This window comes from Pseudomonas sp. TH41 (assembly GCF_016650695.1).
Lineage (GTDB): Bacteria > Pseudomonadota > Gammaproteobacteria > Pseudomonadales > Pseudomonadaceae > Aquipseudomonas.
In genome coordinates this window covers 1-230,686 of the sequence record NZ_JAEKFH010000004.1, presented here as the reverse complement: position 1 = coordinate 230,686, position 230,686 = coordinate 1, and the positions used below count along the sequence as shown (strand labels likewise).

180 protein-coding genes and 6 pseudogenes (1 of these 186 cut by a window edge) are annotated in these 230,686 nt (G+C 59.4%); 82 read left to right on the top strand and 104 right to left on the bottom strand.

Annotated elements, in window-relative coordinates; translation table 11 throughout:
* The 4 genes from JFU37_RS17755 to gloB form a co-directional block, all read right to left on the bottom strand.
* Positions 1-270: the 5' portion of an extracellular solute-binding protein gene (locus tag JFU37_RS17755; protein ID WP_201116863.1), read on the bottom strand. The gene continues 1,572 nt to the left of window position 1, outside the view; 270 of the gene's 1,842 nt are visible here — the first part of the coding sequence; the start codon lies at positions 268-270; the stop codon falls past the left edge of the window.
* Entirely contained in the window at positions 267-2,099 is a 1,833-nt protein-coding gene (locus JFU37_RS17750) for an extracellular solute-binding protein (RefSeq protein WP_201116861.1), read from the bottom strand. Before JFU37_RS17750 ends, JFU37_RS17755 begins: the two co-directional genes overlap by 4 nt.
* A 312-nt stretch (positions 2,100-2,411) precedes the next feature.
* Complete coding sequence (locus JFU37_RS17745; protein WP_201116860.1) at positions 2,412-3,854, bottom strand: transglycosylase SLT domain-containing protein; 1,443 nt, start codon at positions 3,852-3,854, stop codon at positions 2,412-2,414.
* A 99-nt stretch (positions 3,855-3,953) separates the two neighbouring features.
* A complete protein-coding gene (gene gloB / locus JFU37_RS17740; RefSeq protein WP_201116859.1) occupies positions 3,954-4,721 on the bottom strand; it encodes a hydroxyacylglutathione hydrolase in 768 nt (255 codons plus the stop codon).
* Positions 4,722-4,786: 65 nt separating this feature from the next.
* On the opposite strand from gloB, the gene JFU37_RS17735 reads away from it, so the two are divergent.
* From JFU37_RS17735 to JFU37_RS17715, 5 genes are all read left to right on the top strand, one after another.
* Entirely contained in the window at positions 4,787-5,545 is a 759-nt protein-coding gene (locus JFU37_RS17735) for a class I SAM-dependent methyltransferase (protein WP_201116857.1), read from the top strand.
* A 92-nt stretch (positions 5,546-5,637) separates the two neighbouring features.
* Positions 5,638-6,090 carry a ribonuclease HI gene (gene rnhA, locus JFU37_RS17730; RefSeq protein WP_008028618.1) on the top strand — a complete coding sequence of 151 codons (453 nt, stop codon included), beginning with the start codon at positions 5,638-5,640 and terminating at the stop codon, positions 6,088-6,090.
* Between the two features lie 204 nt (positions 6,091-6,294).
* Positions 6,295-7,053, top strand: coding sequence for a DNA polymerase III subunit epsilon (gene dnaQ, locus JFU37_RS17725; protein WP_201116856.1), 759 nt, complete (start codon positions 6,295-6,297; stop codon positions 7,051-7,053).
* 212 nt (positions 7,054-7,265) lie between these two features.
* Positions 7,266-9,521 carry an Orn/Lys/Arg family decarboxylase gene (locus JFU37_RS17720; protein WP_201116855.1) on the top strand — a complete coding sequence of 752 codons (2,256 nt, stop codon included), beginning with the start codon at positions 7,266-7,268 and terminating at the stop codon, positions 9,519-9,521.
* Between the two features lie 14 nt (positions 9,522-9,535).
* Complete coding sequence (locus tag JFU37_RS17715; protein WP_201116854.1) at positions 9,536-10,150, top strand: GNAT family N-acetyltransferase; 615 nt, start codon at positions 9,536-9,538, stop codon at positions 10,148-10,150.
* Here the strand turns inward: JFU37_RS17715 and JFU37_RS17710 are convergent.
* A complete protein-coding gene (locus tag JFU37_RS17710) occupies positions 10,116-11,009 on the bottom strand; it encodes a LysR family transcriptional regulator (protein ID WP_201116853.1) in 894 nt (297 codons plus the stop codon). The two genes, JFU37_RS17715 and JFU37_RS17710, sit on opposite strands and share 35 nt — an antisense overlap.
* Positions 11,010-11,096: 87 nt before the next feature.
* Positions 11,097-11,357, bottom strand: a complete 261-nt coding sequence (locus JFU37_RS17705; RefSeq protein WP_201116852.1) for a hypothetical protein — start codon at positions 11,355-11,357, stop codon at positions 11,097-11,099.
* A gap of 176 nt (positions 11,358-11,533) precedes the next feature.
* On the opposite strand from JFU37_RS17705, the gene JFU37_RS17700 reads away from it, so the two are divergent.
* Both JFU37_RS17700 and JFU37_RS17695 read left to right on the top strand, forming a co-directional pair.
* On the top strand, positions 11,534-12,094 hold the full coding sequence (locus JFU37_RS17700) for an NADPH-dependent FMN reductase (RefSeq protein ID WP_201116851.1): 561 nt from the start codon (positions 11,534-11,536) through the stop codon (positions 12,092-12,094).
* Between the two features lie 176 nt (positions 12,095-12,270).
* Entirely contained in the window at positions 12,271-13,554 is a 1,284-nt protein-coding gene (locus JFU37_RS17695; protein WP_201116849.1) for an arsenic transporter, read from the top strand.
* A gap of 124 nt (positions 13,555-13,678) precedes the next feature.
* On the opposite strand, the gene JFU37_RS17690 is transcribed toward JFU37_RS17695, so the two are convergent.
* Complete coding sequence (locus tag JFU37_RS17690; RefSeq protein ID WP_201116848.1) at positions 13,679-14,629, bottom strand: DUF1853 family protein; 951 nt, start codon at positions 14,627-14,629, stop codon at positions 13,679-13,681.
* 116 nt (positions 14,630-14,745) lie between these two features.
* Here JFU37_RS17690 and JFU37_RS17685 point away from each other — a divergent pair, with 116 nt between their 5' ends.
* The 8 genes from JFU37_RS17685 to JFU37_RS17650 all read left to right on the top strand — a co-directional run bounded on the left by JFU37_RS17685 (position 14,746) and on the right by JFU37_RS17650 (position 25,162).
* Positions 14,746-15,636: an NAD(+) kinase gene (locus tag JFU37_RS17685; RefSeq protein WP_010459816.1), complete on the top strand. Its 891-nt coding sequence runs from the start codon at positions 14,746-14,748 to the stop codon at positions 15,634-15,636.
* Positions 15,633-16,607, top strand: a complete 975-nt coding sequence (locus JFU37_RS17680; RefSeq protein ID WP_446739579.1) for a metallophosphoesterase — start codon at positions 15,633-15,635, stop codon at positions 16,605-16,607. The genes JFU37_RS17685 and JFU37_RS17680 overlap by 4 nt, the downstream gene beginning before the upstream one ends.
* A complete protein-coding gene (locus tag JFU37_RS17675; RefSeq protein WP_201116845.1) occupies positions 16,604-17,473 on the top strand; it encodes a rhomboid family intramembrane serine protease in 870 nt (289 codons plus the stop codon). Before JFU37_RS17680 ends, JFU37_RS17675 begins: the two co-directional genes overlap by 4 nt.
* A 35-nt stretch (positions 17,474-17,508) precedes the next feature.
* The gene (locus tag JFU37_RS17670) at positions 17,509-17,769 is read left to right on the top strand and encodes a YeaC family protein (RefSeq protein WP_201116843.1); all 261 of its coding nucleotides are present in this window, start codon (positions 17,509-17,511) and stop codon (positions 17,767-17,769) included.
* On the top strand, positions 17,766-18,596 hold the full coding sequence (locus JFU37_RS17665; RefSeq protein ID WP_201116842.1) for a DUF2797 domain-containing protein: 831 nt from the start codon (positions 17,766-17,768) through the stop codon (positions 18,594-18,596). The genes JFU37_RS17670 and JFU37_RS17665 overlap by 4 nt, the downstream gene beginning before the upstream one ends.
* Positions 18,597-18,606: 10 nt before the next feature.
* On the top strand, positions 18,607-21,264 hold the full coding sequence (pepN, locus tag JFU37_RS17660) for an aminopeptidase N (protein ID WP_201116841.1): 2,658 nt from the start codon (positions 18,607-18,609) through the stop codon (positions 21,262-21,264).
* 444 nt (positions 21,265-21,708) lie between these two features.
* A complete protein-coding gene (locus JFU37_RS17655) occupies positions 21,709-22,761 on the top strand; it encodes a WD40/YVTN/BNR-like repeat-containing protein (RefSeq protein ID WP_201116839.1) in 1,053 nt (350 codons plus the stop codon).
* A gap of 25 nt (positions 22,762-22,786) precedes the next feature.
* The gene (locus JFU37_RS17650; protein WP_446739528.1) at positions 22,787-25,162 is read left to right on the top strand and encodes an efflux RND transporter permease subunit; all 2,376 of its coding nucleotides are present in this window, start codon (positions 22,787-22,789) and stop codon (positions 25,160-25,162) included.
* A 147-nt stretch (positions 25,163-25,309) separates the two neighbouring features.
* On the opposite strand, the gene JFU37_RS17645 is transcribed toward JFU37_RS17650, so the two are convergent.
* A complete protein-coding gene (locus JFU37_RS17645; protein ID WP_201116837.1) occupies positions 25,310-26,029 on the bottom strand; it encodes a FadR/GntR family transcriptional regulator in 720 nt (239 codons plus the stop codon).
* Between the two features lie 264 nt (positions 26,030-26,293).
* Here JFU37_RS17645 and JFU37_RS17640 point away from each other — a divergent pair, with 264 nt between their 5' ends.
* The 6 genes from JFU37_RS17640 (at position 26,294) to JFU37_RS17620 (ending at position 29,003) form a co-directional block, all read left to right on the top strand.
* Complete coding sequence (locus JFU37_RS17640) at positions 26,294-26,590, top strand: DUF5629 family protein (protein WP_201116836.1); 297 nt, start codon at positions 26,294-26,296, stop codon at positions 26,588-26,590.
* Positions 26,583-27,752: a lactonase family protein gene (locus JFU37_RS17635; RefSeq protein ID WP_201117139.1), complete on the top strand. Its 1,170-nt coding sequence runs from the start codon at positions 26,583-26,585 to the stop codon at positions 27,750-27,752. The genes JFU37_RS17640 and JFU37_RS17635 overlap by 8 nt, the downstream gene beginning before the upstream one ends.
* 155 nt (positions 27,753-27,907) lie before the next feature.
* The gene (locus tag JFU37_RS17630; RefSeq protein ID WP_201116827.1) at positions 27,908-28,087 is read left to right on the top strand and encodes a hypothetical protein; all 180 of its coding nucleotides are present in this window, start codon (positions 27,908-27,910) and stop codon (positions 28,085-28,087) included.
* Positions 28,088-28,295: 208 nt separating this feature from the next.
* The gene (locus JFU37_RS31030) at positions 28,296-28,421 is read left to right on the top strand and encodes a hypothetical protein (protein ID WP_274609946.1); all 126 of its coding nucleotides are present in this window, start codon (positions 28,296-28,298) and stop codon (positions 28,419-28,421) included.
* A 115-nt stretch (positions 28,422-28,536) separates the two neighbouring features.
* Positions 28,537-28,749 carry a hypothetical protein gene (locus JFU37_RS17625; RefSeq protein ID WP_201116825.1) on the top strand — a complete coding sequence of 71 codons (213 nt, stop codon included), beginning with the start codon at positions 28,537-28,539 and terminating at the stop codon, positions 28,747-28,749.
* Complete coding sequence (locus tag JFU37_RS17620) at positions 28,746-29,003, top strand: hypothetical protein (RefSeq protein WP_201116824.1); 258 nt, start codon at positions 28,746-28,748, stop codon at positions 29,001-29,003. The genes JFU37_RS17625 and JFU37_RS17620 overlap by 4 nt, the downstream gene beginning before the upstream one ends.
* 118 nt (positions 29,004-29,121) lie before the next feature.
* On the opposite strand, the gene JFU37_RS17615 is transcribed toward JFU37_RS17620, so the two are convergent.
* The 10 genes from JFU37_RS17615 to JFU37_RS17570 form a co-directional block, all read right to left on the bottom strand.
* Positions 29,122-29,718 carry a glutathione S-transferase gene (locus JFU37_RS17615; RefSeq protein WP_201116823.1) on the bottom strand — a complete coding sequence of 199 codons (597 nt, stop codon included), beginning with the start codon at positions 29,716-29,718 and terminating at the stop codon, positions 29,122-29,124.
* Complete coding sequence (locus tag JFU37_RS17610) at positions 29,715-33,356, bottom strand: AAA family ATPase (protein ID WP_201116822.1); 3,642 nt, start codon at positions 33,354-33,356, stop codon at positions 29,715-29,717. Before JFU37_RS17610 ends, JFU37_RS17615 begins: the two co-directional genes overlap by 4 nt.
* Positions 33,353-34,597: an exonuclease SbcCD subunit D C-terminal domain-containing protein gene (locus tag JFU37_RS17605; protein ID WP_201116821.1), complete on the bottom strand. Its 1,245-nt coding sequence runs from the start codon at positions 34,595-34,597 to the stop codon at positions 33,353-33,355. The genes JFU37_RS17610 and JFU37_RS17605 overlap by 4 nt, the downstream gene beginning before the upstream one ends.
* A gap of 180 nt (positions 34,598-34,777) precedes the next feature.
* Positions 34,778-36,430: a BatD family protein gene (locus tag JFU37_RS17600; RefSeq protein WP_201116820.1), complete on the bottom strand. Its 1,653-nt coding sequence runs from the start codon at positions 36,428-36,430 to the stop codon at positions 34,778-34,780.
* A complete protein-coding gene (locus JFU37_RS17595; protein WP_201116819.1) occupies positions 36,427-38,166 on the bottom strand; it encodes a tetratricopeptide repeat protein in 1,740 nt (579 codons plus the stop codon). Before JFU37_RS17595 ends, JFU37_RS17600 begins: the two co-directional genes overlap by 4 nt.
* On the bottom strand, positions 38,163-39,242 hold the full coding sequence (locus JFU37_RS17590) for a vWA domain-containing protein (RefSeq protein WP_201116808.1): 1,080 nt from the start codon (positions 39,240-39,242) through the stop codon (positions 38,163-38,165). Before JFU37_RS17590 ends, JFU37_RS17595 begins: the two co-directional genes overlap by 4 nt.
* Entirely contained in the window at positions 39,235-39,729 is a 495-nt protein-coding gene (locus JFU37_RS17585; RefSeq protein ID WP_201116807.1) for a DUF4381 domain-containing protein, read from the bottom strand. Before JFU37_RS17585 ends, JFU37_RS17590 begins: the two co-directional genes overlap by 8 nt.
* Positions 39,726-40,670 (bottom strand): DUF58 domain-containing protein, encoded by a 945-nt coding sequence (locus JFU37_RS17580; RefSeq protein WP_201116806.1) that lies wholly within the window; start codon positions 40,668-40,670, stop codon positions 39,726-39,728. Before JFU37_RS17580 ends, JFU37_RS17585 begins: the two co-directional genes overlap by 4 nt.
* A 5-nt stretch (positions 40,671-40,675) precedes the next feature.
* Entirely contained in the window at positions 40,676-41,635 is a 960-nt protein-coding gene (locus JFU37_RS17575) for an AAA family ATPase (RefSeq protein WP_008150800.1), read from the bottom strand.
* 296 nt (positions 41,636-41,931) lie between these two features.
* Entirely contained in the window at positions 41,932-42,285 is a 354-nt protein-coding gene (locus JFU37_RS17570) for a hypothetical protein (protein ID WP_201116805.1), read from the bottom strand.
* Between the two features lie 504 nt (positions 42,286-42,789).
* Here JFU37_RS17570 and JFU37_RS17565 point away from each other — a divergent pair.
* Positions 42,790-47,682, top strand: a complete 4,893-nt coding sequence (locus JFU37_RS17565) for an NAD-glutamate dehydrogenase (protein WP_201116804.1) — start codon at positions 42,790-42,792, stop codon at positions 47,680-47,682.
* Between the two features lie 159 nt (positions 47,683-47,841).
* Here the strand turns inward: JFU37_RS17565 and JFU37_RS17560 are convergent, their stop codons facing one another.
* The 4 genes from JFU37_RS17560 to pdxR form a co-directional block, all read right to left on the bottom strand.
* The gene (locus tag JFU37_RS17560) at positions 47,842-48,552 is read right to left on the bottom strand and encodes an ATPase (RefSeq protein ID WP_201116803.1); all 711 of its coding nucleotides are present in this window, start codon (positions 48,550-48,552) and stop codon (positions 47,842-47,844) included.
* Between the two features lie 229 nt (positions 48,553-48,781).
* A complete protein-coding gene (locus JFU37_RS17555) occupies positions 48,782-49,192 on the bottom strand; it encodes a cupin domain-containing protein (RefSeq protein ID WP_201116802.1) in 411 nt (136 codons plus the stop codon).
* 202 nt (positions 49,193-49,394) lie between these two features.
* The gene (locus tag JFU37_RS17550; protein ID WP_201116800.1) at positions 49,395-49,688 is read right to left on the bottom strand and encodes an antibiotic biosynthesis monooxygenase family protein; all 294 of its coding nucleotides are present in this window, start codon (positions 49,686-49,688) and stop codon (positions 49,395-49,397) included.
* A gap of 122 nt (positions 49,689-49,810) precedes the next feature.
* Positions 49,811-51,244 (bottom strand): MocR-like pyridoxine biosynthesis transcription factor PdxR, encoded by a 1,434-nt coding sequence (pdxR, locus tag JFU37_RS17545; protein WP_201116798.1) that lies wholly within the window; start codon positions 51,242-51,244, stop codon positions 49,811-49,813.
* A 204-nt stretch (positions 51,245-51,448) separates the two neighbouring features.
* Between pdxR and JFU37_RS17540 the strand changes: the two genes are divergently transcribed.
* The 3 genes and pseudogenes from JFU37_RS17540 to JFU37_RS30710 all read left to right on the top strand — a co-directional run.
* A complete protein-coding gene (locus JFU37_RS17540; RefSeq protein WP_201116796.1) occupies positions 51,449-51,889 on the top strand; it encodes a carboxymuconolactone decarboxylase family protein in 441 nt (146 codons plus the stop codon).
* Positions 51,890-52,107: 218 nt separating this feature from the next.
* Positions 52,108-53,028: a LysR family transcriptional regulator gene (locus JFU37_RS17535; protein ID WP_201116794.1), complete on the top strand. Its 921-nt coding sequence runs from the start codon at positions 52,108-52,110 to the stop codon at positions 53,026-53,028.
* Positions 53,029-53,162: 134 nt separating this feature from the next.
* Positions 53,163-53,243: pseudogene (locus JFU37_RS30710) on the top strand (GNAT family N-acetyltransferase); the annotation flags it as partial.
* 1 nt (position 53,244) lies between these two features.
* Here JFU37_RS30710 and JFU37_RS17530 read toward each other — a convergent pair.
* A complete protein-coding gene (locus JFU37_RS17530) occupies positions 53,245-53,937 on the bottom strand; it encodes an aspartate/glutamate racemase family protein (RefSeq protein WP_201116792.1) in 693 nt (230 codons plus the stop codon).
* 159 nt (positions 53,938-54,096) lie between these two features.
* On the opposite strand from JFU37_RS17530, the gene JFU37_RS17525 reads away from it, so the two are divergent.
* A complete protein-coding gene (locus tag JFU37_RS17525; protein WP_201116790.1) occupies positions 54,097-54,591 on the top strand; it encodes a hypothetical protein in 495 nt (164 codons plus the stop codon).
* 205 nt (positions 54,592-54,796) lie between these two features.
* Here the strand turns inward: JFU37_RS17525 and JFU37_RS31025 are convergent.
* A pseudogene (locus tag JFU37_RS31025) lies at positions 54,797-54,889 on the bottom strand (hypothetical protein); the annotation flags it as partial.
* 413 nt (positions 54,890-55,302) lie between these two features.
* On the opposite strand from JFU37_RS31025, the gene JFU37_RS17520 reads away from it, so the two are divergent.
* Both JFU37_RS17520 and JFU37_RS17515 read left to right on the top strand, forming a co-directional pair.
* Entirely contained in the window at positions 55,303-56,976 is a 1,674-nt protein-coding gene (locus tag JFU37_RS17520) for a nitrite/sulfite reductase (RefSeq protein WP_201116788.1), read from the top strand.
* A complete protein-coding gene (locus JFU37_RS17515) occupies positions 56,973-57,452 on the top strand; it encodes a DUF934 domain-containing protein (protein WP_201116786.1) in 480 nt (159 codons plus the stop codon). Before JFU37_RS17520 ends, JFU37_RS17515 begins: the two co-directional genes overlap by 4 nt.
* An 83-nt stretch (positions 57,453-57,535) precedes the next feature.
* Here the strand turns inward: JFU37_RS17515 and JFU37_RS17510 are convergent, their stop codons facing one another.
* Complete coding sequence (locus JFU37_RS17510) at positions 57,536-59,896, bottom strand: tetratricopeptide repeat protein (protein WP_201116785.1); 2,361 nt, start codon at positions 59,894-59,896, stop codon at positions 57,536-57,538.
* A 135-nt stretch (positions 59,897-60,031) separates the two neighbouring features.
* Here JFU37_RS17510 and JFU37_RS17505 point away from each other — a divergent pair.
* Positions 60,032-60,124 (top strand): annotated as a pseudogene (locus JFU37_RS17505) (DUF3313 domain-containing protein); the annotation flags it as partial.
* Between the two features lie 114 nt (positions 60,125-60,238).
* Here the strand turns inward: JFU37_RS17505 and JFU37_RS17500 are convergent.
* The 15 genes from JFU37_RS17500 to JFU37_RS17430 form a co-directional block, all read right to left on the bottom strand.
* A complete protein-coding gene (locus tag JFU37_RS17500) occupies positions 60,239-62,755 on the bottom strand; it encodes a fused MFS/spermidine synthase (RefSeq protein WP_201116783.1) in 2,517 nt (838 codons plus the stop codon).
* A 188-nt stretch (positions 62,756-62,943) separates the two neighbouring features.
* Positions 62,944-64,533 (bottom strand): arylsulfatase, encoded by a 1,590-nt coding sequence (locus JFU37_RS17495; protein WP_201116780.1) that lies wholly within the window; start codon positions 64,531-64,533, stop codon positions 62,944-62,946.
* Between the two features lie 69 nt (positions 64,534-64,602).
* Complete coding sequence (locus tag JFU37_RS17490) at positions 64,603-65,631, bottom strand: HAD family hydrolase (protein ID WP_201116779.1); 1,029 nt, start codon at positions 65,629-65,631, stop codon at positions 64,603-64,605.
* Positions 65,628-67,070: a BatD family protein gene (locus JFU37_RS17485; RefSeq protein WP_201116778.1), complete on the bottom strand. Its 1,443-nt coding sequence runs from the start codon at positions 67,068-67,070 to the stop codon at positions 65,628-65,630. The genes JFU37_RS17490 and JFU37_RS17485 overlap by 4 nt, the downstream gene beginning before the upstream one ends.
* Complete coding sequence (locus JFU37_RS17480) at positions 67,067-68,647, bottom strand: VWA domain-containing protein (RefSeq protein ID WP_201116776.1); 1,581 nt, start codon at positions 68,645-68,647, stop codon at positions 67,067-67,069. The genes JFU37_RS17485 and JFU37_RS17480 overlap by 4 nt, the downstream gene beginning before the upstream one ends.
* A gap of 1 nt (position 68,648) precedes the next feature.
* The gene (locus JFU37_RS17475; protein ID WP_201116774.1) at positions 68,649-69,641 is read right to left on the bottom strand and encodes a vWA domain-containing protein; all 993 of its coding nucleotides are present in this window, start codon (positions 69,639-69,641) and stop codon (positions 68,649-68,651) included.
* Positions 69,628-70,224, bottom strand: coding sequence for a DUF4381 domain-containing protein (locus JFU37_RS17470; RefSeq protein ID WP_201116772.1), 597 nt, complete (start codon positions 70,222-70,224; stop codon positions 69,628-69,630). The genes JFU37_RS17475 and JFU37_RS17470 overlap by 14 nt, the downstream gene beginning before the upstream one ends.
* A complete protein-coding gene (locus JFU37_RS17465; protein WP_201116770.1) occupies positions 70,221-71,156 on the bottom strand; it encodes a DUF58 domain-containing protein in 936 nt (311 codons plus the stop codon). The genes JFU37_RS17470 and JFU37_RS17465 overlap by 4 nt, the downstream gene beginning before the upstream one ends.
* Positions 71,153-72,133 carry an AAA family ATPase gene (locus tag JFU37_RS17460; protein WP_201116769.1) on the bottom strand — a complete coding sequence of 327 codons (981 nt, stop codon included), beginning with the start codon at positions 72,131-72,133 and terminating at the stop codon, positions 71,153-71,155. Before JFU37_RS17460 ends, JFU37_RS17465 begins: the two co-directional genes overlap by 4 nt.
* A gap of 14 nt (positions 72,134-72,147) precedes the next feature.
* Positions 72,148-73,191 carry a hypothetical protein gene (locus JFU37_RS17455; RefSeq protein WP_201116768.1) on the bottom strand — a complete coding sequence of 348 codons (1,044 nt, stop codon included), beginning with the start codon at positions 73,189-73,191 and terminating at the stop codon, positions 72,148-72,150.
* Positions 73,192-73,204: 13 nt separating this feature from the next.
* Positions 73,205-74,158 carry a SphA family protein gene (locus JFU37_RS17450; RefSeq protein ID WP_201116767.1) on the bottom strand — a complete coding sequence of 318 codons (954 nt, stop codon included), beginning with the start codon at positions 74,156-74,158 and terminating at the stop codon, positions 73,205-73,207.
* Between the two features lie 12 nt (positions 74,159-74,170).
* On the bottom strand, positions 74,171-75,583 hold the full coding sequence (locus tag JFU37_RS17445) for a DUF1254 domain-containing protein (RefSeq protein ID WP_446739577.1): 1,413 nt from the start codon (positions 75,581-75,583) through the stop codon (positions 74,171-74,173).
* Between the two features lie 53 nt (positions 75,584-75,636).
* Complete coding sequence (locus JFU37_RS17440) at positions 75,637-75,840, bottom strand: hypothetical protein (protein WP_201117163.1); 204 nt, start codon at positions 75,838-75,840, stop codon at positions 75,637-75,639.
* 10 nt (positions 75,841-75,850) lie between these two features.
* Positions 75,851-76,630, bottom strand: a complete 780-nt coding sequence (locus JFU37_RS17435; RefSeq protein WP_446739575.1) for a hypothetical protein — start codon at positions 76,628-76,630, stop codon at positions 75,851-75,853.
* 377 nt (positions 76,631-77,007) lie between these two features.
* Entirely contained in the window at positions 77,008-77,433 is a 426-nt protein-coding gene (locus JFU37_RS17430) for a YciI family protein (RefSeq protein WP_201116757.1), read from the bottom strand.
* 347 nt (positions 77,434-77,780) lie between these two features.
* Here JFU37_RS17430 and tpx point away from each other — a divergent pair, with 347 nt between their 5' ends.
* The 7 genes from tpx to JFU37_RS17395 all read left to right on the top strand — a co-directional run bounded on the left by tpx (position 77,781) and on the right by JFU37_RS17395 (position 90,750).
* Entirely contained in the window at positions 77,781-78,281 is a 501-nt protein-coding gene (tpx, locus tag JFU37_RS17425; protein WP_201116754.1) for a thiol peroxidase, read from the top strand.
* 178 nt (positions 78,282-78,459) lie between these two features.
* Complete coding sequence (locus JFU37_RS17420) at positions 78,460-79,776, top strand: MdtA/MuxA family multidrug efflux RND transporter periplasmic adaptor subunit (protein WP_201116752.1); 1,317 nt, start codon at positions 78,460-78,462, stop codon at positions 79,774-79,776.
* On the top strand, positions 79,773-82,877 hold the full coding sequence (locus tag JFU37_RS17415) for an MdtB/MuxB family multidrug efflux RND transporter permease subunit (protein WP_201116750.1): 3,105 nt from the start codon (positions 79,773-79,775) through the stop codon (positions 82,875-82,877). Before JFU37_RS17420 ends, JFU37_RS17415 begins: the two co-directional genes overlap by 4 nt.
* A complete protein-coding gene (locus JFU37_RS17410; protein WP_201116748.1) occupies positions 82,874-85,981 on the top strand; it encodes an efflux RND transporter permease subunit in 3,108 nt (1,035 codons plus the stop codon). Before JFU37_RS17415 ends, JFU37_RS17410 begins: the two co-directional genes overlap by 4 nt.
* The gene (locus tag JFU37_RS17405; protein ID WP_201116745.1) at positions 85,978-87,459 is read left to right on the top strand and encodes an efflux transporter outer membrane subunit; all 1,482 of its coding nucleotides are present in this window, start codon (positions 85,978-85,980) and stop codon (positions 87,457-87,459) included. Before JFU37_RS17410 ends, JFU37_RS17405 begins: the two co-directional genes overlap by 4 nt.
* A gap of 243 nt (positions 87,460-87,702) precedes the next feature.
* On the top strand, positions 87,703-89,784 hold the full coding sequence (locus JFU37_RS17400) for a putative bifunctional diguanylate cyclase/phosphodiesterase (protein WP_201116743.1): 2,082 nt from the start codon (positions 87,703-87,705) through the stop codon (positions 89,782-89,784).
* A gap of 219 nt (positions 89,785-90,003) precedes the next feature.
* Positions 90,004-90,750: an SDR family oxidoreductase gene (locus JFU37_RS17395; protein ID WP_201116741.1), complete on the top strand. Its 747-nt coding sequence runs from the start codon at positions 90,004-90,006 to the stop codon at positions 90,748-90,750.
* Between the two features lie 122 nt (positions 90,751-90,872).
* Here the strand turns inward: JFU37_RS17395 and mapR are convergent, their stop codons facing one another.
* From mapR to JFU37_RS17375, 4 genes are all read right to left on the bottom strand, one after another.
* Positions 90,873-92,282, bottom strand: coding sequence for a GntR family transcriptional regulator MpaR (gene mapR / locus JFU37_RS17390; protein ID WP_201116738.1), 1,410 nt, complete (start codon positions 92,280-92,282; stop codon positions 90,873-90,875).
* A gap of 148 nt (positions 92,283-92,430) precedes the next feature.
* A complete protein-coding gene (ccoG, locus tag JFU37_RS17385; protein WP_201116737.1) occupies positions 92,431-93,861 on the bottom strand; it encodes a cytochrome c oxidase accessory protein CcoG in 1,431 nt (476 codons plus the stop codon).
* Positions 93,862-94,056: 195 nt separating this feature from the next.
* Positions 94,057-94,290: a DUF3203 family protein gene (locus JFU37_RS17380; RefSeq protein WP_201116734.1), complete on the bottom strand. Its 234-nt coding sequence runs from the start codon at positions 94,288-94,290 to the stop codon at positions 94,057-94,059.
* Positions 94,291-94,536: 246 nt separating this feature from the next.
* Positions 94,537-94,701, bottom strand: coding sequence for a hypothetical protein (locus JFU37_RS17375; RefSeq protein WP_201116731.1), 165 nt, complete (start codon positions 94,699-94,701; stop codon positions 94,537-94,539).
* A 198-nt stretch (positions 94,702-94,899) separates the two neighbouring features.
* Here JFU37_RS17375 and JFU37_RS17370 point away from each other — a divergent pair, with 198 nt between their 5' ends.
* The 3 genes from JFU37_RS17370 to glgB all read left to right on the top strand — a co-directional run bounded on the left by JFU37_RS17370 (position 94,900) and on the right by glgB (position 102,647).
* The gene (locus tag JFU37_RS17370; RefSeq protein WP_201116729.1) at positions 94,900-96,894 is read left to right on the top strand and encodes an alpha-1,4-glucan--maltose-1-phosphate maltosyltransferase; all 1,995 of its coding nucleotides are present in this window, start codon (positions 94,900-94,902) and stop codon (positions 96,892-96,894) included.
* A gap of 177 nt (positions 96,895-97,071) precedes the next feature.
* Complete coding sequence (treS, locus tag JFU37_RS17365; RefSeq protein ID WP_201116727.1) at positions 97,072-100,413, top strand: maltose alpha-D-glucosyltransferase; 3,342 nt, start codon at positions 97,072-97,074, stop codon at positions 100,411-100,413.
* 2 nt (positions 100,414-100,415) lie between these two features.
* On the top strand, positions 100,416-102,647 hold the full coding sequence (gene glgB / locus JFU37_RS17360; protein WP_201116721.1) for a 1,4-alpha-glucan branching protein GlgB: 2,232 nt from the start codon (positions 100,416-100,418) through the stop codon (positions 102,645-102,647).
* Positions 102,648-102,781: 134 nt separating this feature from the next.
* Here glgB and JFU37_RS17355 read toward each other — a convergent pair whose 3' ends face one another.
* The 10 genes from JFU37_RS17355 to glgA all read right to left on the bottom strand — a co-directional run bounded on the left by JFU37_RS17355 (position 102,782) and on the right by glgA (position 119,846).
* Complete coding sequence (locus JFU37_RS17355) at positions 102,782-103,849, bottom strand: autotransporter domain-containing protein (protein WP_201116720.1); 1,068 nt, start codon at positions 103,847-103,849, stop codon at positions 102,782-102,784.
* A 322-nt stretch (positions 103,850-104,171) separates the two neighbouring features.
* Positions 104,172-106,742 (bottom strand): autotransporter family protein, encoded by a 2,571-nt coding sequence (locus tag JFU37_RS17350; protein ID WP_201116719.1) that lies wholly within the window; start codon positions 106,740-106,742, stop codon positions 104,172-104,174.
* A 98-nt stretch (positions 106,743-106,840) separates the two neighbouring features.
* Positions 106,841-107,641 (bottom strand): endonuclease/exonuclease/phosphatase family protein, encoded by an 801-nt coding sequence (locus tag JFU37_RS17345; RefSeq protein WP_201116718.1) that lies wholly within the window; start codon positions 107,639-107,641, stop codon positions 106,841-106,843.
* A gap of 164 nt (positions 107,642-107,805) precedes the next feature.
* On the bottom strand, positions 107,806-108,564 hold the full coding sequence (locus JFU37_RS17340) for a PIG-L deacetylase family protein (RefSeq protein ID WP_201116717.1): 759 nt from the start codon (positions 108,562-108,564) through the stop codon (positions 107,806-107,808).
* Positions 108,565-108,783: 219 nt separating this feature from the next.
* Positions 108,784-110,943, bottom strand: coding sequence for a glycogen debranching protein GlgX (gene glgX, locus JFU37_RS17335; protein ID WP_201116716.1), 2,160 nt, complete (start codon positions 110,941-110,943; stop codon positions 108,784-108,786).
* Positions 110,944-111,252: 309 nt separating this feature from the next.
* Positions 111,253-111,579 (bottom strand): DUF2934 domain-containing protein, encoded by a 327-nt coding sequence (locus JFU37_RS17330; protein ID WP_201116714.1) that lies wholly within the window; start codon positions 111,577-111,579, stop codon positions 111,253-111,255.
* Between the two features lie 21 nt (positions 111,580-111,600).
* Positions 111,601-114,375: a malto-oligosyltrehalose synthase gene (locus JFU37_RS17325; protein ID WP_201116711.1), complete on the bottom strand. Its 2,775-nt coding sequence runs from the start codon at positions 114,373-114,375 to the stop codon at positions 111,601-111,603.
* Positions 114,372-116,450: a 4-alpha-glucanotransferase gene (gene malQ / locus JFU37_RS17320; protein WP_201116709.1), complete on the bottom strand. Its 2,079-nt coding sequence runs from the start codon at positions 116,448-116,450 to the stop codon at positions 114,372-114,374. The genes JFU37_RS17325 and malQ overlap by 4 nt, the downstream gene beginning before the upstream one ends.
* Complete coding sequence (treZ, locus tag JFU37_RS17315; RefSeq protein WP_201116707.1) at positions 116,447-118,243, bottom strand: malto-oligosyltrehalose trehalohydrolase; 1,797 nt, start codon at positions 118,241-118,243, stop codon at positions 116,447-116,449. Before treZ ends, malQ begins: the two co-directional genes overlap by 4 nt.
* 16 nt (positions 118,244-118,259) lie before the next feature.
* Entirely contained in the window at positions 118,260-119,846 is a 1,587-nt protein-coding gene (gene glgA, locus JFU37_RS17310) for a glycogen synthase GlgA (RefSeq protein ID WP_201116705.1), read from the bottom strand.
* A gap of 558 nt (positions 119,847-120,404) precedes the next feature.
* Between glgA and JFU37_RS17305 the strand changes: the two genes are divergently transcribed.
* Positions 120,405-121,217, top strand: coding sequence for a crotonase/enoyl-CoA hydratase family protein (locus JFU37_RS17305; protein ID WP_201116704.1), 813 nt, complete (start codon positions 120,405-120,407; stop codon positions 121,215-121,217).
* 7 nt (positions 121,218-121,224) lie between these two features.
* The gene (nudC, locus tag JFU37_RS17300; protein ID WP_201116703.1) at positions 121,225-122,055 is read left to right on the top strand and encodes an NAD(+) diphosphatase; all 831 of its coding nucleotides are present in this window, start codon (positions 121,225-121,227) and stop codon (positions 122,053-122,055) included.
* Here nudC and JFU37_RS17295 read toward each other — a convergent pair.
* The 3 genes from JFU37_RS17295 to JFU37_RS17285 form a co-directional block, all read right to left on the bottom strand.
* Positions 122,023-122,802, bottom strand: coding sequence for a TSUP family transporter (locus tag JFU37_RS17295; RefSeq protein WP_201116702.1), 780 nt, complete (start codon positions 122,800-122,802; stop codon positions 122,023-122,025). The two genes, nudC and JFU37_RS17295, sit on opposite strands and share 33 nt — an antisense overlap.
* Before the next feature lie 1,255 nt (positions 122,803-124,057).
* A complete protein-coding gene (locus tag JFU37_RS17290) occupies positions 124,058-124,534 on the bottom strand; it encodes a nuclear transport factor 2 family protein (RefSeq protein WP_201116696.1) in 477 nt (158 codons plus the stop codon).
* Positions 124,535-124,586: 52 nt separating this feature from the next.
* A complete protein-coding gene (locus JFU37_RS17285; protein ID WP_201116694.1) occupies positions 124,587-125,153 on the bottom strand; it encodes a TetR/AcrR family transcriptional regulator in 567 nt (188 codons plus the stop codon).
* 190 nt (positions 125,154-125,343) lie between these two features.
* Between JFU37_RS17285 and pssA the strand changes: the two genes are divergently transcribed.
* Entirely contained in the window at positions 125,344-126,687 is a 1,344-nt protein-coding gene (pssA, locus tag JFU37_RS17280) for a CDP-diacylglycerol--serine O-phosphatidyltransferase (RefSeq protein WP_201116692.1), read from the top strand.
* Positions 126,688-126,829: 142 nt separating this feature from the next.
* On the opposite strand, the gene efeO (JFU37_RS17275) is transcribed toward pssA, so the two are convergent.
* From efeO (JFU37_RS17275) to efeU, 4 genes are all read right to left on the bottom strand, one after another.
* The gene (efeO, locus tag JFU37_RS17275; protein WP_201116680.1) at positions 126,830-127,654 is read right to left on the bottom strand and encodes an iron uptake system protein EfeO; all 825 of its coding nucleotides are present in this window, start codon (positions 127,652-127,654) and stop codon (positions 126,830-126,832) included.
* A 24-nt stretch (positions 127,655-127,678) separates the two neighbouring features.
* A complete protein-coding gene (gene efeB / locus JFU37_RS17270) occupies positions 127,679-128,977 on the bottom strand; it encodes an iron uptake transporter deferrochelatase/peroxidase subunit (protein WP_201116676.1) in 1,299 nt (432 codons plus the stop codon).
* A gap of 19 nt (positions 128,978-128,996) precedes the next feature.
* Complete coding sequence (gene efeO / locus JFU37_RS17265; RefSeq protein ID WP_201116674.1) at positions 128,997-130,196, bottom strand: iron uptake system protein EfeO; 1,200 nt, start codon at positions 130,194-130,196, stop codon at positions 128,997-128,999.
* A 154-nt stretch (positions 130,197-130,350) separates the two neighbouring features.
* Positions 130,351-131,187, bottom strand: a complete 837-nt coding sequence (gene efeU / locus JFU37_RS17260; protein ID WP_201116671.1) for an iron uptake transporter permease EfeU — start codon at positions 131,185-131,187, stop codon at positions 130,351-130,353.
* Between the two features lie 295 nt (positions 131,188-131,482).
* Here efeU and JFU37_RS17255 point away from each other — a divergent pair, with 295 nt between their 5' ends.
* The 6 genes from JFU37_RS17255 (at position 131,483) to JFU37_RS17230 (ending at position 138,582) form a co-directional block, all read left to right on the top strand.
* Positions 131,483-132,499: an AraC family transcriptional regulator gene (locus JFU37_RS17255; RefSeq protein WP_201116669.1), complete on the top strand. Its 1,017-nt coding sequence runs from the start codon at positions 131,483-131,485 to the stop codon at positions 132,497-132,499.
* A 247-nt stretch (positions 132,500-132,746) separates the two neighbouring features.
* The gene (locus JFU37_RS17250) at positions 132,747-134,411 is read left to right on the top strand and encodes an AMP-binding protein (protein WP_201116667.1); all 1,665 of its coding nucleotides are present in this window, start codon (positions 132,747-132,749) and stop codon (positions 134,409-134,411) included.
* Between the two features lie 15 nt (positions 134,412-134,426).
* Positions 134,427-135,188 carry an SDR family NAD(P)-dependent oxidoreductase gene (locus JFU37_RS17245; RefSeq protein ID WP_201116666.1) on the top strand — a complete coding sequence of 254 codons (762 nt, stop codon included), beginning with the start codon at positions 134,427-134,429 and terminating at the stop codon, positions 135,186-135,188.
* Positions 135,189-135,200: 12 nt separating this feature from the next.
* Entirely contained in the window at positions 135,201-136,394 is a 1,194-nt protein-coding gene (locus tag JFU37_RS17240) for an acetyl-CoA C-acyltransferase (protein ID WP_201116665.1), read from the top strand.
* 148 nt (positions 136,395-136,542) lie between these two features.
* On the top strand, positions 136,543-137,670 hold the full coding sequence (locus JFU37_RS17235) for an acyl-CoA dehydrogenase (protein ID WP_201116664.1): 1,128 nt from the start codon (positions 136,543-136,545) through the stop codon (positions 137,668-137,670).
* Positions 137,671-137,808: 138 nt separating this feature from the next.
* A complete protein-coding gene (locus JFU37_RS17230) occupies positions 137,809-138,582 on the top strand; it encodes an enoyl-CoA hydratase (protein ID WP_201116663.1) in 774 nt (257 codons plus the stop codon).
* A 147-nt stretch (positions 138,583-138,729) separates the two neighbouring features.
* Here JFU37_RS17230 and JFU37_RS17225 read toward each other — a convergent pair whose 3' ends face one another.
* Entirely contained in the window at positions 138,730-139,881 is a 1,152-nt protein-coding gene (locus JFU37_RS17225) for an acyl-CoA dehydrogenase family protein (RefSeq protein ID WP_201116661.1), read from the bottom strand.
* 3 nt (positions 139,882-139,884) lie between these two features.
* Positions 139,885-140,991 (bottom strand): enoyl-CoA hydratase/isomerase family protein, encoded by a 1,107-nt coding sequence (locus JFU37_RS17220; RefSeq protein WP_201116660.1) that lies wholly within the window; start codon positions 140,989-140,991, stop codon positions 139,885-139,887.
* A 519-nt stretch (positions 140,992-141,510) separates the two neighbouring features.
* On the opposite strand from JFU37_RS17220, the gene JFU37_RS17215 reads away from it, so the two are divergent.
* From JFU37_RS17215 to astA, 7 genes are all read left to right on the top strand, one after another.
* Entirely contained in the window at positions 141,511-142,290 is a 780-nt protein-coding gene (locus tag JFU37_RS17215; RefSeq protein ID WP_201116659.1) for a transporter substrate-binding domain-containing protein, read from the top strand.
* A 65-nt stretch (positions 142,291-142,355) separates the two neighbouring features.
* Positions 142,356-143,081 carry an ABC transporter permease subunit gene (locus JFU37_RS17210; protein WP_201116658.1) on the top strand — a complete coding sequence of 242 codons (726 nt, stop codon included), beginning with the start codon at positions 142,356-142,358 and terminating at the stop codon, positions 143,079-143,081.
* Positions 143,078-143,788 (top strand): ABC transporter permease, encoded by a 711-nt coding sequence (locus JFU37_RS17205; protein ID WP_201116657.1) that lies wholly within the window; start codon positions 143,078-143,080, stop codon positions 143,786-143,788. Before JFU37_RS17210 ends, JFU37_RS17205 begins: the two co-directional genes overlap by 4 nt.
* 56 nt (positions 143,789-143,844) lie before the next feature.
* Positions 143,845-144,606, top strand: a complete 762-nt coding sequence (locus JFU37_RS17200) for an ABC transporter ATP-binding protein (protein WP_201116656.1) — start codon at positions 143,845-143,847, stop codon at positions 144,604-144,606.
* Positions 144,607-144,618: 12 nt separating this feature from the next.
* Positions 144,619-145,098 (top strand): Lrp/AsnC family transcriptional regulator, encoded by a 480-nt coding sequence (locus JFU37_RS17195; RefSeq protein ID WP_201116647.1) that lies wholly within the window; start codon positions 144,619-144,621, stop codon positions 145,096-145,098.
* A 240-nt stretch (positions 145,099-145,338) separates the two neighbouring features.
* Complete coding sequence (gene ctlX, locus JFU37_RS17190; protein ID WP_201116645.1) at positions 145,339-146,277, top strand: citrulline utilization hydrolase CtlX; 939 nt, start codon at positions 145,339-145,341, stop codon at positions 146,275-146,277.
* Positions 146,274-147,308: an arginine N-succinyltransferase gene (astA, locus tag JFU37_RS17185; RefSeq protein ID WP_201116643.1), complete on the top strand. Its 1,035-nt coding sequence runs from the start codon at positions 146,274-146,276 to the stop codon at positions 147,306-147,308. Before ctlX ends, astA begins: the two co-directional genes overlap by 4 nt.
* Positions 147,309-147,435: 127 nt before the next feature.
* Here astA and JFU37_RS17180 read toward each other — a convergent pair whose 3' ends face one another.
* From JFU37_RS17180 to argH, 9 genes are all read right to left on the bottom strand, one after another.
* A complete protein-coding gene (locus JFU37_RS17180) occupies positions 147,436-148,143 on the bottom strand; it encodes an HPP family protein (RefSeq protein WP_201116641.1) in 708 nt (235 codons plus the stop codon).
* Positions 148,144-148,303: 160 nt separating this feature from the next.
* A complete protein-coding gene (locus JFU37_RS17175) occupies positions 148,304-149,482 on the bottom strand; it encodes an MFS transporter (protein WP_201116639.1) in 1,179 nt (392 codons plus the stop codon).
* A gap of 150 nt (positions 149,483-149,632) precedes the next feature.
* Entirely contained in the window at positions 149,633-150,982 is a 1,350-nt protein-coding gene (locus JFU37_RS17170; RefSeq protein WP_201116637.1) for an MmgE/PrpD family protein, read from the bottom strand.
* Complete coding sequence (locus JFU37_RS17165; protein WP_201116635.1) at positions 150,979-151,866, bottom strand: polysaccharide deacetylase family protein; 888 nt, start codon at positions 151,864-151,866, stop codon at positions 150,979-150,981. The genes JFU37_RS17170 and JFU37_RS17165 overlap by 4 nt, the downstream gene beginning before the upstream one ends.
* Complete coding sequence (locus JFU37_RS17160; RefSeq protein WP_201116633.1) at positions 151,859-152,704, bottom strand: polysaccharide deacetylase family protein; 846 nt, start codon at positions 152,702-152,704, stop codon at positions 151,859-151,861. Before JFU37_RS17160 ends, JFU37_RS17165 begins: the two co-directional genes overlap by 8 nt.
* Positions 152,705-152,990: 286 nt before the next feature.
* Complete coding sequence (locus JFU37_RS17155; RefSeq protein ID WP_201116631.1) at positions 152,991-153,815, bottom strand: ABC transporter substrate-binding protein; 825 nt, start codon at positions 153,813-153,815, stop codon at positions 152,991-152,993.
* A gap of 39 nt (positions 153,816-153,854) precedes the next feature.
* Entirely contained in the window at positions 153,855-154,619 is a 765-nt protein-coding gene (locus JFU37_RS17150; RefSeq protein ID WP_027923054.1) for an amino acid ABC transporter ATP-binding protein, read from the bottom strand.
* A 10-nt stretch (positions 154,620-154,629) separates the two neighbouring features.
* On the bottom strand, positions 154,630-155,508 hold the full coding sequence (locus JFU37_RS17145; RefSeq protein WP_201116629.1) for an amino acid ABC transporter permease: 879 nt from the start codon (positions 155,506-155,508) through the stop codon (positions 154,630-154,632).
* A gap of 141 nt (positions 155,509-155,649) precedes the next feature.
* Positions 155,650-157,077 (bottom strand): argininosuccinate lyase, encoded by a 1,428-nt coding sequence (argH, locus tag JFU37_RS17140; protein WP_201116627.1) that lies wholly within the window; start codon positions 157,075-157,077, stop codon positions 155,650-155,652.
* A 354-nt stretch (positions 157,078-157,431) separates the two neighbouring features.
* Here argH and JFU37_RS17135 point away from each other — a divergent pair, with 354 nt between their 5' ends.
* Complete coding sequence (locus JFU37_RS17135) at positions 157,432-158,397, top strand: LysR family transcriptional regulator (RefSeq protein WP_201116625.1); 966 nt, start codon at positions 157,432-157,434, stop codon at positions 158,395-158,397.
* 97 nt (positions 158,398-158,494) lie between these two features.
* On the opposite strand, the gene JFU37_RS17130 is transcribed toward JFU37_RS17135, so the two are convergent.
* The 9 genes from JFU37_RS17130 to arnB are packed head-to-tail and all read right to left on the bottom strand — an operon-like array spanning position 158,495 to position 168,890.
* Positions 158,495-160,087 carry an ArnT family glycosyltransferase gene (locus tag JFU37_RS17130; RefSeq protein ID WP_201116623.1) on the bottom strand — a complete coding sequence of 531 codons (1,593 nt, stop codon included), beginning with the start codon at positions 160,085-160,087 and terminating at the stop codon, positions 158,495-158,497.
* A complete protein-coding gene (locus JFU37_RS17125) occupies positions 160,087-161,472 on the bottom strand; it encodes a UDP-glucose dehydrogenase family protein (protein WP_201116621.1) in 1,386 nt (461 codons plus the stop codon). Before JFU37_RS17125 ends, JFU37_RS17130 begins: the two co-directional genes overlap by 1 nt.
* Complete coding sequence (gene arnF / locus JFU37_RS17120; protein WP_201116620.1) at positions 161,469-161,870, bottom strand: 4-amino-4-deoxy-L-arabinose-phosphoundecaprenol flippase subunit ArnF; 402 nt, start codon at positions 161,868-161,870, stop codon at positions 161,469-161,471. The genes JFU37_RS17125 and arnF overlap by 4 nt, the downstream gene beginning before the upstream one ends.
* A complete protein-coding gene (gene arnE / locus JFU37_RS17115) occupies positions 161,867-162,211 on the bottom strand; it encodes a 4-amino-4-deoxy-L-arabinose-phosphoundecaprenol flippase subunit ArnE (protein WP_201116619.1) in 345 nt (114 codons plus the stop codon). The genes arnF and arnE overlap by 4 nt, the downstream gene beginning before the upstream one ends.
* On the bottom strand, positions 162,208-163,857 hold the full coding sequence (gene arnT, locus JFU37_RS17110; protein WP_201116618.1) for a lipid IV(A) 4-amino-4-deoxy-L-arabinosyltransferase: 1,650 nt from the start codon (positions 163,855-163,857) through the stop codon (positions 162,208-162,210). Before arnT ends, arnE begins: the two co-directional genes overlap by 4 nt.
* On the bottom strand, positions 163,854-164,738 hold the full coding sequence (gene arnD, locus JFU37_RS17105) for a 4-deoxy-4-formamido-L-arabinose-phosphoundecaprenol deformylase (RefSeq protein WP_201116617.1): 885 nt from the start codon (positions 164,736-164,738) through the stop codon (positions 163,854-163,856). Before arnD ends, arnT begins: the two co-directional genes overlap by 4 nt.
* On the bottom strand, positions 164,738-166,729 hold the full coding sequence (gene arnA, locus JFU37_RS17100) for a bifunctional UDP-4-amino-4-deoxy-L-arabinose formyltransferase/UDP-glucuronic acid oxidase ArnA (protein ID WP_201116616.1): 1,992 nt from the start codon (positions 166,727-166,729) through the stop codon (positions 164,738-164,740). Before arnA ends, arnD begins: the two co-directional genes overlap by 1 nt.
* Positions 166,726-167,745 (bottom strand): undecaprenyl-phosphate 4-deoxy-4-formamido-L-arabinose transferase, encoded by a 1,020-nt coding sequence (arnC, locus tag JFU37_RS17095; protein WP_201116615.1) that lies wholly within the window; start codon positions 167,743-167,745, stop codon positions 166,726-166,728. The genes arnA and arnC overlap by 4 nt, the downstream gene beginning before the upstream one ends.
* Entirely contained in the window at positions 167,742-168,890 is a 1,149-nt protein-coding gene (gene arnB, locus JFU37_RS17090; protein WP_201116614.1) for a UDP-4-amino-4-deoxy-L-arabinose aminotransferase, read from the bottom strand. The genes arnC and arnB overlap by 4 nt, the downstream gene beginning before the upstream one ends.
* A 390-nt stretch (positions 168,891-169,280) precedes the next feature.
* Here arnB and JFU37_RS17085 point away from each other — a divergent pair, with 390 nt between their 5' ends.
* The gene (locus JFU37_RS17085; RefSeq protein WP_201116611.1) at positions 169,281-170,219 is read left to right on the top strand and encodes a site-specific integrase; all 939 of its coding nucleotides are present in this window, start codon (positions 169,281-169,283) and stop codon (positions 170,217-170,219) included.
* A 10-nt stretch (positions 170,220-170,229) separates the two neighbouring features.
* On the opposite strand, the gene JFU37_RS17080 is transcribed toward JFU37_RS17085, so the two are convergent.
* The 6 genes from JFU37_RS17080 to phbB form a co-directional block, all read right to left on the bottom strand.
* Positions 170,230-171,300, bottom strand: coding sequence for an ABC transporter ATP-binding protein (locus JFU37_RS17080; RefSeq protein WP_201116609.1), 1,071 nt, complete (start codon positions 171,298-171,300; stop codon positions 170,230-170,232).
* The gene (locus tag JFU37_RS17075; RefSeq protein ID WP_201116607.1) at positions 171,297-172,895 is read right to left on the bottom strand and encodes an ABC transporter permease; all 1,599 of its coding nucleotides are present in this window, start codon (positions 172,893-172,895) and stop codon (positions 171,297-171,299) included. The genes JFU37_RS17080 and JFU37_RS17075 overlap by 4 nt, the downstream gene beginning before the upstream one ends.
* A 3-nt stretch (positions 172,896-172,898) precedes the next feature.
* Entirely contained in the window at positions 172,899-173,912 is a 1,014-nt protein-coding gene (locus tag JFU37_RS17070) for an iron ABC transporter substrate-binding protein (protein ID WP_201116605.1), read from the bottom strand.
* Between the two features lie 373 nt (positions 173,913-174,285).
* Entirely contained in the window at positions 174,286-175,989 is a 1,704-nt protein-coding gene (phaC, locus tag JFU37_RS17065) for a class I poly(R)-hydroxyalkanoic acid synthase (RefSeq protein WP_201116603.1), read from the bottom strand.
* Between the two features lie 98 nt (positions 175,990-176,087).
* Positions 176,088-177,266, bottom strand: a complete 1,179-nt coding sequence (locus tag JFU37_RS17060; RefSeq protein ID WP_201116601.1) for an acetyl-CoA C-acetyltransferase — start codon at positions 177,264-177,266, stop codon at positions 176,088-176,090.
* Positions 177,267-177,323: 57 nt separating this feature from the next.
* A complete protein-coding gene (gene phbB, locus JFU37_RS17055; protein ID WP_201116600.1) occupies positions 177,324-178,070 on the bottom strand; it encodes an acetoacetyl-CoA reductase in 747 nt (248 codons plus the stop codon).
* A 464-nt stretch (positions 178,071-178,534) separates the two neighbouring features.
* Between phbB and JFU37_RS17050 the strand changes: the two genes are divergently transcribed.
* Positions 178,535-179,572: an AraC family transcriptional regulator ligand-binding domain-containing protein gene (locus JFU37_RS17050; RefSeq protein ID WP_201116599.1), complete on the top strand. Its 1,038-nt coding sequence runs from the start codon at positions 178,535-178,537 to the stop codon at positions 179,570-179,572.
* Between the two features lie 19 nt (positions 179,573-179,591).
* On the opposite strand, the gene JFU37_RS17045 is transcribed toward JFU37_RS17050, so the two are convergent.
* Positions 179,592-181,718, bottom strand: a complete 2,127-nt coding sequence (locus tag JFU37_RS17045) for a DUF3141 domain-containing protein (protein WP_201116598.1) — start codon at positions 181,716-181,718, stop codon at positions 179,592-179,594.
* A 254-nt stretch (positions 181,719-181,972) separates the two neighbouring features.
* On the opposite strand from JFU37_RS17045, the gene phaP reads away from it, so the two are divergent.
* Complete coding sequence (phaP, locus tag JFU37_RS17040; protein ID WP_201116597.1) at positions 181,973-182,542, top strand: TIGR01841 family phasin; 570 nt, start codon at positions 181,973-181,975, stop codon at positions 182,540-182,542.
* Positions 182,543-182,577: 35 nt separating this feature from the next.
* Here phaP and phaR read toward each other — a convergent pair whose 3' ends face one another.
* From phaR to JFU37_RS17020, 4 genes are all read right to left on the bottom strand, one after another.
* Complete coding sequence (gene phaR, locus JFU37_RS17035) at positions 182,578-183,099, bottom strand: polyhydroxyalkanoate synthesis repressor PhaR (protein ID WP_201116590.1); 522 nt, start codon at positions 183,097-183,099, stop codon at positions 182,578-182,580.
* 171 nt (positions 183,100-183,270) lie between these two features.
* The gene (locus JFU37_RS17030; protein WP_201116589.1) at positions 183,271-184,539 is read right to left on the bottom strand and encodes an OprD family porin; all 1,269 of its coding nucleotides are present in this window, start codon (positions 184,537-184,539) and stop codon (positions 183,271-183,273) included.
* A 127-nt stretch (positions 184,540-184,666) separates the two neighbouring features.
* The gene (locus JFU37_RS17025) at positions 184,667-186,439 is read right to left on the bottom strand and encodes an acyl-CoA dehydrogenase C-terminal domain-containing protein (protein WP_201116588.1); all 1,773 of its coding nucleotides are present in this window, start codon (positions 186,437-186,439) and stop codon (positions 184,667-184,669) included.
* A 165-nt stretch (positions 186,440-186,604) separates the two neighbouring features.
* Positions 186,605-188,227, bottom strand: coding sequence for an acyl-CoA synthetase (locus JFU37_RS17020; protein ID WP_201116587.1), 1,623 nt, complete (start codon positions 188,225-188,227; stop codon positions 186,605-186,607).
* Between the two features lie 229 nt (positions 188,228-188,456).
* Here JFU37_RS17020 and JFU37_RS17015 point away from each other — a divergent pair, with 229 nt between their 5' ends.
* The 7 genes from JFU37_RS17015 (at position 188,457) to JFU37_RS16985 (ending at position 198,030) form a co-directional block, all read left to right on the top strand.
* Positions 188,457-190,733 carry a PAS domain-containing sensor histidine kinase gene (locus JFU37_RS17015; protein ID WP_201116586.1) on the top strand — a complete coding sequence of 759 codons (2,277 nt, stop codon included), beginning with the start codon at positions 188,457-188,459 and terminating at the stop codon, positions 190,731-190,733.
* Between the two features lie 4 nt (positions 190,734-190,737).
* A complete protein-coding gene (locus JFU37_RS17010; RefSeq protein ID WP_201116584.1) occupies positions 190,738-191,373 on the top strand; it encodes a response regulator transcription factor in 636 nt (211 codons plus the stop codon).
* Between the two features lie 78 nt (positions 191,374-191,451).
* Complete coding sequence (locus tag JFU37_RS17005; protein ID WP_201116581.1) at positions 191,452-192,540, top strand: AI-2E family transporter; 1,089 nt, start codon at positions 191,452-191,454, stop codon at positions 192,538-192,540.
* A 98-nt stretch (positions 192,541-192,638) separates the two neighbouring features.
* Positions 192,639-194,141, top strand: coding sequence for an aldehyde dehydrogenase family protein (locus JFU37_RS17000; RefSeq protein WP_201116579.1), 1,503 nt, complete (start codon positions 192,639-192,641; stop codon positions 194,139-194,141).
* Positions 194,142-194,211: 70 nt separating this feature from the next.
* The gene (locus tag JFU37_RS16995) at positions 194,212-194,562 is read left to right on the top strand and encodes a BON domain-containing protein (RefSeq protein WP_201116568.1); all 351 of its coding nucleotides are present in this window, start codon (positions 194,212-194,214) and stop codon (positions 194,560-194,562) included.
* A 329-nt stretch (positions 194,563-194,891) separates the two neighbouring features.
* On the top strand, positions 194,892-195,194 hold the full coding sequence (locus JFU37_RS16990) for a trypco2 family protein (RefSeq protein WP_201116566.1): 303 nt from the start codon (positions 194,892-194,894) through the stop codon (positions 195,192-195,194).
* Between the two features lie 13 nt (positions 195,195-195,207).
* Positions 195,208-198,030 (top strand): hypothetical protein, encoded by a 2,823-nt coding sequence (locus JFU37_RS16985; RefSeq protein WP_201116564.1) that lies wholly within the window; start codon positions 195,208-195,210, stop codon positions 198,028-198,030.
* Positions 198,031-198,037: 7 nt separating this feature from the next.
* On the opposite strand, the gene JFU37_RS16980 is transcribed toward JFU37_RS16985, so the two are convergent.
* Together JFU37_RS16980 and JFU37_RS16975 are read right to left on the bottom strand one after the other, a co-directional pair.
* Positions 198,038-198,685: an MliC family protein gene (locus tag JFU37_RS16980; RefSeq protein ID WP_201116562.1), complete on the bottom strand. Its 648-nt coding sequence runs from the start codon at positions 198,683-198,685 to the stop codon at positions 198,038-198,040.
* Positions 198,686-198,850: 165 nt separating this feature from the next.
* Positions 198,851-199,636: a LuxR C-terminal-related transcriptional regulator gene (locus JFU37_RS16975; RefSeq protein WP_201117138.1), complete on the bottom strand. Its 786-nt coding sequence runs from the start codon at positions 199,634-199,636 to the stop codon at positions 198,851-198,853.
* A 127-nt stretch (positions 199,637-199,763) separates the two neighbouring features.
* Between JFU37_RS16975 and JFU37_RS16970 the strand changes: the two genes are divergently transcribed.
* From JFU37_RS16970 to JFU37_RS16960, 3 genes are all read left to right on the top strand, one after another.
* Entirely contained in the window at positions 199,764-200,579 is an 816-nt protein-coding gene (locus tag JFU37_RS16970) for a carbon-nitrogen hydrolase family protein (RefSeq protein ID WP_201116559.1), read from the top strand.
* Between the two features lie 119 nt (positions 200,580-200,698).
* Positions 200,699-201,808 (top strand): polyamine ABC transporter substrate-binding protein, encoded by a 1,110-nt coding sequence (locus tag JFU37_RS16965; RefSeq protein WP_201116557.1) that lies wholly within the window; start codon positions 200,699-200,701, stop codon positions 201,806-201,808.
* 86 nt (positions 201,809-201,894) lie between these two features.
* Positions 201,895-203,019 carry a DmpA family aminopeptidase gene (locus JFU37_RS16960; protein ID WP_201116556.1) on the top strand — a complete coding sequence of 375 codons (1,125 nt, stop codon included), beginning with the start codon at positions 201,895-201,897 and terminating at the stop codon, positions 203,017-203,019.
* A 406-nt stretch (positions 203,020-203,425) separates the two neighbouring features.
* On the opposite strand, the gene JFU37_RS16955 is transcribed toward JFU37_RS16960, so the two are convergent.
* Positions 203,426-204,343, bottom strand: a complete 918-nt coding sequence (locus JFU37_RS16955; protein WP_201116554.1) for a LysR family transcriptional regulator — start codon at positions 204,341-204,343, stop codon at positions 203,426-203,428.
* A 144-nt stretch (positions 204,344-204,487) separates the two neighbouring features.
* On the opposite strand from JFU37_RS16955, the gene JFU37_RS16950 reads away from it, so the two are divergent.
* Positions 204,488-205,246, top strand: a complete 759-nt coding sequence (locus JFU37_RS16950) for a 5-oxoprolinase subunit PxpA (RefSeq protein ID WP_201116553.1) — start codon at positions 204,488-204,490, stop codon at positions 205,244-205,246.
* A 41-nt stretch (positions 205,247-205,287) separates the two neighbouring features.
* Positions 205,288-206,778, top strand: coding sequence for an amidase (locus tag JFU37_RS16945; protein ID WP_201116552.1), 1,491 nt, complete (start codon positions 205,288-205,290; stop codon positions 206,776-206,778).
* Between the two features lie 330 nt (positions 206,779-207,108).
* Here JFU37_RS16945 and JFU37_RS16940 read toward each other — a convergent pair whose 3' ends face one another.
* From JFU37_RS16940 to JFU37_RS16920, 5 genes are all read right to left on the bottom strand, one after another.
* Positions 207,109-207,897 (bottom strand): SDR family oxidoreductase, encoded by a 789-nt coding sequence (locus JFU37_RS16940; protein ID WP_201116551.1) that lies wholly within the window; start codon positions 207,895-207,897, stop codon positions 207,109-207,111.
* A gap of 59 nt (positions 207,898-207,956) precedes the next feature.
* Positions 207,957-209,504: an amino acid ABC transporter permease/ATP-binding protein gene (locus tag JFU37_RS16935; protein ID WP_201116550.1), complete on the bottom strand. Its 1,548-nt coding sequence runs from the start codon at positions 209,502-209,504 to the stop codon at positions 207,957-207,959.
* Positions 209,505-209,568: 64 nt separating this feature from the next.
* On the bottom strand, positions 209,569-210,363 hold the full coding sequence (locus JFU37_RS16930; protein WP_201116549.1) for an ABC transporter substrate-binding protein: 795 nt from the start codon (positions 210,361-210,363) through the stop codon (positions 209,569-209,571).
* A 46-nt stretch (positions 210,364-210,409) separates the two neighbouring features.
* Positions 210,410-211,480, bottom strand: a complete 1,071-nt coding sequence (locus JFU37_RS16925; RefSeq protein ID WP_201116548.1) for an isopenicillin N synthase family dioxygenase — start codon at positions 211,478-211,480, stop codon at positions 210,410-210,412.
* Positions 211,481-211,494: 14 nt separating this feature from the next.
* Entirely contained in the window at positions 211,495-212,346 is an 852-nt protein-coding gene (locus JFU37_RS16920) for a sugar phosphate isomerase/epimerase family protein (protein ID WP_201116547.1), read from the bottom strand.
* Positions 212,347-212,969: 623 nt separating this feature from the next.
* On the opposite strand from JFU37_RS16920, the gene JFU37_RS16915 reads away from it, so the two are divergent.
* On the top strand, positions 212,970-214,028 hold the full coding sequence (locus tag JFU37_RS16915; protein ID WP_201116398.1) for an IS110 family transposase: 1,059 nt from the start codon (positions 212,970-212,972) through the stop codon (positions 214,026-214,028).
* Positions 214,029-214,483: 455 nt separating this feature from the next.
* Here the strand turns inward: JFU37_RS16915 and JFU37_RS30705 are convergent.
* From JFU37_RS30705 to JFU37_RS16900, 4 genes and pseudogenes are all read right to left on the bottom strand, one after another.
* A pseudogene (locus JFU37_RS30705) lies at positions 214,484-214,597 on the bottom strand (alpha/beta fold hydrolase); the annotation flags it as partial.
* 67 nt (positions 214,598-214,664) lie between these two features.
* Positions 214,665-215,984, bottom strand: coding sequence for an OprD family porin (locus JFU37_RS16910; protein ID WP_201117137.1), 1,320 nt, complete (start codon positions 215,982-215,984; stop codon positions 214,665-214,667).
* Between the two features lie 44 nt (positions 215,985-216,028).
* Positions 216,029-216,916 (bottom strand): helix-turn-helix domain-containing protein, encoded by an 888-nt coding sequence (locus JFU37_RS31140; RefSeq protein WP_201116545.1) that lies wholly within the window; start codon positions 216,914-216,916, stop codon positions 216,029-216,031.
* A gap of 25 nt (positions 216,917-216,941) precedes the next feature.
* Positions 216,942-217,529: a helix-turn-helix domain-containing protein gene (locus JFU37_RS16900; protein WP_201116543.1), complete on the bottom strand. Its 588-nt coding sequence runs from the start codon at positions 217,527-217,529 to the stop codon at positions 216,942-216,944.
* A 325-nt stretch (positions 217,530-217,854) separates the two neighbouring features.
* Between JFU37_RS16900 and JFU37_RS16895 the strand changes: the two genes are divergently transcribed.
* From JFU37_RS16895 to JFU37_RS16850, 10 genes and pseudogenes are all read left to right on the top strand, one after another.
* Positions 217,855-218,508: a hydrolase gene (locus tag JFU37_RS16895; protein WP_201116541.1), complete on the top strand. Its 654-nt coding sequence runs from the start codon at positions 217,855-217,857 to the stop codon at positions 218,506-218,508.
* A 133-nt stretch (positions 218,509-218,641) separates the two neighbouring features.
* Positions 218,642-219,226, top strand: a complete 585-nt coding sequence (locus JFU37_RS16890) for an antibiotic biosynthesis monooxygenase (protein ID WP_201116539.1) — start codon at positions 218,642-218,644, stop codon at positions 219,224-219,226.
* A gap of 138 nt (positions 219,227-219,364) precedes the next feature.
* Positions 219,365-221,203: an amidohydrolase gene (locus JFU37_RS16885; RefSeq protein ID WP_201117136.1), complete on the top strand. Its 1,839-nt coding sequence runs from the start codon at positions 219,365-219,367 to the stop codon at positions 221,201-221,203.
* Between the two features lie 84 nt (positions 221,204-221,287).
* Complete coding sequence (locus JFU37_RS16880) at positions 221,288-221,752, top strand: nuclear transport factor 2 family protein (protein WP_201116537.1); 465 nt, start codon at positions 221,288-221,290, stop codon at positions 221,750-221,752.
* 103 nt (positions 221,753-221,855) lie between these two features.
* Entirely contained in the window at positions 221,856-222,287 is a 432-nt protein-coding gene (locus tag JFU37_RS16875) for a DoxX family protein (protein ID WP_201116535.1), read from the top strand.
* A gap of 397 nt (positions 222,288-222,684) precedes the next feature.
* Positions 222,685-223,848 (top strand): thiolase C-terminal domain-containing protein, encoded by a 1,164-nt coding sequence (locus tag JFU37_RS16870; RefSeq protein WP_201116533.1) that lies wholly within the window; start codon positions 222,685-222,687, stop codon positions 223,846-223,848.
* Positions 223,849-223,916: 68 nt separating this feature from the next.
* Positions 223,917-225,745 (top strand): annotated as a pseudogene (locus tag JFU37_RS16865) (DUF1302 domain-containing protein).
* 33 nt (positions 225,746-225,778) lie between these two features.
* On the top strand, positions 225,779-227,140 hold the full coding sequence (locus JFU37_RS16860) for a DUF1329 domain-containing protein (RefSeq protein ID WP_201116531.1): 1,362 nt from the start codon (positions 225,779-225,781) through the stop codon (positions 227,138-227,140).
* Between the two features lie 78 nt (positions 227,141-227,218).
* Complete coding sequence (locus JFU37_RS16855) at positions 227,219-228,277, top strand: WD40/YVTN/BNR-like repeat-containing protein (RefSeq protein WP_201116529.1); 1,059 nt, start codon at positions 227,219-227,221, stop codon at positions 228,275-228,277.
* A 36-nt stretch (positions 228,278-228,313) separates the two neighbouring features.
* Positions 228,314-230,686, top strand: a pseudogene (locus JFU37_RS16850) (efflux RND transporter permease subunit); the annotation flags it as partial.

Sequence of the window (230,686 nt, the reverse complement as noted above, 5' to 3'; positions counted from 1 at the left end):
TTTGGCCAGGGTGTCGTAGATCATGCCGACGTCGTCAGCCGCGACCCCCTTGCTGATGAAGGGGTTGAGGCTGTCGAAGCCACCGAAACCGGCCTGACGGAAGATCCCGCCTTTGGGGGCGTCCGGGTTCACGTAGTCAAAGTGTTTGAAGTCGGCCGGGTATTTCGGCGGCTCGTTGTACAGGGTCAGGGCATGCTGCGGGGCGGCACAGGCCAGCCCGGCGAACAGCAGACCGCTGGCCTGCAGGAGCAGGGCACGTACGGGTTTCATTGATCTTTCTCCGAAGATTTCAGCCACCACGCGCTCAGGCCCAGGGTATAGGGCGGCGTGGTGACGAAGGCTAACCGGTTGCGGTAGGCCAGGCGGTGATAATTGAGGTACCAATTGGGAATGATGTAGTGCTGCCACAACAACACCCGGTCCAGGGCCTTGCCGGCGGCGACTTGTTCATCGCGGGTCTGGGCGGCGAGTAATTGGTCGAGCAACTGGTCGACCACCGGGTTGGCGATGCCCGCATAGTTTTTGCTGCCCTTGACCCCGGCCTGGCTGGAATGGAAGTACTGCCATTGCTCCAGGCCCGGGCTGAGGGTCTGGTTAAGGGTCATCAGGATCATGTCGAAATCGAATTGATCGAGGCGCTGCTTGTATTGGGCGCGATCGACCGTGCGCAACCGAGCGTCGATACCGATGCTCACGAGGTTCTCGACGTAAGGCTGAAGGATTCGCTCCAGGTTCGGATTGACCAGCAGGATTTCCACCTGCAACGGCTGGCCCGCCGCGTTCTGCAGTCGCTGACCGTTGAGCTTCCAGCCGGCCTCGGCAAGCAGGCTCACGGCCTTGCGCAGGGTTTCCCGGGGAATGCCGCGCCCTTGGGTCTGCGGCAGGCTGAACGGCTCGGTGAACAGCTTGGCGGGCAACTGCTCGCGATACGGCTTGAGCATCAGCCATTCATGGCCGACCGGCAGGCCGGTGGCGGAGAACTCACTGTTGGGGTAGTAACTCATGGCGCGCTCGTACGCGCCGCTGAACAGTGTGCGGTTAGTCCACTCGAAATCGAACATCAGCCCCAGCGCTTCACGGACCTTGACGTTGGCGAAGGTCGGGCGGCGGCTGTTCATGAACAGACCCTGGCTCTGGGTCGGGATCTGATGCGGGATCTGTGCCTTGATCACGTCGCCATGGGTGACAGCGGGGAAGTTGTAGCCGTTATCCCAATTCTTTGCCTGGTGTTCGATGTAGATATCAAATTCGCCCGCTTTGAAGGCTTCGAACGCGACGTCGCTGTCGCGGTAGAACTCGACCTCCATGCGATCGAAGTTGTACTTGCCACGATTGACCGCCAGGTCCTTGCCCCAGTAATCCTTCACCCGTTCGAAAACGATTTGTCGGCCAGGCGTTACCGAGGTAATGCGATACGGCCCGCTGCCCAGTGGCGGCTCGAACGTGGTGGCCTTGAAATCGCGACCTTTCCAGTAATGCTGCGGCAGTACCGGCAACTCGCCCAGGCGCAGGATCTGCAGCGGATTGCCGGCGCGCTTGAACACGAAACGAATGCGCTGCGGGTTGAGGATATCGACCCGCGACACCTCCTGAAGGCTGGTGCGGTACTGCGGATGACCTTCCTTGAGCAGCAAACGGTAGGAAAACGCGACGTCATACGCGGTAATCGGCGTGCCATCGTGGAACCGTGCTTCCGGGCGCAGGTTGAACACCACCCAGCTGCGGTCCTCGCTGTATTCCACCGATTGGGCAATCAGCCCATAGCTGGACGTCGGCTCGTCACCGGAAGGCGCGTACTGACCGGTGCCGACCATCAGGGGTTCGTTGAGCTCGTTGATGCCGTATTGCAGGAAATTCGGGGTGGAAACGGGGCTCGAGCCCTTGAAGGTGTACGGGTTGAGCGTATCGAAGGTGCCAAACGCCATCACCCGCAACGTACCGCCCTTGGGCGCTTGCGGGTTAACCCAGTCGAAGTGGGTAAATCTGGCCGGGTACTTGAGCGTGCCGAATTGCGCGTAACCATGGCTTTCGCTGATCGTCGCACTTGCGGGGGAGCTCAAGGCCAGGCTGATCAGGAGCAGGAGGAGGGGACGCTTCAAGTCAGAGATCCGATCCAGGCGGCTTGGGCTTTATGGGCCGTACAGTAACAGCTTGTTTGGACAGGAAAAAGACAGGGGTTTAATGCGCTGTTAATTACGCAGACGGACGCCTGTAGCAGCTGGCGCAGCCTGCGTTCGTCCCTGTAGGAGCGAGCTTGCTCGCGATGGTCGTCCAGCCACCGAAAATGTGTCGGATGTTCCATCTTCGCGAGCAAGCTCGCTCCTACCCCCCCGAACGCAGGCTTCGCCAGCTGCTACAGGGAGTTGGGCTGCTTAGCGGGCAAAAAAAACCCCTGAAATCAGGGGGTTCTCTTAGTGCGGGGAGTAAACCGTCAGCATCTGTCCGGGCTTCAACGCCTGACCGACACGAGGATTCCAGCGCTTGAGGTGTTGCATTTCGACATTGAAGCGCTTGGCGACCATGTACAGCGAGTCGCCTTGCTGGACTTTGTATTGGGTCTGCGGCTTCTTTTTGTCTGCTTTGCTGTTGGCTGCCACAACGGTGTTGACTCGACCGCTGTTGCGTTTGGTCGTGTCCTGCATCACCAGCGTCTGGCCGACCTTGAGGTCCTTGCCGGTCAGTTTGTTCCAGCGCTGCAGATCCTTGACATCGACTTTGTTGGCCTTGGCGATGGTGCCCAGGTTGTCGCCACGCTTGACGCGGTAGGCGCGTTTGAGGCTGGCGACTTCGGAGTCATCAGCGCCTTCGAATACCGGCTTGAGCGACTTCTTGCTGATCAACTCCTCAGGACGCATGGTCGAAAGGCTTGCGGTCAGCAGCTGTGCCTTGGATGTCGGCACCAGCAAATGCTGGGGACCGTCGATGGTGGTGCGCTGCTTGAAGGCCGGGTTGAGCTGGAACAACTCGTCTTCGTCGATGTTGGCCACCTCGGCAACCTTGGACAGGTCCATGCGCTGGTTGATTTCGACGACCTGGAAATACGGTTGGTTGGCAATCGGGTTGAGGTTCACCCCGTAGGCCTCCGGCGCCAACACGACTTGCGAGAGTGCCAGCAGCTTCGGCACATAGGCCTGGGTTTCGGCAGGCAGCGGCAGGTTCCAGTAATCGGTCGGCAGGCCCAGCTTTTCATTGCGCTCGATGGCCCGGCTGACGGTGCCTTCACCGGCGTTGTAGGCCGCGAGGGCCAACAGCCAGTCACCGTTGAACATGTCATGCAGGCGAGTCAGGTAATCCATCGCCGCAGTGGTCGAGGCGGTGATATCGCGACGACCATCATAGAAACGGGTTTGACGCAGGTTGTAGTAACGTCCGGTGGAAGGGATGAATTGCCAAAGACCCACCGCGTCGGACCGGGAATAGGCCATCGGGTTGTAGGCGCTTTCAATCACTGGCAGCAGTGCCAGTTCCAGCGGCATGTTGCGTTCTTCAAGACGCTCGATGATGTAGTGAATGTACAGGCTGCCGCGTTCGCCGGCGTTTTCGAGAAAGGACGGGTTACTGGCGAACCATAGGCGCTGTTGCTCAATGCGCGGGTTAACGCCCAGCCCGTCCTGCAACTGGAAACCCTGGCGCATGCGCTCCCAGACATCCTGTGGAACTTGCGGGCTTGGTTTTTCGCTAAGCCAGACAGGTTTTTGCTTCGCTCGAGCCGCGATGTTCGGCGTGTGTGCCGCGTCGGTTTGCGGAACATGGCTCGAGCAGCCCGCCAATGTGGCGGACACAGCCACCGCTATGGCTTGAGCCAGGCGGGTCAATGCGTCTGAATTGATGGCTTTGCGAATAGATGACGACATTGGCTGGAAGTAAGTTCCGGGCAAAAATGTCGGGCGATTCTAGAAAGCGTACCCCCTGCGGTCAACCATTCAGAATTTCCGGACCATCACGCAAGCTGCTTAGAACGTATCTTTCCAAGCACGTAGTGCAGCAAAAACCGCACTCGGAGCCCGGTTATTGGTTCCCGTCCGTTCGTCCACTTTTTCTTTAACAGATGTTTCGCCGGTACGCAAAAACGGGTTTGTCCGCTTTTCGAGGGCGATGTTGGACGGCAGCGTGATGATTCCGGCTTCCCGTTCGCGGGTGACTTTTTCGAGGCGAGCCGCGGTGTCGGCGTTGCCCGGTTCGACCGCGGCGGCGAAACGCAGATTGCTCAGGGTGTATTCATGCGTGCAGTAAACCCGCGTATCTTCAGGAAGCGCCGCGAGGCGTGTCAGCGAGGTGTGCATTTGTTCGGGTGTCCCTTCAAACAACCGCCCACAACCCGCAGCGAACAGGGTGTCACCGCAAAATAGCAGACCGTGATGATAGAAGGCGATGTGACCCAGGGTGTGGCCGGGTACGGCGATGATGTCAAAGTCGCAGCCCAGCACACTGATTCGGTCGTTGTCCTTGAGGGCAATGTCCCGCGCCGGGATGGTTTCGCTGGCGGGGCCATAGACTTGCGCGTTTGTCGCTTTTTTCAGCTGTTCGACGCCGCCGACATGATCATGATGGTGATGTGTGATCAGAATATCGCTCAACACCCATTCCGGATTGGCCGCGAGCCAGGCCTGCACTGGCACGGCGTCACCCGGATCGACAACTGCACAGCGTCGGGTAAGGGGATCTTGTAACAACCAGATGTAGTTGTCGGTAAAGGCGGGCAGGGCACTGATCTGTATCATCGTCGGATTCGCCAAGCGGAAAACAATGGCGCATCTTAGAACTTCCTGGCGCGTTGGAGAATGCAATGACCGATAAAGCGTTCGCTCAGGCCGATCCTGACTGGCTGGCGTTGATCAGCGCGGCGCGAGAATGGCTGTCTGGCCCCCTTGGGCAATTTTTGCTGGACGAAGAGCGGCGCATGCTCGAAGACGAGCTGGGGCGTTTCTTCGGTGGCTATCTGGTGCATTACGGGCCATCGGCCCAGACACCGCCCTCGGCGCCGCAGGTGCAGCGCAATGTGCGGCTTGGCGCACCGTTGCCAGGGGTCGAGATTGTGTGCGAAGAGCAGGCCTGGCCTTTAAGCGAACATGCTGCCGATGTGGTGGTGTTGCAGCATGGGCTGGATTTCTGCCTGTCACCCCACGGTTTGTTGCGCGAAGCAGCCAGCAGCGTGCGCCCCGGTGGGCACCTTGTCATCATTGGCATCAATCCCTGGAGCAGTTGGGGTTTGCGGCATGTATTTGCCCATGACGCCTTGCGCAAGGCGCGCTGCATTTCCCCATCCCGGGTCGGCGACTGGCTGAACCTGCTGGGCTTCGCGCTGGAGAAACGCCGCTTCGGGTGCTATCGTCCGCCGATTGCGTCACCCGCCTGGCAAACCCGTCTGGCCGGTTGGGAGCGCAAGGCCGGTGACTGGCAATTGTCTGGCGGCGGCTTCTATTTATTGGTGGCGCGCAAGATCGTGGTGGGCCTGCGACCGGTCCGTCAGGTGCGGCGCGAACCGATGGGCAAGTTGATTCCGTTGCCGATGGCGAAGGTCAACCGTCGCCATATCGAGCCGTAAAACACTTTTTATATTCCCGGCCGGGATTGCCCCGGCCTCGGGCATCGTCGATCACCGATCGGCGAGCCACCGCATTTTCTGGATAGATTGGCATGAGCGATAGCGTAGAACTCTTCACCGACGGCGCCTGCAAAGGCAACCCTGGCCCAGGCGGCTGGGGCGCATTGCTGGTGTGCAAGGGCGTTGAAAAAGAACTTTGGGGCGGCGAAGCCAACACCACCAACAACCGCATGGAACTGATGGGCGCGATCCGCGGCCTGGAAGAGCTCAAGCGTTCTTGCGACGTGTTGCTGGTCACCGACTCGCAGTACGTGATGAAAGGCATCAACGAGTGGATGGACAACTGGAAGAAGCGTGGCTGGAAAACGGCGGCGAAAGAGCCGGTGAAAAACGCCGATTTGTGGAAGTTGCTCGACGAGCAGGTCAATCGCCACAACGTCACCTGGAAATGGGTGCGCGGGCACATTGGCCATCACGGCAACGAGCGTGCGGATCAACTCGCCAACCGTGGGGTGGATGAAGTGCGCGGGTACAAACAAGCCTGACAGTTGACCGCAATCCCCCTGTAGGAGCTGCCGAAGGCTGCGATCTTTTGATCTGGATCTTTTTGAGATCGCTGAAAATCAAGAGCCAGATCAAAAGATCGCAGCCTTCGGCAGCTCCTACAGTGACCGTGTTCACGACGTAAATCGTGAGCGTGTTAACATCGCCGTTTTTTGCACGAATGACCCGTTGAGAGCTGAGCACTGATGGCCACCAGATCCGTTGTACTCGATACCGAAACCACCGGCATGCCGGTGACCGACGGCCACCGGATTATCGAAATCGGTTGTGTCGAGTTGATCGGTCGGCGCCTGACGGGCCGGCATTTCCACGTTTACCTGCAACCGGATCGTGAAAGTGATGAAGGCGCCATCGGCGTCCACGGCATCACTAACGAGTTCCTGGTGGGCAAGCCGCGTTTCACTGAAGTGGCCGATGAGTTCTTCGAATTCATCAAGGGCGCGCAGCTGATCATCCATAACGCGGCGTTCGACGTTGGCTTCATTAACAACGAATTCGCCCTGATGGGTCAGCACGATCGTGCGGATATCACCCAGCATTGCTCGATCCTCGACACCCTGATGATGGCCCGGGAACGTCACCCTGGGCAGCGCAACAGCCTCGACGCCTTGTGCAAGCGTTATGGCGTCGACAACTCCGGTCGTGAACTGCACGGCGCGTTGCTCGACTCCGAGATTCTCGCCGACGTCTACCTGACCATGACGGGCGGCCAGACCAGCTTGTCGCTGGCGGGTAATGCCTCCGATGGCAATGGTTCGGGTGAAGGCGCCGACAACTCGGCTACCGAAATCCGGCGCCTGCCCGCCGATCGCCAGCCGACGCGGATCCTGCGCGCCAGCGAAGACGATCTGGCCCAACACGTGGCGCGTCTGGAGGCCATCGCTAAATCCGCTGGCGCCCCGTCGCTGTGGCAGCAACTGGCCGAGGCCAAGGCTCAGGCTTAAAGCGTAAAAGATCGCAGCCTTCGGCAGCTCCTACAGGGTATGTGGTCCATGTAGGAGCTGCCGAAGGCTGCGATCTTTTGATCTTCACAAACGCACCACCGGCGTGCACCCACCGACCCGCTTCGGGGCATCGCGCTCGCCACATGCGCTCGAACCCTCTACCCTGAGGTTATTGGCAGGCCACGGCCCGCCGCCTCAGGACACTGAGCCTCATGTATAAAGATTTGAAATTTCCGGTCCTGATCGTCCACCGCGACATCAAGGCCGACACGGTCGCCGGTGATCGCGTGCGTGGCATCGCCCGGGAGCTGGAGCAGGAAGGCTTCAGCATTGTCTCGGCAGTGGATTACACCGAAGGGCGTCTGGTCGCGTCGACCCATCACGGTCTCTCCTGCATGTTGATCGCCTCCGAAGACGCCAGTGCTCACTCCCATTTGTTACAGAACATGGCTGAATTGATCGGTCTCGCGCGAGTTCGTGCCCCGGATTTGCCGATCTTCGCCCTGGGCGAGCAGGTGACCCTGGAAAACGCGCCCGCCGATGCGATGGATGAACTCAATCAGCTGCGTGGTATTCTTTATCTGTTCGAAGACACCGTGCCGTTCCTGGCCCGTCAGGTCGCCCGCGCTGCGCGTAAATACCTCGATGGTCTGTTGCCACCGTTTTTCAAAGCGCTGGTTCAGCACACTGCCGATTCCAATTATTCCTGGCACACACCCGGTCATGGCGGCGGCGTGGCTTATCACAAAAGCCCGGTCGGCCAGGCGTTTCACCAGTTCTTCGGCGAAAACACCTTGCGTTCGGATTTGTCAGTGTCGGTGCCGGAGCTCGGTTCGCTGCTTGACCACACCGGCCCGCTGGCAGAAGCGGAAGCCCGGGCGGCCCGTAACTTCGGGGCTGATCACACCTTTTTCGTGATCAATGGCACCTCCACCGCCAACAAGATCGTCTGGCATTCCATGGTTGCTCGCGATGACCTGGTGCTGGTGGATCGCAACTGCCACAAGTCGGTGCTGCATTCGATCATCATGACCGGCGCTATTCCGCTGTATTTGTGCCCGGAGCGCAATGAGCTGGGGATCATCGGCCCAATCCCGCTGAGCGAATTCAGCCGCGAATCGATTCAGGCCAAGATCGACGCCAGCCCGCTGACCCAGGGGCGTGAACCCAAGGTCAAACTCGCGGTAGTGACCAATTCGACTTACGACGGCCTCTGCTACAACGCCGAGTTGATCAAGCAGAACCTGGGCAATAGCGTCGAAGTGCTGCATTTCGACGAGGCCTGGTATGCCTACGCGGCGTTTCACGAGTTTTTCGCCGGGCGTTACGGCATGGGCACTTCCCGCAGCGAAGACAGTCCGCTGGTGTTCACCACCCACTCCACCCACAAATTGCTGGCCGCGTTCAGTCAGGCCTCGATGATTCACGTCCAGGATGGCGGTGCGCGGCAGCTGGACCGCGATCGCTTTAACGAAGCGTTCATGATGCACATCTCCACGTCGCCGCAGTACAGCATCATCGCTTCGCTGGATGTGGCCTCGGCCATGATGGAAGGGCCGGCGGGGCGGTCGCTGTTGCAGGAAATGTTTGATGAGGCCCTGAGTTTTCGCCGGGCCCTGGCCAATCTGCGACAGCACATCGCTGCCGATGACTGGTGGTTTTCCATTTGGCAGCCGCCGTCGGTCGAAGGCATCAACCGCGTGGTGACCGAAGACTGGTTGCTGCAGCCCGATGCGGACTGGCACGGTTTCGGCGGGGTCACCGACGACTACGTACTGCTCGATCCGATCAAGGTCACGTTGGTCATGCCTGGCTTGACCGCTGGCGGCGCCTTGAGCGCGCGTGGGATTCCGGCGGCGGTGGTCAGCAAATTCCTCTGGGAACGTGGGCTTGTGGTCGAAAAGACCGGGCTGTATTCGTTTTTGGTGCTGTTTTCCATGGGCATCACCAAGGGCAAATGGAGCACGCTGCTGACCGAGTTGCTGGAGTTCAAGCGCAGCTACGACGCCAATGTCAGTCTGGCGACTTGCCTGCCCTGTGTGGCGCAACAGAACGTGGCGCGATATCAAGGCATGGGGTTGCGCGATCTTTGCGATCAACTGCACGCCTGTTATCGCAGTAATGCCACGGCCAAACACCTCAAGCGCATGTACACGGTGCTCCCGGAAATCGCCATGAAGCCGGCTGACGCCTATGATCAATTAGTGCGTGGCGACGTTGAGGCGGTATCGATCGATGCTCTGGACGGGCGGATCGCTGCCGTGATGCTGGTGCCATACCCGCCGGGGATCCCGTTGATCATGCCTGGCGAGCGTTTCACCGAGTCGACCCGCTCGATTATCGATTACCTGGCGTTTGCCCGTACATTCGACAGCAGCTTCCCGGGGTTTGTCGCTGATGTGCACGGCTTGCAACACGAAGACGAGGGCAATGGACGGCATTACACCGTCGATTGCATCAAGGAATGAGGACCTTTCCCAGTATGCAACCGCTCATGAATCCAAAATACCCAGGGCTGTCGGTGCGGGTTGCCGACGACGGCTTCGCCGCTTACATCTGGGGCAGCGATTTCAGTTTTGAAGTCGCGGCCTATGGCGCGCCCGAAATCGGCAAACCGGTGGAGCAGTGGCTGGTGACACCGATCACACCTTATCGCAAGTGCTACGGCATTGACCCCGAGGAGTTCAGCAGCTTCCGTGACGCGGCTGACAGCGCGATTTTCATGGCCTATCTCGATGACGAGCCGGTGGGCCATTTGGTGGTCAGCACCAACTGGAACGGCTTTGCCCATATCGACGAGTTGGCGGTGCATGCACCGGCGCGGCGACACGGCGTGGCCAAGGCGCTGCTGGATGTGGCGCAATTCTGGAGTCGAAAAAAGAAACTGCCGGGCATCATGCTCGAAACCCAGAACAACAACCTGGGCGCTTGCCGGCTCTACGAGCGTAGCGGTTATATGATTGGTGGGATCGATCATCTGCGCTATCGCGGCATCGACCCGAACACCGCGGAAGTGGCGCTGTTCTGGTATCGACTGTTTGAGAACCCGCTGGAAAACCCGCTTAACTCGCCAACATCGCCGCGGCTTGTTCCGTGACGATGTCCAGCAGTGCCTGAACGGTCGGTGATGGCTCGCCGTTCTTCAGGGTCAGGGCATACAGACTGATCGGCACGGCAGGCGCCAACGGGCACGCATCCAGTCCAGCCGACCTGGCGCCCAGGGCGGTGAAAGGGTCGACGATGGCCAGGCCTTCGCCGGCCTCGACCATGCTGCGCATCATCTGATGAGTCTGTACCCGGATCTGAATGACCGGGGCGGGGCGCAGGGTATGCAATTTATGATCGAGCGCCGGGCTCAACGGATCATGACCTTCCAGCCCCACCATCGACTGGCCCGCCAGATCCTGCAACGAGATGTATTTCTGCTTCGGTTGCAGCCAGCCATGAGGCGCCAGTAACTGAAGCTTGCCTTGGGCAATCACTTGGCAATGTATATCGGCGTGATCGGGATCATGCAGGCTCAACCCCAGATCGCTTTCGCGCAGCAGCAGGCTTTTGACGATGTCGCGGGTGGGTTGGCTCAGGAGGGTGCAAGGTGCGTCGGGCAGGCGTCGGCGGAGCGCCGCGATGCTCTGTGGCAACAGCTGCTGCGCCAGGGGCGGTGTGCAGATGATTCGTAGTGGCGGCGCCTGATATTGTTTCAGGCTGTTGGCCAGGCGCTGGACCGGTTCGAGCGCGTCGTAGACGTGGGCAATCTCGACTTGCAACTCCCGCGCCTCGCGAGTGGCCTGCAAGCGTCCACGCACGCTGGAAAACAGCATGAAACCCAACTGATCTTCAGCGTCACGCAGAATGCGTTCAACCTCGGCCACCGGCAACTGCAGCCATTCGGCTGCGGTACCCAGATGACCGGTCTGCAAGAGCGCCTGGATCACTTCGATATGACGTAAACGCATGCGTGAAGTCCATGTTCAGCAGGTGGGGAGTCAGTGACTGAATCCTAACCCATGTCCGCGCATATGACTTCTGCTCATAACACGCCGTTATGAGGCGACGTTGGTTTGCGTCACGCCAGCGACGTAGGTATCCGGTTCGCGAACGATGGTGACGTTCGATTGCACCAGCAAGAACTGGTTGTCATCGAGCTTGTTAACGCGGTCGCCAATGGCCAGCTTATAGGTGCTGACAGGCACGGAGCCGGTGAGACCGTCTGCCGGTGGGTTGGATTCCTGGAACTCATGCACGGAATAAACACGGCCTTCCGCGTCTCTTGCATGGAACTGACCGACGAGTACTGCTGCCATCTGCTTAGAACCTCTGGAGATAAATCACTCAATTTGCGGTTCTGTAGACCGTGATTGGGCGAAGTAAGTTTTCCTACAAGAAAAAAATAGTCAGGGGGCGGAAATTTCAGCCGTCCGCTGGTTGAATCGTCATCTATAACTACAAGCTCTTTCCATCGAACAGTCGAGAATCTTCCATGAGCAACGTCTATACGATCGCTGTACTGGTCGGCAGCTTGAGAAAGGAATCGATCAATCGCAAGGTTGCGCGGGCCCTGGTGGACCTGGCGCCGGCCAATCTCAAGCTCAATATCATCGAAATTGGCGATTTGCCACTCTACAACGAAGACATCGATGGTGCGTCACCGCCGGCAGCCTACAGCACTTTCCGGCAACAAGTGAGTTCATCCGACGCGGTGCTGTTTGTAACCCCGGAATACAACCGTTCGGTGCCGGCGCCACTGAAGAATGCAATTGACGTGGGTTCGCGTCCGTATGGTAAAAGCGCCTGGAATGGCAAACCCGCCGCGATCATCAGCGTTTCACCGGGAGCGATTGGCGGTTTTGGCGCTAACCACCATTTGCGCCAGTCCATGGTGTTTCTCAATGTGCCGTGCATGCAGCAACCCGAAGCCTATCTGAGCGGCGCCGGTTCGGCATTTGATGAGACGGGCAAACTGTCCGAGTCGGTGAAACCATTTTTGCAAAGCTTCATCAATGCTTATGGCCAGTGGGTCGAGCAGCACAAGAATATGTGACAACCCCTGTAGGAGCGAGCTTGCTCGCGATGGACGTTAACGATGACGCGTTCTTTCTGGATAAACGCGTTGCCTTCAACTCCATCGCGAGCAAGCTCGCTCCTACAGAGACGCTGCTACACCCATCGTATCGATCTGCGTTACTTTAGCGGCCCCTGATTGAAGGCTGCTTTTGCATGCTCATCGCGTCGTTGATTTTCCTGCTGACCATCACCTTGGTGATCTGGCAGCCCAAAGGCCTCGGTGTTGGCTGGAGTGCGGTGTTTGGCGCGGTGTTGGCGCTGATTTTTGGCGTGGTGCACCTGTCCGACATCCCGCTGGTGTGGCAGATCATCTGGAACGCCACGGGCACCTTCGTCGCACTGATCATCATTAGTCTACTGCTGGATGAGGCTGGGTTGTTTGCCTGGGCGGCGCTGCATGTGGCCCGTTGGGGGCGGGGCAGCGGACGCAAACTCTTTGCTTATATGGTGCTGCTCGGGGCACTGGTGTCGGCGCTGTTCGCCAATGACGGGGCGGCGCTGATTCTCACGCCCATCGTGATTTCCATGTTGCTGGCGTTGCGTTTTTCGCCCGCGGCGACCTTGGCGTTCGTCATGGGGGCCGGCTTCATTGCCGACACCGCCAGCTTGCCACTGGTGGTGTCGAACCTGGTGAACATCGTTTCCGCGGACTTCTTCCATATCAGCTTCAACCGCTACGCCGCGGTGATGATTCCCGTCAACCTGGTGAGTGTCGCGGCAACGCTTGCGGTGCTGATGGCGTACTTCCGTCGTGACATTCCCAAGGATTACGACCCCGAGCAGCTTGAATCTCCCCAGTCGGCGATCCATGACCGCGCGACGTTCTATGCCGGTTGGGTGGTCCTGGTGATTTTGTTGCTCGGCTGCTTTGCCCTGGAACCGCTGGGGATTCCGATCAGCGCGATTTCGGCGGTGTGCGCGGCGCTGCTGCTGGCCATTGCCGCCCGGGGTCACAAGATTTCCACGCGCAAAGTGATGAAAGAAGCGCCATGGCACATCGTGATTTTCTCGTTGGGCATGTACCTGGTGGTGTATGGCCTGCGCAATGCCGGGTTGACCGGGTATCTGGCCGGTTGGCTGGACGGCTTTGCCGGGTACGGCGTCTGGGGCGCGGCCATGGGCACGGGCGTGCTGACGGCGTTGCTGTCCTCGATCATGAACAATCTGCCGACGGTGCTGATCGGCCTGTTATCGATTGATGCGAGTCAGGCAACTGGAGTGGTGAAGGAGGCGATGGTCTACGCCAACGTCATCGGCAGCGATTTGGGGCCGAAAATCACCCCGATCGGCAGTCTGGCGACGTTGCTGTGGCTGCACGTGCTGGAGCGCAAAAGTATCCGGATTGGCTGGGGGTATTACTTCAAGGTCGGCATCGTATTGACGGTGCCGGTGTTGTTGGTGACTTTGGCGGCCTTGGCATTACGGCTATCCATCTAAACCGAGTTGACTCTAACCTTGTAGGAGCTGCCGAAGGCTGCGATCTTTTGATCTTGATCTTCTTTGGTTTCAAGATCGCTGAAGATCAAAAGATCGCAGCCTTCGGCAGCTCCTACAGGGGGGCTCAACCATTACCCGGCACATTCGGCCAAAGGTCCGCCACCAGAAACAGCCGCTCGGCCTCTTCCCATTCCCCGTTCGCATTCTCTGTCAGTCGAACCAGCAACTGCGCGGGTGCCAGCGGTTCCAGATCACTCCGCCACGCGTCCAACTGTTCAGTGTTCCAGGTCTGCTCGACAGGATAGTGCGCCGGCGCCAGCCAGGCGTGACGGGGCAGGGGCTGCCAGCGACCGAATGGCCGCTGCACAACAAATGACGGCCAATCCTTTTGATGCAACCAGCTACCGCGCAAATGCTGCGGATGGGCGCCGCTGGGGGGCTCGGCCTGTCCCGGCCATGGGTACAGCAAATAGCCGCCCAGCCACAAATGTGCGCTGAACTGCTGAATATCCAGCGCTGCCAGCACCTCGCGGCTTTCCGGTCTTGCGGAAATCGGCAACTGATGCTGGGCCAGGTGCGCCAATTTGCGGTCCAGCCGATCGTGGCAGCCCGGGCCGAGCCATTGCGCGGTGTCGTGTCCGTCGCCATCTTGCGGGCCGAGGTAAAGTTTGATTGCCAATTCCAGATGATGCACGCCGTCACGATCACGCAGCAGCATGTCCAGCTCGCCCAAGGTATGCCCCTCGCGGCGGATTGGCATATTGGCGGCGATCAGCTCGATGCCCGGCGCATGCCGCACGGCGTATTGCCACAGACGCTCGTAATACAAACCCAGCCGCCGGGTTCGCGCCTGGGCCAGCCAGTGCAGCAAGTCATAACTGTCGTGATCGAGTTGCCGCAACCACCGCTCCAGACGTTCCGGTGCCTGTACCCAATCGCTGCCGGCCAGCGGATGGCGCTGCGGCCACGGCGTGTCGCTGAGCATCGGCGGCGCGAGGATGACCCACGCCAGGTCACGCACTTCGGGGTGGCGTAACTGGTGGGGTAACTGCAGCAAATCTGGAAATAGGATCATCTTGCGAGCATAGCCTTAAACAGGAGTACATCCTTGTGGCTGAAAGGATTTTGTCTATCCTGCGCTTTCGCCCATAATCGTGCTTTTCGCCGTCGCTGCCCTTAGTTAGGAGCCCCATGGAGCAATTTCGTAATATCGGCATCATCGGTCGCCTGGGCAGTTCGCAGGTGCTGGATACCGTCCGCCGACTGAAACGGTTTCTGCTCGATCGTCACCTGCACGTGATCCTCGAGGACACCATCGCCGAAGTACTGCCCGGTCATGGCCTGCAAACCTCGTCGCGCAAGATGCTCGGCGAAGTGTGTGACATGGTGATTGTGGTCGGCGGTGACGGCAGCCTGCTCGGCGCCGCACGTGCCTTGGCCCGACACAATATTCCGGTGCTTGGTATCAACCGTGGCAGCCTGGGCTTTCTGACCGATATCCGCCCCGATGAGCTGGAAGTCAAAGTCGCTGAAGTGCTCGACGGCCACTACCTGGTGGAAAACCGCTTCCTGCTGCAAGCCGAAGTCCGTCGCCACGCCGAAGCCATCGGTCAGGGCGATGCCTTGAACGACGTGGTGCTGCACCCCGGTAAATCAACGCGGATGATCGAGTTCGAGCTGTACATCGACGGCCAGTTCGTCTGCAGCCAGAAGGCCGACGGCCTGATCGTCGCCACACCGACCGGTTCGACGGCTTATGCGCTGTCGGCGGGTGGCCCGATCATGCATCCAAAGCTCGACGCTATTGTGATTGTGCCGATGTACCCCCATACCTTGTCAGGCAGGCCAATTGTGGTCGATGGCAACAGTGAGCTGAAAATCGTCGTGTCCAAGGATATGCAGATCTACCCGCAAGTGTCTTGTGACGGGCAGAACCACTTCACCTGCGCGCCGGGTGACACCATCACCATCAGCAAAAAGGCGCAGAAATTGCGGCTGATCCACCCACTCGACCACAATTACTATGAAGTCTGCCGGACCAAGCTCGGCTGGGGCAGTCGATTGGGTGGTGGAGGCGACTGATGCTCGATCCCGCGCGTAGCTACGACCTGATCGGTGACGTGCACGGTTGCGCTCTGACCCTTGAGCACTTGCTCGACCGACTCGGTTATCACAAACAAGGTGGTGTCTGGCGGCATCCATCGCGCATGGCGGTGTTCGTCGGTGACATCATTGACCGCGGCCCGCGGATTCGCGAGGCGTTGCACATCGTTCATGACATGGTCGAGGCCCGTCAGGCGTTGTGCATCATGGGTAACCATGAATTCAACGCCCTCGGCTGGAGCACTCCGGCGCCACCAGGCAGCGGCAAGCAGTTCGTGCGTGAACACACCCCGCGTCACGCGCGCCTGCTCGGTGAAACCCTGGCTCAATTTGAAGACCATCCAGGCGACTGGCACGACTTCCAGCAATGGTTTTATGAATTGCCGTTGTTCATCGATGCCGGGCGTTTCCGGGTCGTGCACGCTTGTTGGGATTCCGGCCTGATCGAACCGCTTCGGGCACTGTTTTCCGACGGTCGCGTGGACGAGCATTTCCTCCAGGCCTCGGCGGTGCCCGGCAGTTTCGCCTGCACCGTGTTCGACCGCCTGCTGCGCGGCACCGACATGCGCTTGCCTCACGGGTTGACGATGACCAGCGGCGATGGCCTGGTGCGCTCCTTCTTCCGCACCAAATTCTGGGAAGACGACCCGCAAACCTACGGTGATATCGTGTTTCAGCCTGACGCTTTGCCCGAACCCGTGGCCCGGATCCCGCTGTCTTCCACCGAGAAAAACACGTTGCTGCGCTATGGCGTGGACGAACCCTTGTTGTTCGTCGGCCACTATTGGCGTAGCGGTAAACCGGCACCGATCCGCCCTAACCTGGCGTGCCTGGATTACAGCGCGGTGCTCTACGGCAAACTGGTTGCCTATCGTCTGGATCAGGAAACCCGGCTCGATCCACATAAATTTGTTTGGGTCGATGTTGAACGGCCGGAGGCATTGCAATGAGTGCTGTTGCCGTATTGCGGCTGCCGTTGGCGGTAGATTTGAGTGGGTTCGTCAAACTGTTGCAACGCATGCAGGTGCCGTATCGCGTCATCGAAGAAGCGGGCGAGCAAGTGCTGTGGGTGCCGGCCAACATCAGTGAAGACGTGCGTGCCTTGTACGAACGCTTCCCGGCCGGTGACCCCGATCAGCAACTGGACATTCCAGTGGCGCAGCCCCTAAAGCGCCCCGGTTTTGCCGAGCAGCTGCGCCACGCCAGGGCGACGGGTTTGGTGTTGCTGCTGAGCCTGATCGTCGGCGCCGTGACGCTGCTGGGTGAAAACCTCGACACGATGCGTTGGCTGACCTTCCTGGATTTCCGCGTGGTCGGCGAGTACATCCATTTCGTGCCCTTGGCTGACAGCCTGGCGGCGGGGCAGTGGTGGCGTCTGGTGACGCCGATGCTGATCCACTTCGGCATCCTGCACCTCGCCATGAACGGCATGTGGTACTGGGAGCTGGGGCGGCGTATCGAGTCGCGCCAGGGCAGCATCAACCTTATCGGCCTGACGTTGCTATTCAGCCTGACCTCCAATTACGCCCAATATTATTTCAGCGGCCCGACCTTGTTTGGCGGGTTGTCCGGGGTGCTGTACGGCCTGCTCGGCCATTGCTGGATCTTTCAGGTGCTGTCGCCGAACCGGGCTTATCGCCTGCCGCGTGGCGTGCTGGTGATGATGCTGGTGTGGCTGCTGCTGTGTCTGTCCGGGCTGATCTCGATGATCGGCTTCGGTGAAATTGCCAACGCGGCCCACGTCAGCGGGTTGCTCGTCGGATGCATGACCGGTTTGTTGGGTGGTTTGTACAACCGCCGTAAACTGCACGCCTAAACAAGCTATGTGAATTAAAGAGCGCGGAGACCTTGATGTCCTCTTTCAACGAAATGATTCAAAACATCACCCCCGATATCTACCAGAGTCTGAAATTGGCGGTGGAAATCGGTAAATGGTCTGACGGCGGCAAACTTACCGCCGAGCAACGCGAACTGTCGCTGCAGGCGATGATCGCCTGGGAAATCCAGAACCTGCCCGAAGAGCAGCGCACCGGTTACATGGGCCCGCAGGAATGCAGTTCGAAGTCGATCAGCGTGCCCAACATTCTGTTCAAGTCGGATGCCATCCATTGATCGAGATTGGCCGCGGTGCAATCAGTAAAATGTCGACGCGCCTTGACGGGTCGGACGTGCAATACGCGTTTCGCCTGGGCGACGTCGAGGTGCCGGTCAACCCGTTGATCGGCACTTCGGTGCGCCTGGAATACCTGGGGGCGATCTTTTGCTCCCATTGCGGGCGCAAGACCAAAACCAGTTTCAGCCAGGGTTACTGCTACCCGTGCATGACCAAGCTGGCTCAGTGCGATGTCTGCATCATGAGCCCGGAGCGCTGCCACTACGACGCCGGCACTTGCCGCGAGCCGGAGTGGGGCGAAAAGTTTTGCATGACCGATCACATCGTCTACCTGTCCAATTCGTCGGGCGTGAAAGTCGGGATTACCCGCGCCACGCAGTTACCGACTCGCTGGATCGATCAAGGCGCTCGTCAGGCATTGCCGATCATGCGCGTGTCGACTCGCCAGCAGTCGGGCTTCGTCGAAGACCTGTTCCGCAGTCAGGTGGCGGACAAGACCAACTGGCGTGCTTTACTCAAGGGCGAAGCGGTGTCGGTGGACCTGGCCGCGGTTCGCGATCAGCTGTTTGAAAGCTGCGCCGAAGGGCTGCAAGGTTTGCAGGAACGATTCGGCCTACAGGCCATTCAGGCCATTTACGACGTAGAACCGCTCGAAATCCACTACCCGGTCGAGCAATACCCGACGAAGATTGTCAGTTTCAACCTGGACAAGAATCCGATTGTCGAAGGCACGCTGCTGGGGATCAAGGGCCAATACCTGATCTTCGATACCGGCGTGATCAATATTCGTAAATACACGGCCTATCAGCTCGCCGTGCATCAGTAAGGACTCCAGCATGCGCACCGAACAACCGAAGATGATCTACCTGAAGGACTATCAGGCGCCTGAGTACCTGATCGACGAGACGCACCTGACCTTCGAGTTGTTCGAGGACCACAGCCTGGTCCACGCGCAACTGGTGATGCGCCGCAATCCTGAACGTGGCCCTGGCCTGCCGCCGCTGGTGCTGGATGGCCAGCAACTCGACTTGCTGTCGGTGACCCTGGCCGACCGCGAACTGAGCCCCGCCGATTACCAGTTGACCGAGAATCACCTGACCCTGCACCCGACCAGCACTGCTTTCACGGTCGATACCAGCGTGCGCATCCACCCGGAAACCAATACCGCGCTGGAGGGCCTGTACAAGTCCGGCACGATGTTCTGCACCCAGTGCGAAGCCGAAGGCTTCCGCAAGATCACCTATTACCTCGACCGCCCGGACGTGATGAGCACGTTCACCACCACCGTGGTCGCCGAACAGCACAGCTACCCGGTGCTGCTGTCCAACGGCAACCCGATTGCCTCGGGCCCCGGCGAAGACGGCCGGCACTGGGCGACCTGGGAGGACCCGTTCAAGAAACCGGCCTACCTGTTTGCGCTGGTGGCCGGTGATCTGTGGTGCGTCGAAGATACCTTCACCACCATGACCGAACGCACTGTGGCGCTGCGCATCTATGTCGAGCCAGAAAACATCGACAAGTGCCAGCACGCCATGAACAGCCTGAAAAAGTCGATGCGCTGGGACGAAGAAGTCTACGGTCGCGAGTACGACCTGGACATCTTCATGATCGTCGCGGTCAACGACTTCAACATGGGCGCCATGGAGAACAAGGGCCTCAACATCTTCAACTCCAGCGCCGTGCTGGCCCGGGCCGAAACCGCCACCGACGCCGCGCACCAGCGGGTCGAGGCGATCGTTGCCCACGAGTACTTCCACAACTGGTCGGGCAACCGCGTGACCTGCCGCGACTGGTTCCAGTTGTCGCTGAAGGAAGGCTTCACCGTGTTCCGCGACTCGGGCTTCTCCGCCGACATGAACTCGGCCACGGTCAAGCGTATCCAGGACGTGGCGTATCTGCGCACCCACCAGTTCGCCGAAGACGCCGGTCCCATGGCCCACGCCGTGCGCCCGGACAGCTTCATCGAGATTTCCAACTTCTACACCCTGACCGTGTACGAAAAGGGCTCGGAAGTGGTCGGCATGATCCACACCTTGCTCGGCGCGGAAGGCTTCCGCAAAGGCAGCGACTTGTATTTCGATCGCCACGACGGCCAGGCCGTGACGTGCGATGACTTCATCAAGGCCATGGAAGACGCCAACGGTGTCGACCTGACCCAGTTCAAACGCTGGTACAGCCAGGCCGGGACACCGCGATTGGCGGTGAGCGAGTCCTACGATGCAGCGGCGAAAACCTACAGCCTGACGTTCCGTCAGAGCTGCCCGGAAACGCCGGACAAGGTTGAAAAACTGCCGTTCGTAATCCCGGTCGAGTTGGGCTTGCTGGACTCCAAAGGGGCGGCGATTGCGTTGCGTCTTTCCGGCGAAGCCAGCGCGCAGGGCACTTCGCAGGTTATTTCGGTGGCTGAAGCCGAACAGACCTTCACCTTTGTCGACATCGCTGAACAGCCATTGCCTTCGTTGCTGCGTGGCTTCTCGGCACCGGTGAAGCTGAGCTTCCCGTACAACCGCGATCAGCTGATGTTCCTGATGCAGCATGACAGCGACGGTTTTAATCGTTGGGATGCGGGTCAGCAATTGTCGGTACAGGTGCTGCAAGAATTGATCGCTCAACAGCAGAAGGGTGAATCCCTGGTACTGGATCAGCGACTGATTTCAGCCTTGCGCACGGTGTTGTCCGACGAGACGCTGGACCCGGCCATGGTCGCCGAAATGCTCTCGCTGCCAGGCGAGGCTTATCTGACCGAAATCAGCGAAGTGGCTGACGTTGACGCCATTCACATCGCTCGCGAGTTTGCGCGTAAACAGTTGGCTGAAAGTTTGTTCGAGGCATTGTGGCAGCGTTATCAGGCCAATCGCGATCTGTCGAAGAACACCCCGTATGTGGCCGAGGCGGAGCACTTTGCTCGTCGCGCGTTGCAGAACATTGCGCTGTCGTACCTGATGCTGAGCGGCAAGCCGGAAGTGCTGGCGGCGACGCTTGAGCAATTCGAGACAAGCGACAACATGACCGAGCGCCTGACGGCGTTGGCGGTGTTGGTGAACTCGACTTTCGACGACGAGAAAGCCAAGGCGCTGGCCAGTTTCGCCGAGCACTTCAAGGACAATCCGCTGGTGATGGATCAGTGGTTCAGTGTTCAAGCGGGCAGCACGTTGCCGGGTGGCCTGGAGCGGGTTCATCAGTTGATGCAGCATCCGGCGTTCAACATCAAGAACCCGAACAAAGTGCGGGCACTGGTCGGTGCGTTTGCCGGGCAGAACCTGATCAGCTTCCATGCGGCCGACGGTTCCGGATATCGCTTCCTGGCGGATCTGGTGATTGAGTTGAACGGGTTTAACCCGCAGATCGCTTCGCGGCAGTTGGCGCCGCTCACTCGCTGGCGCAAATATGACGACGCTCGTCAGGCGTTGATGAAAGGTGAACTGGAGCGGATTCGTGCTTCGGGTCAGCTGTCCAGCGATGTGTTTGAAGTGGTCAGCAAAAGCCTGGCCTGAGTCTGACTTTGCTCCCCCAGGGTTCACCCGGACCCTGTAGGAGCGAGCTTGCTCCGGGCGGCGTTCCGACGATGGTGTGTCAGTTGACAACAATGCAGCTGACATCAAGATCAAAAGATCGCAGCCTTCGGCAGCTCCTACAGAGCATACGCATTCCCCTGTAGGAGCTGCCGAAGGCTGCGATCTTTTGATGTTGCCGTTGTCCCCCAAATCACCCCACCTAATACCCAATCATTCAGCCAGCCCCCATACCCCCCAGGTTAACAAAACATAACGTGGCGTCGATTGTCAGACCTTTCCAAACCCCGATAGGATAAGCCAGCTTCCGAAGGGGCTCTAGATTGCGCGTTTCAGGACTACGCTCCAGAACGCCAATCACAACGAGCAGCCCTTACGGCGCCCTGATGGGTTGAACGACCTAACAATAATAATGGGGGAAGGTCTATGAGTGAGCCTGTCATGGGTGTGGGTATCTGCCGCCCGCCGGCATTACGCAAATTCGCGTTGCTGGCTACAGCGCTCTCGCTGTTGGGCTGTGCCGTGTTGTCGGCACCGGTGTTGGCCGCTGCCGCGCCAGCAACCGACGTTGTTTATTCCGTTGAATCCGCCAAGGCCAGCAAAAGCCTGATGCTCGACGTCGTGCACGCCGGTAAGCGTCTGGTGGCGGTCGGTGATCGCGGGCACATTCTGTATTCCGATGACCAGGGCGCGACCTGGACCCAGGCCAAAGTCCCGACCCGGCAACTGCTGACGTCGGTATTTTTTGTCGACGACAAACATGGCTGGGCTGTCGGCCACGACGCACAGATCCTCGCCAGCGAGGACGGCGGCGTCACCTGGACCAAACAATTTGAAGACCTGAAACGCGAATCACCGCTGCTCGACGTCTGGTTCAAGGACGTCAACAGTGGCTTTGCCGTGGGCGCTTATGGTTCGGTGATGGAAACCACCGATGGCGGCAAGCACTGGGAAGACGTCAGTGACCGCCTCGACAACGAAGATCAGTACCACCTCAACGCCATCGCAGCGGTCAAGGATGCCGGGCTGTTCATCGTCGGCGAGCAGGGCAGCATGTTCCGCTCGGCTGATTTGGGCCAGACCTGGGAGAAGCTCGAAGGCCCGTACCAAGGTTCGTTGTTCGGCGTGATCGGCACCGCCCAGGCCAATACGCTGCTGGCCTACGGACTGCGGGGCAACCTGTTCCGCTCGACCGATTTCGGCACCAGCTGGCAGCCGGTCGAACTCAAGGCTACTCGCGGCGCACTGGAGTTTGGGCTGTCCGGCGCAACGTTGCTCGACGACGGCACCCTCGTGATCGTCGGCAACGGAGGCTCGGTGATCCGCAGTAACGACAACGGCGAAACCTTTAGCGTGTTCAACCGTGCGGATCGCATTTCCGTTTCGGCGGTCACTGCGGCGGGCAACGGCAATTTGATTCTGGCAGGACAGGGCGGCGTTCGCGCCACTTCGCCAACCGGCGCCGAGCTGGCCAAATAATAAGAAGGGCGGAGCTATGACATCAATGACAAGTCATCACCAGGACAAGGCGACGTTTCTTGAACGCCTGATATTCAACAACCGTCCGGCAGTGATCACTATCTGCTTGCTGGTCAGTATCTTCCTGTTCTGGCAGGCCACGTTGATCCGGCCGTCTACCAGTTTTGAAAAAATGATCCCGCTCGAGCATCCATTCATTCAAAACATGATGGAGCACCGCAACGATCTGGCAAACCTGGGCAACACGGTGCGAATCTCGGTGGAAGCCACCGACGGCGACATCTTCTCCAAGGAGTACATGGAGACCCTGCGTCAGATCAACGACGAGGTGTTCTACATCTCCGGCGTTGACCGTTCCGGCCTCAAGTCGCTGTGGAGTCCGAGCGTACGCTGGACCGAGGTGACGGAAGAAGGTTTTGCCGGTGGTGAGGTGATCCCGCAGAGCTATAACGGCTCCCAGCAAAGCCTCGACCTGTTGCGCAACAACGTGCTCAAGTCCGGCCAGGTCGGGCGCCTGGTGTCCAACGATTTCAAGTCGAGCATTGTCGATATCCCGTTGCTTGAGTCCTACCCGGACCCGCAGGATCAAGGCAAGTTGCTGGCCCTGGACTATCGCCAGTTCTCCCATGAGCTGGAAGAAAAGATCCGCGACAAGTTTGAAAAGCAGAACCCTAACGTGCAGATCCACATCGTCGGTTTCGCCAAGAAAGTCGGCGACCTGATCGATGGCCTGGTCATGGTGGTGATGTTCTTCGGCGTCGCCTTCATCATCACGTTGATCCTGCTCTACTGGTTCACCAATTGCATGCGCAGCACGGTGGCGGTACTGAGTACGACGCTGGTGGCGGTGGTCTGGCAGCTCGGGTTGATGCACTTCTTCGGCTTCGGGCTTGATCCGTATTCGATGCTGGTTCCGTTCCTGATCTTCGCCATCGGTATTTCCCACGGCGTGCAGAAGATCAACGGGATCGCGTTGCAGTCCAGCGAGGCGGACAACGCCCTGACGGCGGCGCGGCGCACGTTCCGCCAGTTGTTCCTGCCAGGGATGATCGCCATCCTCGCGGATGCGGTGGGCTTCATCACACTGCTGATCATCGATATCGGTGTGATTCGTGAGCTGGCGATCGGTGCATCCATCGGCGTGGCGGTGATCGTGTTCACTAACCTGATCCTGCTGCCGGTAGCGATTTCCTACGTCGGCATCAGCAAGCGCGCGGTGGCCCGCAGCAAGAAAGATGCAACCCGCGAGCACCCGTTCTGGCGCCTGCTGTCGAACTTTGCCAGCGCCAGAGTTGCGCCGGTGTCGATCGTTTTGGCCTTGCTGGCCTTCGGTGGCGGCCTCTGGTACAGCCAGAACCTGAAAATCGGCGACCTCGATCAGGGGGCTCCAGAACTTCGTCCGGATTCGCGTTACAACAAGGACAACAACTTCATCATCAACAATTACTCCACCAGCTCGGATGTGTTGGTGGTGATGGTCAAGACCAAGGCCGAAGGTTGCTCACGTTACGAAGCCATGGCGCCGATCGACGAACTGATGTGGAAGATGCAGAACACCGAGGGCGTGCAGTCAGCAATTTCTCTGGTGACCGTGTCCAAGCAGATGATCAAGGGCATGAACGAGGGCAACCTGAAGTGGGAAACCTTGTCGCGCAACCCGGACGTGCTGAACAACTCCATCGCTCGGGCTGATGGCCTGTACAACAACAGTTGTTCCCTGGCGCCGGTGCTGGTGTTCCTCAACGATCACAAGGCCGCCACGCTGGACCGCGCCGTCCATGCGGTGCAGGACTTCGCCAAGGAAAACAACAAGGAAGGGCTGGAATTCATCCTCGCCGCCGGTAACGCCGGGATCGAGGCCGCGACCAACGAAGTGATCAAGGAATCCGAGCTGACCATCCTGATCCTGGTGTACATCTGCGTTGCGACCATGTGCATGATCACCTTCCGTTCCTGGGCGGCGACCTTGTGCATCGTGCTGCCGCTGGTGCTGACCTCGGTGCTCGGCAACGCACTGATGGCCTTTATGGGCATCGGCGTAAAAGTCGCGACCCTGCCGGTCGTGGCGCTGGGTGTAGGGATTGGCGTGGACTACGGCATCTACATCTACAGCCGACTGGAAAGCTTCCTGCGTGCCGGTATGCCGTTGCAAGAAGCCTATTACCAGACGTTGAAATCGACCGGTAAAGCAGTGCTGTTCACCGGTTTGTGCCTGGCCATCGGCGTGTGCACCTGGATCTTCTCGGCCATCAAGTTCCAGGCCGACATGGGTCTGATGCTGACCTTCATGCTGCTCTGGAACATGTTCGGTGCATTGTGGCTGTTGCCAGCGCTGGCACGGTTCCTGATCAAACCGGAGAAGCTGGCCGGGCAGAAGGGCAACTCGCTGTTCGCGCACTGATCGCCTGCTGAAAATAAAAAGCCGCAACCAAGGTTGCGGCTTTTTTACGTGCACTGAAGATCAAAAGATCGCAGCCTTCGGCAGCTCCTACAGAGCAACGCATTCCCATGTAGGAGCTGGCGCAGCCTGCGATCTTTTGATCTTGTCTTATGAAGGATCCGTGCCCAACACGACATTCAACGCACTGCGCGCATCATCCAGCTGCACCAGCGTCGCATGCCGGGCCCCAAGCGCATCACGGTTTTCAATGGCCGTGAGAATCGCCTTGTGCCGAGGCAGCGCCAGTTCGTGCAGGTTTGGCCGCTGGTTGGAGTGCTTCAGCGCTTCGGCAATCGCCACCGACAGCATGTTGCACAGGTTGGCCAACAGATCGTTGTGGGTCGCATCGGCGATACGACTGTGAAAGTCCAGGTCCGGTTGCAGCAGGGCCTCGGGGGTCGGAGCCGCTTCCATGCGTTTGTAGGCTTCACCGATGGAGGCGATGTCGGCGTCGGTGGCGAATTGCGCGGCGAGGGCGGCGGCGGCCGGTTCGATGATGCTGCGCACACTGGTCAACAGGTCGAAGAATTCATTCTGCGGGCTACTTTGCATCAACCAATGCAAGACGTCCGGGTCGAGCATGTGCCATTCCTTGCGCTGCTTGACCACCGTGCCGACCCGTGGACGGGAATACACCAGGCCCTTGGCGACCAGCACTCGGGTCGCTTCGCGCAGCACTGGCCGGCTGACCGCGTACTCCTCGCACAACAGGGCTTCGGCGGGCAGCTTGTCGTCCGGTTTGAAGCGCCCGGAAACGATCTGCATGCCCAGTTCCTGGACGATGCGCGAGTGCATGCTTTTGCGGTCGGAGGGTTTGCGGTAATCCATGGGGAACGGCGCGATCCTGTGCGATGGAGGTGTCGCGCATGATAACAGGCGCGACGCAATCTTGAGGCCGGCACAAATCAAATGTGGGAGCGAGCCTGCTCGCGAATGCGGTGTAACAGTCAAAGAATATGTCGACTGACACACCGCATTCGCGAGCAGGCTCGCTCCCACAGTTGTCTGGTGTTGTATTCGGGGGAGGCCGACATGGGGCCGCTGCCACATTGAGCTATCATTGCGTTTTTCCCCCTTTAAAGATTGATTGCCATGACTGCCGCAACCGACACCTTGCTCGACACCCTCGAACACTGCGATATGGTGGAAATCGACGGCCTGCACGCCTTCGAATTCTCTCTCGATGAATTCGACAACCTGCACATCGAATGCATGGACGGCCGAGCGGCCAAGCACTGGGAGTTCACCCCGGCGCAGATTGCGGCGGCGACGTTCGATCCGACCCTGCAAAGCTGGCTGATCACCGGTGATTCCGGCGAGCACCGGTTGGTGTGCCTGACCGCGTTCGGCGGTGGTGATGACGAGGATGAAGCGAATGAGGATGCGTAAACTCTGGCCGCTGTTGATGGCCGGCAGTATTGGCGCGATGAGCGTCCAGACGGCGTCCGCCGACGACTATCAATTGTTGGTCGGTTCCTACACGGCCGGCCAGAGCCAGGGTATTTATCGCCTGAGCTTCGACAGCACCACCGGGCAGATCAACGCCAAACCGTTACAAGTGGTCAAAAGCGAAAACCCGTCGTGGCTGACTCTGTCCAAAGATCAGCGTCACCTGTTCGTGGTCAACGAAAACGGCCCGGGTCAGACTGATCCAGTAGGGCGCGTCAGCAGTTATGCGATCAACCCCAAAACCCATGAACTGAGCCTGATCAATCAGGTGCAGAGCCTGGGCAACGAGCCGACGCATTCAAGTCTCAGCGGTGATGCCAGCCACCTGTTTGTCAGCAACTATTCGGTCGCTGAAGACCCGGGCGGCACCTTGGCGGTGTTACCGGTGAGCGCCGATGGCAAGCTCAAACCGGTGGTGCAGATGAGCAGCCATCCTTCCAGTCGGGTCAATCCCGAGCGGCAGATGTCGGCCCATGTGCATTCGACGATCTCGTCACCGGATGGCAACTACGTGTTTTCCAATGACCTAGGGGCGGACAAGATTTTTGTCTACCGCTTCAACCCCAAGGGCAATCCCGAGCTGCCGTTGACCGCCGCGACACCCGCTTCGGTCCAGCTGCCACCGGGCAGCGGGCCGCGGCATCTGCTGTTCAGCGCCGATGGCAAGCACGCCTGGCTGACCATGGAAATGAGCGCCCAGGTGGCCGTGTTCGATTACCAGGACGGCACACTCAAGCCCACCCAAATGGTCGACCTGGCGGCGGGGCAGCCAACGTCGGACAAGGCGGCCGCGGCATTGCACGCCTCGGCGGATGGCCAGTTCCTCTACGTCAGCAACCGTGGTACCGCCAATCAACTGCTGGTATTCGCTATCGACCCTGCGACCGGCCACCTCAACGAGTTGCAGCGCCGCTCGGTTGAAGGTGACCACCCGCGCGAATTCAGCCTCGATCCAACGGGCAAGTTCCTGTTGATTGCCAACCAGAAGAGCAATCAGATTGTCGTCGTCGAGCGCGATGCCAAGACCGGCCTTTTAGGTAAAACCGTGCAAAAACTGCCGATGGACGCCCCGAGCGACCTCAAGTTTATGCTGCGTCAATAGGCCGCAGGCCCCGGTTGATGGGGCCTGCATCCTTCTATTAATGACGCTGATATCTGCTAATGCTACAAAGGATTTCAGGCGTAGACCCTCGGAGGTTAAGTTTGCTTCACGGCCCCACCGGGCAAGCAAGCCAACTGAATCCGAGGAATACCGCCATGAACTTCAATCTCTTTTCCATCATCGCTGCTTCCGCTATCTCTGCCACCGTTGCTCTGCCAGCCAGCGCCAACGTTGAAATCAAGGACAAAAAATCCCACACCCAGAGCTACACCCAGAAATACTTGCAGCAGAGCGCCAACTTCTATGCGGCGCTGGACCACAAAACCCACGCCTGAAATTCCAGCCCTGCACCTTTTATGCAGGAGCGAAGTCACTCGCGTCGATCGAGCTGAAAAGCGCCGAAAAATATGAGTGATGTCGCTCCTGCATAACGCGTTTACGACAGCATCACATTGCCATCAAGGTATGCCTTGATATCGCAAAGCCATGAGTTTAAATTTGACGCTGATTTTTTGACTCCTTCCCGTCACAAGGAACGACAGCATGGCGATACGTCTGACAGTGATGCTTCTGTTGCTCTATTCAACGCCCATTATTTCGGCGGTCCAGCCCGTTTCAGACGAGCCGGAGGCGGCGCGCGAGCGCTTGATGAGTTTTATCGAAGACTGAAATAGACTGGCTTAATGATCAACGAAGCTGATGGTCACTATGGACAACCCTGAGTGGTTATCCCTGCTTTTTTGATCGATTCTGTGGGCTCTGAAACATGCCCACGGAGAACACCATGGCCAGCGCAATCCTCACTTCTGCCAAACACGGCGCCTACCTGGTTATCGGTCTTTACGTGGCCTTGGTGTTGGTCGTCAGCCTGTCGGCTCAATCGCACCACTGCGTTGAAGCGCCGATTCAGGTCGCTTATCCCGCCATCCAGTTCGAACACCGCGCTCAAAACGTGATCCTCGATCATGCAGACGTGGCGGGAGTGGTCGGGGCATGAAAGGGGGCAAACTCTGGGTCATTGCCTTCCTAGCGTTCATGACCAATGGCGCTTCCCTGTTGGGAATCGGGCAGGCCTCGGCAGGTTCCGTGGCACGGTCCATCGAAGCCAATCACAACATGGCGCACAACATTGAAACAGCGAAGGCGTTGGGGCTGCTGGCCGGTAATCCGCCGATCAAGCGCCAGGCCGATTTCTTCGGGCCGTTCCAGGTGGATTGCTCGGTGTTGCAGATGTGCGATGTGTTCGCCTGAAACATCACCTGTAGGAGCTGCCGGAGGCTGCGATCTATTGATCTTGACAGTTGATCTACAAAATCAAGATCAAGATCAATAGATCGCAGCCTTCGGCAGCTCCTACAGGGATTGCGTTTTATTTCGCCATCACTGATGTGAAGAGGTCCGATTCCAAAAAACGCTGCAACCAGGCCTGCAGCCGCACGTAAGGCGTCTGCCCAAACCACTCGCGATCGACATGGGCGAACTGCCGCACGAACGGCATCAACGCCACATCTGCCAGGCTCAGGTGCGTCGCCAGCAAATAGTCCCGGCCTTCCAGCAACTCATCGAGCTTGCGCAAAAAGGCCTCGCCCTGGGCACGATAAAACGCCATCGGTTGCTCGGGGTAACGCTCGGCGTATTTGTAGCGATTCAGATGGACCTTGAACACTTGATCGTTTTCGTCGATAAGCCCGGCAATGTGTTGTTGCCCGACAGGATCATCCTTAAGCAACCAATCCTGCGGATCGTTCTGCGCCAACGCCCAGCGCATGATTTCCAGACTTTCGTCGATCACTTGACCGTCAATACTCAACACCGGCACCGTGCCCTTGCTCGACAGCGCGAGCATATCGGCCGGTTTCGCCTTCAGGCTGACCTCGACGATCTGCACAGCAACCCCTGAATACCGCAGCGCCATGCGCGCCCGCATGGCGTATGGGCAGCGACGAAAGGAATACAGCGTATTCATGTCACCTCCAGGGTGCTCAGGCCGTTGCCCTGGCGGCGTACCTGAATCTGTACCGGAATCCGTTCGTGCATTTCCTGTACGTGAGAAATCACCGCGACCTTGCGTCCTTGAGCCTGCAAGCCGTCGAGGGCGTCCATGGCCAGTTGCAGGGATTCCGGATCAAGGCTGCCGAAGCCTTCGTCGATGAACAGCGATTCGATTTTCAGCGTGCTCGACGCCATCGATGCCAGGCCCAAGGCCAGGGCCAAAGACACCAGGAACGTCTCACCACCGGACAACGAATGCACCGAGCGCAATTCGTCGCCCATCTCGGTGTCCATCACCAGCAAACCGAGCATGCTGCCACCGCGTTTCAGGCGATAGCGACGGACCAGTTGGCGTAACTGGACGTTGGCGTGATGCACCAGCAGGTCGAGGTTGTAGGCCTGGGCGATTTTACGGAAGGTGTCGCCGGTGGCTGAGCCGATCAACGCATTCAATCGCGCCCAGCGCTGGTACTCGCTGTAGGCGTCGGCGATCTGCTGCGCCAGGGCTTGGTTGGCAGTTTGGCGCCGCTGGTCCTCGGCCTGCTCGGCACGCAGTTCAGCGCAGTGGTGTTCGCTGGCGGTGAACAGGGTTTGCAGGTCGGTCAGAGCCGTGGCGAGTTGCGCGGCATCGAGGTTGCCGTTGTGCTGCGCTTGATGGTTGAGCAGGCGCTGGTCGCGCTCCTGCAACAGCACCTCGAACTGTTCGATGGCTTTTTCGCTTTGTTGCAACTGTTGACGCAATGCGTGGACGTGCGGGTCGTCGACCTTTAGCAAGTCTTCCAACCCGCTGTCGTCCAGTTCCGGGTGCAAGGCTCGCCAGTCGGCAATCTTGATGCTCAGTTCGCGATCTTCGACCTCAAGCGCCAGTGAGCGTTCTTGCTGCGCTTTAAGCTCGGCAGTCAGTTGCACCCGTCGTGTGCGCACGGTTTGCAGCTCCTGATTGGCAGCGGCTTCGGCGTTGCGCGCCTGATCCACGGCCTTATCCAGTTGCTGCTGCCACTCCTCGGCGCTGGCGTGCAGACCCAACAGTTGAGTCAGTTTTTGTTGGCACGTCTGTTGTTGCTCGGCGAGGGTGGTGAACTGCTGGCGGGCGGCTTCCAACTGTTGGGCGCGCGTCTGCTGCCGATCCTGTTCCTTCTCCAGCGTTTGCTGACGCTGTTGCTGTTCGCCGAGCTCATCGCGCTGTTGCTCGAGTTGCTCCAGACGCTGGGCGATTTGCCGGTCGAGTTCCAAGAAGGTCGCGGCGGGCTCGTTGCGCAAGGCTTGCAGGGTCTCGGCCGGGAGCAGGGTACTGAATGCGCTCAGCTCGTCGTCCAGACGCTGGCGATCACTGCCCAGTTCACGTTGCTGGTTGGCCAGATGCTGGGTGGCTTGGTGGCTCGCCGTTTCGGCATTGCGCAGTTGCTGCGCCAGTCGCGCCGCGTCCTGTTGCAGCGTGAGCAAGGCGGTTTGCCGTTGTTCGTCCTGGCTGATGCTCTGGTTCAACTGGCTGTCTTGCTGCGTCAGCCAGGCATCGCGCCGGGTCGCGTCCTGAGCCAGCAGTTGCGTTGACAACGGATGCGCTTCGAGGATCGGTGTCAGGCCTTGTTGCTGGACCCCAAGCTGTTCCTGTTGCTGCAGAAACTCTTTTTGCTGCGCGATCAAACCGCCGACTTCGGCGCGCAAATCAGTGAGTTTTTCTTTGAGCAGGTCGACGGCTTTCTGGGCGTTGGCCTGTTCACTTTCGTCGTGCCGACCGAGGCTTTGCAGCAGCGCTTCGGGCTGATGATAAGGATGGTCGGGGCTGCCACACACCGGGCAGGGCTGATCGTCCTGCAGCTGCTCGCGCAGTTCCTCGACGCTCGCACTGCGTGCCAGACGCTGGCGCTCCAGCAGTTCGCGCGTCACCGTCAGGGTTTGCTCGGCGACCGTTAATTCGCTCTTGGTTTTCACCCCGTCCCGGGTCAGGCGATCACGTTCTTGCTGCGCAGCGAGCTGACGTTGCTGAAGGTCTGCGCCGCGCTTATCCAGTTCTTTTTGGCTGGCCCATAGGCGTGTCAGCTCTTCAAACGCCCGCAGTTGCTTGCGGTTGTCCTGCAACAGGTTGCCGAGCAACTGGATCTGTTCGGCCACGGCTTCGGGTTCAGCGCCGGCCTCTTTGTAGAGCACTTCAAGATTCTGCCGTTGCGCTGCCAGTTCTTCAGCGGCACGTAAGGCGCTTTGCTCAAGGGCCGCCAGTTCGCCCTGGCCCTTGTTCAGCCGATTGCTGATCAGCATCAGCTGTTGCAGGCGATTGCGGTAAGCGTTCCAGGCATCGCTTAACGGCGCCAGGTGAGTGCTTTGCTCAAGCGCTGCGGCGATACTCTCCAGGCGTGAAGCGACCCGTTTTTGTTGGTCGAGCAAGCCTTGAATCGTGGTTTGGCCTTGAGTCCAGGCCAACTCAGCCTGCTGCTTGAGGTCGGCACTGAGGCCGGTGTCTTTGGCCAGTCGGGCGAAGGCACTTTGCTCTTCGAAGGCCTGACGCAGCAATGGCGCACTGGTCGTGTGTTGGCGTTGAGCGTCGACCAGGGCGGCCTGCGCCGCGCTCAGGGTGTGTTCGAGCTGAGTCTGGCGCTCGCTCAGCTGCGCTTGCTGTTGCGTGTGCTGCTGAATCTGCTCGGCCAGTGGTGTGAGCTGGGTGGTGAGTTCGGTCTTGCGGGCGAACTGGTGGCGTTGCGGCGCCAGTTGTTCCAGGCGCGTCAGCTTCAGGCGTTCGCCGCTCAGGCTTTGCCATTGCTGGCGCGCGCTGGTCAACTGCTCGGTGGCGCTTAGCTGCTCGTCCTGTAGCTGACGCAAGTCCTTGAGCCAGGTGTGCTGCAACTCTAACTGCTTGAGCTGTGCCTGCTGGGTCTTGAGTTGCTGTTGAGCCTGGTTGAAGCGCTCATCGAGTTCGGCCCGGGCTTCGGGGGACAGCGGCGTGACCCCGGTGGCCTGATCCTGCAACAACTTGTGGGCTTCGCGAGCCTCTTTAGTCTTGTCGAAGGCCCGGCGACCGAGGCGGGTGTAGAGCGCGGTGTCGGTGAGTTTTTCCAGCAGCTCGCTACGCTCGTTGTCGTTAGCCTTGAGGAACGCACTGAATTCACTCTGGGCGAGCAGCACGGCGCGGGTGAACTGTTCGAAGTTCAGGCCGAGTACCGATTCGAGCTGGGTTTTGAATTCAACTTTCTGGCTGGCCAGCAATTGGTCCAGATCGATGTCGCGCAAACTCTGACGGCTGAGTTGCAGCTTGCCGCCGGCCTTCTCCCGGGCGCGATTGGCTTCCCAGCGCGCGCGATAGCGACGGCCATCGATGCCCACGAAATCCACTTCGGCATACCCTTCACCCGTGCCGCGACGCAGCAACGTACGAGGGTCGCCCGTGCTGATTTCGCCGTCGGCGTCCGGCGCTTTGGCAGACACCTGGGCGTTGCTCAGTCGAGGCACAGCGCCAAACAACGCCAGGCACAAGGCATCGAGCAAGGTACTTTTGCCAGCGCCGGTCGGCCCGGTAATGGCGAACAAGCCTGCGCTGGCCAGTGGTTCGGCAGTAAAGTCGATCTCAAAAGGCCCGGCCAGTGACGCGAGGTTTTTCAGGCGGATCGCGAGGATTTTCATGCGTCTTCGCTCTCCATCTGCACGTCCTGCAACAGCTCGGCAAAGTCCTTCAGCGTTTGCTCATCGACCTCACTGCCGTAGTTGTCTTGCCAGGCGCGGCTGAACAATTCCTGGGGTGTGAGCTGGTCGAGTTCGATCAACGTGGCGCCGTCATCGACGCCCTCGCGGCTGCAATTGCCGGCGTATTCGGCGGCGATGCGCACCAGGCGCACGGCTTTGCCTTGCAGGGCGGTTTCCACCTGATGACGCAGGTCGGGTTGCGGCTCATCGAGACGAACACGGACTTCCAGCCACGGTTGACGTTGAATATCGGCCAGCAGGTCGATGTTCGGCAGGTCCGCCAGTTGCAGCAGGATGTCTGCCAAAGGCGCGGGGCCGATGCGTTGCAGGTTCACCGCCCGTGGAATCAGTTTCGGCTCGACGCTCATCAGGGCTTCGCCATCGAGCGTGACGTCGAGAATCTGGTGCTGATAACCGATCTCGGAGAACGACAACGGAATCGGTGAGCCGCTGTAGCGAATGCGCTCTTCACCGTTGACCTTCTGCGGCTTGTGCAAATGGCCGAGGGCGACGTAGCTGATGGTCGGCCCGAACAGGCTGGCGGGCAGGGCTTCGGCATTCCCGATGATCAGGCTGCGCTCCGAGTCTTCGGATACCGAGCCGCCGGCCATGTGGGCATGGCTGATGGCGATCAGAGCCTGGCCCGGTTGGCGTTTGGCGTTCGCCGCTTCGATCAGCCATTCGTGAACCTGACCAATACCCCGTAGGTAGTTGTCGCCCAACTGCGCGCCAGTCACTTCGGCCGGACGCAGGAACGGCAGCGCCAGGCACCAGCCGACGATTTCGCCGCTGGCATCCGGCAACGGCAGCAACAGCCGTTCGGCATCCAGCTGGCCGTCGTCCAGCCACAGCACGCGACCCAACGCATGGGTGCGCAAACGTCGCATCAGCGGCGCGGGCAGTTCGATTCGTGAGCCGGAATCGTGGTTGCCGGCAATCATCACAATGGTCAGCAACGGTTGCTGCTCGTGGGCACTGACGATGAAGTCGTACAGCCGTTCCTGGGCTTTGACCGGTGGGTTGACCGTGTCGAAGATATCGCCGGCGATCAGCAGCACATCAGGCTGATCCAGCTTCAGCTGACGCAGCAGCCATTCAAGGAAACAGCCGTGCTCGAAATCGCGTTCCTGGCCGTGCAGGTTCTGCCCAAGGTGCCAGTCGGAGGTGTGAAACAGACGCAAGGCAAACTCCGTAGGAAATAAGGTAATTGCCGCGTGGAAAATGAAGGCGGCTAAAGGGGGGAGAGTTTACCGGCAAAAGGTCGGGAATACCGAAAAGCGAAAAGATCGCAGCCTGCGGCAGCTCCTACATGGGAATGGCGTACACCTGGAGGAGCTGCCGAAGGCTGCGATCTGTTGGTCTTATTTGGGATAAAGCGGCGGCAACCCACTGTCACCCACCGGGTCCTGAACCCGCTCGGCAATCGGGATTGACTTGATCGCGCGCCACAGGTCTTCACCTTGCCAGTGCTGGCCGGTTTCGCTGTACAGGGCGCCGTTCAAACCGTCGAGCGCGTCGGACAGCGGCACGAAGCGTGCGGCCATGTCGGCCAGGGTTTCCGGTTGTTGTCGGGCCCAGGCGTCGAGGGCCTGGCGGGTGGCGTGGGAGTCGTTGGCCTGGCAGGCGCGCTTGAGGTCGTCGAGCACGGTGCGTGGGCTCGGGCCGGTTTGCGCGGCGCGCAGGATCGCCGGTTGCCAGCGTGCGCGCCACCAGAGGCCGAAGCCGAGCAGGGTGGTGCAGGCCAGAATCAGGGTGCTGAGTTTCCACCGCCAAAGGGTTTCACTGTCGGCAGCAAAACTGACTTGTGGTATACCGGCCGGGGTATCGGCCGCCAGGCTCGGGTTGTTCGCGACGTCCAGAGACTGGGCTGGCAGGTTGCTGTGTTCCAGATGATCTTCGAAGGTGTTCCACCACACCACGTCCACCGCGGGCAACTCGATTGAGCCGCCTCGCGTCGGCACCAGGGCTTCGCGTTCTTCGCGACTGCCGATCAAGCCGCGCTCGCCGTTTTGATTGGCCAGCACGGGTTGATCCGGATAGCGCCGCAGGCCGTTAACGTCGGTGGCGGGCAGCGGGGGCAGTTGTGAACTGGCCAGGCCTTCGGCTTTTACGGTCAGGCTGCGGGTCAGCGAATCGCCCACTTGAGCGTGGTCCGGTTCAGGATTCCAGCTTTCGCTCAGGCTGAGGCTGCGCGCGGGTAACCATGGCGCGTCAGCCGGGTAACTGGCGGGCTTGGCCTTGACCGTCAGCAGGATCTCGGAAGAACTGACGCGCATCAGTTTGCCGGATTTCGGCGCTTGGGTGGCGGCGTCCTGGGCGGGCTGTGCATCGACCAATGCCGCATTGAAGATCTGCGCCGGAATGATCAATACGCCACTGTGCTGCGGATAGATCGCATAGCGCATTTCGATCACGCCATGGCGCAGGCCATTAATGGTTTTCTCGTAGGTCCGCGATTCACCCAATTGTTCGATGCGCACATCGGGAATCTGCAGAGGGGGGAGGCTGCTGTCGTCGTACAGCGACACCGAATGGTAGATGCGCAAGGTCAGAACCGCCTGGGCCTGCACATACACGCTGTTTTGATCGAGGCTGGCGTCGATGAACACCGGGGCCAGCGTATTCGCGGTGTCCTGGGTTTCGCTCTCGACCACTTGCACCGTGATGGGCTGGCTCTGCACGTCACCCAGTTGCAGTGACGGAATTACCACGCTGCCGTTTTGTCGAGGCAGCAGGGTGATGATCCAGCGGGTGGTGGCCTGATTGTCGCCGTTTAGGGTATTCAACTGGTTGACCTGGCGGGTGCCGCGGACTTCGAACTGAGGCTCCAGCGGTGTCAGGTCCGGTTTGCCAAATAGCGTTACGTCGGTGGATTCCAGGGTCAGTTCGACGGTCTCGCCGGAGTTCAGGCGACTGCGATCCACACTGGCGACCAGCCCGGCTGCCTGGGCCTGAACGGTGCAGAGCAGCAAGGCGGGCAGCAGCGCGAGCGAGAAAGCGGTGAAGCGGGTCATCGAGTTTTTCCCTGATCCTGATGTTGTTGCTGTTCGTACCAAAATTTGCGCCTGAGCAATTCACCCGGATCATCCGGGATCTTGCGCAACCACTGCTCCAGCGCCTGGCGTTGTTCGCCATCGATTGTGGCGTTGGCTGGGCGCATGGGCGGCCTGGTGCTTTGTTCATCCCCCAACTCGCTGCCAGGGACTTCATTGGTGCCGGCTTTCGGTGGCCTCGTCGACGACTGTTCGGCGTCGGCTGAAGTCTGCTGCGCATCGGTTTTCGGTTCGCCGCTGTTCGTCGGTTGCGTGGCCGCGCCTGGGGGTGGCTCCTGCGTGATGGTCTCGCTGTCGCTGCTGGCGTTTTTGTCCGGTTCAGCGGTTGGCGCAGTGGCTTTCTGTTTGATCAGGTTTTCCACCAGCGCCTTGTTGGTCTGCGCCGGACGCAAATCCGGTTGCAGCTCCAGCGCCTGTTCGTACGCATCCAGCGCGGCTTCCAGCTCTCCGCTTTTGGCCAGGGCATTGCCACGATTGTAGTGGGCGTGGGCGTCGTTGCCTTCGGCGAACCGCTGGGCGGCAGCACTGTAGTCGCCAGCCTCATAGAGCGCCACGCCTTGCCATTGCCGGTCTTCAAAATGTTGCGCAGCTTCGGCCGGGCGTTCTTGCTTGAGCAAATGCTGCCCTCGTTGGTCGGGGCGCAACCACAAGTCTTCGAAGTCGAAAGCGTAGCTCGGCTGTGGCACTAGAAACAGCAGCGGCAGGCAGAACAACCAGCCGCGACGACCGGCGCAGGCTGCCAGCAGCAACAACGGCAACAGCAGCCAATAACCCTGATCGGCCCAGGTGTCGAGGCGCAGGGTCTGGCCGTCGTTGCGCAGCGAGCGTGGACCGTCGAGAAGGCCGAGGGCGCGCAGGTCGGCGTCATCCAGGCGCGCGTGGTGATAGCGCCCATCCAGTGCATTGGCAAAGGCCCTCAGGCTGGGCTCGTCCAGATGCGGAACCAGAATCGCACCCTGATCGTCCTTGAGGAAACTCCCGTCCTCCCGGGTAATCGGCGCGCCTTCGGCGGTGCCGATCCCGAGCATGAGGAATTGCGTCGACTTGCCGTCCATTGCCCGGCGAATGCCTTGGCGCTCTTGCTCGGTCAAGGTGGAACCGATCAGCAAGATCCGGCCGTCGCCGAGGGCACCTTGATTGAGCAACGCCAGCGCCTTGATCACCGCCAGATCAGCGCGATGGCCGGCCTCGGGCATCAGCGAAGGCTTGAGCGCATCCAGCAGGTTATGGCTGGTGGACAGGTCATCCGACAGCGGCACCAGCGTGTGGGCACTGCCGGCATAGACGACGATCGCGGTCTGGGCGTCGCTGCGGTTTTGCAGCAGGTCAAACAGTTTGCGCCGGGCCTGTTCCAGTCGGTTGGGTGCTACGTCGGTGGCGAGCATTTCCGGGGTCAGTTCAAGGATCACCACCAGCGGATCAGCCGGTTTCTGGCTGGTTTGCTCGACACGTTCCCAACTGGGGCCCAGCAGCGCCAGGACCGTGAGCACCCAGGCCAGGCCCAGCACAACCCACGGCAACTTGCTGTCGCGACCGTTGCCACCGCTGAGCAGCGCGGCGTGAAAGGCGGGCGGCAGAATCATCTGCCAGCGCCCGGCACGTTTCTGCCGATGCCAGAGTTGCCACAGCAACCAGCCGAGCAACGGCAACAACAACAGCCACCAGGGGCGGAACCAGTACGGCCATAGCGCACTCATCGGCGCCTCCGCAGACGCAGGCGTTTAAGCCGCTGGCGCCAGTCGGGCAATTGCGTTTGCAGAAACAGCTCCTTGGTAAACAACCGCTGCAACGGGTTGTCCGGCCAGCGCTCCCGAACCACCAGCAGCATGCTCAGCAGCAGTGCCATCGCCAGGGGCCAGTGATACAACGCCTGGGCCGGGCGGGCCTGAGTCGGTTGCTGGGTCACCGGCTCCAGTTTGTCGAGGGTGTCCTTGATGGTTTGTAGCTCTTTGCCATCGCGGGCGCGGAAATACTGGCCGCCCGTGGCTTCGGCAATGGCTTTCAAGGAGGGCTCGTCGAGGTCCAGGCTTGGATTGACCCCGAGGGAACCCAACGTGCCACTTTGCTCCGGATCGGCGCCGATGCCGATCGGATAGATTTTCACGCCTTCTTTAGCCGCCAGCCGCGCTGCCGTGAGCGGGTCGATTTCGCCGCTGTTGTTGGCACCGTCTGTGACCAGAATCAACACGCGGCTCTGGTCCGGACGCAGGCGCAGGCGTTTAAGCGCGAGGCCGATGGCATCGCCGATGGCGGTGTTTTTGCCGGCGATGCCGATCCGCGCTTCGTCGAGCCAGACGCGCACGGTGTGGCGGTCGAAGGTCAGCGGCGCTTGCAGGTAAGCCTGGCTGCCGAACAGGATCAGGCCGACCCGATCACCTTCGCGGCTTTCGAGAAAGTCACCGAGCAAATGCTGGACCAGCGATAGGCGGCTGACGTCCTCGTCCTGCCACTGCATGTCGGGGAAATCCATGGAGCCGGAGACATCAACCGCCACCAGCAGGTCGCGGCCACTGGCAGCAATCGGCAGCGGTTCGCCAAGCCATTGCGGACGCGCGGCGCCGATCAGTAGCAACAGCCACAGCAGGATGAACGGTGCTTGCTGGCGCCAGGCCGGCAGGTTGGCACGGGCGCGGCGCCGGGCGAGGCCTTCGAGGTCGCTGAGAAAACTGACTTTGAGCGCAGGCTCGCCGCTGTCGGCAACCGGCAGCACCACGCGCATCAGCCACGGCAGTGGCAACAGGGCGAAGATCCACGGCCAGGCGAACTCAAACATGTTTGCGAATCCAGGTGTCGACGGCTTGGGTCAGGCCGGCGATGGCTTTGTCGTCGAGTTTGCATTCGGGTTTGTAGGCGCCTTCCACCAGCACCATCCAGCGGGTCAGGCCGGCGGCCGGGCAACGGTTATCGAGGAACGCCAGCCATTTGCGGCCGTTGAGAGTATGGCTCTGGCTATAGGGGTAATGGTTACGGCACAAGCGCTTGAGCAAACCGTTGAGTTGCTGCAACCAGGCGCCGGCCGGGGCGCCGTCGTAGGGTTTGGGCATGCGCGCCAGTTCAGCCAGCGCGGCAACGCGCACCGGGTCCAGCGGTTGTTCGGCACGCACCACCGGACGCTTGTCCGGAATGAAGCGCCGTGCCTTCCACAGGCCAAAACCGATCAGCGGCAGCAACAACAGTAATAGCCACCAACCCGGCGCCGGAGGCCAGAAGTCAATCGGCGGCGGGGAGATCAGGGGTTGCAGTTGATCGAGACTGCTCATCGACCTTTCCCCGGCTTCTGTGGGTTCAGGTATTCGCGCAATTGCTCAACCATTTCGCTCTGGGTGCTCAACGGCATCAGCAATACACGCAGCTTCTGTGCGAGCAGTTCCCAGCGGGCGATGCGCGCTTCGGCCTGGGCGCGGTACGTCTGGCGCAGGTCGAAATTCAACGTGTCGAGTTCCAGTTGCGCACCGCGTTCGGCAAAGCGCAGCAGGCCGGCGGCAGGGAGGGCGTGGTCCAGCGGATCGGACACCGGCAGCAGCAACAGGTCGCAATGGCGCGACAACAGGCTCAACTGCTGCTCGGCGCCCTCGCTCAAGGCGCGCTCGTCGCAGATCACGATCGCCAGGCTGCCGGGGCGCAGTACTTCCCGGGCGCGCCGCAGGGCAATGCCGAAGGCGTCGCGGTCCGTTTCGCTTTCGGTGTGCAACGACTGATTGACCCGCACCAGACGGTTGAGCAATTGCAGCAGGCTTTGTTTACTGCGGCGGGGTTTGATCTCGTAGTGCTCGTTGTCGCCGAACACCAGTCCGCCGACCCGATCGTTATGGCCGAGCGCGGCCCAGCCAATCAGGCTCGCGGCCTGGGCGGCGAGCACCGATTTGAACATCAGTCCTGAACCGAAAAACAGCCGACGACTTTGCTCGACCATGATGAAAATCGGCCGCTCACGCTCTTCATGGAACAGCTTGGTGTGGGGTTCCTGGGTCCGGGCGGTGACGCGCCAATCGATGCTTCGCACGTCATCGCCGGCCTGATAGACCCGTACCTGATCGAAGTCCACCCCGCGCCCGCGCAATTTGGAGTGGTGCAGGCCGATCAGCGGGCTGCGCTGGCTCGGCGTGGAGAACAATTGCACTTCACGCACGCGATGGCGCATCTCGATCAGCTCGGCGAGGCTGACACGGATGCCCGGTTCGGGTGGCAGAATGGCGTTCATCGGGGTCAAGCGACGGCTACGACGTCGAGAATCCGCTGGACCACCCGGTCCTGATCGATGCCAGCGGCTTCGGCTTCAAAGGACAGAATGATGCGGTGGCGCAACACGTCGAACAGCACCGCTTGAATGTCTTCCGGGCTGACGAAGTCGCGACCGGCCAGCCAGGCGTGGGCGCGGGCGCAGCGGTCGAGGGCAATCGAGCCCCGAGGGCTGGCGCCATAGGCGATCCATTCGGCCATCTCCGGGTCGAATTTGGCCGGGGTGCGCGTGGCCATGACCAGTTGCACCAGGTATTCCTCCACGGCGTCAGCCATGTACAAGCCGAGGATTTCCTTGCGTGCAGCAAAAATCGCTTGCTGGCTGACCCGGCGCTCAGGCTTGGTTTCGCCGTTCAACGCTTCGCCACGGGCCTGTTGCAGGATCCGCCGTTCGACGGCGGCATCAGGGAAGCCGATTTTTACATGCATCAGAAAGCGGTCGAGCTGGGCTTCGGGCAGCGGATAGGTGCCTTCCTGCTCGATGGGGTTTTGCGTGGCCATTACCAAAAACAGCGGTGACAGCTCGTAAGTGCTGCGCCCGACGCTGACCTGGCGCTCGCCCATGGCTTCCAGTAACGCGGACTGAACCTTGGCCGGGGCACGGTTGATTTCGTCCGCCAGCACCAGGTTGTGGAAAATCGGGCCTTGCTGGAACACGAAACTGCCGGTTTCCGGCCGATAGATTTCGGTGCCGGTGATGTCGGCCGGCAGCAGGTCGGGGGTGAACTGGATGCGGTGGAACTGGGCTTCGATGCCTTCGGCGAGTTCTTTGATGGCCTTGGTCTTGGCCAGGCCAGGGGCGCCCTCGACCAGCATGTGGCCGTCGGCGAGCAAGGCGATGAGCAAGCGCTCGATGAGTTTTTCCTGGCCGAGAATCTGCGTTGAAAGAAAGGTTCGCAGCGCTAGCAGCGCTTCACGATGTTCCATCGATGACTGTTCCTGGAAAGGGTGACCGAAGACGTTCGAATAACGCCAGGGTTGGGGGCGTTACTTTAATGCATCGCGGGGTGCGGCGACTAACGGCATTTTGTGCAAAGTGTGGGAATTGGTGGGTGAAATTGTTTGAAATGTGTAGGCAGGGGGAACGGCGGAGAGCTCTCGGGCCTCATCGCGAGCAAGCTCGCTCCCACAATGGATCTGTGCTGGAAGCGAAATTTGTATCCGCAGCAGGTCCCCTGTGGGAGCGAGCTTGCTCGCGATGAGGCCGGCACCGGCGCTGAAATTCAGAGCTCGCTGATATAAGTGCCAGTCCCTTTAAGAATGTTCTGCAGCGTTTCTTCCACTTCCGCCAAATCACTCGCATCGGTGCTGTGCGTAATCTCCAGCGAATCATCGCCATTCAGCGCATCGGCATCCGCCGCGGCGATTTCGATCAGCAGGCGGGTAGGGCTGAGGGTGACTTTCACGCCATCGAGGGTCGAAGGCTCGCCATCGAGGGTGATTTCCAGTTCGTCTTCGTCCGGGTAGCGGGTCATCAGGAACATCTCGCCCTGCTCGCTGTGGCAGGCGAGCATGGCCATGTTGTCTTCTTCGTCGTCGCACGGGTTGACGATCAAGAGGGCGGTAGTCATTTGCATGGGGGAAATCCTGGCTCGGCGAGCGTTGTGAACACAACAAAAGGCGATTTTGCCAGTCCTCGGGAATTTCTGCTCGACTGAGTGTCATAGGATGTGTCGCGAACACATGGAGTGTTACTGGTCATATTTGGTACGAATGTGCCGTAAAACCGGTCAGAAAACCGCCATTTTTCCGTGCGGCTGCTAGTGTTATTCGATGCACAAGCCCTGAGCTGCGTACCGATGACCGAATATGTCGCAGCACCGCAAGCACGGGCCTTGCCGCACTGGTTAAGCTGCGCATCGAATGGATACCTGTAAAGACATTGTGCAATTGATCGCAGAGTCGTTTTTGCAGATGCCCATTCATGGAAGGTGAATGTGACCCGAGTGTCTCGTCCAGCTTCACCCACCTGTCATCCTGTTTCCTCTGCCCGAGAATCAGGAACAGGGTGACGGATCGCCCCGAAAGGGGTTTTGCACGCGACGCTTCCATCAATAACAAGCCCAAGCGGAGTACCACAGATGGCGTTCTTCACCGCAGCCAGCAAAGCCGACTTCCAGCACCAACTGCAAGCGGCACTGGCGCAGCACATCAGTGAACAGGCACTGCCACAAGTGGCGCTGTTCGCGGAACAATTTTTCGGCATCATTTCCCTCGACGAGCTGACCCAGCGTCGGCTGTCCGACCTCGCTGGCTGTACCCTTTCTGCGTGGCGCCTGCTTGAGCGCTTCGATCACGCGCAACCACAGGTTCGCGTCTACAACCCGGATTACGAACGTCACGGCTGGCAGTCGACCCACACCGCGGTCGAAGTGCTGCACCACGATCTGCCGTTTCTGGTGGACTCGGTACGTACCGAGCTGAACCGTCGCGGCTACAGCATTCATACCCTGCAAACCACTGTGCTGAGCGTGCGCCGCGGCAGCAAGGGCGAGCTGCTGGAAATCCTGCCGAAAGGCACCCAGGGTGACGACGTTCTGCAAGAGTCGTTGATGTACCTGGAAATCGACCGTTGCGCCAACGCGGCCGAAATGAACGTGCTGAGCAGAGAGCTGGAGCAGGTTCTCGGTGAGGTCCGCGTGGCGGTCGCCGATTTCGAGCCGATGAAAGCCAAGGTCCAGGAAATCCTCACCGGTCTGGACAACAGCCCGTTCGCTGTCGACGCCGAAGAAAAAGCCGAGATCAAAAGCTTCCTCGAATGGCTGGTGGGTAATCACTTCACGTTCCTGGGCTATGAAGAGTTCGTGGTTAGCAATGAAGCCGACGGCGGCCACATTGTTTACGACCAGAACTCGTTCCTCGGCCTGACCAAACTGCTGCGCACCGGCCTGACCTACGACGACCTGCGCATCGAAGACTACGCCGTGAACTACCTGCGCGAACCGACTCTGCTGTCGTTCGCCAAGGCTGCGCACCCGAGCCGCGTACACCGTCCGGCTTACCCGGATTACGTGTCGATCCGTGAAATCGACGCCGACGGCAACGTCATCAAGGAATGCCGTTTCATGGGCCTGTACACCTCGTCGGTGTATGGCGAGAGCGTGCGGGTCATTCCGTACATCCGCCGCAAGGTCGAAGAAATCGAACGCCGTTCCGGCTTCCAGGCCAAGGCTCACCTGGGCAAGGAACTGGCGCAGGTGGTCGAAGTGTTGCCACGGGACGATCTGTTCCAGACCCCGGTGGACGAGCTGTTCAACACCGTGATGTCGATCGTGCAGATCCAGGAACGCAACAAGATTCGCGTGTTCCTGCGTAAAGACCCGTACGGTCGTTTCTGCTACTGCCTGGCCTACGTGCCACGTGACATCTACTCGACCGAAGTGCGCCAGAAGATCCAGCAAGTGCTGATGGATCGCCTGAAAGCCTCGGACTGCGAGTTCTGGACTTTCTTCTCCGAGTCCGTGCTGGCCCGCGTGCAGCTGATTCTGCGCGTCGATCCGAAGAACCGTCTCGACATCGACCCGCTGCTGCTGGAAAAAGAAGTGGTACAGGCCTGCCGCAGCTGGCAGGACGATTACGCCGCCCTGACGGTCGAAAGCTTCGGCGAAGCCCACGGCACCAACGTGCTGTCCGACTTCCCGAAAGGCTTCCCGGCCGGTTACCGCGAGCGTTTCGCCGCGCATTCGGCTGTGGTCGACATGCAGCACCTGCTGAGCCTGAAAGAATCCAATCCACTGGTGATGAGCTTCTATCAGCCATTGGGTCAGGTTTCCGGTCAGCGCGAATTGCACTGCAAGCTGTATCACGCCGATACGCCGCTGGCGTTGTCCGACGTGCTGCCGATCCTGGAAAACCTCGGCCTGCGCGTGCTGGGTGAGTTCCCGTACCGCCTGCGTCACAACAACGGCCGCGAGTTCTGGATTCACGACTTTGCGTTCACCGCCGCTGAAGGCCTGGAACTCGACATCCAGCAACTCAACGACACCTTGCAGGACGCTTTTGTCCACATCGTGCGTGGCGATGCCGAGAACGATGCCTTCAACCGTCTGGTGCTGACCGCTGGCCTGCCATGGCGCGACGTGGCGCTGCTGCGTGCCTACGCCCGCTACATGAAGCAGATCCGCCTGGGCTTCGACCTCGGTTACATCGCCAGCACCCTGAACAACCACACCGACATCGCTCGCGAGTTGACCCGGTTGTTCAAGACCCGTTTCTACCTGGCGCGCAAGTTAAGCAGCGACGACCTTGAGCTGCGTCTGGAACACGCGATTCTGACCGCTCTGGACGACGTCCAGGTGCTCAACGAAGACCGTATCCTGCGTCGCTATCTGGACCTGATTAAAGCGACTCTGCGCACCAACTTCTACCAGACCGACGCCAACGGTCAAAACAAGTCCTACTTCAGCTTCAAGTTCAACCCGCACCAGATTCCAGAGCTTCCGAAGCCAGTACCGAAGTTCGAAATTTTCGTTTACTCGCCGCGCGTCGAAGGCGTGCACCTGCGTTTCGGCAACGTCGCTCGTGGCGGTCTGCGCTGGTCGGATCGTGAAGAAGACTACCGCACCGAAGTCCTTGGCCTGGTAAAAGCCCAGCAAGTGAAGAACTCGGTCATCGTGCCAGTGGGCGCGAAGGGCGGCTTCCTGCCGCGTCGCCTGCCATTGGGCGGCAGCCGTGACGAGATCGCGGCCGAGGGCATCGCCTGCTACCGCATCTTCATCTCGGGCCTGTTGGACATCACCGACAACCTGAAAGACGGCGCGCTCGTGCCACCGGCCAACGTCGTGCGTCATGACGACGATGACCCGTACCTGGTAGTGGCTGCGGACAAGGGCACTGCAACCTTCTCCGACATTGCCAACGGCATCGCTATCGACTACGGCTTCTGGCTCGGCGATGCGTTCGCTTCCGGTGGTTCCGCCGGTTACGACCACAAGAAAATGGGCATCACCGCCAAGGGCGCGTGGGTCGGCGTGCAACGTCACTTCCGCGAACGCGGCATCAATGTTCAGGAAGACAACATCACCGTAGTGGGCGTCGGCGACATGGCCGGTGACGTGTTCGGTAACGGTTTGTTGATGTCCGACAAGCTGCAACTGGTCGCAGCGTTCAACCACCTGCACATCTTCATCGATCCAAACCCTGAGCCTGCGAACAGCTTCGCTGAGCGTCAGCGCTTGTTCGACCTGCCGCGTTCCGCCTGGTCGGATTACGACACCAGCATCATGTCCGAAGGCGGCGGGATCTTCTCCCGTAGCGCGAAAAGCATCGCGATTTCCCCGCAGATGAAAGAGCGCTTCGACATTCAGGCGGACAAGCTGACCCCGACCGAACTGCTGAACGCCTTGCTCAAGGCACCGGTGGATCTGTTGTGGAACGGCGGCATCGGCACCTACGTCAAAGCCAGCACCGAAAGCCACGCCGATGTCGGCGACAAGGCCAACGATGCGTTGCGCGTAAACGGTAACGAGCTGCGCTGCAAAGTTGTGGGCGAGGGCGGTAACCTCGGTATGACCCAGCTGGGTCGTGTCGAATTCGGCCTCAATGGCGGCGGTTCCAACACCGACTTCATCGACAACGCCGGTGGCGTGGACTGCTCCGACCACGAAGTGAACATCAAGATCCTGCTGAACGAAGTGGTTCACGCCGGCGACATGACCGACAAGCAACGTAACCAGTTGCTGGCGAGCATGACCGACGAAGTGGGCAATCTGGTGCTCGGCAACAACTACAAGCAGACTCAGGCCCTGTCCCTGGCGGCCCGTCGTGCCTTGCCACGGATCGCTGAATACAAGCGTCTGATGAATGATCTGGAAGCCCGCGGCAAGCTGGATCGTGCCATCGAGTTCCTGCCGGCTGAAGAAGCGATCAACGAGCGCGTCGCGGAAGGCCACGGCTTGACCCGTGCCGAGCTGTCGGTGCTGATCTCCTACAGCAAAATCGACCTCAAGGAGCAGCTGCTCAACTCCCTGGTGCCGGACGACGACTACCTGACTCGCGACATGGAAACCGCTTTCCCACCGAGCCTGGTGAGCAAGTTCTCCGAAGCCATGCGCCGTCACCGTCTGAAGCGCGAAATCGTCAGCACCCAGATCGCCAACGATCTGGTGAACCACATGGGCATCACCTTCGTTCAACGACTCAAAGAGTCGACCGGCATGAGCCCGGCGAACGTGGCCGGTGCTTATGTAATCGTGCGTGACATCTTCCACCTCCCGCACTGGTTCCGTCAGATCGAAGCCCTGGATTATCAGGTTTCCGCTGACGTTCAACTGGAACTGATGGACGAGCTGATGCGTCTGGGCCGTCGCGCTACGCGCTGGTTCCTGCGCAGCCGTCGTAACGAGCAGAACGCTGCCCGTGACGTCGCACACTTCGGTCCACATCTGGCGGCGCTGGGCCTCAAGCTCGACGAACTGCTGGAAGGGCCGACCCGTGAAGGCTGGCAGACCCGTTATCAGGCCTACGTCGCGGCTGGCGTACCTGAGTTGCTGGCGCGCATGGTTGCAGGCACCACTCACCTGTACACCTTGCTGCCGATCATCGAAGCGTCGGATGTGACCGGCCAGAACGCGGCGGACGTGGCGAAGGCTTACTTCGCTGTCGGCAGCGCGCTGGACATCACCTGGTACCTGCAACAGATCAGCGCTCTGCCGGTTGAAAACAACTGGCAGGCCCTGGCCCGTGAAGCGTTCCGTGACGACGTCGACTGGCAACAACGTGCGATCACCATCTCCGTCCTGCAACAGGGCGACGGCAGCCAAGACGTGGAAACACGCCTGGAGCTGTGGATGGAAGAGCACGAAGGCATGATCGAACGCTGGCGCGCCATGCTGGTGGAACTGCGTGCCGCCAGTGGCACCGACTACGCCATGTACGCCGTGGCCAACCGCGAACTGCTGGACCTGGCGTTGAGCGGGCAAGCGGTAGTGCCTGCCGCTGCACCTGCCAGAGCCGAGCTGGAGCCGGCGGCCTGATCAGGCGCTGAATGAAAAAACCCGTCTCGTGAGAGGCGGGTTTTTTTTGCCTGATGTTTTTGTGGTGTTTTTTCGGGCCCCTTCGCGAGCAAGCCCGCTCCCACATTTGAAATGCTTTCTAATGTGGGAGCGGGCTTGCTCGCGAAGGGGCCATCATATTCAATACAACTTCATGCCTGTTGCATTATCAATCATCGACACTTTATCTGTCGGTCTGGTCAATAAATTACTGAGCGACTGGTCAAACTTCTGCAGCGCCCGAACTTGTACATTTTGTTGTTCGTTAATATCTGCCACTATCTCTTCACTGCGCTTGTAATCTGCCCATAACGGACTCAATGTTTTGGCGTCATGTCCTTGCGCAGTGCCAATGTAATTAAAGTGCTTGTCATAGAAGTCCGCGCTGACATCGGCCTTGATGTCCGAACTGCGCGAGGTCATCAATTGGCTGCGGCTGTCGACGATGGCGATCACGTCCGGTTTCGCCGCGTTGAGGCTTTGCATGTCCGGATACACCGTCACCGAGCCGAACTGACGTTGCAAGGAGGCCTTGACCCAATCCACCGCCAGGTCGGGCCTGGAAGTGGCCACGTAAGCGTCGTGGATCGGCTGCACCAGCAGGCTCTGGCCGAAACCGGTGCCGGCATTGGCCTGGTAATCCTGAAGGTAGGCACGGTTGGCCTGGGTGTTGCGGCTGTAGACAATGCCCAGCGAAACCGTGTGTCCATTGGGAATACTCGTCGCCGTACTGCGGCCAACAGGTTCAGTGAAAATGCCGTCCAGTGAAGACACCGCTGTTGGCGCGGTGGGAATTGAGCAGCCGGTTAAAACGGCTGTTATCGTCAAGGTACTGACAAGCGCAAGTTTCATGGTGTTTCTCCAGTGAAACAACTTCAGTCTGAACATTTAAGTGGCCGAAAGTTGTCGGCGGTAATGCCAGACTAAACCCTGGGTGGCTAAATTTAATAGCCAATATCAGTACTTGTCAGGCAACCAATAGTTTTGTTTGGATTAACCGGGGGCGGTTAATTGCGAGGGGAAATAAAAAGGCCTGAATCGATGATTCAGGCCTTTTTATTTATGGTTGTACGTCCAGCCATCAGTTTTCCAATGGAATCAGCACTTTCTCGTCCGGGCCCAACACCATGAACACCAACAGCTTGGCAGGCTTGGTCGTGCTGGCATTTTTCGAGACCAGATGTTCCGAGCCAGCAGGTTCGTACCAGAACTGTCCCGTCTTGTAGGTGATCGCCTTACCGCCTTTGACTTGAGAAATAACCGAGCCCGAGAGCACATACGCCATGGCCGTGCCTTCGTGTTTGTGGGCGATGGACGATTGCCCGGGCTTGTAGTCGACCTCGATCATCATGGCCTTTTTGCCGGGCACGTTTTGCAGCATCTCGTCCTGCAATACCGTGACTTTTTCCGAAGGGTCGTGGGCAAATGCCGAGGCTGAAACAGTCAGGGCCAGAGCAGCAAAGGAGGCAGCACAGAAGCGCAAAGGGTTCATGGTTTATCACCTGCGGTCGTGGGTTGTGAGAAACCACGATAGTCCGCAGATTGGGGCAATCAAACAGCCAATTTTCGGGAAGGTGAGGGGGCCAATCCGCGACACACGAAACGTGTAGGAGCGAGCTTGCTCGCGATGGTGGGTCAGCTACATTGATGTCTCTGACACTCCTTCGCGAGCAAGCTCGCTCCTACAGTTTGTTCTAGCGAATCGGAAAGCTGTTGAAATCCACGGCATTCGCCAATTGGTTGTCGATCAGGCCGATAAAGCCTTGTACTTCAGGGCAGTTGAAATGCATGCGCATGGCTGCTTCCGATTGCCAGTGGGCGCTGACGTTCCAGAGATTGCTGTCCTCGGGGCAGCGGTCGACCATATAGGAATCACAGCCCGGTAGTTCGCGCAGGGTTTCGACAATCTTTTGCAGTTGCTTGCCCAGTTCATCCGAGCGGCCGGCGGCGGCCTGCACCTTTACGGTATTGATCACTTCGTAGGACATTGCTCACACTCCTGAATCAGGCCGGACGAATCCTGCTCATTGAGGGATAACGCCTATGAGGATAGGCCTGCACCCCCCGACCGCCAATAGCCAATCGCCGGATAAAGCCACAGACCAATCCGTCAGCCGACCTGCTGCAAAATGTCCCGCAAGCGGTCGAGGGCGATGTCGATGTCCAGGGTTTCGATGGCACCAAAACCCAGGAGAAGCCCGGTCTGCGGCGGGTGTTGGTAGAAAAAGCCTTCGATGGAGTAGAGACCGACTTCGACTTTTTTCGCCAGGTCGATCACCAATGGAATATCGATAGGCACTTTGCACATAACCACCATGTGGAACCCCGCCGTGCTGGGCACCGCCTCCAGCCACGGCGAAAGATCGCTGGCGATACGCGTCAAAATCCGCTCGCGACGCCCGGCATAGATCGTATGGCAGCGACGGATGTGCTTGAGCAGGCAGCCTTCAGCGATGAATTTGGCCAACGCCCATTGGGGCAGGGTGGAGGTGTGCAGGTCGGTCAGTTGTTTGGCGCGGATCACCGCTTCAAGAATCGCCGGCGGCAGGATCGCATAGCCCAGCCGTAGCTCCGGCAGCAGGGTTTTGGAGAAGGTCCCGACGTAGGCGACGATGCCGCGCTCATCCATGCTTTGCAGCGAATCAGTAGGGCGGCCCTCGTAGCGGAATTCGCTGTCGTAATCGTCCTCGATGATGATCGCACCCAGTTCATAGGCCCGTTCCAGCAGCGCAGACCGGCGCGCCTGACTCATCGGCATGCCGAGTGGAAACTGGTGAGACGGCGTGACGTAAATCAGTCGTGTGCCCGGGGGGATTTTATCGACTTGAATGCCTTCGTCATCCACGGGAACCCCGATTACGGTGGCCCCGTGAGTGCCGAAGAGCAAGCGCGCGGGCGGGTAACCGGGATCTTCCATGGCGACTATGCTGCCTGGCCGTGTCAGCACCCGTGAAATCAAGTCCAGCGCCTGTTGGGCGCCGTTGCACACCACCACGTCTTCGTCATGGCAATTGACCCCGCGAGAAAACGCGATGTGCCGGGCGATGGCATTACGCAGCGCCGGCAGGCCTTCGGGCTGGCTGTACAAGCCTTTGGAACCGGCGATCTGGCGCAACGCGTGGGACGTACAGCGTCGCCAGTCGTCCTGGGGAAACTGGCCCTTGCTGGTCGCGCCACCGATAAAGTCGTAGCGCAACGAGCCTTCCAGGGTCGGATGACGCAAAAACTCCGGCAGGTTGCGCCAGGATTCGATGACATCAAAGCTCGCCAGCTCCGAAGGGCTCTGTTTTCGGGTGACTTTCGCTGCACGGGCGTTGACGTAGGTGCCTTTGCCGATCACCCCGGTGAGGAAGTTTTCGTAGGTCAGTTGCGCATACGTGTCGGAAATGGTTTTGCGCGAAATGCCCAACTGCTGAGCCAGCAGCCGGCTGGGCGGCAGCTGCGTCCCGGCGGCCAAACGGCCGGATTCGATGGCGCTGCGCAGTTGGTTGTACAACTGGCCTGCCAGGTCCTTACGGCCGTTGATGACGACATGAAGTTCCATACCGGCGAGTGTCCTGGGCGATTGAGGCGCGTGTGCGTCGCGCCAGATTACCCGCATGAGCGGTTGCACAGTAGTTGCGTGGTCGAAAAACCTCCGATTGGTCTGCTGTCAGGTGGTCCACTGGTTTTTCGCGCAATTGGACCTGTGACGCCCGTGTGTGACCCTCTAATTTAGACAGACAGATCCGATCCACGAGGTCGCGCCATGAACTCCCGTCTGGATTACTACAGCGCATCGCCCAAAGCGATGAAAGCCATGATTGCCATGGAAGCCTTGACCAGTAACCTCAGCATCGAGCCGGCCCTGCTGCACCTGATTAAAATCCGTGCTTCACAACTCAACGGCTGCGCGTTCTGCACCGACATGCATTCGGTGGATGCGCGCCGGATCGGCGAGACCGACCGCCGCCTGTATTCGATTGTGGTCTGGCGCGACAGCGGCTTCTTCAACCCTCGGGAGCGCGCGGCGCTGGCCTGGACAGAAGCCGTCACCTTGCTCGCCGAAAGCCATGTGCCAGACGATGTGTACGCACAGGCGCGGGAGCAGTTCAGCGAACGCGAGATGGTCGACCTGACCATGGCGGTCACCACCATCAACAGCTGGAATCGCCTGGCGGTGAGTTTTCGGCAAGCCCCCAGTGGCTGAATCGATTTTCCGCCCGAAGTGTCACATCAGCTTCATAAGCGCTGCGTAGGATGGCAAGGATTTTGTAGGAGCGAGCTTGCTCGCGATGGTCGTTAACGATAACGCGTGTTTACTGGCTAAACGCGGCGCTCTTTAGTCCATCGCGAGCAAGCTCGCTCCTACAGAACAACATTGCGCCTGATGCAGGCTTTCAAGGATAGAAGGACAGGGAGTCATCGATGTCAGTCATGGAATCCACATTCGTCGCCGCCATCGATCCGGTGCTGGCGCAGTCTTTCCGGGTCAGCGCCCGTTGCGGTTGCTTCATGCAGGCCGCCCGCAGCCTCAATATCAAGTCCACTCAGTTGCGCAAACACCTTGCGCAACTTGAAGCGCATTTGCAGTGTTCGCTGTTCAATCATCATGACAACGGCCTGGCCCTGAGTCGTGAAGGGTTGCAGCTTCACGCACAACTGATCGCGCTGGCCCACGAGCGCGATTTACCGGTGCTCGAACAGCCGCTGATTCGCCTGGCCGTAGCCGAATCGATCCTGCATGACATTCTCGGTCGCGATTTGGTGGCCTTGCTGCGGCGCAACGCCAGCGTGCGTCTGGACATCATCACCCTGGACAGCGAACTGTCCCTGCAGGCGGTCAGTGCCGACGTGGTGGTGTGGTTAGCCGGTGTTGATTCGCCACTTCCGGGCCCGAGTTTTGCTGTCAGGGACCCACAGCGCCTGGCGAGGCTCGACTACCTACCGCATATCGCCAAGCGCTATTCACGGGTCGCGTCCCGGCCGGACAGCCTTGATGACCTGGCCGATTTCCTGTTGGTGCAATGGCAACATGACCGTCAGGTCGACAGTTTCCGGCCGTGGAATACCCTGGTGGAACAGCGTCTGGCCGGGGTGGTGCAGTTGCATTCCTATGAGCTGATGCTGGAGATGATCCGTTGCAGCGCCTGCATAGGCCTGTTGCCCGGGTACATGAGTCACTTCGACCGGGGGCTGATTGCCTTGCCGGGGTTGTTCGACCAACCACCGCAACGTCAGGTGTGGATGGCGGTTAATGCTCAATCCCAGGAGGAGGCGCAAGTGCAGATGATCGTCGAGCTGATCCGCAACACCTTCGAAGAGCGCAGGGAATGGTTCGAAAACTGACCTGTATCCAACTGTAGGAGCGAGCTTGCTCGCGATGGACTCGAGGGCGGCGCATTCTTCCAGGCAGCACGCGTCATCGTTCACGTCCATCGCGAGCAAGCTCGCTCCTACAGGGGGTCTCGCCATGCTGGATTCGCGACTACGCCGTGCGGGACGGTATGTTGGTAGACACCTTGAGCATGGCGCGCCTGCGTCGCACGCCCAAGGCCGGTTGAGTCAGTCGTTCAAGGCAAACGCCACCGCCGCCTGCGCATGCAGTTCGGTGGTGTCGAGCAGGGGCAGGGCGCTGTGCTCGGGTTTGATCAGCAGGCCGATTTCGGTGCAGCCGAGGATGATCGCCTGGGCGCCGCGTCGGGTCAGGGATTCGATGACCTGTTGGTACACCTTGCGCGACGCCTCGCTGATCACCCCCACGCACAACTCGTCATAGATGATCCGGTGGACCGCCTGGCGTTCCTCGGTTTCCGGAACCAGTACGGTCAACCCTTGCGCGGTCAGGCGGTCCTTCAGAAAGTCCTGCTCCATGGTAAATGCTGTACCGAGCAAGCCGACCTTCAGCGCACCCGTATCGACGGCAGCCTGACCCGTTGGATCGGCGATGTGCAGAAATGGGATGTCAATCGCTGCCTGAATCTTCCCGGCCACCTTGTGCATGGTGTTAGTACACAGCACCACGCAATCGGCGCCACCCGCCTGCAATCGCTGCGCCGCATCCACTAGAATCGCCGCCGCATCGTCCCAGCGTCCGGCATGTTGCGCCTGCTCGACAGGCCCGAAGTCGACGCTGTACATCAGCAGTTTTGCCGAACGCAACGGCCCGAGCCGGTCGCGTACCTGTTGGTTGATGAGACGGTAATACTCGGCGCTGGACTCCCAGCTCATGCCGCCGATTAGGCCGATAGTGCGCATGTTGTGTTCCTGTTGAGGGCTGACGGGCGCTCCTACAGTGCCCGCGAATTTTGCGTGATGCAAACCTCTGATGTACCTCTTGGCGTTTAGTTGTACGCCGGCAACGCGCATCTGCCATGCTCAAAGTCCGCAGCACCGCTTCAACAAAGGAACACCGCAATGGACGACGTACAGCAACTGGGCGAGATGCTTCGCCACTACGCAGAAAGCGAAGCGCACAAGAAGCAACTGTTTGAGTCGCAATCGGCCGTGTGGGCGACGCGCATTGGTGAGCTGTTCGATCAGATCCAGCAGTGGCTTGAACCGGTCCAGGCACCGAATCTGCTGGAAGTGAGCCGTGAGGCGTATGTCGCATCGGGTCCGAGCGTTCCGGTCGAAACATCAACGTTCAAGACCGAGAAACTGGGCATCGTGATCGCCGGCAAACCGGTAGAGTTCGTGCCGGACGTGATGGGCGCGGGTGGGCAGATTTCGCTGGCGGTGATGGGGCTGACAGCCGCACGGTATGGCAGCATCTCGCTGGTGTGCCTGCCGCCGTCGAGTAGCTGGCAGTGGCGCAAGACCAATGGCCTGAAAGACCCGGATACGTTTGCGTTTGATGCGAACTTTTTGGCCCAGCAGTTGCAGAGTTTGATTCCGCGCGAGCGCAGCTGAATCACTGAGACTGCCACAAATCCCTGTAGGAGCGAGCTTGCTCGCGAAGGACTTGAGAGCAACGCGTTTATTCAGAAAGAACGCGTTATCGTTAACGTCCTTCGCGAGCGAGCTCGCTCCTACATTGGTATCAAACCTTCAGATTGCCCCAACCCGGTTTCAGCTATTGCGGTGCTGCCGCTTTCACGACTTTGCCCGTTGCAAACGCCATCCCCACGACACCCCAAATCACGGTTGCCACGACGAATTGGCGGACGACCTTGTAGTTATAGGCCTGTCCGATTGTTGCTGTGCTCATGATCATTGCTTCCACGGTTGCAAAGTCTCGCCAGACCACCCGGACTGGCATGCCCCTGAACTGTAGAAACCCTGTACCAAACAAAACAGACTCAGGAAAACTTCATTTGTACGGATCAGATTTAGTCCGTCACCTGCGGTGATCTACCGCGTTCTGATCCGGTTTTTTTGTATTCAGGTGAATCTGTAACGGTCTGCGCGGCGGGTTCATAGTCATATCTAGAAAGCGAGCCGCAGAGCTGGATGCCGGTCTGCCGAGGTGTAAAACCTGTGGGAGCGAGCCTGCTCGCGAAGAGGCCGGCACATTCAACATCTGTGCCGCCTGACACTCCGTCTTCGCGAGCAGGCTCGCTCCCACAGGGAATGCGCCAGGCATCAGCCGCAGAGCCCGATCAATCCTGATGAGGTAGCCACATGTATCAGTACGATGACTATGACCGGGCGCTGGTGTTCGAGCGGGTTGCGCAGTTTCGCGATCAGGTCGAACGCTTCATGGCGGGTGAGTTGAGCGAAGAAGAATTCCTGCCTTTGCGTTTGCAGAACGGCCTGTATATGCAAAAACACGCCTACATGCTGCGCGTGGCCATTCCCTATGGAACGTTGAGCGCTCATCAAATGCGCACGCTGGCGAGCATTGCCCGGGATTACGATCGCGGTTACGGCCACTTCACCACCCGGCAGAACATGCAGTTCAACTGGATCGAACTGGCCCAGGTCCCCGACATCCTTGAGCGTCTGGCCCAGGTCGAAATGCATGCGATCCAGACCTCCGGCAACTGCGTGCGCAACATCACCACCGAAGCCTTTGCCGGGGTTGCGGCAGACGAGTTGATCGACCCTCGGCCGCTGGCGGAAATCCTCCGGCAATGGTCGACCATCAACCCGGAGTTCCTGTTCCTGCCGCGCAAGTTCAAGATCGCCATTTGCTCGGCGGAACAGGATCGCGCGGCGATCATGATGCATGACATTGGCCTGTATCTTTATCCCGGCGACGACGGGCAAATGCTCCTTCGGGTGATTGTCGGCGGCGGGCTGGGGCGTACGCCGATCCTGGGTTTGCAGATCCGCCAAGGTCTGCCGTGGCAGCACTTGCTGTCTTACGTCGAAGCGGTGTTGCGGGTCTACAACCGGCACGGTCGGCGGGACAACAAGTACAAGGCGCGGATCAAGATTCTGGTCAAGGCACTGGGCATTGAAGCGTTCGCCAAGGAAGTGGAGGATGAATGGCAGCACCTCAAGGACGGTCCGGCGCAGTTGACCGAGGTTGAATATGAACGCGTGGCCAGTGCCTTCGTCACGCCGGATTACCGCGCCCTGGCGGGCACCGACCTGGACTTCGGCACGCGCCTGGCCGAGAACCCGGCCTTCGCCCGCTGGGTGTCGCGTAACGTTCAACCGCATAAGGTGCCGGGATACGCCAGTGTGGTGCTGTCGACCAAACCGGGCATCGCTTCGCCGCCGGGTGACGTGACCACCGCACAGATGGAAGCGGTGGCCGACTGGTCCGAGCAGTTCGGTTTCGGCGAGATCCGCATCGCCCACGAGCAAAACATCGTCCTGCCGGACGTACCCAAAGCCGACCTGTTTGCACTGTGGTGTCGGGCCTGGGAGCAGGGACTGGGTTGCGCCAACATCGGTTTGCTGACCGATATCATCGCGTGCCCCGGCGGCGACTTCTGCGCGCTGGCCAACGCCAAGTCGATTCCCATCGCCCAAGCCATTCAGGCCCGTTTCGACGACCTCGACTATCTGCATGACCTGGGCGACATCAGCCTCAACATCTCCGGCTGCATGAACGCCTGCGGTCACCACCATATAGGCAACATCGGCATTCTCGGCGTCGATAAGAACGGCAGCGAGTGGTACCAGATCACCCTTGGTGGCGCCCAAGGCAAGAACAGTGCATTGGGCAAAGTCATGGGGCCGTCGTTCAGTGCCGCCGAAGTATCGACCGTGATCGAGCAGATCATCGACACCTTTGTCCTTTATCGCGAGAGCGAAGAACGGTTCGTCGACACCTTGCAACGCATTGGTCTGGAACCGTTCAAGGAGCAGGTGTACCCGAAAATGCTGGAGGCCTCGGCATGAACAATCTGCTGAGACTGGAGGAGGGCGTGGCACGGATTGTCGTCGATGACCCGTGGACGCTGGTCAGGGAGGTCGACGCCGAGTTGCCTTCTGGCCCGTTGATTTTGCCATTGGCCCGTTGGCTTGAGGATCCTCGGCAACACGGGGTGTGGCTGGGGCCGGACGATGAAGTGGAAAGTCTCAAACCGTGGTTTGGGCAGTTGCCGCTGATTGCCCTGGATTTTCCGAGCTTTCGTGACGGTCGTGGTTACAGCCAGGCGTATTTACTGCGCACCCGGTTTGGCTGGTCGGGCGAGTTGCGTGCGGTTGGCGATGTGCTGCGCGATCAGCTCAGCCATATGCGTCAGTGTGGTTTTGACAGTTTTGCGGTGCGTGAGGACAAATCGGTCGAGGATGCGCTGAAGGGGTTGGTCGGGATGAGCGTTTTGTATGGCCGTTCGGTGATTGAGCCACGACCTTTGTTTCGTCGTCGGTAGGAGCGTCAAGGTCAAAAGATCGCAGCCTGCGGCAGCTCCTACCCCAATCCATGTAGGAGCTGCCGCAGGCTGCGATCTTTTGATCATTTCAACGCCGGATCCCCCATGTTCATTTTCTTCCAGCCTTGCAACAACACCTGGGCCTTCGGTTCTTGCCCGTTGTCCAGGTAGTACTGGATCAACGACAGTCGTGCATTGCGATTGGCCGGTTGCACCTTCAACAACCTTTCCAGCTCTTCGCAGGCCTGATCGACCTTGCCACTGTCGTGCAACGCCACCGCCAGAACATAGCCGTACTGGGCGTTTTGTGGCTCCAGTTGCGCGGCTTTGCGCAGGGCGGTCATGGCCTGGTCTGATTTGCCGGCACGCACCAGCGACAAGCCTTGGGTGTGTTGCAGCAGCGCAGCGTCCGGGTGCTCTTTCAGGCTCTGCGCCAGTAGTGCCTGAGCTTCCTGACTGCGTCCGCTGGCTTCCATCCATTGCACCAGTGTTACCAGCGCCGGGTAGAAATCCGGGTCACGTTTGAGTGCCGTGCGCAGCAGCGCTTCGACTTCACCACTACGCCCGCTGGCCTGATAAAGCATCGCGAGGTTGAGGTTGGCTTCGGCGCGTTCGGCCAGGCTTTTTTGCACGTCCTCGTATTCGGCGATGGCGGCATTCCAGTTGGCCTGGGCGTTACCCAGACCGTTGCGGGCCACGCTGAGCAAGTCCCGGGCGGCGGCAATGCGCACGGCTTTCACTGGATCACTCAGCAACGGCGTCAGCAGCGGCGCACGTTCGGGCGGCGGCAGGAACGCACTGATGGCCCGAACGGCGCTTTCACGCACCTGCGGTGCCGGGTTGCTCAGGTCCTGGGTGGCCAGTTTCAATGCCTGTTCGCTCGGATACAGCGGCAGCTCAGCCAGCAGGGTCGCCCGCTGAATCGCTGGCAAGTTGCTGCGTTGCAACTGCTCGTACAAGGCCAGTGCCGCACCGGGCTGGCCATTGCGGATCAGCCACAGGCTCTCGTCATAGCGAGGGGCTTGCGTTGCGCTGGCATTGGCGGTGTTCCAGAGCTTGAACTGTTCGGTGACCTTGTCGCCAGCCTTGCCCTGGTGACAGGTCAGGCAGGCGTCAGGCGTACCGAGCTTCTTCGCCCGCTCGGGGTTGGGGATGCTGAAACTGTGGTCATGCCGGAAGTCATTGCCCATGTAGAACTTGCCGGGCATGTGGCAATCCACGCACTGCGAACCCGGTTGTCCCATGGTGTGGCGAGTGTGTTCGATGGAATCGTAGTTCTTCGCTTGCAGGCCTTTGCCGTCGACGCCTTCGACGGCGGTTTTGCCGGCAGTGTTGTGGCATTGCAGACAGACGCCGTTGCCCGGAGCCTTCAGTGCGGTGCTGTGAGGGTTGTGGCAGTTACTGCAGCGCACGCCTTTGTCGAACATTTTGCTTTGGGCAAAGGAGCCGTGTTCGAACACTTCATCCTTGATCTTGCCGTCCAGCGCATACAATTCGCGGGTCAAGGCGCTCGGCAGGTAATCGTCCATCAGGCGCTTGCCCACGGTAAAACCGTCACCCAGTGGCGCGCGGCGCGAGTGGCAGCGGGCGCAGGTTTCGATTTCGACGGTGGCGTTCTTGTCCTTGAGGTCGACGGCAAAACCGGCATGGATCAGGTCGGTTTTTTTCGCCGTCCATTCCAGGTGATTCGAGGCGGGGCCGTGACAGGCCTGGCAGCCGACACCGAGGCTGTTCCAGTGGCCGTCGAAGGTGTTTTTCGCCGCATCGAAATTGCGCTTGTAGCCGGTGGTATGGCACTCGACGCACATGAAGTTGGCGTTCTGACTCGGTTTGCTCCAGTGCAGCGGGTCTTTGAAGTTCACGCCCTGGCCGGGATAAAGGTGAAACCAGCGATGCTTCTCGGTATCCCACGCCACGCCCAAGGCTTGCAGTCGACCCTCACCGACTTCGATCAAGTACTGCTGCAACGGCGCAATGCCGAAGGTGTAGGCCACCTTGAAGTCCGCGTTCTTGCCATCAATGCCGGGCGTGTTGACCCAGAATCCGTTGTCCTTGCGTGAAAAACGGCTGGTTTCGTTTTCCGCTTTGAACGTGACGTTATTGAAGTCACCCAGCATCGTCTCGGCATTGGCTTCCTGCATCGCCAACTGGTGATGGGAGCCTTGCCAGTCCTTGACCTGTTCGCTGTGGCAGCCCTGGCATTGTTGCTCATCGACCATTGTTGCCGGCGCTACGGCGACCGGTTGCGGCTTGACCGGTTGAGCAACGGGGGCGCTGACCGGCGCATAAGTCACGGGGGCCGGTTTGCTGCTGAACAAAAACCAGCCGATACCCGCGACGGCTAATAACAAAACGCCGATGGTCACGGGAAACAGGTAGCGATTAATCAGGGTCGGTTGCGAATCAGGGTTTGGGTTTACAGCTTTATTTTTATGTTTCGGCATTACGACTTCCGTAGTCCAGGTGCGTTTGCCGTCAGGCGCGCGTTTAAGCTGATGCAGCTTTGCCGGATGGCCGGCGTGTGTCAAATGACGGTTGTGATCAGGTACTCAGCGTTAGATGAATAGTGTGATATTGGATCGCACAAAACGAAGGCCGATGACGTGAAAGGCGTGATCGATGGCTGGGCTTCGGATTTGCATCAGTCGTACCTGAAACTCAAGTCCAAGTAATGTATTGGGGCTGAGGGCCTCTTCGCGAGCAGGCTCGCTCCCACAAGGGTCGGGTGAACATCCGAGAACCCATGTGGGAGCGAGCCTGCTCGCGATGGCGGCTTGGCCGCCGCATTAATCCCCCATAAACCATCTGAAATACGGATTGCCGCCATCCCCGCGCATCACTTCGCGCGCATCCCGGGCCCACGCCTCGCGGTCACCGTCATACGCATGCAAACTCGCCCGATAGAACTGCATCAACCGCTGCTGGTGCGTGTTCATCCGTTCGATAAAACCTGCATCGGCATTCACCAATGGCGGCGCTATACGCAGGTCCAGCAGGGCCGGCAGCACACGCGTGATTTCCTTGGCCCGCACCCACGGCGCATATTCGATACGCGGTTGATCGTCGGTCACCGGTTGCGCGTCAGCAGCGAAACGTTCCAGGCCGGCGCGGTCAGTTACCCAAGTGGCGAGCAACGCGGCGGCTGAGCCGATGCCTACGTCCTGCAAGGTGCTGCGCACGGTGTCTTGCTGGAAGCGTTGGCTGATTTTCGCCGCATCCAGTTCAATCGGTTCCATCGAGCCCACCAGCAGCATTTCGTGAAACTCGCTGGTCCACAGGGTGGCGTAGGGGAAGACATCCAGAAAGCTACGCACCAGTGAGCGCGAATCGTCGATGTTCTGGGTAGGCAACGGCAGCCACTGGGCGACCAGGCCCTTTTGTTCCAGACGACTGGCGGCTAATTGGTAGAAGTCCCGGGAATACAGATTCACCACGCCGGCCGCGGAGGGCGGTGGCGGTTCGAGGGTGATCAGGTCGTAATGCTGTGGGCTGCGCAGCAGTTCCTGGCGACCGTCGCGCAGGCGCACATCGATCGCCGGGTCGGCGGCGGCATTGAAGTTGCCCTTGAATAACGGCGCGGCTTTTACGACTGAGGGTAGCAACTCGGCGACGACGCGATGTTCCAGCCCTGGATAGCGGGTCAGCGCACCGGCGGTGATGCCCGTGCCGAAACCGATGACCAGCGCCGAGCGTGGTTCGCCGTTGTGGATCAGCAGCGGCAACAGCGCCTGGATACGCATGTAGCGCAAGGACGGCATGGCGTCACCGGTGTTGGACACGCCTTGAATGTACAAGCGCTGGAACGCTTTCTGGCCCTTGCCCTGGGTGACCACGGCGACGGTCCCGCCACGGCCTTCTTCATAGAATGTCAGCGTGCCGTTGCGTGCGCCGGGAAGCAGGCTGGCGAGTTTGTCGACCGGGGTGAAAATCGCCACTGCCACCGACAGCAAGCCGATGGCGACCACGGCCTGACGCCGTCCTTTCTTGACGTGATGGCCCTTGCGTACCGCGAAATAACCTATCCCGGCGGCGACAATCGCCAGCAGTCCCAACGTGTGCACCAGCCCCAGCAACGGGATCAGCACAAACCCGCAAAGCATCACCCCGATAATCCCGCCCAGCGTATTAAACGCCACCACCGCACCGACATCACGGCCGATCCGCTCGCGGCCGACGCTCAGGCGCAGGGCCAGGGGAAACGCGGCGCCCAGCAGCAAGGTCGGCAGGAAAACGATGCTCAAAGCCGCGACCGCAAACCGTGCGCTCATGCCCAGCAATTCACTCGCACCCAACGACAATACCCAGGCTTCCGCCAGGCTTTGGGCGACCACCAGCCAACGCCCGAGCAACGCGATTTCCAGCAGGGCAATCAGCCCGGCGCCGGCAATCAGCAAACCGAAGACACCCCAGGGATCGCGAAGGCGATCAACCCGACGGGCCAGTAGTGCACTGCCGAGAAACAACCCGGTGAGGTAAGTCGCCAATACCACTGCAAAGGCGTAAGTACGTGTACTCATGAATTGCCCGATGGACTGCGACCAGACCACTTCGTACCCAAGAGCCACACCGCCAGCGATCGAATACAGCCACAGTGCCAGGCGATCAGGTGCTTTGTTTGCGTGGTGCTTGAGCGGCGCTTCGGTCGGCAGCGAACGATGGCGCTGGAACCACAAGGCACCGGCGGCGGCCAGCAGGTTCAGCATCGCCGCCGCCAGGGCACTGCCGCGCACGCCGAGCGTCGCGATCAGCAAGAACGCAGCGAGCAGGGTGCCGGCAATGGCCCCGGCGGTGTTCGCTGCATAAAGCTGACCCCCGGCCTTGCCCAACTGCTGCGGGTCGGCGGCCAATGAGCGAACCAGCACCGGCAGCGTACCGCCCATCAATAGCGCCGGAATGCCCACCAGGGCAAACGGCAAGACCCAGGCCAGCAGGCCCACGTGTTGTTCCAGCCAGGCAAAGGGGCTGGCCGCGAGACTCATGGCGAAGGTCGCGCCAACGCCGAGTACGGCCACCAGTACTTCCAGGCCCGCATACAACAGCACCGGTTGCTGCAAGCGATCTGCCCAGCGACCGAACAGCAAACCGCCCAAGGCCAATCCGGCAAAAAACGCGCTGATCCCGGTGGTGATGGCGTACACCTCGACGCCCACCACCAATGACAGCTGCTTGATCCACAGCACCTGATACACCAGCGCGGCGCTGCCTGAGACGAACAGCAGCAGGGCGGGGATCAGCAGGGCCGGGGACGCGGTGGTGTGATGGGCAGGTATGGCCGACGACTTGCTGGCGACACGTGAGGACATGGGGGATTGCCTTGTACAAAATTTGAATTGAGCACAAAACCGTGTAGGAGCTGCCGCAGGCTGCGATCTTTTGATCTCCCGGGCTGAAGATCAAAAGATCGCAGCCTGCGGCAGCTCCTACAGGGGATGTGTTCACTTTCCAGAAATAGGGCCGCTCACCGGTGAGGGTGAGCGGCGGTCAAACGGTCTTACTGTGCAGCCGGTGCAGCTTTCATTTTTTCAGCGATTTTGGCATCTACCGCAGCCCGAATCTGGTCAACACTGAAGCTGGCCGGTTTCTGGCTAGGCGGGTACTCGATGAACGTCTGCAGGAAGTGCGCAGACTTGGTCACCGCTTGCGCTACCAGATAGACGTTTTTGGTGCTCCAGTCGTAATACTGGTCGGAAACCACGTCGGCGCGTTCGTACGGGTCCATGCGCAGGTTGAAGATTTTAGGCACTCGCAGGCACACGAACGGTTCGCTCCAGACCTTGAAGCCGCCCGGTTCGCGTTGTTCGCAGAACACGGCTTTCCAGTTGTCGAAACGCATCGACACCAGTACGCCGTCGTCGTTGAAGTAGTAGAACTCCTTGCGCTCGCCTTTAGGCTGTTGGCCCGTCAGGTAAGGCAGTTGGTTGTAACCGTCCAGGTGCACTTTGAAGTTGGTGCCGCCAGAAGTCGGCGCCCAACCTTTAAGCAGCTTGTCTTTGACTTCGGCATCGCCAGCCGCCGCCAGTAGGGTCGGGAACCAGTCCATGCCCGAGAACAACTCGTTAGACACTTCACCAGCCTTGATCTTGCCCGGCCAGCGCACAATCGCCGGTACGCGATAAGCGCCTTCCCAGTTGGAGTTTTTCTCGTTGCGGAACGGCGTGGTTGCCGCGTCCGGCCAAGAGAACTGGTTCGGACCGTTGTCGGTGGTGTAGACGACGATGGTGTTGTCGGTGATTTTCAAGTCGTCGAGGGTTTTCAGCAGTTTGCCGACGTCGCCATCGTGCTCAAGCATGCCGTCCGCGTACTCGTTGCCAGGCATGCCACTCTGGCCCTTCATCGACTCGCGCACGTGGGTGAACAGGTGCATGCGCGTGGTGTTCATCCAGACGAAGAACGGTTTGTCCGCCTTGGCCTGTTTCTCGATGAACGCCTGTGCTGCCGCCGTGGTTTCGTCGTCGATGGTTTCCATGCGCTTGGTGGTCAGCGCGCCGGTGTCTTCGATCTTGCCGTCGGCGAAGCTGTGGATCACGCCACGCGGGGAGTTGGCCTTGACGAACTCTGGGTCATCCTTGGGCCAGTACGGACGCTCGGGTTCTTCCTCGGCATTGAGGTGGTACAGGTTGCCAAAGAACTCGTCGAAACCGTGATTGGTCGGCAGGTATTCGTCCTTGTCGCCCAAGTGGTTCTTGCCGAACTGGCCGGTGGCGTAGCCCTGGGACTTCAGTGCCTGGGCGATGGTGATATCACGCTTTTGCAGACCGACAGTCGCACCGGGTGCACCGACTTTCGACAGACCGGTACGCAGCGGCGTCTGGCCAGTGATGAACGACGAGCGTCCTGCCGTGCAACTGTTCTCCGCGTAATAGTCGGTGAACATCATGCCTTCCTTGGCAATCCGGTCGATGTTCGGCGTTTTGTAGCCGACTACGCCCATCGAATAGGCGCTGATGTTGGTCTGGCCGATGTCATCGCCGAAGATCACGAGAATGTTGGGTTTTTCAGCGGCTCCGGCAGTTGCCGAAATCGCCATCATCGAGGCCGCCACCAAGGCGAGTTTCGGTAGCCACTTGTGTATGCGAGTCATCTGACTAGCTCCTTCTACTGACGTCGCTGGGTGCGACAAACGTTTATTGCTGTCCTGCGTAACGCTTTTTTATTGCACTTGCTCGGGAGTGGCTGTCTCGAACGGATAGATCCGGCGCCATTCGGCGGCCATATCCACGATAGTCCAGCCACGGGATTTTGCTTCGTCCAGGGCCTTGTCCAGACGGCCGATGTCGGACTGTCGGTCGTAGGCCCATTCGCGTTTGGCGTCGGTGTGATGCACCAGCCCCATGAATCGTTTGCCTGGCCCTGCTGCGGTCCACTGCAGCATTTGCAGGTCGCCATCGGAGTTGCCGAAAGCAAGGATCGGGCGCTTGCCGATCACCGCGTCGATGCTCTCGGGTTTGCCTGGGCCGTCGTCGTTGTGCGCCAGTTTGGGGGTGCGCACGATCGACGCTTTGCCGTCCTTGTATTCGAACGCCGTGACAAACGTGGTGCCGATCACTTGCTCCGGCGGGATGCCATAGACCTTCTCGGCGAAAGCGCGCATGAACGCGGTGTCCCCGCCAGAAACGATGTAGGTCTTGAAGTCCTGGCTGCGCAGGTAGTCGAGCATTTCCAGCATCGGCTGGAAGATCATCTCGGTGTAAGGCTTGCCGGTCTTCGGATGCTTGGCCTGGCTCAGCCAGGTCTTGGCGTAGTCATCGAAGGCTTCGGTGGTCATGCCGGTGTGGGTTGCACCGAAAATTTTCATGATGCCGCCCATGCCGGAGGCGGCCAACGCCTTGTGATCGTTTTCCAGAACGGCCTTGAACGGCTGGGTAGTTGTCCATTCCGGGTGCTGAGGCGCGGTGCGCTTGACTTCTTCCAGGGCAAACAACAGTTCGAAGTACATCGGCTGCTCGCTCCACAAGGTGCCGTCGTTGTCGAATACGGCGATGCGGTCAGCGGGTTTGACGAAGTCCTTGCTGCTTTGATCGGTGACGGCCTGGACGAACTCGATGATGTTCTTTTTCGACGGGCCGTCGTTCCACGAAGGTAATGGCTCGGCGGCCAGGGCCAACAGTGGCAGGCTCAAGGCCAGGGCCAAGAGCAGTTTCAGCACGTGACGTGGGTGGTTTGCTATCGGGTTCGTCATGGCAAGTCCTTTTCATAAACGGGATTGAGTGGTCGTAGCGCGGGCGTGCTTGAAACCGTGTTGCGTTGGGCCTGACTGTGCAGCGTAGCCAAGGAATTCTTGAGTTGCCCCAGCGCCTGATCTTCATTGGGAACACGGCCGTAGCAGGCGCGCAGAAGCGCTTGCAGACGTGGCCCGAAGTTGTTCAGTTTCAGGCCCATGCGGCTGCGTCTGGCCCAGAGGTACAGCGCGCTCAGTTGTGCAGGTTTGCCATCGAGTTGCGCCGGTATTTGCCGCCAGGCGTAGTCGGCGGATTGCAGCCAGGCGTCGTGTCGAGCACGGCGACGGGCCTGGGCTGCAAGGTGCACACGCTGAATCAGCGGACGGATAAACCAGCCGAGCAGCGCCAAGACCAACAGCAACGCCACGATGATCAACCCCTGCCCGGAAAGGCGCAGACGGCTTTGCTGGCCCAGTTTTTTCAGGTCTTCAGTGATCGAGAACACCGGCCGATAAGCGCTGTTGAGCACCGCGTCGAAAGTCACTGCCGGCACGTTAGCGGTTCGGGTCTGTTGGGAACTGGCATCCCACCATTTCAACTCGATGGCCGGCAGGTTGTGGCGGCCTTCGGTGTCGATCCGGTAAGTCGCGGTGTCAATGCGTTGGCCACCGTTGAAGTTGCCACGGCCGTCATCCAGATTACTGATCTGCGGGCTTTTCGGATAACAGCTCAAACCGCTGACGTCCCCCAGTGACGGCGTTGGCAGCGACATCGCCAACGCTCCATCGGCCTGAAGTGTCAGTTGCCGGGTGACGCTGTCGCCCACCTTCAAGGGGGTCGCCGAGTTGACGACTTTTTGGGTGAAGCGCAGTTCTTGTGCCACCAGCACTGGCTCTCCAGGTTTGAACCCCGGCGGTTGCGCGGCGGAGAAGTGCAGCGGCTGGCTCTGCGCGCTGAGCTCGGCCGTGGCCTGGCCCGGTGTGGCATGCACCGTCAGCGGCGGAATGTCGAAACCCTGCGCCAGATTCGGGGTGATCCGGTAGCTGTAGCGCATGCCGTTGAACGACTTGCCGTCGAGTGTCTGATTAATGTGCTCAGCGTGGCCGTCCGGTGGCAGGACCAGCGCACCGGGCAACGTCAAGTCGGGCAGGGCGGGGGCGTCGGTGAACCAGCTGTCGGTGAGAACGTCGAGTTGCAGTTCGAGGATGCCACCGACCATGGCCGAGTTGGCGGGTTGCAGGTGGGACTGGACCCGTAGTTCAGGTTCGGCGGCGAGGGTGGCGGTGGTGATGAGGCACAGGAGTAAGGCTGTATATTTTTTGGTGAATGATCTACCGCCTTCGCGAGCAAGCCCGCTCCCACAGTAGACCGAGTCGTCCAGGTGGACGCGGTCCAATGTGGGAGCGGGCTTGCTCGCGAAGGCCGCGGCTCGGTTCAACAGTCTGTTCAAACAGGTCATGGCTTACTCTCCGCCTGATCCTGCAAACTGAATTTCTGTTTCAGGAACTTCGCCGGCGAAGTGCTCAAGTTCTGCAACCACAGTTCATCCGAAGCAGCCTGCTCGGTCTGCACCGGTTTGCTCTGGCCTTTGCCGGGTGCCTTGTCCATTTTGATTTCGTCAGGTTTGACCTTCGGCGCATTCTGCTCGGCGCTTTCGGTGTCCTTCTGTAAGGCCACCGCCAAGGCCAGATTGGCCGTGGCCTCAGGGAACTGCGGCTGCAACTTCAGCGCCTGGGTATAGGCCGCGATGGCCTGATCGAACTTGAAGCGACGCACATAAATGTTGCCCAGGTAGAAATACGCCTGCGGTGTGTCCAGCCGCGCAAAACTCGCCAGGGCCAGGTCGAAATCGGCAGCGTTGTAGGCCGCGATGCCTTTCCAGTACGGATCGACAAAATGCGCAGCGGCCTGGGGGAAATGCTCATGCTCGAACGCCCAGCGACCTTGCTGGTCCGGGGTGAAAAACGCGTCGGCTAGCGCATTGGCTTCAGCCGGCGCCGGCTGCAAGCCAATACCCAGTGCCAGCAACATTCCGGCCATCCAGTTCAGGCTCCAACCCTTGCGCACGCTGAAGAAAGCCAGCAGCAGTAACGGCCAACACAGCCAGTACCCGGCGTCCTTCCAGTGCAACTCGCGCTGTTCATCGCTGGCGCTCTGGAAATGCTGCTGGGCGTGCAATTCGATCCAGTCCAGATCGTCGTTATCGAGCGTCAAGCTACCCAATGGCGCGTCTACCGCCGAGGCCAGTTGCTTGAGGGCAGCCTGATCAAAACTGCCAAGTACCGGACGACCGTTGCTATCGGTGCGCGGCTGACCGCTGGCGTCGCGGATGATCCCGCCGTCCTCGCTGCCGACCGCCAGGATCAGCACTTGCAACGCGCCGTCGCTCAGTTGTTTGTCCAGGCCGTTGAGCTGCGAAACGTCGGCGCCGTCGGTGATCAGCAGCAGGGTGCCCGGGGTCTTCTCGGCGGCCAGCAGGCGTTTGGCTTGATCGATCACGGCGCCGACATTTTTCCCCGGTTTACCGATCAGGTCGGTGCTCAGTGCCTGAATGAAGGTGTCGAGTAGCGCCGGGTCGTCGGTCGCCGGTAGCACCAGGTGCGCACTGCCGGCATACGCGATCAGCGCGTTACGAGCACCGGCGCGGCGCTGGATCAGGTCGTGGAGCTTGTGCTTGGCCGCTTCCAGGCGACTTGGCTGCACGTCGCTGGCGTCCATCGATGGCGACAGGTCGATGGCAATAATCAGCGGCGCACGGTTTTCCAGAAAGTCCGGACGATCCTGTTCCCAGGTCGGGCCGGCAGCGGCGACGGCGCCCAGCAATAACAGCGCGCAGACCAGATGCACCGGCCTCAGCCGTTGGTGGTCCTGCGGCGTAATCAACAAATGCGGCAACAGGTGCTCGGCAATGTTACTGCGCAAGCGCCGTTGCACGTCGCGGCTGCGGCGCCAGAGCACCGGGAGCAACGCGGCGAACGGCACCAGCAATAGCCAGAACGGGCGCAGGAAATGGAAATCGCTGAAGTTGATCTCCATCTCAAGCCTCCTGCCGCTGACGCGCGAGTGTCAGGTGCGGCCGAAGCAGGGCGCCCAGGTGATACAGCGCGAGCAAGCCAATGGCAGCGCCAAGTGGCCACCAGAACAGGTCCTTTTTCGGCTGATGACTGAGGGTTTGCACCTGATGCGGGGTCAGCGTGTCGAGTGTGCTGTAGACCTGATCCAGAGCGTTGCGGTCCTCGGCACGGAAGAACTTGCCGCCGGTGGCTTCGGCAATCTGCTGCAAGCCTTGCAGGTTGACCCTGGCTTCCCCTTGCGCCGTCGGGTCACCGATACCGATGGTGTGAATCACCACGCCTTTGGCAGCGGCCATGGACGCCGAGTGATCCGGGGTGATGGCGCTGCTGGTGTCGTTGCCGTCGGTGAGCAGGATCAGGACTTTTTCCCGTTCGTGAGCCTGGTCGAGCAGTTTCAGGCTTAGCCCGATGGCGTCACCGATGGCGGTATTGGGGCCGGCCATGCCGATGCCGGTGTCATCGAGCAACAGCGACAGGCTGGCGTGATCCAGCGTCAACGGCGCCTGCGGATAAGCGCCGCTGCCGAATACGATCAGGCCCAGGCGATCATCTTTGCGTTTGTCGATAAAGCCGTGGACCACGTCCTTGACCGCGGCCAGACGATTGATCTTTTGACCGTTGGCGTCGGTGAAATCGGTGGTTTCCATCGATTGGGAAATGTCGATGGCCAGCATCAGGTCGCGCACCGGTTGCTGGTGTTCGATGGGTTTTTCCACGAGCACCGGTCGGGCCGCCGCCAACAGCAACAGTGCCCAAACCAGCAGATTGAGCAGCAGCTGCCAGTGATTGCTGCGAGTACCGGCCTGGCTCGGGGTCTGGCCGACCGCGCGGCTCATGGCCCCGAAAAACGGCACACGCACGGCGCTGCGAGCCTCACGGTAATCGGGCAGGTAGCGATAGCCCAACCAGGGCAACGGCAGCAACAGTAACAGCCACGGGTAATCAAGCTGCCACATGGTGACGCTCCACCCAGCATTTGCAGGTAGCGAAAAGCGCTTGGCGTTTATCGCTTGGCAGGGCTCGCAACGTTGCATCCGGCGCGTAGGCCAGTTGCGCCAGTTGCTGACTGAAATCGGCAGGCAAGGGCTGTGAGCAATGCCGCACCAGAAACGCCTGCCACTCCTCACCCCCCAATGCACCAACTCCCCCCTGTGGGAGCGGGCTTGCTCGCGAAGACGGACGTCCATTCAACATTGATGTCGACTGACCCACCGCTTTCGCGAGCAAGCCCGCTCCCACATTGTTTGTATTCCAATTCAGGGATGGCATCGACAGGGCTACGCGCTTGAGCAGCTCAGGCAATTCGCGCAATGCGTTCAACTCGTCACTGCGTTTTTGCAACTGTTCCAACCGCACCAACGCCTCGCGTCGATAACGATCCCGCCGCCATTGCCAGTAGCGCCGTGCCCCCACCCACAACACCACGCCAACCAGCACCGCCAGTAGCACCCACCAACCCCACGTCTGCGGCGCATAGCTGACCGGTGCGGGCAGGGCTATTTCCTTGAGTTGATCGATGCTCGGAATGTTCGGGTTCATCGCCGACCTCCACCGAGCTTGCCCAGCTCCGCCCGCAATTGTTCCTGGGCATCGGTCGCGGTGCTGAACATCATCAGCGGCACCTGACTGCGCCGCAGCAGCGTCGCCACGTCCTTCAGCCGGCCGCTGAGAAAATCGCCAAGTGGCTGGTGAACGCTGCGCTGCTCCACGGCCAATTCCACCTGCAACTGGCCTTGGGTGACAAGTAAGCGGCCGTTCTTCGGCAGGTTCAGCGCCAACGGGTCATAGACCTGCATGGCGATGACGTCGTTGTGCGTCGCCAATTGCCGCATCAACTGCAAGGTGCGCTCGCCGGCGCCGGCAAAGTCGCTGACGATGCAGACCAGGTGATCGTGGCCCGCCACCGCCAGGCAATGCTGCAAGACTTTGTCGAGTTGATCTTCGCCCTCGGCGTCCGGGTTCGCTGCGTTCAGCGCCTGATTCTGCTCAGCGATACGGCTGCACAGCGCTTCAATCCGTTTGCGACTGCGCAATGGGGCAATCGCGTCGATACGTGAATCGTTGAACACCAGCCCACCGACTCGATCGCCCGCGTTGAACACAATCCATGCTGCCAAGGCACCGAGTTCAGCCGCAATGGCGGATTTAAAACTGCGTTGCGAGCCAAAGAACATCGACATGCGTTGATCCACCAGAATCAACGCCGGACGATCGCGCTCTTCGGTGAAGGTGCGAACCACCGGTTTACCGGTGCGCAGCGAGGCGCGCCAGTCCAGGTGGCGCAAGTCGTCGCCCGGCTGATAGCGGCGCAGCTCATCGAAATTCAAGCCCCGGCCACGCAGCCGCGAAGCATGGTTGCCGGCGAGGATGCTGCCTTGCGGCTGGCGGGCCAGAAAGCTCAGGTCACGGGCCTTGAACTCCAGCGCCATCAATTGCGCCAGAGAGACGTACACCAGACCGTCGGTCATCATGCGGGGATTGCTACCTTGTCGAGCAGACGGTCAAGCACCTGATCGGCCGTCACGCCGTCGGCGACCGCGTCGTAGCTCAGCTGCAAGCGGTGACGCAGCACCGGATGCACCACCGCGCGCACGTTGTCCGGCGACACAAAATCCTGCCCTTGCAGCCAGGCATCGGCGCGGGCGCAACGGTCCAGGCCGATGCCGCCGCGTGGACTGGCGCCGATGGCGATCCAGCGACCGAGGTCGGCGTCGTAATTGGCTGGGTGGCGGGTGGCGTTAATCAGGTCGATCAGGTAGCGGTCGATGGCCGAGGACACGTGCACGGCGCTGACTTCACGGCGCGCCGCGAAAATCACCTCCTGGGACAGCGCGAAACCTTGCACCGCAGCGGTTTTAGCGCCGAGCGCCTGTTCTTCTTCGCGCAATAGCCGCAGCACCTGGCTCTCGTTTTCTGCGCTCGGGTAATCCAGCAAGACTTTCATCAGGAACCGGTCCATCTGCGCTTCCGGCAGCGGATAAGTGCCTTCCTGTTCAATCGGGTTCTGTGTCGCCAATACGATGAACAGCTCGGGCAGTACATGGCTGTTGCCGGCCACGGTGATTTGCCGTTCTTCCATCGCTTCGAGCAACGCGGCCTGTACCTTGGCGGGTGCACGGTTGATTTCGTCGGCCAGAATCAGATTGCCGAACAGCGGGCCGGGCTGGAACTGAATCTCGTTTTTGCCATCGATTTGATGCAGCACCTCGGCGCCGGTGATGTCCGAAGGCAGCAGGTCGGGCGTGAACTGGATACGGCTCATCTTCGCGTCCAGGTGCTTGGCCAGCGCTTTCACCGTGCGAGTCTTGGCCAGTCCCGGCAGGCTCTCCAGCAGCAAATGCCCGTTGGCCAGCAGGCCAAGGACAATCTGCCGGATAACCTGATCCTGGCCGAGTACGGCTTCGGCGATGCTGGCTTGCAGGGCGTTGAGGTCATTAAGTGCGGTCATGGGCAACACCTTGCTCAGAACATAAAGGTCGGAATGACTGGAACGAACGACAAGCGGAAATTCCAGCGGCTGCTGATCAGGTCGTCCGGATGAATCGCCGAATACTGAATCTCCCCGGAAATCCGTACTGGGAGCTTGCCGAAGTTAAAGATCCGTCCGGCACCGAGGCCGATCGGGAACGTGACCTTGTTGCCGCTTTCAGCCTTCCAGTTGACAGTGACGTTCGGCGTCATGCCGACCCGCCATTGCTCCGGGCCGGGAATGCTGCGCTGGATAAAGTACTGAATGTTGGTCAGGCTCACGTCCTTGCGCTTGCTGTCGCCCGCCACCGACCACCAGTGTTGCGGGAACACGCCAAGGGTCCAGTCTTCGCCCAGATAGGCGGCGACGAACGCTGGGCCGAGGGCGTATTTCCCGGTGCCCAACACGTCTTCTTCCGCGGTGGGAAACATCGCCGTCGGGCCGAAGCCCCAGACCAACTTGCCGCCTCCGGCGAAGCGAACCGGTTCCTTGGGCGAGAACACCCCGACGTAGGCCAGGTCACCGAAACCGCTGGTGCGGTCGAACGGGTCCTGGACCACCGACGCAAAGTCGCCACGGTCGCTCAAGATCTCGTTGGGGCCCATCCCGATCAGGTTGCCGGCCCGGTGATTGACCGGGGCGCTGACGTAGCTGACGGGCAGGCGGTTGATCAGGTTCCAGTCTTCGCTGACGGAAATCGGGAAGGTCGGCATGAAACTGTATTTGCCCAGCATGCGTGTGCCGTTGCTGTTCGGGCCTTTGAGCGCGGTGTAGTCGAACTGGTTGAACAGCAGCACCAAATTGCCGACCGGATTGTCCATCAGCTTGGCAATCTGTTCCGTGGAGGGTTCGCAGCCAGCGGCCACGACCTTTTTCAGGTCGATGTCGAAATCCTGTTGCAGTTGATGGCACGTCTCGGGATCACCCTTAACGAGCGGTTGCGCCGGGGTGCTGCCGAGCGCGGGCAAGTCGCCGCTGGCGCAGGCGAACCCGCTGAACAACACGCTGCATAAGGACAATCTGGAACTGATGGCCATCCCTGGTCACCCCCTAGAAAAACGCTAACGTGAGGTTAACCGCAATACCGTTGCCTTCAGGCCGGTCCTTGGTGTCGAACTCGGGCACCCAACGCGCGTTGACGCTGGCCTGGGCATCGTTGAACTTACCGGCCCAGCCAACGAACGGACCGGCACCCACAGAACGGCCACGAAAGCCATTGAGCGTGTCAGCGGTATCACCTTTGTCGTCGGTAATCTGCTGGACATAACCGCCGACAAGGCCGGCGCTCCAACCGTTGCCGAAACCGTGGGTCCAGAGGGCATCGAGGGTGAAGATGTCGCCGTTACGGTAATCCGTAGCGTCGTTTTCGGTGTAGAACTCCAGCCCGCTCGATAGCGTGAATTCGCCCCCTTTGCCGTCCAGGTGGGTGAAGGCAACGGTTGGCATGAAGGTGTAGGTGTTCTGCCCCGGATTGGCCAGACGATTTTCGTTATACGCGCCGGTTGGCACGTAGATCGGCAGGGAGAACGAGATGTGGTTCACTTCATCGAAGTGGTAGCCAGCGGCAATCGGCGTCACCAGCATGTCGGCAAACTGCGTGCCGGTGTCTTCGGTGCCGAGGGTCCGACCGCGAGGGCCGGTAATGTTGATGGACACATCGGTGTACTGCACCGGCACGCCGATGGCCGATGCATAGTTCCAGCGACCCTTGCCCGTATCCCAGACATGGGTGAAGTTGGCCATGGTGTAAGAGACTTTCATGTCCAGATCCATTCCGATGTCACCGGAAATTGGCGCGCCCTTGCTGCCCTTGAGACTGCCGTCATACCAGATGCTGGTGAAGGACGTGACCCAGCCAGGTTCCGGCGGCACGATCCCGGCATTGGAAAACACTTGCTGGCCGGTGATTGGCCGGCCGACGCCACCCTCGGTTGCGAGCACCAAGGGGCTTGCCCCGATCACACACAGGGCCAGTAAAGGACGTACTGCAAAAGGCTTGACCATGACTGATTCCGCTTACTGTTTTTGTGGGTTGACGGGGGTCAGCAACGGCATTTGCCATTGGCCGTTGGTGACTTCCGGTTTTGGCAGGTACAAGCGCAGAACGCCATAGAACGGACCGTTCGGTGCCGGCAGCCAATTGCTCTGCAAGTCCTTCGCCGGTGCCTTGTGCTGTACGTACAGCGTCAGGCCGCCGTCTGCATCGAACTTGAGGTTTGGCAACATCCGCGAGTTGATCAGGTAGCGATTGAGCGGATTGGCCACCAGCAACTTGTTCTTGCCGTCGTACATCGTCAGCGACCAGAACGCGTCAGCCGGGGGCAGGGCGCCCTTGTCAAAATGCAGGGTGTAATCGTTTTTCGAGGCGTCGACCGGTTGGCCATTCTTGTCAACGAAGTAGCCAATGTAATTCGCTTCTTCGGCGGAGTTGCCAAAGATCCCCATGTTGGCGCCGGCGTAGCGATACAAGTAGTTGCCGTTGAGGTGGTCGCGCGTACCAAAGAAGTCACCGCTGGTGACCTGGTGGCTATCGACTTTGTCTTTTTTGAACTGGGCGAATTCGGCTTTGGCATCGCTGATACCGTCTTCCAGGGCCTTGCGCTGCTCGGCCGTGAGTTCGCTGAGTTTGAACGGCTTGCCGGCTTCAATGCCGATTTTGGCGAAGCGCCCGAGCAGGTCCTTTTCAGCGTCCTGCGCCGGGGCGAACGACAACATGAAGTTCAGGTAGCGAAACAGATCCGGGGTTTCGCTCATGGTCGGCGTGGGTTTTGGCCAGTCGATCTTCGGCGCCGCCGGCGGGGCCTTCTGTTTGACGTAGTGGCTCAGCGTTTCGACTTTGTAGCCTTTTTGGATCTGCTGAACCTTGGCCAGGTCTTTTTCATCGAACAGCTGCGTGCGATACAGCGCGTAGGCGATGTTGCTTTCGCTGCGCAGCAAGCGGTCCATTTCAACCGGTTGCTGACCCTGCCAATTCGGCCCGGCGATCATGAAATGGCCGCCGTTGTTGCCGGTACTGCGGGTGCCCAGATAGGCAAAGTTCTGCGTATAGGCATCGATCAATTGCACCGAGTAGTAGCGGTGTTCTTCGATGGGCGGCAGTGTCAGCACAATCGGTTCGGCGCGCAGGTCCATCCACACAAATGAGTAGGGCGTGTCGGCGTTCGGTGTGACAAACGCGGTGTCCTTGGCGGTAAACGCCTTGGCGGTGTTGCCGATCTGGTTGAACGGCGCCTTGAAGTTCGGGCTCTTCTTGTCCACGGCCTGGGTGTAGAGGGTCTTGTACATCTCCACCACCGGGAAGCCATACAGGTAGGCTTCCTTGGCGATACCCCGGGCTTCTTCCGGGGTGGCGGTGAAATTGGCCCAGGCGCTGGTGCTCAGGGCGAGCGAGAGTGCGGTGAGCATCAGGCGTGGCGTTTTTTCAAACAACATGTCGAATCCTTTTCAAGTAGTGCCTGCGGTGTGCCTGATCCTGGGGTACTTCACGGGGCAAGCCCATCGCCACCTGGCTTGTCGCGGAGCGCTTCCTGCCATTGGGCGTGGAGCTTGGCAATCGACTCATGGGCCGGTAGTTCGCTTTCCATCGCGATCTTGCCGATCCGGGTATCGAGGTCCTGAGCACCGACGCCACAGCTGACAAACATCGTCATCAGGCTGAAGCCAGCTGCGCGAATTGCACCGTGCATAAAAAGCTCCTTATTTACCGAAGGTGAAGTTGATGCCGGCGAACAGCGTGAACTGCGGCTGCGCATCGCCTTTGTGCTCGACGGTCCACTGCGGTTCGATGAAGGCGTTGAGGATATTGGAACCGGATTTCCAGACTTTGCCACCACCCAAACCGAGTGGGATGTAGTGGGTGTCGTTCTTCAGGTCGAAGGTCCAGGTGCCCGTCGAGCGCAGGTACCAGCCTTCGGCCAGGTTATGAATGATGAAAGGCTGCAGGGTCGCGGATTCGACGTGAGCGCGATCATGGTCTCCCGCGAACGAGCTCTGGTACTGGACCAGGGCGCCCAGCAGGCCGCGAGGCGACGAGTCGATGGCAACTGCTGACAGGCCTGCCTGCCACTTGCCGGTGCCCAGCTCGTCCTGCTCGGCGGTGGGCGCGGTGATTTGTGGCCCGATACCCAGCTGAACGCCGTCAGTCTTGACCAGGAAAATATCGAACAGGTTCAGATCGCCGATGCCGGTGCTGTAACCGTTGTGTGGGTCGGGGCGAGTGCTGATCGGCAGGGTGGCGCGCAGTAATTGCGGGACGCCGATGAAATCGTTGGGGGCTATCGGCAGGGTGCCGCGCAACAGGGCATCATTGGTATGGGCGTTGGAATCGAACAGTTTCGGCGTGTAGTAGTCCTGAAGGTTGGCACCAGGGGCTACGTTCAGCGGGTTGTTGCTTTTGTTGGCGGTCTCGGCGTTATCGGCTTGCGCGCAAAACACAGGCGCAATAATAGTCGCCAACAGACAGGCGTGCATCCCCATTTTACTCGACATGATTCCCCGGTTCCTTGGTGACTCATTGGACGATTCGGCTCTTATCTTTGGCCGTTACTGCGTAATCGCTTTTGTATCAAGCCTGTAGGACGCATCTGTTGAAGCTAGCAGCTAGCCACGGGTTAGCCAGTCGAAGGCACTAATTCTTTCGTTTTGTGTGCAGGTTCTCGTTATTTTTTGTGTACTGAAAAGTTAATTAAGATTAATGGGTTGCACGCGATATCTGTTTTCCTGTCGAGAAGATGTCGTCGGTCATTACGCATTCGCGAGCAGGCTCGCTCCCACATTTGATTGTTGCCGTACACGCATTTTGTGCCCACAGAAAATCAGTGTAGGAGCGGGGTGCCCGCGCAGGACTTAGATACTCAACACTTTTTCCCTTGCCCGAACACTCGTTCTTCCTGCTCCCGAAGTTCCGGCGTGAACTCGGCACCGAAATCTTCCATCTCAAACACTTGGCGAATTTCGATCTCAGGCTCGGTGCCGGGCATCGGGTTGGGACAGCGCTTGACCCACTCAATGGCTTCCTCTTTCGACTTCACCTGCCACAGCCAAAAGCCGGCGATCAGTTCCTTGGTTTCGGCGAAAGGGCCGTCGGTCACCGAGCGTTTGTCGCCGGAGAAACGCACGCGGGCGCCTTTGCTGCTGGGGTGCAGGCCTTCGCCCGCGAGAAGGATGCCGGCCTTGGCCAGTTCTTCGTTGTAATTGCCCATTGCGGTCAGCAGTTCCTCGCTGGGCATTACACCGGCCTCGGAGTCCTGGCTGGCTTTGATGATGATCATGAATCGCATGGTTGCTTCTCCGCTGGATTTGAATGATTCACTGTCTAGTCGAATGACCGCTGCCTGAATCGACAGTGCGGATAACGAAAGTTAGCTAAAATTTTCTGCAACCCCGTACTCCTGTAGGAGCTGCCGCAGGCTGCGATCTTTTGATTTTTAGCCCTGAGGGCACTGAAGATCAAAAGATCGCAGCCTGCGGCAGCTCCTACCGGGTTTTGTGTTGGCAGTCGGGGTTGTATCCAGTTTATGCGGCGAGACTTCACAATTTGTATCTGAGCATAGGTCGTCGGGCCATTTCGTGGTTAACTTCGGCCTCGTCAAAATTCTCTACATCAACGTTCAGAAGGACTCCGTTCATGGCTCAAGTCACTCTTAAAGGCACCCCGGTTCAAGTCAACGGCCAACTGCCAAAAACCGGTTCCAAGGCTCCAGCCTTTTCCCTGGTTGCTGGCAATCTGTCCGACGTGACCCTGGCAAACTTCGCCGGCAAGCGCAAAGTGCTGAACATTTTCCCGAGCATCGACACCCCGACCTGCGCCACGTCGGTTCGCAAGTTCAACGCGCAAGCCAACGACGTCGCCAACACCGTGGTGCTGTGCATTTCCGCTGACCTGCCGTTTGCTCAAGCCCGTTTCTGCGGCGCTGAGGGTCTGGAAAACGTACAGAACCTGTCGACCCTGCGCGGTGCCGAGTTCATCGAAAACTACGGCGTGGCGATTGCCGATGGTCCGCTCAAAGGCCTGACCGCCCGTGCTGTTGTGGTACTGGACGAAAACGACACTGTGCTGCACAGCGAACTGGTCAGCGAAATCGGTCAAGAACCCAACTACGAAGCCGCGCTCTCCGTTCTGAAATAAGCGCAGTTTTACAATTGTTAACGGCCTGGCCCTGTCCAGGCCGTTTTCATTTGTGATTCAGTGTCTTGGATAAACATCCTGTTACGTAAGCCGAAGGTAAATTGCCGGTAAAGGCGCTTTGCTTAAGAGCCGCCAGTGCTTATCGTTCAGCCTCATGTAAAAGTAGCCCACGCGCCCAATGGTTGATCATTCAATGCAATCCTCCGCTTCCCGTAATCCCCGTCGCTGGCTGTTTGGCCTGCTTGTCCTGTTGGTCATCGCAGGTCTGTGCTGGAAATTCTGGCCCGCAGGCAGCAGCCATAAAGAGGGTACAGGGCAAAAAGCCGTCGCCGGACACACCGGCAGGGCGGGGGGAATGCGTCCGGGGTTCGGCGGGGCGACCGGGCCGGTCCCGGTGCGTGTGGCACCCGCGATCAAAGGCGACTTTGCGCTGTACTACAAGGCGCTGGGCACCGTCACGGCGCTGAATACCATCAATGTGCGCAGCCGTGTTGGCGGCGAATTGATGAAGATCTCCTTCGAAGAAGGACAAATGGTCAAGGCGGGCGACTTGCTGGCTGAAATCGACCCACGTCCTTACCAGAACGCCTTGCTTCAAGCCGAAGGCACGTTGTTGCAGAATCAGGCGCAATTGAAAAACGCGCAGGTCGATGTCGAGCGTTATCGCGGCCTGTATCGCGAAGACAGTATCGCCAAGCAGACCCTGGACACCGCCGAAGCACTGGTGGGCCAATATCAGGGCACGGTCAAGACCAATCAGGCAGCGGTCAACGACGCCAAGCTCAATCTCGAATTCACCCAGATCCGCGCACCGATTTCCGGACGTGTGGGCCTGCGTCAGCTGGACGTTGGCAACCTGGTGGCGGCCAACGACACGACCGCGCTGGTGATCATCACCCAGACCCAGCCAATCAGCGTGGCGTTCACCTTGCCGGAAAACAGCCTGGAAACCGTGCTGGCCCGTTATCGCTCCGGCGCAAAGCTGCCGGTGGAAGCCTGGGATCGCGGCGACATGAAATTGCAAGCGACCGGCGTATTGCAGAGCCTGGATAACCAGATCGACGTCACCACGGGCACGCTGAAATTCAAGGCGCGTTACGAAAACCGCGATCAGTCGTTGTTCCCTAATCAATTCGTTAACGTCCACCTGCTGGCCGACACCCTCAAAAACGTCGTGCTTGCGCCCTCGGCAGCGATCCAGTTCGGCACCAACGGTACCTTCGTCTATGCGCTGGACGGTGACAAGAAGGTCACGATCCGTCAGTTGAAAGTCGGCGCCAGTGACGGCAATAACACGGTGATTGTTGAAGGCCTGGCCCCCGGTGACCGGGTAGTCCTGGAAGGCACTGACCGCCTGAAAGAAGGCAGCGACGTCGAAGTGGTCAACGACACCAAGGACGTACCGACGACCCCGACCGGCCACCTGCAGGGCAAGTCGGCAGCCAGCGGGACTGAGCCAGCGACCACCGACAAGGCGAAAAAGGGCGGCGCATGAACATCTCGCGGCTGTTCATCCTTCGCCCGGTTGCCACCACCCTGAGCATGCTGGCCATTGTGCTGGCCGGCATCATCGCTTATCGCCTGCTACCCGTGTCGGCGTTGCCTCAGGTCGACTACCCGACCATCCGCGTCATGACGCTCTATCCCGGCGCCAGCCCGGATGTGATGACCAGTGCCGTGACCGCCCCCCTTGAGCGGCAGTTCGGGCAGATGCCCGGCCTGACTCAAATGGCCTCGACCAGTTCGGGCGGCGCTTCGGTGCTGACCCTGCGTTTCAGCCTTGACATCAACATGGACGTCGCCGAGCAGCAGGTGCAAGCCGCGATCAACGCCGCGACCAATTTGTTGCCCAAGGACCTCCCAGCGCCGCCGGTGTACAACAAGGTCAACCCGGCGGACACCCCGGTGCTGACCCTTGCCATTACGTCCAAGACCATGCTGCTGCCCAAACTCAACGATTTGGTCGACACCCGCATGGCGCAAAAAATCGCCCAGATCAGCGGCGTCGGCATGGTCAGCATCGCCGGCGGGCAACGTCAGGCCGTGCGAATCAAGGTCAACCCCGAAGCCCTCGCGGCCAACGGCCTGAACTTGTCGGATGTGCGCACCTTGATTGGTGCGTCCAACGTCAACCAGCCCAAAGGCAACTTTGATGGCCCGACCCGGGTCTCGATGCTGGATGCCAACGACCAGCTGACCTCGCCCCAGGACTACGCCAACCTGATCCTCGCCTACGCCAAGGGCGCGCCATTACGACTCAAGGATGTGGCAGAGATAGTCGACGGTGCCGAGAACGAACGCCTGGCGGCCTGGGCCAACGAAAACCAGGCTGTGCTGCTGAACATTCAGCGTCAGCCCGGCGCCAACGTTATCGAGGTGGTCGACCGGATCAAGGCCTTGCTGCCGAGCATCACCGACAACCTGCCGGCCGGCCTCGACGTCACGGTCCTCACCGACCGGACCCAGACCATTCGTGCCTCGGTCACCGACGTGCAACACGAATTGCTTATCGCCATCGCATTGGTGGTGATGGTCACGTTCCTGTTCCTGCGGCGGGCCAGCGCCACGATCATCCCGTCGGTGGCCGTGCCGTTGTCGCTGATTGGCACCTTCGGCGTGATGTACCTCGCGGGTTTCTCGGTCAACAACCTGACCTTGATGGCCCTGACCATCGCCACCGGTTTCGTGGTGGACGATGCGATCGTGATGCTGGAGAACATTTCGCGATTCATCGAAGAGGGCGACAGCCCCTTGAACGCGGCGCTCAAGGGCGCCAAGCAGATCGGTTTTACCCTGATTTCCCTGACCCTGTCGCTGATTGCGGTACTGATACCGCTGCTGTTCATGGCCGACGTGGTAGGGCGCCTGTTCCGCGAATTTGCCATCACCCTGGCGGTTGCGATCCTGATTTCCCTGGTGGTGTCCCTGACCCTGACGCCGATGATGTGCGCGCGTTTGCTCAAGCGAGAACCCAAGGAAGAAGAACAGGGCCGTTTTTACCGCGCAAGTGGTGCTGCAATTGATTGGATGATCGCGGCTTACGGGCGCAAGTTAAAGTGGGTTCTCAAGCGTCAACCGCTGACTTTGCTGGTGGCCGTCGGCACCCTGGCACTGACCGTGTTCCTTTACACGGTCGTGCCCAAGGGCTTCTTCCCCGTGCAGGACACCGGCGTGATTCAGGGCATTTCCGAAGCGCCGCAGTCGATTTCCTTTGCAGCGATGAGCGAGCGTCAGCAAGCACTGGCCAAGGTAATCCTCGCTGATCCGGCCGTTGAAAGCCTGTCGTCCTACATCGGCGTCGACGGCGACAACTCGACGCTCAACAGTGGCCGCTTGCTGATCAACCTCAAGTCCCACAGCGCCCGCGACTTAAGCGCGACCGCAGTGATTGCCCGCCTGCAACCGGAACTCGACAAACTGGTCGGCATCCGCCTGTTCATGCAGCCGGTGCAGGACCTGACCATCGAAGATCGGGTCAGCCGCACGCAGTACCAGTTCAGCATGTCATCGCCGGACTCGGAATTGTTGAACCTGTGGAGCGGTCGTTTGGTGGAGGCATTGGCCCAGCGGCCTGAGCTGACCGACGTCGCCAGCGATTTGCAGGACAAGGGTCTGCAGGTCTACCTGGTGATCGACCGCGATGCGGCGTCGCGGGTCGGCGTGTCGGTATCGAACATCACCGATGCGCTGTACGACGCCTTCGGTCAGCGGCAGATTTCCACCATCTACACCCAGGCCAGCCAGTACCGCGTGGTCCTGCAATCGCAGTCCGGCGAGAAAATCGGCCCCGGTGCGCTGAACCAGATCCACGTCAAGACCACCGATGGCGGGCAGGTTCGCCTGTCGAGCCTGGCGCACGTCGAGGAGCGTCAGGCGCAATTGGCGATTACGCACATTGGCCAGTTCCCGGCCGTGATGATGTCGTTCAATCTCGCCCCCGGCGTGGCGCTGGGGCAGGCGGTCGAGATCATCGATCAGGTGCAGAAGGACATCGGCATGCCGATTGGCGTGCAGACCCAGTTCCAGGGGGCGGCCGAAGCGTTCCAGGCGTCGCTGTCGAGTACCTTGCTGCTGATTCTGGCGGCGGTGGTGACCATGTACATCGTGCTGGGCGTGCTCTACGAGAGCTACATCCACCCGATCACCATTCTCTCGACCTTGCCCTCGGCAGCGGTTGGCGCCTTGCTGGCGTTGCTGTTGAGCGGCAATGACCTGGGGATGATCGCGATCATCGGCATCATCTTGTTGATCGGTATCGTGAAGAAAAACGCGATCATGATGATCGACTTCGCCCTCGACGCTGAGCGCAATCAGGGCATCGACCCGGAGACGGCGATCTATCAGGCGGCGCTGTTGCGTTTCCGGCCGATCCTGATGACCACGCTGGCGGCATTGTTTGGTGCGGTGCCGTTGATGCTGGCGACCGGGTCCGGTGCGGAACTGCGCCAGCCGCTGGGTCTGGTGATGGTCGGCGGTTTGTTGGTCAGTCAGGTGCTGACGCTGTTCACCACGCCCGTGATCTATCTGTATTTCGACCGCCTCGGCCGGCGCTGGGGCCGCAAGTCTGAGTCCGTGGAAGCGGTAGAGCAGCCATGAACCTCTCCGGACCTTTCATCAAACGCCCGGTCGCGACGATGTTGCTGAGCCTGGCGATCATGCTGCTGGGCGGCGTGAGCTTCGGCCTGCTGCCAGTGTCGCCGCTGCCACAAATGGACTTCCCGGTGATCGTGGTTCAGGCCAGTCTGCCCGGCGCCAGCCCCGAGGTGATGGCCTCGACAGTGGCGACACCGCTGGAGCGATCCTTCGGCGCCATCGCCGGGGTTAACACCATGAGCAGCCGGTCCAGCCAGGGCTCGACCCGGGTGATTTTGCAGTTCGACCTCGACCGCGACATCAATGGCGCGGCGCGGGAAGTGCAGGCGGCGATCAACGCCTCGCGCAACCTGCTGCCGAGCGGGATGCGCAGCATGCCGACCTACAAGAAGGTCAACCCGTCCCAGGCGCCGATCATGGTGCTGTCGCTGACGTCCGATGTGCTGGAAAAGGGCCAGCTCTACGATTTGGCCTCGACGATCCTGTCCCAGAGCCTGTCCCAGGTGCAGGGCGTCGGTGAAGTGCAGATCGGCGGCAGCTCCTTGCCGGCGGTGCGTATTGAGCTCGAACCGCAGGCGCTCAGCCAGTACGGCGTGGCGCTGGACGATGTACGCAACACCATTGCCAATGCCAACGTGCGTCGGCCCAAGGGTTCGGTCGAAGACGACCAGCGTTTGTGGCAGGTTCAGGCCAATGATCAACTGGAAAAAGCCAAGGATTACGAGTCGCTGATCATTCATTACAACGGTGGCGCGGCGCTGCGGTTGAAGGATGTGGCCAAGGTCAGTGACGGCGTTGAGGACCGCTACAACAGCGGCTTCTTCAACGATGACGCGGCGGTGTTGCTGGTGATCAACCGTCAGGCCGGCGCCAACATCATCGAGACGGTCAACGAGATCAAGGCCCAATTGCCAGCATTGCAGGCCGTGCTGCCGGCCAGCGTCAAACTGAACCTGGCAATGGACCGCTCGCCCGTGATCAAGGCCACGCTGCACGAGGCGGAAATGACGCTGCTGATTGCCGTGACGCTGGTGATTCTGGTGGTGTTCCTGTTTCTCGGTAACTTCCGCGCCTCGCTGATTCCTACCCTCGCGGTGCCGGTGTCTCTGGTGGGCACCTTTGCGGTGATGTACCTCTACGGCTTCTCGCTGAACAACCTGTCGCTGATGGCGCTGATTCTAGCCACCGGGTTGGTGGTGGACGACGCCATCGTGGTGCTGGAGAACATTTCACGGCACATCGACAAAGGCTTGCCGCCGATGAAGGCCGCGTACCTCGGGGCTCAGGAGGTCGGCTTTACGCTGCTGTCGATGAACGTCTCGCTGGTGGCGGTGTTCCTGTCGATCCTGTTTATGGGCGGGATCATCGAAAGCCTGTTCCGTGAATTCTCCATTACGCTAGCCGCGTCCATCGTGGTGTCGCTGGTGGTCTCGTTGACGTTGACGCCGATGCTCTGCGCCCGCTGGCTCAAGCCGCATACGCCGGGTCAGGAAAACCGCCTGCAACGCGCGAGTCAGCGAGCCAACGAATGGCTGGTGGGCAAATACGCGACCAGCCTCGACTGGGTGCTGCGCCACCGGCGCCTGACGTTGCTCAGCCTGTTCGTGACAATTGGCGTTAATATTCTTTTGTATGTTGTTGTTCCTAAAACATTTCTACCTCAACAGGACACCGGTCAGTTGATCGGGTTCGTGCGCGGCGACGATGGCCTGTCGTTCAGCGTGATGCAGCCGAAAATGGAAACGTTCCGCCGTGCCGTGCTCAAGGACGACGCAGTGGAAAGTGTCGCCGGCTTCATCGGTGGCACCAACGGCACCAACAACGCCTTCATGCTGGTGCGTCTGAAGCCGATCAAGGAACGCAACCTGTCTGCGCAGAAAGTCATTGAGCGGCTGCGTAAGGAAATGCCCAAGGTCGCCGGTGCGCAACTGATGTTGATGGCGGATCAGGACCTGCAGTTTGGTGGCGGTCGCGAGCAGACCACGTCGCAGTATTCCTACATCCTGCAAAGCGCTGACCTTGGCGAGTTGCGCCAGTGGTACCCGAAAGTCGTGACCGCGCTCAAGGCCTTGCCGGAGCTGACCGCGATCGATGCCCGCGAGGGACGCGGTGCGGCACAGGTGACCCTGATCGTCGATCGGGATCAGGCCAAACGCCTGGGCGTCGACATGAACATGGTGACTGCCGTGTTGAACAACGCGTACAGCCAACGGCAGATTTCGACGATTTACGACAGCCTTAACCAGTATCAGGTGGTGATGGAGGTCAACCCGAAATACGCCCAGGACCCGATCACCCTTAAACAGGTTCAAGTGATCACCGCTGCTGGCGCACGGATTCCGCTGTCGACCATCGCCCATTACGAAAACAGCCTGGAAGATGATCGCGTCAGCCATGAAGGCCAGTTTGCCTCCGAGAGCATTTCCTTCGACATGGCCGAAGGCGTGACCGTGGAGCAGGGCACTGCCGCCATCGAGCGGGCGATTGCCCGGCTCGGCATGCCGGAAGACGTGATCGTGAAAATGGCCGGTACCGCCGATGCCTTCGCCGCGACTCAAAAGAGCCAGCCGTGGATGATTCTCGGCGCGCTGGTGGCGGTGTATCTGGTGCTGGGTGTGCTGTATGAAAGCTACATTCACCCGCTGACGATTCTGTCCACCTTGCCGTCGGCCGGTGTCGGCGCATTGCTGTCGATCTACGCGTTGGGCGGCGAGTTCAGCCTGATCTCATTGCTGGGGCTGTTTTTGCTGATTGGCGTAGTGAAGAAGAACGCGATCCTGATGATCGACCTTGCGCTGCAACTCGAACGCCATCAAGGCCTGGCACCGCTGGAGTCGATTCGCAGTGCTTGTTTGCAACGTTTGCGACCGATTCTGATGACCACATTGGCGGCGATCCTCGGCGCGGTGCCGTTGCTGCTTAGCCGTGCCGAAGGCGCGGAAATGCGCCAACCGCTGGGCCTGACCATTATCGGCGGGCTGATCTTCAGCCAGGTGCTGACCCTTTACACCACCCCGGTGGTTTACCTCTATCTCGACAAACTGCGCCATCGCTTCAATAGATGGCGTGGGGTGCGTACCGATGCTGCTCTGGAAACTCCGCTATGACTGACCGTTCGCTTATCAATCTGGCCACCCCGTTGACTGCGGCTCGGGGTTCGCGTTTGCTGAGCCTGGCGCTGTGCGTGGCGATGCTCAGTGCGTGCGCTGTTGGCCCGGACTATCAGCGCCCGCAAGCCGCCGCCCCGGCGCAATACAAGGAAGCGGCAGGTTGGCGTCAGGCCAGTCCGAGCGATTCCCTTGCACGCGGTGCCTGGTGGGAGCTGTACGGCGATCACCAACTCAATGGCCTGATCGAGAAACTCAACAGCGCCAACCAGACGGTCGCCCAGTCCGAAGCGCAATACCGCCAGGCCCAGGCCTTGGTGCGCAGCGCCCGCGGTGCATTTTTCCCGACCGTGGACCTGACGGCCGGGAAAAATCGTTCCAGCCAGGGCACCGGTAGCAGCAACTCAAGCCTGACCAGTTCTTCCAGTGGCATTCGCAACACTTACACCGCGCAGGCCGGCGTCAGTTGGGAGGCCGATGTCTGGGGTAAATTGCGCCGAGGGCTCGAAGCCGACACCGCCAACGCCGAGGCGAGTTTTGCCGATCTGGCAGCGATGCGTCTGAGCCAGCAATCGGAACTGGTGCAGAACTACCTGCAATTGCGGGTCATCGATGAACAGAAGCGTCTGCTGGAGGCGACGGTCGAGGCCTATCAACGTTCACTGACCATGACCGAAAACCAGTACCGCGCCGGTGTCTCCGGTAAAAACGCGGTGGCTCAGGCCCAGGCTCAGCTCAAAGGCACTCAAGCTGACCTGGTTGACCTGATCTGGCAGCGTGCCCAGTTCGAGAACGCCATTGCCGTTCTGATCGGGCTGGCTCCGGCCGAGTTCCGTCTGGCCGAAATCCGCGACATCCCGGCGTTACCGCAGATTCCGCTGAGCCTGCCTTCGCAGCTGCTGGAACGGCGCCCGGACATCGCCTCCGCCGAGCGCTCGGTGATGGCCGCCAACGCCAATATCGGCGTGGCCAAGGCTGCCTACTACCCGGATCTTACGCTGAGCCTGAACGGTGGCTATAGCAGCAGTACGTATGCCAACTGGTTCAGTCTGCCGAACCGCTTCTGGTCGGTAGGGCCGCAATTGGCCATGACCCTGTTCGACGGCGGCCAGCGTTCGGCGGAAGTCGACCGCAGCGAAGCGGCTTACGACGAAACCGTGGCCAAGTACCGCCAGACCGTGCTTGACGGCTTCCGTGAAGTGGAGAATTTTCTGGTCCAGCTCAAGGTGCTGGAAAATGAATCCGAAGTGCGCCAGCAGGCACTGGATGCGGCACGTGAATCCTTGCGTTTGACCCAGAACCAGTACAAGGCCGGACTGATTGCTTATCTCGATGTGGTGGTGGTTCAGGCCACGGCGTTGAGCAACGAACGCAACATGCTGGACCTGCTGCAAAGTCGCCTGATTGCCAGCGTGCAATTGATTGCGGCATTGGGTGGTGGTTGGGATGGGGCGTTGCAGATGAGCGAAAACCCGTAACAACTGACGCCGCCCCATTGTAGGAGCTGCCGAAGGCTGCGATCTTTTTGGGGCCGCAGAGAATCAAGATCAAAAGATCGCAGCCTGCGGCAGCTCCTACAGGGATCGATGGGCAATCAAACAAGTGTTTCATCAGGTTGATGGCCTTTTGATGATTTTGTCAGTGCGTTCTTTTGCGCAATCAGTACAATCGCCGCATTTGCCCCCCTGGAAGCCGTACGGCGGGCGTTTACGAGAAGTCCCATGCTCATCGGTAGCTATTCCTCCACGCTGGTTGTCATCTCGCTGTTTGTAGCGATTCTTGCCTCCTATACCGCGCTCGACCTGACCGGGCGCATCGCCACGGCCAAGGGGCGGGCGGTGCATTTGTGGACGGCGGGCGGTGCGTTTGCGATGGGGGTCGGCGTGTGGTCCATGCATTTCATCGGCATGCTCGCGTTCAAATTGCCCATCGACCTTGGTTACGACCTCAGCATCACGGTGCTGTCGCTGCTGATCGCGATTCTGTCCTGCGGCTTTGCCCTGTGGCTGGTCAGTCAGCCACGACTGCCTGCCTGGCAACTGGCGTTCGGCGCGCTGACCATGGGCGCCGGTATCAGTGCCATGCATTACACCGGCATGGCGGCCATGCGCATGCAACCGGGCATCGATTACGATCCGACACTGTTCGGTGCGTCGCTGCTGATCGCGGTCGGCGCGTCGGGCGCGGCGTTATGGATCGCTTTCCGGTTGCGTCAGCACACGCCTTATGTCGGCCTGATCCGCGGCGGCGCGGCGGTGGTAATGGGCTTCGCCATCGTCGGCATGCACTACACCGCCATGGCGGCGGCCCGCTTCCCGGACGGCAGTTTCTGTGGTGCGGCCATCAACGGCCTGAACGGCAAGGGCCTGGACACCCTGGTGCTGATCACCACACTGGCGGTGTTGAGCATTGCCTTGCTGACCTCGATTCTCGATGCGCGTCTGGAAGCTCGTACCTCCAGCCTTGCCCATTCGTTGACTGAAGCCAATCGCGAGCTGACCCAACTGGCCTTGCACGACACCCTGACCGGCCTGCCGAATCGGGTATTACTGGCCGATCGCATCGATCAAGCGATGTCGAGGGTGCAGGAGCAGGGCGGCTGTTTTGCCTTGATGTTCATCGATCTGGACGGTTTCAAACCGGTCAACGACGCCTTCGGTCATCACATGGGCGATCAGTTGTTGCGCGAAGTCGGCCTGCGACTGCGTGAAGATTTGCGTAGCCAGGACACACTTGCGCGAATCGGCGGCGATGAGTTTGTGCTGCTGGTGCAACTCGGCGAACAGAACGACGCATTGAGCCTGGCGGCCCGTCAGGTCGGGTTGATCGCGCGCTCGTTCCAGGTCGCCGAACATGACTTGCAGATATCTGCCAGCGTGGGCATCGCGCTGTATCCGGGCAATGGCCAAACCGCCCAGGAACTGCTAATGAACGCCGACGCGGCGATGTATCACGCCAAGGGCACGGGCAAAAACGGTTACAGCTTCTTTGACGCTTCGATGAACAGCAACGCGCGCAAACAACTGCAATTGCTGCAAGACTTGCGCGCTGCCCTCGAACAACAACAGTTCAGCCTCCATTACCAGCCCAAGTTCGACGCCAGCAACGGCCGGCCGGTGGGCGCCGAGGCGTTACTGCGCTGGGAGCATCCAACCCGAGGCATGTTGCTGCCAGACAAGTTCATCGAACTTGCAGAGAAAACCGGGCTGATCATACCGATTGGCGAGTGGGTGCTTAACGAAGCCTGCCGTCAGATGCGTGAGTGGTATGTACTCGGCTATACCGACTGGCGCATCGCGGTGAACCTCTCGGCCTTGCAGTTCTGCCACATCGGTTTGGTCCAGAGCGTTGCCAAGGCACTGGCCACTCATCATCTGCCAGCCAACAGCCTGACGCTTGAAATCACCGAAACCACCGCCATGAGTGATGCCGATGCGAGCATGACGGTGCTTCAGGAGCTGTCGGAAATGGGCGTTGACCTTTCCATCGATGACTTTGGTACCGGCTATTCGAGCTTGATGTACCTCAAGCGCCTGCCGGCCAACGAGCTGAAAATAGACCGGGGTTTTGTTCGCGATCTGGAACGTGACAGCGATGACGCCGCCATCGTTTCCGCCATTGTTGCCCTCGGCCAGGCGTTAGGTTTGCGAATTGTCGCCGAAGGCGTGGAAACCGACGTTCAGCAGGACTTCCTGACCCAACTCGGGTGCGATTCGTTGCAGGGCTACCTGCTCGGCCACCCACTGCCGGCCGACCGGTTCATGGTGGATATTCTTCGTGCAGAACGTTTGGTGACGGCTTAAAGATTCCTGTAGCAGCTGCCGAGCTGCGCGAGGCTGCGTCCGGCGGCGCAGCCGTCGTAAACTGGAGTACCAGATCCTCCTGAAACACCACGCAGTCCGATTTCACGCCGCCGAACGCAGCCTCGCGCAGCTCGGCAGCTGCTACGGTCCATGCAAAAACCGGCAATGGCGGTTATTCTTTGCCCCGACAGCTTACGCTTGGAATGGGGGAACGCTCACATGGACAAAGTCATCGTCATCACCGGTGGCAGCCGCGGCATCGGCGCTGCCACAGCCCTGTTGGCCGCCGAACAAGGCTATCGGATCTGTATCAACTATCTGGCTGATGAACAGGCTGCGCAGCGTGTGCTGGAACAAGTCCGCGCCTTGGGTGCCCATGCCATCGCGGTACGTGCCGACGTCAGCATCGAAGACGAAGTGATCGGTATGTTCCATCGTGTGGACACTGAACTCGGCCGGGTCACGGCACTGGTGAATAACGCCGGCACCGTGGGGCACAAGTCGCGGGTCGACGAAATGTCCGAATATCGCATTCTGAAAATCCTTACAACCAATGTCCTGGCGCCGATCCTCTGCGCCAAGCACGCGATCCTGCGCATGTCGCCCAAGCATGGCGGGCAGGGCGGTAGCATCGTCAATGTGTCGTCGGTCGCCGCGCGCCTGGGCGCGCCCGGTGAATACGTCGACTACGCCGCGTCCAAAGGTGCGCTCGACACCTTTACCATCGGCCTGTCCAAGGAACTGGCCGGCGAAGGCATTCGCGTCAACGCCGTGCGGCCGGGTTACATCTACACCGACTTCCATGCGTTGAGCGGTGATCCGGATCGGGTCAGCAAGCTAGAGTCGGCGATTCCAATGGCCCGGGGTGGCCGGCCGGATGAAGTGGCGGAGGCGATTGTGTGGTTGTTGTCGGACAAGGCTTCTTATGCGACGGGTACGTTTGTTGATCTGGGTGGTGGGCGTTAGTCCTCAAGATTTGCGTTGTCTGTTATGGCCCCTTCGCGAGCAAGCCCGCTCCCACAGTTGATCGCATTCCCCTGTGGGAGCGGGCTTGCTCGCGAAGGCGCCAGTCGGAACGCCACAAAATTTCAGAACGACCGCACAATCCTGCCCAACGTCTCCATCGCCTTCTCCGCAGCCTCATCCCACGGACTGCCATAATTCAACCGAATACAATTCCTGAAGCGCTGCGTCGGTGAAAAAATCGGCCCCGGCGCGATGCTGATCCCCTGCGCCAATGCCATCTGGAACAACTTCAACGAATCCATCTGTGGCGGCAACTCCAGCCACAAAAAATAGCCGCCGGCCGGCTGACTCACGCGCGTCTGCGCCGGAAAGTAGCGGGCGATGGCCGCGAGCATCGCGCTTTGCTGTTCTTCCAGTGCGTAACGCAATTTACGCAGATGCCGATCATAGCCGCCGTGCTGCAAGTAATCCGCAATGGCGGCCTGGGCCGGCATCGAGGCGCAGAGCGAGGTCATGAGTTTCAGGCGTTCGATCTTCTGCGCGTAGCGACCGGCAGCGACCCAGCCGATGCGGTAACCGGGCGCGAGGCTTTTGGCGAAGGAACCGCAATGCATCACCAGCCCTTCGGTGTCGAAGGCTTTCGCCGGTTTCGGTGCGTGTTGGCCGTAATAGAGTTCGGCGTAGACGTCGTCTTCGATCAGCGGCACTTGATGGCTGCGTAGCAGCGCCACCAGTGCCTGTTTCTTCGACTCGGGCATGGTCGCGCCCATGGGGTTCTGGAAACTGGTCATGCACCAGCACGCCTTGATCGGGTGGCGTTCGAGGGTCTGGGCGAGCACGCCGAGGTCAATGCCGTCACGCGGGTGCACGGGGATTTCCACGGCTTTGAGTTTCAGCCGTTCCAGTATTTGCAGGCAGGCGTAGAACGCCGGGGCTTCGATCGCCACCAGGTCGCCGGGCTCGGTGACCGCTTGCAGGCACAGGTTCAGGGCTTCGAGGGCGCCGTTGGTAATCAGCAGCTCTTCCATGGGCAGCATCAGGCCACCGACCATGTAGCGCAGGGCGATTTGCCGACGCAGTTGCGGGTTGCCCGGCGACATGTCGGTGACAACCATGCGCGGGTCCATCTCCCGGGAAGCGCTCGCCAACGATCGTGACAGCCGCTGCAAGGGAAACAGGGTTGGGCTGGGGAACGCTGAGCCGAAGGGGACCGTGTTCGGGTCCTTGATGGAGTCGAGCACCGAGAACACCAGTTCGCTGACGTCGACTTCGGTGGATTCGTTGACCTGGCTGCTGATCACCGGCTCTGAAAACGGGCTCGGCGCATGAGCGTTGACGAAGTAGCCGGAACGCGGCCGGGCGCGGATCAGCCCGCGACGCTCGAGCAGGTAATAGGCCTGGAACACCGTGGACGGGCTGACCCCGTAGGTCTGGCTGGCGTAGCGCACCGAAGGCACGCGCTGGCCAGGGCCGAGGACACCGGAGCGGATCAGTTCAGCGATGTCGTCGGCGAATTTTTCGTAGCGTTTCATCTGGGGTCCGGATTGGTGTCATTTATTGAAAAATGGCTGCAACTGACATTGCCAAGATCGCAGCCTGCGGCAGCTCCTACAGAGGCACGTCGATCCAATGTAGGAGCTGCCGCAGGCTGCGATCTTTTAGGCTCTGCATCTTAAAGGCTCAACGATTCATCGGCGCCACAAACCGGCTTTTGGCCACGCTATAAATGCCCGGCTCATCACTGTCGACAATCCTGAAGCTGATCGTCTGCGAACTACTGCTCGGCCGCTCCGTCGTCATCGCCACCGACACCGGCACATCCACAATTTCACCGGGTGCCAGACTCAGTTCAGTCTTGCCTTGCAGTTGGAAGCCGTCGCCATCGACCAGGCTCAGACGGTAATCCTGACGTTGCTGGGTTTTGTTGATGACCTTCAGGCTGTAGATGTTTTCGATCTGTCCCTGACTGTTCTCGCGGAACAGCCCCCGGTCCTTGCTCACATCCAGCGACACCATCGGCCGTTCCACCAACGCCAAGGCAAGCGCCCCGATCATCAGCACCAGCATGGCGGTGTAGCCGATCAGTCGTGGGCGCAGCAGGTGAGTCTTGCCACCCTGCAACTCATGCTCCGAGGTATAGCTGATCAGCCCTCGGGCATAGCCCATTTTGTCCATGATCGAATCACAGGCATCAATGCACGCCGCACACCCGATGCACTCCATCTGCAAACCGTCGCGGATGTCGATGCCGGTCGGGCAGACCTGCACGCAGAGCTGACAGTCGATGCAATCGCCGAGGCCGGCTTCGGCAGGCTTCACCTCACGTTTACGCGGACCACGGTTTTCGCCGCGGGCGACGTCGTAGGAAATGGTCAGGGTGTCTTTGTCGAACATCACGCTCTGGAACCGTGCATACGGACACATGTGCATGCACACCGCTTCACGCAGCCAGCCAGCATTGATGTAAGTCGCGCCGGTGAAGAACAGCACCCAGAACAGGCTGACACCGCTCATTTGCAGGGTCAGCAGCTCTTCGGTCAGCGGCCTGATCGGGGTGAAGTAACCGACGAAGGTCAGGCCAGTCAGCAAGCTGATGGCCAGCCACAGCGTGTGCTTGGCCGAGCGGCGCATCAATTTGTTCAGACCCCAGGGCGCCGCTTGCAGCTTGATGCGCTGGTTGCGCTCGCCCTCGGTGATTTTCTCGCACCACATAAAGATCCAGGTCCAGGAACTCTGCGGGCAGGTGTAACCGCACCAGACTCTGCCGGCAAACACGGTGATCGCAAACAGGCCAAACGCAGCAATGATCAACAGCGCTGACAGCAGAATGAAATCCTGCGGCCAGAAGGTCGCGCCGAAGATGTGGAATTTGCTTTCGGAAAGGTCCCAGAGCACGGCCTGGCGACCGCCCCAGTTCAACCACACCGTGCCGAAGAACAGCAAAAACAGAAACCCCGCGCCGCTCATGCGCAAGGTACGGAACAGACCGGTGAAACTGCGGGTGTGGATCAGGTTGTCGCTGGACTTGGCCTTTATCTTGGGGCGCGAAGGCTCATAGCTCTGTACTAAAGGGGGGCTTTCTACGGTTCGGACGGGGATTCTATCGCTCATGGTCTTTCGCTCATCAGCCTCCATCAGGCGAGAGCACTATGAGCGCCGATCTGTTTGCATAACAGACTCAGGTATTGCAATAAAAAGCGGATCAGATGAGCGCTAATCCGCTGCCTGCGACAAGTTGATGCACCTGCCACAACGGGACGCGGGTGCCTATGTCAGGCATCCGCGAGCATTATTGATCCGGGTCAGTCAAATCACCGAATCACTGTCCGTGGCCTTCAAATGCTTACGACCGTCGACGGCGCCTGCTACGGTCAATGCGTCGGCTTCTGCTTCGGTAATGTAAAAGCGCTGACCGTCGATCTCCACCGCGGACATGGCTTTTTCCGAGTCGGTGATGATGGTCACGTCGGGGCACAGGCGAATTTCTTCGCCGTTCTCGGTGATGAAAAAGCAGGCCTGGTTTTCGATGCGCACGGTCATGGAGATTTCCTTTTTGTGCGGGTTCTATAGGGTTAGGGCGCATCCGCCGGACATCGTTCGGTGCAACCGATTAATGGTCGGCGCGGTCCATCCTCCAGCAACCTTTCACGGACAGCATCCCCTGTAGGAGCTGCCGAAGGCTGCGATCTTTTGATCTTTACGATCCACGAAGCACCGAGATCAAGATCAAAAGATCGCAGCCTTCGGCAGCTCCTACATTGAATCTTCACACGGATGGAGCATTGTTTACGGATTCACAATCACCGGCGGCATCGTGCTTGGCGGTTCCTCGCGCGGTGGCGCGGTCGTGCCAGGCGGGTCTTGCTCCGGCACCGGTTGCGGCTCCGTGGGCGGGACGGTGGGTTGATCGATGTTCGGATCCGGTGTTTCGGCCGGGATAGGAATACTCATTGTTGAAGCCTCCGGGTGGCACATGGCGTAAGTCGTGCTTAAGTTGGTTGACCACTGTGCGAAGGAATTGATTCCCTTGGTGGCTTCAGGCAAATCCACGTGAACTTTTACCGTTGCCTGCCGCTCGGAACCTAAGTGAGTTTTTTCACGGAACATCAGACACAAGAGCGTCCATTGGGCGTAAAGGAGAGATGCTCGATGACTGCTGAAAAACCGACAGAGCTGAACTACAACCCTCATATGCCGCTGTCGCAGGCGTTGCTGCTGCCACGTATCGTGATTGAAAACACCCAGCCGATCCTTGATGGTGGGCAGTTTGCCGTGAAAGCCGTGGTCGGTCAGGACGTGGTGGTGACCAGCAAGGTGTTTGCCGATGGTCACGACAAACTGGCGGTGCGCATCCGCTGGCGCGCCGAGGGCGATGAGACCTGGCAGAGCGAGGTCATGAGCGACCTCGGCAATAACGGCTGGCAGGGCCAGTTCCGAGTGGTGCGCCAGGGTCGTTATGTGTTTTGCATTGAGGCCTGGATCGATCAGTTCGCCAGTTTTTGTTATGAGCTGGAAAAAAAGCACGCGGCCCGGGTGCCGGTCAGCCTTGAACTGCAGGAAGGGCGAACACTGGTGCAGCAGGCGGCCGAGCGAGCGGATGGCGCGCTGAGCGAGGATCTGGCGGCGTTGTGCAATGAACTGGCTGGGCTGCTCGAAACCGAGCAGGTTGCGCTGTTTATGCACCCGCGAAGCGCCGAGCTGATGGCCCAGGCCGATCACCGTGCCTACGTGAGTCTCAGTCCCGAGTATCCGCTGGACGTCGAACGGGAACTGGCGCAGTTTGCCAGTTGGTATGAATTGTTTCCGCGTTCGATCACTGACGATGCGGCTCGCCATGGCACCTTCAACGACGTGCATTCGCGGCTGCCGATGATTCAGGACATGGGGTTTGATGTCCTTTATTTCCCGCCGATCCACCCGATTGGTCGCAGCTACCGTAAAGGCCCGAACAACGCCCTCACTGCCGGCCCGGACGATCCGGGCAGTCCGTACGCTATCGGCAGCGAAGAGGGAGGGCATGAAGCGATTCACTCGGAACTGGGGACCCGCGAAGATTTTCGCAAGTTGGTGGCGGCGGCGGCGGACCATGGCCTGGAAATCGCCCTCGATTTCGCGATCCAGTGTTCTCAGGATCACCCGTGGCTCAAGCAGCATCCTGGCTGGTTCAACTGGCGGCCGGACGGCACGATCAAATACGCCGAGAATCCGCCGAAAAAGTATCAGGACATCGTCAACGTCGATTTCTACGCCGTCGAAGCGATCCCCAGCCTTTGGGTCGAATTGCGCGACGTTGTGGTGGGGTGGGTCGAGGAGGGCGTGAAGCTGTTTCGCGTCGACAATCCTCACACCAAACCGCTGCCCTTCTGGCAGTGGCTGATCGCGGATGTGCGGGCGCTGTACCCCGAAGTGATTTTCCTCGCCGAAGCCTTTACCACGCCGGCGATGATGGCGCGGTTGGGTAAGGTCGGTTATTCCCAGAGCTACACCTACTTCACTTGGCGCAACACCAAGTACGAACTGGCGACGTATTTCACCGAACTCAACGAGTCACCGTGGCGCGAATGCTTCCGCCCGAACTTCTTCGTCAACACCCCGGACATCAACCCGGCGTTTTTGCATGAGTCCGGCCGTGCGGGTTTTTTGATCCGCGCAGCGCTCGCGACCATGGGCTCCGGTTTGTGGGGCATGTATTCAGGCTTCGAACTGTGTGAGGCCGCGCCGGTGCCGGGCAAAGAGGAATACCTCAACTCGGAAAAGTATGAAATCCGTCCTCGGGACTTCAACTCGCCAGGCAACATCATTGCCGAGATCGCTCAGCTCAATCGTATTCGCCGGCAGAACCCGGCGCTGCACACGCATTTGGGCTTGAAGGTCTACAACGCGTGGAACGACAACATTCTGTATTTCGGCAAGCGCAGCGCGGACGGCAGCAACTTCATTCTGGTGGCGGTCAGTCTTGATCCGCATAACGTCCAGGAAGCCAATTTCGAATTGCCGCTGTGGGAAATGGGCTTGCCTGACGACGCCAGCACCCAGGGCGAAGACTTGATGAACGGCCACCGCTGGACCTGGCACGGCAAGTACCAGTTCATGCGGATTGACCCGGCCTATCAGCCGTTCGGGATTTGGCGGATTACCGCATAGACGCACGACCTGTAGGAGCGAGCTTGCTCGCGATAAACCTGAGAACGCCTCGGTGTATCAGGCTTGGCGCGTTATCGTTGAAAACTTTCGCGAGCAAGCTCGCTCCTACACGGTAATCATCGCGTTTGAGGCAGGTGATCGGCTCAGAGGCTTTTTCGAATTCAACAGGAGTTTCAAATGGCGAAGAAACCCAAGGCAGCCACCTTCATCAAGGACCCTCTCTGGTACAAGGATGCGGTGATCTACCAGGTTCACGTTAAGTCTTTTTTCGACTCCAACAATGACGGGATCGGCGACTTTCCCGGTCTTATCGCCAAACTCGATTACATTGCCGACCTGGGCGTCAACACCATCTGGCTGTTGCCGTTCTATCCGTCACCACGGCGCGATGATGGTTACGACATCGCCGAATACCGTGGCGTACACGCCGATTACGGGACCATGGCCGATGCCAAGCGCTTCATCGCCGAGGCGCATAAACGCGGCCTGCGGGTGATTACCGAGCTGGTCATCAACCACACCTCGGATCAACACGCCTGGTTCCAGCGTGCGCGCAAAGCCAAAAAAGGCTCGGCGGCGCGGGACTTCTACGTCTGGTCTGATGACGATCAAAAGTACGACGGCACCCGCATCATCTTTCTCGACACCGAAAAGTCCAATTGGACCTGGGACCCGGTGGCCGGCCAATATTTCTGGCACCGGTTCTATTCCCACCAGCCCGACCTGAATTTCGACAACCCGCAAGTCATGAAAGCGGTGTTGTCGGTGATGCGCTACTGGCTCGACATGGGCATCGACGGCCTGCGTCTGGACGCGATTCCTTACTTGATTGAACGCGACGGCACCAACAACGAAAACCTCCCCGAGACCCACGACGTCCTCAAGCAGATTCGTGCCGAAATCGACGCCAACTACCCGGACCGCATGCTCTTGGCGGAGGCCAATCAATGGCCGGAAGACACGCAGTTGTATTTCGGTGACACCGATGCCAAAGGCTTGAATGGCGACGAGTGCCACATGGCGTTCCACTTCCCGTTGATGCCGCGCATGTACATGGCGCTGGCCCAGGAAGATCGCTTCCCGATCACCGACATTTTGCGTCAGACCCCGGAAATCCCTGCCAACTGTCAGTGGGCGATCTTCCTGCGCAACCATGATGAGCTGACCCTGGAAATGGTTACCGACAGGGAACGCGACTACCTGTGGAATTATTACGCGGCCGACCGTCGGGCGCGGATCAACCTGGGGATTCGCCGCCGCCTCGCGCCGTTGATGGAACGCGACCGCCGCCGTGTGGAACTGCTCAACAGCCTGCTGCTGTCGATGCCCGGCACGCCGACCCTGTATTACGGCGATGAAATCGGCATGGGTGACAACATCTATCTGGGCGATCGCGACGGCGTGCGTACGCCGATGCAGTGGTCGATCGACCGTAACGGTGGATTCTCCCGCGCCGACCCGGCGAGCCTGGTGCTGCCACCGATCATGGACCCGCAATACGGTTACCTGTCAGTCAACGTCGAAACCCAGGCCGGCGACCCGCATTCATTGTTGAACTGGAACCGACGCATGCTTGCCGTGCGCAAGCAATCCAAGGCCTTCGGGCGTGGCACGCTGAAAATGCTGTCGCCGAGCAATCGACGGATTCTGGCCTACACCCGGGAATTCACCGGGGCAGACGGCAAGCACGAAATCATCCTGTGCGTGGCCAACGTGTCGCGTAGCGCGCAGGCGGCGGAACTGGATCTGTCGGCTTATGTCGGCATGGTGCCGGTGGAGATGCTTGGCGGTAATGCTTTCCCGCCCATCGGCCAGTTGAATTTCCTCCTGACGCTGGCGCCTTACGGCTTCTATTGGTTTGTGCTGGCCGCGGAAAACCAGATGCCGAGCTGGCACGTCGAACCGGCGCAAAGCCTGCCGGACTTCACCACGCTGGTGTTGAAAAAACGCATGGAAGAACTGCTTGAAGCCCCATCCCGGGGCACACTCGAGCAGGGCATCTTGCCGAGCTGGCTGCAGAACCGCCGCTGGTTCGCTGGCAAGGACGGGGCTATCGAACAGGTCAATATCGCCTACGGCGTGCGTTTCGGCGATCCACTGCACCCGGTGCTGCTGAGTGAAATCGATGTCACCAGCGGCGGCCAGACCAGTCGCTATCAGTTGCCGTTCGGCTTTATTTCCGAAGATCAGGTGGGTGCGGCGTTGCCCCAACAACTGGCGCTGTCGCGGGTCCGACGCGTACGCCAGGTCGGTTTGATCACCGATGCGTTTAGCCTGGAAACGTTTATCAGGTCTGTGCTGCAAGGCATGCAGGCCAACACGGTACTGCCATCCAGCGCGGGCGAGATCCGTTTCGAACCGACTGCTCAATTGGCGAAACTGGGCCTGACGGGCGAGTCCGAAGTGCGTTATCTGTCCGCCGAGCAGTCCAACAGTTCGGTGGTGATCGGCAACAGCCTGGTGCTGAAACTGATCCGTAAACTGGCCACGGGCGTCCACCCGGAACTGGAGATGAGCGCGTATTTGACCCATGCCGGTTACCGCAATATTTCGCCGTTGCTGGGGTCGGTGGCTCGCCACGATACGGCGGGTGAGGGCACGCTGTTGATGATCGCCCAAGGCTATTTGAGCAATCAGGGCGACGCGTGGGAGTGGACGCAAAACAACCTCGAACGGGCGTTGCGCGACGAACTGGCCGACGCCGTGTCGGAACAGGAACAGCACTACAATGCGCTTGGCGAGCTGAAGGACTTCGCCAGCATGCTTGGCCTGCGCCTCGGTGAAATGCATCAAGTGCTGGCGGCCCCCACCGACAATCCGGACTTCGCCCCGCAAGTGTCCACGCAAAAAGACGCACTGGCCTCGGCCAAGGACGTCGCTGCGCAACTGGAACATGCACTGAAGTTGCTCAAGCAGCACCAAAATGAACTGAACCCGGCAGACAAAGCCCTGGTCAGTCGTTTACTGGACAACAAAAAAGCCATCCTCAGTCATGTGCAGGATCTGGGCAAAAAAACGACCGGTGGATTGCGCATTCGCGTCCATGGTGACCTGCACCTGGGGCAAGTGCTGGTGATCAAGGGCGATGCGTACCTGATCGACTTTGAAGGCGAACCGGCACGGCCGTTGCACGCGCGAAGAGGCAAGCACAGTCCGTATAAAGACGTGAGCGGGGTGTTGCGCTCCTTCGACTACGCGGCGGCGATGACGATCAATGTGCAGAACGTCGATAACACCGCCGATGCGCAGGCCGCTCGTCAGCACGTCGCTGACCGCTATTTAATTGAGGCGAGACAAGCATTTATCGACGCTTATCGGCTGGCGGCAGCTAGTCTTGCTCATGCATGGCAAGATCCTGAAGGCGATGACGCCGCGCTGGCGTTGTTCAGTCTGGAAAAGGCAGCGTATGAGGTGGCGTATGAGGCGGAAAATCGCCCCACGTGGCTGCCTGTGCCGTTGCATGGTTTGTTTGGATTATTGAGTGGGCTAAAACCCTTTTCCGATCTTGGTGGAGAGTAGTCATGAGTTTCTCGAACAAGGAACAGGGGCACGCTAAAGAGGCGTTGCTGCCCAGATCGCGGGACATCGACGCGTTGGTACGCGCTGAACATCACGACCCCTTTGCAATTCTCGGTCCCCACGGCGATGGCGGTGGCGGTCAATTCATTCGGGCTTATCTGCCCGACGCGTTGAGCGTGCAGGTGGTAGCCAGGGACTCCGGGGAAGAACTCGGTCATCTTGAGGCCACCCAGACGCCGGGTTTGTTCGTCGGGCATTTCGAGCGGGCGCAGCCGTACCTGCTTCGAACTCGTTGGGCCGGCGGCGAGCAATTCTCCGAAGACCCTTACAGCTTTGGCCCGTTGCTTGGCGAAATGGATTTGTACCTGTTCGCCGAAGGTAATCACAGGGACCTCAGCGCTTGCCTCGGTGCGCAGCTGATGACTGTCGATGGCGTGGAAGGTGTGCGGTTCGCCGTGTGGGCACCAAACGCCAAAAGGGTGTCGGTGGTCGGAGACTTCAACAACTGGGACGGCCGTCGCCACCCAATGCGCCTGCGTCATCCTACTGGCGTGTGGGAAGTATTCATTCCGCGGATGCAGCCAGGGGAGGCGTACAAATACGAAATCCTTGGGACCCACGGCATTCTGCCGCTCAAGGCCGACCCGATGGCCTTAGCCACCTCGCTGCCACCCGACACGGCGTCAAAAGTCGCTTCACCCTTGCAGATCGACTGGCAGGATCAGGCGTGGATGCAATCCCGTGGCGATCGTCAGCATTCAAATGCGCCGCTATCGATCTACGAGCTGCATGCCGGCTCCTGGCAGTGTGAGCTGGATGACCTGGGCGAAGTCGCCCGTCAGTACACCTGGCATGAATTGGGCGAAAGACTGATTCCCTATGTGAAGGAATTGGGGTTCACCCATATCGAGCTGATGCCGATCATGGAACACCCGTTCGGTGGTTCCTGGGGTTATCAGTTGCTCTCGCAATTCGCCCCGAGTGCCCGTTACGGGTCGCCAGATGAGTTCGCAGCCTTCGTCAACGCCTGCCACCAGGCCGAAATCGGCGTGATCCTCGACTGGGTGCCCGCGCATTTTCCGACCGACACCCACGGCCTGGCGCAATTCGACGGCACCGCGCTGTACGAATACGGCAACCCGATGGAAGGTTTTCACCAGGATTGGGACACGCTGATCTACAACCTGGGACGGACCGAAGTGCATGGCTACATGCTGGCCTCGGCGTTGCACTGGCTCAAACATTTCCACGTCGACGGCCTGCGTGTCGACGCCGTTGCCTCGATGCTCTATCGCGACTATTCACGCAAGGCGGGCGAATGGGTGCCCAATCGTCATGGCGGCCGGGAAAACCTCGAAGCCATCGACTTCCTGCGCCATCTCAATGATGTGGTCGACCTCGAAGCCCCCGGTGCACTGGTGATTGCCGAAGAATCAACGGCGTGGCCGGGTGTCAGTCAGGGCACGCAACAGGGTGGACTGGGCTTTGACTACAAGTGGAACATGGGCTGGATGCACGATTCGCTGCACTACATTCAGCAGGACCCGGTGTACCGCGCTCATCACCACAATGAGCTGAGTTTCGGCCTGGTGTATGCCTGGTCCGAGCGGTTCATCCTGCCGATCTCCCACGATGAAGTGGTGCACGGCAAACATTCGTTGATCGACAAGATGCCTGGCGACCGCTGGCAGAAATTCGCCAACCTGCGGGCCTACCTGAGTTTCATGTGGGCGCATCCGGGCAAGAAGCTGTTGTTCATGGGGTGCGAGTTCGGCCAGTGGCGCGAGTGGAATCACGATCAGCAACTGGACTGGTACTTGCTCCAGTACCCCGAACACCAGGGGGTGCAGAAACTGGTCGGCGATCTGAATCGACTCTATCGCGAAGAGCCTGCACTGCACGAACAGGACGACGCACCTCAAGGCTTCCAGTGGTTGATTGGCGACGATGCGATCAACAGTGTTTACGCCTTCCTGCGCTGGAGCAAAGAGGGGCGACCGGTGTTGGTGGTGGCCAACTTTACGCCGGTGCCGCGTGAGGCCTACCGCATTGGTGTGCCGTTTGCCGGGCGCTGGACGGAAGTGGTCAACAGCGATGCCGCGATGTATGCCGGCTCCAATTACGGCAACAGCGGCGGGGCGCATACCGAGGAAGAGCCGAGCCATGGGCAGGCGCTGTCGTTGGTGCTGAATTTGCCGCCGTTGGCGGTGTTGATGTTGCGTCCAGAGGGTTGATCTAGAACCGAGTCGCCCCCTTCGCGAGCAAGCCCGCTCCCACATTGGATTTATGTCGTGCACAAAACCAATGTGGGAGCGGGCTTGCTCGCGAAGGCGCCAGCTGCAACAACACAGCTCTTGAAATTCGACCCTCACCACCGCATCCGCACACCCAAGCTCCCGATCAACCCGTTCAAATCACCGGCAGTCACATCGCTGCTGTAATCAGCACTGACGAACACACTCATTGTCGGCGTCACTCTGGCCACCAACCCCAATCCCAACTCGACCGTCGATGAATTGCGGCTGCTGCTGATCTTGTCGACCTGATCAAGGGATACGGTGCTGCCAGTGTGCACCGTGTGCCACAAGTTGGTACGCACATACGGTTCGACGGGCATGCCGTCAATGTCGTAACTACCTGTCAACCGGGCACCGACCCGACTGGTCCAAGAGGTCAAGTCAGTCGAAGACGCATTGCCCGAGCCCGCATACGGGGCATCCAGGGTAATGCGCTGATTGATCAATTGCGCCTGGGGCTCGAACACCCAGTTATCGCTCAGGCCAATCGGGACACCGCCCTCCACCGAGAGGATCATCGCTGTGCCCTCGGTGGCTTGCCGAGCGCCTTGCTCATTGCGGCTGTAGCCATTGACCCGGCCGCCACTGGCTGTCAAGTCGATGTGCCAGCCCTCAGAACCGGTCAGGCTCCAGTACGCGCCGAGGCTCTGGCCTTGAAGGTTGAGGGTGTTGCTGTTCGGATCGGCCAGGGTGGGGCTGGTCAGTAAACCGTTGCCGTTGCTCTGGAGCTGAGTGGTGCCGCCGACCAGGCCGACCCGTTGGGTTTGGCCGCTGCTGCCTTGCAAGGTCAGAATGGCCGGGCCTTTTAATTCGCCGCCGCCAGCGAGAGAAGAGCTTTGGTTCTGGTAATTGGTTTGTGCCTGCCGCGAAGCCTGCCCATAGAGTTGGTCCCACGCCAAGGGCGCGGCGTCCTCGGTCGTCAGGTGTGAACTTCGCAAATCTGGCGCGGCGCTGAAGTGGCCGGGATACGTTGTCGCGGGAGCGGTCAAGGTGAGGGCCGGGACATCCTGGCGATACCAAGGTGTTGTATCTGCCTCGGGAGGTGAGGCCTGCACCTCCATCGATGAACACAACAGGAGTGAACTCGAGACAGTGCAAAAAGTAACTTTGATCTCTTGTTGGGTGAATGAAGTTCTCATGGGGGTCTACCTTGCAATCGCATCCCGTATCTCGCTCTGGCGTCTCTCCTACCCCGAATGAGGGGCGACCGAATGAATTGGGGCAAGCCTTTGACCGCCCGTTTTTGCGGGTGTCTGGGGCTTGCCCCTGGTGGTTTTTCCGGGGGTAGTACGGTGTAGCTAAGAAGACCCGAGGCACTGCGTCAAGAAAATGGCCGATAAATGGTAGTGCTATTTTAGCGATTGCAAGTGATTGATTATTGGCGTCTCTCTAAGTGACTGTTTGTACGAAAAAACGTCAAAATACCCCCGTCCTAGACACTGTTGGTAGCAAGCTATCGGCTTACCAACTGACCCTTACGCCGACATTGGCAAAGGTTCCGCGCAGCTGATTACTGTCGATATTGTGACTGTAGTCGGTGCTGGCATACACACTGACGGTCGATGCCAGGCTGAGTACGACCCCAATGCCTAGATCGGCCGAAGACGCCTTTTGTTCGGTCTCGATTTGATCTGCACCGTCAAACGTCACGGTGTCGCTACCGGAAAAGGTGTGCCACAGGTTGGCGCGCAGGAAAGGTTCGAGCGGTCGGCCACTGACTTCGTAGCGTCCCTTGAGTCGCGCGCCCAGGCGGCCGGTCCAGGCACCGTCGGAGTCGAACGACACGCGGGAAATGCCGTCATCCTCACTGTCCAGCGCGACTTTCTGGTGGATAATTTGCGCCTGGGGTTCGACCACCCAATTGGCCGCCACTGTGTACGGGTAACCGGTCTCGGCCGAGACAGTCAGGGCATGGCCACGCGTGTCGAGCTTGAGTCCTCGCTCGGAATGGCTATTGCCATCCAGTCGAGTGCCCATGACGACCGTATCGACGTACCAGCCCTTAGGGTCGATCAGCGTCCAATACAAGCCGACACTGTCGCCTTGCAGTTCTACCTCGCCAGCACGCTGGCCTTCGAACCCTTGGTTGAAACCGTCGACATCGCCCTGCAACCGGGTATGGCCGACGAAGAAACCGGTGCGTTGGGTTTGCCCGGTTGAGGTTGTCGAACCGTACAGGTCGTTGCCGACTTGAAACCCGTTGAGTGAGCCGTTGAGTCGTGGCGTCACGGTACCGGCCCAGGTCTGGTCGAGATTTTTGCCATAGGCCCGGCCCCAACCCGCGCCAAAGGCTCCGGTTTCGCTGAGCAGGCGCTGATCGCCCTGGCGATCGTGGAAGGTGCCAAGCGCGGTCAACGTCAGCACCGCAGCAGCGGGTGGCAATACCGACCAGGTGGGCACTTCGGGACGGTAAAGCGGGATCGGTGCGGCGCCGGGCACTGCGGCGGGAAGTGGTGGCAGCGGAGGGCTTCCCGCGGGAGCGTCAGCGGCGACGGGTGTCGCCACCACCGCCACGGTGATCGGCGGCAGGCTCGGGTCAGGATTGGGCTGGGTCGTGACCGCCGGAGCGATGACGGCCGAGCGCAGGTACCAGCTGTTTTCAGTCCCTGCGATGACACCGCCCTTGAACAGGCGGTAATCGAAGGCGCCGGCCGAAAGGGTGCCGCCATTAAGCGCGAAAGCACCGTTGCTGCTGGTTGCCGTGCCTTGGGCCTGCACCAGCTGGATACCGTTTTGCTGCGTCAATGCGCCAACGCCGCCAAGGTTGGTCACGGTAATCAGGGTATTGCCGGTCAAGGTCCCATTGTTGACCACCAGTTTGTCGCTGGCGGCGCTGTCGTCGCCGACGACACTTTGCAACAACAGTCGGCCGCCATTGCCGGCGTAATTGCCCTGCACTGTCAACGTGTCGTTGGTGCGGGTATTGCCGCTGCTCAGGTCGATCACCCCGGCGTTGGTCAACGTAGCGCGCTGGCCGGCGGTGAATGGCGTGATGCTGCCCTGGGTGGATGCCAGTGTGCTGCTGGGGTCGATGTTGAATGTGCCGGTGCCGCTGGCGGAATCACCCAGGACAAAATTGCCGGCGAGATCGAACCGTGAACTGTTGTTCAGGTTGACCGTTTCCCAGTTGCTGTAACGGGCCGCGCCCGCGGACGTGGTGTGATCGAAGGTCAGCAGATCGTTGCCGGTGCCGCCGTCGATGCTCGGGGTCAGTGCGAGGGTGGTTTCGCCCAGGTTGCGCAGGGTCGCGCGGTCATTGCCGTCACCCATCAGGATGGCCGAATGAATAAGGCCGCCGCCACTCCAGAGCAATGTGTCATTCCCTGCACTGGCGCGAATTTCGCCGGCGATTTCACCACCGGTCACCGTGATGTTGTCGTCGCCGCCGCTGACACTGATGTTGCCGCCGATAAAGCCTCCGGAAATGATGATGGTGTCTTTGCCGAAACCGGTCACCAGATTACCCAGGATCTGTCCGCCGGACATGTCGAAGGTGTTGTCGTCGAGTTTCATATTGACTCGCCCGATAGTGCCTCCGGTCATTGTCGCGAAGTCACCGTCCTCGAAGGCGTCGACAATCGTGCCGCCGGTCATCAGGAATTTGTCCAGGCCATCGCCTTGAAAAAGCGCCTGAATTCGCCCGCCGTTCATGATGAAGGTGTCTATTCCAGAGCCCTGGTGAACTTCGCCGGTAATCTGGCCGTTGTCGATTTGCAGGACATTGGCCCCGTCACCCTGATTCAGCACGCCAACGATGGCGCCTGAACGCATCACCACCTGATCGGCACCAGCGCCGAAGGTCACGTTGCCATTGACGGTGCCGGTGCCATTGGCGGGGAAGCTCAGGGTGTTATTACCCGACAGGTCTGTCAGGGGGCCGCTGCTGGCGCTATCACATACGTAGATGTCATTTCCGCCAGTGGGTGTGAGCGTGCAGCTTGCGTGTGAGGTTTGCGGCCAGCCAAGGCACAGAAAAATGGAAACAGCACAGGCTCGGTAATGGTGCTTGGGTAGTTCTGTTGAGAGGCTCATGCTCGCTCCGCCAGGGAAACCGTCAACAACAAGCTATCAACAGTTTACGAGCCTATCTACTGTCAGAAGTAACAGGTGTGCCTGTTAAATCGACAGATTCAAAGGTGGACTTCCACCGCCAGCGGCAAGTGATCCGACAGGTGCGTCCATGGCCTGGTGCCCAGTATGCGGGGCTCGTGACTACTGGCATTGCGCAGGTAGATCCGGTCCAGGCGCAGCAGGGGAAACCTTGCGGGGTAAGTCTTCGCGGGACGACCGTGATGACGTTCGAAGGCCTCGTGAAGGTCGTCACGGCGGGCGAGGGCGGCGTTACCCTGGAGCTGCCAGTCGTTGAAGTCGCCGGCAATAATCACGGGGGCTTCGTCGGGCAGTGATTCGAGCAGTTGGCAGAGCAGCTGCAGCTGCAACTGGCGATGGCTTTCGAGCAAACTCAGATGAACGCAGATCGCATGGACCTCGGCGTGGCCCGGTACGTCCAACACACAATGCAGCAGGCCGCGACGTTCGGGGCCGGTGATCGACACGTCGAGGTTGCGGTATTCGCGGATCGGGTATTTTGACAGCAGGGCGTTGCCGTGGTGACCGTTGGGGTAAACGGCGTTGCGGCCGTAAGCAAAATCGCTCCACATGCTGTCGGCGAGAAATTCGTATTGCGAGGTTTGCGGCCAATCATCGTAGCGGGACGAATGGCGGTCGTGTTCGCCGACCACTTCCTGGAGAAACACCAGGTCTGCCGAGGTACTGCGTACCGCTTCACGCAGTTCGGGGAGAATGAAACGCCGGTTGAGGGCGGTAAAACCCTTATGCGTGTTGACGGTCAGCACTCTCAGCCGATGAATCGCCGGTGGCGTGTTCAACGGCGTTGATTCGACGGCCCGTTGTTTGGAATCAATGGTCACGTTTACTCCTTTGAATCAGCGCTGCCTAAGTATGCGACTGATACGGGAGCGAGCAGTTCAGCGCGATTCGTCGTGACCCTAAAAGATCGCAGCCTTCGGCAGCTCCTACAGGTGTACGCCATTCAACTGTAGGAGCTGCCGAAGGCTGTGATCTTTTGATCTTTTCAGACAAACACAATTTCATAAGGCAACCGCATGCGCTCCAGCAACACCGGCGGCAGCAGCGGCGCGAGTCCGATGGCCGGCTCGCCGTCCAGCTGACTGGCATAGGCGTGGGTGGCGTGGCTTTTGCGCGCGACGGTCCAGGTGTCGAGACGCACCTTGCGGGCACGGTGCCAAGGGATCAGCCCTCGATCGCGAGTCGGCCAGTGCCAGGCCCACACGGGCACTTCGTTGAACGTCGCGCCGACCAGTGCTGCGGCCTTGGCGCTGGCGCGACCGACGACGCCGTGGTCGATATTACCGTCCTCGCACCAGGTGCTGAACACTGCATCGCCGGGGCGCAAATAGCGGGCGATGAATTGACTCAACTGAACCTCACGCTCAGCCAGGGCGTTATCAGTGAAACCACCGCGAATCCACTTCAGGCTGTGCATCGGCAAGCCGAGCCGACGCAAGGCTTCGACGCTTTCCTGTGGGCGGAACACACTCAAGCGTTTTTCCGACCATTGCTGCGACCCCGGATGACTGGCACTGCCATCGGTAATCGAGATCAATTGCAGGGGGTGGCCCAGGGCGCTCAATAATTGCAGCAGACCGCCGCACGTCACGACTTCATCGCCAGGATGAGGGGCAATCACCACGGCGCGTGCGCCGGCGGGAACCAGGGTCTGTGTGCTGATGACGGGGATGTTGTCCAGTTGCGGGGCGCTGTTCCAGATCTGTGCTGGCAGGCTGTTTTCACTGATGGAAACCGGCTTCATGGGGTTACGTCCTTGTTTTCGTTTGATAGCAGTGCGCAGCACTCCGAACCCTGGATTGCCGCGAGCTGAGTATTGCTCATGTATCGCGATTCGTCGCCTCAATGTCCCTTCTGGTCCGTTTTTTATCCGGCCTCCACCAGCGCCCGCAGGCAGCGGCCTAACGCCTGTGTGTCGGCGTCGTCCGCTGGCGGGTGCTGGAGAAACCCCTGAAGGTCGATTTCACTCTTCGTCCTCATGCTGCAATTCGAACAGCAGCAGCGAACGGCCGGTGACGGAGTATTCGTGACCGAACTCAAAGCGTTCCTGGCCGCGAATCGACGGTTGATTGGTGTCGATCATGCAGGTCCAGAAACCGCCATCGGGCACTTCCGGAAGCAGGAAATTGACAATGTCGTGGTGGGCGTTGACCACCAACAGCAGGGTGGCGTCCGCGCCTTTGCGGCGGATGCCGGTTTCCTGGGCGCGGCCATCGAGCAACATGCCGAGGCAGCGGCCATGGCCTTCCTCCCACTGTTCGGTCGACATCTCGCTGCCATCCGGGGCGAGCCAGGTGACGTCCTTGACGCCGATGTCCTCGTTGTAATTGCCCACCAGGAACCGTCCGCGTCGCAGGATCGGGTAGGTCAGGCGCAGCTTGATCAGGCGTTTGACGAACTTGAGCAGGGCCTTGCCGTCTTCGCTCAGGTCCCAATTGACCCAACCGATCTCGCTGTCCTGGCAATAGGCGTTGTTGTTGCCTTCCTGGGTGCGGGCGAACTCGTCACCGGCCACCAGCATCGGCGTGCCCTGGGACAGCAGCAACGTGGCGAAGAAGTTGCGCATCTGCCGTAGACGCAGTTCATTGATCTCGGGGTCGTCAGTCGGGCCTTCGACGCCGTGGTTCCAGGACAGGTTATTGTTGCTGCCGTCCTGATTGTTTTCGTCGTTCGCCTCGTTGTGCTTGTCGTTGTACGACACCAGGTCGTTAAGGGTAAAACCATCGTGGGCGGTAACGAAGTTCACTGAGACATACGGCCGCCGCCCCCGCTGATTGAACATCTCCCCGGACGCGGTCATGCGGCTGGCGAAGTCGGCGAGCTGGCCGTCGTCACCTTTCCAGAACGCCCGCACGGTGTCGCGGAATTTGTCGTTCCACTCGACCCAGCCCGGCGGAAAGTTACCGACCTGATACCCGCCGGGGCCACAATCCCAAGCCTCGGCAATCATCTTCACTTGACGCAACACCGGGTCCTGGCGACAGGCGACGAGGAAGCTATGACGCTCGTCGAAGCCGTCGTGGTAGCGACCGAGAATGGTCGCCAGGTCGAAACGGAAACCATCCACGTGCATCTCCGAGGCCCAGTAGCGCAGGGAGTCGGTGACCATTTGCAGGACGCACGGATGGCTCAGGTCCAGCGTGTTGCCGGTACCGGAGTCGTTGATGTAGAAGCGCTTGTCGTCGGGCATCAAGCGGTAATAAGAGGCGTTGTCGATGCCGCGCATCGACAGCGTCGGGCCTTGTTCGTTGCCCTCGGCGGTGTGGTTGTAGACCACGTCGAGAATCACTTCGAGATTGGCTTCGTGCAGGTGCGCGACCATCTCCTTGAACTCGGCGATCTTGCCGCTGGCCAGGTAACGCGGGTCGGGGGCGAAGAACGCGATGCTGTTGTAGCCCCAGTAATTGGTCATGCCTTTGTGCAGCAGATGCTGATCATTGACGAAGGCGTGGATCGGCAGCAACTCCACGGTCGACACGCCGAGCTTGCGAATGTGTTCCAGCACATCATCGACCATCAACCCGGCGAAGGTGCCACGCACGTTCTCGGGGACGGAAGGATGACGCATGCTGATGCCGCGCACGTGAGTCTCATAAATGATCGTCTTGTCCCACGGCACGCTGACCCGATGGTCATGGCCCCAGGTGTGCGCCGGGTCGATTACTTTACATTTGGGGACGAAGGGTGCGCTGTCCCGCTCATCGAAACTGAGGTCAGCGTCGGGGTGGCCGATGGTGTAGCCGAACAGCGCTTCGGACCACTTCAACTTGCCGACCAATTGTTTGGCGTAGGGATCGATCAGCAGCTTATTGGGGTTGAAGCGATGACCATTGGCCGGGTCGTACGGGCCGTAGACGCGGTAGCCGTAGATCAGTCCGGGATGAGCGTCGGGCAGGTAGCCGTGATAAATCTCGTCGGTGTATTCCGGCAGCTCGATGCGTTCCAGCTCAACCTCGCCGGCATCATCGAAGATGCACAGCTCGACCTTGGTGGCATTGGCGGAAAACAAGGCGAAGTTGACCCCCAGGCCATCCCATGTCGCGCCCAGCGGGAAGGGCAAGCCTTCACGGATTCGCGAGGCCTCGGCGAGAGGTTCTGGCGCGGCTTTCTTTGGACTGGTCATAGGTGCTCCTGCAAGTGTGGGATCGGGTGCATTTGTTCCTGTACGTACGCAATCCCTGTGGGACCGAGCCTTTGTGGTGAGGGGATTTATCCCCGTTGGGGTCGCGAAGCGGCCCCAGCACTTTAAAGTCCAACCGCATTAATGAGTTGACGTCTGCTTCGCAGCCGAACGGGGATAAATCCCCTCACCACAAAGGCTCGCTCCCACAGGGTAAAGCGGTGTTTGATTCATCGCTCTTTTTTAGGGCGAACGAGCCCTCGGTGGCGAGAGAGCTCGCCACGAAGCCAATCAGGGCAACCAGGTGAAGCGTCAGACAGCGGGCGGTTTGCGCGCGGCTCGAGGCTTTTTCTCGGTGGCTTTTTCGCCCGGAGGAATCACCTTGGCAGCCGCAGCGGGTTTGGCTTTTACGGCTTTCGGTTCACCCGCCTTGCCATTGGCGACTTTGCTGGCAGGCGATTTGGTGTTGGCGGTTTTGCTGCCGGTGGCCTTTGGCGATTTACTGGGTGCCAGCGCTTCAGCTTCGGCCAGCTTGCGCGCCATCTCCCAGTGACGGGCTTCCTGGCCCTCGGGTTTTCCTTCGGACTCCCAGATTTGATAGGCAAATTCGCGAACGCGTTTATCGTCGGTGGTACTCATCGCAATGCTCCTGAACTGAACTCAAGTGTGACTAGTTTGGATAAAGAGATTGACCGGGAAGTCCCCCAGCGCGGCGCTGATCATCAGCTCCCTGTGTTTTGTGACTGCGACGCTTGAAAAAAGTCCCTTCAGATTTTCATCAGGGGCGGCGAAAGGCAACTTGACCCTCGTATCGCCCCACAGCGGCGCGCCAACGTGTGGCCCGGCACCGTTTTCCAGCAGGTCGGCGCAGCGTATCGGTACGATCACAATGGCCCGTTCACCCGCCTGTTCGCGCACGAAACCAAGCACCCGATGCGCCTCGCTGCCGACAATGTCCAGGGCCTGATAAGTCCCTCGACGAAACAGCTCGGCATGCTCGGCGCGCAGGTTCAAGGTCTGCGCAATCAAGGTTTGCTTGATCCGCCCGTCACGCCAGTTCGCCAACAGATCGGGCAGGTCGAGCGGCACCTGCATTGACTGCTGACGGCTGGTGTAATCCACCGGCCGGCGGTTGTCCGGGTCTACCAGGGTGAAGTCCCAGAAGTCATTCCCCTGATAGAGATCCGGCACCCCCGGCACGGTCATTCGCAGCAAGGTTTGCGCCAATCCATTGAGTGCTCCGGGGGCAGCGATTGTCTGCGCGGCCTGACCCAGCGCCGAGCGCAATGCCAGGCCTTCCGGGCTCAACAACAGCCGCTTGAGAAAGGCTTCGGTCGCTTGCTCATAAGTATCGTTCGCGGCGCTCCAGCTGCTTTGCAATTTGGCTTCGCGCAGGGCTTTTTGCTGCCACTGCCAGAGGCGTTTGGCATAGTCCTCAAGGGCCGGCTGATCGTCGCTGCGCAGTGTCAGTGGCCAGCTGCCGAGGATGGCTTGATAGAGGATCAACTCGTCGCCAGCCGACGGTGCGCTGTCGTCGGTGCGCAGTGGCATGGCGAGCGTGCGCCAGTGGTCGACCTGCTCGGCATACTCGTCGCTGCGTTCGCTCAATACCGCCAATCGCGCGCGGGTGTCTTCGCCGCGTTTGTGATCGTGGGTGGCCGTGGCCAGTAAATTGTCCGGGAATTCCTTGAGGCGATTGAGGCAGGCCGCATGGAAGTCGGCCACTGGCGCGCTGAACTGTTCGGTGTTGAACCCGACGTCATTGCGTGACAGCAACACCGCCGAGCGATAGAACGCAGTGTCTTCGACAGCCTTGGCGGCGGCCGGTGAAGTCAACTGCTGAAACCGCACGCAAGCATGTTTGAGCAGTTTGCGCTGGCGACCTGCCGGGCGCTTGCGCCAAGGCTCGCCACCCAGCCAGCCGGCCAGGCAATCGAGCACCGGCCAGTCGGCTTCGCCGAGGGTTTGCCGTGCACCGTCCATCGCCTGCTGGAAAAACACATCGTCTTCGGCAGAGCGGCCTCGGGGGCTGATGTAGGTGCGGTACACCGGGAAATGCACGATCAGTTCTTGCAAGGCTCGACGGATTGCGCCGAGGGTCAGGTCGCGAGTCATCAGGTCGTCCCGGGCCACTTGCAACAGGGCTTGGGCGACACTTTCGAAATCCCCGGCGAGTGAGCCGTTGAGAATCTGTTGGCGAGCCAGTTGGGCTTCCTGACGAAAATCGGCGGGCCGTTCGCTGTAGCGGCTCCAGAGTTCACCCAGCACCTGAACGCCTTCGGGTGCATGTTGCAGCAGCGACAACTGGTTCATGAATTCGTAACCGGTGGTGCCATCCACCGACCAGTCGCGGTGCAGGGTTTCGCCTTCGCCCAGGATTTTTTCGACGTAGATCGGCAGGTGCCGATCCGGCGACAGGCTATCGACCCGACGCCGCAGTTTGCGGCAGTAACCCCGAGGGTCAGCGAGGCCGTCGATGTGGTCGATACGCAAGCCGTCCACCATGCCCTCAGCCACCAGCTCGAAGATCTTCGCGTGGGTCGCTTCGAACACTGCCGGGCGTTCGACTCGCAATCCCCCGAGTTCGTTGATATCGAAAAAGCGCCGCCAATTGATGTCATCCGCTGCCGTGCGCCAACTGGCGAGGCGATAGCTCTGGCGCTCAAGCAGGCTGTGCAGGCGTTGAAAACCTTCCGGGGTGAGTGAGTCGTAGGCGTTCAGGTTCTGTTCAATGGCCGAAAGCATGGCGGGATCACGCGCCAGTGCCTGCAATTCCTCCTGCAAGGGAATGGCCAGGCTGTGCGCGTCGGTCTGGTAACTCAACGTGCTGAAGCGGTCCGCGAGAGACTTGAGCTGTTCGTCATCCGACTTGAGCAGTTCGCCGTAACTCATCGGGCAAATCGGGAAGTGGTGATCGTAGTGCTCGACATGAAACGCACCGTGCTGCGCATCGAAGCGCAAGGGCAGGGTGCCGTCCTGCAAGGCCACGCCATAATCGCTGCCAAGAAACGGCAGCAGCAACTGGCCTTCCATCAAAGGATCAGGCGAGTGCCACTGGATATCGAAGAATTCGCCGTAAGGGCTCAGGCGCCCCCATTCCAGCAAGTCCAGCCACCAGGGATTATCACTACCGCCGACGGCCATGTGGTTGGAAACGATGTCGAGGATCAACCCCATCCTGTGTTCACGCAATGCGGCAACCAGCCGACGCAACGCCGCTTCGCCGCCCAGTTCCGGGTTGACCGTGGTTGGGTCCACCACATCGTAGCCGTGCGGGGAGCCGGCACGGGCGGCGAGCAATGGCGAGGCGTAAACGTGACTGATGCCCAGGCTGGCGAAGTAGGGCACCAGCGGCACCGCCTGGTCCAGTGTGAAGCCTTTATGAAACTGCAGCCGCAGGGTGGCCCGCAGCGGCTGGACCCAGGGTTGATTCATTGGTCACGCTCGGCCGCCTGTAGTCGCGCGCAGGCGAGCAGTTCGAGACGTCGAGCCGCGTCGACATTATCGAGCAGCGCTTCGCTGTCGCCGGGCAGGCGGCGGGACCAGTTGGGGTGGGTGTCGATGGTCCCTGGAAGGTTGGCTTGCTGTTCGATGCCCAAGGCATCTTCCATGGGCAACAGCACCAGCGGTGCTCGTGTATGCCCAAGGAAGCGCGTCGCAGCGTCGAGCACCTGATCGGTTTCGTGAGACTCTTCACGGAAGTTTTGCGGGTCTTGGCTCAACACTCGACGCAAGCCTTCGCGTTCCCGTTCACGATGATGGCGCCAGTCGATTTCGCCGTTGGCATCGGTCAGGCCGAGGCGGGCATTCCAGTCGATATCGCGGCCGTGCCACCAGCCATTGAGGGTCGGCAAGTCATGGGTGCTGGTGGTCGCGAGGGCGTTGTCCGGCCAGTCGAGAATCGGCTTGAAGCGTGCGTTGTCCTGTTCGAACAGCAACACGCGCATGCCGAGGATCGAGCGGGCGATAAGTTTATCCCGCAGACCGTCCGGCACGGTGCCGAGGTCTTCGCCGAGCACAATCGCCTGATGTCGATGGGACTCAAGCGCCAGCAGCCGCAGCAGGTCGTCCACTGGATAATAGAGGTAGGCGCCGTCGGCGGGCGGCGAGCCATTAGGGATCACCCACAGCCGTTGCAGGCCCATGACGTGATCGATCCGCAGGCCGCCGGCGTGGGCGAAGTTGGCACGGAGCATTTCGATGAACGCACGGAAGCCATTGCGTACCAGACCTTCGGGAGAGAACGCGGAAATCCCCCAGCCTTGACCGGTGCGATTGAGAATGTCCGGTGGCGCGCCGACGGTCAGGGAGGCGAGCAGTTCGTCCTGCCGGCTCCAGGCCTGACTGCCACCGCCGTCGGCACCGACCGCCAGATCGGCAATCAGCCCGATGTTCATGCCACTGCTGCGGGCGGCGGCTTGGGCGCGCTCCAGGCAGCGTGTGATCAGCCATTGGCAGAAGGCGAAAAAGCCGATGCGTCCGGCGTTCTCTTCGGCAAATTCGGCCAGCGCAGTACTGCGCGGGTTTTGCCATGGTTCGGGCCATTCCCGCCAGTCGAGGTTTTCACCTTTGGCGGCGCGGGCCTCTTGAATGGCTTCGAAGCGGCAGTGATTTTCCAGGGCTTCGCCACCGGCATGGCGGAAGCTGCTGAAGTCGGCGTGCAGTGGGTGTTCACCCTGGACGAACCCTTCGTACAGGGCTTGCAACAGACGATGCTTGGCCTCGGCGGCGGATGGCCAATCGATCAGCGGCAAGTCTTCCAGATGCTTCAACTCTTCGGCCAGGCCGGTCGCATCAATCGCCGCGCGCAACGCTCGCTCGCCCAGGATCGCCCCCGGCGCCGCGTAAAGGCTGTTGAGAAATAATCGGCTGGAGGGCGAATACGGGCTGTAACGCTGGGTGTCGCTGCTGAACATCGCATGCAGCGGGCTGATCGCCAACGCATCGGCGCCGCGTTCACCGGCCACTCGGGCCAGGTCTTCGAGTGCCTGGGTATCGCCGAAACCGCCATCACCCGGCCGACGCAGCGAGTACAGCTGCACACTCAACCCCCAGGCGCGGGGGATCGGGTTGTCGACGGCGTCGCCTACGCTGTAGCAGCGCGCCGGTGCAACCGCCAGGGTGAAGGTTTGCCCGTCGATGCTGGCCTGCTGATAACCGACCGGAATCAGACCGGGAAGTATCGCATTGGCATCCAGTTTCAGGTTGAGCCGCGAGCCATCTTCGAGGTGGATTTCGCAAGGTGTTTCGGGCTCAAAGTAATGGGCCAGTTTCAGGCCGACGCCGGCGTCAGCAGTGATCAGCGGCGGCAGGTGGTGAGTCTGTTGCACCTGCTGCAATTCCAGCAGGCTGGTGTCGATTTCCTGAGCGCTGCCGGCCGGGTGGCCGAGACCGTTGAGGACGGTGCGCAGCACCGAAGGAGCGACTTTTTGCGGACGACCGTTGGCGTCGATCCAGTCGACTGCCAGGCCTGCTCGGCTGGCCAGTATTTCCAATTGCGCATCACTCATGGGCGCTCTCCATCCGGGGGTAGCAAAGGGGCTGCGGCCGTGAGGCTGACAAGCGCGCAATACGGGGCAAGTGTGCCCCGGTCCAACAGGCCGGCTGACGTTGGAGGGTGTTCGAACAACACCTTGGCGTCGGCCTGTGGGGTGTGGACCACGGGCGTGTTGCCGAGGTTCAGATCAATGCGCAGCTGACTGCCATCACCCAGTAGCCAGCGCGCCGACACGGCGCCCTCGGCCAAAACATCGGCACCCAGGGCTTGGGCCCCGGGCAGCCGTGGAACGATGTACTGATGGCGGATCTGTAACAGGTCGCGATACAAGTCGTGCATGGCCGATTGTCGGGTTGAGGTCAGCGTCGGTCGGGAAGCCTCAAAAGTCTGGGGCGCGTTCGGGTCGGGGATCTGTTCACGTTTGTGCGGATCAGTAAACGCGCTGAACGCTGCAAACTCGTTACGCCGTCCTTTGCGTACCAACTCCGCCAGTTCACCCTGGTGGCTGGTAAAGAACAGGAACGGTTGTTCGGCGGCGAACTCGTCGCCCATGAACATCAGGGGAATCATCGGCGACAACAGCAACAGCGCCGTGGCTGCCTGCAGCGCCTGAGGGTTGGCCAGTTGATGCAGTCGTTCACCAAAGGCGCGATTGCCGATCTGATCGTGGTTTTGCAAAAACAGCACAAACGCACTCGGTGGTAAATGCCCGCTGGGCTCTCCGCGGGGTGTGCCGTGGCGGGTAACGTGTCCTTGGAAAACAAAGCCTTCGCTCAGGCAACGCGCCAATTGTGCGGTAGGGTTTTCGGCAAAGTCGGCGTAATAGGCATCGGTTTCACCGGTCAGCAGCACATGCAAGGCGTTATGGCCATCGTCGTTCCACTGGGCGTCAAATCCTTCCTCAAGCAGGCTGGCCTGATTGTGCTCGTTTTCGACGGTCAGCCACACGTGCCGCGCGGGATCTATTTGCTGTCGTACCCGTTGCGCCAATTCCTGAAGAAAGTCCGGGTCTTCGATGGCGTGCACCGCGTCCAGGCGCAAGCCGTCAAAGCGGTATTCGAGCAACCACATCAAGGCGTTTTCAATGAAGAATTCCCGCACCTCGCGACGCCGGAAGTCAATGGCCGCCCCCCACGGGGTGTGTTTGTCTTCACGGAAGAAGCTTTTAGCGTAGCGATGCAGGTAATTGCCGTCCGGGCCGAAGTGGTTGTAAACCACGTCGAGTACCACCGCCAGGCCATGGCCGTGGGCGGTATCGATCAGGTGTTTGAGTTGCTCGGGGGAACCGTAGGACGCTTGGGGCGCGAAGGGCAGAACCCCGTCGTAGCCCCAATTGCGCTCGCCAGGGAATTGCGCCAAAGGCATCAGTTCAATCGCGGTGACGCCCAACTCGACGAGGCGCGCCAGGTGCTGCTCGACTTCACTGAAGCCGCCGAGCGCACCGACGTGCAGTTCGTAAATCACCGCCTGATGCCAAGGGCGCCCCGTCCAGGTGTTGTGTTGCCAACGGTAGGCGAGGGGATCGACCACCACGCTTTGCCGGTGTATATCACCGGCCTGCGCGCGGGAGGCCGGATCGGGCACCTCAATTTCACCGTCGATGTTGTAGCGGTAACGCGTGCCGGCGGGGCAGCGGGTCTGAATCACGAACCAGCCATCGTCCTGAGGCAGTAGCGGCAAGGATTGTCCATCTTCCAGTTCGACACTGACGTAAAACGCATCGGGCGCCCACAACGCAAAACGCGTGTGCTCTGCGTCCAGCATGATTGCGCCGTGGGGCCAGGTCTCAAGGGTCCGTAACGGCATCTTTGAAAACCTCTTCCTATTTATGGCCCGATTTCCCCAACGCCTTGGCGACAAGCTGTTCATAGAGTTCGGCGTACGGTTCGACGGCTTTGCACCAGTTGAAAGGCGCCGCCATGGCACGGCAGCGCATGGCATTGAGCAGTCCGGGGAAGGCGAACACTTTGAACGCGCGGTTCAGCGCTTCCTGATAGCTCTCCACCGTGGACTCATCGAAGAGGAATCCGGTAACACCGTCTTCAATGGTGTCGGCCAACCCGCCAGTGTTGCGTGCTACCGGCAACGAACCGAAACGCTGGGCGTACATCTGGCTCAAGCCGCAAGGCTCGTAACGCGAAGGCATCAGCAAGAAGTCGCTGCCGGCGAACATGCGGCGGGCATCGGTTTCGTTGAAGCCGATGCGCACACCGATCTGGCCAGGGAAACGCAGGGCCAGTTCACGCATGGCTTGTTCTTCTTCGGGCTCGCCCCGACCGATAATCGCGATCTGGCCGCCCGACTTGACGATGTATTCGGAGACGGCTTCGGTGAGGTCCAGCCCTTTCTGATACACCAGGCGCGAGACCACGGCGAACAGCGGACCTTCGGAATCGTCCAGGCCGAACAGTTTGCGGACATGCGCCGCGTTGACCGCTTTGCCGTCCCAATCGCCGATGGTAAAGGGGCACAACAGGTGCGGATCGGTGGCGGCGTCCCAGCTTGCATCAATGCCGTTAGGAATACCGCTGAGCAAACCTTGCTGGGTTTTGGCGGCGAGAAAACCGTCGAGACCGCAGCCGAAGTCCGGGGTCGTGATTTCCTGGGCGTAAGTGGCACTGACCGTGGTGATGTGGCTCGAATAGGCCATGCCGGCCTTGAGGAACGACATCTTGCCGTAAAACTCCATGCCTTCCTGTTGCAGTGCATGCAGGGGAATGCCCAACTCGGGGCACGAGCCCAGGCTGGTCACGCCTTGATAGGCGAGGTTATGAATGGTGAACAGCGTCGGGGTGCGCTGCCCACGCCAGTGCATGTAAGCGGGCGCCAGACCGGCTGGCCAGTCATGGGCGTGCACCAGGTCCGGGCACCAGTGAATTTGTGCAAGGTTGGCGGCGATATCGGCAGCCGCCAGCCCCAGGCGGGCGAAACGGATATGGTTATCCGGCCAGTCGCGGCCGTTGTTGGCGCCGTAAGGCGAACCTTCGCGCTCGTAGAGTTCGGGGCAGATCAACACGTAAATGACCAGACCATCAGGCATGTCCATGCGCCCGATCTTGCAGGGCGGCAATGCGGCATGACCGCCCAGCTCGCCAATAATATGAATCGGATTTTCGCTGTGCAGCACCTGCGGGTAGCCCGGGATCAGCACACGTACATCGTGCAATTGGGCCATGGCCCGGGGCAGTGCAGCAGAGACGTCACCCAAACCACCGGTCTTCACCAGGTCGGCGATTTCCGAGGTCACAAACAACACTTTCTTTCTATTGGGATTCTGACTGACAAGTGGTGCCAGCGTCTTGGTGCCGGGGACGATGACCGATTGGGCCGTTGGTGCACTCACGGCGTTCGATTCGCCGACCTGTTGATGTGCACGTTCTCCCTGAATATCTAAAGCCGCACTGATCATATGAATCTCCCGTGTTGTTGATCTAATTCTTAGGTCTGGCACAAACGGTGTTTCGTGACCAAATCCTGTGGTCGGGCGCAAACGCGCTACGCATGGGTAAGCAAACGCTGCCCATGCGTTGAAGCAGAATGGCTGGAGAGATCGTTGCAAGGATTGCACCAGTCGCAACGCACCTTCCTTTCAGAGGACCGATCACAAACGGCAAAAGTTTCGATTATTTTTACACTTTGTGACCGATCGGTTTTGCCCCGCGGAAATGAGTCTAGGCCAGAACTTAGAGCGGTAAAGGCCAGATGGCAAAATTGTTCGACAATCGGTTCAAAGAGGTACGGGCGTACCGGATCGGAGCGCCAACGCTCCGACGAAAGGCACGTTTTTTTGCGACTACGCCCCAAAAAGTAACCTGGCAGTCACATCAATGTGCGAGGCGTTGCAGAACTGACGCTCCATTGTGGTGCGCTGGTGCGTCCTGCTTTTGGCCGAACCACTGCCTTACTGCCAACCGGGGCGCCTTGTTATAGTTCCTGCCTCATTTTTGCCCGGTAAAGGATCACTACCATGTCTCAGTACAGCGCATTCACCGTCGAACTGGCGGACAAAATCGCCCACGTGCAGATCAATCGCCCGGAAAAGATCAATTCGATGAATGCCGCGTTCTGGAGCGAGATCATCGAGATCTTCCAGTGGGTCGATGACACCGACGAAGTGCGGGTGGTAGTGCTCAGTGGGGCCGGTAAGCATTTTTCCTCAGGCATCGACCTGATGATGCTCGCCGGCGTGGCCAATGAACTGGGCAAGGATGTCGGGCGTAACGCGCGTCTGCTGCGCCGCAAGATTCTCGCTTTGCAAGCGTCGTTCAATGCCGTCGACAACTGCCGCAAACCGGTGCTGGCAGCGATTCAGGGTTATTGCCTGGGCGGCGCCATCGACCTGATTGCCGCCTGCGACATGCGCTATGCCGCCGAGGACGCGCAGTTCTCGATCAAGGAAATCGACATCGGGATGGCGGCGGACGTCGGCACCTTGCAACGCTTGCCGCGGATCATCGGTGACGGCATGCTGCGTGAACTGGCTTACACTGGTCGCACGTTCGGTGCCGAAGAAGCGCGTGGCATGGGCCTGGTCAATCGTGTCTACAGCGACACGGCCAGCCTGCTCGACGGGGTCATGGGCATTGCCCGTGAAATCGCCAGCAAGTCACCGATTGCCGTCACCGGCACGAAAGAGATGATCAGCTACATGCGCGATCATCGCATCGACGACGGCCTTGAATATGTCGCCACCTGGAACGCCGCCATGCTTCAATCCACCGATCTGCGCGTGGCCATGGCCGCCCATATGAGCAAACAGAAACCCGAATTTCTGGATTGATTGAAAAATGACTTCACGCTGGACCACCGCAGTACTGGATACCGATCAACCGGGCGGCTGGGCGGTAGCGCGCAGCCCTGAAGGCTTTCTGTTCGATGACAATGGCGCACTGTTTCCGCGCGAATGGCTCAAGCGTCAGGACCTGGCGATCCTCGCCGAACACGGTATCGGCCATCTGGATGGCGAACCGGTCTATTTGCTGGAACTGCGCAGTCACAGCGAAGTGCCGGGCTGCAACTGGAAAGGCCTGCGAGCCTTTATGCTGGACGGCGACCACACGGTCTACAAGGTGCTGGGTTATGCCGCGCAAATCGGCACCTGGGCCCGTGAGCACCGCTTTTGCGGCAATTGCGGGCAGGCGACGAACCAGGTGATCCGGGAGCGTGCGATGTATTGCGAACCCTGCGATATACGCTATTACCCACGGATTTCGCCGAGCATGATCGTGTTGGTCACCCGCGGCGATGAAGTCCTGCTGGCGCGCTCACCGCGCTTCGTCAGCGGTGTCTACAGCACGCTGGCCGGGTTTGCCGAGCCGGGCGAGTCCGCCGAAGACTGCCTGATTCGCGAGGTGCGCGAGGAAGTGCAGATTGAGGTCAAGAACATCCAGTACCTCGGTAGCCAGTGCTGGCCATTCCCGCATTCGATGATGCTGGGCTTTCACGCCGAGTACGCCGGTGGCGAGATTGTCTGTCAGGAAGACGAGATTGAAGACGCCCAGTGGTTCAACGTTCACCAGCTGCCGCCGTTGCCGGCGTCCCGCTCGATTGCCCGTTACCTGATCGACGTCTACGTGGCCCGGCGTTTAGGCCATGCTGAACCAGTGTTGCCAGGCTAACCGCACGGTCAGTCCCAGCACGACGGTGATGAACACCGGCCGGATGAATTTCGCACCGCCACTGATGGCGGTGCGCGCGCCGAAGAAGGCGCCGACCATCACCGACAGGCCCATGCTGAGGCCGATGATCCAGTCCACTTGCCCGGAAAATATGAACACCGACAGCGCCGCAATGTTGCTGACGAAGTTCATGCTGCGCGCCACGCCGCTGGCCTTCACCAAGTCGATGGGGTACATCAGCATGCTGCTGACCGTCCAGAACGCGCCAGTACCGGGGCCGGCCACGCCGTCGTAGAAACCGAGGCTGAAGCCTTGGGTCGATTGCCACTTTTTCTTGATTGGCGCGTCGCTGTCCAGCGGCGCTTTCGGCGTGCCGCCAAACAACAAATACAGGCCGCAGGCGAAGACAATGAGCGGGAGCATTTTGTTCAGCCATTCTGCAGGCAGGTAATGCGCAACCACGGCACCGGTCAACGCCCCGACCAGGGTGCCGACAATCGCGTGCACCCACTGCTTGGGATGGAATAGCTTGCGGCGGTAGAAGGTGAAACTGGCGGTGGCCGAGCCGAACGTCGAGCTCAATTTGTTGGTGCCCAGCACCAGATGCGGCGGGAGACCGGCGGTCAACAGCGCCGGCGTTGTCAACAGACCGCCGCCACCGGCAATGGCGTCGATAAATCCGGCGATGAAAGCGACAAAGGCCAGAATGGCCAGGGTGGTGAGGTCAACACTGAGTTCGAAAGGCATGGAATCGGCTTATTCGGCGGGGTGCAGGAAAGGACTGCGGGGAAGGGGCGACATCTTACCTATATCCAACTTTTGCGGCGACCGGTCTGACACCTTCGCGAGGTTCTACTGTTGCTGCGGCAACAGTGCTTCAGCAAATCGTCCCGAAAGCTGACAGTAATGACGCCTGATGAAACGCGGTCCCTGTAGGAGCTGCCGCAGGCTGCGATCTTTTGATCTTGTTTTTAAAAAGCAAAGTCAAAAGATCGCAGCCTGCGGCAGCTCCTACAGGGGGATAGTGTTTACAGGCCTGGGTCAGACAGGCCCGGCAGTGGCCTGAACACCACAAAACCATTGTGGGAGCGAGCCTGCTCGCGAAAGCAGTGCATCAGCCAACGATGATGTTGAAGGTTAAACCGTCTTCGCGCGCAGGCTCGCTCCCACATGTGGAATAGGCGTCGGTGCACTAGCTTGCGGCCAGGGCGCAAATCAAACAAACCCTCGCAAACGCCTGATGAAACGCGGTCCCTGTAGGAGCTGCCGCAGGCTGCGATCTTTTGATCTTGTTTTTAAAAAGCAAAGTCAAAAGATCGCAGCCTGCGGCAGCTCCTACAGGGGGATAGTGTTTACAGGCCTGGGTCAGACAGGCCCAGCAGTGGCCTGAACACCACAAAACCATTGTGGGAGCGAGCCTGCTCGCGAAAGCAGTGCATCAGCCAACGATGATGTTGAAGGTTAAACCGTCTTCGCGAGCAGGCTCGCTCCCACATGTGGAATAGGCGTTGGTGCACTAGCTTGCGGCCAGGGCGCAAATCAAACAAACCCTCGCAAACGCCTGATGAAACGCGGTCCCTGTAGGAGCTGCCGCAGGCTGCGATCTTTTGATCTTGTTTTTAAAAAGCAAAGTCAAAAGATCGCAGCCTGCGGCAGCTCCTACAGGGGGGATAGTGTTTACAGGCCTGGATCAGACAGGCCCAGCGGTGGCCTGAACACCACAAAACCATTGTGGGAGCGAGCCTGCTCGCGAAAGCAGTGCATCAGCCAACGATGATGTTGAAGGTTAAACCGTCTTCGCGCGCAGGCTCGCTCCCACATGTGGAATAGGCGTTGGTGCACTAGCTTGCGGCCAGGGCGCAAATCAAACAAACCCTCGCAAACGCCTGATGAAACGCGGTCCCTGTAGGAGCTGCCGCAGGCTGCGATCTTTTGATCTTGTTTTTAAAAAGCAAAGTCAAAAGATCGCAGCCTGCGGCAGCTCCTACAGGGGGGATAGTGTTTATAGGCCTAGATCAGACAGGCCCGGATGATCATCCGGTCGGCGTCCCAGCGACCAACGGAATTTGCGCTCGCTTTCCTTGATGGGCAGGTCATTGATGGAGGCAAACCGGTTGGCCATCAATCCGTCTTCATTGAACTCCCAGTTCTCGTTGCCGTAGGAACGGAACCAGTTGCCGGAGTCGTCGTGCCATTCATAGGCGTAACGCACGGCGATGCGATTGCCGGTGAAGGCCCAGAGTTCCTTGATCAGTCGGTAGTCCAGTTCCTTGGCCCATTTGCGGGTCAGAAAGCCTTTGGCTTCTTCACGGTTGTTGGCGAACTCGGCGCGGTTACGCCATTTTGTGTCCAGGGTGTAGGCCAGGGATACGCGCTGCGGGTCTCGGGAGTTCCAGCCATCTTCGGCCAGACGAACTTTTTCGATCGCCGACTCACGGGTGAAGGGCGGCAATGGCGGACGAACTTCAGCGTTAGACATATAAGTCTCCCTATCAACGTACAGTTCAAAAACATTGTCGGGCTTGATGGAGTTATGGCAGGTCCAATAACTTTCGCGCCATGCATTGCGCATTATCGGCCGCACTGTGATCCCCCATGACAAGCGCCACGGTAATGGCGCCATCGATCAGGATCAGCAGCTGTTTTGCCAGCGTCTCCGGGTCTGTAGCGCCATGTTCGGTACAGAGCTCGCGCACGTAGTCGAGCAGCTTCTGTTTGTGGTCCTTGGCGACCAGGCGAACAGGGTCTTGCGAGTCGCCGGTTTCGCCGCTGGTGTTAATGAACGCGCAACCGCGGAAGCCTTCGGAGGCGAACCAGGCCTTGAGCACGGTAAACAGGTTGAGCAACCGCTCGACCGGGGTCTCGGCCCGGTTGACTTCACTTCGATACCACTGCATCCAGCGCAGGTCGCGGCGTTGCAGGGCCGCGACGGTGAGCGCTTCCTTGTTGGCGAAGTAGCGGTAGATGCTCTTTCTGGAGACGCCGGCGGTTTTCACCAGAAGATCCATGCCGGTGGCGGCGATGCCACTTTTGTAGATCAACTTTTCGGTGACGTCCAGAATGATGTCGCGTGTGTCGTTGCTGGTTATTTCGTTCATGTGGCGAACAGTAGAACGATCGTTCTTCATAATCAAGTAGATTTTAAAGATCAAAAGATCGCAGCCTTCGGCAGCTCCTACAGGAGATCAGCGTAGGAGCTGCCGAAGGCTGCGATCTTTCGCCACAAGACCCAAGGCAATCCATGGTGTAAGCTCTCGGGTTCTTCGGATTCGACCCATTGCGAGCCCTATGCCGTCGCTTTTCAAACGCTCTTTGCTGCCCAAACTGCGCAGTTTTCCGCTGAACGCGGATGCCGTCACCATCCTCTCTGGTGCTGCCGAGTTCCGTCGCTGCCTGCTGGAAAAAATCGCCAGCGCCACTCAGCGCATCTATATCGTCGCGCTGTACCTGCAACAGGATGAGGCCGGCCAGGAAATTCTCGACGCCTTGCACGCCGCCAAACTGGCGCGTCCGGAACTGGACGTCGTGGTGGTGGTTGACTGGCTGCGCGCCCAACGTGGTTTGATCGGTGCCGGCAAGCAGCCGGGCAACTCGGCCTGGTATCAGGAAACCACCCGCACCCACGAGAGTGTGGTGCCGGTGTACGGCGTGCCCGTGCAGACTCGCGAGTTGTTCGGTGTGCTGCATTTGAAAGGTTTCGTGATCGATGACTGCGTGATCTACAGCGGTGCAAGTCTGAACAACGTGTACCTGCACAAATTCGACAAGTACCGCTACGACCGTTATCACCTGCTGCAGAACAGCGCGCTGGCCGATTCGATGCAGCACCTGATTCAGCATGGGCTGATGACCTCAAAAGCCGTGCATCGTCTCGATTTACCGAACTTGCCGACCACCCGCAGCCTGCGCAACGACATCGGCGATCTGCGCAGTCGGCTCAAGCACGCGGCCTACGACACCACGCAAGGCAGCACGATAAAGGGCGAACTGTCCGTCAGTCCGTTGCTGGGGGTGGGCAAGAATAACCCGTTGAGCCGGGTGATCTGCGAGCTGATCGCCAGCGCCCAACATCATCTGATCATCTGCACGCCGTACTTCAACTTGCCGCTGGCCGTCACCCGGGAAATCAACCGTGCGCTGGCGCGGGGCGTGAAGATCGACATCATTGTCGGCGACAAGACGGCCAACGACTTTTACATCCCGCCGAGCGAACCGTTCAAGGTGATCGCGGCGCTGCCCTATCTCTACGAGATCAGCCTGCGACGCTTTGCCAAACGGCATCAACACAGCATCGACAGCGCCAAGCTGAACTTGCACCTGTGGCGAGATGGCGATAACACTTACCACCTCAAAGGCATGTGGGTCGACCAGCGCTATACCTTGCTGACCGGCAACAACCTCAATCCACGAGCGTTTCGCCTTGACCTTGAAAACGCGTTGCTGATCGATGACCCGAAAGGTGAATTGCTCGAGCCGCGTACCAAGGAACTGGCGGAGATCTTCCAGAACACCACGCGCATCGAGCGTTATCAGGACCTGGAAACACTGCTGGAATACCCGGCGGCAGTGGCCAAGTTTCTCAAGCGCGTCAGTCGGGTGCGGATCGAGCGGTTGCTCTATCGGATGTTGTGAGGACTAACGGCGGGGTAGATGTATCGCCTTATAAAATGCCTTCGCGAGCAAGCCCGCTCCCACATTGGATCTGTGATCAACACAAAACTAATGTGGGAGCGGGCTTGCTCGCGAAGGGGGCACCTCAAACGCTACAAAAACCTCAATTCAAACCCAATTTCCCACGCAGCGTCGACAGGTCTTCAGCCAAGGTATTCACCGGCCCGACCAGCGCTTTACGGTCGTTCTCTTTCACCTTGTCATACGTCTCGAAACCGCCATCCTTGGTCTTGTACTTGGCCAGAGTTTTGTCGACGGAAGCGAAATTCTTGTCGACCTTGGCAATGAACGCAGCGTCCTGCTTCTCGATCTGCGGACGGAACAGGTCAACGATTTTCTTCGCGCCGTCGATGTTGCCCTGGAAGTCATAGAGGTCGGTGTGGCTGTAGCGATCTTCCTCACCGGAGATCTTGGTCGCTGCCACTTCTTCCAGTAGCGCAGCAGCGCCACCGACGACTTTCTCAGGCGGGAAGGTCAGGCCGGCTACGCGCGATTGCAGGTCTTTCACGTCCTTGTTCAGGCCGTCGGCCAGTTCGCCCAGGCCTTGGGTGCTTTTTTCCGTGAACAGCGAATATTCGATGCGGTGAAAACCGGTGAAGTCTTCGGCTTTCACGCCTTTCTCATGGTCGTTGACACGGGAGTCGATGGACGCATCCAGGTCACTGAACAGTTCGGCAATCGGCTCGATCGACTCATAGTAAACGCGGGTCGGTGCGTAAAGCTTTTGTGCGGTGGCCAGGTCACCTTTTTTCACGGCGTCGGTGAACTGTTGGGTATGGCTGGCCAGTTCGCCCAGTTGTTCGGTGACGTAGATCTTGTAGTCCGAGACCGGCCCCACCAGATCCAGTGGCGCCGTCGCTGCGAAAGCTGAAAACGGGGTGTTGAGCAAGCCAAGGGTCAGCAATAAAGCGAGTGGCGACTTTTTCATGGGACGGTTCCGTGTGGGGGTTGTTTAGGCGTTTGTTGTGGGTTGTGTGGCATCAAGCAGCGTGCGACCGATGAAGTCCTTGTCGCCCGTAACACCCGGCAGGGTGAAGAAGTACCCGCCGCCAACCGGCTTGAGGTATTCCTCGAGCGGTTCGCCGTTGAGGCGGGTTTGTACGGTGATGAAGCCTTTGTGCAGATCGGACTGGTAGCAAATGAACAACAATCCCATGTCCAACTGGCCATTCTTGTTCACCCCGTTGGAGTAGTTGAACGGTCGGCGCAGGATCAGGTTGGCCTGGGTCGCGGCGGTGCGCGGGTTGGCCAGACGGATGTGCGCATCGAGTTTGGTCAGCTTGCCTTCCGGGTCCTTGGTGTAGTCCGGGACCTCGGTTTCATGCGCGCAGCCCATCGGTGCGCCGGTGCTTTTGACCCGGCCGAGGATGCTTTCCTGTTCCTGCAACGGCGTACGGTCCCAGCGCTCGACGAAGTTGCGGATGATTCGCACCGCTTGGTAGCTGCCGTTAGCTGCCCACGCCGGTTCATCACTGCCAGGCTGGACCCAGACGATGCTGTCCATGGCTTTGGTATCGTTGGAATTGGGGTTGGCCGAGCCATCGCGAAAACCCAGGAAGTTACGCGCGCTCTGCGCCGGCACACCCGGTTTCACCGGCGCCTGCGGCGGCACGCTGCCTTCCTGTTTCCAGCGCACCAACAGCAAATCCGGCAGGTTTTTCAGGATGTCGCGCAGCGCGTGAATGTTGGTGTCGGTGGTGTTGGAGCAGAACTGCACGCTGAGGTCGCCATGGCAGCAATCGGCATCCAGCGCATCGTTGGGGAAGCCGACCATGCGGATCAGCCGCTTCGGTTTGGCATCGGCCAGGCCGAATCGCTCGTCGAACAGCGACTCGCCCACCGACACGGTGATGGTCAGGTTGTCCGGCGTCACCACCGGGCCCAGAATCCCCGAATCCACTGGCGGCAGCTTCGGGTCGACCTGAGTCACCGGGCCGCCCTTCATCAAAAACGCGATGCGTTCGTTGAGGGTGCGGAACAGGCGCTCCAGGTCCTCGCGGTCGCTGGCCAATACATCGAATGACACCACCATGCCAGACGCCGGGCGTGGCGTAATGATGCCGGTCTGGTGTTGGCCATGGAACGCGTGGCGGTCTTCAGTCTTTTCGCTGCTCGGTGCTTCAGTCACTTGCGCCGGGCTGGCGGCCATGGCCGGGCAGCTCAATGCCGAACCGGCGAGGGCCACGCCGGCCGCGCCCATGCCCATCAATACCCGGCGACGCTGAAGGTTGAATTGCTCTGAGTCGTTCATCTGATAAGTCGTCTTCTGCTTATAGGCCGGACAGGCCAAGGGCGGGATCAATTCCATCGAGTGCATCGGCCAGGGCCTTGGCCTTGTCGGCGATCTGTTTGCGCTGTTCGGCACTGACCGTGTCGTAGCTCGCGTAGACGTCCTTGACCTTCAAGCCATTGAGTTCGGCGTCCAGGGCTGTGACGGCGCTGTCGATCTTCGGCAGCAGTTCGGCGGCGGTGTTGGTCAGCAACGGACGCAACAGGTCGACGACTTTATGGGTCGCTTCGAGGTTCGCGGCGAAACCGTTCAAATCGAGGTGGCTGTAGCGCTCTTCTTCGCCACTGCTGGCACGAACATCGGCGAGGCTGTTGAGGTTGCGCACCACACTGCTCACCAGTTGTTCCGGCGGCAGGGATTGGGCCAACAGTTGTTGTTTGAGCGCAGTGACATCGGCGGTCAGGCGCTGGGCAATCGGTGCCAGACCGTCGAGGTCGCGCTGTTGAAACAGCGCAAATTCGATGCGGTGGAAACCAACGAAGTCCGGGTCTTGCTCGCGCTTCTCGAAGTAGTCGGCGCGTGCGTTGATGGCGTTATCCAGTTCGGCCAGGCGCTGGGCGGCCGGGGCGATTCGTTGATAAGCGGCACGGGCTGGCACGTACAACGCTTGCGCCTGGCTGAGGTCACCGGCGTTGATCGCGTGCTCAAGCGCCGCGACGGCCTTGATCAGCGCGCTGCTTTGGCTGCTCAGGTAGACGCGAAATTCCGACAACGGTCCGACGAAAGCGACCATCGAAGGTTTTGCCTTGGCCGCGGCGTCGGACGCAGCGGTCGGCGTGACATGCAAGGTGCCGCGCGGGTTGCTCAACAAGCCGCAAGTGATTGCGTAGTCGCCGGGCAACAGGTTCGCGTTGATCACCTGGCTCAGGCCGGGGGCGATGTTTTCCCGTTCTTCGAGCACCAGCACACCGTCGAGGATTTCCCATTCGACGGCCCGATCCGAGCGGTTGACGATACGGAAACTGGCGTGGCCCGCCGGCACCGTCAGCGCATTCGGCTCGCAGCTGTGCGGGTGAATGGTGACCGTCACTTCGTCATGGTGGGTCTGGCGCTTGACCGCGGCCATTTTCGAGGCGTAGTAGAACAGGCCACCGGCAGCGATCATCACGATCACCGAACCGGCCACCGCCCAGCGCAAGGCGCGGGGAGGCGAGGCCTGAGGAGGGGCTTGATTTGGCATGGGAGCCCTTACTGGCTGTAAATAACTGCTGAAATATCGCAACCCTGTAGGAGCGAGCTCGCTCGCGAAAAACCGGAGTACATCGCGGAGTGTCAGGCTCGCAGCGTCATCGTTAACGACCATCGTCGGAACGCCGCCCGGAGCAAGCTCGCTCCTACAAGGAAACGGAAGAAGATTGTTTGGCGGGGGCCGGGGCCGGGAGAAAAAACATCACCAACGCCACCACCAGATAAATCAAATAAGCGCCAAGGGTGCTGAGGGTCGGCGCGTCCTGATAGCCGAACATGCCGGCCAGCACCGAGCCCAGCGGGCCATCCATCGGCAGTGTCGCGCTCACGTCGAAGAGCACGGTTTGCAGGTGATTCCAGATCCCGGCTTCATGCAGCGCTTGCACCGAGTTGGCGAGAATGCCGGCGGCCACTACGAGGATGAACAGCCCGGTCCAACGGAAGAACGCGCCGAGGTTCAGGCGCATGCTGCCGGTGTAGATCAGGAAGCCGGTGATGATCGCCAGGATCAGGCCGAGCAGGGCGCCGATCGGTGCCGCCGGCCCTTCACTTTGCTGGAACACCGCGAGCAAGAAGAACACCGTTTCCAGACCTTCCCGGGCCACGGCGAAAAACACCATGGCAATCAGCGCCGTGACCTGATGCCTGGAACCGGTCAGCGCGTGATCGAGGGAAACATGCAGCGAATGCTTGATCGAACGCGCCACCTTGCGCATCCAGAACACCATTGAACTGAGAATGCCGACCGCCACCAGGCCGACGACACCCTCGAACAGTTCCTGTTGTTTCTGCGGGAATTCAGCACTGACCAGTTCCAGGCCTCCGCCCACCAGCAGGGCCAGGGCAACGGCAAGGAACACGCCAATCCACACGGCGGGCATCCACTGGCCACGGCCGGTCTGCTTGAGGTAGCTGGCGATGATGCCAACGATCAACGCGGCTTCAATGCCTTCGCGCAGCATGATCAGAAAAGGAACAAGCATTCAGCACCGTGGCGTCTGTAGAGAGGATGCTAATTTGTAACATAATGACACGCATTCTCAAACGCAGATGATTGACATTAGCTGAACCTAACCTGAACAACCCTGCACATCACACCGTCCCCTCTGTAGGAGCGAGCTTGCTCGCGATGAACTCGAGGGCGGCGCATTCTTCCAGACAGCACGCGTCATCGTTCACGTCCATCGCGAGCAAGCTCGCTCCCACAGGGATCTGCGCCAGGCTGATGGCTGCGGTAAGATGCCGGCACCCAAAAAACAACAGGGCTTACCTCGCTCAATGTCAGAAAAAGACACCATCGCCGTTCAACTGGTGCGTGAAGCACTGTTGCAAAGCTGCGCCCCCGGACAGGCCACCGACGAAGTGTTGAACAAGGTCGGCATCAATCCGGCACTGTTGGACACTACCGATGGGCGAGTTCCGGCGACTGCTTATGCGCGCCTGTGGCGGTTGCTGGCCCGGCGCGGCGACGATGAATTTTTTGGCATGGACCCGCGCAAGCTCAAATCTGGCAGTCTGGAATTTCTGTGTCGCTGCTCGATGATCCAGCCGAGCCTGGCAGCGGGTTTGACCTCGGGCCTGAGCTTTCTGTCGTTGATGCTCGAACACATCCCCGCGCAACTGGTTCGTCAGCAAAGCCTGGCCGAAATCGTGTTGCTGGAGGACGAGCAGGCCCCGCGTCGTGCCTTCACCTATTTCACGTACTGGATGATCGTCCATGGCGTCGCCTGTTGGCTGGCGGGGCGGAGGATTCCGATCCTGGCCATCGAACTACGTTGCTCAGAGCCGGATTTTTGCGACGATTATCGAGTGATGTTCTCCGAGAACCTGCGTTTCGACCGGCCGCGCACGCGGATGATTTTCTCGGCCGATTGCCTGGACGTGCCGATCAAGCGCAGCGCGGAGGAACTCAAACGGTTTCTGGCGCATGCCCCGGCAAACATTTTGGTGAAGTATCGTGATCCGCAGAGCCTGGCCAGCCGGATCAAACATGATCTGCGCCAACTGCCCGCCGAACGCTGGCCGGAGACTGAGCCACTGGCGCAGCAATTGTGCATGTCGGCGTCGACGTTGCGCCGTCGGCTGGCGGAAGAGGGGCAGACGTATCAAGCGCTCAAAGACAGTGTGCGCAAGGAGTTGGCCATTGTTTGGCTGGCTGAACCGAGTATCAGCTTCGCCGAAATCGCTACCCGCCTGGGCTTTGCCGATGCCAGCTCGTTCTACAAGGCGTTTCGCAAGTGGTCCGGCTCGAATCCGGGGCATTACCGTAGTTTGATTCTCAACGAAGCTGACTGATCCGGACGCGGTGTTGATGCGTCCGGCCTCTTCGCGAGCAAGCCCGCTCCCACAGGGGAATGCATTCCCCTGTGGGAGCGGGCTTGCTCGCGAAGGCGTCTGTCCAGGCGACACATCCCTTGAATCTTGGCCAAACCAGTCAAGCAACTTGATAACTTTGACCATTGCCGTGTTCTACGCGTAGAGCGAGTATTTCCCTGTTAATTACGGTTCCCCAACCTAATAAAAATACAGAGGGATTCTGGCAATGCGCGATTACTTGTCTGCTACATCACAGTTCAATTATCAGCACACCGTCGACGCCGCGCTCGCGGGCGACTTGACTGCCCTCAACGCCTGCGTCGAGTGTTGTGACCGGCATGCCTTGCCGGGGCGCATTGCGTTGTTCTGGGAAGGCCGCGACGGCGCCAGTGCGACGTACACCTTCAGCGATTTGCAAGACAAAGCCACGCGTTTCGCCAACTTCCTCTTGGCCCAGGGCGTGAAGAAAGGCGACAAAGTCGCCGGCCTGCTGCCACGTAATATCGAATTATTGATCACCGTCTTCGCCACTTGGCGCATCGGCGCGGTTTACCAGCCGTTGTTCACGGCGTTCGGCCCAAAAGCCATCGAGCACCGCCTCAGTTGCTCGGGCGCCAAAGTGGTGGTGACCGACGCGGTCAACCGCTCGAAACTCGCTGAAGTCGCCGACTGCCCGACTATCGTTACCGTCGCTGGCGCCAAAGGACAAGGCATCGTTCGGGGCGATTTCAGTTTCTGGGCTGAACTGGCCAATTATTCCTCGGTGTGCGAACCGGTACTGCTGACGGGCGAAGACCCGTTCCTGCTGATGTTCACCTCGGGCACCACCGGGCCATCGAAAGCGCTGTCGGTGCCGCTCAAGGCCATCGTCGCGTTCCAGAGCTACACCCGCGACGCTGTTGACTTGCGTCCTGAAGACGCGTTCTGGAACGTCGCCGATCCGGGCTGGGCCTATGGCATTTATTTCGGCGTCACCGGGCCGATGTCGATGGGGCATCCAATCACCTTTTACGATGGCCCGTTCTCCCTCGAGAGCACCTGCCGGGTGATCAACAAATACGGGATCACCAACCTCACCGGTTCACCGACGGCTTACCGTCTGCTGATCGCCGGGGGCGACGAGTTCTCCCGTTCGATCAAAGGCAAACTGCGCATCGTCAGCAGCGCCGGCGAGCCACTGAATCCGGAAGTCATCCGCTGGTTTGCCGATAACCTTGGCGTCGTCATTCACGACCACTACGGCCAGACCGAACTGGGCATGGTCCTGTGTAATCACCACGGTCTGGAACATCCCATCCACATGGGCTCCGCCGGTTTTGCCTCGCCCGGCCACCGCATCGTGGTCTTGGACGACGAGTACAAGGAGCTGGGCGTCGGCCAACCAGGCATTCTGGCCATCGACCGCACCCAGTCGCCGATGTGCTGGTTCGGCGGTTACGAAGGTGCGCCGACCAAGGCCTTTGTCGGCAACTATTACCTGAGCGGCGACACCGTCGAGTGGAATCCGGACGGCAGCATCAGTTTTGTCGGCCGCAGCGATGATGTGATTACCACCTCCGGCTACCGCGTCGGCCCGTTCGACGTGGAAAGTGCCTTGATCGAACACCCCGCCGTGGTCGAAGCGGCAGTGGTCGGCAAGCCCGATCCGGAGCGTACCGAACTGGTCAAAGCCTTCGTCGTGATTTGTTCGCAGTATCGCGCAACGCCAGAACTGGCCGAAGAGCTGCGCCAACACGTGCGCAAACGTCTGGCCGCACACTCGTACCCCCGCGAAATCGAATTTGTCAGTGAGTTGCCGAAAACCCCAAGCGGCAAATTGCAGCGCTTTATCTTGCGCAACCAGGAAATCGCCAAGGCTCAAGAGGCCGCCGCGAAGAACGTTTCAGCTTGAATCAAGGAAACAATGATGCAGATCGAAAACAAGGTTTTTCTCGTCACCGGCGGTGCCTCCGGGCTCGGTGCGGCCACGGCTGAAATGCTGGTCGCGGCTGGCGCCAAAGTGATGCTGGTGGACATGAATGCTGAAGCCGTTGCGGCACAGGCAGAGCGTCTCGGCGCGAAAAGCGTGGTCGCGGACATCAGCGACGAAGCTGCGGCGGAAGCGGCCGTGCAGGCGACCGTCAAAGCCTTCGGCGGCCTTAATGGCCTGGTCAACTGCGCCGGTATCGTGCGTGGCGAGAAGATCCTCGGCAAGAACGGCCCCCACGCGCTGGCCAGTTTCAGCCAGGTGATCAACGTCAACCTGATCGGCAGCTTCAACATGCTGCGCCTGGCTTCAGCGGCCATCGCCGAAACGGATGCGGACGCCGACGGCGAGCGCGGTGTGATCATCAACACCGCCTCGGCCGCCGCCTATGACGGTCAGATCGGCCAGGCCGCTTACGCGGCTTCCAAAGGCGCGATCGTCAGCCTGACGTTGCCCGCTGCCCGCGAACTGGCGCGCTTCGGCATCCGCGTGATGACCATTGCCCCGGGCATTTTCGAAACCCCGATGATGGCCGGCATGACCCCGGAAGTTCGCGCCTCCCTGGCCGCCGGCGTGCCATTTCCGCCGCGTCTGGGCAAACCGGACGAGTATGCCGCGCTGGTCAGGCATATCATTGAAAACAGCATGCTCAATGGCGAGGTGATCCGTCTCGACGGCGCCTTGCGCATGGCCGCCAAATAAGGAGGATTTATCATGACTATTGCCAACGATCCCATTGTTATCGTCAGCGCTGTCCGCACCCCGATGGGCGGTTTCCAGGGCGAACTGAAAAGCCTCACCGCGCCGCAACTGGGCGCTGCAGCTATCAAAGCCGCCGTTGAACGCGCCGGTGTCGCCGCCGACGCGGTTGAAGAAGTGCTGTTTGGCTGCGTGTTGTCCGCTGGCCTCGGCCAGGCCCCGGCGCGCCAGGCCGCACTGGGCGCGGGTCTCGATAAATCAACCCGTTGCACCACGCTGAACAAGATGTGCGGTTCGGGCATGGAAGCGACCATTCTGGCCCACGACATGCTCGTCGCTGGCAGCGCCGACGTAGTCGTGGCGGGCGGCATGGAAAGCATGTCCAACGCGCCGTACCTGCTGGACCGCGCCCGCAGCGGCTACCGCATGGGCCACGGTCGTGTGCTCGATCACATGTTCCTCGACGGCCTCGAAGACGCCTACGACAAGGGCCGCCTGATGGGCACCTTTGCCGAAGAGTGCGCTGACACCAACGGTTTTACCCGCGAAGCCCAGGACGCGTTTGCCATCGCCTCGACCACCCGCGCCCAGCAAGCGATCAAGGACGGCAGCTTCAAGGACGAGATTGTGCCGCTCACCGTGACCGTCGGCAAAGAGCAGGTGTTGATCAGCAACGACGAGCAGCCACCCAAGGCCAAGCTCGACAAAATCGCCTCGCTGAAACCGGCGTTCCGCGACGGCGGCACCGTGACCGCGGCGAACTCGAGCTCGATCTCCGATGGTGCGGCGGCACTGGTGCTGATGCGTCGCTCCGAAGCTGAAAAACGCGGTCTAAAACCGCTGGCAGTGATTCACGGCCACGCCGCGTTTGCCGACACGCCGGGGCTGTTTCCGGTGGCGCCCGTGGGCGCAATCAAAAAGCTGATGAAGAAAACCGGCTGGTCGCTGGACGAGGTCGAGTTGTTTGAAGTCAACGAAGCCTTCGCCGTGGTCAGTCTGGTGACCATGACCAAACTGGAAATCCCTCACGAGAAGGTCAACGTTCACGGCGGCGCCTGTGCTTTGGGTCACCCGATCGGTGCGTCCGGCGCGCGGATCCTCGTGACATTGCTCTCGGCCCTGCGCCAGAAAGGCCTGAAACGCGGCGTTGCAGCGATCTGCATTGGCGGCGGTGAAGCCACGGCGATGGCTGTCGAGTGCCTGTACTAAAGAGCGCGCGGTCCCTGTAGGAGCGAGCTTGCTCGCGATGGACGTTAACGATGACGGGGGCTGCCTGGATGAACGCGGTGCCCTCACGCCCTTCGCGAGCAAGCTCGCTCCTACAATAGAAGGGCGATCTTATTTTTAAGGATTTGGCATGATTCCCAATGACGAACAACTTCAGATCAGCGACGCGGCCCGGCAGTTTGCCCAGGAACGGCTGAAACCGTTCGCCGCCGAGTGGGACCGTGAGCATCGCTTTCCCAAGGAAGCCATCGGCGAGATGGCTGACCTGGGTTTCTTCGGCATGCTGGTGCCGGAGCAGTGGGGCGGTTGCGACACGGGTTATCTGGCCTACGCCATGGCCCTGGAAGAGATCGCGGCCGGCGACGGCGCCTGCTCGACCATCATGAGCGTGCACAATTCGGTGGGTTGCGTGCCGATCTTGAAGTACGGCAACGACGATCAGAAAGAACGCTTCCTCAAGCCGCTGGCCAGCGGCGCGATGCTGGGCGCTTTTGCCCTGACGGAGCCGCAGGCCGGTTCCGACGCCAGCGGCCTGAAGACCCGCGCGCGTCTGGAAGGCGATCATTACGTACTCAACGGCTGCAAACAGTTCATCACCTCCGGGCAAAACGCCGGGGTGGTGATCGTCTTCGCGGTCACTGACCCGAGTGCCGGCAAACGTGGGATCACGGCGCTGATCGTGCCGACCGATTCCCCAGGCTACAAAGTCGCACGGGTTGAAGACAAGCTCGGCCAGCATGCGTCCGACACCTGCCAGATTCTGTTTGAGGACGTGAAGGTCCCGGTGGCCAATCGGCTGGGCGAGGAGGGTGAAGGTTACCGGATCGCCCTGGCCAACCTTGAAGGCGGCCGTGTCGGCATCGCCTCGCAATCGGTGGGCATGGCCCGTGCCGCGTTTGAAGCGGCCCGCGATTACGCCCGTGAACGCGAGAGTTTCGGCAAGCCGATCATCGAACACCAGGCCGTAGCGTTTCGTCTGGCTGACATGGCGACGCAGATCGCCGTGGCCCGGCAGATGGTGCATTACGCCGCGGCATTGAGGGACAGTGGCAAACCGGCGCTGGTCGAAGCGTCGATGGCCAAACTGTTCGCCTCGGAAATGGCCGAAAAGGTCTGCTCGTCGGCGTTGCAAACCCTCGGCGGATACGGTTACCTGAACGACTTCCCGCTGGAGCGGATCTACCGCGACGTTCGGGTCTGCCAGATCTACGAAGGCACCAGCGATATTCAGCGCATGGTCATTTCGCGCAATCTCTAAAACAGGAACCCTGGTAGGAGCTGTCGCAGGCTGCGATCTTTTGATGTTGTTTTTAAAGAGCAAGATCAAAGGATCGCAGCCTCGTTTCACTCGACAGCTCCTACAGGGATCGAGCTTTATGCTAAATCGGAGTTGTTTATGAATTACGAAACGATTTTGTTGGAAACCCACGGTCGCGTGGGCCTGATTACCCTCAACCGTCCGCAAGCCCTGAACGCGTTGAACGCTCAAATCATCAGCGAGCTGAACCACGCCCTCGATGGCCTGGAAGCGGATTCGAACATCGGCTGCATCGTGCTGACCGGCTCGAAAAAAGCCTTCGCCGCCGGCGCCGACATCAAGGAAATGGCCGAGCTGACCTATCCGCAGATCTACCTTGACGACCTGTTCAGCGACAGCGATCGCGTGGCCAACCGCCGCAAGCCGATCATTGCAGCGGTCAACGGCTTTGCCTTGGGCGGTGGCTGTGAACTGGCGCTGATGTGCGACTTCATCCTGGCCGGTGACAACGCCAAATTCGGCCAACCGGAAATCAACCTCGGCGTGCTGCCGGGCATGGGCGGCACCCAGCGCCTGACCCGCGCCGTGGGCAAGGCCAAGGCCATGGAAATGTGCCTGAGCGGACGTTTGATTGATGCGGTGGAAGCGGAGCGTTGCGGGATTGTCGCGCGGATCGTGCCAGCGGATGAGTTGCTGGACGAAGCCCTGAAAGTTGCAGCGTTGATCGCCAAAAAATCATTGCCGATTGCGATGATGGTCAAGGAAAGCGTTAACCGTGCCTTTGAAGTGAGCCTGTCGGAAGGCGTTCGTTTTGAGCGCCGGGTGTTCCATGCGGCGTTTGCGACGCAGGATCAGAAGGAAGGGATGGCGGCGTTTATTGCCAAGCGTGAGGCGGAGTTCGTCGGCAAGTAATGCGGGTTCTCGCGGACAAGCCCGCTCCTGTAGGAGCGAGCTTGCTCGCGATGGGCGTAAACGATGACGCGTACTGTCTGGAAAAATGCGCCGCCTTCGAATTCATCGTCGGAACGCCGCCCGGAGCAAGCTCGCTCCTACCATCTATCACACCAAATAGTTTTTCAGCTCGCGGGCGATGACCATTCGCTGTATCTCGCTCGAGCCTTCATAAATCTGCGTGATCCGCGCATCCCGGTAATACCGCTCCACCGGATAGTCTTCCAGATACCCATACCCGCCATGAATTTGCAGCGCCGATGAGCAGACCTTCTCAGCCATCTCCGAGGCAAACAGCTTGGCTTGTGATGCCTCCGACAAACACGGCTTACCGGCACTGCGTAACCGCGCGGCATGCAGGATCAGCAACCGCGCCGCGTTCAGGCGGGTGTGCATGTCGGCCAGCATATTGGCGACGCTTTGGTGCTCGATGATCGCCTTGCCGAACTGCACACGATCGCGTGAGTAGGCCAGTGCCGCTTCAAAGGCTGCCCGGGCAATGCCCAACGCCTGTGCGGCAATGCCGATGCGACCGCCTTCAAGGTTGGACAGGGCAATCGCCAGGCCCTTGCCCCGTTCACCCAGCAGGTTGGCTTCGGGAATCGTGCAGTTGCTCAGGGTCACCGCGCAGGTATCAGAGGCGCGAATACCCATCTTGTGTTCAGTGCGATCGACGATGAAACCCGCGGTATCCGTCGGCACCAGGAATGCCGAGATGCCGCGCTTGCCCAGATCCGGGTCCGTCACCGCAAACACGATCGCCAGCTTCGCCCGCTTGCCGTTGCTGACGAATTGCTTGGCGCCGTTGATTACCCACTGGCCGTCGCGCAGTTCGGCGCGGGTGCGCAGGTTATGCGCTTCGGAGCCGGCTTGCGGTTCGGTCAGGCAGAAGCAGCCAATCGCCTGGCCGCTGGCCAAGTCCGGCAGCCAGGTTTGTTTCTGTGCTTCGGTGCCGTAGTTCAGAACCGGCCCGCAACCCACCGAGTTGTGGATGCTCATCAGCGCGCCTGTGGCGCCGTCTCCGGCGGAAATCTCTTCAACCGCCAGGGCGTAGGCGACGTAGTCGACATAGGTGCCTCCCCACTCTTCGGGCACCACCATGCCCAACAGGCCGAGCTCGCCCATCTTCGCCACCAGACCATCATCAATCCAGCCGGCTTTTTCCCAGGCTTGCGCGTGGGGCGCGATTTCGCCGCGGGCAAAGTCCCGGGCCATGTCGCGGATCATGACTTGCTCTTCGCTCAATTCGATATCGTGCATGGCTCAGCTCCAGCGTGGGTCAAAGCCCGTGAAGAAACTCGCGACGTGCTCGGCGTCCAGCGCCTGCAAGGTCGGCGGGTTCCAGCGCGGGTTCTTGTCTTTGTCGATCAGCAAGGCGCGCACGCCTTCGATCAGGTCGCCGCGCTCGAACCACTGAAGGTCCAGGTGCAGCTCAAGGGCGAAGCAGTGTTCCAGACTCAAGTGCCGACCACGACGGAGCATTTCCAGGGTCACCGCCATCGCCAGCGGCGAGCGGCTTTCCAGCAGGTCGGCAGTGGTGACAGCCCATTCATGGCTGCCGGCGACCGTCACTGCACGCAGTTGTTCAACAATACTCGGCACATCGGGCAGGGCGAAGAAGTGATCGATAGCCGGGCGTAATGCCGCCAATGGCGCATCGGGCAGCTGTTGCACGGCGAGTTTCGCCAGCAGGCCTTGCAGGTCTTTCAGGGGCGTGTCGTGCCATTCCAGCTGATCGAGTTGCTCGTCCAGCGCTCCCAGCCCGGCGCTGCCCAGGTACCAGTCGGCCAGTCCGCAATACAGCGCATCGGCGGCGCGGATCTGCACGCCGCTGACCCCCAGATAAATGCCCAATTCTCCGGGAATGCGTGGCAGGAAGTAGCTGCCGCCGACATCCGGGAAGTAACCGATGCCCACTTCCGGCATCGCCAGACGGCTTTTCTCGGTGACCACCCGCAGGTCGGCGCCTTGCACCAGGCCCATGCCGCCGCCCAGGACAAATCCGTCCATCAAGGCAAGCACGGGTTTGCGGTAGTGGTGGATCGCGAGGTCGAGTGCGTATTCCTCGACGAAGAACGCTTCGTGCAGCGTGTCGCCACTGTTGAAACTGTCGTACAGCGAGCGAATATCGCCGCCGGCGCAGAACGCTTTTTCCCCCGCACCGCGCAACACCACCGCGTGGACCTGCGCATCCTCAGCCCAGGCATCGAGCTGGCGCTGCAGGTTGCGAACCATGTCCAGGGTAAGGGCGTTGAGGCCGGCGGGGCGATTGAGGGTCAGGTGACCGATGTGATTGCGAACCTCGGCCAGCACGTCGTTTTGCGTGGCATCCATGGACTGAGTCCCCGGAGAAGAAACCTGAGCAGTCATCACTAACTCCCTGCTTTTATTGTTCTTTATAGACAAGCTCGCGCGCGAGCGATGCTGGATCGTACCAGTGCAAATTTGCCATGTACAACCCGGATATGTGCAGGTCCCGTGTGCATTTTTACCTTAGGGCAGAATCAAAAGATCGCAGCCTTCGGCAGCTCCTACAGGGTGTACGCGTTCCAGGGTAGGAGCTGCCGCAGGCTGCGATCTTTTGATCTTCGGCAGCCCGCGACAGAATCGGCTGCAAACGACCTTGGTTCAGCGCATGTGCGCTGCCTGAACAAGGGCTTACGACACCTGCGCCGTCCCGGCAATTGGCATTCTGACGGTCCGTAACCAGTGCTTGCATTGATGCGTCTGGAACGGACATGTACTCCAACGACGGGCTCGCCCTGTCGAAAACAACAATAAAGATGGCTGCGGCCAATGCCGCATCGATTCTCTGCCCCTGTCAAAAAAAGTGTGGCTCGGCGCAAGCGCCAGGCCGCGATAAATCCAAATAATCCGGGACTCTAGAAGATGAACATCAAATGGCTGACTTTGCCGGCATTGGCGTTGCTGTGCTGCACCACCGGCGCCAATGCCAAGGAATGGAAAGAGCTGCGATTCGGCGTCAACCCAAGTTACCCGCCGTTTGAATCCACCACCGCCGATGGCGGTGTGCAGGGATTTGGCGTGGACCTGGGTAACGCGATTTGCGCCGAGTTGAAACTCACCTGTGTGTGGGTCAGCAATGACTTCGACGGGCTGATTCCAGGCCTCAAGGCCGGTAAATTCGACGCCATTGAATCTTCGATGACCGTCACCGATACGCGCAAGAAACAGATCGACTTCACCGATCGTCTGTACGCCGGGCCGACCGCTATCGTCACCCGCAAGGATTCCGGGTTGCTGCCCACCGCCGAGTCCCTGCGGGGCAAGACCATCGGGTACATGCAGGGCACCATTCAGGAAACCTACGCCAAGGCCAAATTGGCTCCGAGCGGGGTGAAACTGCGGGCGTATCAGAATCAGGATCAGGTCTACGCCGACCTGGTTTATGGCCGTCTCGATGCGTCGATCCAGGACAAACTGCAAGCGCAGATGAGCTTTCTGACGTCACCGCAAGGGGCCGATTTCCAGAACAGCGAAGGCATCAGTGACCCGCTGGTGCCGTCGGAAATCGCCATCGGTGTGCGCAAGGACAACGCCGAACTCAAAGGCATGCTCAATGCCGCCATCAAGGCCCTGCATGACAAGGGCATCTACGCGCAGATCCAGCAGAAACACTTCGGCGATCTGGACCTCTACAACAACTGATCCTCGCCGCCTGACGGTCGCTGTGTCGCAGCGCCCGTCAGGCGGCATCAAGACAGGTGACTGGCGTGAATTCCTTCCTGAATGTTCTGGGGGTCGATCTTTCGGCCCTGCAAGGCTATGGCCCGCTGTTGCTGCACGGCACCTGGGTCACCCTGAAATTATCGGCGCTTTCGCTACTGGTGAGCATGGCGCTGGGATTGCTCGGCGCGGCGGCCAAGCTGTCGCCACTGAAGCTGTTGAACCTGCCGGCGACCTTTTACACGACGCTGATTCGCGGGGTGCCGGACCTGGTGCTGATGCTGCTGATTTTCTACAGCCTGCAAGGCTGGCTGAGCAGCCTGACCGAAGCGCTGGGCTGGCCCTACATGGAAATCGATCCGTTCGTGGCCGGCATCGTCACCCTCGGTTTTATCTATGGCGCGTATTTCACCGAGACCTTTCGCGGGGCGATTATGAGCGTGCCACGGGGGCAGCAGGAAGCCGCCGCGTGCTTTGGCCTGAATCGCTGGCAACGTTTTCGTTTTGTGGTGTTCCCGCAAATGATGCGCTTCGCCTTGCCCAGCCTGGGCAACAACTGGCTGGTGCTGCTCAAGGCGACGGCGCTGGTGTCGATCATCGGCTTGTCGGACCTGGTCAAGGTCGCGCAAGAGGCCGGTAAAAGCACCTTCAACATGCTCGACTTCCTGCTGTTGGCGGCGGCGCTGTACTTGCTGATCACCAGTGCCTCGAACTACGTCTTGCGCGTGCTGGAACGGCGTTACAACCAGGGCGTGCGGGGGATGACACGATGATCGAATTGATTGCCGAATACTGGAAACCCTTTCTGTTCACCGACGGCGACACTCTCACCGGACTGGCCATGACCTTGTGGTTGCTGGTGGCGAGTATCGCGATGGGGTTTTTCCTGTCGTTGCCGTTGGCGATCCTCCGGGTCTCGCGGTGGGGCTTGCTGCGCTGGCCGGTTCAACTGTTCACCTACGTGTTCCGCGGCACGCCGTTGTACATCCAGTTGCTGATTTGCTACAGCGGCATCTACGGCATCGCCGTGGTCCGCTCGCAGCCGCTGCTCGAAGCGTTCTTTCGCGATGCGATGAATTGCACCTTGCTCGCGTTCACCCTCAACACCTGCGCCTACACCGTGGAAATTTTCGCCGGGGCGATTCGCAGCATTCCCTACGGTGAAATCGAAGCGGCCCACGCCTATGGCCTGAGCGGCTGGCGCCTGTATGTGCGGTTGATTTTGCCCTCGGCGCTGCGCCGGGCACTGCCGTATTACAGCAACGAAGTGATCCTGATGTTGCACGCCACTTCAGTGGCGTTCACCGCCACCATTCCCGACATTCTTAAAATTGCCAGGGATGCCAATGCCGCGACGTTTATGACCTTCCAGGCGTTCGGCATTGCCGGCCTGTTGTACCTCGCGCTGTCATTCGGTCTGGTCGGCGCGTTCCGGTTGGCAGAGAAGCACTGGCTGAGCTTTCTCGGTCCGGCTCATTGAATTCCATTCTTTATCCAGAGCGACGCCGATAAGGGCGTCGCTCCAGGAGTGCTTGCATGTACAAACTCACGGTTGAAAATCTGTATAAACGTTTTGGTGACAACGAAGTGCTCAAGGGCGTCTCGTTGAATGCCAAGGCCGGCGATGTGGTGAGCATGATCGGCGCCAGCGGGTCGGGCAAAAGCACTATGCTGCGTTGTATCAACTTTCTGGAGCGCGCGGACGAAGGCGCCATCGCACTCGATGGCGAGCGGATCCTCACGCGCCAGGGGGCGGGTGGCATGCGCGTCGCCCATCCGGCGCAGTTGCAGCGTTTGCGTACTCGACTGGCGATGGTGTTCCAGCACTTCAATTTGTGGAGTCACCTAACGGTGTTGGAAAACATCGTGCTGGCGCCGTGTCGGGTGTTGGGGATGAGCCGCAAGGCCGCCGAAGACAGCGCGCGGGCTTACCTGGACAAAGTCGGATTGCCGCTGAGAGTCGCCGATCAATACCCGGCGTTTCTGTCCGGCGGTCAGCAACAACGAGTGGCCATTGCCCGGGCGCTGGCGGTGGAGCCGCAGATTCTGTTGTTCGACGAGCCGACCTCGGCACTCGATCCGGAGTTGGTGGGCGAGGTGCTGAAGGTGATTCAGGCGCTGGCTGAAGAAGGCCGGACCATGTTGATGGTGACCCACGAAATGGGCTTCGCCCGGCAGGTCTCCAGCCAAGTGTTGTTCTTGCATCAAGGGCGGGTCGAGGAGCAGGGTGACGCGACGATCCTCGACCAGCCAAACAGTGAACGTTTACAGCAATTCCTATCGGGTCGTTTGAAGTGAGGCAAGACGTACATGGCGGATATCCGCGATCTGTCGATCGTGCTTGATCGTATCGATCAGGCAATCATCGAAGTGCTGCGCCACGATGGGCGCATCACTTATCAAAAGCTCTCCGAGCGCGTGCACTTGACGCCAAGGCCCTGCCTGGAACGGGTGCGCAAGCTCGAACAGCTCGGGGTTATCCGTGGATACGGTGCCATTCTCGATGAGAAGAAACTGACGCCGGGCTTGTCTTTGCTGGTGTTGGTGGCGCTGTCGAACCAGAGTGGGCGGGCGGCGCAAAAGGCTTTCGAAGCCAAGGTTCGCGCCTGCCCGCAAGTGCTGGAATGCCGCTTGATCAGCGGTGCGTTCGACTACAGCCTGCGCATGCGTTGCCGGGACATGGAGCATTATCGGGTGCTGACCGAAGTGTGGTTTGACGACCCGGAATTGCACATCGACAAGTTGGTGAGCCATCCTGAACTGGCGATCGTCAAGACCACGATGGAATAGACGTAAAGATCAATATCAAAAGATCGCAGCCTTCGGCAGCTCCTACATTGACCGCGTGAAAACCCGATCCTGTAGGAGCTGCCGAAGGCTGCGATCTTTTGATTTTCGCTCCTCGCCGAATCGGCTGTGGCACCCATTATCTTCAGCCGTTTTCATCATCATCAACCCCCTCATCAACCGGGTTTTCCCGCCCCCGAAACAGACAATGAGCATCTCTCAACCCTCATTGAATCTGTGCCCATGCAAACCACCAATACTGTTTTGATGATTCGCCCGACACGTTTCTCCTTCAATCAGGACACGGCGGCGAACAACCGTTTTCAGCGCCCGGCGGCCGCGTCCGAAGACGTGCAGCTCAAGGCCTTGCAAGAGTTCGATGGCTACGTCGACGCGCTGCGCAGGCATGGTGTTGAAGTGCTGGTGCATAACGACCTCGAAGCACCGCATACCCCGGACTCGATTTTCCCCAATAACTGGTGGAGCAGCCATCCGGACGGCACCTTGGTGCTGTACCCGATGCAAGGCCACAACCGGCGCCTGGAGCGGGACAAAGGCGCACTCGACTGGCTGCGCAAAGAATTTCGAATCGAACAGTTGCTGGACCTGTCCAGCCTTGAACAGCACGAAGTGTTTCTCGAAGGCACTGGCAGCATGGTGCTGGATCGTCAGCAGCGGATTTGCTACGCCGGCTATTCCACCCGCACCCACGCCCGCGCGCTGGATCAAGTGGTCGAACATTTTGGATATGAGCTCTGTGCATTCAACGCCGTGGACCGCCAGGGCGTAGCGATTTACCACACCAACGTGATGATGAGCGTCGGCACGCGGCTGGCCGTGGTCTGTCTGGCGTCGGTCGCTCAAGCCGACGAGCGCCAGGCCTTGCACTCACGGTTGGAGAGTAGCGGCAAGCAAGTGATCGCGCTGGACTGGGCGCAACTGGAGTCCTTCGCCGGCAACATGCTGGAAGTCCACAACTCGGCAGGGGAGCCGGTGTTGGTGATGTCGCGCACGGCGTGGCAATCGCTGGATGCCGGGCAGCGTCGCTTGATCGAAGCCCACACGACGCCGTTGCCGGTGAACATCGACACCATCGAGCGCATCGGTGGTGGCAGCGCACGCTGCATGTTGGCCGAGGTTTTTCTACCCAAACAACAGGCTACCCAGGAGCAAACACGATGATCGTCCGTCCCGCCACACCGGCCGACCTGCCGGCATTGTTGGCCCTGGCCCATAGCGCCGGTACTGGTTTGACCACCTTGCCGGCCGACGCGTCGCGCTTGCGTCAGCGTCTGGAATGGGCCGCGAAAACCTTTGCCGGCGAAGCCGAACGCGCCGATGCCGATTACCTGTTTGTGCTGGAAAACGAGCAGCACGAAGCGATAGGTATCTGCGCATTGGCCGGTGCCGTCGGTCTTCGCGAGCCCTGGTACAACTATCGATTGGGCTTGTTTGTCGCCGCGTCGAAAAACCTCGGAATCAACCAGCACCTGCCAACGTTGTTCCTCGGCAACGACATGACCGGCCATTCGGAACTGTGCTCGTTGTTTCTGCACGCCGATCACCGCAGCGGTCTGAACGGTCGTTTGCTGTCCAAGGCGCGGTTCTTGTTCCTGGCGGAATTTCGTCAGCTCTTCGGCGACAAGGTGATCGCGGAGATGCGCGGCTACTCAGATGAAGAGGGGGTTTCACCATTCTGGGAAGGCTTGGGACGGCACTTCTTCAAGATGGATTTTGCCGATGCTGATTACCTCACGGGCCTGGGCAACAAGACCTTCATCGCGGAATTGATGCCCAAGTTTCCGCTGCCCACCTGCCTGTTGCCGGAAGCGGCGCGAACCGCCATCGGACGAGTCCACCCCAACACCGAACCGGCACTGGGCATGCTCAAGGCGGAAGGATTCGAACACCGGGATTACATCGACATCTTCGACGGCGGCCCGCTGATTGAATGCGCCACTGGCGATATTCGTGCGGTGCGCGACAGCCAGGTACTGCAACTGAGCATCGGCACGCCGGGTGACCAGGCGGCGACTTACCTGATTCATAATCGCCAATTCGCCGAATGCCGGATTACCACGGCACCGGCGCGGGTGGCCGCCGGGACGTTGATCGTCGATGCAGACACCGCGAAAACCTTGGGCCTGAGTGCCGGCGCATCGGTGCGTGCGGTGAGCCTGGCGGTGCCGGCCCAGCAGCAATCAGCGGCCTGAACCTGGGTCCGGCTGTGTGTAGGAGCGAGCTTGCTCGCGAAGATGGAACATCCGACACATTTTCTGTGGCTGGACGACCATCGCGAGCAAGCTCGCTCCTACACACAGCCGGTTGCGATGGTTGCTGTCAGAGTCTGGGGATCAGCACTTCACCAATGCTACGACGCTTGGCGTGCAACTCGCTCGCATGGATCAACTGTTCAAGGTCTTCGGGCGTGACGTCAAAGAAGGCCTCCATGTCGGCCAACGCCCGTTTCAGGTCCTGCGCGGTAATGGCCTGGCTGTCGATGGGTGGATGATCGGCCGGGACAGCGGCCGCCGGCTCGCTGGCGCGTTTAGGGTAACGAATGCCCGTCAGGTTGTTGTACGCCAGGGCGCTGAGCAGCAGGGTCGATGCGCCCACCATCACTGGGCCGAGGGCGTTCCAGTCCATGGCAATGGTTGCCGGATCTGCCAGTACCAGCGTCAGGGCCAACGCGCCGGCCGGTGGATGCAGGCAACGCAGCCAGCACATCAGCAACAAGGCCATGCCGGCCGCCAGGCAGGCGCTACCCAACGTTCGGCCCAGTACATGGGCCACGAGCAGCGACACCACCGCGGAGCTCAAATACCCGCCGACAATCGACCACGGTTGGGCGAGCGCGCCGGAAGATACGGCGAACAGCAACACTGCCGACGCCCCCAACGGGCCGATCAAGTGTTGCGCCACTTCGATACCGAACACTTGGCCGCAGACCCAGACACTGAGCATCGTTCCAAGGGCCATGCCGATGGCGGCGCGGCTCCATTCGGTAGGGCGGGTGTTGATGGCTGCGGGTAACCAGCGAGCAAGCATGATGAAAACCGATCCGTTAACAAAAACCGAGGAAAAAAAAGGGCTTAGCTGGAATACCCAGAAAGCCCTTGAAGTTGTTCCAACTATTGGGGGAGGAACAGCGACAGTGTGCCGTTCATTGCAGATGATAACAAATTCATATTAATGCACTTTCAATGCACTATTTTTGCTGTATCGCCACTCGACGGCCACTCAGGAAACACAGGGATCCGCCCATGGCGGTCAGGGCACTCAGTGCATAAAACATGGTGGGCGCGGGCGTGTGCATCAACAGGTAGCCACAAATCACCGGGCTCAAGGCGCCGCCGAGGGCCGCGAGGTTTTGCGCACCGTAGTAGCTGCCGCGCAGTTCTTCCGGGGCCAGGGTGTCAACGAAGAGAAATTCGGCGGGGTAAATGATCATTTCGCCGAGGGTGAAGATGAACATCGCCACGCACCAGCTCAGCAGGCTGTCGGCCAGACTGAAACCAATTAACCCGACGATGAACAGACTCGTGCCGCCGGCAATCCAGTAGCGCAGCTGTTCACGCTTGAGAAAGCGACCGATCTGGTATTGCAGCAGGATCACACTGATGGCATTGCAGGCGAGCAGGGCGGCCATGGTTTCCAGGGCGCGCTTGGAATCGTGGGTCACCAACAGGTATTGCGACAGGTACAACGTGAAACGGCCATGAACCACCGTGCTGAGCAGGCAGCCGCCGGTGAACATGATCAGGGTGCGATCGTTTTTCAGGGTGATCAGCGTCTTGAGGAAGCTTTGCGGCGGGCCGATTGCCGGTGTCTGCGCCGAGTCCCTGGGGATCCCGATCATCAGGAAAATGCTGAAAAACGCGATGCCCCCGGCGATCAGGAACGGCGCAATCGGATACACGCCAGCGATGACCACGCCGAGCATCGGGCCGGTGGCGTAACCAATGTTGGTCAGTGTGTAGCGCAAGGAAAACGCCTTGGCGCGCTGACCCATGGGCAGGTTTTCGCTGAGAATCGCTTTCGAACCGATAAGGAACAACGCCGAGGCGGTTTCGGTGATCACCAGGGTGGCGGTGGTCAGGTAGAGGTTTTGCGCAAAGGTCAGCAGCACGAAACCGATGGCACTGGAGAGCATCGCCAGGATCAGCAACCGGCGCTTTTCCAGGCGGTCGATGATGTAGCCACCGTAGAGGGCGAGCAGGGTGGCGATGAATACCGCGATCCCCAGCAGCAAACCAACGTCCTGCTGGTTGAGGCCGAGCTTGTTGCTCAGGAACAACGTGAGCAACGGGCTGGTGATGGCGCGGCTGACGACGATCGTCAGGGAAACGATCATCAATCGGCGGATAACGAGCGAGTAAGTGGCCACGGTGGGGCAAATGTCCTTATTCAGATTCTGTAGGTTTGGCGCGGGACCGTGTTGCGGCCATTCGCGAGCAAGCCCGCTCCCACATTTGAAATGCGTTCCCCTGTGGGAGCGGGCTTGCTCGCGAAGAGGCCCGATCAGGCAACGCAAGTCTCAATTCAGCCACCGATCCAGCGAACCAACCGAATCAAGCGCTTCCAGCCGCCACAACTGCTCAAGCAACTCCCCGGCTTGCTCCCGAGGTATTACCCGCGTCGCCAAACTAAAAAACTTCTGTTCCAGCGCCGCATCACTCAGCGGATTCCCCGGTGCCCCCAGTGGCGGATCGACACACAGGTTCGCCCGGCGACCGTCCACGGTCCGCACGCTGACGACAGGCTCGCCATCCTCTGACAGTTGCGAATCCACTTCAAGATGAATGCGCGCCATCCAGTGAGTGATGCGCGGATCGCTACGTTGTTCATCGTCATAAGCCTCCAGCCGACAATGACCATGGACCAGCCGCGCGGCCAGGGCATATGGCAGACTCATCTGCGCCGCCGCCAAGGTGCTGACGTCCCGCCCGCCACACATGTCCAGAAGAAAGCCGCACAACAAAACGTGAACATCCTCGACCTGATCGGCACGCACCCGCAGTTGCTCGAGTAACAGACCCAACGCGTCGATCGCCGAATGAGTCCCCCGACACGCGGCATAAGGCTTGATCGAGCAGCGGGCGAGCTTCCACACCACGCCCAGGTCGGCATCCAGCGCTTCAGGCTGTGAATTCACCCCGGCCAACGTTTTCAAAAAGCCACCCCAGACGTCATCGAACAATCGGCTCGGCCCGGTAATGCCCCGTTGGGCAAACCGGGCCGCCAGCAACCCGCCTTCAGCCGCGCGCCCAGTGTGAAGTTTTTTACTTTGCGACCCGTCATGAATAAAGGCCCATAGCCCTCCGCTGAAGCTGCCGGCAATGCCCAGCGCCGACACTGTTTGCCCACTATCCAGGCCCAGAATTCGTGCACTGGCAGCCGCGGCACCGAACACACCGCAGGTCGCGGTGGAGTGCCAACCCGCGCCGTTATGCGCGGAATAACCGCCGCAGGCTTCGAGCACTCGACGGCCGACTTCGTACCCGATGACCACCGCTGTAATCAGCTCGCGACCGCTGACCGGTTTCGTCAGCATCGACACGGCGGCCATAACAGCCGGCAGGACCACTGCGCCGGAATGGTCACAACCACCGGTGTCATCCAGCTCCAGTGCATGAGCGGCGACACCGTTGAGCATCGCCGCCTGAGCGGCGCTGACCTTTAGCTCGGTGCCCCAGACCCGCGTATGGCCGGTTTCACTGTCGAAGACCTGCCGCGCCTGTTCGGCGACATCACTACCAGCCCCGGCGAGCGTCACGCCAACGGTATCGAGAATGTGCCGCTTGGCTTGTGCCACCAGCGCCGCCGGCAAGTCTTCAAATCGTGTGTCTACGCAGAACTGCGCCAGTCGCTGCATGCGCTCCGTCATACGATGTAATCCCGATAGTGCCGTTCATAGACCGCAGCCGGGTGATCCTCGGTCACCGGTGCTGCCGATTCCGCCCACCACTGAGCCACTTCAGCGCCGGTGGCGATCCACACGTCATCGTGTTGCTGAATGCCCTGGAGCAACTCGCGCAGCACGCCAATTCTCCCGGGGGTGGCAATAATTTCCGGGTGCAGCCGCAGCACGTAGCACAACCCGAACCGGTGAAACCCGGCGAAGTCCATTTGCAGGTTGCCCAAGGTGTGGCTGTAAGAGGCGATCCGCGATTGCGCCGGCGGCACGGCCGGGCTCAGGTTGAAGGCAAAGTAGGGTTCGTCTTCCAGTTCATAGTGCAAGGGCAGCTCGATCACTTCGGGTGCCGTCGGGTGCGCGAATGGCAAATCATCACCACGCCATGACGAGGACCAGCGAATGCCTTGGTCCTTGAGTGCTTCGATAAAACCCGGAGCGCCGTTGCCGGCCGGGATCCGAAAACCGGTCGGGCGCTGGCCGCTCAACGCTGTCAAGGCGTCACAGCCCTTGGCGATTTCCGCACGTTGTGCGTCCAGGTCCAGCGCGTCGTAGTGCTGATGGCGATAGCCTGCGCAGGCAATCTCATGCCCTGCGGCCTGGATCGCCCGGAGGTGTTCCGGGTTTTCCTCGGCGACGATGCCTGGAACAAACCAACTGCTGGTAACCCCCAGCTCGGCGAACAATGCCAGCAAACGGTCGACACCGCGTCGAGTGCCATAGCGCCAGACCGACAGGGTCTTGTCGCGCCCGGCGACTTCGGGGGCCTGGGTCAAAATGCCGTGGATGTCGTTGTAATCGACGGTCAGTACCACGGCGCATCGGTAGCCTTTGGGCCAGACAGGGGAATCAGCCATGGTGATGCTCCTTCAGCCACCACTGCGCGACATCGCGGCAGGTGGCGAACCAGACGTCGTCGCGTTGGCGCATGTGTTCGAAGAGTTTTTCCAGCAACAGGATGCGCCCCGGTTTGCCGGTGATCTTGGGGTGGAACAGGGTGGTCAGGCACAAGCCTTCATCCATCGCGCCGTCGTACTCGCGGCACCAGTTGTCCAGGGTCAGTTCGTAGCTGGCGGTGCGATCCAGCCCGGAAGGGAAATCCGGCGCGCGGGTGTAGGCGAGTGAGGCGTAGTCGTCCATTTCCCAGCGGCCGGGGATTTCCACCAGCGGGGTATCAAAGCCGGGTACTTTCACCAGGTACGGACGGTCATCGCCGCGCATGCTGCTGGAATAGGTGACGCCGGCTTCCACCAACATGGCCGGGGTTTCAGCGCGCCAGTCACCTGACGGCGTGCGGAAACCTTCGGCGCGGATGTTCAGGTGTTTCCAGAACACCTCGCGGGATTTTTTCATCACGTCCTTTTGTTGTTCCAGCGTCAGGGCGTAAAAAGATTCGTGTTTGTAGCCGTGATAGGCCACTTCATGCCCACGCTCGACAATGGCCTGGCACTGTTTCGGCCAGTTTTCGACGACCCAGGCCGGGACGAAAAACGTCGTCGGGATTCGGTACTCGTCGAGTACATCGAGGAGGCGTGGCAGCGCCCGGTAGGGGCCATAACCACCGAAGCCGAAGTACTCGGGCTTGTGCCAGATCGAGCCGTTAAGCATGGCATCGCCAGTGGGGCCGTCGAGGTCGAAGGCCAGGGCGAGGCAGGCGTTGTGCTGGTCGGGCCAGGTGGGGCGGGAGGAGGACATCGTGGTGCTCCAACAATTTATAAGTAAATGCCAAATCCTGTGGGAGCGGGCTTGCCCGCGAAGGGGCCGGCACATTCAACATCTCTGTTGACTGATACACCGCTATCGCGAGCAAGCTCGCTCCCACTGGTTTATCGATCGGCCACACAATCGCGATCAACCGAGACCTGGTGTAGGAGTGAGCCTGCTCGCGAAAGCGGTGTGTCATTAAACATTAATGCTGGCTGACAGGGCCCCTTCGCGAGCAGGCTCGCTCCCACAAGGGATGCATTCATCGCCTGCGGTGTTACTTCCCGGCGTTCACGGTCACCGTCTTGATCGCACCCAACTCCAAATCCCATTTCTTCAGGATCGCCTGATAGCTGCCGTCATCCACCATGCTCTGCAGCGCAACTTTCACCGCGTCACTCAACTCAGGCTTCTTCTTGCTCACACCCAGCCCGGTGAACTGCACGGAAATCGGCATTCCAACCGTCTTGTACATGTCCTTTTCCTGAGTCTTCAGGTACGACAGGGTCTCGCTGCCTTGCATCGCCGCATCGATACGGCTCTGACGCAATTGCGCACGCGCATCCGCCGAACCTTCGGTGCCGATCACCACGATGGCCGGTTTGCCGGCGGCTTCGCAGTGGGCCTTGCTGTATTCAGCGATTTCCGCCGGGAACGTGGTACGTCGGCTGGTGCCGACTTTCTTGCCGCACAGATCAGTGATTTCGTTGAAATCCTTGTTCTTCTGCAAGGTGTAGAACTGCGGGCCGCTGGTGAAGTAGTCGACGAAGGTGACACTGGCCTGGCGCTCGACGGTATCGGTCATGCCCGACAGCACCATGTCCACGCGGTCGGTGGTCAAGGCGTTGATCATTTGCTCGAAGCCGGTTTCCTGCCATTTGATTTTCACGCCCAGACGTTCGGCCAGGGCGTTGCCCAGGTCATAGTCAAGGCCGGTGAGGGTGTTGGTGGCCGGGTCCTTGAAATCCATCGGCGGGTAGTTCGGCATGATCGCTACTACGATCTCGCCCTTGGCCTTGATGCTGGCCGGCAATTCGGCGGCGAAGCTGACGCTGGACGCCATCAGGCCTGCGAGTACTGCGGGAATAACGAAGTTCTTCATGGTCGTTCTCTTATGAGTGTTGTGAGCGCCAAAGGGCACCTAGGTTCGAACGGCAGAAATGAAGCTTTGGGTGCGCGGGTTTTGCGGACTTATTAGTATTTCTTCGGGGCTTCCAGCCTCCACGATCTGCCCGCCGTCCATGAACACCATGCGGTTGGAAACTTCGCGAGCGAAGCCCAGTTCATGGGTGACGACGATCATGGTCATGCCGGTTTGCGCCAGATCGCGCATCACCGACAGCACCTCACCGACCAGTTCCGGGTCGAGTGCCGAAGTGGGTTCATCGAACAGCATCAGCTTGGGGCGCATGGCCAATGCACGGGCGATGGCAACGCGTTGCTGCTGCCCCCCCGACAGCTCAATCGGGTAGCTGTTGCGCTTGTCGGCCAGGCCAACGCGGGCGAGCAATTCCACGGCTTCTTCGTGCGCTTCCTTGGGCGAACGCTTGAGCACCTGGCACGGCCCTTCGATGATGTTTTGCAGCACAGTCATGTGCGGGAACAGGTTGAAACGCTGGAACACCATGCCGGTGGACAGGCGCTGGCGGGCGATCTGCGACTCGTTGAGTTCGTGCAGTTTGTTACCGACTACGCGGTAACCCACCAGTTCGCCGTCGACCCAGAGGCCGCCCTTGTCGATTTTTTCCAACTGATTGACGCAACGCAGCAACGTGCTTTTGCCCGAGCCGGAGGGGCCGATGATGCACAGCACTTCACCTTGCTCGACTTCGATATTGATGTCCTTGAGCGCGTGGTACTGGTCGTAATATTTGTTCAGGCTCACGGCCTTGACGATGCTTCTCATGATGGACTCCTCAAGAACGCTTGCCGGCGCCGCGAGCGAAACGACGCTCCAGACGGCTTTGACCAAAGGACAGGACGGTGACGGCGACCAGGTACCAGATACCGGCGACGATCAGCAGCTCCATCACTCGGGCGTTGGCGTAGTAGATGTTCTGGGCGTTGTAGAGCAGTTCCGAATACTGGATGACGCTCGCCAGAGAGGTCATTTTCACCATGCCGATGAATTCGTTACCGACCGGTGGAATGATGATCCGCATGGCCTGCGGCAGGATGATTCGGCGCAGCGCTTGCAGGCGCGGCATGCCGATCGACTTGGCCGCTTCGTACTGACCGGTGTCCACCGACAGCAGGCCGGCACGTACCACTTCGGCGGTGTAGGCACCCTGGTTGATACTCAAACCGAGGAGGGCGGCCACGAACGGGGTCATCAGGCTCACGGTGTCCATTTCGAACAGTCCGGGGATGCCGATGGTGGGGAAAATCAGTGCCAGGTTGAACCACAACAGCAGTTGCAGGATCAGCGGCGTGCCGCGAAACAGCCAGGTGTAGGTCACCGCCACGTAGCGCAGGATCGGGTTGGCCGACATGCGCATGATCGCCGTGATGACCCCGAACACAATGCCCAGCACCATCGCCAGCACCGCCATGACGATGGTGTTGAACAACCCCCATATGATGGCTTGCGACGTGACGAACTGGCCGATGTACGACCATTCGATCTTGCCTTCGGCAAAGGCCCGCACCAGCCCGAGAATGGCGATGACGATGACGGTGGCGAAGAAAATCCGCCCGTAATAGCGCCGAGGTACATGGTGGTACTGGGTAATGTCGAACTGGTTTTCCGCCAGTTTTCGCTCCGACTGGAGTCGTTCTGCCTGGGTCTGGCTCATGTTGCTTCTCCGTACTCTGGTATTTCAGGTCCAACTCAATCCCTGTAGGAGCGAGCTTGCTCGCGATGGTGTGTCAGCTGAATCAATGTCGACTGACACTCCATCGCGAGCAAGCTCGCTCCTACAGGTTTTGCGCCTTATTCAGAGGCGAAAGCCCTGATAGTTTTCGGTCCATTGCTGCTGGGCGGCGAGGGCGGTTTTCAAGCGGCCGATCTGCTCGCGCACCTGGTGTGGCGCGGTGCCGCCCCAACCGCTGCGAGCAGCGATCGCGGCTTCGAGGGTCAGGCTGTCACGCACTTCGGGTGTCAGGCGCGGGTCGATCTCGGCCAGCAGCGCCGGGGAGGCTTCCCACAGTTCGATGTCGTGTTTCTCGCAGGCTTGCACCAGCGCCCCGGTGATCTCGTGGGCTTCCTTGAACGGCACGCCGCGCATGGCCAGCCAGTCAGCGACTTCAGTGGCGAGGGTGAAGCCAAGCGGTGCCTGACGCCGCAGTTCTTCGACATTGACCTGCATCGTCGCCACCATGCCGGCCATGGCCGGCAGCACCAACAGCAAGGTGTCGACGCTGTCGAGCACGCCGTTTTTGTCTTCGCTCAAGTCGCGGTTGTAGGACAGCGGCAGGGATTTGAGGGTGGAGAGCAGACCGGTCAGGTTGCCGATCAAGCGACCCGCCTTGCCCCGGGCCAGTTCAGCGATGTCCGGGTTCTTCTTCTGCGGCATGATCGAGCTGCCGGTGGCGTAGGCATCGTCCAGTGCGACCCAGCGAAACTGCCGCGACGACCACAGGCAGAATTCTTCGGCGAGACGGGAAATATTGATCCCCAACATGCTCGCAATAAACAGGAATTCGGCGACATGGTCGCGGCTGGCCACGGCATCGATGGAGTTTTCACAGACGCCGCTGTAACCCATTTCCTTGGCCGACTGCTGCGGCAGGCGAGCGATGGCGGAGCCGGCCATGGCCGCCGCACCGAGTGGCGACAACGAAGTGCGCACGTCCCAGTCCACCAGACGTTGCACGTCACGCAGCATCGATTGGGCGTGAGCCAGCAAGTGGTGGGCGAAGACGATTGGCTGGGCTTGCTGCAGGTGAGTGAACCCAGGGCAAATACTTTCGATGTGTTGCTCGGCCTGATCGACCAGGGCTTGTTGCAGGGCCAGCACCTCGACGGCCAGGGTGCGAACGTGATCCCGCAAGAACAGGCGCAGGTCGTTGGCCGTCTGGTCGTTGCGTGAACGGCCGGCCCGCAGTTTGCCGCCGAGTGCGCCGAGGCGTTCAGTCAGCAGGCGTTCGATGAAGGTGTGGACGTCTTCGTCGTCAAGGGTCGGCGCGATACTGCCGGCGCGGAAGTCAGCACCGATGCGCTCCAGGGCGTCGAGCATGGTCAGGGTTTCTTGCTCGCTTAGCAGCCCGGCACGTTGCAGTTCACGGGCATGCGCCTTGGAGCCGGCGAGGTCATACGGCGTGAGGCGAAAGTAGCGCTCAGGGCAACGGGACAGGGCCGCCAGGGCTTCGGATGGGCCGCTTTTGAAGCGAGCACCCCAGAGACGGTCGGTGGTTTGAGTCATTGTTGTTTTCCTCGTCGGTAACGCGAACTGGAAACGGCGCGCCAGGCTTGAAATCTGTGCCGGAAATAATCCGGGCGCGGTTAGGCCAAAGCGGTATTTCATGTAGGAGCTGCCGCAGGCTGCGATCTTTTGATCTTTATGGAATCAACCAAGATCAAAAGATCGCAGCCTGCGGCAGCTCCTACACATCGAAATGTCAGTTTTTAATAGTGCGAAATCAGTGAGTTGGCACTGAAGTGCGAGAATTATTAGCGGTTGCCAAGCTTGGTTTTCTGTGTTCATTATTATTGGCCAGCTATGTTTTTGTTGTTGGACACAGGTTGTTGAATAGCGCGCCAGAGGTAAATAAGCATTATGGAAACCCCACTTTCCAATTCCGGAAACCCGCCGCTGAAAACGGCGCATCGGGCACCGCTGGCCCTCAGCGGTCTGGACTTCAAACTGCTCAAGGTGTTCAAGGCGGTGGTCGAGGCCGGGGGTTTCAGTGCGGCGCAGAACGAGCTGAATGTGGGGCTGGCAGCCATCAGCAAACAGATTTCCGACCTGGAAATCCGTATCGGCATGCGCCTGTGCACCCGAGGCCGGGAAGGTTTTCACCTGACCGAAGAAGGCCGTCTGGTGTATCAGGCGTCCATCGATTTATTTGCGTCGGTCGACAACTTCAGGGACAGGCTTAGTTCCGCCCAAAACGAACTGATCGGCGACTTGGGCGTGGGCATTATTGACAATACAATTACCGATATTAATTCGCCGTTAGTTATGGCGCTTAGACGGATTAATGAAGAGTCACCGAAAGTAAGGTTTCAACTTCAAGCCTCTCAACTGGATGAAGTGGAAAGAGGCGTCGTGGAGGGGCGTTTAATCGCGGGGATTGTCCCGGTTTATCAGAAACGGGAAGAGTTTGATTACTACGCGCTGTATGAAGAGCGCTCGGAGGTCTATTGCGCCGTCGGGCATCCGTTGTTCTCGATGCCGGACGCGGAAATGGGCAGCCAGGTGCTCAACGATCACCCGTGCATCAACCACCGCTATGCGATCCATCGGGACAAGCTGAACTTCGCCCATTACGATAGATTCTCTGCCTCGGCCACTCAGGTGGAAGCCGTGGCATTGCTGATCAAGACCGGCCGTTTCGTGGGTTTTTTACCCCAGCATTACGCCGCGCCGTGGGTGGCCCAAGGGCAATTTCGAGCGGTGCGCCCAGACCTGATCAACATCACCACGCCGTTCAATCTGATCCTTCGTCACAACACCGTGCGCAGTCCGCTGGTGAAGGCATTTGCGCAGGCGTTGGGTGTGGATTTGAAAGCACCGGTTTAACTTGTAGGAGCGAGCTTGCTCGCGATGGTCGTTAACGATAACGCGTTCTTTCGGAATAAACGCGTTGCTCTTCAGTTCTTCGCGAGCAAGCTCGCTCCTACAGAGAGCGTGGGAGATGCAGCAAGACGAAATCATTCTTATCAAAACGCCCACTCAACACGGGCGGTAACGCACCCACAACAGTGCCTTGCAGTGCGTTGTAATCTTTCAGATCCATCATCAACCAGGCAGGTCCCGCCAGACTTTCCAGTTCCTGAATCGATTCCGTGAACACCGGCTGCAGGTCTTGCTCGGTATTGACCATAAACTTGATGGCCTTGGCGTCTTTGCCCATTGCATGCAACACCAGTGGCGCGGGATCTTTCTGTACAAGCGCGAGCGCGTCACGGCTGAAGGTTTGGCTGTCATAGAGCTGCCGTTCGACCGGTTCGAACACCAGGATATAAACCGACCACAACCCGAGGGCCGCGCAAAACGCTAGCGTTTGCGCCCGCCAGCGAGGCCTGAAAAGCGCTGCCAGCGCGACGACTTGCAGCAGGCCGAGCACCATCAATACAGGCATGAGCATTGTCAGCTGCTCGGGAAACCGTCGGTGGGCGAAGAGTACCGCGCCAATCAGCAGCGCTGGAATCAACAGCCACACCCCTTGCATCAATCCCCGCAACCAACCGAATACCCGACCCTGTGCGACGTAAAACGGATACGCCGCAATAATCGCCGCCATGGGCAGCATCGGCAGCAGGTAACGGGCTTTTTTCGCCTGGGGAATCGACAACCCGACCATCACGATCAGTCCGGCTGCTGCGCAATATTGCAACAGCCGCAGCTCCGGTCCGGCCTGACGCGGTTTGACCAGCCACACTGCCGCCAATGCCAACAGCGCCAACGGGTACGCCAGCGCATAGTTACCCATCGAACTGGTGAAGTAATACAGCGAACCACTGACGCCCTCACTGCCGTTCATGCGTCCCATAAACTGCATGCGCACCACGTCTTGCATAAAGGCCGGGCCGCCACTGGCTTCGGCCAGCCATAACAGAACGCCGACGCACACCGCGAGCAGCACAGCCGCCGTCAGGCCGAAACCGAACAGCGACTGCCATTGACGATTGAGCAAGTAGTAACTGCACAGGATGCCGGTCGGAACCACCAAACCGATCGGCCCCCGCACCCCGAAACCCAGCAGCAACAGGGCAAAGATCAGCAGCCAGCGCCGAGGCGAGGCAAAATGATCGGCGGCATAACCCAGGTAGAACACCGAAAACGCCACCGACGCGAGTATCAGGTCCTGGGACACGGCACGGGTTTCGGTGACAAAGGTGTTGGTCAGCAGCAGCAGGGCGATGCTCAGCAGCGCCCATCGTTGGGAGTAGGGCGCCAACAACCGGTACATCAACGTGACGATCACCGCCCCGGCGATGGCGCTCGGAAACCAGGCACTCAAGCTGTTGACCTGCCCGAAGGGCAGGGACAGCAACCAGATAAACAGCGTCGAGACCGCCGAGTAATCAGCGTAAGGCTGGCCATAGGTGGTCGGGAACACCGTCGGCCCATGGCGCAGCATCTCTTGGGCGAACAGCACAAACCGCGAATCGAAACCGATCGGCGCTTGCTGATAAACCCCTGCGCTGAACAGCACCAGCGCCAGCAGCCCGATGATTAGCGACTGCTGGCGAACCGGTATGGACATCACAATTGAGTGACGGCTGGAGTCACCGGCCACTGTTGATGTGGAATCGGCAATTTGCGTGACTCACCGCGTCCCATCGGGAAATACGTGAACCCGTTGCGTGCCAGGCGATCGGCGTCGTAGAGGTTGCGTCCGTCGAAGATCACCGGTGCAATGAGGCGCTGCTGGATCAAGTCGAAGTCCGGCGCTTTGAACTGCTGCCATTCGGTACAGATGATCAGCGCATCGGCATCGGTCAACACCGATTCCGGCGTGCCCATGAGCATCAGTTTCGATTCGTCTGGATACAGCTTCTGGGTTTCCTGCATCGCTTCCGGGTCGAACGCGCGAACGTTGGCGCCGGCCGCCCACAGAGACTCCAGCAGCACCCGGCTCGGTGCATCGCGCATGTCGTCGGTGTTGGGTTTGAACGCCAGGCCCCACACGGCGAAGGTCTTGCCCTGCAATTCGCCCTTGTAGAACGCATTGATGCGGTCAAACAGTTTGTTTTTTTGCCGTTCATTGATGGCTTCAACCGCTTTGAGCAGGTCGTTTGAGCAATGGGCTTCTTCAGCGCTGTGAATCAAGGCGCGCATGTCCTTGGGGAAGCACGAACCGCCATAACCGCAGCCGGGATAGATGAAGTGGTAGCCGATGCGTGAGTCGGCACCGATGCCCAGACGTACCGATTCGATGTCGGCGCCCAAGTGTTCGGCCAGTTCGGCGATCTGGTTGATGAAGCTGATCTTGGTCGCCAGCATGCAGTTGGCCGCGTACTTGGTCAGCTCGGCGCTGCGCAAGTCCATGAACATGACACGGTCGTGGTTACGGTTGAACGGTGCATAGAGATCACGCATCACATCACGCACAGCATCGCTTTCGCAGCCGATGATGATTCGGTCTGGACGGCGGCAATCGTTCACGGCCGAGCCTTCTTTCAAAAACTCCGGATTGGATACGATATCGAACTGCAGCGACCGGCCGGCTTTGTCCAGGCATTGGTCGATATGCGCACGCAAGGTATCGCCGGTGCCCACGGGAACCGTGGATTTTTCCACCAGAATCGCTGGTTGTTCACGATGACGCGCGACCGCTTCGCCTACTGAAAGCACATAGCGCAAGTCTGCTGAGCCGTCGTCCCGTGAGGGTGTGCCGACTGCAATGAACAGCACCTGGCCGTGCTGCACGGCAAATTTCTCGTCCGAGGTGAACTGCAACCGCTTGTGATCCAGACCTTCGCGCACCAGGCTGGACAGCCCCGGTTCGAAAATGCTCACGTGGCCTTGCTTAAGCAACTCGACTTTCTTCTCGTCGATGTCCATGCAGACCACATCATGGCCAACTTCAGCCAGCACGGCGGCTTGCACCAGGCCAACATAACCACTACCAAATACACTAATTTTCATGGGGCACTCCTAAATTCGGGCGCACGAGCAGGTCGAGAGTTAATGGTGATAACGCCCAGGATGACCAGGGCCACTCCCAGGCTTTTTGAAAGACTGAAATTTTCGTGGAACAGGGGCAGGCTGGCGGCCAACAGGTACACCAGCGCGTAGCTGATGCTCAGTAGCGAATAAGCCCGGCCCAGCGGCACATCCCGCAGGGCAACCAGCCAGCAAAGCATCGACAGGGCATAAGCGAAGATCGCAGCCAGGACGACGCCGACGGCGTACAAATCGATATTGGAACTCAACAATTGTTCCGGGGCGGGCAGGCGACTCATGCTCCAGCGCATGCCTAATTGCGCAGTGCTGACCAGTAGCACGCTGCCCAGCGCGAAGGTGATTCCGCGACGAAGGTTCATGTGTGTTGCCCCAGCAGAACCACACCACCAATCACCAGGGCCACACCGAGCCAGTGGCGACGGTCGATGGTTTCATGGAACACAAAACGGGCGACCAGGGTGATGAGCACAAAATTCAGGCTCAGCATCGGGTAGGCAACGCCGACTTCAAGGCGCTGTAACACCAGCAACCAGACCAGCAGCCCCAACCCCAGCGCCGCGAGCGCCAGCCAGAGCCACGGTGAGCGCAGTTTTTCGCCCCAGCCGGTGGTTTGGCCGCGCCAACTTTCCACGGCGTACTTCTGGGCAATCTGGCCCAGGCAGGTCAGCAGGCACGCGGCCAGGAGCAACAGGAGGCTCAATTCGCCTCCTTCGGGAAGATCAGGATCACGATGTTGCCTTGTTCATAGCGTTTGCCATCCTTTGGCAGTCGGTCGACTTCGTGTAATTCGTCGTCACCCTTGACGCGCATGACCACACCGACCGAGCCTTTCTGGCGGGCCTCGCGCATCCACGCCTGAACCTGATCCGGATCAACCCGTTGCTGTGCGCCGTCAGGATAGTCAAGGCCATACTTCAGTTCGCCTATCGTGTTGTACAACGCCACGTCCGGGCGTTTCAGGCGCCAGGCCAGCGCCGAAGCGGCGCCCAGGTCATTGCTCAGCAACTGACTGGTCTGCTCGAGTTCCGAGACATGCTCAAGAATGAATTGATCGGGCATTTTGTTGGCAACCACCGATTCGGGCAACCCCGCTGGCAACAAGCCGATCAGCAGCAGGCTGCCGATTGCCGGTGCCGCCCAACATTGCAAGGGTCTGAACGCTTGCAGCACGTTGGCCATGATCCAGCCGGTCAGGCCGATGAACACCAGCACCAGGTTATGCAGCTCATGGTTGTACAGCGGCTTTTTCAGTTGCAGGTAGACCAGCGCCAGCAGGGTTATCAGGCCCAGGGTCAGATTCAGCAAGCCATTGATGCCCAGCACCCGGCCTTGCTCGAGTTTCAAACGGTCTGCCAGTGCATGGCCCAGCAACAACGCCAGCGGCAGCAGGCACGGCATGATGTAGGTCGGCAGTTTTCCGTTGCTCAGGCTGAAAAAAAACAGCGGCATCAATAGCCACAGCAACAGAAATCCGATGCGGGCCTGGCGTCGCGTTTCCCATGCTTGTTTGAGCGCCGATGGCAGCAATGCGGCCCACGGCAGACTGAATGCCACCAGCAACGGGAAGTAGAACCACCACGGCGCGTCGTGCTGCGCGTCGTCCCCGGCGAAGCGTCGAATGTGTTCGTGCCAGAAGAAGAATCGCCAGTAATCGGGCTCTTGAGCGTGCACTGACAACACCCACGGCAGACTCACCGCAATGGCCACGACAATCGCCACAGGGCCGTAGATCAGCAGTTCACGCCAGCGTTTTTGCCAGAGCATCCAGGGCAGGGCGATCAGCACTGGCAACAGCCACGCGAGAAACCCCTTGGTCATGAACCCCATGCCGCAGGCCAGCCCCAGCACGGCCCAGCCAGCCAGGCGCTGGCCACGGTTGACGCTGTCCAGCGCAAACCACAAACCGACAAAGCTCAGATTGACCCAAAAGGTGAACTGCGGATCGAGGTTGGCATAACCGGCCTGGCCTGCGATCACCGTGAAACTCATGTACAGCAGCGCACAGGCGAAGCTTTTACGCGGCTCGTTCCACAGCTTGCGGGCGATCAGGTAGCACAGCATCACGCTGAGCCCGGTGCTGAAGGCTGAAGCGATGCGCACGCCGAACAGGTTGTCGCCAAACAGCGCCTGGCCGATGGCGATCATCCAGTAACCGGCCACCGGCTTTTCAAAGTAACGCAGGCTCATAAAATGTGGCGACACCCAGTTGCCGCTCAGGAGCATGTCCTGGCTGATCTGGGCGTAGCGGGTTTCGTCGGGGATCCATAAACCATGGGTGCCCAGTGGCAGCAGATAGGCCACAGCGCAAAGAGCCAGTAATAACGGCAATGCCCAGCGTTTGGTCATGCGCCTTGCACTCCCAGCCAGCCTTCGCGACCTGCGAGTGTGCCGCGCACCACTTTGCCGACTGGCAGGGTGCCCGGGGCCTCGGGCAGCAAATTGCCCAAAGGTTGAAAACAGATGCCTCGCTGGCGCGCGTCGGACAGCAGTTGGCGAAAATCGTTGGCCATCAGAATCCCTTCTACTTCGGCATGGATCGTATAGACGTTGAGTTGTTCAGGGGTGAAGCGGTCGAGAATGTACGCGTTGAAGTCCTTGGCCGCCACCATCGGACCGACGACTTCGTCGAAAGTCGGCAGGTCCACCGGAATCTGTGGCGCGCCCAGGCCTCCACCGGCCAGTGTCGGCTGGAACAGGCTGTGGCCGCGACAGTCGCTGTTGTAGCGAAAGTTGAAACCTTGCTTGGCTTCGATCACACGCTCGTCCGCCCGCCAACCGGCGGAGGCCGAGCACTCGACGCGCTGCCCGAGGATGTCGCTGAGTTCGTCTACGCCTTGACGGATCTGTTCGACCAGTTGCGCGTCGCTCCAGCGCCCGGCATTGGCCTGCCAGGCATGGTGATCCCAGGCGTGCAGACCGATTTCATGCCCGGCTGCCTGGGCCTGACGCATCAAGTGCCCGAGGTCGCGGCCAATCGGTTTGCCCGGCCACGCGGTGCCGGCCAGCAAGATGTCCCAGCCGTACAGGCCGGCAGCGTTGGAACGGAGCATTTTCCAGAGAAATTGCGGACGGATAAGGCGCCACAAATGGCGCCCCATGTTGTCCGGCCCGACGCTGAAAAAAAACGTCGCCTTGACCTGAGCTTCATCAAGAATTTCCAGCAGCCGAGGCACCCCCTCACGGGTGCCTCGGTAAGTGTCGACATCGATCCGAAGCCCTGCCTGCATCAGCGCTTGTCCGCGATTTCGAGCATGGCTTCACGCAGGAAGAAATCCAGTGTGTTGCCGATGGTCTCGGTCATCTCCACCGTCGGTGCCCAGTCCAGCAGGCGCTTGGCATTGGCGATGCTTGGTTTGCGATGGGACACATCCTGATAGCCAGTGCCGTAGAACGCCTTGCTTTCCACGTCGCGGAAACCGGCGAACGGCGGGAAGTTGCCGCGCAACGGGTGAGCTTCAAACTGGCGCAGCAGCTCTTCGCCCAACTGACGAATGCTGGCTTCGTTGTCCGGGTTGCCGATGTTGATGATTTGACCGTTGCAGACGTCGTTGTCGTTGTCGATGATCCGCGCCAGGGCTTCTACGCCGTCGGCAATGTCGGTGAAGCAGCGTTTTTGTTCACCACCATCGAACAAGCGAATCGGCGTGCCTTCCACCAGGTTCAGGATCAGCTGGGTAATGGCCCGGGAACTGCCGATGCGCGCCGAGTCGAGACGGTCCAGGCGCGGGCCCATCCAGTTGAAGGGACGGAACAGCGTGAAGTTCAGGCCTTTCTGGCCGTAGGCCCAGATGACCCGGTCGAGCAATTGCTTGGAGACCGAGTAGATCCAGCGCTGCTTGTTGATCGGACCGACAACGAGGTTGGAGGTGTCTTCATCGAAGTTGCCGTCCTGGCACATGCCATAGACTTCCGAGGTCGAAGGGAAGATCACGCGCTTGTTGTATTTGACGCAGTAACGAACCAGTTTCAGGTTCTCTTCGAAGTCCAGTTCGAATACGCGCAACGGGTTGCGTGTGTATTCGATAGGCGTGGCAATCGCTACCAGCGGCAGGACCACGTCGCATTTCTTGATGTGGTATTCGATCCACTCGGAGTGGATGCTGATGTCGCCTTCCACGAAGTGGAAATTCGGATGGCTGCGCAGGCGTTCGATGGCGTCCGAGCCGATGTCGAGGCCATACACTTCGTATCGGTCGTCACGCAGCAGGCGCTCGGACAAGTGATTGCCGATGAAGCCGTTGACACCCAGGATCAACACGCGGGTGCGACGTGGGGCACGACCGGACTCGGCGCCACGCAACACGGAGCCGTCCACCAGGCCCAGCTCATTGGCCAGTTGCGGGCCGCTCAGGTACAAGCCGTTCTCGTTGCGCTGCCCGGCGTTGATCACCAGAGAGTCTTCGCCGCAGGCAATACGCAGCGGGTCGACGCTGATGACCCGGCCAGGTGCCTGGCCTTCATTGCCCTTGGCGACTTCGGCGCTCCAGACAATCAACTTGTGTTCGCCCACGGCACAGAAAGCGCCCGGGTACGGTTGGGTCACGGCGCGGACCAGGTTGAACAGTTCTTCGGCCGGTTTTTGCCACAGCAGTTTGCCGTCGGCGGGCGTACGGCGACCAAACACCGTGGCTTTCGATTCGTCCTGTGCGGTTTCGCTGACTTTGCCCGAAAGCAACGCTGGCAAGGTGTCACGCAACAGTTCGGCAGCGGCCATACGCAATTTGCCATGCAGGGTCAGCGCCGTGTCACTGCGTTCAATGGCCACCCGTTGCTGGGCAATGATTGCGCCGGCGTCGGCACGTTTGACCATGCGGTGCAGGGTCACGCCGGTTTCGGTTTCGCCGTTGACCAGCACCCAATTGGCCGGTGCACGGCCACGGTAGCGTGGCAGCAAGGAACCGTGCAGGTTGAACGCGCCTTTACTGGCCGTGGCCAGCAGCGGTTCACTCAACAGGTTGCGGTAGTAGAACGAGAACAGGAAATCCGGGTTGAGCTTGCTGATGCGCTCGATCCACAGCGGGTGGTTGGCATCTTCCGGGGCATGCACCGGGATGCCGTTGCGGGCGCACAGTTGTGCAACGGAGCCATAGAAGGCGTTTTCCTTCGGATCATCGGCGTGGGTAAACACCGCCGCGATGTCATAGCCGGAGCTGAGCAGGGCTTCGATGCCGGCACAGCCGATATCGTGGTAGGCGAAGACAACAGCTTTTGCGCTCATGAGAGAACCTGATCTGAAGAAGTGGAAGTAAGACCGTCAACAGTGACAACGGGTGCAGGCGCAGCGGGTTCGCTACGCAAGACCTTTTCGATAAAGAACCGGGGGCGGGCGCGGACGTCGCTGTACATGCGACCCAGGTACTCGCCCAGCAAGCCCATGCCAATGAATTGCCCGCCGGTGAAGACGAACAGCACGGCGAACAACACGAACGTACCGCCACCGGCCCAACCGGCGCCAAAGACCAGGCGCAGGACAACCAGCGCGATGGCGAAAAGAACGCCGAGTGCGGCCATGGCGAAGCCGACGATGCTCAACAGCCGCAGGGGCGTGGTGGTCATGCAGGTCACCAGGTCAAACATCAGGTTGACCAGGCGCATCGGGCTGTACTTCGATTCACCGTGTTCGCGCTCGGCGTGCATCACCAGGATTTCCGTGGTGTGCCGGGCGAAGCTGTTGGCCAGGATCGGGATAAAGGTGCTGCGTTCGCGGCAGGCGAGCATGGCGTCGACGATGGTTCGCCGGTAAGCGCGCAACATGCAGCCGTAGTCGCTCATGGCGACACCGGTTGAACGCTGCACGGCCAGGTTGATCAGCTTCGACGGCCAGCGACGCAGGGCAGAGTCCTGGCGGTTGTTACGCACTGTGGCAACGACGTCATAGCCGAGTTCGGCCTGAGCCACCAACCGCGGAATTTCTTCGGGAGGGTTTTGCAGGTCCGCGTCGAGGGTGATGACGACATCGCCCTTGCACTGTTCGAATCCGGCCATGATTGCGGCGTGCTGGCCGTAGTTGCGATTGAGAATGACCGCCACCACCGAACTGCCTTCACGATTGGCGGCGTCCTCGAGGATTTGTGCCGAGTCGTCGCGGCTGCCGTCATCCACCAATACGATTTCATATTCATGGTGCAGCTGCTGACACGCCGCTTCGGTGCGCCGCAGCAATTCGGGCAGGCTGTCTTGCTCGTTGTAGACCGGGATGACGATCGACACGCAGCGGATGGGATAAGGTTTCACAGGTTTCTGTCCAGTGTGTTTTCAATGGCGCCGACGACACGATCGACGTCATCGACGGTCATGTCGGGGAACAACGGGATCGAACACAATCGCGCCGAGTTCCATTCGGTGTTTGGCAGGTAAACGTCGGGGTAACGCTGGCGGTAGTAAGTGTGCAGGTGCGTGGCGATAAAGTGAATGCCGGTGCCGATGTTCTGTTCCTGCAAGGCCTTCATGAACGCTTCGCGGTCGAGCCCGCAGCGCTCGGCGTCGATACGCAGGATGAACAGGTGCCAGGCATGCTGTTGCGGGTAGGCAGGCACCGCCAACGGTTGTACAGGCAGGCCTTCCAGCCGCTGCAAGTAGGTTTGGGCCAGTTCCGTGCGCTTGGCGTTGATCTCGTCCAGGCGCTCCAGCTGTACCAGGGCGATGGCAGCATTAATATCCGCCAGGTTGTATTTGAAACCGGGTTCCATGACCTGGGCCTGAGGCTTGCGGCCGTGGGTCAGGCGGTCGTAGGCGTCGACACCGAGACCATGAAACTTGAGCATGCGCACACGACTGGCCAGCGCTTCATTGTCGCTGACGAACATCGCGCCTTCGGCGCAGGTCATGTTCTTGATCGCATGGAACGAGAAGATCGCCGTGCCCTTGGCGCCGACGTGGCGACCTTTGTAGAAGGTGCCCGCCGCGTGGGCGGCATCTTCGATGACCGGGATGCCGTGTTTATCGGCCAGCGCGTAGAGCGGATCGAGATCAAACGCCGCGCCGGCGTAATGCACCGGAATGATCGCTCGGGTGCGAGGCGTGATGGCGGCCTCGATGCTTGAGAGGTCACTCATCAGGGTGTGGCGGTCGACGTCGACGAACACGGGCGTCGCGCCCAGAAGACTGATCATGTTGGCCGTGGATACCCACGTCTGGGACGGTGTGATCACTTCGTCGCCGGGACCGATGCCCAATGCCAATAGAGTGATATGCATGCCACCGGTAGCCGAAGAAAGTGCCACGGCGTGCTTGCACCCAACGTAGTTGGCGAATCGTTCTTCGAGCTCCTGGTTTTTCGGCCCGGTCGTGATCCAGCCCGAGCGTAATACTTGCTCTACGGCGGCAATTTCTTCATCGCCGATACTGGGTCTGGAGAAGGGGAGAAACGCCTGACTCATGGGCACCTCGGGGCGTAAATTTGAATAGCCTTGAAGGCTATAAATATGGATCCAGTATAAGCATAAACGCTAAATAGTAGCTGTATCAATCAGTTACTTAAATCTCGTGAGAATGCGCATCAGTTGACTTTTTCTGCTATGAGCGGCAGGTTGGAACCTGGCAAGGGGTCATACGTAATCCGTTGAGATTAGGCCAGAATTTGTGAAAGGAACATGAAAAACCGGTCGGGGAATCGTTTATCAGCGGACTATTAAGCGAACGTTCAGACTTCTACCGCTCATCACGTCCCTTAGTAGAAAAGTCCTACGGAAGTACTCCGTTTTATATACAGGATGTTTCCATTCTTATTAGTTGTTTTAATAAACTGTTTTCACTCAAGGCCGTTTCGTTTGATTGACCTACCTGTTGCTGATTCAAGTGCTGCCAAAACCAATCCGCTGACCCTGTATCTGGCGCGACTCGCTCCCTCCAGCCAGCTGACCATGCGCTACGTTTTGCAGGATGCCGCCGACCGCCTGGGTTTCGAAGACATGAACGTCGAGGAAATACCCTGGCACGAACTTCAGCCTGAAAATGTTGTGGCGCTGGTGGCGACTTTGCGCGAGGACGGCTACGCGCCGAACACGTCATCGTTGTACGTCAATGCGCTGCGCGGGGTCACCAATGAAGCGTGGCGCATGAGCCTGATCAGTCAGGAGCACTTGCTGAAAATGCGCTCAGTGAAGGGCATTGCCGGCACGCGGTTGTCCCAGGGGCGCAATCTCAAGCGCACGCTGATCCAGGAATTGATGGCAGTCTGCGACGCCGATCCTCGGCCACAAGGCCTGCGGGACGCGGCGATCATCGGCATTTTGTACGGCTCTGGAATGCGTAAATCAGAATCGGTGAACCTGGACCTCAATCAGGTCGATTTCACCGAGCGCAGCTTGCGGGTGACCGCCAAGGGCAACAAACAGTTGATCAAGTACGCACCCGCCTGGGCTTTTGCCAAGCTGGATGCCTGGCTGGAGCTGCGCCGTTCACAATTGGGGGAAGGGCAGGACGATGATCCGTTCCTGTTCAACCGGATCCGTCGCGGCAGTCACATCACTCGCGAGCGCATCACCAAACATGCGATCTATTACATTGCCCGGCAGCGAGGCGCGCAGGTCGGGGTGAAAATCATGCCGCATGATTTTAGGCGCTCGTTCATTACCCGAGTGATTGAAGAGCACGATTTATCGATCGCGCAAAAACTCGCCCATCACAGCAATATCCAGACGACGGCCAACTACGATGTGCGCGATGACAACGAGCGGCGTCGAGCGGTTGATCGCTTCGATCTTTGACGGACGGGATTCAAGGTTCGCTCAGGACGTGGGCATGGCCAATCGTCGAAACGTGAACCGTGCTCCCCGCAGGCGGAGCGTGCAGGCCGGAACTGCGCACCAGTAACGACCGGCCTGGCGGGTCTTCGGCGAACTGAGGTTCCAGCTCCACGGTCAAGGTGCAGGTGTTGCCACCGAAATCGCGGTCCGTCACCACGCCTTTACAGCCTGGCGGATGCGCCATGCCAGTCACCAGGTTGCTGACCTGGAGTTGCTCGGGTCGCAACATGATTTGCGCCGAATGGTTATTCCGGTGGTTGTTGACCGGTATCCGTCCCAGATCGCAATGTGCCCAGCCGGCTTCGATTCTGGCGGGCATCACCACGGCTTCGCCGAGAAAAAGTGCGGTTTGTTCGTCGTCGGGATACCGGTAGAGATCCAGCGGATGACCAGACTGCACCAATCGCCCCTGGCGCATCACGGCCAGCTGATCGGCGAACGACAACGCTTCGCTCTGGTCATGGGTGACCAGGATGGTGGTGACGCCTGCGTCGGCCAGCAGCCGTGCGACCAATTTTCGCATGGCGGCGCGCAACCCCGTATCGAGTGCGGAAAACGGCTCGTCCAGTAACATCAAGCGCGGCTGTTGGGCCAGGGCCCGCGCCAGCGCCACACGTTGCTGCTGACCGCCCGAGAGTTCGTGGGGCCAGCGATCAGCCATGTTCGAATCCAGGGCCACACTGTCCATCAACTCGGCGATGCGCTCCTTTTTTTCGAGCCCCTTGGTCGACAGCCCGAAACCGATGTTGGCGGCCACGGTCATGTGCGGGAAAAGAGCACCGTCCTGCGGAACATAGCCAATCAATCGTTGATGCGCCGGCACCTCATGCGTGCCGTCGACGAGCGTCTGGCCATTGAGCGACAGGCGGCCGGAATCGGGAAATTCAAAGCCGGCGATCATCCGCAGCAAGGTGGTCTTGCCGGAACCTGAAGGGCCGACGATGACGGTCCGGCTGCCGGTGGGCACAGACAGGCTGATGTTTTCCAGGGCTCGATGTGAACCGTAGGTCTTATAGATCGAGTGCAGTTCAAGAGCGTTCATCGGCCAGCCGTACGTTTGGATTGGTGATAAAGGAGCCCGGTCAACGGAAGCGACAGCAAAACCATCAGCAAGGCATAAGGCGCCGCCGCGGCGTAATCGATTTCGCTGGTCATCGCCCAAAACCCGGTTGCCAGGGTCCGCGTGCCGTTGGGGGCGAGCAGCAGCGTGGCGGTCAGTTCATTGGTAATCGCCAGGAACACCAGCGCAGCACCGGCTGCAGCCCCAGGCGCGGCCAGGCGCAGGGTGATCAGCCACAGGGCCCGAGCCGGCGAACGACCGAGGCTACGGGCCATATTCTCCAGTTCCACCGGGGCCTGTGCGATACCCGCACGCAGGCTCACCAGGGCACGGGGCAAAAACATCAGCAGATACGCGAGCAACACCGTGATCGTGGTCTGGTAGATCGGCCGGGCGAAATGGATCGTAAACGTCACCAAGGCCAGGGCAACGACAATCCCGGGCAGCGAGCTGGTGATGTAGTTGCAGCTTTCCAACAGCCGTTGCAACCGCCCCGGGGAGCGAATCGACAACCAGGCAATCGGGATCGCCGCACAAGTGGTCAGCAGCGCACCTGAGGCCCCGAACAGCAACGTCTGCTCTAGTGCCGGCAGCAACTCGGTCGACTCCCAGACTTGCGATCCGCCCGCGATCAGCCATTTGCCCAGGGTGATCAATGGCACGCCGAGCGCCAGTGCGCAGGTCACGATCTGCAAGATCAGCGCAAGCGTGGTGGCCGCGCTACTCAGGCGCACGACTCGCTGTTCGCGTGCACTTCCTGACCCCACCCGGGCATAACGCGCATTGCCGCGAGCCGCCGATTCAACCGTGAGCATTGCCAGGCAACACAGCGCCAGAACCCCGGCCAGCATGTTGGCGGCGGGCCCGTTGAAAGTGGATTTGAACTGATCGAAAATCGCCGTGGTGAACGTGTCGAATCGAATCATCGCGTACAGGCCATATTCAGCCAGCAGGTGCAGACCCACCAACAGCGCGCCGCCGCAGATCGCCAGTCTCAATTGCGGCAACACAACGCGAAAAAACACTGCCCAGGGCTTGAGCCCCAGTGACTCACCGACATCTTCGATCGCCGGATCAAGCCGGCGCAACGTCGCAGCAACCGGCAGGTAAAGAAACGGGAAGTAGGCGATGACCGAGACCAGAACCCCGGCAAACAACCCATTAATCGGTGGTACCAGGCTGACCCAGGCATAGCTGTGAACGAAAGCGGGGACCGCCAGCGGCGCGGTCGCCAGCAACGACCACCAGCGCCGCCCTGGCAGGTTGGTGCGTTCTGTCAGCCACGCCAACGCCACGCCGAGCGTGACGCACAAGGGAATGGTGATTACCACCAGCAATACAGTGTTGGTCAGCAACTCGCCAACCCGTGGCCGCCACACCAGCGCCACAAGGGTTGCCCAGCCTGTCTGGAAGGACACGCCGATCACGAACGCAATCGGCAGCAGCGCCAGGAGTGACACCAGCACCGACAAACCGGTCACCCACGCGCCACCGCGGCCCGCAAAGAGACCGCGGGACCGTCGTCGCAAATTCGCGGGTATCGCCTCGGCGACACCCGCTGGCAGGGTTTCAGGCATCAATTAAAGCAGTCCCGCCTGAGTCATCAGTTCCACGGCTTTTTTGCTGTCGAGTTTTGAAGCATCGACAGTTGGCGCGTCGAGCTGCTGCAAGGGCACCAGTTTTGGGTTGGATTCAGCGTTCTTACCCACGGCGTATTCAAACGATTTGCCGTTCTTGAGGACTGCCTGGCCGTCTTTGCCGGTAATCCACTTGAGGAACGCCTGCGCTTGTTCCTTGTGTTTGCTGGACGCCAGGACGCCGCCGCCCGACACGCTGACGAACGCCCCCGGGTCTTTGTGCTTAAAGTAGTACAGCGCGGTGTTGTTGCTGTTTTCGCCGGTCTTGGCCTGGTCGCCGAAGTGGTAATAGTGATAGATCACGCCACTGTCGATCTGACCGGCATTCACCGCTTTGAGCACCGCGCTGTTGCCCCGGTAGGCAGTGGAGTTGGTTTTCATCGCTTTCAACCACTCGAGGGTGGCGGCTTCACCCTTGAGTTCGAGCACGGCGGCGACAATGGCCTGGAAGTCGGCCCCTGCAGGTGAAACACCCCAACGACCTTTCCAGCTCGGGGAGGCGAGGTCCATCAGCGACTTGGGCAGTTCGGCTTCTGGCAGTTTGCTCGGGTTGTAGACGAACACCGTGGAGCGCGCCGCGATGCCTACCCATTTGCCATGTGCCGGACGGTAGGCCGCGCCCACCTGTTCCAGGGTGGTCGGCGCCACCGGTGCAAACAGGCCCGCGTTGTCGACCAGCACCATCGCCGGGGAGTTTTCGGTGAGGAACACGTCTGCCGGCGAGGCGGCGCCTTCCTGCACGATCTGATTGCCCATCTCGGTGTCATCGCCGTTGCGTGCGGTGACTTTGATGCCGGTTTCCTTGGTAAAGCCGTCGATCCAGGCTTTGGTCAGGCTTTCGTGTTGGGCGTTGTAGACCACGATGCCGTCGGTATCTTCGGCATACACGTGACCCGCGCTCAACAGGGCGGTGACCAGCAGTGCTTTTTTCAGGAAAGAAGGCAGAGGGGAATTCATGCGCTGACAGCTCCAGGTTTTTTTTAGAATCGTGCACATAGACTCGACGGAAGAAGGTCGTCGATCAGTGTAGATCAATACGAATCATTTGCATGTTTGAGGCGCGGCGAATGTAAAGTTTGAAATGTGAAAAAAATGTCAAATAAACGGTTAGTTCCTGTCATTTACGTTGTGAAGGCAGAACGAAGCCTCTCGAGGGGACGGTGCGTCAAAATCAAAAGATCGCTGCCTTCGGCAGCTCCTACAGGGGAATGCGTACGCTCTGTAGGAGCTGCCGAAGGCTGCGATCTTTTGATCTTGATGTCGCTTTAGACTTTGATCTGCCTGCCCCTTTTCCTGCAGCCAAACGCAGGCGTTGCGCAGGGGCTGATGGTCATTGCATGACATAACGCCCAGGTGCTGACTCCAGTGCCGGGTACTGGGTGTTTCCGGTGTGCAGTACCGAGGGCTGGCGTTCGCCGGCGTGTTCGGCCAGCCAGAGGAACCAGTCGTTCCACCAGCTGCCGGGGTGTTGCTGGGCATTCTTGAACCAGGTTTCAGGGTTGTTGGTGATTCGGTTGTTGGTCCAGTAGTGACGTTTTTCCCTGGCCGGTGGGTTGATCACTCCGGCGATATGGCCCGAAGCCCCGAGCACGAAGCGTTTGGTGCCGGCGAGCAGCTCGGTGCTGGCGTAAGCGCTTCTCCAGGGCACGATGTGATCGTCATGGGTGGCGAGGATGTAGGCGGGGGCGTCGATGGCGCGCAGGTTCAGTTTTACCCCGCAGCAATCCAGCTCACCGGATTTCAGGTCGTTCTGCAAATAGGTGTGGCGCAAATACCAGCAGTACATCGGCCCCGGAAGGTTGGTGCTGTCGTTGTTCCAGAACAGCAGGTCGAGGGCGGTCGGTTTCTGGCCCTTGAGGTATTTGTCGACGTTGTAGTTCCACCACAAGTCGTTGGGGCGCAGCAGCGAGAAAGTGTTGCCCATGTCTTCGCCCTTGAACAGACCGATGGGGCCATTCAGGCCGCCGATGGTGCGCTCGCGGTAGGCCACCAGTTGTTCGTCGACAAAGATGTCGATGGGGCCGGTATCGACGTAGTCGAGGAAGGTGGTAAGCAGGCTCACGCTGGCGATGTCTTTGTCGCCACGGGCTGCCAGCACGGCCAGCGCCGAGCTCAACAGCGTGCCGCCGATGCAGAAACCCACGCAGTTGGGCCGTTGCTCACCGCTGATCTCGCGGGTCACCTGCAAGCCTTTGATGATGCCGGTTTCGATCAGGTTATCCCAGGTGGTATTGGCGTGTTCCTGATCGAAGTTGCGCCACGACATCAGGAACACCGGGTGTCCTTGCAGCAGCAGATGGCGAACCATCGAGTTGTCCGGGCGCAGGTCGAGGATGTAGTACTTGTTGATAGACGGCGGAACGATAAACACCGGGCGCCGGTACTGGGTTTCGCTTTGCGGGTAGTACTGAATCAGCTGGAACAGTTCGTTCTCGAACACCACTTCGCCGGGGGTGTTGGCCAGGTCGACCCCTACTTCGAAGGCGCCGGCGTCGCACTGGCGCATCTTGCCTTCCTGCAGGTCGCTGGCCAGGTGCAACAGGCCGGTGAGCAGGCTGCCGCCTTGGGTATCGACCACGCGCTGCAGTGCATCAGGGTTGCTGGCCAGGAAGTTGCTCGGTGCACCGGCAGCAATGGCCTGTTCAACCAGATACAGCAGACGCTGGCGCGGTTTTTTTTCTTTGATGGGCAGCGTGTCCAGCAGTTTCAGCAAAAAACCGGCATTGAGCAGGTAAAACGCCGCGAGGGAGCCGAACATCGGTGCGCTCCAGTTTCCACTGGCGAAACGTCGATCTTCAAAGGTGAAGGGCTGACCGCTCAGCAGGCGCTGGCCAAGTTCGCCCCATTGCAGCTGATAGTCCGACTGAAGGCTGTCGAGGGTGCCGCGCGGCAAATCGAACCAGTCGTTGTATTCCTGCCCCGTGAACCACGGATTGGTGCTGACCCATAGACGTAATTGTTGCACTGCAAAGGAGGCAATGAACGGGACCTGGCCTGACCAGAAGGTATTGAAAGTATGCGCGTTGTTGTCCATGGAACTCCTTGCCCACATCAGTAAACCGGGCAGAAAAAAACCGCGGCGCCGGACTTCGGCGCCGCGTCAGCAGTCAAGCAAGCAGTCCTGTGTTTCTTCTATCGTTCGATGACCAGGCTCACACCCTGGCCGCCACCGATGCACAACGTGGCCAGGCCTTTCTTGCCGTCGCGACGAATCAGCTCGTGCAACAGCGACACCAGAATCCGAGCGCCCGATGCGCCGATCGGATGACCCAGGGCAATCGCGCCACCGTTGACGTTGACCTTGCTGGTGTCCCAGCCCAGTTCCTTGCCGACCGCCAGTGACTGCGCGGCGAAGGCTTCGTTGGCTTCGATCAGGTCGAGGTCGTCCAGGCTCCAGCCGGCTTTCGTCAGGACCAGGCGGGTGGCCGGCACCGGGCCGATGCCCATGATCGACGGGTCCACCCCCGCGCTGGCATAAGCCTTGATGCGCGCCAGTATGGGCAAGCCAAGTGCCAGGGCCTTGGCTTCGCTGGCCAGTAACAGCACGGCGGCGCCATCGTTGAGGGTCGACGAGTTGCCAGCGGTCACGCTGCCGTTTTTCTGGAAGGCAGGTTTGAGGTTACCGAGTGCCTGGAGCGTGCTGTCCGGGCGAGGTTGTTCGTCGGTGTCGAAGACCAGCGGATCGCCCTTGCGCTGAGGAATCAGGATCGGGGTGATTTCACGCTTGAAGTAACCCGCTTCGATGGCCGCTGCGGCTTTCTGTTGCGAGGTGGCGGCGAAGGCGTCTTGTTCTTCACGACTGATGCTGTACTGGTGGGCGAGATTCTCAGCGGTAATGCCCATGTGGTAGTCGTTGAAGGCGTCCCACAAACCATCCTGAATCACGCTGTCTTGCAGTTGCGCATGACCCAGACGCAGGCCAGTGCGTGCCTTCGGCAGTACGTAAGGGGCCAGGCTCATGTTTTCCTGACCGCCGGCAATCACCAGTTCGGCATCGCCGCAACGGATCGCCTGGACCGCGAGCTGCACAGCCTTGAGGCCGGAGCCGCAGACCTTGTTCAGGGTCAGGGCAGGGGTGGTATAGGGCAAGCCGGCCTTGATCGCGGTCTGGCGTGCCGGGTTTTGTCCCGACCCTGCGGTTAGTACCTGGCCGAGGATCACTTCATCGATCTGGCTCGGTTCGATACCGGTCTGTTCCAGCAGGCTGCGAATCACCGCAGCCCCCAGTTCGGTAGCGGGAATCGCCGACAAGGCACCCTGAAAACTGCCAATGGCAGTACGCGTAGCGGCAACGATTACGACTTCGTTCATGCATGACCTCATCAAATTTGTGTCGAACAGGAGCGGGGCGTCCATGCCCCGACAGGCCTATTGCATGTTCATGCCGCCGTTGACCGAGAAGTCGGCGCCGGTGCTGTAGCCCGATTCATCGGACGCCAACCACGCCACGATGGAGGCGATTTCTTCGGGTTGGCCGAGGCGCCCGACCGGCGTGGCCGCGATCATGGTGTCGAGAATGTCCGGGCGGATGGCCGCGGTCATGCTGGTCTGGATGTAGCCAGGGGATACGGTATTGACGGTCACGCCCTTGCCGGACACTTCCCGGGCCAGGGCCATGGTGAAGCCATGGATTCCGGCTTTGGCGGCGCTGTAGTTAGTCTGGCCGAACTGGCCGCGCTGACCGTTGATCGAGGAGATGTTGATGACCCGTCCCCAGCCCTTGGCCAACATGCCTTCAATCACCTGTTTGGTGGTGTTGAACAGGCCGGTCAGGTTGGTGCCGATTACCGCGTTCCAGTCTTCTGGGGTGAGTTTGCGGAAGGAGGCATCGCGAGTGATGCCGGCATTGTTGACCAGTACATCGATCGGGCCGAATTGTTCACGTGCCATCTCGAAAGCTTTGCGGGTCGATTCCCAATCGGTGATGTCGCCGTAGATGCATTCGAACTGATAACCCGCCGCCAGCTGCGCGGCAATCCAGTCGTTCTTGCGGGCGGAATCAGAGCTGCAGCCCACGATGACTTTGAATCCTTCCTTGTACAGGCGTTGGCTTATCGCAGTGCCAATCCCACCCATACCACCCGTTACCAACGCAATACGACTAAGCGACTTCATACACTTCCTTCCTTTTTTTGTATTGCGCTGCAAGATGGGAGGATTGTTCGGTATTGGCGGGGTGTGCGGAAGTGTTGAGAGGTGACTGTCTGGTGTCCAACGGCGCCATGCACGGAATGAAATAGAACTGTTCGATACTTTTGTCGTCGCCTCGAAACGTTCTTGTAGCAGCTGTCGAGCCTGCGAGGCTGCGTTCGGCGGCGAAGCCGTCGTAAAACCAGGCACCGCGGTTTTTCAGACAAGCCGCGGACGCAGGATTTGCGAGGACTTCGTCCTCGAACGCAGCCTCGCGCTGCTCGGCAGCTGCTACAGGGGGACGAGTGGTGTGCAGGCCTGGCAAAAAAGCGTGAGTACCTATACTCAGGTCAATTCTTCAAATTAAACCTCCGGTTACTATTTGCTGTAACGTAGATCAGTCATGGCTCCGGACAGGATGTTCGGTTCCACAGGTCATTGAGGACGCCATGTATAGAATGAGTTCAGGCTGTGCCAGCGTGCTGGTAAATACGCTCTCGGCTCAAGGACTGGATGTTGCCAGTCTGTGTCGGGAGGCTGGACTAGGCATTGATCTCGCGAACAAACCAGAAGCGTTTTGCGAGCGAAGGGCGATCTATCGGCTATGGGATCTGGCCGCTCAGGCCTCGGGCGATCCGGACATCGGCTTGAAGGCTTATGGAAGTTTCCACCCCGGCAGTTTTCAGATTGTCGGCTACACCATGATGTCCAGCCTGAATCTGAAAAAAGCCCTTGAACGCCTGGTCCGTTTCAGTCCGTTGATTGGCACTGGCTTCAGCCTTTTCTTTACATCGGAACAGCAGAATTACCGGTTGTCCGGGCTCGATCATCATCAAAAAGGTTCGGTCAAACCTCGCCAGTACACCGATGCAGGGCTGGCTTCATTGCTGGGCTTCTGCCGTAAGTTGGCGGGAGGCAACTCACCGCAACCCTTGAGCGTCGGATTCACCTATCCCGAACCTGAAGACACCTCCGAGCATCGACGGTTGTTTGGCTGTGCGCTGCATTTCGACGCGGCTTATGACAGCATTTTGTTTGACGAGCAGGAGCTGCTGCATCCGTTGAGCATGGCCAACGAAGCGTTGGCGGTCATGCATGACAGTTTTGCCGAGGCGCAATTGGATCTGCTGTTTGGTTTCTGCATTGTCGGCCGGATTCGCGCGCTGATAACCGAGCGCTTGAGTCAGGGGCAGGGGCAATGCGACATGGAGTCGATTGCCGCGTCGTTGAACATCAGCAAGCGAACGTTGCAGCGCGCCCTGGAAAAGGAAGGAACGCAATTCAAGGACGTGCAGAACGCGGTGCGCCGGCAATTGGCCGACTTCTACCTGCGCCATTCTCACTTCAACATGAAGCATGTGGCGTATCTCCTTGGTTTTCATGACCACAGCAGTTTCAACAAAGCCTGCAGCCGCTGGTTTGGCATGACACCCGGTCAGTACCGGGCCGATGAATCGTTTGAAATCGAGGAGGCCGCGCCGGTCTGACGCGGTTCTCGTCAGCGAGTCAGAGCGGCTTCTTTGCACCCTTCTTGTGTTTGGCGGATTTGTGCACCGGGCTTGCAACCTTGGCCAGCGGTTCGGGGGTTGGCGCCGGAAGGTCCTCTTCAATAGCCTCCACTTCAGCGGGCGGTTGAGTCAGGTTGGAATCGGGTAGCGCAACGTCGAGCAGCGGGTGCAACTCGCTCCGGGACTGGTTTTCAGCGGCATTGGCTGTCAGCACTGGCGGTAGCGGGTTGTCGTGCAGACGCTCGATCAACGCCTTGTCGTGCTGCTCGGCATGTGCCTGAAGATTTCGCCCTGGCGGGTTGCCGGCGAGGCTATTGAGCGCGCCATACACGCCGTAGAAACACATTTCCTGAGTGGCATCACGCAAATCCCGGTAGCCGTTCAAGGCGTCCTGCACCTGGTTGGAAAACAGCTCCTGCCAGGCCAGCAACGGGTTATCAGGGCTGGCAGGATGACGATCCTTGCTCACTTGCGCGGCGCTTCCTGCCAACCACCATATCGCAGGGTTCAAGCTACTCCACATCACTTGCTGTTGATGGAAGGGGTGCGCCTTGCGCAAAAGTTCGGCGCTGGTTTCGTTGATCAACTGGCGCAGCCATGGACGTATGAAACCGTCGTAAAGGCTGTTGTTGATCGCGGAGGCGCGTTCGACCAGCGCGAATTCGCGATCGTCATCACGAGGCGGCTTGGCGTCACCATGGATATCGGCAATTCGCCGAGGTTCGAAACGCACGCCATATTGCGAATCGATGCTGCCCGACGTCGCTGGCAAATCATCGATGAGCATTTCATACAGCCCGGCCGGTAGCGCATTGATCGCGTCGACCGCACCCAGCAATTCGCGGTGTTCGCGTCGGGCCACTTCGCCGGAAACGAAGATACCCAAATGGCCGATGGTGGCATGCCGCAAGTAAACGATGGTGCGTCCGGCACTTTGCAAGGCGAGATCACTGGGGTACACGTCGGTGATCCAGTCCAGCGCTTGTTGCGGCGAGGTGATGTTGTCGCCATACGAGCAGAACACCACCACCGGGACTTCAATCAGCTTGAGGTCAAGCCCGCTGCTTTTGCGCCCGAGTCCGCCGGACAGCTGATTGCCGATGAACAAGTCGTCGACAATCATCTCGATCTCTTCGCCATTGAGTAGGGTCGGGCTGCCCCACCAGCGCTCGAAATCGAGAAACCGCGCAGCCTCGCTGTCCACTTCACTGAACAGGTGGTAGTACTTGCCCCACCAGGCGTTGGCCGGGTCCAGGCTTTCGAAATTGCTGACCAGCCAGGTGCCGTCGAATCGGTTATTGCCCAGGTCGCTACCCAGGCGCGCCATCCAGCCACCGCCCAGCAAACCACCGGTGTAGCGCATCGGATTGCGGCCATTGACGCCGGCCCAGTACGACAACGGCGCACCGTTGACGATGATCAACCCCGGCAGTTCTGGCCGGGTGGCCGCCAACCCCATCAACGCCCAGCCCGCCTGGCAATTGCCGATCACCACCGGTTTGGCGCTGTCGGGATGCCGCTCGCTGACGACCTCAATGAATCGGGCCTGGGCGTCAACGATGTCCGCCAGGGTTTGCCCAGGGCGTGGCGAGTGACTGAACGAAATGAAGTAGGTGGGGTGGCCGGCTCGCAGGCTTTCGCCGATGACCGAATCCTGCTTGAAGCCCCCGATCCCCGAGCCGTGGCCGCCGCGGGGGTCGATGATGATCACGGGCTGTTTTTTGGCATCGATCTGTTGCCTGGGCCCCGCGAGGATCTGCAACAGCGAGTAATTGACCGGGCGGGACAGGTCTTCACCGGCGACCAGCCGCTCATGATTGAACTTCAGTAGCAGGGGATACCCGGCCTGCTCGTGGGCCAGCGTGTTGTCGCCGCGCTGACGCAGGGTGTCCCAGAACAGCACACTGCGTTGCCCCAGATCAGTGAAGTATTCCTGCCAGTCAGCAGACATTGGCTGTTTGAGTTGCCCAAGGCTTAACGGCGCGAAGGTTTTTGCCTGGCGCTTTTGCACGGCGTCGAGGACGTTGCGGGTATTGAGTTGCTGCAGATGATTGAGGTGGTCGAACAGGCCGGCCGGTGTGGAAACCCCTTCATCGTGCGGTGCAATATTTTCTTCCTGACCCATCGTGATCTCCTGACGCCGTGCATGGGAGCGGTCCGTTTCATCCCTTTAATTAACCAAGGTAAGGCGGGCCGTTCGATTTTCAGGAGTTTATCGTTAATAGAGGCAGTGCAGACAAGCTTTATTTTGCACCGCACAAAAATAGACATTGCCAAATAGTTTTGTGCACTGCAATATCAAGGCTAGCGCGATGACTGGCCGGATTGCTGTCGCGTCCTCAGGCCCCTCTGGGCCTTCCAGTACCAGGAGATTCAAGCATGTCTTTTTTCAACTCGGAAAAACTGCAAACCGCTCAGAAAGCCAACCTCGACCTTTTGCAGCAAATCAGCGGCAAAGTCTTCGCCAGTGTTGAACAGCTCAGCCAGTTGCAGTTCAAGGCACTGCGTGATTCCACCGAAGAGCACTTTGACGGTGTCCGCAAGCTGCTGGCCGTGCGCGATCCACAAGGTTTCGCTGAGCTGCAGGCTTCTTTCACCCAGCCGAGCGCGCAGAGCGAGCGTCTGGCCGAGTTCAATCGTCAGGTTCAAGCGCTGATCGTGGGGACGCAGTCGGACATCGCCAAACTGACGTCGAGTCAGGTCGAGGCGGGCACCCAGCAGGTGCAAGAGTTCGTTGAAGCGATCAGCAAGAATGCACCGGCCGGCTCCGAGCCTGTCGTGGCCGCGTTCAAGTCGGGCCTGGCGAATGCCGGTACGGTGTTTGAAAGCGCACAGAAAGCAGTGAAACAGGCTGCCGATGTGGCTCAGAGTGGTTTCGAGAGCGCGACTGCCGCCACCGCAAAAGCGGCCCCGGAAGCCAGCGCCAAGGCCACCAGCGGTAACAAGTAAGTCAAATCAGTAAGGCAACACCGATGGCGATGGGATTACTCCCCATCGCCATTTTTTTTCGTTCCGGTATCGGAATCCGGCTTGCCGCCGAACATGCCGAACAGGTTCTGGGTGTTCAGATAGAGCGCCTTGGACTGGTCGACGTACTGGCGCATCAAATCCTGCATCACTGGCGCTTGCTGGTGCATGAAGGTGCTCCAGGCTTCGGATGACTGTGCACCGGTCTGCGACTGAACATCGATGACGGTCTGAATGCTCTTGTCCAGGTAACTGCCCAGTACACCCTGATAGGGGCCGTAGAACTGGATGATCCCCATCAGCATCTCGCTGGTGAAGATGGGCTCACCGCCGCTTTCAGCCTCCAGAATGACTTGCAGCAGGATGCTGCGAGTCAGATCCTCGCCACTCTTGGCATCGACCACCTGAAATGCGATTTTATCGACGACCAACTGGCGTATGTCCGCCAGGGTCAAATGGCTGCTGGTGTGAGTGTCATACAGCCGGCGATTGGGGTACTTCTTGATCAGGCGGGGAGTGTTCCGACTGTTATCTGTCATGCGGGGCGTCTCGTGGCGAGCCTGGTTTGCAGGCATCTTATCCTACTCTGGCCACTGCCGCGGTTTGGTAGAGCAGAATCAAAAGATCGCAGCCTGCGGCAGCTCCGACAGAAGGAATGCGTACTCTGTAGGAGCTGCCGCAGGCTGCGATCTTTTGATCTTTTGATCTACTTACCAGATCGGCAAGGTGTAACTGACGATCAAACGGTTTTCATCCAGGTCGCTGCCAAAGTTAGTCGAACGAACCGTCGCGTTGCGCCATTTCACCCCGACGTTTTTCAGCGGCCCGCCCTGAATGACGTAACCGATATCGGTGTCGCGCTCCCATTCCTTGCCTTCCGGGCGGTTGCCGCCCAGATCGATATTGTCGCCGTTGATGTAGCGCGTCATAAAGGTCAGGCCAGGAACGCCAAGGGCCGCAAAGTTGTAGTCGTAACGCGCCTGCCAGGACTTTTCATCCTTGCTGGCGAAGTCACCGATCTGCACGAAGTTCACCAGGAACGCATCGGTGCCGTTGACGTAGGCGAAACCGGTGTCGCCACTCATGCCTTGATAACCCAGACCGAAAGCGTTCCCGCCGAGACTGTAGGTAATCATCGCGCCCAACGCCTTGTTGTCGACATTGCTGCCGCCATCATCCGTTGAGCGGGCGAAGCGCAGATCCGTCTTCAACGACTGCCCCGGAGTGATGGGTAGCATGTACGTCAGGTTCACCAGGTGCTGACTGTAGAAATTGTCGAGATGACCGTAGCTGTAGCCCGTGGCGAGGTTGCTGGTCCATTTGTAGTTCAGGCTGGCGAAATCGAAACTGTCGCTGCCCAAATGACGCGTGGTAATGCCTTTGGCGCCGGTCCGGGTGATGCCCATGTCCTCATAGTCCGAGGAGTCGCGCTGGTTGACCTGCGTCAGCCGCCCGGCATCCACGGTCAAGCCTTCGACTTCCAGCGACGTCAACTGACCACCCTTGAAGGTTTGCGGCAACAGTCGTGAATCGTTGGCCAATACTGTCGGCAATTTGGGCAGCAACGTGCCGAGTTTCAGCACACTTTTAGAGGCGCGTATTTTGGCGGTCAGGCCCAGTTCTCCATACTCGTCCTGAGCACCCTTGCTCGTGTCGCTGTGGCGTTTGAGCAGGCCGGAGCCGGCGCGATCGGGGCTGGAGTCGAGTTTGACGCCGAGCAGGCCGATGGCATCAAAGCCGACGCCGATCAAGCCCTCGGTGAAGCCGGATTCGTAGCGCATCAAAAAGCCCTGCGCCCATTCCTCTTGTTTCGATTGAGGGGCGTTGGCCTGGCGATAGTCGCGGTTGAAATAGAAGTTGCGCAGCTCAAGGCTGGCCTTGCTGTCTTTGACAAAGTCCGCTGCGGCGGGGGCCGAGAGGCTGATAACGCCACCGGCCAGCAGCAGTCGGGTCGCCAGATTGCGGGTGTGACGGTCCATGTTGAAACCCCTTTATTTTTATTATGGAAAGACAGGTCCCGCAGCCCTCGCCGAATAGGCGAGGGCTTATCGATAAAAAACGCGAACGCCAAAAGAGAGGAGCGTGACGCCGCGTGCGGTTCAATCGTTAGAACTGCTCGGCACTCAGGCCATACAACGAACCACTGCCGGCGCGGATGGATTGTTCCAGACTCAAAATGCGCGGCAGCAGGCGGTGGATGTAGAAGTCGGCGGTGGCGATCTTCGCGCCGTAAAACTCAGGGTCGTCGCTGTGTTTTTTCTGCGCGACCTGTGCCATGCGCGCCCAAAGCCAGGCGTAGGCGACGTAACCGAACAGGTGCAAATACTCCACCGAGGCGGCGCCGACTTCGTTGCGATTGGTGGCGGCCCGGTCCTGCAGCCAGCCGCTCAGGTCCTCCAGGCGTTGCACGGCGTCGAGCAGCTGAGCGCTGTAGGGCGCGTCGGGCTGATGAGCGAAATGGCGAATTCCAGCGGTGAACTGACGCAGGGCGACGCCATTGTCAGCCAGCACTTTGCGCCCGAGCAGGTCCAGTGCCTGGATACCGTTGGTGCCTTCGTAGATCTGTGCGATGCGCACGTCACGGACCAATTGTTCCTGGCCCCATTCGCGGATATAGCCATGGCCACCGAACACTTGCTGGCCGTTGATGCAGCTTTCCAGGCCGGTGTCGGTAAAGAACGCCTTGGCAATCGGCGTCAGCAGAGCGACCAGGGTCTGCGCGGTGTCGCGCTCCTGGGCGTCAGCGGAAAACTTCGCCAGATCGAGTTGCTGGCCGACATAACTGGCAAACGCACGACCGCCTTCAGTCATCGCCTTCATGCTCAGCAGCATGCGTCGCACATCAGGGTGGACGATGATCGGATCGGCCACTTTATCGGGCGCCATGGCACCGGTTGGCGCACGGCTTTGAACGCGTTCGCGTGCATAGCGCACAGCGCTCTGATAGGACGCCTCGGCACAACCGATGCCCTGAATGCCAATGGACAGGCGTTCGTAGTTCATCATGGTGAACATCGCCGCCAGGCCTTTATTGGCTTCGCCGACCAGCCAACCGCTGGCGCCGTCGAAGTTCATCACGCAAGTGGCCGAGGCCTTGATGCCCATCTTGTGTTCGATCGAACCGCAACTCACGGCGTTGGCATGCCCGAGGGAGCCATCGGCATTGACCAGCACTTTGGGTACCACAAACAGTGAGATGCCTTTCGGCCCGGCAGGCGCGTCCGGCAGTTTGGCCAGCACCAGATGGACGATGTTTTCGGTCAGGTCCTGATCGCCACCGGTGATGAAGATCTTGCTGCCGGTGAGTCTGTAGCTGCCATCGACCTGAGGTTCGGCGCGGGTGCGGATAATCCCGAGGTCGGTGCCGGCATGGGCTTCGGTCAGGCACATGGAACCGGCCCAGCGGCCTTCATACATCGGCGGCAGGTACAGGTTTTTCAGGGTCTCACTGGCGTGGGCATCCAGCGCCAGGCAAGCCCCGGAGCTCAGTGCCGAATACAGCGCAAAGCTCGAGTTGGCGCCGTAGAGCATTTCTTCAAACTGCACGGCCAGCATCTTGGGCATGCCCATGCCGCCGAATTCGGTGTTGCCGGACAGGCCTACCCATCCGCCTTCGATGTAGGTGGCATAGGCCTGCTTGAACCCGACGGGGGTCGTGACCTCACCATAAATCCAGTGCGCGCCTTCTTCGTCGCCACTGCGGTTCAACGGCGCGATCAGGTGGCTGGTGACTTTCGCCGCTTCCTCAAGAATGGCGTCGGCAGTATCGGCATCGACGGTGTCGGCCAGGGCCGGCAAGCGTGCCCACAAGGTCGGGGCGTCGAACACTTCATGCAGGACAAAGCGCATGTCGCGTAGCGGGGCGTTGAATTGGGGCATGACGTAAACCTCAATGGACGGTTGTGCGATAGACACGGCGCGCTTGAGCGGGCCGTGCCATTTCAATCAATGACTGGAAGCGCTGGCCGTACCGAATTCGACCCGCACGAACCCGAAGCGGCGGGTGAAGCACCTGCCGCTGGGTGGGTGAAACTCAGGTTCGGGTTAGAGGGCTTTGGCCCTGTCGCGCAGAACGTACTTCTGGATCTTGCCGGTGGACGTCTTCGGCAACAGGGTGAAGATTACGGTGCGTGGGACTTTGAAGCCGGCCAGGTGTTCGCGGCAGAAACTGATGATGTCCGCCTCACGCACGTCCTGGTGATCGGCTTTCAAGGTGATGAAGGCGCAAGGTGTTTCGCCCCATTTCTCATCGGGACGCGCGACCACTGCCGCCTCCATCACGCCCGGGTGGCGATAGAGCACGCCTTCGAGTTCGATGGTGGAAATGTTCTCGCCGCCGGAGATGATGATGTCTTTGAGTCGGTCCTTGATCTCGACATAACCGTCCGGATGACAGACCGCCAGGTCGCCGGTATGGAACCAGCCGCCCTCGAAGGCTTCAGCGGTGGCGGTCGGGTTCTTCAGGTAACCCTTCATCACGGTGTTGCCGCGCATGAAGACCTCGCCGATGGTCTGACCGTCACGAGGGGTGGGTTCCAGTGTCGTGGAGTCGCCGACCATCACGCCTTCGAGCGTCGGGTAGCGCACGCCCTGACGGGATTTGATCTGTGCCCGCTCATCCAGGGAAAACTCATCCCACTCGGCATGCCAGGCGCACAGCGTCACCGGGCCATAGGTTTCGGTCAGGCCGTAGACGTGCGTGACCTTGATGCCCATTTCTTCCACGGCGCCAATCACTTTGGCCGGCGGTGCGGCGCCTGCGACCATGGCGTTGACCGGGTGGTCGATGGCTGCTTTCGCCGACTCCGGCATGTTAACCAGCGCGTTGAGCACGATTGGCGCGCCGCACAGGTGAGTGACCTGGTGTTCGCGGATCAGCGTGAGGATTTTCTGCGGATCGACGCGACGCAGGAACACGTGGACACCGGCCAGCGCCGTGATGGTCCATGGGTAGCACCAGCCGTTGCAATGGAACATCGGCAGCGTCCAGAGGTACACCGGATGGTTGCCGATGGACCAGGTCATCTGGTTGCCCAATGAGTTCAGGTAAGCGCCGCGATGGTGGTAGACCACGCCTTTTGGGTTGCCGGTGGTGCCAGAGGTGTAGTTCAGCGAGATGGCTTGCCATTCGTTCTCCGGCCATTGCCAGGCGAAGTCCGGGTCGCCTTCAGCGAGCAACGCTTCATAGTCCAGATCGCTGACGGCCTGACCTTCTCCGTACTCCGGATCGTTGACATCGATGACCAGCGGCGGGTGATCCAGCATGCCGATGGCCGCGTGAATCACGCTATGAAACTCACGGTCGGTGATCAGCACCTTGGCCTCGCCATGCTGCAGCATGAAGGCAATGGCTTCGGCATCCAGGCGCACGTTGAGCGGGTTGAGCACGGCGCCAATCATCGGCACGCCGAAATGCACTTCAAGCATCTCGGGGATGTTGGGCAGCATCACCGCCACAGTGTCGTTCTTGCCGATACCGCGACCGGCCAACGCCGAGGCCAGGCGGCGGCAACGGGTGTAGGTCTGGGCCCAGGTGCGGCGAATCGAGCCATGGATGACGGCGGGGTAGTTCGGGTAAACGCTGGCGGTGCGCTCGATGAAGCTGAGCGGAGACAAGGCAATGTGATTGACAGCCGTAGGGCCTAGCCCTTGTTCATAGATCGACATGACGGGTACTCGGTGGCTGATTGTTAGCTCTATCGGTGACCTTTCAGCTTAGCCGCTGAGGTCACCTTTTATGTCCGGTGTGCTTTATATAACAATTTCCAATTGATATGGAAGTACAACCTATAGCGTATAGGATATGTACTATATTTGATTCTTACTGATCTAAATGGCTACAGTCATATCCCCAAGGCCGGTATATCCTTATCTCCCCCAAAGAAGCGGACCTGTGATGACCCTGACTCCCGTTCGATTGCACAGCTGGTTGCGCCTGCAGCGCGAGGGTGTGTCGCTGGCCGCTCGGGCCGATGCCTTGTGCCGTGCGTTGCAGGAGTGCCCCGAGGTGCGCCGGGCGGTTTATCTGAGCTGGCAACCTCATGCGCGGATTTACAGCCATGAAGGCTCCGCCCAGCATTTTCCACCCGGCCAGGGTGAGCCGGCGCTGGCGAGCGATCAGTTGCTGTTCGATGGATTGGTTGAGGCCGGGCGTCTGGACCTGGCGCAAGTCCGTCAACTCGATTGCTGGCTGTCGGGTCGGTTGCGCCGGGCCGCGATCAGCCATGGCCAGGTGTTTGATCTGGCGCTACAGCCAGGGCAGGCGGGGTTGCTGCTGGTGGAAGTGTGCGAGGGCGTCAGTTTCGATTGGTTGGGTTGGGTGCAGGACTTGCTGACCACCTTGTTGAGTAGCGTCAATGGCATGCTGCGCGGCTCACCGCTGTTGGGGCACGATCCGCAACCAAGCCTGTTACTCGATGCACAGGGCCGACCGCTGGAGTTCAACGCGGCGCTGCTGGCATTGCTCGCTGAAAAACCGCTGACCGACGTGCTGGGCTTTCTACCGGTGAATCACCGGGTGCTGGTGCGCGCGTGTCTGGACCAGCAACGCGCCATCGAAGGCGTCGAGGCTCAATTCGAAACGCGGATCCTGATCTGGACGTTTATTCCCGATCCCCAGGACAACCGCGTGCTCGCGCGCTGCCGCGATGCCACGGTACAAGTGCTGGCCGAGCGTGAAGCGGCCACGGCACGGCGGCTGTATCGGCTGATCATCGAGAACACCACCGACCTGATTTCCCGGCATACCCCGGACGGGCGTTTTCTCGATGCGTCGCCCGCGTCCTGGACGTTGCTCGGCTATTGGCCCGAAGAGCTGCGCGGCAAAATGGCCCAGGGTCTGTTCCATGGCCAGGACCTCGCCAACCTGGTGCAGCGCGCGCGGGACGCATTGGAGCAGGACGGTTATCACACCATGACGTATCGCATCCGCCATCGTGCCGGGCATTACCTGTGGTTCGAAACCGCCAGCCGGGCGATCCGTGAAACCTATACCGGCGCGGTCGTCGAAGTGGTCAGCGTTTCCCGGGACATCACCGCAAGGGTGCAGGCCGAAGAGAACAAACGGCGCCTGGCTGAAGTGGTCGAGGCCAACACCGACCCGGTGTTGTTCATCGACCCCGAAGGGCAGGTCACTTACCTGAACCCCGCGGCGCGGCGCATCCTCGGGATCGACGAGCAACAACCGATGCCGGCCCTGGCCGAGTTGTTCGCCAGCGCTGACCTGACACGTTTGCAACGGGACGGCTGGAGCAGCGCCGAACGTGAGGGGGTCTGGAGCACCGAAGCACGCTTGCAACCACCGGGTGGCGGCATGTCCGTGCCGGTGTCGCTGGTGTTGCTGGCGCATCGTTCGGCGGGTGGCGAGCGCTATTACTCGCTGGTGGCGCGGGACATGACTGAGCGTGAATTGCGCGAAGTGCAACAGCGCCGTCATCAGGACGAACTGGCGCACACCGCGCGATTGGTCACGTTGGGTGAGCTCGCCTCGGGTATCGCTCACGAAATCAATCAGCCGTTGGCGGCCGTGGTCAATTATGCCAATGCCAGCCAGCGTTACTTACAGACACTGGGCTCCAATCCTCAAGCGGCTGAACGCGTGGCGCAAGGACTGCAACGCATCACCCATCACGCCACGCATGCCTCGGAAGTGATCAAGCGGTTGCGGGCGTTTCTGCGCAAGGGGCAGCGGCGCATGCAAGCGCTGAATTTTACCGAGGTCGCCCGCGAGGCCGTGCGTTTATGTGCCTGGGAAGCGAGCAATTGCCAAGTGACAATCGAGGATCGGCTGCCGGATAATCTGCCGCCCGTTTATGCCGACCGGGTGTTGCTGGAGCAGGTGCTGCTCAATCTGCTGCGCAATGCCATCGATGCCAACCGCGAACAACATCCGGGGCAGCCTTCGCTGATCGTGATGGCGGCGGAGCAGGGCGGTGGTGCCACCGTGGAAATCAGAGTGCAAGACCAGGGGCCGGGCGTCAGCGAGTCGGAACTGGAGCAGATATTTACCCCGTTCTATACCAGCAAGGCCGACGGCCTGGGGCTTGGCTTGTCCATGAGCCGCAGCATCATCGAAGGTTTCGGTGGCGAATTGCAGGCCCGGCGTCAGTCTGTCGGACTGCTGATGTGTTGCCGCTTGCCGCTCGCCGGCCCAACAAAACAACAACAGGAATAATGCAATGGCAGGTGTGACGGAGCACGTGGTGTACGTGGTCGACGATGACCAGGGGATGCTCGATTCAACGGTTTGGCTGTTGGAATCGGTCGGGCTCAAGGCGTTGCCGTTTACCAGTGGCGTCGAGTTTCTCAATGCCTGTGATGCCACGCTCAATGCCTGTGTGCTGCTGGATGTGCGCATGCCGGGCATGGGGGGGTTGAACGTCCAGGAAGAAATGCGTGTGCGCGAGCTAAACCTGCCGATCATTTTCGTCAGCGGGCACGCCGATGTGCCGATTGTGGTGCGCGCCTTCAAGGCCGGCGCCCACGATTTCATCGAGAAACCCTATAACGAGCAGTTGCTGCTGGACAGCGTGCAACAGGCGCTCAGCAACTGCGAGAACAACCGCTCAGGTAACCAGGGCCACGACGCCTTGCAGGCGCGTCTTCTCACACTGACGCCACGGGAACGCGATGTGTTGCTGCCGCTGGTGCAGGGTTACACCACCCGTGAAATCGCCGAGCAACTGGGCGTGAGCGCAAAAACCGTCGACCTGTACCGCTCACGCGTGATGAAGCGTATGCAGGCCAATACGTTGCCGGACCTGGTGGGCATGGCCATCGCGGCTGAAATGGTCGATCCACTAAAGTTGCGTTGAATCTTCACGCGGCGTATTGAGCGTCTATGCTGGGCTAACCGATCCCATACCTTTGCAGCGATCTGCAAGGAGGCAGCCGTGGTGCCCTCGTCTAGCTCTGAAAAAAATTGGCCCAGAAGCCTGCTCAATGTCCTTATTCGCGCCGGGCTGATTCTCGTTCTGGTGCTGTTCTGCTTCCAGATATTCAGTCCGTTCCGCGACTTGATGCTGTGGTCGGTGATCCTGGCGATCACCCTTTATCCCCTGCAAAAGCGGCTCATGGGCCCGCTGGGACAAAATGAAGGGCGTATTGCCACGCTGATTGTGTTGATCGCCGTCATTATCCTCATGGTGCCGATCTATCTGTTGGGTACCTCGATCGCAGACTCGGTCCAGAACACCATGAACGTGGTCAAGGTCGACGGTTTTCACATCCCTCCTCCGTCCGATTCAGTCGCCGGTTGGCCGTTGGTGGGTAAGCCGCTGTCCGGTATTTGGCTGCAAGCCTCAACCGATCTACCGGGGCTGACGGTGAAGTACATACCGCAAATAAAAGGCGTCAGCCTGACCTTGCTGAGCAAGCTTGCCGGTGTCGGCATGGGTTTTCTTACCTTTATCTTCGCCTTGATTATCGCGGGCATCTTCATGGCGTATGGTGAAGCGGGTAGCCGCAGCGCCGTGCAGATCGCCTCGCGCATCAACGGTCCGGTCAAAGGGCCGAAAATCGCCGAACTGTGCACGGCAACAATCCGGGCGGTCGCGTTGGGCGTGGTGGGCATCGCCTTCATTCAGATGCTGCTGGTGGGCGTCGGTTTCGTGCTCAAGGGGGTTCCGGGTGCCGGTTTGCTGGCCCTTGCGGTGTTGTTGCTCGGCATTTTGCAGTTGCCGGTGACCCTGATTACGCTGCCCGTGATTGCGTATGTGTTTGCCACTGAAGGGGCCAGCACGGCGACCATCACCTTTGCCATCTACGTGTTCATCGCCGGGCTGGTCGATAACGTACTCAAGCCGTTGCTGTTGGGGCGCGGTGTCGATGTGCCGATGCCGGTGGTGCTGATCGGTGCCTTGGGCGGCATGGTGACGGGCGGGATCATCGGGCTGTTCATCGGGCCGGTGGTGCTTGCGGTCGGCTATCAGTTGTTTTGGCAGTGGGTGCAGGACACTCCGGACGATCCGCCGGGCATCTGACAGGCAGGGGGCGGAATGGCACGCGGTGGCGCGCTGATGACGGTGAACCGCTTTTCCTATACATTTTCAGGCCGCCCACTGCATGGTGAAACCGCCTGATGTCTCTTGTGCTCGAACGTCTAATCGCTGGCACGCCGATCCCGTTTGCCGGTAATCGTTTCACTGTGGTCAGCCCCGAACTGGCGGCGCGCTTTCAGCCCGGCGACCACCTTCTGGTGGAGCAGGTCAGTGGCGAATTGTTGCTGGTTCCCGTCGCTGATCAGAAAGCGGCGGCGGTGGCAATCGAGCGAGCCGAAGCGGCCTTTACGGCAATGTCCGCTGTTTCGGATCAGGCGATCAGCACGTTCTTCGACTGCTTTGCCCAACGCCTTGAAAATCCGGACTGCTGGGCCTTGATCGAGGCCGCCAACCTGGCCGACATCGAGTGGGCCATATCGCGTGGACGTTCGACCACGCGTTTACTGGCCGATGAACGCATGCGCCGTGACATGATCGCCGGCCTGCGGGCCTGGCGCGATGCGTCAGCCACGCGCGGCAAAGTCGTCAGTTGCGTCGAGCATGACGGCTGGAAAGTCGAACAAGTGGTCTCGCCCCTGGGCATCGTCGCGTTCGTCTTCGAAGGCCGGCCAAACGTCTTCGCCGATGCCGCTGGTGTATTGCGCACCGGCAACACCGCCGTGCTGCGCATTGGCAGCGATGCGTTGGGCACGGCGCAAGCCATCGTCACCCACGCGTTGAACCCTGCACTGAGTGACGCCGGGTTGCCGGCCGGCGCAGTATCGCTGGTGGAAAGCGTCAACCACGCCGCCGGCTGGGCGATGTTCGCCGACCGGCGTTTGTCGCTGGCCGTGGCCCGTGGTTCGGGTCGTGCCGTCAGTCAACTGGGCAGCATCGCGCAGCAGGCGGGCACCGCCGTGAGTCTGCACGGCACCGGTGGCGCCTGGTTAATCGCCGATAAGGACGCCGACGCCACGCGTTTCGCCGCTGTGGTGCGCCATTCCCTGGACCGCAAAGTCTGCAACACCCTGAATGTCTGCCTGATTCACCGCGATCGCGCGGCCGAACTGGTGCCGCTGTTTCTGAACGCCTTGCAACAGGCCGGCACCGCACGGGAAGAAGGCTGCAAGTTGCACATCGTCGAGGGCAGCGAGTCGTATTTGCCCGGCAATTGGCTGACCGAAACGGTCGACGTCTACCGTGCCGACGGCTACCAGACCGAAGCGTTGGCCGAACCGCTGCCCGAAGATCAGTTGGGCCGCGAATGGGAATGGGAGGAAACCCCGGAAGTCAGCCTGAAGATCGTTGATGACCTGGACACGGCCATCGCCTTGTTCAATCGCTACAGCCCGCAATTTACCGTGTCGCTGATCAGTGAAGACGGTGTCGCGCAGGAGCGTTTCTATAACGCGGTCAACGCACCTTTTGTCGGCAACGGAATCACCCGCTGGGTCGATGGCCAGTACGCCCTGAACAAGCCGGAACTGGGGCTTTCGAACTGGGAGAGTGGTCGGTTGTTTGCTCGCAGCGCCATTCTCTCTGGAGATGGGGTGTTCACCCTCCGCAGTCGCATGACCCAGACCGATTTGTCAGTCAAACGCTGAACATCCCGACGCCGAACTATACTTAATAGGTGTTTGTGTTTGTGTCTGTGACTCGAGAGAGGGGTCTGCCATGAAACTTCAATCCTTTAAGCATTACTCTGATCAACTGGAAACAGTCGCTCACGACGCGTGGATTACCGCCAGGGTGAAGTCGGCCCTGGCACTGGGCGAGCCGACCCTTGGCCTGCAGATCCATGTCAAAACCTTTGCGGGTACGGTGGCGCTGAGCGGTCGCGTCAACACCCATAAACAGTGTGAGCAGGCTGTCGCTCTGGCCCGCACGGTGCCGGGTGTCGTCGAAATCGATGCCCGGGAATTGCTGACTCACGTGTTCACGCCTGGCAGTGTTCCAACACCGCCCAACGCCGAGGAAAACATGGAGAGTCGCGCACAATCGTCAGAAAAACCGGACGACAAATGAAGCACACCCGATGAGTTGATGCAGCGTTCCTTTAAAGCAGGGGCGCTGCATTGATTGTTATGCGGCTATTTTGCAATGGCTGCTGTCTCGATCAGGCCGACCACGGCTTTTGGGTTGGACACCATCACCCCATGCGGCGCGCCTTGACCAACACGGTCTGATCGCGTGCGCCCGCTGGGCCATGAACGCCAGGACTCGTGAACGTCGTCTGGAATACCCAAATGCGGAGCAACTACCGGGTGCGTGGCATACAAGACTGCTAACCTATTTTCTGTTTATCTCGAACAAGAAGTATGTGACTGCCTTATGCCATGTAGGAGAGACACCTGATGACTACGTTAAGCCTCCAGGACGCGATACGCGCCCTTCGATCGGAACTCGAGAGTGCGGTGAAAGACGGGGGGGCGGCGAACATTCGCTTTATCCCGAAGTCCGTCGAGGTCGAAATGGATATCACTTTTTCGCTGGAGGGCGAGGCTGGCGGCGGTTTCAAGGTGCTGTCGCTGATCGATTTGTCCGGCAAGGCCAAAACGACTTCGTCCAACACCCATAAAGTCAAACTGGTGTTGGAACCTGTCGACAGGGAAGGCAAGCCGATCCTGATTCGGGACAACAACCGCGAGTCTGATTGAGAGTCGACCCGATATGGCGTATGTACTCTCGCGACTCTACGCTGACGTCGCGCAAGTTCAGCACATTACCGTCGATTGCTTCGGTTCCGGGAGACTGATCGGCCGCAATCTTATTCTGACGGCGCGTCATGTTTTACAGGAGGCGGACGACTCTGCAGTGCTCAAAGAGAACTGGCAGGTGCGCCTATTGGGATGGCGGAAGGAGGGCGCAGCCTGGGCATGGCGGGACGCGATCCTTGCGTGGGAGGGCGGGGATGATCTTGACTTGGCCCTGCTCGAAATCCGATCTGAACCCGGTATGTCTGACCTGGTTCCGGCATTTCGCACGCGCGTCGGGCTGATTGAAACCACTCATCTGCACCACGCGCTCGGATTGGGTTTCCCGCGAGGGGCGCGGATCGACGAGAAGCGCGCGTTGTTCGTTCCATCCGGCCAGTTGACTGACGAAAACAACCCGACGCTTAGTTTCGGCATCGACCCAGCCTATCAGCCTGAGAGCCCCAATGAAGATTGGCGCGGATTCTCGGGCGCGACGGTCCTGCTGCGTGATACGCCCACCCCCGGCGACATCTGGATTTTCGGAGTCACCCAGCATGTCGAACAGCACTTTAAGCAACGCCTTGCTGTGGCGCGTATGGCGGGCGCGTGGACCGATTCAAAATTTCGTCGACATCTTGCCGACGCAGATGTGCAGTCCGAGCCGCCAATCGACCCTCTGACAATCCGCCTGAGCCCCCCGGAAAAGGGCATCCGCAAGGCAAGAACCATTCTGCGCAACCGGGTTTTGACCGACTTTGTCGAGGGCCCACTCAGCCAGCGACTACTGGGTGGACACTTCCTCGCCATTCCGTTTAAACGCAGGCCTGACCTGCATCACATGACTCAGATCGCCTCGGGCGATAAAGCGCCGACACGCAAGATTGCAGCTGCGGATTTTGACATGACGCGGCTGCTGTCGTCGTTGAACGACGAGCATGTGCGCCACGTGTTGATTTTGGGCGAGCCGGGAGCCGGTAAATCGATGCTGTTGCTCGAATGTGCCCGGCAAGCGCTCGAGGCAGGGCAAGGTGATTACGACAAACCGATCCCCGCTGTCGTCTGGCTGTCGTCATGGGCGGCGAATAAAGTCAAGGATCCCGGCAACGAGTCTGCGTTCTCAAACTGCTTTCGCCTCTGGCTCATCCAGCAGGTCGTGAACCTATACAAAACCAACGCTTCTTTCGTAAGCGATTGGCTGAATGACGGTGCCCTTGACCTCTACCTTGATGGCTTGGACGAAGTCCCCGAGCCCGTCCGTGATTTTTGCGCCCGTTGTCTTTCCGCGTTCCAGGGCACGTATTTGGGCCGTGTATTTGTCACGTGCCGTCGGTCAGAATACGAAGCCTTGACCAATAAGGTGCGTCCGGATTTGGCGATCGAAGTGCTGCCAATGACCAGTAGCCAGGTCACCGCCTTCATCGAGGACAACGACCTGGCTGACCTGAGCCAGGCGTTCAGGGAGACGCCAGAACTACTCGAACTCTGCCGATCCCCCTTAATGTTGTCTGTCATGGCTTTCGTTTATCAGCAGGACGACTCGGCACCGCGGGATGTCACGCCGACGGTCAACGGTTTGTTCGCCGCCTACATTGACAAGGCTTTCGAGCTCCGTGCGAGCTCCAAGGCCAGGTACAAGAACATCTCGAGAGAGATGACGATGCACGCGGTGAAGCAAATGGCACACAGCTATTCCGAAACCCGCAGCGCTGTGTTTTTTCTGTCGGATATCTCGACGTCTTGGTTTAACAGGCGGTGGCAGCACGTTGCTGCAGTCGGTCTGGCTATATTGATAAGCAGTCTGCTGGCAGCCAAAGCGACACTCTTCTTCCTTGCCTCCAACGGTGATAACTGGATTTCCGCCGGGATGAGTGCTTGCTGGGTGCTGCCGGTCTCATTGGCCTGGATGTTAATGAGTATCGACGACGTGCCAATCTATGAGCGCGTGCATTGGAGCCTGAAACGTTCAATGAAAGGCGCGGGTATCGGCATCGTCGTTGCGGTCGTACTCGCGATCTGGCAGATGGCCGCGGTTATCGCTGGTAGCCTGTTGTACGTTGCTACGCCTGTTTTAATCACGAAAGGTTTGCTGAAGTGGGTGGTCGTCGTGCTGGTGTTGGGCGGACTTGCACTTACTATTTTCACTGAATATGGCAAGTCTATTATCAAAGGAATAGGGGGCTTCTTCATTGTGCCGCTGTTCTCGATGATGGCGGTTTCCTGGATAACTACCGGAGATGGCACAATCGAATCGTTGTTTCAATTCGCCATCGACTGGAATGGTGGCGACAAGTCATCGACGCCACTCTGGGCGCTTGTTCGAGTTGGTTTTATAACCATATGGACTTGCTTTGTCTTTATGATGGTCTTCGCCACCGCGGTTGGCGCACTGATTGGTGCAGTAACCCTGAAGACGCCAGAACATCTGAATCAAGCCAGGCACTCGATGGGTCGTCTGTTCCTCATTGCACTTATGCTCGCGTTGGCGTCTGCGTTGGCAAGCGTATCGATACTCATGCTGCTCGAACTGATCGCTGGGCGTACCGTCGATTCGTTCTGGTACTTTCGGTACATAGGCATTGCGTCAGCAACGGTGGTGTTTGCTCTATGCGGAGGCATCCGGAGCGCCGCGTATTACATCGTGAGAGCGCTGCTGGTGCTTGGAGGAAGCGTCCCCTTGCGCTACTCCCGTGTTCTCGACGTTGCTGTCGACGCGGGGATACTGGTGCGGGTCGGGACTGGCTATGCGTTCATTCACAAGCTTGAGCAGGAATACTTCGAGCAGCTGCCGGATGAGTGATCAGCAATCAACCGACCGGCTCAGCCGTACAACTCATTTGTGCTGAGCCTGGTTTCTGGAAAAGGACCACATCACCGTCTTGCCAGAAGCGATAGTTCCCCAGGGAATCCTTGCCCGTGTATTGGGTTCCCGAATCACTCGGCACCTGGTTCAGGGTGATCGAGGTGTTCGCCCATTTCAGGTACACGATACCCGGCTGGGTGATAAAGAAGGTGGCGGCAATCGGCGCGTTAAGCCCCGTACAACGAAACGCCAGGGGACCTTCGGTGAGTCTGTCTGGATCCTTGGTTCGCACAATGGCCGAGCCTTGGCGTAGCTGGTGGGCGCGCTCGGCATAACTTCGGATCGTGCACGCCTTGGGCTCCCGATCGGAGGCACATTGATTGCGGGCGTCGATCCAGAACTGCTGGTCGATCATGACTTTGTCGGGACGCGGTACTGAATGTTCATCCGTGAGCGCCAGGCGATAAAGACGCGTCAATTCGAGATCCATCTGCGCCAGTTGCGAATCGCGACAAATAAGCTTTTCGATGGATGCCCTTGCCGTGGTGCAGTCGAAGCTGGTCTTGAAGGACGCCGCGTTCGCACAGGTGCTCGTCACCGCGAACACACTGGCAGTGGCTAGACAGGCAAGAAGGGCTGTGACCGTTTTCATGTGGGCGTTACCCAGATCATGACGAGTAGACAGAACTAAAGATCAAAGAATGCGCTACTGCATAACAGGCTGAAAACAGTATTTTTGACTTTTTCAATTCAGCCTCATCTCGACATAAAGTTGCGGAAAATTCAATACCGCAACCGTCCCTCGATAGCGGCGACCTCAACTCTGCGCGTTCAGAAACAGTGAGAACAGCTCGGTCTGGGATTTAATGCCGAGCTTGCTGTACATGTGCTTACGGTGAACCTTCACGGTCTCGGCGGAAATCGCCAGCTTGCGTGCGATCTCCTTGTTCGAACAGCCGCTGAGCATTAGCCGACCCACTTCCAGTTCTCGGGCGGAGAGCGGCGTGTCCAACTGCTGGTCAGTCGAGTCCAGCCAGTTTTGCCAGCGTGGCGCCGGCGCCGGCGGCTGATCCGGCACCTCTCGTTCGAACGCCATGCGCTGACGCATCAGGGCAGCGACCCAGGACTGGATGAGGCTGAGCAAGGCGATCTGCTCTGGACTGAAGCGGCCCTCGCTTCCCAGCGACAGGCTGAGGGTGCGCTCCGCGTCCAGCTGGACGTTGATGTGCACTTCGTCGGCAACGACATTGAGGCGGAAATAGCGTTGGTAGTAGTCGGTCTGTTCGAAGCATTCCGGCGCCACGTCAGTAAGCCAAAATATACCGTTCTGCGGTGTTTCCCGGTTGGCCAGGTAAAAGGGGTCGAGCAGGTACAGGCCTTTGAGGTAGTCCTGAAACAGTGGGTCCGGCCCGCCGTCCTTGCCAGGGCATTCTGCGAGCACCTGCGGGCGCCCATTGCTGAAAATCAGCACGACCCAGCTGTCCACGGGAATGTATCTGTCCAGCAGACGCACCAGCGACAACCAGAAAACAGGACGGTCAAGTGTTTCAATCAGCCGGCCAATCGCCTGGTGCCAGGCCATGTCCTGCAAGGTCATGCTCACGTTTCTACCCATACGGGGTTACCCCATCGATGTGATTACTTTCCACTTTGTGGCTCTCCATACTCCATCCAGCCCTGGCGGGTGCTGTGCAGTTTGGCGAGCCCACATACACGTGAAAGGATCACCGATGAAGATTGAACTCGTACAACTTACCGGTCGCGATGGCGACACCGCTTATAACCTAGAGCGTACCTTGCAGGCCATCGCTACCTGTGCAGAGGATACCGATCTGCTGATATTTCCAGAAACCCAGTTAATGGGATTCGCCAGCGCGCAACAGCTCGCCGAAGTCGCCGAGCCCCTGAACGGGCCCAGTGTTCAGGCTGTGCAGCGCGCCGCACGCGAGCGGAACGTCTCGGTGGCGATCGGCATGGCTGAGAACGACGCCGGCACCTTCTATAACACCTCCCTGCTGGTAACCCCGGAAGGGATCGCCTTGAGCTATCGCAAGACTCACCTTTGGCCTTCGGAACGGGGCATGTTCCAGCCGGGAGACCGCTACGCCACCGTGCTCTGGAAGGGTGTCCGTGTCGGACTGCTGATCTGCTACGACATTGAGTTGCCGGAAAGTGCCCGAGCCCTCGGTCAACTCGGTGCCGAGCTGATCCTGGTCACTAACGGCAACATGGATCCCTACGGCCCTGTCCACCGCACCGCGATCATGGCGCGCGCTCAGGAAAACCAGGCATTTGCGGTGATGGTCAATCGCGTCGGCGACGGCGATGAAGGCCTGGTTTTTGCCGGTGGGAGTGCAGCGATCGATCCCTTCGGGCGCACGTTGTTCGAAGCGGGGCGCGCAGAGTGCCGGCAGGTGGTAGAGCTGGACCTCGACCTGCTGCGCACGGCCCGCCGCGACTACGACTACCTCAGTGACCGTCGCCTGCTCCTGACCGGCGAGCAGATTGAGCACGAAGAGGGTCGCCGTGAACTACTGATTCCCTGAATCGGGAGTGATTGTTCCGTATTGACGCCGATTTCGACCCAACCACAACAATAATTCACACACTAGCAGGAGCAGTGCAGGTGTCCATGGACCCAGTACTAATGCTCTGGAGCATCCCGATGAAACCGACTCGTTACATGCAATTCGCGCTGGCCGCGCTGTTCAGTTTCGGCCTGGTCTGCGCCGAGGCCGATGACGCTGCCAAACCCAGTGTTCATATCTACAACTGGTATGACTACATTGCCCCGAATACGGTGAAAGACTTCCAGAAAGAAGCAGGCGTCAGCGCTGTGTACGATGTGTTCGATAACAGCGACGTCATGCAAAGCAAATTGATGGCAGGGCGAAGTGGCTATGACGTAGTGGTCGCCAGTGCCGACCTGCTGCCGAACCTGATCAAAGCGGGTGTGCTCAAGAAGCTGGATCGCAGCAAGTTACCCAACTGGTCCCATCTCGACCCCGGCATCCTCGCCAAGTTGCAGACCAACGATCCCGGAAACAGCTATGCGGCCCCTTATCTGTGGGGTACCACTGGCATCGGCTATGACGCGGACAAGGTTAAATCGATACTCGGCGCAGATGCGCCAGTCAATTCCTGGGACCTGATTTTCAAGGAAGAAAACCTGGCCAAGTTGAGTCAATGCGGTGTGGCCATGCTTGACGCCCCTAGCGAGATCATTCCCATTGCGTTGCACTACCTTGGACTGCCCTACAACAGCCAGAACCCGGAGGACTACAAAAAAGCCCAGGAACTGCTGCTGAAACTGCGCCCCCATATCGTCTACTTCGACTCTTCCAAGTTCATCTCTGATTTGGCCAATGGCAACGTCTGCGTCGTGCTCGGCTGGGCCGGGGGCGTCGCTGATGCACAAAAAGCTGCCGAACTTGCTGGCAGTGGACGCCACCTTGTCTACAGCATTCCACGCGAAGGTGCCCCGGTGTGGGTGGAGAGTCTGGTGCAGCTCAACGATGCGCCGAACCCGGAACAAGGGTTAGCGTTCATCAACTACATGCTGCGCCCCGAAGTCATCGCCGAGTCATCCAACTACCTGAGCTATCCGAACGCCAACAAGGATGCCACCGCGCTTGTAGAGCAGAAAATCCGCGACAACCCCGGGGTGTATCCGTCCAAGGAAGTGTTGGACACGCTATTTCCGCTTGAACCACTCCCGCTGAAGATGGAGCGCGTGCGCACCCGCACCTGGAACACGGTCAAGACCGGCGCTTGATGGGCAGACTCGGCAGCAGCTGCTGCTGACTAACCAATCCCTTTCCTCAAACACATCAAAATAAGACCCAGATTATGAAAGAGACAATGAAACCACGTGCCCGTGACCTGAACATCCAGTTCGGCCAACTGCAACCCGGTCCCCTCAATGCCATCACCGACGTCCCCGGCGTACGGGTCGGCCATAGTAATGTGCGAGGACGCACCGCCAAGGGCCGCGACATCCTGACCGGCGTCACCCTGATCGAGCCACGTGCCGGTTCCACCAGCGAGCAGCCGTGCTTCGCCGGCGTCCATGTGCTGAACGGCAACGGCGACGCCACCGGTCTGGAGTGGATTCGCGAGGCGGGACTGTTGACCAGCCCGATCGCCTTCACCAACACCCACAGCCTGGGCGTGGTGCGCGATGCGCTGATTGTGCTGGACCGTGAGCAGCAACGGGATGATGGACGGCTCTACTGGAACATGCCGGTGGTGCTCGAGACCTACGACGGATTGCTCAACGACATCAACGGTTTTCACGTGAAGCCTGAACACGTGGCCGAAGCCCTGCGCTCGGCGGCGAGCGGCCCGGTCACCGAAGGGGCGGTGGGCGGTGGCAGCGGCATGATCTGTCACGAATTCAAGGGCGGGATCGGCACGGCTTCGCGGCGTCTGAACGCTGCTCAGGGCGGTTGGACCGTTGGCGCCATCGTCCAGGCCAACCACGGCATCCGCAATGAATTGCGCGTCGATGGCTACCCCGTCGGACGCTACATGGAACAGGTCGACTCGCCGTTTCTCAAAGCGTTGCTGCCGCATCCGGGCATGGGCTCGATCGTCGTTTGCCTGGCCACCGATGCGCCGTTGCTGCCGCACCAATGCACGCGCCTGGCGCAGCGTGCCAGCCTTGGCCTCGCCCGCACCGGCGGCGGTAATGAAGACCACAGCGGTGACATTTTCATCGCCTTCTCCACCGGCAATCAGCACGTGCCGCCGGCTGCTTACGAGAGTAAGCGCGCGCCAACCACCGACAACCTGAGCATGGTCAACAACGACCACATCAGCGAGTTGTTCCTGGCGGCCACCGAAGCCGTGGAGGAGGCCATCATCAACGCCTTGCTGGCCGCCGACACCGCCGAAGGCAACGGGCATGCGGTGCCGGGGCTGGATGCCGAAACGTTGCTCAACGCCTTGCATCAGGCCGGCTGGCCGGGAGCGACGCAGGGCTAACTGATTTAGCCGGATTGAGGTGGTGTGGTCGCTTCGCGTTCGTGCCACCTCGATCACATGACATCGTGCGAAAGCGAGCTGCCTGCACATAATGCCTGCCCGTTAAGAAAATCTCAGGCGAAACACATTCTTGGTAGCAGCTGGCGAAGCCTGCGTTCGGCTGCGCAGCAGTCGTGAAACCTGAGCACGAGGTCTTCCTGAAACACCGCATCGCCTGATTTCACGACTGCTGCGCAGCCGAACGCAGGCTTCGCCAGCTGCTACAGATCGCGTTACGGCTTAACTGGCAGGCATTAGGTGCCTGCTCACCTTCTTTTGTCACCCTTATTTGGACTTCGAGACTTTCGGATTGGAGTTGCCCCAGATCGTGTACAGGTCAGCGTGGGCAGTTTTCGTATCTGATCCATCAACGCCGTGACGACAGTTGCTGCGGCGCAAGAAAGGCATCGTGGAAGTAATCACGCATGGCCTGCATCGCCGGGGTAAAGGCGCGCTCGCGGTGCCACGCCAGGCCGACGCTCATGGGCGTTACCGAATCGCTCAGCGTCACGGTTTCGATGCGCTTGCCCTCCAGGGACCAGGGGCGGTGCACCAGGTCCGAAAGGATCGCCACTCCGCTGCCGTTGGCCACCATGCTGCGCACGGCTTCCACCGAGCTGGTGCGCACGCGAACGTTGGGCGATTGCCCGGCATGTTCCCAGTAACGTCTGGCGCTTTGTTCGGCTTCGTCGACGGTGAGCAGGATATAGGGTTCCCGTGCCACATCGGCGAGGCTGACCGTAGCGCGATCGCACAGCGGATGATGGCTGGGCAACCACAGGCGGCGTTCAGAGTTGAACAGGGTTTCGGAGATGATATCCGGGTGGGTCAGGTTGGCTGTCAGCACGACGGCCATGTCGAAACTGCCCTCCAGCAAGCCGACTTCAATGGCTTGGCGCTCCTGTTCATGCACTTCGATGGTGACGTCGGGGTGCCAATGCTCCAGGCGTTGCAGATGGTGAGGCAAGAAGTAGCCGATGACCGTGTAACTGGCCGCCAGGTGCAGCACGCCACTGGCGCGGTAGTCCGGCAGCGGACTGTTCAGAGCATCATCGACGCTGCGCTGGATCACATACGCGCGATTGAGGAAATGCCGTCCGGCGTCGGTCAGGTTCATGCCCTGGGCTGAGCGCAGAAACAACTGCGTGCCGAGCATGGCTTCCAGTTCCTTGATCGCCGTGGTCACCGCCGACTGGGAGATGTTCAGGTGAATCGCCGCCTGGGAAATCTGGCCGATCTCGGCGGTGGCGACGAAGTAGCGCACTTGGCGCAGCGTGAGAGACATGGACGTTCCTGGAGTCGGGTGGTCTGTGAAGCCGCCATCATTATCTGATTATCAGAAGATGGTCTATCTGATAATAGATCTTCCCAAGGGGTAAGGGCCGTCTTAACGTGGAGGCATGAAGTCACGAAAGAGGAAGCACCAGTGATGCAGGCAGTGGATTTCAATTCGGACATGGGTGAGAGTTTCGGCCCCTGGACCCTTGGCGATGGCGTCGATAATGAGCTGATGGGCTTCATCAGCTCAGCCAACATCGCCACCGGCTTTCACGCCGGCGACCCTGGCACCATGCGTCGCACCGTCGAGCAGGCCAAACGGTTGGGCGTGGCTATCGGTGCCCATCCGGGATTCCGCGATCTGGTCGGTTTCGGCCGTCGGCATATCAACGCCACGGCCCAGGAACTGGTGGATGACATGCTCTACCAGCTCGGCGCCCTGCGGGAAATCGCACGGGCACAAGGCGTGCCCTTGCAGCACATCAAACCTCACGGTGCGCTCTACATGCACCTTGCACGGGATGAAGAGGCCGCACGTCGGCTAGTGGAAAACCTGCAACGAGTGGAGCCGGACCTGTTGCTGTTTTGCATGCCCAATTCGGTGATCTGGCGCGTTGCCTGTGAGCTTGGCCAGCCGGTGGTTCGCGAGTTCTATGCCGACCGTGATTACGACCTCAGTGGCTCCATCGTGTTCACCCGCAACGTTCGCACACTGGCGCCGGCAGCCGTTGCCGCCAAGGTCTTGCGGGCGTGCCAGACCGGGTTGGTGCGCACTGTCGAAGGCGAGGACCTGTTCATCGAATTCGATTCCATCTGTCTGCACAGCGACACGCCGGGTGCCCTGGATCTGGTGAAGGCCACCCGTGAAGCCCTGGATCAAGCAGGGATCAAGGTCCGAGCGCCACGCTGATTTGCCCTGACGGTCACCTATAAAAATAAGGCTAAACATTCATGAAAATTCAAACGTTCAAGATTGAAGAATTAACCATCAGTGCCATGCAGGCGCTGTTGAGGTCGGGTGAGCTAAGCGTTCGCGAACTCACACTCGCCTATCTGGAGCGCATCGAGACGATCGACCGATCAGGCCCGGCGCTCAATTCCATTATCACGGTTAACCCGAAGGCGCTTGAAGAAGCCGACCGTCTGGATCGCGAGTTTGCCACGAGTGGCCAGCTCTCCGGGTCGTTGCACGGTGTGCCAGTCGTGATCAAAGATCAGATCGAGACCAAGGACATGATCACGACCTTCGGCTCTATTGCCCAGGAGGGTTATCAGCCCAAGGATGACGCGACCCTCATCAAGAAACTCAAGGCGAGCGGCGCTATCATTCTGGCGAAAACAGCACTGCCGGATTTTGCCACTTCCTGGTTCGGCTTCAGCTCGATGAGCGGGGAGACAAAAAATCCGTACGTACTGGCACATGACCCGGGTGGCTCCAGCAGTGGCACTGCGGCAGCGGTGGCGGCAAACCTTGCACTGGTTGGCGTGGGTGAGGACACAGGTGGCTCTATCCGGCTGCCTTCAAGCTTTTGCAATTTGGTGGGGGTGCGGGTCACGCCCGGGCTGATCAGCCGCGACGGCACGTCGCCATTAGTAGTGTTTCAGGACACTGCCGGCCCGATGGCTCGCACGGTAACCGACGCCGCACTGCTGCTGGATGCAATGGTCGGTTACGACCCCAAGGATGAGTACACCACTGCCGCGCTGATCGCCGGGCATAAAGGCAGTTATGTAGATGGCCTCGACGCAGCAAGCCTCAAGGGCGCGCGTTTGGGCGTCATTCGTAACGCGTTTGGTTCCGATGACGACCCGGCGTGTGCCAGTGTCAACAAGGTCATCTCAGCCGCACTTGATGTCGCCAAAGACGCCGGTGCCGAACTGATCGACGTGGAAATTCCGGATCTGATGGAACACATCCTGGCAACCTCGCTCTATCTGTCGCACTCGCGTTATGACATCAATCAGTTTTTGGCTTCGCGAGACAACATGCCAGTCGCAACGCTGGAAAAGATCAAGGAACAGAAACTCTACGAGCCTTCACTCGATCTGCTAGAGGCCATTTTTGAAGCCCCTGAACATCCAGAAGATGATCCGCAGTACTTCCAGAAACTGGCGGCGCGCGACAGGTTTCAGCGCCTGGTGGTCGGTATCGTCGCCAAGCACAATCTGGACGCGCTGGTGTTTCCCTGCACCCAGGTCTTGCCCCCCAGCAAGCAGGAAATAAGAGCAGGCAAACATGAAGTCCTGGGCTTCCCGACCAACACCCTGATCGCCTCGCAGACGTGGATGCCGTCGATTTGTCTACCCGCAGGATTCAGTGACGACGGCCTGCCAGTCGGCATGGAGCTGGTAGTCCTGCCTTACCATGAGCCCGATCTTTTCAGACTGGGTTACGCGTTTGAGCAAGCGACAAACTTTCGCAAAGCCCCCACCTATCGATAACACTCTGAACATGCTGGCCGGTTTTGTCCGACTTCCAGGACACCGCTAGCCTGTTCACAACCGCTGCCAGGCAGGGCCGGCACGCTTTGTAGCAGCTGGCGAAGCCTGCGTTCGGCTGCCTGTAGGAGCGAGCTTGCTCGCGAAAGACCTGAGAGCGCACGTTTATCCAACATGAACGCGTTATCGTTAACGTCTTTCGCGAGCAAGCTCGCTCCTACAGGCAGCCGGACGCAGGCTTCGCCAGCTGCTACCAAGAGCGTGTTTCGCCTGAGATTTTCTTATCCGACAGGCATTAGGCGTTGCCTTCCGCTCCCATTGTGCCTGGCGCCTTTATTGACTGGAGCGAACGGCCCCGCCATCAATCAACAAGTTCTGCCCAGTCAGGTAGCCCGCATGACTGCTGCAAACGAAAGCGCAAAGCGCACCGAACTCCTCGGGTGAGCCGAAGCGCTTGGCGGGAATTTCGCGACGGCATTCGGCGAGGAATGCCTCACTGTCTTGCCCTGACTCTTCGGCAGCCGCGACCAGATTGTCACGCAGTCGATCGGTGTCGAATGAGCCCGGTTGCAGGTTGTTGATCGTCACATTGCGACTGGCGATGTTTTCTTGCCGGGCAAGCCCTGCGATAAACCCCGTCAGACCACTGCGCGCGCCATTGGACAGACCCAGGCTTTCGATAGGGGACTTCACGGCACTCGACGTGATGTTGATGATTCGGCCAAATCCGCGTGTCGCCATACCGTCTACCGTTGCCTTGATCAGCTCGATAGGGGTGAGCATGTTGGCATCCAGCGCCTTGAGCCAGGCGTCGCGGTTCCATTCGCGAAAATCCCCGGGAGGAGGGCCACCGGCGTTGTTGATCAAAATATCGAAATGCTCATGGGCCGCGAGGGCTGCCGCACGACCTTCAGGCGTCGAGATGTCGCCAGCGACGGCGATGACCGTCACTTCAGGATTGATCGCTCTGAGCTGACGGGCTGTTTCATTCAGCGTCTGTTCGCCTCGGGCGGTAATCACCACGTTCACGCCTTCGCTGACGAGTGCCTGTGCGCAGGCTTTACCCAGACCTTTGCTGGCAGCGCACACCAGCGCCCAGCGTCCTGCTATCCCAAGATTCATGCCTGTTTTCCTGAAAGAAAGAAGCTCAAAGAAAGTAGTTGCCTACTGCAGCACCTTGCTCACGCATGATCCACCGTTGCAGACAGGTTTGGCGATCGAGCACCGATTCCCATAAAGCGCCGCACTCGCTCTCCTTCGGCTTCGCATCGTATGGTTTCAGGTGTTGCATCCAGTTGGATATTACCGTTCTCCATGAACACAACCCTGTCGGATATCGACATGGCAAAGTCCATTTCGTGGGTGACAATCACCATGGTCATGCCTTCACTTGCAAGGTCGCGTATGACGTTCAGCACATCGCCGACCAGCTCTGGGTCGAGCGCTGAGGTTGGTTCATCGAATAGCATAATGTCCGGCTCCATGGCCAAGGCACGAGCGATCGCCACGCGCTGTTGCTGCCCGCCGGAGAGCTGGTGCGGGTACTTGTGGGCATGGGCCAGCAGGCCGACCTTGTCCAGCAGCGCATAAGCACGATGTTCGCTCAGCTCGCCCGGGTGGCCGTGGTAACGCGGCGCCAGGGTGACGTTGTCGAGAATGGTGCGGTGCGGGAACAGGTTGAAGTTCTGGAACACCATGCCAATGTGCCGCACGCCTTTGCGCAGACGGGCACTGTTGGGTTTGTCCGACGCTTCGATGAATGTCTCACCGAACAACAGAATGTCGCCCGTATCGATGCTTTCCAGGCCGTTGACGGTGCGGATCAGCGAAGTCTTGCCGGAACCGGATGGGCCAATGATCGAGATCACCTGGCCGTATTCGACATTCAGGTCGATACCCATCAGCACTTTGTGCGTGCCATAGCTCTTCTGGATGTTCTTCAGTTGCAGGATCGGCGTCGCGTTGTTGCCCGCTGCTTTACGCGCATTGTCGGGCAAGGCTTCGGCGCAGGCCTTGAACTTGGCCACGGCGGCGTCATCGAGTGCGTGCGGCTTGCGGAAGTTCAGGTCCAGGTAGCGCTCCAGACGCTGCAGGAAATAGCCGAACACGGTGACGATCAGCACGTAGTACACCCCGACCGCCGCCAGGGTTTCCATGACCAGGAAGTTGGTGGCATAGAGGCGTTGGCCGACCGTGAGGATTTCGGTCAGCGAGATCACCGAGACCAGCGACGTCAGCTTGACCACGGTGATGTATTCATTGATCAACGTAGGCAGCGAGATACGGAAAGCCTGGGGGATCACGATCAAACGCTGCATGCCGAACAGGCCGACACCCAGCGCGCGCCCGGCTTCCTTTTGACCTTTGGCCACGGAGATCAGACCACCACGGTGGATTTCCGCCATGTACGCCGCTTCCGTGACGACCAGGGCCAGCAAGCCGGAGTAGAAGGGGTCTGACAGAATCGGGCCGCTACCGGGAAACAGTTGGGGCAAGTTGTAGACGAAGACTACCAGCACCAGCAACGGGATGCTGCGGAAGAACCAGATGTAGACCGCCGCGGGAATGCGCAGTAACGGCGCCTGGGACAGCTTGGCCGAGGCCAGGCCAAAGCCCAGCAGCATTCCGAGGAACCAGGCCAGGGCACTGAGCTGGATCACCGTGACACAGGCTTTCCAGAAGTCCGGCAGGGAGAACAGGGAGAAGAAATACGACCAATCGAATTGCATAGGGCACCTCAATCTGCCGCCCCGGTGCAGGGGAGGCAGATGACCAGACTACAAGGACACGTTCTTAGTTAGCAGTCGGTTCTTCCAAGCCATACTTCTTAAGAATAGCGGCGTACTCACCACTCTTTTTGCTCTCTTCGAACGCTTTTTGCACGGCCTGGAACGTTTCGTCGTTACCTTTCTTGACGAAGATACCCAGGGTTTGCTGATAGATCGGGTGTTCAGTGGTGATCACTACCCGGCCATTGGTCTTTTCCGCGATCATTTTTGCGGCGCCAGCGATTTCAACCTGGGCCTGAATGTTCTTGGACAACAGGGCCTGGGTCACTTCGGGCGCCGAAGGGTACTCGCTGACGGTGATGGCGCCTTTGTTGTTCGGCACGCAGTAGTCATCGGAGAGCTTCTTGAATTCCTTGACCCAGGTGGTGCCCTGTTCCAGGCCCAGTTTCAAGCCGCACAGGTCTTCAGGTTTTTTCGCATTGATCTCGCTGCCCTTGGGCACCATGACCGCTGCACCGGTGTTGGCATAGGCGATGGTTTGGGCCTGAGTCTGGCGCTCCGGTGTGATGTACATGCCGGAAATGATCGCGTCGTATTTGCCGGAGTTCAGGCCCAGGATCAGGCTCGGGAACTTGGTGTCGACGAACTCCACCTTGGCGTTCATGTGCTTGGCCAGCATCGTTGCCAGCTCTGGGTCCGAACCCACCACGTTTTTGTCCGCGTCATAGGACTCGAAAGGAGGATAGGTAATCTCCATGCCGACCTTGAACGGGCCTGCTGCGGCCATACTCACCGAGGCACCGAGCATACCGGCTGCCAATACGGTCATGCACAAAAGTGTGTTCTTATTGTTTTTCATTATTTACTGACTCCGGCGTAGGTAAGTGTGTCGCTGAAAACGTCAATCAGGACGGTTGTGCCTGATTTTTCAAGTGCCCGAAACTGGCGGGCTTACGTGCCTTCTCTGGCAGTTGAACTTCCCCATTTGCCACCCGCTGGCGCAGATACTGATAAGTCTGCAGCGCCTGGCCATACATGTGTTCGCCGATCGCTATTTCTTCGTAGTCCTTGCCTGCCTGGGCGAACGCGGGCAGCGGCTTGATCTGGGTGTGGTAGTCGCAGGCGTAAAACAGGGGGAAGGAATAACGCTCCTCACTCACGCTCCGTACCCGGTGCGAAGTGGCGACGAATGTGCCTGCCGTCATCACTTCAAGCATGTCGCCGATGTTGACCACAAAGGCATCGGCAATCGGTGGTGCATCGATCCATTGGCCAAGATCGTTCATCACCTCAAGGCCTGGCTTATCGGCCAGGAGGATGGTGAAGCACTCGTAATCAGTATGGGCGCCAATACCCGGTGCGTCATGGGCGGCACCGTCGAAAGGGTAATGGATCAGGCGCAGTTTGGACGGTGGACGGGTGACCAGGCTGTCGAAATAGTCTTCTTCCAGGCCCAGGGCCAGGGCGAAACCGCCGAACAAGCGTCGGCCCAAGGCGAAGATTGCTTCATAGTACGCCCGTACCGACTCTTTAAAACCCGGCAACTGAGGCCAGTCGTTGGGCCCCAGCAATGGGGTTTTGGCCAGCACCAGCGGGTCATCGGCCGGGACTTCGAAGCCGACGTCGAAGGCTTCCTTGTGGTCCGGCTTGCCCTTGGAGTAGACCTCTTCACCTTCGGGTACAAAGCCCTTGTGGGATTTCGAGGTGCCGATGTAGTGCTGCATCTTGGTGTCGAAGGACTGGTCGAAAAAGTCCTTGGCAGCCTTGCGCAGGTTGCTGATCAGTTGCGGGTCGATACCGTGATCGGTGATATAGAGGAACCCGACATCGCTGGCGGCGCGACCCAATTGTTCGGCCACGGCCAGGCGGTGTTCCAGTTCAAAGCTGAACAGACCGGCGATATTGACTACCGGGATGCTGTTGAAGTTGGCGTTCTGTGTGTCAGTGCTAACGCTGTTATTTTTATTGTCAGTCATGACGCAAAGGCTCCCTAAGGGTTGCTTGATTGGCTGAAACGGCTGAAGTGTTCACGTTCGGTCTGGCCCATCCACACGTTCAATGACCACAAGTCGGCGACCGGTACATTGGTGAAGGGCAAATGATGCAGGTAGCCGTCGGCACCGAATTCCGGGGTCAGGGTGCTGACCTGGTAGCCGCGGGCTTGCTGCGAGCGCCAGATGCTTTCCCAGTGCTGCTGATGGAAGGCCAGTTCTTTTGCGTATTCGGGAGCCGCCGGGTGCGGAACCTGCGGGCCCTGGTCATAACCGACCCGGGCCTGGATATGGTGCACCCGCTCGACAAAGGCGCTCAGGTCATCGGCCGGGTCATTCAACAGGCGTTCGCAGGTCACCACCCAATGGCTGATGTCACTGGTAAACAACAGGTCGGGCAATTGGCGGATCAATTCCAGGGTCACCCAAGGATTGAACAGCGACCGCGAGCGGTGGGTTTCGAAACTGCAGAGCTGGCCGTGTTTGCGCGCCAGTTCCAGCGCCTGGCCGAAGAACTCCACTTGTTCTGGCAACGACCAGCGATCATTGCCCGCCAGTACGTTGACGAAGCGTGGGCCGAGTTCGGCGGCCCAGCCAAGTTTTTGATCGAGGTCATTAAGGTGAACGGCAGGAGTCGCCGACTGGTCCGGCAGCACGTCGTATGCGGTGAAGACGGTGCTGATATAGCCCAGGCGATTGGCCTGGAGAAAGGCGGCGAACTCAGCCCGTTCACGGGCGTCCAGTGGCAGGCGAGCTTCCATGCCATCAAAGCCGGCCTGCAGCAGCTCTTCGAGCGCCTGGGCCTTGGTGGCGGTGTAACCCCACAGCGTGCGGAAAATTTCCAGCTTCATCGGTGATCCTCAATAATCCCTGGGCCTACTCCAAAAGCACATCGACGGCGCCAGCCGGCCAGCGATCAATGGTCAGCAACGACAGAGGGCTTTTGGGCGAGTTCTCTGCGTCATCTGGTCCCACTAAGCGATGCCGTGGCGAGTTCGCTGTGGAGCCGATGTTAGGCACAGGCTGCGACGCGAAAGAATCTGTAAGTTCAAATCAATACTTCAGGCTTTCATCAACAAATAGCTAGCTACTTATCGTGCTTTTGAAGCGGGATTTTGCGGGCGAGTAGGTGCCTACGCTGCCTATTAGCGAGGGACGCCAGCGTTACGACATCATTTTGGAGAGTCCCAAGCGACACCGATCAGGAAGTGCCCTTGATTCCCCTGGCCGTGCCGACCATAAGGCGTTATCGCAGGGCGCGACGCTGAGATTGGTCAGAAAACCACTCAGACGTGAGAGTACAAAAAACGTGGGTAATGCCAGTCAGTTACGCCGTAACGCGACCTGTAATTGGATGGACTCGCCCAAGCCGAGGCGTCAATGCGCCACGGTGGCAGTCTAAACAGCCAACGACAGCGAGGGCGAGTCCATGAAAAATCATAGTTCGATTGATCAATCCCTGTCTTCTTCCGATTTGTCGGCCTGCACAACCTTAGCGGTCGATCTGGCCAAGCAGGTCTTTCAGGTTGCCGGTGAAGATGTCCTCGGTCAGGTGCGCTACGAGCAGCGGATCAAGTCGCGCGAGGCGTTTTATGAGTTTCTCCACAAGTTACCGCCTTATGTCGTGGTTTTGATGGAGACCGGTCCGGGTGCTCAAGCCTGGGCCCGGCAGTTGCAAGAACAAGGCAATCTGGCGCGGATTCTTCCAGCCGGTTTGGTGGCCACGCATCGCAGCGGGCCAAAAAATGATCGCAACGATGCGCTGGCGATTCTGCGGGCTGGTCGCGATGAAAAAATCTGCGCAGTACCGGTCAAAAGCGTCGCGGCGCTGGCAATGCAGGCGTTGCATCGCGCCCGTCAGGGCTATGTGCGTCGGCGCACGGCTGTCAGTAATCAGATGCGCGGCCTGCTGCTCGAGCACGGCGTGGCCTTGGCGCAGGGCGATGTTGCGATCAGCCAGAAAATTCCGCGGGTACTGGAAGATGCTACCCAGCCGGTGCCGGGCCTGCTGCGTGAACTGATCGACGAACTGTTGGCCGAGTGGCGCCATTTGGGCGAGCGCATCAGCGTGCTGACGGGACGCCTGGAAGTGGCCGCCAACGCCGACATGACGGCGAAGCGACTGATGACTGTGCGCGGCATCGGCCCAGTCACGGCCACGGCACTGGTGGCCAAGGAAACCAAGCCTGAGCGATTCCCCAATGCCCGCAAGTTTGCCGCGTACTTTGGCATGGTGCCTGACCAGCACAGCAGCGGGGAGACGGTCCGGCTAGGGGATATGACCAAGCGAGGCGATGTTTATTTACGCAGCCTGATGATCCAGGGAGCCCATGCGGTGCTGCAACAACTACGACCTGATTCCCAGCAACCCGATGACCGCCGCTTGTTGCGCTGGATGAGCCGGCTGGGCCGTAAGGAGGCTGCGATCAGGCTAGCCAACCGCAACCTGCGAATCGTCTGGGTGCTTTTACAGAATGATCAGACTTATCGTCGCCACGCTGGTGATGGCCAGCAAGCGACAATGAGCCACTGAGCGAAAGAGTTCTGTCACCGAGGTACTAACTGTCCGACCCTTTGCTGAAAAAAATTGACCCCAGGTAAGACCGGCGTGGATTGATGCCTAAGCTGCTACTGGCCTTCGAGGCCTGACCGTAATCGGCATACCACGAGCTTTTCCAATTTTGGCCAGAAGCCGAAGACGGCTTCCACGAATAGGCCTGATACATAGATGCAACGGGGCGACGGTTTTTCAAAAGCGGGTAGACAGTGGGGGGCGAGTCCATACATAGCAGCTGGCGAAGCCTGCGTTCGGCTCGGGCCGCGATCGGACGCAGCAGTCGTGAAATCAGGCGACGCGGTGTTTCAGGAAGACCTCGCGCTCAGGTTTTACGACTGCTGCGCAGCCGAACGCAGGCTTCGCCAGCTGCTACAGGTCGTGTTACGGCCTAACTGGCAGGTATTAGCCCTTTGAGGGCCATTTTTTGGCGATTAGCTGCGTATAAACGCCAAAATGTCAGCATTGATTTCAGCAGCGTTCGTAGTCGGCATACCGTGTGGAAAGCCCGCATATTTCTTCAGGGTGCCATTCTTCGCGAGTAGGGCCATTGCGGTAATGCCCACGAGAAAGCCCTGCCGCGGCACTGCAATGCCATCACTATCAGTCAACGGCTTAAAGGTGCCCAAACTTGATTGGGTATTCGATCACGATATAGATCCTGTCGATGTCATCCCCCCCTTGAGCGCTGTTCGCCCGATGCGTCACTTGAGACAACTGGAGAGACAAGTCTTTGGCCGGCCCCGACTGCAACACATACCGAAGATCGATATCGCGTTCCCAATGTCGTCCTCCATCGCCTTGTTGAGGCACGAACTCTCCAGTCGATTCGTCAAAAGGGTTATAGCCGCCACCTTGGGGCGCGTGGGTTCCGTCAATATCGCGTCCGGTGACGTAGCGAGTCATAAATTTCAATCCAGGAACGCCGAAGGTGCCTAGGTCGAGGTCATAACGGGCCTGCCAAGAACGCTCATGAGGGCCATTGAAGTCGGCATACTTGATCGAGTTGGCAAGGTAAATGGAGTCGCCGCCGACAAAATCGAAAGGGGTGTCGCCGTTGATTTGTTGGTAGGCGAGGGTGAAGGCATGAGCTCCGGCCGTGTATTTACCCGCCAGGCTGTAGGCGGTGTTATCGATGGCCCCGGCCACGGCCTTGCCATAATCCGTTGTGTGATAAACGTTACTGTCGACGAACAACCCGGACTGCTTCAGGTGCAGGTTGGCATAGTATTGATGCCAGGTGTCGCTCAGTTGTGAAGCATAAAGGGCGCCGCCCACCGGGCGTTCTTCAAATAAGTTGGCGCCGATGAAATCGATGCCGCCATATTGGGTGCTCACACCATAGCCTGAAAAGTCGCCTTTGCTGGTCGATTGATTCTGATTCTTGAAAGCTGTGAAGTGTCCAGCCTGTAAATGTATGTCGTCGATTTCACGGCTATCAAATAGCAGGCCAGTGGCGTACTCCGGTTGCAGGCGTTTGTCCGCCGTGTCGAATACCGGCGTTTCCACCAGCATTTCACCGAACGCCAAGGTGGTGCGGGAGGTTCGCAGCTTAAGGGCGCCACCACCGCTAGAATAATTGTCTTCGGCACGTCCCTCCTCATCGAGGGGCAGCAGTCCGGTCCCGGAATGCCCCTTGCCGCTGTCCAGTTTCAAACCCAGAAAGGCATGGGCATCAATGCCAAAACCAATAGTGCCAGCGGTAAAGCCGGACTCAAATGATGTAATGAAACCCTGAGCCCATTCCTGGGTGTAGTTCTTGCCTGTCGGTGAAGGCGATCGATAGTCATTGTTGAGGTAGAAGTTTCGACTGAGCACATCCAGCTTCGAATCTTCCAGAAACCCTTGCGAGGTTTGTGCAGGCTCGGACGCCAAGGCTGTTCCACTGGGGCCACAGAAGAACAAAAGCAGCCAGTAAGTGACTCGCGATTCCATCACTTTTCTTCGGCCTGGAACGGCACTGAAGGTTTTCGATGCAATCATTTTGTAGGTGGCTCTTCGCCAAGCAGGGAGGTACTTGCTCTACGCTGCCGTCTCCAGGCTGCGGGAGAAGTGCCCAGCATCCGGGTAAACACTCGGGTCAGGTGGGACTGATCTGAAAAGCCGCACTCTTGGGCGATAGAGGAAATGGGTTTCAACGGCTGAGACATCATCAGCTCTTTTGCTTTTTCGAAGCGCATTTGCATTAACCAGGCATGAGGTGCCATGCCTGTGGTTTGCTTAAATGCTCGGGAGAAGTGACTCCGTGAGAGGTCGCATTCAGCGGCAATTGTTTGCACCGATAGATCACCCGCCAAATGCGTGGCAATGATGTCCTTTGCCAGCAAAACCTGTCGGGTTGTCAGCTTGCACTTCCCATAGACGCTATTCGACGCCCCCCGAACATAGCGGCGGTAAACATGGTCACACGTGGCCAGCAAAATGTGATCAAGGAACAACTGATTCCGTGCACTTGACTGGATTAGAGTCGGCAGAAGCGCTCGCGCGAGATGGTAGAGGATTTCGTCTTGATCATTCTGGTCGTAGACAAAACGCTCAAAACGCTTCATGCCATTTTCCTGCTGAAGGTCATCAAACGTAGCGCGCGGGATGTTAAAGCGAACATTGTCATAGGCGGCGCGATGTTGGCATCTCAGCCCGTCGCCCATAAAAGGTAATGAGACGCTGGCTTTTCTGTGACCACCAGAATAGGCGAGCCGTCCGCCCCGCCATAAACGATGATCAGCAAAGTCCTCTAGCTGAACAATGATTGAAAACTTATCAAGACACGGTATGTCCACAACCCGATCTACGTTAGGGTTTTTTTGGTACGCCCTTGTCACGGTGAACTCATCTGAGGTGATTTGAGAGATCCATGGTGAGGTCACAAAGGAACCCTTATTGTTATGAAAATTATCGAAAGCCAGTGTTGAGCTGGCGCCAATAAGAAGGAGAGAACCCGGTACATCGACTGAATACCTTGGTGAAATGCGAGCTATCGGAAAACCCGCAATCAATAGCGACATCGGTAATTTTGAGTAATGGGTTCAGGAGCTGTGTTTTGGCTTTGTCCACGCGCATTTGCAGTAGGTACTGGTGTGGGCTCAGTCCGAGACTGAGCTTGAACGCTCGGCTGAAATGGCATCGAGAGAAGGCACACTCGCTGGCCAGTTTTTCAACGGATACACCATCGGCTATATGGGCGTTCAACAATTCCTTTGCTCGTCGTTGCTGCCACGGTGCCAGACCTCGATCCTTTGAAGAGACCGCCACGACGCTCTGACCATAATGGAGAGAAAGGTGTACCTGCATGGCCACCATGATCTGATCGATAAATAAGCGATTGGCTTCATCAGGCTGGTTGAGCATGGGCATCACCGCAGAGGCCAAGTGATAGATGACGGGGTCAGACGCCTCGAAGCTGTGCTTTAAATGGACGAGTAAGAATTCATCGATGGGTGGCGTACCGGTGGGAATGCTTTTTTCGGACGTCGGACACATGCTCAAGCCTCCTCACTGCCGGGATTCAGGTGCTGATGCTTGCCGCTTTTGACGTCAAGTCTGGTACAAGATTCGAGATGCGCCAGAAAGGGGGTGACCATCCATCCTTTTCGTGGCGCGCAGCGGTTTTACATACAGAAAATTGCTCAAAACATCCAGGATTACGCTAAAAAAGGCATAGTTACAGTCATGCGGTCTGCCACCATTCCGATTCCGGAAACAGAAATTATCTCAGCACAAAGGTTCTAAATTCGCACATCCTTACAATCGGTCTGCTCAAGCATGGCATGAGAATGCACCCTCCCTAACGTATCTGGAGAGTGTCATGGCAACTGCAAAAGCAGCACCAGGTAAAGGCCTGTTAGATCCTTCCAATCACGCGTTGATCCTGATCGACTTCCAGTCACAGATGTCATTTGCGACTAAATCCATAGACGCCGTCACCCTTCGAAACAACGCTGCGTTGATCTCGAAAGCAGCAAAGGAATTTGGTGTTCCGGCCATTCTTACCACGGTCGCTGAAAAAAGTTTTTCAGGCCCGATGTTTGAGGAAATCACTTCGACTTTTTCAGGGCAGAAGCTCATCGATCGAACCAGCATGAATACTTGGGAGGATGAGCGGATCGCCGTCGAGGTGAACAAAATCGGTCGTAATAGGGTCGTGCTTGCTGGCCTCTGGACATCGGTCTGCATCGTAGGGCCTGCGATCTCTGCGCTCGAACAAGGGTTCGAGGTATACGTCATTTGTGATGCCTGCGGTGACGTTTCGGATGAGGCTCACGAGCGCGCCATCGCCCGCATGATTCAGGCGGGTGCACGTCCAATGACTTCGCTCCAATACCTTCTGGAGCTGCAGCGCGACTGGGCTCGTAGTGACACCTATAACGAGACAGTGAAAACCTCCATCGCACATGGCGGCGCGTATGGCCTCGGTCTGATTTACGCCAAAACCATGTTCAGCGCTTCGGAAGGGCACTGATCTAATTTTCGCCTCATCTTGAAGGGGATGGGGATGAGGCGCACTCAGGCGAATCGTGCGGTTAGTAAGGCAGGTTCAGTCGTGCCTGACGACTGAATCGGCTCGCATCGCGAAGGCAGCCCAGGAGCTCGCAATGAGCATTTACAATGCCAATGAAGTGGCCACGTTGGTCGTTCGGCACCGAGCCAGGCAGGGCAGTGAGAGTGCTTATGAGGCCTGGCTGCGAAAAACAGTCAATACCGCCAAGGGTTATGAAGGTCACCTGGGCGTGGATGTTTTTCGTAGCCACCACGACGGAACTCATCTCTTTACCAGCGTGCTGCGCTTCTGCGACACCGAGAAGCTTCAAGTCTGGTTGGACTCGCAAGACCGTCGCGTGCTGATTGCTGAGGTACAAGAACTGTTGGCCGATGGTGATCAACTTGAGGTCAGCCAAGGCCGTGAGTTCTGGTTCACTCCTGAAACAAGTCAGGAGCTACCACCACCTCGATGGAAGCAAGCTTGCATCACCTTTTTGGTCATCCTGCCGCTGACGTTGACTATCCCGTTGTGCTGGCGCCCGTTGTTTGAGCGTGTTCCGTGGCTGGGAGGGTACTTTCAGAGCAATGTGGTGATCACGCTGACAATCGTATTGTTGGTGGTTTACCTGTTCATGCCGCGTGTGACCCGGTTATTTGCGCCCTGGTTGAACGGAGGTAAAGACGGGGGGCATTCATGAGAAAGGATTCTACCGACAGCAGCCGCAGACGATTTCTTGCCGAAAGTTCAATGCTCGCAGGCGTGGAGTGCGCTGTGGTGCGTACTACCTTTTGCCGTATCAGCAGGTTCATCAGTATTGGTTACTCAAGGAGGCACAATGAACGCCGATTTGATCATGATAAATGGCCGCTTTCATACCGTTGACCGCGAGAAACCCACAGCCAGTGCTGTGGCTATCAAGGACGGAAAATTTATCGCGGTTGGCAGTGATGAAGAAATCATGGCCACGCGAGGCAGCGCCACTCAGGTCATTGATTTGAAAAAACGCACTGCGATTCCCGGACTCAACGACTCCCACCTCCATCTGATTCGAGGCGGACTGAACTTCAATCTGGAGTTGCGTTGGGAGGGCGTACCTTCGCTGGCGGATGCGCTGCGAATGCTTAAGACACAAGCTGATCGTACTCCCGCGCCACAGTGGGTGAGGGTGGTGGGCGGCTGGACGGAGTTCCAGTTTGCGGAGAAGCGAATGCCGACGCTGGACGAGTTGAACAAAGCAGCCCCCGACACGCCGGTATTCGTACTGCACCTGTACGATCGAGCGCTACTGAATCGGGCAGCGCTGAAAGTGGTCGGTTATACCCGCGATACACCCAATCCCCCTGGTGGGGAAATTCAGCGTGATACCAATGGCGATCCTACCGGCATGCTGATTGCCCGCCCCAACGCGATGATACTTTACTCGACGTTGGCCAAAGGTCCGACGTTGCCCTTGGAGTATCAGGTCAACTCAACGCGTCAGTTCATGCGCGAGCTCAATCGCTTGGGTGTCACCAGTGCGATTGATGCCGGGGGTGGTTTTCAAAACTATCCGGATGATTACAACGTCATCCGCGAGCTGGCTGAGAAAAATCAGTTGAGTGTTCGCATCGCTTACAACCTGTTCACCCAAAAACCGAAGCAAGAGCTGGCTGATTACAAAAGCTGGACGAGCATGGTCAAACCGGGTGATGGCAACGACTTTTTTCGTCACAACGGCGCTGGAGAAATGTTGGTGTTCTCAGCCGCCGACTTCGAGGACTTCCTGGAACCACGCCCCGATCTTCCCCAGAGCATGGAACAAGAGTTGGAGCCTGTTGTTCGCCATTTGGTCGAGCACCGCTGGCCTTTCCGGCTTCACGCTACCTACAACGAATCCATCACGCGGATGCTCAACGTTTTCGAGAAGGTCAACAGGGATATTCCCTTTAATGGCCTCCCTTGGTTTTTCGATCACGCCGAAACCATCACCCCTGAGAATATTGAACGTGTTCGGGCGTTGGGAGGTGGCATCGCCATTCAGGATCGAATGGCTTTCCAGGGCGAATACTTCGTCGATCGTTATGGCAACAAGGCTGCCGAGCAGACGCCGCCCATCCAGCGGATGCTGTCCGAAGGCGTGCCCGTGGGGGCGGGCACCGATGCGACCCGAGTTTCCAGCTATAACCCGTGGACATCGCTGTATTGGCTGGTCAGTGGGAAAACGGTGGGTGGGATGACGCTCTATCCGCAAGGTCTTTCACGTGAGACGGCGTTGCAGCTGTATACCCATGGCAGTGCCTGGTTCTCATCGGAGCAGGGCAAGAAAGGGCAGATCAAGGTCGGCCAACTGGCGGACATCGTTGCATTGAGCGCCGATTTTTTCAGCGTCGATGAAGAGGCGATCAAGTGGATCGAATCGGTATTGACGGTGGTCGGTGGCAAGGTCGTTTATGGTGCCGATGAGTTCGACCCGTTGGCCCCACCTGCACTGCCGGTCATGCCTGATTGGTCACCCGTCATTAAAGTCCCTGGGCATTGGAAACCCAATGTAGTTGTCGCTGCTCGGGCGCATCAATGCAGTGGCCCTTGCACCATCCATTCACACAGTCACGACAGGGCCAGGTTGTCGTCAGTGCCAGTCAGTGATTTCACAGGCTTCTGGGGGGCCTTTGGTTGTTCCTGCTTTGCGTTCTAGGTGCCTGCGGCGAGCTTAACGGTGGCCACTCTGCGTGGCCACCTTGGGTAACGGATGGGTCGGATTTCAGTGGGGTGAATCATCATGCTGAGCACTATGACTATGACTGACGAGCATCGCAAATCAGTGATCCTTGATTACTTCAGGGCTTTTGATAATGGCGGTGTCGCCCCAGATGGCCGCAACATCCTGGAGCTGTTCGCCGAAGACGCACAGGTTTACTTCCCCAAATGGGGGATCGCGACAGGGCATACGCAGATCGGTGAGATGTTTGCGGATTTAGGTGAGCGGCTGATTTCAATCACCCATGACTACGCTCATTTCAACTGGGTTTTTTCGGGCACAGATGTCGTTGTCTGTGAGGGCACAAGTCATGGTGAGCATGTGGATGGCTCTTGGTGTGCGGGTAGTCCGGACTGGGCAGCCGGTTATTGGTGCGATGTGTTCGAAGTCCGTGACTGGAAAATCAATCGCTGTTTTATCTATCTCGATCCGGACTATGGAGGGCAGGATTCCTTACGCTATCCATGGTTGGCAAAACCTATATGAGGCGTGTGCTGGATGAGTCTCATGCGGGCGACGCAGCACGCACCGACGACTGACGTGATTAACGCGCCGATTTATTGGGTCACTCGATTGGAAGCAAAGGGTTATGTCTACGACAGATATTGATACGAAAACCACCGCCACCGATCTCGCACTGTGTTGGCTACGAACCACCGGGTGTCTGATGCTCTTGTCAGTGCATGGACTCCCCAAACTTCTCCATTTTCAACACGAGTTGGGATTGATCGAAGACCCTTTTGGTTTGGGGCGTCTGTTGACGTTGTCGCTGGCGATTTTCGCCGAAGTGCTGTGTCCGGTATTCATCGTATCAGGCGTTCTGACGCGCCTTGCGACACTGCCGATTCTATTTTTGCTGGCAGTATCGGTGATTTGGGTGCATCCGGAGTGGAGCCTGGCCGAGGGGCAGTTTGCCTGGCTGTTACTGATCGTGTTCTCGACGATTTTAATCGCAGGCTCCGGGCGGCTGGCATTGGGTGCGAGCCTGTCGCGTCGTTGGCCGCTTCTGCGTGAACTTTAGTGGAAAAGCGATGAGTACGATTAGCAGGAATCAGGCGCCGACGGCATCGGCCTGGCAACCCCTTTGTCATGAGCCGCAAGTCTCAGTTTGATTAACTCCTTGCTCCAACTGATCGCGTCCAAGGCACCGCGTACTTGCCCGCGACCTCAGCACCCGCTTTGGTTTCGTCGACAGCCTGTCATCGCGCCGCTTACATACCGGGGATTTCACCAAACGGCGGGCTGAATCCTGGCGTCCCGGTGCTGTAGACCAAAGCAGATCCATTCGGATCGTCCTTCACCTTCCCCCATCTGATTTCAAGCCCCCCCCCGACGCTGGGGGGGTGACTGTTCGACCGGGCAATAGTCTGGACTCAACAAAGGTGTCGTTGCGTATCGGCTGGCGAGGAGCAGGGTTTATGACTGAAAGAGTGCTGATCGCCGGCGTAGGTATGGCGCCGTTTCTGCCGCTGGGTGGCTGTGACAACCACGCGGCATTGGCGGGTCAGGCCATTCGTTCGACGCTGGACGATGCACGAATCGACTATGACCTGGTCGATCAGGTTTTTACCTCGTGCGTGCACGGTGACGCCGCTATCGGAGAACAGATGCTGTCCCGGATTGGCTATTCGGGCATCCCGATTTTCAGCCTCAGCGATGGGTGTGCGTCGGCTAGCAGTGCCTTTCAGCTGGCCCGCCACAGTGTTCTTTGCGGTGAAGCCGAGTGTGTGTTGGTCGTGGGGGTCGAGTGCATGCCCACACGGATTTCCAATCGCGAGTTTTTTGGCTTGAAGGATCCCGCTCGAGAACTGTTCAGGCATGACGGGCAAGCCAGGGATTCCATCGTTTTACTGGAGCGTCGAGAGCATCCTGCCGTGCTTTTTGCGGCTCAAACCAGCTGGCTGTTGACCCGAATGGGCATCACCGAGCGTTGCTTCGATGACGTGCTCGGTCGGGCGCGGGCCCAGGCCGCGGTCAATCCCAACGCGCTCTTGAACCGCGTTCCGGATCGTGATGGCTGGCTCCCGCCTTATCTGTGCCCGCCGGCCTGCGGTGCCGCGGCGGTCTTGCTCTGCTCCCCGGCCTTCGCCCTGCGCTTTGGCGCTCGGAATAACGTGAGCGTTCTGGCGAGTGCCAGGGGCAGCGACTGCATGTCGGAACAGGAATCCGGCTGTGTGCTTGATGTGCTGGGACGAGCGACCACCCGGCGTGTGGCGCAACACGCCTACCAGCAGGCTGGCCTGGGCCCCGAAGACATCGATGTGGTGGAACTGCACGACCAAAGCGTTGGTGACTTCATGGTCAATAGCGCAGCACTGGGCTTTTGCCGAGAGGACGAGATAGACCGTTTCGTGCAGCTCGGTCATCGCTTGAAAGGACAGATGAACGCGGTGTGCCCATCGGGCGGGCTACTGGGACGTGGGCACGCGCCAGGTGCCACCGGGTTGGCGCAATTGGTCGAGCTGGTTTGGCAACTGCGGGACATGGCTGAAGGCAGACAAATTGCCGGCGCCCGTACGGCACTCCAGCACAGCACCGCCCTGGGTCGGGCGGTATCGGTCACCATTTTGCAACGTACGTGAGAGGAGGCGCGGGCGTTGTGATTCAAAACCATGACTTTTCGTAAACCATAGAGCAGGTGGCAAGTTAGATGAACAAAAATAATAAGATCTGCCATGCAAACCTCCGCAAGGGGTTGCTGACTTCAGCCATCCTGGCGGGTCTGGGCATAACACCGGCACACGCACTGGAAATCAACACAGGGAACGAAGACCTGGCGGTTCGCTTCGACAACACGGTGAAGCTCAACTATGCCCAGCGGGTGGAATCAGCCAATAGCAAATTGGCCAATTCCTGGAACAACAATGACGGGGATCGCAACTTTTCCTCCGGCAGTGCGGTTTCCCAACGCATGGATGTGCTTTCTGAACTGGACGTCGTTTACAAACAGAAGGCCGGCTTTCGCGTCAGCGCCAACACTTGGTACGACCATGCTTATGACGATGTCGGCAGCAACAATGCGTCGACCAATCAGCTCAACAGTGGTGTACCGGACTCCCGACACCAGAGCGGTTACACCGATCGTTATTACAATGGTCCGTCTTCCGAAATTCTCGATGCCTTCGTGTTTGGCAGTACAGAAGTCGGTGATGAGTCGCTGCTCAGTGGCAAGGCAGGCAAGCACACCCTCTACTGGGGGAGAGTCTTCTGTCCTTTGCCCATGGCAACAGTTATGGGCAATCCGGACTTGATATTTCCAAGGCGCTGGCGGTACCCGGAACGGAAGCCAAAGAGCTGTTTATTCCGCGCAATCAGTTGTCCGCGAGCTTCACGCTCAACCCGGAACTGACCCTCGGCGCGCAGTATTTTCTGGATTGGGACGCCGCGCGGCTGCCGGAATCCGGCACCTACCTTGGCTTTAACGACGGCATCCAGAATGGCGGGCACAATCTATCGTTGATCGGTGCACAGAACCCTCGCTTTGGTACGCCCGGCCCATTGGGCGCCAATCAGTTTTTGCGGCTCAACAACGGTCACACGTTCACCCCAGACAAGCACGGTGACTTCGGTTTGATGGCCAAGTGGAGCCCTGAGTGGCTGCAGGGCACCCTCGGTTTCTACTACCGCAAAACATCCGACATCCTGCCGAACCTGGTCTTGCAGCCAACCGCAGTAGGTCCTGCGCAACTGATCTCCGGCAACATCGGCAGCTACAACCAGTTTTACGTCGATGACATCGATATCTACGGCCTCAGTCTGTCGAAAAGCATCGAAGGTGTCAGCGTCGGCGTCGACTTGAACTATCGCCACAACATGCCACTGGCCAGTGTGCCGGCAACGGTCAGCCCGGCGGCCGGGGCGGCCGGTTTGCCAGGGTTTATCAGCAGTTTTGACGGTGAAAACGGCGTGGCCCGTGGCAACACGGTGCATGCAGTCGTCAACGGCTTGACCACCTTCGGTGCGACCCCGGTGTGGGACAGCTCGACCTTGCTGGTTGAACTCGCCTACAGCCGCTGGCTGGACGTGACGGAAAACAAGCAGTTGTTCAAAGGCGAAGACTGGTATCACGGTGTCGACAAGGTATCCAAGGACAACTACGTCCTGGGCGTCAACTTCAACCCGACCTGGTATCAGGTGTTCCCCGGCATCGATATGTACTTGCCGGCCACTTACAACGTCGGGCTGTCGGGCAACTCTGCTGTTCAGTTGGGGGGTAATAAAAATTCAGGCAGCTACTCGGTGGGCGTTGGCATGGATGTGCACAACCAGTACCGGTTTGACCTGAAGTACGTCGACAACTTTGGTCCGTTCGACACCTGCGATTCCGCCGGTAGCGCGGGTGCTCATGGCGACGGCGCCGCACCCGGGGCCAATGGTCAATACAACTGCGTACCGGGGCAGACCACTGCTTTCGGCGGTACACAGCCTCAACTCAAGGATCGGGGCATGGTCACGTTTACCTTCAAAACGACCATTTGATCGAAGTCTTTGCTTGATAGCAGGAGTCACTCCATGAAGTTCGTCAACACGCTTTTGTTTACTGCCTTGACCGTGGCCATCGCTGGCGCGGCACACGCTGCAGTTTCCCCTGATGAAGCAGCAAAACTGGGCAGCAGCCTGACCGCCGTCGGCGCGGAAAAGGCCGGCAATGCCGACAGCACCATTCCGGCCTACACCGGCGGCCTCACCACGCCGCCAGCCAGTTTTCAACCCGGCAGTTCATTTCGGCCCGACCCGTTCGAGGCCGACAAACCCCGTGCGGTCATCGACGGCAAAAACGTTGGTCAATTCGCCGGCAAACTGACCGCGAGCACGCAGGAATTGCTCAAGCGTTATCCGACGTTCCGGGTCGATGTGTTCCCCACCCATCGCAGTGTCGCTCTGCCTCAGCGCCTGCTGGATAACACCGCGAAAAACGCGGTCGGCACCAAAACCCTCGAGGGTGGAGTAGCGCTTGAAAACGCGTTGCCGGGCGTGCCGTTCCCGATCCCGAAAGATGGCTACGAGGCCATGTGGAACCACCTGCTGCGCTATCAGGGCTACGCCACCAATTTCAAATACGACTCCTGGAACGTCGACGGTGCCGGCACGGCGATTCTGGCCACCACCGGTAATGCGTATCTCGAATACCCGCTCTACGATCCGAAACGTACGGAGGCTGCAAAAGAGAGCGATCTGTTCTTCAAGACCAAACTCTATTACCAGGCCCCGGCCCGTCGTGCCGGTGAAGCCATCCTGGTGCAGGATGCGGTCAACCCGCTGAAAATGGAGCGTCGTGGCTGGCAATACCTGCCGGGTCAGCGCCGGATCAAACTCGCGCCGGACATCGCCTACGACACGCCGAACCCTGGCTCGGCCGGTGCCTCGACCTATGACGATGCCTGGGTGTTCAACGGCGCCATGGATCGCTACGACTTCAAACTCGTCGGCAAGAAGGAAATGATCATTCCTTACAACACCTACAAGCTGAACTATCACAAGGAAGCGGCGGATATCACCACGCCGCACTTCGTCAACCCAGACTTGATGCGTTGGGAGTTGCACCGCGTGTGGGTGGTTGAAGCCACGCTGAAGCCGGGCAAACGCCACATCTACAGCAAACGCACCTTCTACCTCGACGAAGACAGCTGGATCGCATTGGCCTCCGATGAATACGACGCCAGCGGCAAGTTGTACCGCGGCTCGTTTGCACACCTGGCTTACAGCTACGACGTGCAGGCGCCGAACTCCGACAACCACATGATTTATGACTTTGTCTCCGGTAGCTACAACATCACCGGCATCTACGGCCCGTATGGCGGCGTCAAGTACATCGACCCGCTTTCGAAAGCGCAGTGGGCACCTGAGTCACTGGCTGGCACCGGTATTCGCTAAGCCATAGACGCAGGTGTTTTTTTGTCGCCAACAGTGCTCCTCGCACTGTCTGGCGGCTTTTTTTGCCGAGTAAATCTCATGAATGCATTTAGATGGATAACGCTGGCTGCGCTAGGCGTGGCATTGGCCGTGCCATTTACCCGAGCTGTGATCGCCGCGGACTTTGTCGATCCGCTGTCGAGTCCGGCGATTCATAGTGAAAAGGCCATTAACGGGATGTTCACCGGGTTGGCCACCGCAGGTAAGCGTCTGGTTGCCGTAGGGCAGCGAGGCCATATTTTTTATTCCGATGACAACGGTGTCCGTTGGCTCCAGGCACAAGTGCCGGTGAGTTCTGATTTGGTGGCCGTGCAGTTCCCGACGCCGACTCAGGGCTGGGCTGTCGGGCATGACGGCGTTGTGTTGCACAGCGACGACAACGGTGAAACCTGGAAACGCCAGCTCGATGGACGTCAGGTAGGGCAGATCATGCTCGAACACTATCAGCGGCAAGCGGTGCCGGATGATGCGTTATTAGCCGAAGCCCAGCGAATGATCGACGAAGGGGCGGACAAACCCTTTCTGGACGTGTGGTTCTCTGATGACAAAACTGGCTACGTCGTCGGCGCGTTCAACCTGATTTTTCGCACCGAAGATGGCGGGCAGACCTGGGCTCCGCTGATGGAGCGCACCGATAACCCGGGCGCCCTGAACTTCTATGGGATGCATGCAATCGGTGATGACCTGTTCATCGTCGGCGAACAAGGCCTGGTGCTGAAACTGGACCCGGTAACGCAACGCTTCGTCAACGTTCCCACGCCTTACAGCGGTAGCTATTTTGGCATCACCGGCAAACCGGGCGTCGTGCTTGTTTTTGGTCTGCGGGGCAATGTTTACCGCAGTGCTGACCAAGGAGCGAACTGGGACAAAGTTGAATTGAGTGTGTCCTCAAGCATCACCGCGAGTACGGTCACGGAAGATGGACGAATCATCCTGGTCAGCCAGGCGGGGCAAGTGCTGGTCAGTTCTGATGACGGCGTGACCTTCACGCAAACGCCACAACAACGCCTGGGGCCTGCTGCTGCGGTGCAGGCAACCGGGTCTGGCTCGGTGGTGGTCGCAGGCGCTCAGGGCTTGCGCCAGTTGCCGTACCAATGAGCCCACTTCACAGAATAAAAAGAGACGAGCCACGTCATGGGTAATTACAACCTCGATACGATGCCGGTGATCCGAGAGCTCAAGGGCTTCGATGCACGCTCCGGCAATTTGCTTGAACGCCTGATTTTCAATAACCGTCTGCTGGTGGTGCTGACTTGCCTGGTCGTGACCGTGTTGCTGAGTTACTTCGCGGCCACCCGGCTGACGCTCAACGCCAGCTTCGAAAAGATGATTCCGCAGAGCCAGCCGTACATCAAAAACTACCTTGAAAACCGCCAGTCCTTGCGCGGACTGGGCAATACGGTGCGGGTGGTGGTGGAAAATACCGATGGCGACATCTACGACCCGAACTACCTGGAAGTGCTCAAGCAGGTCAACGACACCTTGTTCCTGACGCCGGGCGTGGACCGGGCCTGGATGAAATCATTGTGGACACCGGCCGTGCGCTGGACCGAGGTCACGGAGGAGGGCTTCCGTGGCGGTCCGGTGATGCCCGATTCCTACGACGGCTCGGCCAGTGGCGTCGAGCAACTGCGCCTGAACATTGCCCGTTCCGGCATCATCGGCAGTCTGGTCAGCAACAACTTCAAATCGACCATGATTGTGGTGCCGCTGCTGGAGAAAGACCCGGTCACCGGCGCCGCGATCGATTATCACCAGTTCTCGCGCATGCTCGAAGAACAGCTGCGCGACAAGTTTGAATTTGCAGGCTCCAGCGCGAAACACAAGACGGGCGAAGAGGGCAAAGGCCCGATCAAGATCCGTGTGATCGGCTTCGCCAAACTGGTGGGCGATCTGATCGATGGCCTGCTGCTGATCATGTTGTACTTTGGCGCGGCCGCGTTGATTGCCACCGCTATTATTTATGCCTTCACCCGTTGCGTGCGCAGCACCACGCTGGTGATTCTGTGCTCGGTGGTGGCCGTAGTCTGGCAACTGGGGCTGATCACCTTGTTCGGTTACGCGCTCGACCCATTTTCGATTCTGGTGCCGTTTCTGGTGTTCGCCATCGGCGTATCCCACGGCGCGCAGAAGATGAACGGGATCATGCAGGACGTCGGACGCGGCACCCATCAGCTGATCGCCGCGCGCTACACCTTCCGCCGTCTTGTTCCTCGCCGGGCTCACCGCGCTGCTGGCCGATGCCGTGGGCTTCGCCGTGCTGATGCTGATCGATATTCCGGTGATTCAGGACCTGGCGGTCACCGCGAGTATCGGCGTGGCAGTGCTGATCTTCACCAACCTGGTGCTGTTGCCGGTGTTGTTGTCCTACTGCGGCGTCAGCCCGAAAGCGGCGGCGCGCAGTTTGCGTCAGGAAAGCAAAGAGCTGAAGGGCAAAGGGCTGGGCAGTCTGTGGAGTCTGCTTGACCGCTTTACCGAGCGTCGCTGGGCAACGGTGGCGGTGGTGGTGGCCGGGCTGCTGGCGGTAGGTGGCTTCATGGTCAGCACGCATTTGAAGATTGGCGATCTGGACCCTGGCGCACCCGAGTTGCGCGCCGACTCGCGTTACAACCGCGACAACGCCTACATCACGGCGAACTACTCGCTGTCCAGCGACCAGTTTGCGGTCATGGTCAAAACGCCCAGCGAAGGCTGCCTGAAGTACGAAACCCTGGTGGAGGCAGACCGCCTGGGATGGTTGTTACAGCAGCAACCCGGTGTGCAAACCACTGTGTCGCTGGTCAATGCCGTGAGGCAGATTACCGCCGGTTCCTACGAGGGCAACCCGAAGTGGCTGACCATCGCCCGGAACCAGAACGTACTGAACTACGGTGCGCAGCAGGCCTCGGTGAACAACCCCGAATTGTTCAACAACGACTGCTCAATGATGCCGGTGATCGCTTATCTCTCGGATCACAAGGCCGAAACCCTCGATCATGTGGTGAAGATTGCCGATCAGTTCGCCCGGGAGCATAGCAATGGCGATCGCCAGTTCATGCTCGCTGCCGGCAGCGCCGGGATCGAAGCGGCGACCAACATTGTTGTGCGCGACGCCAACCGCACCATGCTGTTCTACGTGTACGGCGCGGTGATCGTGTTGTGTTTCATCACCTTCCGCAGCTGGCGCGCGGTGGTGGTGGCGGTCGTTCCATTGATGCTGACGTCGATTCTCTGCGAAGCGCTGATGGTCTGGCTGGGCATGGGCGTCAAGGTCGCGACCTTGCCAGTCATCGCACTGGGTGTCGGCATCGGTGTTGACTACGCGCTGTACCTGCTCAGCGTCCAACTGGCGCAACAACGTGCCGGTCTGTCGTTGACCGAAGCCTACAAAAACTCCGTCGCGTTCACCGGCAAAGTGGTGGCGCTGGTCGGCATCACCCTGGCGGCAGGTGTCATTACCTGGGCCTGGTCGCCGATCAAATTCCAGGCGGACATGGGCATCCTGCTAACGTTCATGTTCATCTGGAA

Coding starts and splice junctions, on each gene's coding strand:
- JFU37_RS17600 (WP_201116820.1), bottom strand. CDS start 36,430: ATGACCCGCTTCACCGCTTTCTCGCTCGCGCTGCTGCCCGCCTTGCTG.
- JFU37_RS17635 (WP_201117139.1), top strand. CDS start 26,583: ATGCGTAAACTCTGGCCGCTGTTGATGGCCGGCAGTATTGGCGCGATG.
- JFU37_RS17340 (WP_201116717.1), bottom strand. CDS start 108,564: ATGAAGCCGGTTTCCATCAGTGAAAACAGCCTGCCAGCACAGATCTGG.
- JFU37_RS17325 (WP_201116711.1), bottom strand. CDS start 114,375: ATGAATCAACCCTGGGTCCAGCCGCTGCGGGCCACCCTGCGGCTGCAG.
- JFU37_RS17520 (WP_201116788.1), top strand. CDS start 55,303: ATGTATCAGTACGATGACTATGACCGGGCGCTGGTGTTCGAGCGGGTT.
- JFU37_RS17645 (WP_201116837.1), bottom strand. CDS start 26,029: ATGGATTACCGCAAACCCTCCGACCGCAAAAGCATGCACTCGCGCATC.
- argH (WP_201116627.1), bottom strand. CDS start 157,077: ATGACTCAAACCACCGACCGTCTCTGGGGTGCTCGCTTCAAAAGCGGC.
- JFU37_RS16960 (WP_201116556.1), top strand. CDS start 201,895: ATGAAACCACGTGCCCGTGACCTGAACATCCAGTTCGGCCAACTGCAA.
- phaP (WP_201116597.1), top strand. CDS start 181,973: ATGTCTTTTTTCAACTCGGAAAAACTGCAAACCGCTCAGAAAGCCAAC.
- pssA (WP_201116692.1), top strand. CDS start 125,344: ATGCCGTCGCTTTTCAAACGCTCTTTGCTGCCCAAACTGCGCAGTTTT.
- JFU37_RS17575 (WP_008150800.1), bottom strand. CDS start 41,635: ATGGAACATCGTGAAGCGCTGCTAGCGCTGCGAACCTTTCTTTCAACG.
- dnaQ (WP_201116856.1), top strand. CDS start 6,295: ATGGCCACCAGATCCGTTGTACTCGATACCGAAACCACCGGCATGCCG.
- phbB (WP_201116600.1), bottom strand. CDS start 178,070: ATGAAGTCGCTTAGTCGTATTGCGTTGGTAACGGGTGGTATGGGTGGG.
- JFU37_RS17550 (WP_201116800.1), bottom strand. CDS start 49,688: ATGTCCTACGAAGTGATCAATACCGTAAAGGTGCAGGCCGCCGCCGGC.
- JFU37_RS17125 (WP_201116621.1), bottom strand. CDS start 161,472: ATGAAAATTAGTGTATTTGGTAGTGGTTATGTTGGCCTGGTGCAAGCC.
- JFU37_RS17535 (WP_201116794.1), top strand. CDS start 52,108: ATGTCAGTCATGGAATCCACATTCGTCGCCGCCATCGATCCGGTGCTG.
- JFU37_RS17135 (WP_201116625.1), top strand. CDS start 157,432: ATGGAAACCCCACTTTCCAATTCCGGAAACCCGCCGCTGAAAACGGCG.
- JFU37_RS17015 (WP_201116586.1), top strand. CDS start 188,457: ATGACCCTGACTCCCGTTCGATTGCACAGCTGGTTGCGCCTGCAGCGC.
- JFU37_RS17640 (WP_201116836.1), top strand. CDS start 26,294: ATGACTGCCGCAACCGACACCTTGCTCGACACCCTCGAACACTGCGAT.
- JFU37_RS17430 (WP_201116757.1), bottom strand. CDS start 77,433: ATGCGATTCATGATCATCATCAAAGCCAGCCAGGACTCCGAGGCCGGT.
- JFU37_RS17380 (WP_201116734.1), bottom strand. CDS start 94,290: ATGACCGTGCGCATCGAAAACCAGGCCTGCTTTTTCATCACCGAGAAC.
- JFU37_RS17180 (WP_201116641.1), bottom strand. CDS start 148,143: ATGCTTGCTCGCTGGTTACCCGCAGCCATCAACACCCGCCCTACCGAA.
- JFU37_RS17400 (WP_201116743.1), top strand. CDS start 87,703: ATGCTCATCGGTAGCTATTCCTCCACGCTGGTTGTCATCTCGCTGTTT.
- JFU37_RS17555 (WP_201116802.1), bottom strand. CDS start 49,192: ATGAACCCTTTGCGCTTCTGTGCTGCCTCCTTTGCTGCTCTGGCCCTG.
- JFU37_RS17405 (WP_201116745.1), top strand. CDS start 85,978: ATGACTGACCGTTCGCTTATCAATCTGGCCACCCCGTTGACTGCGGCT.
- JFU37_RS16910 (WP_201117137.1), bottom strand. CDS start 215,984: ATGGAATCGCGAGTCACTTACTGGCTGCTTTTGTTCTTCTGTGGCCCC.
- JFU37_RS16970 (WP_201116559.1), top strand. CDS start 199,764: ATGAAGATTGAACTCGTACAACTTACCGGTCGCGATGGCGACACCGCT.
- JFU37_RS17250 (WP_201116667.1), top strand. CDS start 132,747: ATGCGCGATTACTTGTCTGCTACATCACAGTTCAATTATCAGCACACC.
- JFU37_RS17685 (WP_010459816.1), top strand. CDS start 14,746: ATGGAGCAATTTCGTAATATCGGCATCATCGGTCGCCTGGGCAGTTCG.
- JFU37_RS16940 (WP_201116551.1), bottom strand. CDS start 207,897: ATGAATCTTGGGATAGCAGGACGCTGGGCGCTGGTGTGCGCTGCCAGC.
- arnA (WP_201116616.1), bottom strand. CDS start 166,729: ATGAGCGCAAAAGCTGTTGTCTTCGCCTACCACGATATCGGCTGTGCC.
- JFU37_RS17070 (WP_201116605.1), bottom strand. CDS start 173,912: ATGAATTCCCCTCTGCCTTCTTTCCTGAAAAAAGCACTGCTGGTCACC.
- astA (WP_201116643.1), top strand. CDS start 146,274: ATGATCGTCCGTCCCGCCACACCGGCCGACCTGCCGGCATTGTTGGCC.
- JFU37_RS17670 (WP_201116843.1), top strand. CDS start 17,509: ATGTCCTCTTTCAACGAAATGATTCAAAACATCACCCCCGATATCTAC.
- JFU37_RS17020 (WP_201116587.1), bottom strand. CDS start 188,227: ATGTCGATCTATGAACAAGGGCTAGGCCCTACGGCTGTCAATCACATT.
- JFU37_RS16950 (WP_201116553.1), top strand. CDS start 204,488: ATGCAGGCAGTGGATTTCAATTCGGACATGGGTGAGAGTTTCGGCCCC.
- JFU37_RS16870 (WP_201116533.1), top strand. CDS start 222,685: ATGACTGAAAGAGTGCTGATCGCCGGCGTAGGTATGGCGCCGTTTCTG.
- JFU37_RS16855 (WP_201116529.1), top strand. CDS start 227,219: ATGAATGCATTTAGATGGATAACGCTGGCTGCGCTAGGCGTGGCATTG.
- JFU37_RS17470 (WP_201116772.1), bottom strand. CDS start 70,224: ATGAACCCGAACATTCCGAGCATCGATCAACTCAAGGAAATAGCCCTG.
- JFU37_RS17615 (WP_201116823.1), bottom strand. CDS start 29,718: ATGAATACGCTGTATTCCTTTCGTCGCTGCCCATACGCCATGCGGGCG.
- JFU37_RS16860 (WP_201116531.1), top strand. CDS start 225,779: ATGAAGTTCGTCAACACGCTTTTGTTTACTGCCTTGACCGTGGCCATC.
- JFU37_RS16925 (WP_201116548.1), bottom strand. CDS start 211,480: ATGACTGACAATAAAAATAACAGCGTTAGCACTGACACACAGAACGCC.
- JFU37_RS17510 (WP_201116785.1), bottom strand. CDS start 59,896: ATGCCGAAACATAAAAATAAAGCTGTAAACCCAAACCCTGATTCGCAA.
- JFU37_RS17050 (WP_201116599.1), top strand. CDS start 178,535: ATGTATAGAATGAGTTCAGGCTGTGCCAGCGTGCTGGTAAATACGCTC.
- JFU37_RS17195 (WP_201116647.1), top strand. CDS start 144,619: ATGGCGGATATCCGCGATCTGTCGATCGTGCTTGATCGTATCGATCAG.
- JFU37_RS16980 (WP_201116562.1), bottom strand. CDS start 198,685: ATGAAAACGGTCACAGCCCTTCTTGCCTGTCTAGCCACTGCCAGTGTG.
- JFU37_RS17240 (WP_201116665.1), top strand. CDS start 135,201: ATGACTATTGCCAACGATCCCATTGTTATCGTCAGCGCTGTCCGCACC.
- JFU37_RS17235 (WP_201116664.1), top strand. CDS start 136,543: ATGATTCCCAATGACGAACAACTTCAGATCAGCGACGCGGCCCGGCAG.
- JFU37_RS17420 (WP_201116752.1), top strand. CDS start 78,460: ATGGTTGATCATTCAATGCAATCCTCCGCTTCCCGTAATCCCCGTCGC.
- JFU37_RS17690 (WP_201116848.1), bottom strand. CDS start 14,629: ATGATCCTATTTCCAGATTTGCTGCAGTTACCCCACCAGTTACGCCAC.
- JFU37_RS17695 (WP_201116849.1), top strand. CDS start 12,271: ATGCTCATCGCGTCGTTGATTTTCCTGCTGACCATCACCTTGGTGATC.
- efeU (WP_201116671.1), bottom strand. CDS start 131,187: ATGCTTGTTCCTTTTCTGATCATGCTGCGCGAAGGCATTGAAGCCGCG.
- JFU37_RS17525 (WP_201116790.1), top strand. CDS start 54,097: ATGGACGACGTACAGCAACTGGGCGAGATGCTTCGCCACTACGCAGAA.
- JFU37_RS17710 (WP_201116853.1), bottom strand. CDS start 11,009: ATGCGTTTACGTCATATCGAAGTGATCCAGGCGCTCTTGCAGACCGGT.
- JFU37_RS17495 (WP_201116780.1), bottom strand. CDS start 64,533: ATGACTCGCATACACAAGTGGCTACCGAAACTCGCCTTGGTGGCGGCC.
- JFU37_RS17485 (WP_201116778.1), bottom strand. CDS start 67,070: ATGACCTGTTTGAACAGACTGTTGAACCGAGCCGCGGCCTTCGCGAGC.
- tpx (WP_201116754.1), top strand. CDS start 77,781: ATGGCTCAAGTCACTCTTAAAGGCACCCCGGTTCAAGTCAACGGCCAA.
- JFU37_RS17655 (WP_201116839.1), top strand. CDS start 21,709: ATGAGTGAGCCTGTCATGGGTGTGGGTATCTGCCGCCCGCCGGCATTA.
- JFU37_RS16995 (WP_201116568.1), top strand. CDS start 194,212: ATGAAACTTCAATCCTTTAAGCATTACTCTGATCAACTGGAAACAGTC.
- JFU37_RS17515 (WP_201116786.1), top strand. CDS start 56,973: ATGAACAATCTGCTGAGACTGGAGGAGGGCGTGGCACGGATTGTCGTC.
- JFU37_RS16955 (WP_201116554.1), bottom strand. CDS start 204,343: ATGTCTCTCACGCTGCGCCAAGTGCGCTACTTCGTCGCCACCGCCGAG.
- JFU37_RS16930 (WP_201116549.1), bottom strand. CDS start 210,363: ATGAAAAACAATAAGAACACACTTTTGTGCATGACCGTATTGGCAGCC.
- JFU37_RS17675 (WP_201116845.1), top strand. CDS start 16,604: ATGAGTGCTGTTGCCGTATTGCGGCTGCCGTTGGCGGTAGATTTGAGT.
- JFU37_RS16900 (WP_201116543.1), bottom strand. CDS start 217,529: ATGTGTCCGACGTCCGAAAAAAGCATTCCCACCGGTACGCCACCCATC.
- JFU37_RS17570 (WP_201116805.1), bottom strand. CDS start 42,285: ATGCAAATGACTACCGCCCTCTTGATCGTCAACCCGTGCGACGACGAA.
- glgB (WP_201116721.1), top strand. CDS start 100,416: ATGAGTTTCTCGAACAAGGAACAGGGGCACGCTAAAGAGGCGTTGCTG.
- JFU37_RS17585 (WP_201116807.1), bottom strand. CDS start 39,729: ATGAGCAGTCTCGATCAACTGCAACCCCTGATCTCCCCGCCGCCGATT.
- JFU37_RS17595 (WP_201116819.1), bottom strand. CDS start 38,166: ATGAGTGCGCTATGGCCGTACTGGTTCCGCCCCTGGTGGCTGTTGTTG.
- malQ (WP_201116709.1), bottom strand. CDS start 116,450: ATGAGTGATGCGCAATTGGAAATACTGGCCAGCCGAGCAGGCCTGGCA.
- JFU37_RS17715 (WP_201116854.1), top strand. CDS start 9,536: ATGCAACCGCTCATGAATCCAAAATACCCAGGGCTGTCGGTGCGGGTT.
- JFU37_RS17475 (WP_201116774.1), bottom strand. CDS start 69,641: ATGTGGCAGCTTGATTACCCGTGGCTGTTACTGTTGCTGCCGTTGCCC.
- JFU37_RS17440 (WP_201117163.1), bottom strand. CDS start 75,840: ATGCACGGTGCAATTCGCGCAGCTGGCTTCAGCCTGATGACGATGTTT.
- JFU37_RS17030 (WP_201116589.1), bottom strand. CDS start 184,539: ATGGACCGTCACACCCGCAATCTGGCGACCCGACTGCTGCTGGCCGGT.
- JFU37_RS17630 (WP_201116827.1), top strand. CDS start 27,908: ATGAACTTCAATCTCTTTTCCATCATCGCTGCTTCCGCTATCTCTGCC.
- JFU37_RS16920 (WP_201116547.1), bottom strand. CDS start 212,346: ATGAAGCTGGAAATTTTCCGCACGCTGTGGGGTTACACCGCCACCAAG.
- JFU37_RS17720 (WP_201116855.1), top strand. CDS start 7,266: ATGTATAAAGATTTGAAATTTCCGGTCCTGATCGTCCACCGCGACATC.
- JFU37_RS17375 (WP_201116731.1), bottom strand. CDS start 94,701: ATGAGTATTCCTATCCCGGCCGAAACACCGGATCCGAACATCGATCAA.
- JFU37_RS17155 (WP_201116631.1), bottom strand. CDS start 153,815: ATGAAGAACTTCGTTATTCCCGCAGTACTCGCAGGCCTGATGGCGTCC.
- pepN (WP_201116841.1), top strand. CDS start 18,607: ATGCGCACCGAACAACCGAAGATGATCTACCTGAAGGACTATCAGGCG.
- glgA (WP_201116705.1), bottom strand. CDS start 119,846: ATGATCAGTGCGGCTTTAGATATTCAGGGAGAACGTGCACATCAACAG.
- JFU37_RS17295 (WP_201116702.1), bottom strand. CDS start 122,802: ATGCCTTTCGAACTCAGTGTTGACCTCACCACCCTGGCCATTCTGGCC.
- JFU37_RS16880 (WP_201116537.1), top strand. CDS start 221,288: ATGCTGAGCACTATGACTATGACTGACGAGCATCGCAAATCAGTGATC.
- JFU37_RS17225 (WP_201116661.1), bottom strand. CDS start 139,881: ATGCACGATATCGAATTGAGCGAAGAGCAAGTCATGATCCGCGACATG.
- JFU37_RS17705 (WP_201116852.1), bottom strand. CDS start 11,357: ATGGCAGCAGTACTCGTCGGTCAGTTCCATGCAAGAGACGCGGAAGGC.
- glgX (WP_201116716.1), bottom strand. CDS start 110,943: ATGACCAGTCCAAAGAAAGCCGCGCCAGAACCTCTCGCCGAGGCCTCG.
- JFU37_RS17395 (WP_201116741.1), top strand. CDS start 90,004: ATGGACAAAGTCATCGTCATCACCGGTGGCAGCCGCGGCATCGGCGCT.
- phaC (WP_201116603.1), bottom strand. CDS start 175,989: ATGGACAACAACGCGCATACTTTCAATACCTTCTGGTCAGGCCAGGTC.
- JFU37_RS17610 (WP_201116822.1), bottom strand. CDS start 33,356: ATGAAAATCCTCGCGATCCGCCTGAAAAACCTCGCGTCACTGGCCGGG.
- JFU37_RS17625 (WP_201116825.1), top strand. CDS start 28,537: ATGGCCAGCGCAATCCTCACTTCTGCCAAACACGGCGCCTACCTGGTT.
- JFU37_RS17060 (WP_201116601.1), bottom strand. CDS start 177,266: ATGAACGAAGTCGTAATCGTTGCCGCTACGCGTACTGCCATTGGCAGT.
- JFU37_RS17255 (WP_201116669.1), top strand. CDS start 131,483: ATGTCAGAAAAAGACACCATCGCCGTTCAACTGGTGCGTGAAGCACTG.
- JFU37_RS17215 (WP_201116659.1), top strand. CDS start 141,511: ATGAACATCAAATGGCTGACTTTGCCGGCATTGGCGTTGCTGTGCTGC.
- JFU37_RS17305 (WP_201116704.1), top strand. CDS start 120,405: ATGTCTCAGTACAGCGCATTCACCGTCGAACTGGCGGACAAAATCGCC.
- JFU37_RS17700 (WP_201116851.1), top strand. CDS start 11,534: ATGAGCAACGTCTATACGATCGCTGTACTGGTCGGCAGCTTGAGAAAG.
- JFU37_RS17500 (WP_201116783.1), bottom strand. CDS start 62,755: ATGTCCTCACGTGTCGCCAGCAAGTCGTCGGCCATACCTGCCCATCAC.
- JFU37_RS17450 (WP_201116767.1), bottom strand. CDS start 74,158: ATGGTCAAGCCTTTTGCAGTACGTCCTTTACTGGCCCTGTGTGTGATC.
- JFU37_RS16990 (WP_201116566.1), top strand. CDS start 194,892: ATGACTACGTTAAGCCTCCAGGACGCGATACGCGCCCTTCGATCGGAA.
- efeO (WP_201116674.1), bottom strand. CDS start 130,196: ATGCCAAATCAAGCCCCTCCTCAGGCCTCGCCTCCCCGCGCCTTGCGC.
- nudC (WP_201116703.1), top strand. CDS start 121,225: ATGACTTCACGCTGGACCACCGCAGTACTGGATACCGATCAACCGGGC.
- JFU37_RS17460 (WP_201116769.1), bottom strand. CDS start 72,133: ATGACCGCACTTAATGACCTCAACGCCCTGCAAGCCAGCATCGCCGAA.
- JFU37_RS17455 (WP_201116768.1), bottom strand. CDS start 73,191: ATGGCCATCAGTTCCAGATTGTCCTTATGCAGCGTGTTGTTCAGCGGG.
- ccoG (WP_201116737.1), bottom strand. CDS start 93,861: ATGAGCGATAGAATCCCCGTCCGAACCGTAGAAAGCCCCCCTTTAGTA.
- JFU37_RS17480 (WP_201116776.1), bottom strand. CDS start 68,647: ATGGAGATCAACTTCAGCGATTTCCATTTCCTGCGCCCGTTCTGGCTA.
- pdxR (WP_201116798.1), bottom strand. CDS start 51,244: ATGGAACTTCATGTCGTCATCAACGGCCGTAAGGACCTGGCAGGCCAG.
- JFU37_RS17530 (WP_201116792.1), bottom strand. CDS start 53,937: ATGCGCACTATCGGCCTAATCGGCGGCATGAGCTGGGAGTCCAGCGCC.
- JFU37_RS17465 (WP_201116770.1), bottom strand. CDS start 71,156: ATGATGACCGACGGTCTGGTGTACGTCTCTCTGGCGCAATTGATGGCG.
- JFU37_RS16945 (WP_201116552.1), top strand. CDS start 205,288: ATGAAAATTCAAACGTTCAAGATTGAAGAATTAACCATCAGTGCCATG.
- JFU37_RS16985 (WP_201116564.1), top strand. CDS start 195,208: ATGGCGTATGTACTCTCGCGACTCTACGCTGACGTCGCGCAAGTTCAG.
- JFU37_RS17330 (WP_201116714.1), bottom strand. CDS start 111,579: ATGAGTACCACCGACGATAAACGCGTTCGCGAATTTGCCTATCAAATC.
- treS (WP_201116727.1), top strand. CDS start 97,072: ATGGCGAAGAAACCCAAGGCAGCCACCTTCATCAAGGACCCTCTCTGG.
- JFU37_RS17080 (WP_201116609.1), bottom strand. CDS start 171,300: ATGAACGCTCTTGAACTGCACTCGATCTATAAGACCTACGGTTCACAT.
- JFU37_RS16965 (WP_201116557.1), top strand. CDS start 200,699: ATGAAACCGACTCGTTACATGCAATTCGCGCTGGCCGCGCTGTTCAGT.
- JFU37_RS16885 (WP_201117136.1), top strand. CDS start 219,365: ATGAACGCCGATTTGATCATGATAAATGGCCGCTTTCATACCGTTGAC.
- JFU37_RS17160 (WP_201116633.1), bottom strand. CDS start 152,704: ATGTCCTCCTCCCGCCCCACCTGGCCCGACCAGCACAACGCCTGCCTC.
- efeO (WP_201116680.1), bottom strand. CDS start 127,654: ATGAAAAAGTCGCCACTCGCTTTATTGCTGACCCTTGGCTTGCTCAAC.
- JFU37_RS17435 (WP_446739575.1), bottom strand. CDS start 76,630: ATGGGGATGCACGCCTGTCTGTTGGCGACTATTATTGCGCCTGTGTTT.
- JFU37_RS17045 (WP_201116598.1), bottom strand. CDS start 181,718: ATGGGTCAGGAAGAAAATATTGCACCGCACGATGAAGGGGTTTCCACA.
- rnhA (WP_008028618.1), top strand. CDS start 5,638: ATGAGCGATAGCGTAGAACTCTTCACCGACGGCGCCTGCAAAGGCAAC.
- JFU37_RS16935 (WP_201116550.1), bottom strand. CDS start 209,504: ATGCAATTCGATTGGTCGTATTTCTTCTCCCTGTTCTCCCTGCCGGAC.
- JFU37_RS17410 (WP_201116748.1), top strand. CDS start 82,874: ATGAACCTCTCCGGACCTTTCATCAAACGCCCGGTCGCGACGATGTTG.
- arnT (WP_201116618.1), bottom strand. CDS start 163,857: ATGACCAAACGCTGGGCATTGCCGTTATTACTGGCTCTTTGCGCTGTG.
- JFU37_RS17290 (WP_201116696.1), bottom strand. CDS start 124,534: ATGTCTAACGCTGAAGTTCGTCCGCCATTGCCGCCCTTCACCCGTGAG.
- JFU37_RS17170 (WP_201116637.1), bottom strand. CDS start 150,982: ATGACGGAGCGCATGCAGCGACTGGCGCAGTTCTGCGTAGACACACGA.
- JFU37_RS17560 (WP_201116803.1), bottom strand. CDS start 48,552: ATGAAACTTGCGCTTGTCAGTACCTTGACGATAACAGCCGTTTTAACC.
- JFU37_RS17540 (WP_201116796.1), top strand. CDS start 51,449: ATGAACTCCCGTCTGGATTACTACAGCGCATCGCCCAAAGCGATGAAA.
- JFU37_RS17565 (WP_201116804.1), top strand. CDS start 42,790: ATGGCGTTCTTCACCGCAGCCAGCAAAGCCGACTTCCAGCACCAACTG.
- JFU37_RS17415 (WP_201116750.1), top strand. CDS start 79,773: ATGAACATCTCGCGGCTGTTCATCCTTCGCCCGGTTGCCACCACCCTG.
- JFU37_RS17145 (WP_201116629.1), bottom strand. CDS start 155,508: ATGAGCCAGACCCAGGCAGAACGACTCCAGTCGGAGCGAAAACTGGCG.
- JFU37_RS17745 (WP_201116860.1), bottom strand. CDS start 3,854: ATGTCGTCATCTATTCGCAAAGCCATCAATTCAGACGCATTGACCCGC.
- JFU37_RS17230 (WP_201116663.1), top strand. CDS start 137,809: ATGAATTACGAAACGATTTTGTTGGAAACCCACGGTCGCGTGGGCCTG.
- efeB (WP_201116676.1), bottom strand. CDS start 128,977: ATGAACGACTCAGAGCAATTCAACCTTCAGCGTCGCCGGGTATTGATG.
- JFU37_RS17370 (WP_201116729.1), top strand. CDS start 94,900: ATGACTGCTGAAAAACCGACAGAGCTGAACTACAACCCTCATATGCCG.
- ctlX (WP_201116645.1), top strand. CDS start 145,339: ATGCAAACCACCAATACTGTTTTGATGATTCGCCCGACACGTTTCTCC.
- JFU37_RS17650 (WP_446739528.1), top strand. CDS start 22,787: ATGACAAGTCATCACCAGGACAAGGCGACGTTTCTTGAACGCCTGATA.
- JFU37_RS17590 (WP_201116808.1), bottom strand. CDS start 39,242: ATGTTTGAGTTCGCCTGGCCGTGGATCTTCGCCCTGTTGCCACTGCCG.
- JFU37_RS17025 (WP_201116588.1), bottom strand. CDS start 186,439: ATGCCCCAATTCAACGCCCCGCTACGCGACATGCGCTTTGTCCTGCAT.
- JFU37_RS17620 (WP_201116824.1), top strand. CDS start 28,746: ATGAAAGGGGGCAAACTCTGGGTCATTGCCTTCCTAGCGTTCATGACC.
- JFU37_RS17580 (WP_201116806.1), bottom strand. CDS start 40,670: ATGAACGCCATTCTGCCACCCGAACCGGGCATCCGTGTCAGCCTCGCC.
- JFU37_RS16890 (WP_201116539.1), top strand. CDS start 218,642: ATGAGCATTTACAATGCCAATGAAGTGGCCACGTTGGTCGTTCGGCAC.
- JFU37_RS17355 (WP_201116720.1), bottom strand. CDS start 103,849: ATGAGAACTTCATTCACCCAACAAGAGATCAAAGTTACTTTTTGCACT.
- JFU37_RS17010 (WP_201116584.1), top strand. CDS start 190,738: ATGGCAGGTGTGACGGAGCACGTGGTGTACGTGGTCGACGATGACCAG.
- JFU37_RS17075 (WP_201116607.1), bottom strand. CDS start 172,895: ATGCCTGAAACCCTGCCAGCGGGTGTCGCCGAGGCGATACCCGCGAAT.
- JFU37_RS17245 (WP_201116666.1), top strand. CDS start 134,427: ATGCAGATCGAAAACAAGGTTTTTCTCGTCACCGGCGGTGCCTCCGGG.
- JFU37_RS16895 (WP_201116541.1), top strand. CDS start 217,855: ATGGCAACTGCAAAAGCAGCACCAGGTAAAGGCCTGTTAGATCCTTCC.
- arnB (WP_201116614.1), bottom strand. CDS start 168,890: ATGAGTCAGGCGTTTCTCCCCTTCTCCAGACCCAGTATCGGCGATGAA.
- JFU37_RS17490 (WP_201116779.1), bottom strand. CDS start 65,631: ATGACGAACCCGATAGCAAACCACCCACGTCACGTGCTGAAACTGCTC.
- mapR (WP_201116738.1), bottom strand. CDS start 92,282: ATGAAACGCTACGAAAAATTCGCCGACGACATCGCTGAACTGATCCGC.
- JFU37_RS17200 (WP_201116656.1), top strand. CDS start 143,845: ATGTACAAACTCACGGTTGAAAATCTGTATAAACGTTTTGGTGACAAC.
- phaR (WP_201116590.1), bottom strand. CDS start 183,099: ATGACAGATAACAGTCGGAACACTCCCCGCCTGATCAAGAAGTACCCC.
- arnF (WP_201116620.1), bottom strand. CDS start 161,870: ATGAACCTTCGTCGCGGAATCACCTTCGCGCTGGGCAGCGTGCTACTG.
- JFU37_RS17000 (WP_201116579.1), top strand. CDS start 192,639: ATGTCTCTTGTGCTCGAACGTCTAATCGCTGGCACGCCGATCCCGTTT.
- JFU37_RS17165 (WP_201116635.1), bottom strand. CDS start 151,866: ATGGCTGATTCCCCTGTCTGGCCCAAAGGCTACCGATGCGCCGTGGTA.
- JFU37_RS31030 (WP_274609946.1), top strand. CDS start 28,296: ATGGCGATACGTCTGACAGTGATGCTTCTGTTGCTCTATTCAACGCCC.
- JFU37_RS17130 (WP_201116623.1), bottom strand. CDS start 160,087: ATGTCCATACCGGTTCGCCAGCAGTCGCTAATCATCGGGCTGCTGGCG.
- JFU37_RS17205 (WP_201116657.1), top strand. CDS start 143,078: ATGATCGAATTGATTGCCGAATACTGGAAACCCTTTCTGTTCACCGAC.
- JFU37_RS17350 (WP_201116719.1), bottom strand. CDS start 106,742: ATGAGCCTCTCAACAGAACTACCCAAGCACCATTACCGAGCCTGTGCT.
- JFU37_RS17735 (WP_201116857.1), top strand. CDS start 4,787: ATGACCGATAAAGCGTTCGCTCAGGCCGATCCTGACTGGCTGGCGTTG.
- arnD (WP_201116617.1), bottom strand. CDS start 164,738: ATGCAGGCAGGGCTTCGGATCGATGTCGACACTTACCGAGGCACCCGT.
- JFU37_RS17220 (WP_201116660.1), bottom strand. CDS start 140,991: ATGACTGCTCAGGTTTCTTCTCCGGGGACTCAGTCCATGGATGCCACG.
- gloB (WP_201116859.1), bottom strand. CDS start 4,721: ATGATACAGATCAGTGCCCTGCCCGCCTTTACCGACAACTACATCTGG.
- JFU37_RS17150 (WP_027923054.1), bottom strand. CDS start 154,619: ATGAGAAGCATCGTCAAGGCCGTGAGCCTGAACAAATATTACGACCAG.
- JFU37_RS17285 (WP_201116694.1), bottom strand. CDS start 125,153: ATGAACGAAATAACCAGCAACGACACACGCGACATCATTCTGGACGTC.
- JFU37_RS16875 (WP_201116535.1), top strand. CDS start 221,856: ATGTCTACGACAGATATTGATACGAAAACCACCGCCACCGATCTCGCA.
- treZ (WP_201116707.1), bottom strand. CDS start 118,243: ATGCCGTTACGGACCCTTGAGACCTGGCCCCACGGCGCAATCATGCTG.